Origin of the sequence: Streptomyces sp. ID05-26A (assembly GCF_033794685.1) — a bacterium.
Taxonomy (GTDB): Bacteria; Actinomycetota; Actinomycetes; order Mycobacteriales; family Pseudonocardiaceae; genus Lentzea.
Genome location: NZ_JARAYZ010000003.1, coordinates 225923 through 449555 on the forward strand (window position 1 = coordinate 225923; position 223633 = coordinate 449555).

Sequence of the window (223633 nt, forward strand, 5' to 3'; positions counted from 1 at the left end):
CCCGCCGAGACGCGGTCGGCGTTGCTCGTGCTCGCCCTCGGTGGTGAGTCCCGTGCGGACCTCGTGCCCGCGGTCGAGGCCAGGCTGGTGGACGCCGGTGGCGCGTTCCGGCACCCGTTGATCAGGTCGGCGATCGTGCGCGCGGCCGATGCCTCGGAACTGCGCGACACCCACCGCCGCCTGGCTTTCACGACCGAGGAGCCGGACCGGCGCGCGTGGCACCTGGCCGGTGCGACGACCGGGGCCGACGAGAACGTGGCCTGCCTGCTGGAGAAGACGGCCGATCGGGCGCTGCGACGGGGCGGCGCGGCCAGTGCGGTGAGCGCGCTGGAACGGGCCGCCGATCTGGGTGCCGGCTCTCAGCGTGCCCGGAGGTTGTTGCGGGCGGCCGAGTTGGCGACCGAGGCGGGGCAGCGGGACGACGTCGAACGGATCCTGCTCGACGTGCGCGGCCTGGACCTCACGCCACGCGAGCGCGCGCTCGTGACGTGGCTGCCCACGGCGTTCGACGACGGAGTGGGCGTGGCGGGCCCGGGCGAACTGGTCGGGCTGGCCGAGTCCGTGGTGGCCGACGGCGACGTCGAACTGGGCCTGCGGATCTTCTGGAGCGTCGCGATGCGGTGCTTCTGGGTGGAGCCGGGAGCCGCTGTCCGGGAACGGATCGCCGCCGTGGCGCGGAAGCTGCCGATCGACCCGCACGACCCGCGCATGCTGGCGATGACGGCCTACGTGTGCCCGGTGCAGCAGGGGGACGCGGTCATCGCCGGGCTGCACGCGGTCCGCGGTGAGTGCGACGACCCCGCCACCCTCCGGCTGCTCGGCAGCGCCGCCCTCCAGGTGGGCGCGTTCACCGACTCCGTGCGCTTCTCCCTTGCCGCGCAACGGGGTTTCCGGGCGCAGGGCCGGTTCGGACTCCTCGCCCGGGCGCTCGCCGTCGAGGCCTGGAGCCGCACCCGCCTGGGCGACGTCGCCGCCGCCGAACCGGTGGCCGACGAGGCCGCCCGCCTCGCCGAGGAGACCGGCCAGCCGTACATGCGCGGCCTGGCCAAGGCGGTACAGGCGGAGATCGCCGCGCTGCACGGTGAGTACGAACTCTCCGCCGGACTCGCCGCGGAGGCCGAACGGATCGGGCTGGCCGCCGGCGCACGCCCGGTGCTCGCCACCGTCCAGCTGGCCAGGAGCCTGGCCGCGCTGGGCGAGGGCCGCTACGCCGACGCGTTCGCCGCCGCGCGCCGGATCCACGACCCGGCCGACCCCTCCTACCAGCTGGCCCTGCGGCGGTACGTGTTGCCCGAACTGGTCGAGGCCGCGACCCGCAGCGGCAACACCGACGAGGCCCGCAAGGTCGTGGAGGAGCTCGACACCGCCACCAGCTCGCCCGCCCTGGCGGCCGGGCTGAGGTACGCCCGCGCGCTCCTGGCGGTGGACGACCACGCCGAAGCGCTGTTCGAGACCGCCCTTGACGCGGACAGTTCGCCGTGGGACCGCGCCCGCGTGCAGCTGGCGTTCGGCGCGTGGCTGCGCAGGCAGCGCCGGGCGGCACAGGCCCGGCCGCACCTCAAGGCGGCCGCGGAGGCGTTCGAGGCGTTCGGCACGAAGGACTGGGCGGAGCGCGCCCGCGAGGAACTGCGGGCGTCCGGCGAGTCGCGGGGTGGCAACGGCGAGCTGACCGAGCACGAGCTGACCATCGCGCGGATGGCGGCGGACGGGCTGACCAACAAGGAGATCGGCGAGCGGCTGCAGCTGTCGCACCGCACGGTCAGCACGCACCTGCACCGGATCTTCCCCAAGCTCGGGGTCACGGCGAGAGCCGAACTGCGAGACGCCCTGGCGGAGTGACGTACCCGATCACCGTCACCTGACGCTCGCGACGCCCGCAGCCCCGCCCCTAGGGTCGATCCCATGATCAGCAGGCGACAGTTCTCCCAGGCAGTGGCCGTGGCCGGCCTCGCGGCACCCCTCGTGACCACCGCGGCCGCACACGCCTCCGCGCCGTCCTGGGGCCCGGTCAAGCAGGTCCGGGCCGGCCTGCTCGACATCGGCTACGTGGAGATCGGCCCGGCGGACGGCCCCGTCACGATCCTGCTGCACGGCTGGCCGTACGACGTCCACAGCTACGTCGACGTGGCACCGGCCCTGGCCGCGCGAGGCCAGCGCGTCCTCATCCCGTACCTGCGCGGCTACGGCCCGACCCGCTTCCTGCACGCGCGCACGATGCGCAACGGTCAGCAGTCCGCCCTCGCCGCCGACGTCATCGCGTTCATGGACGCGCTGAAGATCCGCAAGGCGACCGTCGCCGGGTTCGACTGGGGCGCGCGGACCGCGTGCATCACCGCGGCGCTCTGGCCGGACCGGGTCAAGGCGCTCGTGTCGGTCAGCGGCTACCTGGTCGTCAACCTCCAGCAGAACCAGGAACCGCTGTCCCCGCAGGCGGAACTCGGCTGGTGGTACCAGTACTACTTCGCGACCGACCGGGGCGTGAAGGGGTACGAGCAGAACTCCTACGAGTTCAACAAGCTCATCTGGAAGCTCGCCTCACCCCAGTGGAACTTCGACGAGGCCACCTACGCCCAGAGCGCGACGGCGTGGAAGAACCCCGACCACGTCGCCATCGTCATCCACAACTACCGCTGGCGCCTGCAACTCGCGCAGGGCGAGCACCGCTACGACGGGCTCGAGCGCAAGCTGCAGGCCAAGCCGGTGATCAGCGTGCCCACCATCACGATCGCCAGCGACTTCGACGGGCCGAACAAGGACGGCATGGCGTACCGCAAGCAGTTCAGCGGACGCTACGAGCACCGGATCCTCGACGGCATCGGGCACAACGTGCCGCAGGAGGCCCCGGAGGCGTTCACCCAGGCCGTGCTCGACATCAGCTCGGGGGCGTGAGGATCCCGCCCGCGGTCGTGCGGATGCGCAGCGACGAAGCCCGCGCGTCCCGCACGATCCGATCGACGTCGTAGGCCACGAGACGGCCGCCGCGCTTCACGATCCGGCCGTCCGAGAACACCGTGTCCACGTTGGCCGCGGTCGCCGCCTGCACCAGCGTCGTCTCGAACAGTCCGCCCGGCGCGAGGTTGATGTCGTTGGCGCGCACCAGGAGGACGTCCGCGCGCTTGCCCACGGTGATCGACCCGGTGACGTCGCCGAGTCCCAGCGCGCGGGCACCGTTCAGGGTCGCCATCTCCAGCACGTTCCGGAAGCCGACCTCGGGCAGACCGGCGGAAGGTGTTCCGGCCCAGGGGATGCCGGTGTTCCAGACCAGGCGCATGGCCTCGAACATGTCCGACGTGGCGATGGACGTGGCGTCCGAGGAGAGCGACACCGGCACCCCGGCCCGCCGGAACCGCAGCAGCGCGTCGCGGGGATCACCGGCGGCCCCGAGCCGGAACTCCGAATGCGGTGACCACGACAGCGGCGTCCCGGTCCGCGCCATGATCTCCATGTCGCTGTCCAGCGCCGTGACGTAGTGGCACAGCAACGTCTTCGGCCCGAGCCAGCCACGCCGTTCGTAGTCGGCCGCGTCCACGATCCGCGGCGGTGACTGACCGGCGTGGATCGCGACCGGCAGACCGCGCCCCACCACGCCGTCCATGTCCGCGAAGAACGCCGGCTCGGCGCTCTGGGACAACCCGCGCACGCACACCCCCAGGTGCACCATGCCGTCGAACGCCGTGCCGTCCGCGAAGTACTGCTGCCGCACGCGATCCACGTCCGTCAGGTCCATCGGCACGTCCCGCGACATCTGGTCGACGTGGCCGTAGGAGAAGCGGGCGCGTAACAAGCCATCGCGGTGCGCACGTAGTTCGGCGTCGGCGTGCGCGGGGGACCGGGTGTTGTTGGACCAGTTGTGGACGGTCGTCACGCCCGCGTTCGCCAGTTCGGCGAGTCCGAGCAGGACGCTGCGGTAGACGTCCGCGGCCTCGTACAGCGTGGAGGTCGCCCGCTTCGCCGCGAAGTACGGGAAACCGTCGGCCACGAAGTTGCGGCCCAGCGCGCTCCACATGTGGTGGTGGGTGTTGACGAAACCGGGCATCACGATCATGCCGGTCGCGTCGACGACCTTCGCGCCACGGGCGTTCAGGTCACGCCCGACGCCCGCGATCCTGCCGTCGTCGATCAGGACGTCCGCGCGGGGCAGCACCCCGAGCGCCTGGTCGACGGTGACGACGGCGCCGTCGCGGATCAGGTAGCGGCCGCGGCGGGAGTGCTCGGTGTCCGCACTCGCGACACCGGTGGTGGCGGATGCGGCCAGTGCGACGCCCAGGGATTTCGCGAGCGTCCGGCGGGTGATCATGCGGCCTCCAGAAGACGGGGGTGGCCGCCATGCTCGCCGACGCTTCCGCCCCTGTCACCGCCGTGGAACGCGTGCTGCGCCGCCTGGCTCAGCGAGCCTGGTCCAGTGGACGCAGGTACTTCAGCGAGTTCCCGGTGAGGGCGTCGATCTGCGGCCGCGCGGCCTCCAGCCGGGTGGCCTCGCTCGACTGGCGGTGGAGGATCTCGTCCACGTTGGACGCCTGGACCAGCAGTCCGGGTGCGACGAACCAGCCCTCCGGCAGGCTCCGGCCGCTCTTCGCGTGCTGGGCGAGCATCCACCCGGCCACCGCGCCCTTGAGGAAGTGCTCGGCGGAGATCGTCGCGAACAGATGGCCCTCCTTGACGCCCCGCAACGCCTTCGGGTCGATGCTGAACGCCGCGGCCAGCCACTTCGCGTTCTTCTCCGCGTGCACGGCCGCGAGGTTGATCGCGTCGACGTCGCCCGCGCCCAGCAAGACGAGCGCGTCCTGGTTCGCGTCGGCCAGCCGCTGCCACGTCGCGAGGTTCGTCGTGAGGTCGCGCCCGGTGTCGAGCGGGCCGATGACCTGCAGCTTCGGCAGCCGCTCCGCGAGCCGGGCCCGCATGCCCAGCGACCGTTGGTCGAGCGCCGGCATACCGGGGGAGTTGCTGCCGATCACGACCTTGCCCGTGGCGTCCGGGGGCAACCGGTCGGCCGTCGCGTCCGCGAGCATCGTGCCCAGTTCGAAGCCGTCGTTCTCGATCATGAGCTTGACGCCGCTGCCCGGCGCGACCTGGCCGCCCGCGACCGCCATCACCGGGATGCCTTCCCCGACCACCTGCGCCATCGGCTCGGCCACGAGTTCCGGCGCCACCGCCGACACCGCGATGCCGCCCTTGGCGCGGGTGGCCAGGTCCCTCAGCAGTTCGACCTGCTTCAGACCGTCGTGCGTGTCCGGTCCGGTGACCTCCGCCCGGACGCCGCCCGCGATCGACACGCCCGCCTGGAAACCCTCGCTCATCTCCCGGGAGAAGTCGCGGCTGGTGTTCTGCGCGAGGAACCCGATTGTGGGCGGGTCATCGGACGTCTCCGCTGATCCGCATCCGCTCACCCCCGTCACCGCGAGCAAAACCGCAGGCAGGACGGCACGGACAGCGCGGACCATGGAGAAGCCCCATCAGTTGGTCGAGGAAAGCGGTCAAGGTTAGTGCACCGCTGATCGTGGTGTCGGCTTGCGTGGAATCCTTTGGCTGCGTACCAATAGCACCTTCGCCGGAAAGCGATGTCCACGTGAGGCGCCAATAGATGCTGTCGAATTGGGTCGAGGCTCGCACCACGGTGCAGACGACCGTCATCAGCCTGACGGTCGGCCTCGCCGCGCTGGCGGGCCTCGCGCTGTGGACGAGTCTGAGCATGCAGCAGGCCGCCACCCACCTGCACGAGCTCACCGAGGCCAGCGACCACTGGGGCCTGGTCGTGCAGAACGTCGACGTCGCCGACCACGCCCTCCACGACTACGTCCGGTCCGGTACGCCGGTGATGCGCCAGCCCGTCACGAACGCCGCCGGTGCCGCCGACGAGAGCCTGCGCTGGCTGCGTTCGAACGGCACTTCCACCGACGTCCGCGCGGCCACGATCGTCGGCGACCTCTACGGCGACTACAGCGGCCTGCTGCGGGAGACGGTCGCCGCCGGCGACCGGGGCGACACCACCGCGTCGTGGCAGAAGGGGTACGAGGCCGAGCTCACGCTGGTGTCGTTGCGCAAACAGCTCTCCACGGTCGTGCAGCTCAAACGCCTGGAGACCACCGACTACCTGCGTGCCGCGGAGCTGCGCAACGGCAACCTCCGGCTCGCCGCGATCATCGCGTTCGTCATCGACCTGGGCCTGGTCGGGCTGTGCGGCGTGGTGCTGCTCGGCCACCGCCGCAAGATCCTGCGCCAGGCCGCGAAGAGCGAGCACGAGGCGATGCACGACGCGCTGACCGGCCTCGCCAACCGCACGCTGCTGACCCAGCGCACCACGCAGGCCATCCGCCACAGCAACCAGACCGGCGACCCGCTCGGCCTGTTCCTGATCGACCTCAACCGCTTCAAGCCCATCAACGACACCCTCGGCCACGCGTTCGGCGACCGGCTCCTGCAACTGGTGGCGACCCGCCTGACCGGCGCCGTCCGCGAGGTCGACACCGTGGCGAGGCTCGGCGGTGACGAGTTCGCCGTCCTGCTGCCGTCCGTGAGCACGGCCGCGAACGCCCTGGTCGTCGCCGAACGCGTGCACCGCGCGCTGGACGAGGCCGTCGACCTCGACGGGCTCACGGTCGACGTCGGCTGCAGCATCGGCGTCGCGCTGTACCCGACGGACTCCGCCGACGCGCACGAACTCCTCCAGCACGCGGACATCGCGATGTACACGGCCAAGCGCGCCCGCCAGGGCACGTCCGTCTACGACCCCGGCCTCGACCAGGACAACGCCGCCCAGCTCACCGTGATCAGCGACCTGCGCCGCGCCATCGACCAGGCCGAGCTCGTCCTGCACTACCAGCCGAAGGCCGACCTGCGCACCGGCACGGTCTGCGGCGCCGAGGTCCTGTGCCGCTGGCAGCACCCGCGCCTCGGCCTGCTCGGCCCGGACAGGTTCATCCCGGCCGCCGAGGAGACCGGCCTCATCGAGCCGCTCACCCGGTACGTGCTCGACCACGCGCTGGCCCAGTGCCACACCTGGCACCTCACCGGCTGGGACGTCCCGATCTCGGTCAACGTCGGCGCGCAGTGCCTGCAGGACAGGACGTTCCCCGAACAGGTCGCCGCGGCACTGGAACGCCACGGCCGCCCGCCCGACGTGCTGACCCTGGAGATCACCGAGAGCGCGATCATCGCCGACCCGCTCCGCGCGACCGACGTGCTGACACGCCTGCGGGAACTGGGCGTGCGGCTGTCGATCGACGACTTCGGCACCGGTTACTCGTCCATCGCCTACCTGCGCACGATGCCGGTGCACGAGATGAAGATCGACCGTTCGTTCACCACGAACATGCGCTCGGACTCGTCCAGCGGCGCGATCACCCGCTCGTTGCTCGGGCTCGCGCACAACCTGGAGCTGGAGGTCGTGGCCGAGGGCGTCGAGGACGAGGAGACGTGGACCGCCCTCGCCGCCCTGGGCTGCGACATCGTGCAGGGGTACTGCCTGAGCAGGCCGTTGCCCGCGGACGAGTTCGCGGTGTGGCTGCGGGACCGGATGCTCAACGAGCTGATCGCACCCGCTCCCTAACGCTGGCTGGCCAGTCGATAGGCCGCCGCCCCGATCAGCTCCAGCGACACCTGCAGCCGTTCCGGGCTGATGTTGTCGCGGATCGTGTCCTCCGGCGTGTGGTAGATCGGCTCCAGCTGGGCCGGCCCGCCCTCGCCGCGCCAGCTGAAGTTCGCCGACGCCATGCCCTTCTCGTGGAACGGCACGTGGTCGCTCGATCCGCGTGCCACCGGGCCGTGCACGCGCGGGTCGTAGCCGAGTCGTTGTGCTGCGGCGCGGACCGAGGCGGTCGTCGCGTTGTCGGCGCCGTCCACGGACAGCAGCCAGTACGCCGTGGCCGGGTCGTGGCTGGTGGCGACCATGTCGTTCTGGAACACGCCCTTGATCCGCGCGATCTCCTCGGGCGGGAGTTGCGAGACGTAGTGCCGTGAGCCGAGCAGGCCCTGTTCCTCCGAGCCCCACAACGCGAACCGCAGCGCCTTGTTCGTCGGCAGGTGCCGCAGGACGCGGGCCAGTTCGAGGCACAGGACCGTGCCGCTGCCGTCGTCGTTGGCACCCGGTGAGCCCGGCACGGTGTCGTAGTGCGCGGTGACCATCACGACCCCGTTGTCGCGCCACGGGAACGTCGCCGGGCGGTCCGCGATCACGTTGTAGGACGTCAGGTTCGGGTGGTGGACGGTGCTGATCGTCAGCTCGCCGGAGGCCTGCGCACGCAGCTTCTCGGTGTGCACCTGGGCCAGCCCGATCACCGGTACCGCGACGTTCCGGTCGAGCGTGGGGGAGAAGGCACTGGACTTGCTCGCCGTCGCGGAGATCCGGCCGAGGACGACCGCCACCGCACCGCGTTCGATCGCCGCGTGCACGTGGGCGGAACCGGTGGGGGCGTTGACGTAGAACGCGATCTTGCCGGTGAGGTCCGGCAGCTGGCCGTCGACGACCTCGACGAACGGGGCCTTGACGGTGACGCCGAGGGTGCCGAAGCGCGACGCTCCGGCCTGCCACTTGCCGTTGACGTCGGCGAGGTACTTGTCCGGCACGGTGAACGGCTGCGTCGTCACCTGGTAGCGCAACGCCTTGAGCTCGCGGACGAGGTAGTCGCGCGCCCGGTGCTCGGACGCGGTGCCGCCGATGCGCGGCCCGATCCTGTCGCTCAGGACCCTGAGGTGTTCCAGTGCGTTGCGCGCCCGAACCCTTGCCACGACGGGGAAGTCGCCGAGGTGGAGGTCCGGCGGGTGCGAGGCGCCCGGCCGTTGTCCGGTGGCCGCGAGCGCGCTCGCGGGATTGGCCACGACAGCGGCCACCCCGGCCGCCGCTGCGAAGAAGTCACGTCTGCGCAAGTCGTCCCCCATCTCCCGAAGTTCTCAGGGCGAACGTAGGCAGGACGACGGGCACGCGGCAACCGACTAGTGGCTGGCTTTCACCATCTGGTCGTCGGCGTGGTCCAGGACGAGGTCCTGGACCTGTCTGCGCGCGTCGGCCCGTGCCTTCTGCACGCACGCCATCAGTTGCGCGGCGAGCACTTCCGGTTCCAGTGCGCGGACCTCGGGGCTCAGCGAAATGCCTGTCGTCAGGCCGTTCGAGTCGACCGTGACGCTGATACCGCCGCGCGTGGCCTCGCCGCTGACGGCGGCGAGCAACTTCACCAGGTCGAGGTACCGGCGCTGCTCGCGTTCGGCGGTGGCGTCGCGGCGCTCCTCCCACCACTCGATCCGGCGGTGCAGCAGGGCCTGCGCGGTCGCCGGATCCGCGACGGGCACCGTCCACGAGCCGGACGCGGTGTGCAGCACGATCGTGTGCGAGTGCGCTGTCACGCGGAGGATGCGGGCGAACGAGACCCCGGAGTCGACCCGGGACCCCTCCCGCGTGGTCCAGTCGGCACGTTCGGTGCCGATCACCAGGCGCGTGCCGCGATGCACCAGCACGAGCGGGAACGCCGTCGAACCGAGTTCGAGGACGGGGGAGGAGAGCAACGAGCGGTGGGCCAGCCGGGCGAGCGCGCTGGCGGAACCCGCGCCGAGCACTCCCGCCGCGCACAACGCCTTCACCGCGATCGCCGCGCCGGGGCTGAGCCGCAGAGCGATGCCGGAACCCGGCAGCACACCGAGCACGAGCTGAGCGGAGGTCATCAGGGTGGTGGCGGGCAGCCACGAGTGCGGGTCGCTCAACCCGTTGCGCCGCAACCAGGTCAGCAACGCCCACGCGCACGCCGCCGCGGCGACGGCCGGGATCGCCGACCACCACGGCATGATCTGCTGCCCGGCCGACGTCATCCCGGCGAGCACGACGCAGACGATGCCGATCGCGACGGGCAGCACACCGGAGGAGAGCAGCAGCAACGTCCTGGTGCGGCGCCAGCGCGCGGCCAGCGCGCGGACGACCTGGGGATCGTTGATCAGGGGGATGGCGTGGGGGATCAGTGTCATTCGGGCGCCCCTCGTCAGCTCTCCGCCGTCACCTGGTTGTGACAACGGGCCGACCAGACTTCCCGGCTCACCTGCCCGTTAATATGCCGTAAATGTCCAGATCAAGCAAGGCCTGTCCACAGTGGACGGAGGCGGCGCCCGAGTGGACGCCGCCGCGGATCCTTTGTGTCAGGTCGCTTTCGCGCGGCGTCCGAGCAGGACGTCCACGACCAAAAAGACCAGAAGGCTGATCCCGAGCAGCGGTGCGAACCACCCGGCGAGCAGCGCGCCCGCGCCGAGGCCGACCAACGCGCCGCGCGGGGCCTTGCGCCACTGGCCGCGCGGCGTCGGACGGCCGAACCCGTTCGTGGGCCTGCGCTTCCACCACATGCGGTAACCGAGTACGACCGATGCGACCAGTCCGCCGCCGATCAGCAGCAGCAACAACTGGTTGGGCCAGCCGAAGAGCACGCCCATGTGCGCGTCGATGCCCCACCGGGTCAGCTTCGCGCCCAACGGGAAGTCGGCGAAGTTCAGCGTGCTCACCACGTTGCCGCCGTTCACCGCCACGGCGTCGTTCTGGGTGGGCAGGCCCTTCTCGATCTCGGCCACCTTCCAGGCGCCGCCGGTCTCCAGCGGCAGGCTCAGCTCGAGCGCCTTCGCGTCGAGCCCCGCGCCCCTCGCGGCGCCGAAGACCTCGTCGATCTCGCCGTGCCCGCCGGTGGAGGACGAGGTGACCGACCCGTGGTCGCCGTGGCTCTCGCCGGTGCCGGTCATCTTCAACGTCGGCGTGGACCAGCCGACCGCGGTGCGCAGCATCGCGACGTTCTCACCGGCGTAGGCCGACCACGTGAGACCGGTGGCGGACAGGAACAACGCGCCCGCGAGCACCCACACGCCGATCAGCCCGTGCGTCCGGATGCGCTTGCTCTTGCGGGCCCGCGAGACCCACAGCACCAGGCCGCCCAGCGCGACCACCCAGAGCCAGGACGCGGCCAGTTCGCTGTAGAGACGGCCGGGTTCGCCGAGCATCAGGTTGCGGTGCAGGTGGTCGAGCGTCGTGCGCAGGGGCAGCACCCCGCTCGACCCGTAGACGACGAGGTCCCCCGTGACGCGTCCGGTGCCGGGGTCGACGAAGACCGCTCGCCGTTCGGACTCACCGAGACCCTCCTCGGAGAACAGGACCCGGGTCGTGGCACCGGGTTCCGGGGCCGGCCGGACCGCGACGAGCGATCCCTGTGGTGAGGTCGAGAGCGCGGCGTCGACCTGCGTGGACAGTGGAAGTTGTGGTGCGGTGGCGGGAACGCGCAGCTGGTCGGAGTAGATCCACGACTCCAGTTGCGGGGTCAGGGCGTAGAGGACGCCGGTGAGCGCGGCGATCAGGATGAACGGGCCGACGAGCACGCCGGCGTAGAAGTGCAGGCGCAGGAAGAGTCCCCGCCACGCGAACGACGTGCGTGACGGAGTGGCTGTGGTGGTCATGGTGCTCCAGATGGGCGTGAACAGGGGCAGGACCGCTCGGTGAGCGGCCCTGTGAAGGGGATTCAGACCTGTTCAGCCGGAGGACCGCGCCACGACAGCACGTCCAGGAGGACGATCGCGGTCGGCACGAGCGAGGGCGTGGCGACGACCAGGGGAGCGGTGGCGGGCAGGACGGCGAGCCTGCGGGGGAGTGCCGCCGTGACGGCACGGGCGAGCGCGAGCACGGACCGTTCGGCGACGGCGAGCACGAAGACCGTGAGCGCGGTCGCGACGACGTGCGAGGCGATCATGCGCGCCGGCTCGGCGTCGTGCGTGTGCCGGAACGCGGCGAGCGACACCAGGACGTGCATCGCGAGCTGCCCGCCGCCGATCAGCAGGAGCAGCCGCTGCCAGGTGAGCTCGTGCCGGGCGAACCCGGTCGTCGCCCACGAGAGCAGCGCGACCAGCGAGAACACCAGTCCGGCGTCGGGTAGTCGACCGTCCGCGCTGGAGTGCGCGAGCACCGCGAGCGAGCCGTTGACGATGCCGACGGCAGCACAGCGCGCACGGCGCAGTGGAGCGGTCGGCAGGGGCATGACCAGGAGCTTAACCTCAGAATCGGCCGAAATTACCGCTACGCAAGTGGAGTGGAATTGGTTCAATGCGGCGGTGATTTCCTACAGCACCGACCTCAGCGGCCTCGCCGAGGCCGATCTCGCCGGTTTCTTCGTCGGCTGGCCCACACCGCCGACGCCCGCCCAGCACCTCGCCGTGCTGCGTGGGAGCTACCGCGCGGTGATCGCGCGTTCGGGCAGTGACGTCGTCGGGTTCGTGAACATGATCAGCGACGGCGTGCTGACCGCGTTCGTCCCGTGGCTGGAGGTGCTGCCGGCCCATCAGGGGCAGGGCATCGGCACGGAGCTGATGCGGCGGATCGTGGCCGAGGCGGCGCACCTGTACTCGGTGGACCTCGTGTGCGACGACGCGCTGCGGCCGTACTACGAGCGTCTGGGCATGGTCGCGCTGACCGGGATGGGCCTGCGCAACCGCGCCGCCCTCTAGATCCCTTCCAGGTCCAGCGTCTGCTGGTGCGGCCCGCCGGTGAACGAACTGGTGAGCAACCCGGCACTGCGGCACCGCCCGCACGTCACCGGGGACGTCGTGGCCTTGAAGCGGGTGAAGTCCCAGCTGCCCGTGCCGACGTGGCAGCCGGGGCCGGGCACCTCCAGGCCGAGCCAGCCCTGCAACCGGACGGCGTGCACGACGTCGGACCCGTCGAGGTACCCGTTGAGCCGCCCCGCGAACCGGTTGCGCGCCTCCGCCGCCGGCGCGCCGAGTGCCTCCTGCAAAGCCGAAATGCCGTTCATGAACCCGATTCAACCTCACCCGGCCGTGTCGAGCCGGGCACCACGCCGCTCCAGCACGGTGAGGCTCCGGGCACACCACCGCACGTTGTCCCGCTCGAACGACAAGCCGCGCAACAACGTCAGGTACGGCCCGACCCGTTCGGCGGTGGCCAGGAAGTCCTCCTCCGTGTGATCACCCAGCAGCTTGGCCCGCAGCCGTTCGTACCGCGCGATCTTCGCCTCGGCCCACTGCTTGCGCTCGCGGATCGACGCCTTGACCGCCTCGACGTCACCGGAGTCCGCCGCCAGCACGGCCACCAGCAGCTCGTCCCGGATCGCGGTGGGCTTGTGCGGCGAGGCCGTGAACCTCGTCAGCTCCTCGCGTCCCCGCTCCGTCAGCGAGAACAGGCGCTTGGTCGGCCGCCGCTCCTGCTCGACCGTGCGGGCGGCGATCAGCCCGTCCGCCTCCATCCGGTCGAGCTCCCGGTAGAGCTGCTGCGGCGTGCAGATCCAGAAGTTCGCCACGGACGCGTCGAACGCCTTGGCGAGGTCGTACCCGGACGACTCCCCGTCGAGCAGAGCGGCCATCACGGCGTTGCGCAGCGACATAGCAGCAGGTTACGGTGCATCGACCTAGTCAACAAGTTGAGTATTAGGAGTGGGCTGTGCACGCATTCCGCAAGGCAGTCGAGGCAGGGGACACCGACGCCATGGCGGCGTGCCTGGCCGACAACGTCGTGTTCACCAGCCCCGTGGCGTTCGCGCCGTACCCCGGCAAGCCGATCACCGCGGCGATCCTGCGCGGCGTGATGCGGGTGTTCGAGAACTTCCGCTACGAGCGCGAGATCGCCGACGGCCGGAACCTGGCGCTGGTGTTCCGGACCGAGGTGAACGGCAAGGAGATCCAGGGCTGCGACTTCCTGCACCTCGACGAGAACGGGCTGATCGACGAGTTCACCGTCATGGTGCGCCCGTTGAGCGGCGCCCAGGCGTTGTCCGAGGCCATGGCCGCCCAGTTCGAGCAGATCAAGGCCGAGGCGCTAGAAGCGTTCAACTCCTAACGCGGTCAGCGCCAGGTCGAGGTTGCTCAACCCCTGCAGGTTCCGGCCTGTCTGCGCGTGCAACTCGACGATCGCCACGTTGCGCTGGTCGTCCGCCGACATGGTCTTCAACGCCGCGTCGTCGCGGATCCCGGTCTCCCGCAGGAACACCATGACCGCGCCGGCGCCGGCCAGGTCCGCGTCGTTGTAGGCCTGGTAGTCGTTCTGGTTGCTGAGAGACGTCATCACGACGATCAGCGTGTTGCGCATGTCGTCGCGGGACATGGTGTTGAGCTGGTGCTGGGTGCGGAACCGGCCGGCGAGCAGCACACCGCGCCCGTAGAACGACGTCGCGCCCGGACGTCTGCCGCGGGTGGCGAGGTCGCTGCCCAGCGCGATCTGGGACAGCTGCAGGTTCGTGAAGCCCTGCAACGCCTGTCCCGCACCGGTCTGCGCGTGCAGCTCGACGATCGCCACGTTGCGCTGGTCGTCGGACGTCATGGTCTTGAGCGCGGCGTCGTCGCGCAGTCCGTTGCGGCGCAGGAAGACCATGACCGCGCCCATGCCCGCCAAGGTGTCGTTGTCGTAGCGCTGGTAGTCGTTCTGCTTGCTCAGCGACGTCATGACGACGATCAGCGTGTTGCGCATGTCGTCGCGGGTCATGGTGTTGAGCTGGTGCTGGGTGCGGAACCCGCCCGCCAGCAGGACTCCGCGGATCGGGAACGAGACCACCGACTCCGCGCGGACCTCGACGTCCGCGAAGTCCTCGCTCACCGCGTCGAACCGCAACGCGAAGTTGCCCGCGGGGCAGGCCCACTCGGTGTTCCTCAGGTCGGCCACGCCGTCGTACCGCACCCGGCCGTCGGGGTTCAGCGAGTGCACGACCAGGCCCTCGACGCCGATGCCCTGGTCGTAGGCCCCGGTCGCGGCGCGGCGGAACTCCACGAGGAACGTCCGCCCGTCGCGCCGCTGGGACGGCACGGCGAGCAGCACCGGCTTGCCGGAACCGGGTGAGACGTAGTCGGGCTTGTACAACCGCGTCTTCGCGGGCAGGCCGCGGACGTGCACCACCGACGAGCTGTCGCGGAACCGCGGGTCGCCGTAGATGTGCGCGCTCGGCACCAGCGGCCCGACGATGCGGTTCGCCGGCACGCCCACGTGCGGCGACTGCATGTTCGGTCCACCGTCCGGCAACGCCGCCACGGGCGTGCGGATCCAGCTCTGGTCGCCCGGCGCCGTCGGGCCGTAGCCGCGCGAGCTCATCGCCGAGTACGGCGAGGCGTACTCCCGGCCGGCGGAGTCGATCTCGTGCCGGAGTCCGAAGCCGTGCCCGAGCTCCTGGCACGCCGCGTCGAACGGCGTGATCGAGTCGACCACGGTCACCCGGATGCTCTTCTGCTGTCCGTCCGGGCCCGGCACCGACACCTCACCACCGCCCCACCAGCCGGTCGGCCGGGCGAGCCAGATCAGCAGGACGTCCGTGTGCGCCCAGTCGACCGTGGCGGCGGCCTTCACCACGGCCTCGTGCAACTCGGCGCGCTTCTGGTTGTCGGACACCGGAATCGGGTTGGGAATCTCCACCGGGTCGTACACCCGGCTGCTCACGTCGAACAGGCCGCGCGAGCACCGCCACCAGAAGTCCCCCAGGCCGTGGTCGATGCCGGGCCTCATCCAGTTCTCGAACTGTTCGCGCGACCACACGCTGTCCGTGGCCGCGTACCGCACCGGAACGACTGCGATCATCGTCGCCTCCTCTGTGCCGCCTGAGTGGACACAGAGGAACTCGGTCGCCGCCGGAGAACGTTACGCGGCTCTTTCGCACACGCTCACGTGCCGCGTGCTGTCCGGGGCGAACTCGACGCCGTCCACCTCGGCACCGGATTCCTCGAGGGGCAACACGATGCGGCCGGTGCCGATCGCGAACTCCAGAGCGCTCCCGCCGAATCCCGCGAGGAAGCGTGCCGCTCTCGTCGTCGCGGGGTGAGTTGTCGTAGTTCTTCGCTGGTTCAGGGCCGAAGCTCGGGTCGAATCCCTTCACCCGACCCACGCCGACCCGCGTGGCCACCGAGTTCCTCCCGCAGCAGGGCGAGGTCGTGCAGGTCCCGCTCGCGCGGCTGGTAGCCCTGGTGGAAGTGCCATTGCTGCTCGGCCGAGAGACAGCGCACGGTCGTGCCGAGGATCGTGCCGGTGACGAAGCACGAGGCCGGATACCGGAACGGCTCGCCGGGCGTGAACGAGGACTGCTCGGCGCTGCCGTCCGGCGCGAACCGCAAGGGGTGCAGGTCGATCTCGCGTCCTCGAGGATCGGTGAGCACGAACCGCACCGGCCGCCACGACAACGTTTCCGCGAAGCTCAGCGCGGCGAGCGCGCCGAGGACCCGGGGTTCCTGCTCCTCGCGGTGCATGAGGTCGAGGTCGCCGTGCGGGCGCGTCTGCTCACCCGCCAGGGCGTCGACACCCCAGCCACCGCCCACGCAGACGTCGAACTCCCGCAACGCGGCCAAGATCTCCAGCACGTCCTCACCGGTCACGTGCCACATCGTGCAACCGCGCCCGAAACGCCGCCACCGCATTTCGCGCGTTGCTGCTAGTTTGGGGATCGTGCCGGACTTCAAGCTGCCGCTCTACGGCGCCGACACCGAACGCGGCGACCTCGCTCCCTGAGTCGTCCCGTTCTTCCGCCACTCCCTCTCACCTTCACCTCGCACGGGGAGCTTTGCCATGCGTTCGTTCGTCCACGCTCTGCCCAAGGTCGAGTTGCACGTCCACCTCGTCGGGTCGGCCGGTCTCGACACCGTCCTGGAACTCGCCCGGCGCCATCCCGAGGCCGGCGTCCCCACCGACCGCGCCGAACTGGAACGCTTCTACACGTTCCGCGACTTCGACCACTTCCTGAAGGTCTACTGGGCGGTCCAGTCGATGCTGAAGGACCGCGCCGACATCCACGCCCTCGTCGTCGGCCTGGCCCGCGAACTCGCGCGGCAGAACGTCAGGTACGCCGAGGTCACCGTGACGCCGTACAACCACCTGACGGACGGCATGGCGGGCGACGAACTCCTCGCGGGGCTCGAGTCCGGTCGTGCGGCGGCCTCGGCGCTGGGCGTCGATCTGGCCTGGTGCTTCGACATCCCCGGGGAGAAGGGCCTGGTCGCCGCGCGGGAGACGCTGGCGTTCGCGCTGTCCGAACGGCCCGGCGGCCTGGTGTCCTTCGGGCTCGGCGGCCCGGAGGAGGGTGTCGGCCGCGCCCAGTTCGCGCCGTTGTTCGACGCGGCGAGGGAGGCGGGCCTGCACAGCGTGCCGCACGCGGGGGAGACCACCGGTCCGGAGACCGTCTGGTCCGCCGTGCGCGACCTGCGCGCCGAGCGCGTCGGCCACGGCACGAGCTGCCACCAGGACCCCGCGTTGCTGGAACACCTGGCGCTGAAGGGGATCGTGCTGGAGGTGTGCCCGACCTCCAACGTCCGCACACGGCAGGTGGAATCGATCGAGGCGCATCCCGTGCGGCAGATGCTCGACGCCGGCGTGGTGGTCACGCTGAACACCGACGACCCGCCGTTCTTCGGTGCGACGCTGGAAGGCGAGTACCTGGCGGTGGCGTCCGCGCTCGGGCTCGGCCGCGGGGAGGTCGCGAAGCTGGCGGAGAACGCCGTGCTGGCGGCGTTCCTGCCCAGCACCCGCAAAACGGTGCTGCTGCGGGAGATCGCGGATGTGCTGGCCTCCCACAGCTGACGACCCTTCCTGGAAAGCGCTGTCCACCTTCGGCCGGCCGCATCTCGATTGGCGGCGGCCGTCGTGGTGGTTCGGGCACCATGGGGCAGGACGACATCGACAACGGGGGTCCTGTGAAAAGAACGATTGCCTTGCTCACAGCTGTTCTGGCTGCTCTGGGGACCGCTCCTGCTGCCAACGCGGCGTACTCCACCTCGCTCGTGGTGCTCGGCGACTCGTACGCCTCCGGCACCGGGGCGGGGTCGTACCAGGACGGAACCGCCGGCAACTGCTGGCGCAGCGCCCACTCCTACGGCGAGCAGGTGGCGAACCGGCTGCGCGAGGCGGGCAGGCTAGGCTCGTTCACGAACGTGAGCTGCAGCGGTGCCGCCACCGCGGACTTCTCGCGGCCCTTCAAGGACCGTCCGGCCCAGTTGGACGCTCTGCGGGGCGACACCGGCCTGGTGCTGCTCACCGTGGGCACCAACGACATCGACTACGCGACGTACGGCGGTATCTGCGTCCAGGCCGACTGCACGGGAGCTCCGACCGAGGCGATTCTGGCGAAGCTGCCCCAGATGGGTGGCAACGTCACCGCATTGCTCGCCGAGATCGGCAAGCGCAGCCCGCACGCGCGGGTCGTCGTCGTGGGATACGGCCGTCAGGTGTCCACTTCGGACAATCCTCCCGGTGCCGTGCTCGACCCGATCTGCGGCGAGGGCGTCCTCACCACCGCGGAACGCAGTGAGGGCAACAAGGTGGCCGACGGCATCGACGCCACCCTCCGCTCCGCCGTGACCAAGGCGGCTCGCAAGGGTGTCAAGGTGACGTTCGCCAGCCCGTTCTCCCGTCCTGGGACTTTCGAAGGCCACGCGTTGTGCGAGTCGGGCACCCCGTTCCTGCGCGGGTTCGACGCGCTGGCGCCGGGCCAGGAGGGGCCGGAGGCCGTGTTCCACCCGAACCAGCAGGGGCAGACGGCGCTGGCCTCGCTCGTCCGGGTGTAACTGCATCGGGAGGCGGAGCGCTCCACGGGGCGTTCCGCCCACCTGAACCAGCGGAACCGATCGTTTGGCCGGTGGACATTCCCGGCACGGACGAGGATCGTGCAGCACGTGGAGCAGGTCGTCGAGGCGACGGAGTTGGACGCGGTGCACGAGGCGCTCAACGCGACTTATGGCCGGATGCGCCTCAAGTCCGGTGTCGAGAATCCGCACATGTGGATGTCCTCGCAGGTGAACGGGCCGATCCGGTTCGGTGAACTGCGCGGGCGCGTCGGCATCGAGGTCATCGTGGATCCGATGCACAACTACGTGTTCGGGCACGCCGGTGCCGGGAAGGTCTACTACGGGTCTGGCGGGGAAGACCGCTTCTGGCTGCCGGGAGAGGTGTTCCTGTGCGCCCCGCCCGAAAGCTCGTTCGTCGGCGCGATCCTCGACCCGAGGCTGTCGACCGTCACGCTGCCCCAGTCGGTGCTCGACGAGGTGGCCGACGGTGCCCGGTTCACCGGGTTCCGGCCCGTCTCCTCCCCGGCCGCGGCGACGTGGTGGTCGACGTGCGTGCACCTGCGCGACGAGGTGCTCCCGCGCTTCGAGGACAACCCGCTGGTGACGGCGAACGCGACCCACCTGCTCGTGGCGGTCACCCTCGCCACGTTCCCGAACACCACGTCCGCCGCGCCGACACCGGCCGACCGCCGTGACGCACACCCGAAAAGCCTGCGTCGTGCGGTCATGTTCATCGAGAACAACGCCACGACAGACCTCTCCGCCGCCGACATCGCGCGCGCCGCACGAGTGTCCATCCGTGCGTTGCAACTCGCTTTCCGCCAGCACCTGGACACCACGCCGATGGCGTACCTCAGGCGTGTGCGCCTCTCGTGCGCCCATGACGATCTGAGGGCCGGTGATGGTTCGGTCACCGAGATCGCGGCCCGGTGGGGTTACGCCCGCCCGAGCGTCTTCGCGGCCCACTACCGCGCCGCCTACGACGTCTCGCCGTCGACGACCCTGCGGTCGGGCTGAGGCACTTCGTTTTTCGGGCCACCGCTTCGTTTCCGCTGCTATCGCGTGCCCGCGCGGTGCGGTGAAGTGGTTCATGACCACCTGTGAGTCCAGCCCGTTCGCCGTGCGGACGCAACGCTCCGGTACCCGGTTCGTGGTCACCTGCCAAGGCGAGATGGACATGACGACCTGCGAGGTGTTCTTCGCCGCCGTTCTGCCCGGCACCACCGACACGACCGTCGACCGCGTCTCGGTCGACCTGGCCGAGGTGACGTTCCTGTCCGCGGGCGGCCTGCGCACCCTGCTGCTCCTGCTGTGCGCGGCGCACCACAACGGCAAGTCGTTCTCCGTGCACGACCCCCAGCCGCAGGTCCGCCGGGTGCTCGACCTGTTCGGCTTCACCACCTTCAAAGCGGGCCTTGTGTGGGAGACAGCTATGTCGCCAGGAAGCCGTCGCAACTAGCTTGACCAGCTATGTTGCTCCCGCTGGTCCTGGTGTTGGCGCTGACCCCGCAGACGTCCGCGATGACGGTCCCCGGCGCCGAACACCAGCAACTCGCCCGCCTCGCCGACCTCACCACGACCGGCCTCGTCACCACCGGCCACACCGACCCGGCCGACTGGGCGGGCCTCACGAGCACCGCCCTGCCCGTCCCCGGCGCCGTGCCGGGCATCCAGATCGACGGCTACTTCCCGGACACCTCGCGCACCAACACGAACCACGGCTGGCACGACTCCCAGTTCGTGGTCAGACTGCCCGACCGCTGGAACGGCGGCCTCGTGGTCACCGGCTCCCCGGGCGTCCGCGAGCAGTACGCCAACGACCGGGCGATCTCCGACTGGGTCCTGTCCCGCGGCTACGCCTTCGCCGCCACGGACAAGGGCAACACCGGAGCCCGGTTCTACCGCGACGGCCGGGCGATGGAGGAGTGGAACCACCGCTTCACCCAACTCACGATCGCGGCGAAGTCCGTTGTCTCCCAACGCTACGGCCGAACCCCGCGCAGAACCATCGCCACCGGCATCTCCAACGGCGGCTACCTAGTCCGCTGGCAGTTGGAGAACCGCGCCCACCTCTACGACGGTGGTGTCGACTGGGAGGGGACACTGTGGACATCGGGTGGGCCGAACCCCCTGACGTTCCTGCCACCCGTCCTGCGCGCCTACCCGGCCTACGTGGCGGGTGCGCCGGGCGCCCACGAGGCGATGGTCGCGGCGGGCTTTCCGGCCGGCACGGAATTCCTGTGGGACTACCACTACCGGTACTACTGGGACCTGACGCAGCGCATCTACCGCGAGGAGTTCGATCCTCGGTTCGACGGGGACCTGGAGGCGGGGGTGCCGTTCTGTGCTTCAGGGACGCCGTTGTGCGATGCGGACTACTCGTACGTGGAGCGGCGGCGGATTGCCGGGCCGTCGGTGTCGCGGGTTGCGTTGACCGGGAAGGTGAAGCGGCCTTTGCTCACCGTGCACGGGACGTACGACGTGTTGTTGCCGATCTCGCAGGACTCTGATGTGTACGCGGGGATGACGCCTGACCGGTTGCACCGGTACTACCGGGTGGAACAGGGCACGCACGTTGATGGGCTGGTGGATGCCCATCCGGATCGGTTGCGGCCGTTGGCGCCCTGTCATCGGGCGGCGTTCGTGGCTTTGGAGCGGTGGCTGGGCGGGGTGCAGCCACCTCGGTCGGCGACGCTGGGGCGGCCGGCGGATGTGTCGACCTGCCCGTTGTCGTGAAGGCCGCATGATCTGACGTGACAGGTGGCCCGCGCGGTGCGCGAGCGTGCTCCGCCGCGCGGAAACCCCAGCGCGCGGCGTGGCGGATCGTGATCCAATCGGGGGCGTGGCCACCATCGAGTACGTCCTCGGCGACATCACCGAGCAGGAAGTCGACGTGATCGTGAACGCCGCCAACTCCTCCCTCCTGGGCGGCGGGGGAGTGGACGGCGCGATCCACCGCAAGGGCGGTCCGGAGATCCTCGCCGACTGCCGCAAGCTCCGCGCGGGCCACTACGGCGGCGGTCTCGAGACAGGCCAGGCCGTCGCCACCACCGCCGGCAAGTTGAAGGCGCGCTGGGTCGTGCACACCGTCGGCCCGGTGTGGTCGGCCACCGAGGACCGCTCCCACCTGCTCACCGCGTGCCACCACAACGCCCTGAAAGCAGCGGCCGACCTCCAAGCGAGCACCATCGCGTTCCCCGCGATCTCCACCGGCATCTACCGCTGGCCCGTCGAGGACGCCGCCCGCATCGCCCGAGCCGCGACCGAGGACTCCGGCCTGGACCTGATCAGGTTCGTCCTCTACGACCAGCGCACCTACGACGCCTTCGCGCGCCGCCCGTAGTCCGCGATCTCCATGGCCCACCGGTAAACCTCGGCGAGATCCCCCAGCGTCGCGGGCAGCGAGGCCGGCACCAGCTTGCCGTTCAACGCGCTGAGCAGGTCGTACAGCCCGAGATCCGTCCAGTCCCACAACATGCTGTCGAAGTTGTAGGCGTGCATCAGCGGCGTGAGCCGAGTGCGGATCGAGTCGATCGAAGCCTGCGACAGTCCGACACCGTGCAGGCGGGCGTTGGTCGCGGCCTTCTGCGAGTCCGTGAACTCGGTGTCCAGGAACGGCTCGAACAGGTTCCCCCACACGTCGAACCGCACGACGTCCGCGATCCCGTGACGCCGGCAGAACTCGACGAGCCCCGGCTTGTCGTCCCAGGACAGGAACAACGTCTCACCGGTCACCGTGCGGATCTCGGGTTGCAGGGTCGTCGACACGTCCCGCACGTCAACGGCGGACAACAGGCCATGCGGGTGCACGCTGGCCCACGGGAACTCGTAGGCCGTGAAGACGATGTGGTCGGGGCCGAACGTCACCGTCATCGGGCCACGGTACTTTCCCTGACCTGCAAGGAGAACGGCGTCTCGACGTTCTCGAGGGAGTCGCTGGACTCGACGCGGCGGTGCAGCAGGTCCACGGCGGCCTGGGCGATGGCGGCCTTGTCCGGGGCGATGGAGGTCAGGGAGGGCGAGCTGTAGACGCTTTCCTCGTTGTTGTCGAAGCCCACCACGGCCAGGTCGGACGGGACGCGCACGAAGCGTTCGGCCGCCGCCCGCATGGCGCCGATGGCCAGCAGGTCGTTGAAGCAGAACACGGCGTCCGGCGGGTTTCGCAGGTCCAGCAACGACCTCATCGCGGCGGAGCCGTCCGCGCGGTGGTAGTTCAGCGCCGGGACGACCAACTCGTCCACGAACGGCAGGTCGGCCTCGGCCAGTGCCCGGCGGTAGCCCTCCAGGCGCAGTGCCGCCGTGCCGCGGTGGGGGTGGGCGCCGATCGCCGCGATGCGGCGGTGGCCCAGTGAGATCAGGTGGCGGACGGCGGCCTGGGCGGCGGCCACGTTGTCGATGCCGACGCGGGAGATCGGGACGTCCACGGCGTGCTCGCCCAGCAGGACGGCGGGCACCGGCAGCTGGAAGTCGTCCACCTGGAGGGCTTCCGGGCTGAGGATCGCGGCGTCGACCAGGTGCGGGCCCAGGGCGGCCAGCGCCGAGCGTTCACCGGCCAGGGTGCCGAACGTCTGCTCGATGAGCACGTTCCACTCGTGTTCCTGGGCGGCGGCGATGACGAGGCCCGCGAGTTCCGCGAAGTAGGGGATCGAGAGCTCGGGCAGGACCAGGGCGATGAAGCCCGTGCGGCCGCGGCGCAGGTTGCGGGCGCCGAGGTTCGGGCGGTAGCCGGTCGCCTCCAGCGCCTCCTCGACGCGGCGCCGGTTGTCGGGCTTCACGAACGAGTAGCCGTTGACCACGTTCGACACGGTCTTCACCGAGACGCCCGCCAGGCGGGCGACGTCCTTCAGCGTGGCCAACACAGCCTCCAGAAAAAGTACCGGGAAAAGTACCGGGACGGACCCGGTCTTTACATCGTTGGAACAACGATGCAAATCTAGCGCCTGAGAGCGCGTCCACGCATAGCCCGCCGTGTAGGAGCCAACGATGTCTCGCATGTTGCTCATCGCCGTCGCCGCCTTGCTCGTGACGGGGTGCACCAGCAGGGAAACCCCCACGACAGCCGGCAGCGAAGGCCCCGCCGCGTCCGCCGCGCAGAACCAAAGCGCAGGTCCGGGCTGTGCGCGGAGCAAGACCGGGTACCCGCAGATCGACCTCAAGGGTGCGCTGGTCGGCTTCTCCCAGTCGGAGAAGGAGGCCAACCCGTTCCGCACCGCGGAGACGCAGTCGATCCGGGACGAGGCCGCGAAGCGCGGGGCCGAGCTGCTGTACACGAACGCGCAGAGCGACCTGAACAAGCAGATCAGCGACATCAAGTCGCTGATCGACCGCGGCGCGAAGCTGCTGATCGTGGCGCCGCTCAACTCCGACGGCCTGCAGCCCGCGTTCGACGCGGCCAAGGCCAAGCAGGTGCCGGTCGTGACGATCGACCGCAAGGTCACCTCGCAGCCCTGCAGCGACTACCTGACCTTCATCGGGTCCGACTTCGTCAAGCAGGGCGAACGCGCCGCCCAGCAGATGATCAAGGCGACCGGCGGCACCGGCAAGGTCGCGATCCTGCTCGGCGCGTCGGGCAACAACGTCACGGTCGACCGCACCAAGGGCTTCAAGGACGGCATCGCGGGCACCCCGGGCCTCACCGTCGTCGCCGAGCAGACCGGTGAGTTCGACAGGTCCAAGGGCCAGGCCGTGATGGAACAGCTGATCCAGAGCAACCCGGACATCACCGCCGTCTACGCCGAGAACGACGAGATGGGCGTCGGCGCCGTCACCGCGCTCAAGGCCGCGGGCAAGCAGCCGGGCAAGGACGTCAAGGTCGTGTCCATCGACGGCACGCGCAACGCCGTGCAGCTGATCGCGGACGGCAGCTACACCGCCGTCGTCGAGTCCAACCCGCGCTTCGGCCCGCTCGCGTTCGACACGCTGGAGAAGTTCGGCAAGGGCGACGAGATCCCGAACACCATCGTGATCTCCGACGACGAGTACGACACCACGAACGCCGCGCAGAAGCTCGCCAATGCCTACTGAAATGCCTGCTGATCCGGTCATCGAGGTCGCGGGCGTCACCAAGACGTTCGCCGGCGTCCGCGCACTCGACGACGTGGACTTCACGCTCCGGCGCGGCGAGATCCACGCCCTGGTCGGGGAGAACGGTGCCGGCAAGTCGACGCTGATCAAGGTGCTGACCGGCATCCACACCCCGGATGCCGGTCGCGTCACCCGCAACGGGCACATCTCCACGATCTACCAGGAGGTGAACCTCGTCCCGTTGATGAGCGTGTCCGCGAACCTGTTCCTCGGCCGCGAGCCGCGCAACCGGTTCGGCCTGATCGACCGCGCTCGCCGAGACGCCGACGCCGCGGAGTTGTTGCGGGGCTACGGCATCACCGCGGACGTGAGCAGTCCACTCGGGACGCTCGCGGTCGGCGAGCAGCAGATGGTCGCGCTCGCCAGGGCGGTCGCGGCGGACGCGGACGTCGTGATCATGGACGAGCCCACGTCGTCGCTCGAACCGCGCGAGGTCGAGACGCTGCTCGGCGTCGTGCGGAAGCTCCACGAGGCGGGCATCGCGATCATCTACGTCAGCCACCGCATGGACGAGCTGTACCGGATCTGCGACACGGTCACGGTGCTCCGGGACGGCGTGAGCGTGCACAGTGGTCCCCTCGGGGAACTTCCGCGCATCGAGCTCGTCTCGCTGATGCTCGGCAGGTCGGTCAAGGAGATCGAGAAGCACGGCACCACGGCGTTCGGCGAGGGGCACCAGGCCGACACGCAGCCGGTGCTCGAAGCCCGCGACCTGACGAGCAAACCGCGCATCAACGGCGTGCACGTCTCGATCCGGCCCGGTGAGGTCGTCGGCCTCGCCGGCCTGCTCGGGTCGGGCCGCACCGAGACCGCGCGCGCGATCATCGGGGCGCTCCCGCTGAGCAGGGGAACGGTGCTGGTGGCGGGAAAACCGGTGCCGCACACCGTGAAGGCGTCGATGAAGGCGGGCATCAGCATGCTCGCCGAGGACCGCAAGACCGACGGGATCATCCCGAACCTGTCCGTGCGGGAGAACATCGTGCTGGCCGCGCTGCCGAGGCTCAGCCGGTTCGGCGTGACCAGCAGGTCCAGGCAGGACCGGATCGTGGACACGTTCGTCCAACGCCTGCGCATCAAGGTGTCGAGCCCCGAGCAGAAGGTCGCGGAGCTGTCCGGCGGCAACCAGCAGAAGGTGTTGCTGGCCCGGTGGTTGTGCACCGAACCCAAGATCCTGCTCCTCGACGAACCGACGCGCGGCATCGACGTCGGCGCGAAGGCCGAGGTGCAGGCGTTGATCGACGAACTCGCCCGGGAAGGCCTGGCGGTGCTGCTGATCAGCTCTGAGCTGGACGAGCTGCTCGACGGCGCGGACCGGCTCGTGGTGCTGCGCGACGGAGCGGTCGCCGGTGAACTCGAAGGAGACCAGCTCACCCGTGAACACGTGCTCGCGGCGATCGCGGCGGAGGTGAGGGATGACGCAGACGACCACGCGGCCAGCCACCAGGGCTAGCACCGCGGCCGCCCGGACGCGGTGGTTGCAGGACAACGGTGTCTACGTCGCCGTTGCCGCGCTGCTGCTGTTCAACGCCCTGTTCACGTCGAACTTCCTGACGCTGGGCAACTTCACGACCCAGCTCGTGCAGGCCGCGCCGGTGCTGATCGTCGCACTCGGCATGGCGCTCGTGATCGGCACCGAGGGCGTCGACCTGAGCGTCGGCGCGGTCATGGCGCTGGCCGCCGCGATCATCCCGCTCTACCTGGGCGCCGGCCCGCTGATGGCGATCGTGATGGCGCTCGTCGTCGGCGCGCTGGCGGGAGTGTTCAACGGCTTCCTGGTCGCCAAGGTCGGCATCCAGCCGATCGTCGCCACCCTCGCGTTGCTGGTGGGCGGGCGAGGCCTGGCGCTGGTCATCGCGGAAGGCCAGCTCGTGCAGCTGCACGACCCCGCGTTCCTCGCCCTCGGCACCGGCGACGTGCTCGGCATCCCGATCAGCGTGCTGATCGCCGGGGCGCTGGCACTCGTGATCGCCGGGCTGACGAACCGCACCACGTTCGGGCGCCAGCTCGTCGCCGTCGGCGGCAACCGCCGGGCCGCCACCCTGGCCGGACTCCCGGTCAACCGGGTGCTGGTCGGCGTCTACGCGATCTGCGGCGTGCTCGCGGCGGTCGCGGGCGTCCTGGCCACGTCCCGGCTCGCCGCCAGCGACCCGGCCGACATGGGCCTGCTCATGGAGCTGTCCGCGATCACCGCGGTCGTGGTCGGCGGGACCCCGCTCACCGGCGGCAAGGTCCGCGTCCTGGGCACGGTGTTCGGCGTGATCCTCATGCAGCTCGTCCGGGCCACCCTGATCAAGCACAACCTGCCGGACTCGATCGCGCAGATGATCCAGGCCGCGATCATCGTCGCCGCCGTGTACGTGGCACGGGAGCGCCGATGACCATCACCTCCTCCGTTCCCAAGGCGGCCGCGCGGACGAAGGTCCTGCAACGCCAGGGCGCCGCCGTCGCGCTGGTGCTGATGGTCGCGGTCTCGTGGCTGGTCTTCCCGCGCTTCGGCAGCCTCGACAACCTGCGCGACCTGGCCCTGCAGGGCTCGTTCCTCGTGGTGATCGCGATCGGCATGACGTTCGTGATCATCACGGGCGGCATCGACCTGTCCGTCGGGTCGCTCTACGCCCTCGGCGGTGTGCTCGCGGCCTGGGGTTCGCAGTACGGGTTCCTGGCGGCGCTGGCACTTCCGCTCGTCGTCTGCGGGGTGATCGGCCTGATCAACGGCTTGCTGATCGCCCGCACGAACATGGCACCGTTCATCGTCACGCTGGCGTCGCTGCTGTTCGCCCGCGGACTGCTGCTGGCGATCACCGACGAGGGCGCGAACACCTACAAGATCGCGAGCGACAGCGCGTTCGCCGAACTGGGCCGCGGCACGGTGTCCGGCTTCGGTTACCCGATCTTCGTCGCGGCCGTGCTCGCCGTGCTGGGCGGCATGGTCCTCAACCGCACCAGCTTCGGCCAGAACGTGTTCGCCACCGGCGGTGCCGAGCAGTCGGCGGTCCTCCTGGGCGTCCCCGTCGCGAAGACCAAGGTCCTCGTCTACACGATGAGCGGCACGCTGGCGGGTCTCGCCGGCGCCCTGACCGCCGCCTATCTGCAGTCGGGCGTCACGGTCATCGGCGTCGGGCTGGAACTGGACGCCATCGCGGTCGTCGTCATCGGCGGAACCCTGCTGACCGGTGGCATGGGCACGATCCTCGGCACCGTGATCGGCGTCGGCCTGATCAAGGTCATCCAGAACGTCATCAACCAGATCGGCACGCTCGACAGCAACTACCAGTCAGTGGTCAGCGGCGCCTTCTTGCTCGTCGTCGTTGTCCTACAAAGGATATTGCGAAGATAGGAGTGCCATGACCAGACGCGTCCTGGGCGTATTGGTCGGAATCCTCATCACAGCGACATTTCTGACACCGACCGCGGCGCAGGCGGCGGAGTGGGTCCCGAAGACCCCTCCGCTGTCGACGCCGTGGACCTCGCAGGTGTCCCCGACGAACGCCCTGCCCGAGTACCCGCGGCCGCAGCTGGTGCGCACCGAGTGGCAGAACCTCAACGGTGTCTGGGAGTTCGCCGGCGCACCGAACCTGAACAACCCGCCCATCGGCCGTCCGCTGGCCGAGGGGGTGCTCGTGCCGTACCCGATCGAGTCCGCTCTGTCGGGGATCAAACGGCACGAGGACAACATGTTCTACCGCCGCACCTTCACCGTTCCGTCCACCTGGAACGGTCGCCAGGTCAAGCTGAACTTCGGCGCGGTGACCTGGGAGACCCGCGTCTGGGTCAACGGCCGGCAGATCGGCACGCACACCGGCGGGTTCGACGCGTTCTCGTTCGACATCACCTCGGCGCTCACGGCCGGCACGAACGAGATCGTCGTCGGCGTCAGCTCGACGGTCGACGGCAGCCGCTACCCGATCGGCAAGCAGCGCCGCAACCCCAGCGGGATCTTCTACACCGCGGCGTCCGGCATCTGGCAGACGGTGTGGCTGGAACCGGTGCGGGCCGCGAACATCACGCGTCTCGACACCACGCCGAACGTCGGCGCGGGCGCCCTCGACCTGGTCGTGCAGGGCACCGCGGGCCAGTCGGTCACGGCCGAGGTGCTCAGCGGCGGGCAGGTCGTCGGCCGGCAGACCGGCACGACCGGTGGCTCGCTGCGGGTGCCGGTGCCGAACGCCCGGCTGTGGTCGCCGGACGACCCGTTCCTCTACGACCTGCGCGTGACGCTGGCGAGCGGGGACGTCGTCACGGGCTACTTCGGCATGCGCTCGCTCGGCAAGGCGATGGTCGGCGGCGTCATGCGGCCGTTGCTGAACGGGAAGTTCGTCTTCCAGAGCGGCACCCTGGACCAGGGCTACTGGCCGGACGGCATCTACACCGCGCCGACCGACGAGGCGCTGCGGTTCGACCTCGAACGCCAGAAGGCGCTGGGGTTCAACATGGTCCGCAAGCACATCAAGGTCGAACCGGCACGCTGGTTCTACCACGCGGACCGGCTCGGGCTGATGGTCTGGCAGGACATGCCGTCCGTCGACTCGATCGACGAGGCGCCGAACTCGCACGCGAACTTCGAGTCCGAGCTGCGCCGGATGATCGACCAGCTCAAGGGCATCACGTCGATCGTGCAGTGGGTGCCGTTCAACGAGGGCTGGGGTGAGTACGACGCCGGCCGCATCGTGAACCTGGTCCGCTCGATCGACAACACCCGCCTGATCAACCACAACTCGGGGTCCAACTGCTGCGTCTCGGACCCCGACCCGGGCAACGGTGACGTCATCGACGACCACCACTACCAGATCTCGGCCAACACCCGGCTGCCCGACGCGAACAGGGTCGCGATGCTCGGCGAGTTCGGCGGTCTCGGCCGCCGGGTCGTGGGGCACGAGTACCAGCCGGGCGCCGGATTCGCCTACGGCGCCCTGTACCCGGACGAGGCGTCGCTGACCAAGCGGTACGAGGAGGTCATCAAACAGGTCCAGCGGCTCGTCCACACCCGCGGGCTGTCCGCGCTGGTCTACACCGAGCCGTACGACGTGGAGAACGAGGTCAACGGCTTCTACACCTACGACCGGCGCATCCTGAAGATGACCGAGTCGCGGGTGCGCGCAGTCAACCTCGGGGTGCTCGCGGTCGCCCGTGGCACAGCCGTCTCGCCGGACGACGTGGTGTCTTTGCGCGTCACCACTTCCGGCTACACCAACCGGTACCTGCGCCACCAGGACTCGCTGGCCCGCACCGACGTGATCAGCACGGACCTGGGCAGGCTGGACGCCACGTTCCACGCGCGTCCCGGTCTCGCCGACGCGGCCTGCCTCTCGTTCGAGTCGCGGAACTTCCCCGGCCAGTTCCTCAGGCACAGCAACGGACGCATCCGCACGGACGTGAACAACGGCACGATCGCCGCCGATGCCACGTTCTGCGCGAGGGAAGGCTCCGGCGGCACCGCGCTGGAGTCGTTCAACGTGCGCGGGTCGTTCGTGCGGCACTACAACGAGGGCGTCTACCTGGCGCGCTCGGGCGGCTCGAACCCTTGGGACAACGCGAGTTCCTTCGCCGCGGACACCACGTGGGCCGTCGGCACCGGACTGTGGCGCAGCGGTGCGGACCTGCCGCTGGACCAGGCGCGCTCGTTCCGCGTGACCTCACCCGGCTTCACGGACCGCTACCTGCGGCACCGGGACTCGTTGGCGCGCACGGACGTCGTGACGGGCACGAGCGACGGCCTGACGAAGGCCGACGCGACGTTCGTCGTGCGGCGCGGACTCGCCGACCCGACCTGCTACTCGTTCGAGTCCCGCAACATCTCCGGCCAGTTCCTGCGGCACGCGGACTTCCGCGTCCGCCTCGGCACCAACGACAACACCGACCTGTTCCGGCGGGACGCGACGTTCTGCGCGCAACAGGGCACCGGCGGCGTCCGGCTCGAGTCGGTCAACGAGCTCGGCACCAACATCCGGCACTACCAGGAGGAGGTCTGGGTCGCCTCGAACGGCGGCGCGCACACGTACGACAACCCTGCCTCGTACAACCAGGACGTGAGCTGGGCCGTCAGCTCGCCCTGGACCCCGTAGGAGAGAACATGCTGCTACGAATCGTTTCCGTGTCCGCGATCGTGTTGAGCACGATCACCATCCCCGCTGTGACGGCGTCGGCGGACGTCGTCGACGCGATGAGCCGTGACCTCGGGATCACCCAGGCCCAGGCGCTGACCCGCATCCGCGCCGAGAAGGTCGCCCTGAAGATCGCACCGGCGGCCGAACAGGCTGCCGGTCAGGCGTACGGTGGAAGCTGGTACGCCGACGGCAAGCTCCAGGTGGCCGTCACCGATCCCGCTCGTGTGGAGGCCGTTGAAGCTGCGGGCGCTCAGCCCGTGCTGCGAACGAAGTCACTCGCGTCCCTGAACGCGGTGAAGAACGGCATCGACAGACTGTCGAAGGCCGGGTCGGTGTCGAAGGACGTCGCCGGGTGGCGGGTCGACGTCCAGCGCGGCGCCGTCGTGGTCGACGCCCTTCCCGGAGCCGACCTCTCGGCTCTGCCGAAGGACGTCGTCGTGAACACGGCCGGTGTCCAGAAGCCGCAGACGTTCGCGGCCGGCACCGTGGGCGGCGACCCGCTCTACACGGGCAACGTCCGGTGCTCGATCGGCTTCTCGGTGCACGGCGGCTACGTCACCGCCGGCCACTGCAACGTCGGTGCCTGGAACGTCTACGGCTGGGACCGGTCGTGGCAGGGCGAGTTCGTCGGCTCTTCCTTCCCCACCAACGACTACGGCTGGGTGCGCACCGGTGGCGGCTGGTGGAACGTGCCCGTCGTGCTCGGCTGGGGCCAGACGAGCGACGCGCTGGTGCGCGGTTCGTGGGAGGCCCCGCCCGGCACCTCGGTGTGCCGTTCGGGCTCGACCACGCACTGGCACTGCGGCGTGATCCAGGGCCGCAACGAGACCGTGAACTACCAGCAGGGCGCGGTCTACGAGATGGTCGGCACGTCGGTGTGCGCCGAGGGCGGCGACTCCGGCGGTTCGTTCATCACCGGTGACCAGGCGCAGGGCGTGACGTCCGGCGGTTACGGCAACTGCTCCGGCGGTGGCCGCACCTGGTTCCAGCCCGTCAACGAGATCCTGCGCACGTACGGGCTCACGTTGCTGACCGCCTGATCGGCCGATGTCCACCGGGACGTGAACGCGCACTGTGCCGCGCTTGCGTCCCGGTGGTTTTTCCGGCGTTGGCCGCTTTTTGTCATGATATTGATAACATGAATGGCTTCCTCACCAGCGCGAATCTCTGCTGAGATTTCGCGAGTAACGAACCCCTGCTCGCTGCCGATGGACCGTGCACTTGAGGCGGAACGATTCCACGAAAACGACAGGAGCTGGCGCGAGATGGTCACATCGCGACTGGGACGGCGGCTGGCTGCGATCGCGGTGACTTGCATCCTTCTCGGTGGGTGCGGTATGCCGACGGAAACGAAGAAAACCACCTTCGTCGTTGGAGCCACCGCCACTGCGAACGAACCCGCAGTCAGTCTTTCGGGGGCCCCGAGTGACCTCATTGAGAAGTCCGTCAAAACCGATGTCGTCCTTCTGAGCGCGTACGTGGGCTCTGCGGTCAACGAGCCGTTATTGCCCGACAAGGACATTTCTGTCTACTTCGACAGTGGATCCGGGGAGATCGAGGCGAACGAGGGCGCTCTTCGCAAGGGGTTCGAGAAGAACATCGCGGAGGTCAACAAGAAGCTGGCGGCTGCGGCCAGCTCGGAGCCGGACCTCGACCTTCTAGGTCTGCTGGGGACGCTCGCCCTGCGGCCAGGGCCGGCGACGCTGCTGGTGATCAGTAGTGGGCTGCAGACGAAGGGGCCGCTCGACCTGAGGAATATGGGCTCGGAGATCGATGTCGAAGCCACGTTGGCGAGGCTCGACGAGAAGGACATTCCCAAGCTCTCCGAGAAGAAGGTCGTGTTCATCGGACTCGGGCAGGTGAAGGGCCCGCAGGCTCAGTTGACGGAACGGATGCAGAAGAGCGTGCGTGAGCTCTGGCTGAAGGTGTGCCGGAAAGCGGGAGGCGAATGCGATTCTAATTTCCTGAACACCACGGGTGGAGCGCCGGCCGCTACCATCGCAGTGCCCACGATCCCGGTTCAGGGTGAGCCGTCGATCGTGGTCTCCGGAGCGTCCACGAGAATCGAAATTCCGAACGGATCGCTCTTCTATCCCAATTCGTCGGAGTTCCTTCCGGGTGCATCCGCGACTCTCGACAAGATCACCGGCCACTTCCTACCGAACGGCGACACGGAACCTGAGTCGGCCACTGCGGTAGGACACACGGCGACCTGGGGCAAACCTGAAGGAGCTGTCACGACCTCGAAACAACGCGCGGTGAAGGTCGTCGACTACCTGGTGCATGCGGGGGTCGAGCGTTCGCTCTTCCGGCAGGTGGACGGCGTTGGTTTCAACGATCTGATCGTCACCGACCTCGATGGCGAGGGCAACCTGATTCCCGCTGCGGCGGAGCGGAACCGGACGGTAGTCCTCACCGTCGTCCACAGGAGGCGCTCGTGACTTTGCAAGCTGATCGCTCGCCTGACTTCCAGATGCCCGAGGCGCCGTTGCCGCTGATCCTGCGGCCGGGCAGGAGACCACGGCTGCCGCTCTGGTACTGGCTGCGCTACCCGAACCGCGCGCGGTGGATCTCGCTGCTCATCCGGGAGGCATTCCACTGGAAGGACAAGCCCAAACTCGAGCCGGACGCGCTGACGTACGCCGAGGCCGCGGTGCTACGGCGAACTCAGCGCGAACTGCGTGCAAAGGTCGACGCGACCGTCGAAAAGATCGACCAGCTGGCCGGGCGCTTTCACGTCCTGCAGCGGCAGGCCGGGCGGGATCGGAGGGCGGCGGCGCGTGTCCGGGAGCAGCCGATTGTCGTGAAGTCCGGGGGATCGATCTTCGCCGTCGGATCCATGTCCGTGTCCCAAGCAAAGACGATCGTGAACAGGTGCCGCCACCGCATCGAGGAGGACACGAGGCAGGGTCAGACCCGTCACCTCGACAGGTTCTCCGCGAGCTGGGCCAAGCTCGCGATAATCCCCCTGGTGGTCGATGTCGTCGCCCTGTTCACAGTGATCCTCAAGATCTTCAACATCACCTCGATCGCGCAGGCGGCCGCTAAGCCGGCGGAGACTATCGCGGCGGCGGGCTTCGCTGTGATCGCCTCACTCGTGCTCTTCGTGCTGTCGCACTCGGCTGGCAAGGACGCCTGGCAGTTGCGTGCGGTCACCGGCGGTCAAACCGACGTGTCGGACGAGGACGAGGAGCCTTCCGACGGCGCTGGACGGGGTTGCGAGTTCCCTCAGCCGCTGCTCGTTCTGAAGGTCAAACTGATCAGCATGTCCGCGGTGAGCTTCTTGGTGGCCTCCTCGATCGCGATCCGTGTCATCCAGCCCTCGCCGGACAAGCCCACGACCGTGCTCGGCTGGACGATCGGTCTCACCCTCGGTCTCGTGGTGTTTCTGGCGCCCTGGGCGATCGTCTACATGCATCTGAAGTACGGATCGCTTGAGGTGCAGGCCATCAAGGAACTGACCGAGGCGATCGGCGAGGCGGAGAAGGATGCCGCAGCCTGCGACAAGGCCGCGGAGGACGCCGAGGCCGAGGCCGAAGGGCTCCGTCAAGAAGCTGAGCGCGTTCAACGCAGTGGCGTGCGAGCAGCGATGGACCTGACCGACGATTCGCGACAGATTATCGATCTTGCTCGCAGTGCCCACGGTCAGGCAGGTCCGCTGGCGACCAGCGACAGCGTGCGTCCTGCTGAGGGGTCTCTTCTTTATGTCACCGATCTGCTCTCTGCCACGACCGACTCGATCGCTGAGGCGCTGAAGGGCTTCGGTTCGCCTGAAGAGCAGTCCTAGGTTTTCGTCGCTGACGCATGGTCAGCTGATTTCTGCCAGGACGCACACACGCATTTTGATCCGTGCGTCCGCGTCATCTCCGCGCCCTGGAGCGTGTGGATGTCCTCCCTGCTCCTTGTGCATGGTCGTACCTGGTTTCAGCCCGTCAACGAGGTCATTCGCACGTAAGGGTTAGCCCTCCTGACCGCCTGATCCGGGTTTCCGCCGGGACGCGGGTGCCTCCGCGTCCCGGCGGCTCACCTGACGATGAGAGGCGCGCTCACACCTGCGGCACGACGTCGACGAACTGCTTGCGGTCCGCGATCAGGCGCATCGCTTGCCGCACCTGGACGCCCACGGCGCCGACTGGTCCTTTAAGGCCCGCGCGTCACGTCGGACCACCCGGCAACGGCTGCTGCGGCTGTGATGTCCCGCGTCACTCCGTGTCGGCGATGGTGAGGAAGTCATGCACGCAGCGCGGGACCCCCTGTGCTGCGGCGTGAGCCGGGAGTCGGATCACTCGAAGCAGTTTTTGTCGCGCGGAGAACGGTCGCGGCGCGGAGGCTCAGCGGCTCCCGTCTGTCAGTCCTTTGTGGACCGCCAGTAGTCTCGTGTGTGATCGACTGCGCAGGGAATCCGGAGGGTGGCCCGCATGCCGTTCACGTTGTCGCATCCCGCGGCGGTGCTCCCGCTCGTCCGGCGTCCGTTCAACGCGGTCGCGCTCGTGGCGGGCTCTGTCGCCTCGGACATGGCGTACTTCGTCGCCGCTGTCGGCATCCCGCTCAGCGCGCAGTCCTGGTACGAGCCGTTCCTGAACGCCACGACGACGCACTCGCCCGCCGGTGCGGTGACCGTCGACCTGGTCTACGGCCTGGCCCTGTGCGGCCTGGTCTTCGCCGCGCGCCGCCCGTTCGGCGTCTTGCTGCCCGACGGCCCGGCTTCCCCTCGACTGGGCGCGTTGGCAGTCCGCGCGTGGTGGGTGCTGGCGTCGTTGCTGATCGGCATCGCCACCCACCTGCTGTGGGACTCCTTCACTCACGCGGGGGGTGATGCGATCAGCCACCTGTCCTTCACGGAGTCCACGGCGGCCGGCGGCCTCACCTGGGGTGAGCTGCTGCAGTACGTCAGCACGGCGGGTGGTCTGGCCGCGATCGGCTGGTACCTGTGGCGGAGGCGATCGAGGTGGGCGACCCAGGACCCGGCGATCCGGCGGCACCGGCGCCTTCTCACCGTAGGTCTGGCGGTCGCGGTGCTCCTCGGCGCGGCCCTCGGCGCGGTCGGTGTGCTGACGGACGACCTCGGCGACCTCACCACCGCCGAGGTGGTGCGGCACGTGGTCTACGCCGCGGCCAAGGCTGCGGGCGCCGCCTTCGTCGCCGCGGTCGTGCTGTACGTCGCCGGGTGGTGGGTGCGCCGAGGCGTCCGGGCGAGCGCCCGCCTCGGGTGAGCAGACGTCATCCCGGGCACGGCGGCCGGTAGCCCAGGCCGGGGAAGTAGCGGTCCCACTCGGCTTCGGTGATCACGGTCCGGACGGTGTCGCAGGCGTGTGCGATGGTCCGATCGAGGTCGGTGTCGAGCAGCCGGAACTGGGCGTCCCAGCCGCCGGTGATCACCGTGCGACCGTCGGAGCCGAAGACCACCGCCTCCACCTCGTCCAGGCTCACGGAGACGGTGATCGGCTCCGTCGCGCGGCGGGGGTCGGTCACGTCCCACAGGCGCGTGGTGCGGTCGTCACCCGCGGTGGCGAGGGTGCGCCCGTCCGGGCTGAACGCCACCGCGTAGACGCTGTCGTCGTGGCCTTCGAGGACCGCCAGCGGAGTCAGCCGGCGCGGATCCGAGACGTCCCACAGCCGTGCGGTGTGGTCTTCGCCGACCGTCGCCAGGACCTGGCCGTTCCGGCTGAACGCCGCCTCGTACACCCCGTTGTCGTGGCCGGGGACGGTGGCGAGCCGCGCGGGCCGCCGAGTGTCGGTGACGTCGTACAACCAGATTCCCGGTTCGTCGCCCACCACGGCCAGTGTTCGGCCGTCGGGGCTGAACAGGGCGTCGTAGATCACGTCGGCGAAGCCGTCGATCACGGCGGTTTCGGTGGCTCGGCGTGGGTCGGCGACGTCCCACAACCGCACCGTGCGATCCCAGCCGGCCGAAACCAGGGTGCGGCTGTCCGGGCTGAACTGCACCGTGTGGATGTTGACCGTGTGGCCGGTCAGCGGGCTGAGCTGCGCCGGGTTCCGGGGGTCGGTGAGGTCCCACAACCGCACGACGTGGTCGAAGCCCCCCGACGCCAGGGTGCGTCCGTCGGGGCTGAACGCCACCGAGTAGACCGATTCGGTGTGGCCGGCCAGCGTGGCGACCTCCACCGGCTTTCGCGGATCGGTGATGTTCCACAGGCGCACGGTGTGGTCGTCGCTGCCCGTCGCCAAGGTCCGGCCGTCCGGGCTCACCGCCACCGACATGACCACGTTGCTCTGCTGGACCACCGCCAGCGGCAGGGTGCTGAGCAGCCCGTCGCGGGTGCGGGAGGAGGGGGCCAGGCGGTGGGCGGCCAGTGCGAGCTGAACGGCCAGCTGAGGGTTGCTCCGATGCACCCCGGCGGCGTCCTCCGCGACGATCTGGGCCCGGATGGCGTTGCGTTGTCCGGTGGCCGTTCGCTGGTTGATCACGGCGACGACCGTGGCGGTGACGGCGACCAGGGACACCACGCTGAGCAGCGCGACGAGCCTGCGGAGCCGGCGACTGCCGACGACCTCGGCGGACCGGCTGGATTCCAGGAACCGGTGCTCGCGCGGCCCCAGCACGGCGCCTTGCCGCGCCGCCCAGTCGAGCGTGAGCGCGAGGCGCGCGCCCCGCAGCAACGCGCCGCCGTCCTCTCCCACCGACTCCCAGGCGTCCGCGGCGTCGGTGAGCTGCCGGTGCAGGCGGATGCTCTCGCGGTCGTCGTGCAGCCAGCCGTGCAGCCGTGGCCAGGCGCGGATCAGCGCCTCGTGCGCGATCTCGACCCCGTCGTTGTCCCTGAAGAGCAGTCGCGCCGTCGTGAACGCTTCGAGCACGGCCGTGAGGTCGGGATCGTCGCCGAGCTTGGAGACGTCCAGCCGTTGTTTGGTGTCCTCGGTGCCCTCGCCGAGCGCGACCAGTCTGCCGAACAACGTCCTGGCCAGCTGCTGCTGCGCCTCGTCCAGTCCGGAGAACACGTTCTCCGCGGTGCGGCTCAACGCGCCGTCGAGCCCGCCTGCCTGCTGGAACCCGGCGAGCGACAGCCTGTTTCCGTTGCGGCGGGTCCACACCTCCAGCAACACGTGCGACAAGAGCGGAAGAACCCCCGGCCTGCCGTGTGCCTGGGTGAGCAGGTCCGCGACCAGAGCGCTGTCCACCGTGCAGTTCATCTTGCTCGCCGGCGCCACGATGGCCCGGCGCAGCTCCTCGGCCCGCATGGGCCCGGCGACGACCTGCCCGTTCCGCATGGCGTCGAGCAGCGCCGGGTGCGCCGAGCAGTGCGCGAAGAAGTCCGATCGCATGCCGAGCAGGACGCGGCACCTGCTGCCCCGGGTGTTCGCGGCGGTGGCGAGCGCGTCGATGAACCTGGCGCGTTCTTCCTCGTCGTCGCAGAGCGTGAAGAGCTCCTCGAACTGGTCGACGATGATGACCGTTTCCTCGTCTCCCGACGCCTGGGACACGAGTCGGTGGAGGGCTCGGTCGTCACGCCACTCGTCCATCACCGCCCCGGCGGTCAGGCCGAGCTTGGACGCGAGCAGGACCGAGCACCGTTCGATCGGGTGCGTCCCGGGGGTGAACAGCAACAGCGTGCTCGTCCCGGCGGCGGCGAGGGCGGGCACCACACCCGCGCGCAGCACCGACGACTTGCCCGAGCCGGACGCGCCGAACAACAGCACCATCCGTTGTCGTTTGCCGACGATCTCGGCGACGAGCCGCTCGCGCCCAAAGAACAGGTGGGTGTCGTCCGGGCCGAACGCCCGCAACCCCACGTACGGCGCACCGCTGATCTCCTCGTCGGTGGACCTCATCGCGGAGTTCTCGTTGAGCGAGGCCGCGATCGAGTGCCAGCGCTGTTCCCATTCGACGTCGTCGCCGTCACAGGCCCGCACGAACGCCAGCGTCACCGCCAGGCTGGGCAGTTTCCGCCCGTTCGCCGCTTCCGACAGCGTGGTCGCCGAGTAGTGGGCGGTGCTGCCCATGTCCCGGTACGACGGAGTGCCTGCTTTCGTGCGCAGCAGCCGGAGGTCCGCGGCGAACTCCACGAGCGGTGAGCCGTCACGGACCAGTTCGCGTTCACCCCGCGGCACGATCGATCATCCCTTGTAGAGCCTTTCCCCGGACAACTGCGCGCCACGGCTGAATGCCCGGCCGACCTGTCACATCCAGGGTCACTAAAGCACAGCACGCCCGGCCCAGCTCAGGCCGTGACCTCCGACGCCGAGGTCAGTGGAAGAGGATCCGTTTCGCCGCGGCCCTTCCCGGCGCTGTGCGGAGGAGCGAGAACGCCACCTCGGCGACGTTCGGGCTCCGGACGAGGGACAGGCCGCGCCGCAGCTGGGACCGCACCAGGTAGCGCCGCCGCATCGCCGCGCCGTCGTAGTGCTCCAGCACGTGCCTGTTGCCACTGCGCAGGTAGTCGAACGTCACCGATGCCGCGAGTTCGGACATCCGCATGCACGGGTCGAGCCCGCCGGCCGTGAGCGGTGAGACCGCGCCCGCCGCGTCCCCGACCAGCAACCCCTGTGGTGACACGATCCGGCGCAGCAGTCCGCCGACCGGGATCGGCCCGCCCCGGCGCTTCACCGGACCGGTCGGCTCCGGTGCGGGGAAGCTGTCGCGGAAGCGTTGCAGCAGCTGGGGGAGCGGCGCGGTGAACCGGTCGGCGCGGCCCGCCAGACCGACGTGCGCGTGTTCGCCGTCGTCGATGACCCAGGCGATGTAACCGGGTGCGAGCCTCGGGTCGACGACGCAGTGGAACGTCGGCGCGGAGCCCGTCCTGACCGGGTAGACCTCCTCGATGCCGGTGATCAGCTGCCGGTTGACGTCGAGACCGAGGCTCCTCGCGACCGTGGACCGGGCGCCGTCCGCGCCGATGGTGAAGCGGGCCTTCGTGGACCTCGCGGGGTAGCTGGAGTTCAGGTTCACCTGCGCGCCCGCCCGTTCGGCCTGGTCGACCGCGGCGGCGTAGATGCCCTCCATGTCGCCGACGCGGAACTCGTCGTGATCGCTCACGAGCTCCACCGGGTTCCTGTGCGACGGCGGGTAGAGCAGCACGCGCCGGACCGCGGGGCCGAGGTGCGGCAGGTCGTAGTCCTCGAGGGTGCGGCGGACGAAGATCCCCGTCGTGCGGATGCCGGTCTCGAGGCTGGTCCTGCGCTCGCAGACGGCCACGTCGAGGCCTGCCCCGGCCAGCAGCCGGGCGGTGTTGAGGCCGGCCAGCCCGGCGCCGACGACCAGCACGTCCACGGTGTCCATGGAAGTGCACGCTAGGTCTGATCGCCCTCCGGATTTTCGTTCGCGGCAACACCTTCACCGGATCTGCACCGTTCCTCCACAACTGTGGCAAGGTGTGCCTACCGCTGCCTCGAATCCCTGGTTCGAGGAGGAACACCGATGGAGTTGTTCAACCGCCGCACCGCGTTGCGAGGAGCACTCGCCGTCGCGGCCACGCCACTGGCCGCGGGTGTGGCATCAGCTGACGTGGGTGCGATGGCGTTCGTGCAGAAGTGGGCCCCGAACCCCGGTTCGGCGGGCCTCGGCGCGTTCGCCGGCATCGAGGACGACCGCTCGAACTCGCACCCCTCGGCCACGCACATCTTCGCCGAGAGCAACCAGTACCGGTTCGTGATGCACAAGTCCGATCGGGACGGTTCCGACCGGCAGCGCAACGAGGTGCGCGCCATCCGGACCGGCAGCACCCGGCACGACATGAAGAAGGGGGAGACCTGGCGTTTCAACTACCAGATGTACATCCCCGCGTCGTTGAAGGGCACCACCAGCTTCTCGCACGTCTTCCAGGTCAAGCACACCGGCGTGGACTCACCCGTGGTCACGATGTCGTTGTTCCGCTCGGGTTCGCTCGAGACCGTCGAGATGAGACTGTTCGGCGCGGGCCAGGCGAAACTCGGCAGCACGCCGCTGGCGCCGCTGCGCGACAAGTGGATCGACGTCGAGATCGAGATCAAGGTCGCCGACTCCGGCAGCCTGCGCTACTCGCTCAAGGACGGCGGCACGACGGTCGTCAACGCGTCCCGCTCCGGTTTCGACACGTGGCTGGGCGGTGACCAGGCGCATCCGAAGTGGGGCATCTACCGCGGCCTCGGCGACTCCGCGCAACTGCAGGACACCTATCTGTTGCTGCGCAACAGACAGTGAAGTTTTGCGGGCGCACCGACACCATCGTGGGAGTTGCGCTAGCTCGGTCTTCCCCTGTAGTCCGGACCGGTTTTCTTGAGCCTGCGCAACGTCTGGTGTGGCGAGTTGCGAGGGATTGCGATGGGTAAAGCGTGGGGCGGCGGCCGATCGCAGGTGTCCAGGAAGATCCTCCTGGGGCGCGCACGTGTCTGGCCAAGCGCTGAGACTGGCCGCCCTATAACGCTTGACGACGCAATCAGTTACGTCTCGGTCAGCAACAATCCGACGACACTTCGGACAGTAATTGCTTGTGTTCGCACATATGGGTGAAGTCTCGATTGGACTGATCACCCAGAGGTGCAGCCCCCGTCGCGACGGTGCTTAGGTGAGGTCTCGCGCCACAACCCCTGCGAGCGCGACCGCCACACAACACATCTGGGGGACCGTGTGACCGAGCTGGATAACCCTCGCAGCCAACAAGTCGCCCGCGAGGCTGCCACGAACCTGATCGGCGACCTCAGCAAGTGCCCGTCCGGATCCGTGCTCCTGAGCTACGTCGGCGTGTGCCTGGTCGGCCTGCCAGACGGCGGGAGCGTCGTGGTGCGCGTCTACCCGTGCGGGCCCGTCGACGGCAGCACCGAACGAGGCATCCTCGGCGACGCCCTCAGTGACTCCCAGGACGAGCGCCGCTCCTAGCAGCTCGCTACTTCCTGCGCTTGCCGTTCGCAACCGTGGGCGCGTCCGGCGTGACCTCCGGGCCGTACGCCGTCTCGGCCGTCCGGTACTCGATCGGGCCGAGCTGCGTCGCCGCCGTGCCTGCGGTAGCGGACTGGAGAGCCAGGTACTCGAAGACGAGCGTCTCGACGGCGGCGCGGAACCGTGGCGACAGCAGCGCGATGTTGTCCGCCAGGTTCGCCGAGCGGGCGGCGACCTCGGCCGCGACCTCTTCGTCGGACTTCTGCGGGGCGGGCGAAAGGCCGGCGGCGACCAGGACGTCGTCGAGCTTGAGCTCGAGCGCTTCGGCGAGCGGGCGCAGGATCTTGACCGACGGGTTCACATCGGCCTTGATGTCGGCGCGGTATCCGGACTCGTAGTACGACACGGTCGCGCGGCCGACACTTGCGCGCTTGGCCACCTCGTCTAGCGTGAGCCCGAGTTGCTTGCGCTGGCTCTTCAGCATTTTGCCCAGCGGCCACTCGGCAGGGTCGCGTCCCCCGGCAGTCGTCATGTAGGGCATCTTGCTGCACGTGCGCGTGTGGCGCCACGTCCAAACGGTCCCCGATTCCACACGCCGTCACGAAATGCTTGTTTGTGACGACACGTGTCGCTAATGTGACGCCCATGACCAACGCACCCCCGCAACCCTGGCGCAGCCTCCAGCGCGCGGTACGCGAGGCCAGCCTCAACTACACCAGCCTCGCTGAACGCGCAGGTATCAGCAGGCCCTACGTGAGCGCGTTCGCCAACGGCCGCCGCCGCCCGTCCGCGGCGATCATCGAGCGCTTCGCCGAGATCCTCAACGTCCCGGTCGAAGGTCTCCGCGTGGACGTGTCCTTGGCCACGTCGCCCGAGGAGATGCTCCAGGAGATCGACGGCCTGGTCGCCGTGCTCGACGAGCGGATCCAGCACGCGACGGCCCACGTCCAGCAGATCAAGGACAAGCGCGACCAGCTCGAGCAGCTCGCCGCTGGAGCGGCATGACGACCGCCGAGCGGACTCGCTTGGCGGTCGTCCGCGAGGAACGTCTCGTCCGCATCGTCCAGGTGGCCTTCTCGCTCGAGCAGTTGGAGACGGTGACGGGCGAGTCCGCGAACGCACTGCGCCGCCGCATCCACAACGCGGCCTTGCGAGCGCGGACCACCGGGCATCGGTACCTCGTCACGGGTCCCGCTGCCGTCGCAGCTGGGCTGCGCAACGCGCACACGTTGATCGACTACCAGCAGGTGATCGATGCGAAGGTCGACTACACGCTGCGCGAGTTGGCTGACTTCCTGTCGCTGTCGTACTTCGCGGCCCGTCGGCTGATCGAGGCGGACCGCATCAATCCGGTGGGCGGCCCGACCGCGCGCGTGCACGTGCGCGGCGCCGAGATCCTCCGATACCTCGACGGCAACGACGAACCGATGCAGCATCCCGAGTCCGCGTAAAGCTGGCTCAGCCACACCGTTCCGGGCTCGCTTAGCCCAACCCCTTGCGCCACCTCAGCCCCGTCGCGTGCGACGTGCGGCCTATTTCGTGCACCAGAAAACAGGAGTGACAGTGTCTGACGAACAGTCGAATGTGGCCGGTCAGCTCAACGACATGGACCGGCTGATCTGGCAGCTGGGCTGGGTGGTGCTGCAGCGCAAGCGCCGCCAGGAGGAAGAGGAGCGGCTGCGGGAAAAGGTCGTCAACAACGCCCGCGCCGGTGCCACCTGGCCAGTGGCCGACCCGCGCAACGCGGAGCGCAAGCTGTGGCACGCGACGGTGTCGAAGACTTCCTACGTCGCGACGATCACCGATCGTACGAAGGCCGAGCAGTGGGTGCGCGAGCAGTACCCGGCGAAACTGCGCAAGAAGTGGAAGCTGCGGGAAGGCTTCACTGAGGCGGACGCGTGGGAGCAGCTGCGAGAGCACTGCGGCTACATGTTCGAGGAGGTCGCGGTTGTCGAGGAGTGGGTCCTCAACGAGCTGAAGATGAAGTCGCAGCAGGCCGGTCGGCCGATGGGCTGGGGCAACGAGATCGGTGAGAAGGCGCCCCCCGGCATCGAGGTGACCAAGCCGCCTTCCACGGTGTTGTTGAAGATCACCGACGACGCTTCCGACATCGTCGACGCACTGCGTGCCAGCGGCATCATCGACCAGGACGGCAACTTCACCGCACCCGTCGGTGGCGAGTGATGACCGAGCTGCGGACCCGCCGGCCGACGGCGACACCAACGTGGCCGCGCGTGCTGCTGTCCGGAGAGCCCGGCACGGATGGGGCGTGGATGGCGGCCGAGCTCACCGGCGACGCGCGTATCGCGGCCAGCTACTGGCTGGAGTTCGGCGAGGCCAACGCCGACGTCTACGCCCAGGCCGATGGTGCGAACTTCGAGATCATCGACCACGACGGCTCTTGGCGGGACATGTATGGGCAGCTCTGCGCCGCTTGGGAAACCGCCCACGCCGCAGAATTGCCTATCGCGCTCGTCGTAACGTCGATGAGCGGTGTGCGCTCGGTGCTCAACGACGCTGCCAACGCCAAGGGCCGCCGGCGTTCGGCCTCTGCGCTGGCCGGCCGAGGCCTCGACCCCGCCGACGCGTACTCGTCTGAGGCCGAAGTGGACATCGGCCCGGACATCCGCACGCTGATGACAGCACGGCACCAGCTGCTGATCGACAAGATCCGCACGTGGCCCGGTCCCGTGGTGCTGACCGCCCGAGAGACCCGCACGCCGGATGGCGAGTGGTTGCTCCGCGCGCACGATCAGCTTGGGTTCGACGTCACCGCGTGGGTGCGCCTCACACGCGGTGACGAGCCGGAGATCGTGGTGCTCGACACCGCGCAGCACCGCCGCTTGACCCGCAGCGAGCGCGAGCAACTGCGTCCGCACTTCACGCTGGCGCGGTTGATCTGGGAGTGGTCTGGCTGCGATGAGCAGACACGCGCGCCGGAGCCGCGCGTGTGGGACGCAGACCAGGTGATGCCGGGGGAGCAGCCGCCTGTGCGGAAGCTGCAGGCGGTGAACCCACGTTCGCCCAGGCTGAGCGGCCCGGGCCGCGCGGCGCCGCCTAGCACCCACCCGCTGGCCGAGCCCTTGCCGCCGCAGGCGGAACGCGTCGCGCACTTCACCGACGCCTGGCTGGGACTGGACGACCCCAAGCAGATACACAAGCTGTGGCAACGCATGCGCGCCGATCTCGCGGACGCGCTCGACACCGATGTGGCTGGGCTGCTGTCCGACCAGCAGAGGGCTGCGCTGTCGGTTCAGCAAGGCGACTCGTACTCGCTGCACGCCTTGGCCGACTTCGCTTCTGGGTACGTCGCCAAGACCAGGACCGCGCTGTCGGTGGCGGCCAGCGCGGGCGCGGCGTCGTGACCGGCGAATCGTCATGACCGAGCAGACGCGTTGGGGCAAGGCCGGCGTGCGGCTCAGCACGCAAGAGGCTGACCGCCGCCGGACCGAGATCCTCGCGCAGAAGCACCGTGCCGCAGCAAGTCATGAGCGCGACGTCAGCAAGGCGCACAGCAACTGGGCTGCCGGGCTGGTGGTGCCGTGGCGAATCACGCAGGCACTCAACGCCGCCGATCTGTACGGGCCGGAGGTCGATCTGGCGTGTGGTGCGCGGGAGCCAGACGTGGACCAGTGGGAGGCGGGCGAGCTGTACCCGACGTGGGAACAGTTGCAGTTGCTCGCGAAGCTGACTGGCTGCACGGCGAGGTTCTTTACGTTCCAGGACGCGGCTCCGATCCCGATCGAGATGACCTCGCTGTGGTTCCACATGCCGATCAAGGATCGGGTCAAGGACGAGCCGGTGCTGGAGTTTCCGGAGCATGTGTGGCGGCCCGTGGTTGAGCAGGCGCGATCGTGAAGCCGCGCAAGCCGATGAAGCGGACCGCCATGCCGCGCCGCACCAAGCCGATGCGGCGCGGCATCTCGCAGCTGCGACGCACCGCGGTGGTCAAGGTGCGAAAGGCCAGCGCGTCGACCGTGGTCCCGAAGTCCATCAAGGACGGCGTCGACGAGCGGGATGCGGGCCGCTGTCAGCGGTGCGGGCGCGCGATCGGCTCCGGCCCGTGGTCTCGGCACCACCGTGACCCGCGCGGCATGGGCGGGTCGACGTTGCTGCACACCTTGGCGAACGTGGTGTTGCTGTGCGGCAGCGCCACCACGCCACGCGGATGCCACCACGAAGTCGAGAGCCAGCGCAAGCAGGCCGAGCTCGACGGGTGGCTGGTGCCGATGAACATCCGCGCGGAGGACTGGCCGGCGCGCCGGTTCGGCCGCGACCAGTACGAGCAGCCGGGTGTCGAGTGGACGCCCGCGCCACCGCATCCCCTCCAGGTCGACATGGGCGCAGCGGCGTAAGCCGCCCCGTCCGTCCTCCACAAGCACAACGAGGAGACCAGTGATCACCACCCAGGGCTGCGTCGGACGCTTCATGTGGGAGCGCTCTGTCCGCCAGTCCGAGCTGGCATGGCACCTGAAGTCGTTCCTGCTGCTGCTCGCCACGTACATGGACGCGGACGGCAGCAACTGCCGTCCTTCCGCGCCCGAGCTGTGCGCGGTGACCAAGCGGTCCCGGCAGCGCGTGTTCGAGTGGATCCGCGAGCTCGAAGCCGCGGGGTGGCTCCGCAGCGTCGCGCGGCCTGGCAAGGCGACCCTGCGCGTGCCGCGGCTGCCTGATGCGCAAGCGGGTGACCCGTCAGATACGTCTTACGGGTCGGACCTGGTGGACCCGTCTGATGGGTCTGACGGGTCGGAGGCCGAAACCATCCACACCCGTCTGATGGGTCTGACCCACCCGTCAGACCCATCAGACACGACCAAGTCAGTACCAAGTCACTGTGGGGGCGCGCCGCCCCCACACCCCCGGCGAACCGCCGACCCGCACGCGGGCCGACGGACCGATCCGGAACCGGAACCTGACAGCGCCCAGACACCGGCGACGCAACTCGAGCAGGAAAGCCCGGTACCCAGCGCGGCGCGCGCGAGCAGCGACCGGTTCGAGCTCGTCGGCACGGGAGCGCTGCGGTCGATTGGCACGAAGGCGGCGCTGGACGAGCTGGCGCGGCGCAAGACCGTCAGCACGCCGGGCCGGATGAGCTGGCGCGGGCAGCGAGCGGCGACGGCGCATCTCGATCCTGAGAAACGCGCGGAAGTTCGGGCGGATTTGGAGGCTCGGCAGCGGCGTGCAGGGATGCGCGTGGTTCCGGACTCTCAGCAGGTCAGTGGGTCTGAAGCGGCGTCCTGAGGTCTGCTGGAGCGAGCGTCAGGACGTCTTGTGGCTGGAGTTCGTCGGCATCTTCGTGACCTGGAATGCTTGTTTGTGACGACATGTGACGGTAATGTGACGGCCATCAGAGCAGCAAGGGAGCCCGCGATGACCACCACCGCACACCGCACCACCACGGTGGTCACCGACAACCCGGTCTTCGCCTGGCGCAACGTCCTCGACGCCGTCAAGGACGCGTTCTACGCCGAGCTGGACGCGGACTTCGTGCACGACTACCGCGCCCAGCTCGACCAGGCCGCGTCCGTCCTGTTCGGACCGGCCCTGATCGAGGCGTGGGCCGAGCTCGGCTACCAGGTCACGTTCGGCCCGGACGACCTGTCAATGCAGCGCCGTCCGAAGTACTGGCCGTGGCGCGAGGTCTGCGACACCGCGTGCGCACGACTCGACCCGTACCTGGTGGTCATCAAGGCCGACCTGGACGGCGAGCTGTTGCGCTACGCCGCCGCGCACCCGCGCACCGAAGCACTCGCCAAGCACGCCAAGGCGTTGCGCACGCACACCGACCCGCTGAGCACCGAACTGCACGACCGCCTCGACGCCTGGTCCGAGACGTTCGACGACAACACCAGCCAGCACGCCCACGACCAGCACGACGGCTGGCAGGCCGCCATCGACACCGCCGTCACCTACGCCCAGTTGTTGCGCCTGCGCGACGACCTGCCCGTCTGAGAGGAGTCCACCGATGTCCGACTGGCGCCACCGCGCGATCTGCCGCGAAGAGGACCCCGAGCTGTTTTTCCCGATCGGGAACACTGGCCCCGCCCTGCTGCAGATCGCCGAAGCGAAGACCGTCTGCCGCAGCTGCCCGGTCGTCTCCGAGTGCCTCGCGTGGGCCATCGAGTCCGGCCAGGACGCCGGCGTCTGGGGCGGCATGAGCGAGAACGAGCGCCGCGCCCTCAAGCGCCGTTCCCCGGCACGCCGCATCCCCGACCACTACCGCACGCACAAGTACGCCGACGCGAAACCGAAAAAGCGCAAGACCCGCGTCCGCTGAGCACGGCGCCGCACTGCCCGTGCTTCCCCACCGGGCAGCGCGGCGCCACCCAACTCCGTTTCACCGCAACAGCTTCAGGAGCCAGCCGATGACCGCCACCACCGTGCAGGACGACAACTGCGACTTCGCGGTCGTCTCCCTGCACCACGCGAAGTCCGGCGACGCGCTGCCCGTCAGCCACTACATCAACGCCGACGGCACGGTGCGCCGCCAGGACTACTGGGCCGGTAAGCCCTCCCGTCTCGCTGGCTTCCTGTGCAACGTCACCAGCGCCAGCCTCGCCCTGACGCACGAAGCCTTCTGGCGCAACCCCGACGCCGCGATCGGCATGTACGCGGCGTTCCTGTGCGCGGACGGCTCGCGACTGAAGATGCCGGTCCCGGTCGCCCGCATCACCACCCACGCCAAGCCGGGTGCGTGATGACCCCACGAACCGAGATCGCCCCGTACGGCGTCGGCTGCATCCCGCTGCACCAGCTCGGCGAACGCATCCACGTCGTCAAGCACCCCGCCTTCGGCTGCCCGGTCCCGATCTGCGACTACCTCGGCCCGCTGCAGGTGTACGTGACCGCCGTCCGCTGGCTGTGCGGCCACACCCGCACCCTCCCCGCGCACGACCAGTCCTGCCACCGCACCTGCCACCACAACCGAGTCGCGTTCCTCGCCGCCAAACAGGCCGAAAACCGGCGCCGCAACGCCGAGCTCCGCGCCCGCCGCTTCACCGTCGTCGCCTGACTAACCCGCCCCGCACCACGCCGCAAGGAGCCCCGCCCATGTCGAACATCGACCCCGCAGTCGACGACCTGTCCGCCGTCCAGGCCGACGACCGACTCCTCGACCTGCTCGGCTCCGCCACCCCATACGCGGCCGGCGAACTCGACGACCTGAGCGCGCTGATGCTGGCCTGGCGCGGCGAGGTCGACAGCGTCGACCCCGGCGACCTGGTCGACCTCGACGCCGCGGTCGCGGCCATCGCCTACGCCGCCCGCTCCTGGTGGGCCACCGACACCGGCCTCAAGGCCGTCGCCCTGGCGCTGCTGCTCGCGGTGATCACGGCCGTCGCCCTCGCGCTCACCGCCATCGAGTTGTAACCGCGGTGCCCGCCATGACCATCCCCGCCCAGCCCAGCGCCGCCGACCTCGCCACGTTGCACGAACTCATCTCCCAGGGCGTCCACTGGCCCACCCACCGCCGCTGGGACGACCTCGTCACCGTCGCCGCCGCACTCGGCTGCACCCCAGCCGACGCGATCTACCGGGCCCGCGACGGCATCTGGTCCGGCCGCCGCAACCACACCCAAACCCTCGCCGACGCGATCCGAGAGGCCATCGTCCGATGACGACCCCCACCCGCTTCCGCCCCTACTGGGGCCGCATCACCGCCGCCGTCCTCGGCTCCATCGCGATCGGCACCGCACCCTCCATCGTCACCGGCGAGTGGCGCAACGCCCTCGGAGCCTTGGCACTCATCGCCGTCGGCCTCGTCGCCGCCTGGATCGGCTACAGCCTCGGCCACGCCAACGCCCGCGCCGAACGCGCCTTCCAAGTCGAAGCCGCCCGCCAGCTGCACGCCGACGACCCGGACCCGTTCAACACCCAGCTCACCGTCGAGCCCCGCACCTCGCCCACCGACACCACCGGAGAAACCCGATGACCGCGATCACCGCCAAAACCCTCAGCCTCGTCGCCGGTACCACCGAACGCGCGGTCGAGCTGATCCGCAACGGCCCCAGCATTTCGGGATCCGTCGTCCGCATGCGGGTGGACTGCGACCCCGAACAGGGCGGCGAGCAGCGCGTCACGGTCCACCTCCGCCGCCGCGGCGCCGATGAGAAGGACATCGCGGCGGACCTGATCGCCTGGTTCTACCTGCTCAACAACGCCCACACCCGGATCTACGGCAAGGCCCACGGCAACGTCGAAGTCGTCGGACAGTCCGACGGCATCACCTACGAGATCTTCACCGGGAACTTCGAGGCGGGCACCAAGCAGTACCTGCGCAGCCTCTCCGAGGTCACGGTGCACTCGCTGCGCCGCGTCCAGGTCGGCGACGTCCCCGAGGTCGTGGCCGCGTGAACTTCGACATCGACCCGGACGCGCGCTACGACCTCACCATCCGCTACCGCGACCCCGACACCAAAGAACGCACCACCCACACCGAACCCAGCATCAGCCACGCCGACCTCGTCGCCACCCTCACCACCCACCGGGTCCCGCTGCTCACCGCCATGCAGTCCACCGGCGTCTGCCAGATGTCCGACGGCCCGCAGCTCTCCTGGAAGCCGACCGCAGAGGAGGGCGACCGTGGCTAACGACGTCATGCGGCGCTTCGAGGAGCGCGCAGCGAAGGCTCACGCCGAGTCCGTCGAACGCGGCGAGCACGACGACCAGTGCGAGTACCAGGCCATCAAGGGCTGGTACCTCTGCAACTGCTCGATGCGGGACCGGTTGAAGCGAGGTCTCACGACGCCACCCGAGCTGGAGCACCAGTACCCGATCTGCCTCGGCTGCAACCAGGAGGTCGACCACGACGGCGACGGCTGGAACTGCCCCCGCTGCTCGACCTCGTGGAACAGCCGCAACGAAGGTCAGTTCTACGACGACTTCGGGGACCTCCACACCGAGATCGCCGAGACCCGCGAACAGCTGGCCGCAGCCGCCGGCGAGATGCTGCCCGTGCCGAACGGCTGCCGCTGGTGCGGCATCGAGAAGCACGGCCACGTCCAGCGCTACGCGCAGTTCGTGAAGCTGCACGGCTGGGCCGAGCCCACCAACAAGCAGCGCCTCGCCCGCATGAAAGCCCGCCGCGCCGCCCGGCACGTCCACGCCGAGGCCTGCCTGTGCGTCATGGTCCCCATGGACGTCGAGGGCGCCACCGAGTGCAGCTCGTGCGGTGTGCACGGCCAGTACGGCAAGCCGTGCGGCGACCGCTGCGATGTCGCACGCGCCGAGGCGGTGCACGGTGGCTGACGTCAGCATCCCCCGCGAAGCCGTCGACAAGGCCGCCCGCGCGCTGGTCGAGTCCAACACGTTGACCTACAAGACGTGGGACGAGATGAACGAAGGCCAGCACCGGCTGTGGCGCCAACGCGCCGAGGTGGTGCTCAACGCCAGTGCGCCGCTGGTCGTGGCCGCCGCGTACGACCGAGCGAAGAGCGAGCTCGACCGCCTCTCCAACATGGTGGACGCGATCGGCGACGACGACTACGAGTCGGACGACAACGACGGCGAGTGCCCCTGCGGAGGCAACTGCCACACGGCGGAAGCGGTAGCCACCTACGCGCGTGTGGGCTCCGTGCTGACGCACTGGGCAGTAGAGCTGCGAGCGCAGTCGTGACCGCGCAGAAGGACGTCTACCTCTGGTGCGACCACGAGGCGTGCCAAGGCAGCGACGCCTACAACCAGCGGCTCGATCACAAGACATTCAAGGCGATCCGAGCTGCCGCTGCACGGGACGGCTGGACCCGCCGCAATGGCAAGGACTTCTGCCCAGCGCATTCAACGGGCGGCGAGTCGTGACCGCGGGCATCGACGAGGCGCCGGGCTACCAGCACGGCGACCTCGTCACCGTCGCCGACACCGAACTCGTCGTCATCCAGCACGACAGCCCATGGGTCGAAGTCGTCCCCGAGAACGGCGACTGCGGCTTCACCGTCCACGAAAGCGAGATCCACCGATGAGCCGTGCCGCCCAACGCCTGCAGCGGGTCGCGACCCACCGGCCGGCCGCGCGCCGTCGCCGCTTCCGCCACGACGCGCTCACCGCAGTCGACCTCTTCAGCGGGTTCGGCGGACTGACCGAGGGCATCCGCCGCGCAGGCTTCGACACGATCATGGCCGCGAACCACAACGCCTACAAGGTCGAGGTCCACGAGCGCAACCACCCCTACGCCGAGCACTGGATCGCGGACCTCGTCGACAAGGAATCCTCGGACTACCACGACGTCCGTCAGCTCCCCGCCGCTGACCTCCTGGTCGCCGGCGTGTCGTGCACCAACCACTCGCAGGCCAACACGCAGAAGGCCTACGCGCAGGGCATGACCCTGTTCGACCTCGACGACCCCGAGTTCGACGAGCGCGTCACCCGCTCCGAGCGGGACCGCGCGACCGCCTCGTGCGTCCTGCACTACGCCGCCGTGCACCGCCCACGCATGATCCTCGTCGAGTGCACGACCGAGATCGTGTCTTGGGGGCCTGCGCTGCCAGGCAAGAAGATCGGGGACGGCTCGACCTACAAGTGGTGGCTCAAGCAGTTCGACCTGCTCGGCTACGACCACAAGGTCATGTACCTCAACACCCAGTTCTTCGGTATCTCGCAGTCCCGCGACCGCTGGTTCTGCGGCATGTGGCAGAAGGACATCCCCGCGCCGGACCTGGAGCATCGGCCGATCGCCTGGTGCGACCCGTGTCACAAGGTCGTCGAGTCGGTGTGGACGTGGAAGACCGGCATCCCGCCGACCGGCAGCGTCAGGTACGGCAAGCAGTACAACTACACGTGCCCGTCGTGTCGCCGCGAGGTCATCCCGTCGATGGCACCGTCCATCAACGTCCTCGACCTCACCGACCTCGGCACCCGCATCGGCGACCGCGAACGGCCGCTCAAGCCGAACACCATGGCCCGCGGCCAGCGCTGCCTGGACAAGTTCGGCGAGTTCCCCGCGATCCTCATGCCGGCCAAGGCCGTGCACGGCACCGAGAAGCACCCGTGGCAGCCGATGGCGACGCAGACCAGCCAGCAGGAGACCGCGCTGCTGTCCACCGGCGCGGTCATGGTGGCCGCGGGCAACACCTACGAGCACCCCGGCTCGGACTGCCGGTCCCGCGACCTGAGCAAGCCGTTGTGGACGCAGCCCGCCACCAACACCGTCGCGCTGATGACGCCACCTACCGCGGTCACCGGTCAGGTCATCGCTGCGCACCGGCACAACGGCGACGGCCAGCACATCAGCCGCCCGATGGACACCGTCACCTCGACGCACGAGAAGGCCGTGCTGCTCGCCGCAGTCAACAACTACCAGGGCGCCCCGCGCGGAACGAACGAGGCGCTGCCGACGCAGGGCGGCTCCGAGACGCTGAGCCTGCTGTCCGCCGGGGTGGTGCCGTACCGCAAGAACACGGTCCCGACCACGCACGCCGAACCGATGCCGGCCGTGACCTCAGACCAGATCCCCGGTCTCATCACCGCGGCCGGAACCATCAAGAACAACGGCTCTGCGGACGAGGCCCAGTACCGCGCCCACCCTGTCAGCAGCCCGCTCGGCACGCTCGTCGCCTCCAGTTCGAACCAGTCCGTGCTGTTCTCCGGCTGGTACAAGCAGAACGGCTCCGGCGCCGACGCGACCGCACCGCACCCGGTGAGCGACCCGTTCGGCACCCTCACCGCCCGCGACACCACCGGCGTGCTGATGGCCGAATGGCGAGCCGCGCTCGCCGAGCTGTCCCTGGAGGACTGCCACTTCCGCATGCTCCGCGAGTACGAAGTCGGCCGCGGCTGTGGCTTCGACACCACCTACCCCGGCCAGCACGAGGGCTCGTTCGAAGTCTGGGGCCCCGCCCGACAGCAGATTGACGGCTTCGGCAACGCCGTGACCCCGCAGGTCGGCGAGTGGATCGGCACCCGTCTGCGTGAAGCCCTCCACCGCACTGAATCCGTCGCCTGACCAACCGTCCATGGAGGACACCATGACCAACCCGAAGACCGAACGCCCGGCCGCCCCGTACGTGCTGCGCATCCCGTGCCTCGACGAGGACTCGGCCAAGAAGTTCTTGGAGATCCTGGCCGAGGACGAGATCGACGCCAACGGCATCGAGGGCGCCGAGGTGCTGGTGCCGTGGGGCGGTGACCCGCACTTCGCGATGGGGCTCGCCGAGCTCGCCGAGTTCCAGGGCCTCATGGCCGACGACCTCGCGCCGATCCTCAACCAGATCACGGCGCTGATGCGCGATGCCTGAGCCGATCGTCATGGAGAACAACGGCACCGTCTACACCGACTTCACCGTCCGCTGGACGATGCAGGTCGGCCAGCCGCGATTCGGGATCTGGAGCACACGCGACTTCGCGGTCAAGCAGCTTGCCGAGCCGATCGCCGGAGCAACGTCCGGGGAGATGGTGCAGCGCACCACCACGACCACGCCGTGGCGCGTGGTTCCGGACGTGCCCGCAGTGCAGGGCCTGTTCGCTCAGCCCGCGCACGACTTCACCGTGTTCTCAGGCTTCCCGGCCGAGCTGGTGAAGGAGACCAGCCCTCATAACAGCCTGCGGTACATGTGGATCGGCGAGGACGCCGAGCAGATCGTGATCCTCGGCCACCCGCCGCGCCAGGAGCTTGACGCGCTGCCGTCGTGGCTGGACTTCGAACCCGACGGCGACCCGGTCGAGACGTACGCCCGTCTGCTGTGGGCGTGCGCGAAGCACAAGAAACGGTCGTCGCCGAAGAGCTCGTGCCGCGGGTGTCGGGAGCAGCGCGCGGGTGCGTGGTGGATGGATTGGTGGACGGGCAAGAAGAAGTCGCCGAAGGCCAACGGCGGTAAGCCCGGCTACTTCCCGATCATGGTGTGGGACGTGCTCGTATGAGCCTCGCCGAGAACCTCGCCGCCGCGCGCAAAGCCGCCGGCCTGTCCCAGCAGAAGGTCGCCGACGTTACCGGCATCCCGCGCACGGCCGTCTCGGACATGGAACGCGACGTGCGCGCGGTCAGCGCGCTGGAGCTCGATGCGCTGGCGGACCTGTACGACACGACCATGGGCGATCTGCTCGGCGTGCAGAAACGGCACGGCCGCGAACAGGAGTTCCGCGTCGGCATCACCGTGTTCATGACCGCGCACGGCGTGGACCAGGTGGACGCCTCACACCTCGCTGAGGCCTGCGTGCGGCAAGCACTCCGGACTGCCCAGGTCGACGAAGACGTGCTGCAGGTCGAGCACGCCTGGCTCGGCACGCTCCAGGCCAAGGTGCACAAGGTCATGGACACGACCACCGCCGGCATCAACGGCTACCTCGCAACACGGCCAACCGCGCGCGCCTACCGGGAGGGAACGTGACCGACTCGCTTGAGGTGCGGGAGATCCGCGTCAACACCGACACCCGTGAGATCGCGCTGTGCGCTCCGAACGGCCGCGCGGTCGACCCGACCCCATGGCTGGTGATCGCCACCCAGGAGCCGCTGGAGCCTGGCTTCCACTGGATGACCGAACGAGACGTGTTCGAGCCTGGCTGGCAGCCGTTGGACTGGCTGGGTCTCACGCTGCCGTCCCGGCTCGGCGAGCTCCTGTTCCAGGCGACGGACGGGACGAGGCAGTGATCACCGAACCGGCTCCGGAGCACACCGCAGACCAGCTCGAGGGCGGCATCGTCAACGCGCTGCAAGCCGCGAACTTCCAGGCCGTAAACGACTTCCTGCTGCTGCTCGCACTGAAGGACCCACAGCGCGCCCAGCTGGTGCTCGACACCATCAAGGTCGGGCTGGCCATCGGCGGCGAACGCGCAGCCGCCCGCGACGCGAAGAGTGAGGAGAACCGATGACCAGCATGACCGACGGCATCGAGCCGCAGATCGGCGGCGAAGTCGACATCCGCACTTCCGGCTGGCCCGGCGGCGTCGAGCACGTGTGGCTGCGCGTCGACGACTACGCCGGCGCCACACGCGCGGAGGTCGTGCTCACCGCGAAGGAAGCGGTGCGCGTGTCCGCGCGGACGCTCGCCGCGGCCCTGTTCGTTGCACTGCCCGCACCTGTGCAGCGCCGGTTGTCAGACCTGCGTGCCAAGGTCCAGGAGCAGCAGAGCCGAGGGGGTCACCGACGTGGCTGACAGGACGATGGTTGCCGAGCGGCGCCGCTACACCAAGCCGCAGCAGCGCGCGTACCGCCGACGCCTGCGTGACCGCGAGTCGGTGCGGCTGTGGGGCGCCAAGGACGTGCGCCGCATCGACACTCCCCAGCAGGCACAAGCGCTTCCCGTGTGCACGTGGGTGTACGACCGGCACGGCGACCAGTGGTGCCTGGTCGACACGCACGTCGGGTGGCCGCAGCGGATGTTCATGCGAGGCGGCGCCACCGCGTTCGTGTCGATCGAGTGGATGGCCTACCCGCTCGCCGAAGCCGAGCTGCACGGGGACTGCTCTCACCAGTGGGGAGCGCAGGAGTGCGGGCACTGCCGCTCGTGCGGCCAGATCGTGGCCGAGCCCAAGAACCAGGTATGGAGCGGCACCGTGTTCCACATGCCACACGAAACCGAGCAGGAGGCTGGCCGTGGCTGACTCAAGCAAGCAGGCCTGCAAGGCCTGCGGCGAACCGTGCAAGGGCGGCGCGGTTCCAGGGGAGCGCGGCGGGGTGATCTGTCGCGACGCGGACGAGTGCTTCATCGCGTTCTGCCGGAATCGACGCCCGCTCAAGCCCGTAGCGGAAGGCGGCAAGACCGATGAATAGCCCGAACTTCCCGCCGCTGACCGACAACGACGAGGTGCACCAGGAGCTCGCGCGCGGCGCCGTCGCGCACGCCAACGAAGTGCTGGAGACGCTCGCCGAGTACGGCGAGTTCGACCTCACCCTGCCCACGTCGGACGTCGTGAACGAGGCACTCGCCGCCTGGGCCGGCATCGGACTCGTGCACCAGTCCTACTCCGAACGTGACCAGCGGGAGATCGTCACCGCCATCATCGGGCGCACCGCCACGGTCCTTGCCATCGTCGGCTGGCAGCCACCCGCGCGGCTGCTCACCGACCCTGCCGCGAAGGAACCCAGTGGCTGACGGCGCACTGCTCGAGGGCGGCAGCGGCTTCCACCTGCACCGCCGGCCGGAAGACGTTGAAGCTGAAGAGAAGTCCAGGGCATCGCGCAGGCTCGCGTCCTCCGCCCACAACACTGCCGACTGCGCCATGCTGCTGGACATGCTGGGTCTCACCGCCGTTGACGGCCTGCACCACCGGCCGCGCCGTTTCGTGCTGACCGAGGGCGTCGAGCCTGATCCGGACGTGGTGCCGGTGTGCCGGCCGTTCCAGTGGGCCAACCCTTTCGTGCTCGGCCAGTACTACCTGTGGGTCAACCAATCTTGGGGTCACCCGTACTCCGAGCGGGTCGAGGTACCGGACGGGGTAGAGCCGGACGGGCCGATGCTGGAGTGCTGCAGCAGCGTCGAACAAGCCGTTGCCTGGCATGCCGCGTGGCTTCCGCGCTCCGGTCTGCCGATCGCCGAGCTCGTCGGCAAACACGTCGCGTGCTGGTGCAAGACCACCGCTCCGTGCCACGGAGACAACTTGCTCGCCGCGGCGTGGCGGCTGCACATCAACAGGAAGAAGACGAGCCGTGCCTGAGCTGATCAACCTCACACCGCACCCGATCCGGATCTACACGCCCGAGGCGCCAAGCACGGTCACGGACATCGACGATGGCCTCGTGACGATCATCCCTCCCTCTGGGCTCGTCGCGCGGTTGGCCAACGCAGACCCCAAAGGGGTCGCCTTCACGACCAGGTACCTGCCGTTCGGGGAAGCGCAGATACAGGTGGAGCGCGTCGTGTTCACGACCGTCTTCGGGCTTCCGGCGAAGCGCGAAGACGTCTACCTGATCGTGCCGTTGGTGACCGCGCTCGCTGAGCAGTCGGAGAACCCTGCGCGCGACGACCTTCTGGTTCCGCACGAACAGGTCCGCAACGCTGAAGGCACCGTGGTCGGTTGCCGCACGCTCGCGCAACCCTGCTGAAACGCGATATCGCACGGCAAGAACCTGACAGAACCACGACATTCACGCGTGGCGGAACCGATCCGACCCGACGTGCGCAGTAACAAGAAGCCGCCACCGAACCATTTGAAAGGGACATCGAGAGTGCCGAAGCAGCCTGAGATCAGCGTCCACTTCGTTCCCCACGGGCACGAGATCCCCGAGTGGCGACACGTTGTCCACGTGCACACAGGGCAGAGCCTTGTTGCTCCGATGGCGGCGTGCCGCTCGCCCCACCGTGCCGAGATCGTGGCGGAAGCGCTGCGTCGGCTCGCGGAGACGGACCCGACCTTCGCGGATCGGGTCGTGGACGCGACGCTCGCTGAGCGTCGCGATGGTGCCAAGAACAGCTAGCTGGCCAGCCAGCGAACACGACGGAGGCTCTCACACCCGAGCTCGTGGGTGTGAGAGCCTCCGTCGTCTACGTGGGTCAGACGGCGTGAAGTCGCCGTCCGGTTGCCAGCAACGGATTGTCAGTGTCGCCGTCCTCAAAGCCAGCCAGATCAGCGATGTCGTGCTCGCTGAGTCCTTTGGATCGCATGGCCTGCGCTATCGCGGCGATCAGCTGCGGGTGTTCCGGGGCGAGCAGGTCGCTGCCAGGTTCGTTAGTTCTCCAGCCACGGGTGCTGAGCGCCTTGTAGAACGCGGTGTGTTCGGCGGTGCTCATCATGCCCAGGTCGAGTGCCTTGCGTGCTAACGCTTGCATCGACACGCCCCACACCTGCTTGAGGTCTTTGAGTCGGCCGAGCGTGGCGGGCTTGAGGTCAGCGCGGATGACGTGGCTGGGCATGAGGAACTCGGAGGCGAACTCGTCGGCTTCGCGTTCCTGGTCCTCGGTGGCGATGCCGTTGTGCAGGACGAGGTGGCCGAGCTCGTGGGCGAGACTGAACCGCTTGCGGCACGTCGGCGCGGTGCTGTTGAGCAGCAGCACCGGGTGGTCATAGACCCATTGGCACATGCCGTCGATGCGGCCTGTGGTGAAGTCCTCTTCCAGCACGATGCAGCCAGCAGATTCCAGCCAGCGCACGAGGTTGCGCACGGGTCCGATCGGCATGCGCCACTGCGCGCGCACCATCAGCGCCGCCTCGGCCGGGCGGATGTCGATCGGGTCGAAGCTGGGTACCGAGGTCTCCGAGCGAAGCGACACCTCCTCGAACAGCACGGACATGTGCAGTCTGTACTTGTTGAGCCGTGCCTCGAGGTGTCGCCATAGCGAGGCCTTGGCGGTGCGCTGGCGGCGCATGTGCGCGTCGACGGCGAGCGCGCCGCGCACGGTGTGGTCGCGGGTCAGGAACCGCGGGGTGACGCCGAGCGCTTTGGCCAGGAGCGTGACGGTGTCGGCGTCAGGGGTGCGGTCGCCGGTTTCGTAGCGCGACATGCTGGCCTGGGTGAGGCCGACTTTCAGGCGAAGGTCCTCTTGGGTCATGCCGCGTGCGCGGCGCAACGTTTCGAGGACTTCTCCGAAGTCGTTCACGACGTTTCCTCGTCGCTGGTTCGGTCGATCGCGGAAGACAGGTCGATCTGCGGCAGTGACGGGTCGACCGGGCGGGTGGTGATCACGGTGCCACCGCCACCGCTGGCCTGGGCGGTGTCGACGATCACGACCCAGATCGGGGTTTCGTCTTGGCCGTCGCGCAGGGAGACGACGGTGGCGCCCATGGTGCGCTCTTCAGCGTGCCAGCGGTATCCGAAGCCGAGGCGGATCTCCTCCAGGCCGGGGATCATGATGTCGGTCTGGGCCCAGTAGGCCAGGGAGGTCTTGGTCGGATACGAGGAGATCTTGTCGCCGTCGCGGTGGCGTTTGATCCGGGCGCGGAAGCGGTCTCCGACGAAGACCTCGCGGGTGCTGCCCTCTTCGCGCAGGGTGACCTCGGGCAGGCCGTCGACCTGGCGGCGAAGGTTGGCCCAGATGCGGTCGTTGATCCAGTTCGCGAGGCCGCGTTCGGAGTGGTCGGCGACCCAGCCGGGGCGGAGTTCCCGGTATTCGGCGAGCTCTTCACGGCTGATGCGGGTGGCGTCGACGAGGGCCATGACGGCCTTGTCTCCGAGGTCGCGGATCACGTCATCGGGGTGCGGCGGCGAAATCATACCGGAAAATATACCACCATGATCGGGTTCTGCTGTGCGTCTCGCCGACACAAAACTCGACAGGTTCCACCGTGAAGGCGACAGTGCAAGCGGTCCGCGTGATGTCCCGTCCGACATCGCGATTGACCAGCGAGAACCAGCTACTCGCCCTGTTTCGTGACCACGTGCGTGTCCACTCGGGCGTCCCATTTCAACGTCAGGTAGTGGCGCAGTTCGTCGGCCGCACGTTCGGTGCGGCTGAGCTGGTGCAGCACGGGGATTACGGTGATGCCGTCCTGGACGGCCTCGTCGGTCCAGAGCTTCATTCGGGCGCAGACGTACTGCAGGGTGGCCTCGACAGCGGTCGCGGTGTCGTCGCCGGTACAGGCGTCGAGGAACTCGCCGAGTGTCTCGAAGTGCGGGGGCTGTTCGGTCACGGCGGTGCTCCTCGAGGTGGCGGGCCGGGCTGTCGTCGTGCTGGCAGTATTCCGCCTCGTGGCGAACGACAAGTGGAACACGGTGCAGCAGCTCCCCGACGACCTCGACCCGGCAAAAGCAGCGGTCTACGTAGCGGTAGAAGGCGTGCCGCTGGCGAAGCTCGGCGGCCGGCACCACGTGTGGCCGGATGGCCAGGTGTGGTGGGAGCTGCCCGACGGCGGAGGCTGGAAACGCAGCGTCCTCACCCCCGGAGACGTCGAGGGCGATCCGAACTGGCAGCGCGCGGCTACGGCTTGATCTCTGCTTCGCGTTGGGCGTCGAGGTCGTACGGGTGCACCCAGGCCGCGTTCATGACCGGGCGCTGGACGTGGCAGTAGTACCTGCTGGCTGCTCTGTCCTCGACCGCGTACAGGTTCGGGTCGCTGGCGGCGATGTCGCGCATGGCGTGGTGGTCGGTGCCCCAGGAGACGGCGTGGCCGTCGCGGCGGTCGCGGACGATGAGCATGAGGTCCTCCCGGGGTGGTGCGCGGTGCCAGCGGGATCGTAGGCACACGTCGGGTGGACACGGATGCGTACACGAGTGCGGCTCCGAACGCCGGGCGGCTCAGCCGGACCCGATGCCAGCCAGACCCAGCAGCAGCGGGGTGGCGCCAGGCAGTAAGAGCACGCTGGCGACGACGAACGCGGGGAACACGAGCCGCTTCTCGACCGCCCCGCCCGTGCGGAACCGCAGTGGCCGCGGCGGTCGGATCTCGTACCAGGTCTCTCCGGCGATCGGCAGCGGCCACAGGAACGGGCAGCCGGACAGGGTGAGGGCGTCGCCGAGGCAGTGGGTGAGGCACCCGGCGGCGACGGCGATCCCCAGGACGGGGCCGATCCCCGCGAGCTCGGTGAGCGGGTCCCCAGGGATCGTTCCCCACCACGCGGCGGCGCTGATCCCCACGATCGGCAGTACCCAGTCCCCGAGCGCGTCGACGGCCAGGAGGGTCCCCACAGCGGCGATCCCCACGGGTACCCACGGCCCGCCTCCCCAGGTACCCAGTGCGGTCGCGGTACCCGCGAGCAGCGCGAATGCCAGGGTGTGGGTGGCGTGGCGGTGTTCCCCACGGTGGCGTTCGTCGCGGGGACCTTTGGTGCGCAGATACAGCCAGCTGCTGGCTGCGCGGACCGCGCGTGACAGGACGCCGGTGACGGGGCCAAGGAGCTTGGACGCCCGCGCGCCGGGGTGGTCGAGGTCGGGCAGTAGCGCGTATCCGGCGGTGACGGCGGCGATGACCAGGGTCTGCGCGAGTGTGTCCACGAGCAGCGGGGCGAGGGCGAGGCCAGCGCACAGGCCAGTGAGGGCGTGGGTACGTCCCAGCATGGGGATCCCTTTCGTGGGGAGCGCGTAGGGACTGGTCGCAGGGATCCGCCAGGTACCTGCGGGGTAGGTACCTGGCGGCAGGGGATGTGGGGAGTGGGGATCAGCGCCAGGCTCGGGAGCGGGTACCTGCGCAGTAGGGACAGATGGGGAGGTCCCCGTCGTTGCACCAGCCGTCGTTGCGCAGTCCGCCGATCCCCACCCTGGCGTCGTCGGCGTCGAGCTCGGCGTGGGTACCGCAGCCGCGACCACAGCGGACGTGCACGACTTCGAGTGGGTACCGGCCCTGGTTGTGGATCGTGCACAGCAGTAGGTGTCCGGTGGATCCCCAGCCGTTGAGGTGCATGTCGCGGACGTCGAGGTCGATGTGGCGTGCGCGCAGCGGGGAGGTGGGAATGCGGTCGGGGTGGTGCTGGGGGTCGTCACACGCGGCGCGAACGAAGTCGAGCTCTCGCAGGCCGTCGACCGTGGCCACGGTGCCGTCGTGGACGGGCACCTGGTCGCGGTTGCGGTACCACCAGACGAACGCGGCCACGCCGGCCACGACGTAGAACAGGGCGTTCGAGTCGGTCACCGATGAGTCCTTACTGTGAGTGACGTTGAGGCTGCAAAGCCGCAGTAGCTGCTGCTGTGCCTCGTGAAGAATGGCCTGACCTGCGGAAACGCTGGCTGACGGTCGGCGATGCCTAGCCTCTGCAGGCTTTGCAGGATCGATCGTTTCCGCAGGTCAGTAGTTGTTTCGCTTTGCAGGTTGCTTTGCAGTCGCTTTGCAGGTCCTGCAGAGCAGATGCAAAGCAACCTGCAAAGCAGCAAGGCCCCCTCCGCCGCAACGGAAGGGGCTCTCGTCACTTTCGGTGACGATCTGGGTATCAAGCTGCGCCTGCTCTGAGCGCGCCAGCGGTGACGGACATGCCGGCCTCACGTTTGCGCAGTTCGATCCCAAGTGCGGCGAGTTGGGCGCCCAGTGCGCGGCTCGCGGCTTGGACTTCGCCGATCGAGGCGTCGGCAGGTACGCGGCCGGTACGGCGTGCGAGCTCACCGGCGGTGATCCAGGCGTCGTCGCGCAAGCCCTGCACTGCGTGGACCAGGTCGGCGAGCTTGCTGGCGGAGCGTCCGCCAACGAGCACGACCGGCTTGGGCCAGGTCAGCGTCCCGGTCGCTGTGGACGCGACAGGCGCGGCGACCGGTGGCGGCGCGGTGCCGTTCCTCTTCGCTGTGAACCGGGCGCGCGCGGCTTCGCGGTTGGCAGTGACGGCGTCGACGGCGGTCTTCGGGAAGTGGCGGCGCCACGCGACCTCGTCGAGTTCGTAGCGTCGCCGCGGCGGCAGCACTTCGAACAGGTCCTCGGCGTACGGGCCGGGCACTCCTTCGGCTGCCTTCTCGCGGCGGGGCGTGTAGTCGAGCGCGACCTGCATGGTGCGGGTGTCGCGTCCGCAGGCCAGGCCGCGGCCGGAGGTCTTGGGCAGCAGCTTCGGACTGTAGGGCAGGCCCGGGATGAGGGTGCCAGACACATTGCTGGAGATGTGCATCGCGAGCAGGTTGCGCACGGGCAGGTTGGAGCGCAGCAGCTCCGAGCCGCCGAAGGTCTTGAGCTCGGGCATCTGGGTCATGGCGAGCAGGGCCATGTTGAGCTTGCGGATGCGCTTGGCGAGCTGGCCGTAGCGTTCGGCGAGCTTGGTGTTGGTGCCGGCGTGCGCCGCGTTGAACACCTGGTCGCATTCCTCGATCGGGGCGAGGATGCCGGGCGGGACGATGCTGCCGCACGGGCAGTTCGGGTCGGGGTGGGTGCCGTCGGGTGCGCACGGGGCGGTCATGTTCCAGGTGATGGTGCCGACGCCCGCGTGCATCGCCATCCACGTCTCGCGGGTATCCGCGCACTCCTCGAGGAACCTCAGGAACGCCTCGGCGTGCTCGGGGCCCAGCGCGGGGTACTGGGCGTGCGCGGCCAGCACAGGCGAGGACGCGCCTCGCTGCGGGTCGAGGTAGGCGACGTCGAAGTTCACACGCATGGCGTTGTAGGCGATGTGGTCGCCGACGCTGGACTTGCCCATGCCGGTGCCGCCGAGCAGCACGCCGGACCATGCGCCGTCGCCGTCGGCGAGGTCGTAGAAGTACGGGCTGCCGTCGTCGATGTAGCCGCCGATGCGGAACGAGCACGGTTTGCCGGGTGCGTGCTCGAGCTGCCCGGTGACACGCCGGCCCGCGGCGGCCGCGACGGCGAGGTCGACGATCTGGGCGCGCAGCTGGGAGCGGTCGGTGAGGGTGCCGTCGGTGGGCTGGTCGAACACGATGTCCTGCCCGCCGGTCCTGGGCCCGGGCAGGGCCAGGCGCAGCGCACCGGCGATCTTCTCGCGGGCGGTGTTGGCGGCTTCGAGGGTCACGCCGTTCGGTCCGGCCTGTACGACGTAGGCCAGGCCCGCGCCGGGCAGCGGCACCAGGACGGTGTCGGGCAGGTGCTTGGTCGCGCCCTGCTGCCAACGGACGACGAACACGTCCGGATCGACCTGCTCGACGGGCTCGACGATCTCCGCGTCCATGATCGACGGGTCGTCCGCTTCGGGCTGCTGCTCCGGCGCGGCGGCCAGGGCGAGCAGGCTTTCGCGCTGCTGCTTGAGCCCGGCACGCTTGGCCCACCGGGCCCGGTACCAGCGGCCCAGGCCGAGCAGGCCCGTGCCGTAGACGCCGGCCACGAGCAGCGTGACGTCACCGAACAGCGTGAGGGCGAGCCCGGCGGCTGCCGCGCCGCCGAACAGCTTGCGCGCGGGGGGAAGGCCGTCGAGCGACGCGGCGCGCGCGGCGTACAGCGTGGCTGCGCCGGCGGAAAAGACCGCGGTGACCACGCCGCCGACGATGCCGACGAGCAGCATCTCGGCGCCGCCGACCGCGAGGGTCGCCATGATCCGGTCGTGCATCCAGCCGCCGCTCCACACCACGCCGGTCGAGGCCAGTGGCGGCAGCAGCATCAGCCGGTGCTGCTGCCGCAGCTGGTGTTCCACGATGGCGATCGGCGGTGGTGCGGTGCGGGGCTCGAGCTCGGCGGTCACGGCGACCCTTCCTGTGGCGCGGTGGCTAGACGTTGGTGATGGACTCGCGGTCGCCCGCGCCCTCGTTGACGCCGTACTGCTCGGTGATGGAGAGAGCGGCCTTGAGGGTCTCCTCCATTTCCCGGAAGTACATGCGGGCGTTGGCCAGGGCTTCCTGTGCGCGCTCCAGGCCCTCGGTCTTCGGGCCGCTCCAGCCGTTGCGCTGCATGTCGGCAAGGGTGTGTTCGCAGACGTCGAAGCCCTGCTGGCAGGTGTTGGCCATGTTGTCGGCGAACGTGATGTAGGCGCCCAGGCCGCCTTCGCCGACGTTGACGGTCGTGGTGGTGTCGGAAACGGGCTGTGGATCGGTCATCGAGTCCTCCAGTGAGTGGTGAATGCGGTGCTGCTGCCCCCGCCTGAGGCGGCTGGGGGAAGTGCGAGGGGTTCGGGACGGTCGGTGCGGGTCGCGGTGGCCCGCACGGGGGCGTGGGGTTCGCCTTCTCGGGGCCATCGGGCCCAGGTGACCCAGCCCGAGGCCCAGGACCAGCGGCCGGTGCTGGTGGTGGCGCGTGGCTGGGCGGCGGCCTGGGCGGCGCCGTAGGCGTCGGCGACGACGATGCGCACCCACACGAGCAGCAGCACGGCACCGGCGGCGGCGACTTGGCCGGCGCCGTCGAACACGCGCTGGCCGTCACTGGTGCGCGGCTGCATCGGCGAGCGCCGGTCACGCAGCCGCAGCGCTCCGGAGCGCGCCATCCGCGCGACGTGTCCGGCAAGCCACGGCGCACGGTGGGCACGCCGGTCGGCCGTGTCGGCGACCTTGTCCGCGGCCCACGCGAGCCCGCGTCGCCCGAGGGTCTGCAGGTCGCTGAGCGTGCGGCCGGTGAGGAACCACGCCAGCAGCAGGACGATCAGGATCATGGTCATGTCAGGCACCGAAGAACGTGCCGAGCGGGCCCGCGAGCTTGCCCAGCATGGAGCCGACCCCGCGAGCCCAGTCGCCGAGCACGCCTCCTGCTGAGAGCAGCAGAACCGGGCCGAGCAGGCCCATCACCGGCGTGTAGGTCTTCGCGCCGCCACGGCCCGATGAGGCGCCGTCGCCGAGCGAGCCGCCCCGGCCCTTGCCCTTGCGCAGCGGGGCCTCGTGCCAGACCAGCCACATCAGCACCAGGCCGACCAGACCGACGATGACGTGGGCGGCGACACCGACCGGGCCGGATGCGGCACCGGCGGCGGCGGTGACGAGCTTGCGGAACTCCGTGACGAGGCTGCCCGCGAGCGTGAAACCAGCGATCACCCACAGCCAGGTGGTGAGCTTGAGCGGCTTCTTCTTCCACAGCCGCACACCGCCCCACACGAGCGCGACGATGCCGACGATGCTGGAGCCGACCAGCGCCTTGTCCATGACGTTGTTCCCCCTCTCTGCCCTGCTCGGGCGCTATTCGTTGACTGCGGTGGCGGTGCGCTCTTCGAGGTAGCGCTTGCGGAGGTCGCTGATCTTCTTGCGCAGGTGCTCGGCGCCGAACTGGGCGACCAGGTCGGGTCCGGTCACCGCGTTCACGTCGCCGCCTGCGGCGTCGACCTGCTCGGCGAACCAGCGCCACACCAGTTCGCGCTGCGAAACGCCCTTGGCCGAGCTGATCGGCAGCACGTTCCCCGTCGGCAGCGCTTCGACCGGCTCGGCGGGCACGAAATGCTCGGGAGCGGTGTCGAGTGCGGCCGGCATGACCACGGTGGGCGCGTCGGCCGCGGCTGCGCTGATCGTCGATGCGGTGGGCTTGGTGGTGCGAGCTGCGGCGGTCTTGCGTGGAGCCGGGGTCGACTCGGACGTGCTGGTCTGGGCGTCGTGCCAGGCCCGCAGGTCTCGCAGGTAGGCGGCGGCCTTGATGTGGCCGTCGAGGATGTGCAGCAGGAACCCGGCGACCGATGCGCCGGCGAACGTCGCGGCGAGCGCCTTGTTCTGGTGCCAGAAGTGCAGCACCTGGTTGGCGGCGGCATAGGCGGCCACGGTGAGCGACAGCGCCAGCATCAGCTTCCAGGCACGGCCATGCACGCGGTGGTCGAGGGAGGCGTCTCCGGAGGCGGCCATCACGAACTCGGCGAACGCGGCCAGGCCCACCGCGGCGAAGTACCAGCCGCCGCCGCCGAACACCGCGCCCAGGAACAACACCTGACCGATGCCGCCGGTGGTGACGCTCATGCCGTAGGCGACTCGGGTCAGCTTGCGCAGCTGGAAGTCCGGCGGCGTGGGCTGGGACTGCGGGACGAACCCCGGATGCATCGGACGTGGTCCTTTCGGTGCTGGGCGTGGTGGTCGTCTCGTCCGTCCTCGCACGCGGGAGGGGGTAGGACGGACGAGACGACCGGGAAGTTCGCCGCCTGAGTGGGGGTGAGGCGACGAACGGGTCTTAGTCGTCCTGATCCGTCTGCTTGTCGGCGTCGGCCTCGTCCAGCTCATCGAGCTGACCAACCACCAAGCTGCACAGGATCTGGGCGTCGGATTCGTAGGCCATCGGGGGTCCTTTCGGTTATGGGTGGCGTCTGGAGGAAGGGCGGGCGGGCTGAGCAGAGGGTCAGGCCTGGTAGCCGTCGCGGTTGAACTGCACGCGGCTGGTCGGCGGAGCGGCAGGGGTGGGCGCGGGTTCGGTGGTCGGCCAGGCCGGGGCGGGCTGCGGGATGCCGGCCACGGCGGAGTGGGCGACGGCGAGCGCGGCAAGGGTCTGTGCCGTGGTGCGGTACTCGGCGTGGTCGGCGCTGTCGCGGGTGGCGATCATCTGGGCGCAGGCGAGCAGGTCGTTGGCTGCGGCGCGGTGCTGCTCGACGGTCAGGTTCTCGGCGTTGGCCAGCTGCTTGAGCAGGTCGTCTGCCTTGCACTTGGCGTCGTAGGCGTCGGCGAGGTACATCAGCGGGATTCCTGTTCTTGGGAGCAGTCGTGGTGATCTGCAGGTCAGGTCAGCCATCCGGGGCCGGGGATGCGGCCGGTTGCGATGAGCACGATCACGAGCAGCGCCACCAGCAGCAGCGCGACCAGGGCGTTGATGACGTGCGGGTTCATCGGTGCGCGCCGACCGGGGTGGCAGGCGTGGCGCTGTTGACGATGTCCCAGGCCTGGGTGGCGTCGAGGCCGAGCTCGTAGGCCCAGCGGGACAGGCAGGACAGCGAGGTCTCGTCGAAGTCGTCGGCGAGCTCGGCGATCCGGATCGCGGTGGTCGCCTCGTCGCGGGTGAGGATCCGGCCGGGCAGCCACGACACCGACCACAAGCCGGCGCCCACACCCGTGGCGGGGTAGCGGGTAGCGGTGTGGGAGGAGGTGGTGGAGGTGACCTCGTCGAGGGTGACCGTGATGGTCATCGCGCGTCCTGTGTGGACGGCGGGGCGAAGTTGACCGCGGGGTCGCAGATGAGGGCGGCGAAGCCGTACGCGGCGGCCGGGTTGAGGCCCAGGTCGACCATCTCGCCGGCGCTCTCGAACGCCAGGTTGAAGTACGTGGCGCCGTCGTCGTCGCGCATGAGGGACACGAACACCTGGCCGATGTCGGCGGACAGGACACCGAGGACCTGGACGGCCGGCGGGGTGGCCTGGATGGTGTTGCTCGTGGGGGAGAAGATGGCAGAATCGCGCACGGTTCAACCTTTCGCGTGAGGTGGATCAACTCGGCCTCGGCGGGCCTGCACGCTCGCCGGGGCCGCTTTGCGTTCTAGGCGGACTGGGGCTCGTGGCTGGTGGCGAGGAACCCGATGCGCTCGAAGTAGGCGTCGCGCTCGGACTGCTTCACGCGCCATCCGCGACCGACGCGGAACGCCTTGAGCTCGCCGTCTGCGATCCGGCGGCGGAGCGTCACGGCGCTCACCCTGAGGGGCTTTGCGATCTCGTCGAGCGTGTAGAGGGGCTCGTCGGGGTCCAGTCCCTGAGTGGTTTGGCTGCCCATCGGGCGCCCTCCTCGGGTCGTTTCAAAGTTCGTTGTGTTCGTCGTGGTGTTCGTGGCGTTCACGATGCTAGTCTCCGCCTTGTTGGAAGAGCAAGACTAGGTTTGGTCACCAGGAATCACCTGGGGAGGCCCTTGATCACCTCCTGAAGGAAGAAGTGCAGGTCACTGCCCGAAAGAGCACCAAGGCGAAGGGCTTCGAAGTGGGCGACGTACTCCCGGATCTCGTCACTCGAACGGATGCTGAGTCCTCTCGTCAGGGTCTCTGCAAGGACGATGGCTTCGTCGTCGACGTCGGGGTCGCCCAAGATCGCGAAACCGTTGTACTGGTGCACTTTCTCGTCGGCCGCGAAAGGGATCACTTCGATGGCCACGTTCGGCCGCTTGGCCAGTTCGATCAGGTGCTCGATCTGCACGCGCATCTGCGCGGGGTCTACGAGCTGTCGACGCAGGGCGAATTCGCCCATCAGCAGGAAGAACTGCTTGTCGGTCCGGTCCAGGACAGAGGCTCGCTCCAGGCGGGCGTTGACGACATCCTCGTCCGGCTCGTCGCTCGTCTCGATCTTGCGTCCGAGCTTGAACATTTTCTCGACATAGGGCCTGATCTGCGCCAAACCGGCGATCACATCCGGCGCAAACACTCTGATTACCGAGGCGGCCTGTTCCATTCGCCTGATGTCTTCTTGCTTCCGGCGGCGGCCAGGGGCCAGTTCGCGGCGCCAATCGGCAGCGACTGCCGCAGCAGCGGTGGCGATGTTGATCAACTCCTCTCTCAACTCGGGCGGCGCGTGGAAGTGCCGACACCACGCGTCGACGTCCTCTGGCGCGGGCTTCGTGCGCCCGGTATCGATCTTCGAGACTTTCGATTGCGACCAGCCCAGTTCCACAGCGAGCTTGGTCGTGGAGAGGCCCGCGTCGACGCGGAGATTCCTCAGCGCCGTCGCGAGCTTCTTCAGGTCCTCGGTCGTGACATTCATGCGATGAGCCGCGGTTCGCGCCGCGCCAGGAAGTCGGAAAGGGGGTCGCTGTGGCGCAATGCGATGCTCCGCATCTCCAAGTAGGGGGTGGTGTCGTCCGGGAGCTCCGGGCGAACGAACCGGCCCTCGGCGTCATAGACCATCCGGATCACCGTGACGTCGTCGACGACCCAGAAGTCCTCACGCAGGTCCTCCAGCTCGGGAGAGCTGCTGCGGTCCGCGACAAAGACCTCTTCGCCGGCAGCCTGATTGGCCTGGTAGCCGAACAGCTCGAACTCGGAGTACTCCGAGAGCGGGTAGTCGAGCACGTGCACTCGGGACCACCGATAGCCCTGATCGGTGGTTGCCTTGACCCGCGCCAGCCACGGGCTATCGGCAGGTGTGTCGAGCTGTCGATCCCCGGCCCGCCACGCTGCCAGAGCGTCCTCTTCCTGCGGAACGAGGTACTGAGGCAGCGTCTCCAGACGGAACGCGGATTCGGTCGACTGCTCGAAGATGCGGGCGACGTCGCTGAGGTCCATTCGCCCTACGCCAGGTTGGCCTTGATCACGGTGTCACGCCGCAGGCGCACCGCCCGCTCGCCCGCAGCCATGGGGATGCCGTCTCCTGGTTCGACGAGCGTTCCGACGACGATCACGTGGTCCGGGTCCGCGTCGTCGACCCAGACGCTGGGGCAGGTGTACCCGTCCTTGCAGGCCTCGGTGGCCAAGCAGCGCAGTGCCATCTCGTGCTCCCCTGTCCGATGGGTAAATCGCGACTTGAGTATGTCTTCGCGACTAGCGTTTACTCAACCCGCCACGCGCGCTCATGCAACGCTGGCACGGCTGGGGTTGCGTGAGCGCGCACTCTTGCAGGGCGGATGCCCGTGACCGAGCCCTGGATCCGTCGGGGTGACGTACCGCGCGTGATGGTGCCGACGGCGATCTTCCCGAAGCTGATCGTTGGCGTACCTGCCGCGCGGGCGTACGCGGCGCTTGCCTCACTCGCTGACCACGCCACCGGCAAGGTGACGACCACCGAGGACCAGACAGCCGTCGAGGCCGCCATGTCCAAGCGCCAGGTCAACGAGGGGATACGCATCCTCATCAGCGCCGGCTGGATCACGCGCCTTACCCGCGGTCAGCAAGGCCGGCCGAGCGTCTATCAGTTGCACGCTGAGCCAACACGCGGACATCCGCGTGTTGGTGGCGTGGAGGGCAAGCCCCAACATGCGGATTCCCGCGTGATGGAGGAGATTCCAACGCGCGGAGAACTGCGTGTTGACGGCTTTCAAGACGCGGAAACCCGCGCCTTGAAAGACCTGTACCCATCGGTAACACGCGGAAATCCGCGTCCCTCTTCAGTAGGTAAGAAAGAAGAAGAGGATCTTCCTCCTCCGCGCGTGAAGGGCATCGCGTCCTTCGCCTCCGACGTGGGCGCCTCCGAGGACGAGGTCAACCTCCTGATCGCAAACGTCCGCCGCGACCGACCGCACGTCCAGGTGCCGCTAGCCTGGCTCCGCTCGTGCCACGAGAACGGCGACCTGGCGGCGATGCTGGACGACCTTCGCACCGCCCAGACCGTGTTGGCGCCCTCGCCTGCGTCCGACTGGTGTGGCCACTGCGACGCTACGACCCGCTACATCGAGGTCGAGGTCGAGCCGCGGGACTTCCGCCCAGCTCGATGCCCGACCTGCCATCCGCAGAGACGTGCCGCCTCGTGACCGGCGCCCGTGGTCGCTCTCGCTTGATCGCCCGTTCGGGTGACGGCGGTAACGAGGTGACGCAGAGTCGCGACAAGCGGATCGTTAGGCCGCGCCGCTGGCCACCGAATCACGCGTCGGGAGTCCCGTTCACCATGTCGTATCCCCAGCCGCCACAAGGACATCAGCCGCAGTTCCAGCAGCCGATGCCTCCCGGCCAGCAGCCCATGTACGCGCCGCAGCCGCCGAAGAAAAAGGCCAAAAAGTGGCCGTGGGTAGTCGGCGCGATCCTGCTCCTGATCATCGTCAGCGGCGTCGCGAACGGCGGCAAGCCCTCGGGCACCACGCCCGCGGCGAACACCGCGACCGAGCAGCCTGCCGCCCAGGCGCCCGCGCCCGCCAAGCAGCCGGCACCGGCCGCGAAGCGCACCGTGGTCTACGAGGTCGGCGGCGCCGGTACCGCGAAGTCGATCACGTACGTCACCGACGGCATGACCTCCACTCAGCAGGAGGGCGATGTCAAGCTGCCGTGGTCGAAGACGTTCGAACTGCCTGCGGGGGAGGCCCTGCAGATGGTGTCGATCTTCGCGCAGGCCGGGAAGGACAGCCCCGAGATCACCGCCAAGATCACCGTGGACGGCAAGGTCGTCAAGGACGGCAAGTCCTCGGGCCTGTACGCGGTCGTCACGATCAACGACAACATCGGCTCGCTGGGCAAGTAGCAGCTCCGCCAGACCCCAGGCCCCCGCACTCGGCTTCGCGCCGGAGGCGGGGGCTGTGTCGTGCGCCTGGTAGCGCGACAATCACCGCAACAAATGATTACCAGCGCAATTCTAGAACGCCGCATTTGCGCACACGTGAATTACCGATGAGTACACACGCGCGGTCCATTTCAATCCACGCGAGTTTTATGCGATCTCGCGTGGATCATGCCTATTCTGTGGCGGTCTACTCCTCCTAGCCGCCGGAGGCTGCACCACATGTACGAGCCCGACGCCAAAGACCCCACCTTCCGAGCCGCGGTCATCGACGTCCTCGACACCACAGTCCCGCAGGTCCTCACGCTGGCCCGCGCCACGATCGCCGTCGAGCTCCGCCAGGCCGGCCACGCCGCCGCAGCCGATTACCTCGACCGCACCAACCACCCCTAACCAGCACGACCGCCGTGGGGGAAGCCGCCGTGAACCACGACATCATCGACTCGATCGCCGCCGCGATCGGCTGCCAGCAGTGCGAAGGACCGCTCGGCGATAGCCCGTCAGACGACTTCTGCAGCGACTACTGCCAGGCCGCGTGGACCGCCGCCCGCACGGCACCTCTCGCGTCGTACAGCGAACCCGAGGACGAGCCAGAACACGTCTCGAACCTGGTCGAACTGCACCATCCCGAGACCTGCATCGCGTGCGTCGAAGGCCGCCATCGCCACAGCTGGATTGAATCCGCGGTGGCCGCCGCCCACGCGTTTGAACAACGCCAGCGCCACGCCGCCCGCGAGCAAGCACCAGCAGCACAGCAACTGCTCGGACAGCACGCCTCCGTGGGCCTCATCGACGAAGTGACGTTCCAAGCACACGAGACCGCCAACCGCGCCGTTGGCGGCCAAGCCTTCATCGCCAACGTGGGCGCGGCGTTCGACCTCAACAGCGTCGAATGGCGCCCGCTGGGCACCGTCACCGAGTCGACCTTCCGCGGGTTCGCGCAAGAGATGCGGCGGAGCGTCGAATCGCAGGCGAACCGTCCCGGAAGCGATGCCGTGTCCCTGTCGTTCCGGGCGGTCGACGTCGACACCGAGGCCATCCGCCGCTACTACTTCGACGGCGCGACCCCTATCGCCCCCGCTGCTGCCGGCAGCGGCATGCGTGTGGTCTTCGGCCCTGGCGTGCATTTGCTGCCACCCGAGCTCGTCGACCACCTGCGCGAAATCATGGAGGTCGTCGGCCGCGCCTGGGCAGAAGCGTGCCGCCAGATCGCGCCCGCAGTCGAGCAGGTCGCGCGAACGCTGCACGAGGTTGAGCCCGACGATCCTCAGGAGCGCGCGTTGTGGTTGCGGCGCAACCGCAACACCGGCCCGGCCGCACGCAACGCCCGCGCACCTCGTGCGATCAATCCTCACCGGAGGCCCCGGTGAAGCGCCTGCGCCAGTTCGTTCGCGACCACGTCACCGTGCATGGCAACTGCAGGGTGAACGGCCCGTGGATCGGGATCGGTCCGGTCTGGAACGGAGGCACCGAGGCCCGCGTGATCGGCGTGGATATCGCGATCGGCAAGCACGGCTTCGCCATTCACAGGAGGCCCCGATGATCAACCTGCCATCGGTCACCGCGGCGGCAGGAGGCCGTTGTGACCACACCTGACGAGATCAGCCTCCGCTGCCGCCGCGGCAAGAACTGCATCGATGCCCGCGCTCAGCGCGTCACCCTCCCGGACGGCGACAGCGCGCGCGTGCGCATGCCGGCCTGGGCGACAAGCCCGAACGGTTTGTGCCGCCAGGACGTGACCCTGACGCTTCGCGCGGCGCAGCAGCTGCCTGCGGACTACTGGGAACTGTCAGTGCTGCTGGGCAAGACCTCCCGACCGCTCAGCACGTACGCGTCCAGCAGCCGCGACCTCGCGGTCCCGATCCGCCTCAACGTCGAAGCCCTCCAGGCCGCGATCGTCGTAGAGCTCGACATCTGGGCCGCCCCAGTCGCCGAGCACTCCGGCATGACCTACGTCGAGGCCGGCCGCGGCTCCCACCACGTCCGCTACGCCTCCGGCTGGATCACCGGCCGCTGGCCCCTGCTGCTCGCAGTCCCGGTCACCACCGTGATGCGCCTCGACGGCCACGACGAACGCCTCTCCGGCCGCAACCCCACCGTCACCAGCGACGAGGACGGCGTCGACGGTGCCCTGCGCCTGCTCGACCTCCACGACCAGGTCACCGCGCTCGCCGGCCGAACACACCGCGCCGAGAAAATGTGGTCGCCGTGCCCGCTCTGCCAGCGGCTGGCGCTCGAGCGCCAGGAAGGTTCCAACCTGGTCGGCTGCAAGCTCTGCGGCCACCTCATGACCCTCGACGACTACGAGCGCCTTGCCTCGGTTCTCGCGGCCGCGTACGGAGACGAGGTTGCCGTCGCATGACCGAACAAGCCGGAATGATCAACGCTTACGTATGCCCCAGCCAGCACGCGGTCTGGACCCGCAACGCGGACAGTGGCACCACGCCGTACATCATCCGCTGCCCAGCGCCCGAATGCAGCCGCGAAGCGCGGTCCCAGATGTACCAAGTGCCGCAGCACCTTGAGCCCACCCACGAGTGGTGCCGACCATCCAGGACCAGCCCACTGACGCCCGGAGAACGCCAGCACGTCCAGCGCGGCGGGCTGCTGCTGCGCGCGATCAAGCCTATTCCCGGCGTGCTCGGTGCGGCCTTCCGCCGTCCGGAACCACGGTCATGACGGGCCAGCAGTGGCGCACCTACGCCCTGCTGCTGCACCTCGTCGCCACCGGCGCCGCTGTGGCCTGGCTGTTCGAGCGGCTCGGCGAGCCGTGGCGCTACACCGTCACGGTCTTCCTGCTCGGCTGGGCCCTGCTCGGCCTCATCGTCCCCGTTTCCACCGACCGCACCGTTGGGCGGCACCGCATCGAGGAGTAGCCATGATCAAGCAACGCCGCACTCCATGGCCATTCCCCGGTGACAGCCCGCTCGACCGTGCCCGCCGCTGCAGCTACGCCTACCGGGCCGAGCTGCTCAAGCTCGCCCCGGACCTCGTCCGCAGCATCGACGACAAGCTGACCGCCCTCGGCGAACCCTGGGTCGCACCCCAGCCCGTCGAGCTCGACCTTGATGCCGAGCACCGTCTCCGAGACCTCAGCGAGCACCTCGGTGGCGTCCCGACCGAGAACGTCCTTCGCCAGTGGCGCTCACGCGGTCACCTGCCAGACCGCCGCGACGACGCGGGACGCCCGGTCAACACCGCCCGCGACGTGCTCAACCACCAGGCCCAGCAACGCCAGGACCGCGCGGACCGCGCCCAGAAACGCCGCAGTGCTTGACACCGCAACATGTGACAGTTCATGATCCGTCCCAACCACACGTCTGCCCAAAGCCCCGGACTCGCCTCCCGCGACCGGGGCTTTCGGCTGTGCAAGGGAGTCCACGATGGTCACCGCGAAGGTGCGCTGCAGCAGCAAGGTCACGTCCGGCGAGGGCGACGACCGGCACGTACTCGTCCAGTTCGCGCCGGACTATCAGGACGGCCGCAACAAGGAGTGGGCCGCGGCGACGCCGCACCTGGCGCTGCAGATGACCCTCAAGGGCGCGGTGGCCGACCAGTTCGAGCAGGGCAAGGCCTACACCCTGCAGTTCGCCCCGACCGAGGACTGACAGCCCACCGACTTCCACAGGACCGCCACCAGCCCCCAGGGGGCTGGGCAGGAGTGCCGCACGACGGGCAGCTAAGGGCGGTCCAGCTCGACCCCACCTGAACGACCAGGGGCCGAGTGGCAGCGGGGAACAGGGGCCCGCGGCTGCCACCCACACACCTCCCCACGGGCTTGGGGCGGAGACGCCGTGGTTCCCGCGCAATACCGGCGGCGGTGCGCGGGAACCACGGCACATCATCGCGACCACACGGCTGCTGGAGGTACGCGGTGACCGACTACAGCGTCTTCGGCGCCACCCCCGGCCCGGCCGGCACCGCGACCGACGGTCAGCCGCTGAACCTGGCCCACCAGGTCAACGTGACCGCCCCGTGCTGGGCGCTGGGCCTGCGCTACTACCGCGTCGACACCTCGATCGCGGGCGCGATCACCGGCCGCCTGTGGCTCGCCACCGGCCCGAGTTCAGGCACGCTCGTCGAGGGCAGCCCGGTCAGCTTCGCTGACCCCGGCCCGGCCACCGGCTGGCAAGTCGCCTTGTTCCCGGAGCCGATCCCGCTGGCGAACGGGTCCTACAAGCCGACCGTGCGGTTCCCCGACCGCTGGCCGAACCGGCCGGTGTTCTGGGAAGCAGGAGGTGCCGGCGAGAACGGCATCAGCTCGGGCCCGCTCACCGCACCCAACGCCGCAAGCGCGCTGGGCGGACAGGGCAGCTTCTCCGCCGGCGCGGCGACCGTCTACCCGTCCATCGCGAGCAGCTTCGCCTCCGACTACGGCGTGGACCTCCTCGTCACCGACACCGACCCGACAGGAGGCGGCGTGGCCGAGTACACCGTCGCGGAAGGCGACCTGGGCAAGTACGAGATCACCCTCGCCGCAGGCATCGAGACCACCGTGACCTTCAGCGACGACCTCGACCAGGTCGAGATCAGCAACGACAACGGCGCCGGCCGCGTCTACTTCACCGTCGACGGCACGCCCGCCACCGTCCGCGGCCCCCGCTGCCGCCAGATCCCTGCGGCCATGCACTACGTCCGCGCCAACGTCTACGGCGTCAACGACACCGTCGTCCGCCTCATCAGCGAAGCGGCCACCATGGTCAGCGTCGCCAAGGCCTCCGGCTAAGAGGCGCGACGACCATGCAGCGCGTCTTCGTCGCCGCCGCCAAAGCGGACCCGGACACCACCGCCAAGGTCGACACCCTCATGGCCTCTCTCGGTGACCAGGCCGTCGTCGCCGAGGCCATCGCCGAGCAGCGGCAGATGCTCGACACCACCTCCGCGCAGTTGCGCACCGAGGTCACCCGCCTCAAGGACATCGCGGGCAGCGTCGGCGGCGTCCAGGCCGCGGCCGACCGCGTGCACCAGGAGCTGCAGGACCAGATCGACACGCTCGAGCAACGCGACGTCGGCCAGGACAGCAAGACCCAGCAGGCCGTCGACACCGCGGCCAGCGCCCAGGCTGAGGCGTACGCGGCCCAGGACGCCGCGACCACAGCCATCGAGACCGCCCGCGCCGCTCAAGCCGCAACGACCGCCGCACGCGACGCCGCAGTCCGAGCGGATGCCTCCGCCAGCTCGGCGACCGCGCAGGCCACTACAGCGGCCCGAGAAGCGGGCATCGCCTCGAACGCCGCCCACGCCGCACAGCAGGCAGCCGAAGCCGCAGCGCGCCTAGTCGACGTCGCCGCCGGTGAAGCAGCGGTCGCACGAGCCGCCACCGACACCGCCACCCAGCAGGCAAGCGCATCACGCACAGCCGCAGACCAGGCCCGCACACTGGCCGAACAGGCGCGCGGCGCAGCCGACCAGGCCCTGACCACCGCCGCCACGGCTGCCCAGACCGCAGCCGACGCCAAGGCCGCAGCGGCCAACGCGGCAACCAACGCCCAGAACGCCCTCACAACGGCCACAGCCGCACAAACCAAGGCCGACCACGTCGCCACCACGATCACCGCCCTCGAAGGCCGCATCGCAGCGCTGGAGGCCCGCAAGGTCCGCCAGGAATTCCAGCAGACCGCCCTCACCGGCGTCCTCGCGCTCAACGCGGTCCGCGACATCCCGATCACCTGGACGACGCCCATGCCCAGCGCCGTCTACGACGTCAAGCCCGTCTACCTGTCCGACACCCTGCTGGGCAAGGTCGCCTGGGTCGGCATCAAGGCCGGCACCCAGAAGGCCGAGAGCGTCACCATCCAGGTGCGAGCGACCGTGCTGCTCACCCTCGCGGGCAGCATCGTCGTCGCTGCCGCAGCCCTCGCGTAGTCAGCGCTCACCGACGATCTCAAGCACTTCGCCCGCAGGCACGAGAGCGCCAGGACCGGTCGACCACGTCTCGCACAGCTCGACCATGCGCCGCCCGCGTTCATCCGTGGCAGCGAGTTCGTGCAAGCCCTCCACGATGCGCGGGTGCAGGTCGAGCATCGCTGAAGCCGCAACAGCGCCAGCCTGCTTCCTCAAGGCGGGGAAGATGTTGTCGGGCCACGTGATGTCCATGCGTCGATGGTCCCTCACTGCACAGCCCACGACCACGGAGCCGCCCGCCATGACGTCCTTCCAGTACAGCCCGCACGCGGGATCCGCAGCGATCCATCCGTCGTGGGTCATGAGCGGCGCACAGATCGCCCCAGACCACGTGATCCTGCTGGCCAGCAAGGACCTCAGTCAGGCCGACCTGGAGATGCACGCGGACGAGGAACTCGGCTTCCCCTGGTACACGGGCACGCTCCACTGGCCACCGCGACGCGAGTACATCCTCAGCACCACCATGAACAGCTTCGTCCGCATCGAGGCAGCCAGCTGGCCGGCCGCGTTCGAAGCACTGTTCCAGCGGTGGACACCTGACACAGGACAGCCGCACGAGCTGGCGACAACGCTGGCGCTGCCCGGCAGCTGACGGTGCCCACCGCACCACCCAGCCGCTGCACACAGCACGGCTGCCACGAGCTCGTCGACGCCGGCGCCCGCTGCCCCGAGCACAGGCCCAAGCCCTGGGCCCAGCGCTCCCGCTTCCGGCCCACAGGCAACACCCGCAAGGCCAAGGCGTTCCGAGACGAACACCTCCGCCTCGAACCCCACTGCCGGCACTGCGCGGCACAGGGAAGCAAGACACCCGGCGAGCAGGTCGACCACATCACGCCCCTCTGGCTCGGAGGCGCCCGCTACGACCACGCCAACGCCCAGACCTTGTGTGCCCCGCACCATGAGGCCAAGACCCGCCGAGAGGCCTCGCTGCGGGCCCGCATGAGGGCCGCCAGCCGCTCACAGACCCGCTGAAAAACCTGCGCCAGATCGTTGACGCCCAAACGTCTATGGGGTAGGGGTGTCGCGATCACCGGGAAATGATCACCCGGACCGCGCGCCGGTGGGCTTCTTGCCGACATCTCAGAATCGGTGGGCGGGGGGTGCGCGCGGTGGGCAGGACGGCGGAACCGGCGGCGTTGAAGCTGCTCAAGGGGCGCGGCGACGGCGTCGACTCCGGCGGGCGCAAGGTCGAGCGCGGACCGGCGTTCCACCGCGAACCGCCGGTCGCGCCGTCGTGGCTCTCCTACGAGGCGCGCGCGGAGTGGGACCGCGTTGTGCCCGGCCTGGTCCGGCTGGACATCCTCAAGGCTGAGGACCGGGCGGCGCTGGCGGCGTACTGCGAGACGTGGGCACGGTTCGTCGAGGCTTCGCGCGATGTCGCCTTGAACGGGCTGACGGTGGTCAACCACTCGACCCGCAAGGACGGCACGCAGTCTGAGTGGACGACGCAGAACCCATCGGTGGGGATCGCCGCGGCGGCGGGGCGTGAGTTGCGGATGTTCGCGAGGGAGTTCGGTTTGACCCCGTCGTCGGAGGCGGCCCTGGCGAAGGGTGCCGATGACGATGGCGACGAGGACGAAAACCCCTTCGCGCAAGGCTCGTAAGCCGGAGTTCGAACTTCCGGACGCGGCCGAGCTCGAACGCCTCAAGCTCTCGCCTGAAGTCGCCTGGTACCTGCTGTCGCGCGGCATCGCACTGCCGGACTGCCCGCCGCTGATCCAAACCCCGAATCCGGGTGACGAGCCGGGCGCGCTGTTCGACGTTGACGCGGTCGACCGGGTGCTGGAGGCCTTCAAGCGGCTGCGGCACACGCAGGGCCAGTGGGCAGGCAAGCCGCTGGTGCCGGACCCATGGCAGATCGCGTACGTGATCGCCCCGGTGTTCGGGTGGAAGACCTGGGACGAGGACAGCGACTCCTACGTCCGGATCGTCCGCGAGTTGTACGTGGACGTGCCGCGCAAGAACGGCAAGTCCACGTTGTGCGGCGGGATCGCGCTCTATCTCGCGTGCGCGGACGGCGAGCCGGGCGCGCAGGTCGTCACCGCGGCGACCAGCGAGGCGCAGGCCGGGTTCGTGTTCAACCCGATCAAGCAGCTCGCCGAGCGGTCGCCGGGCCTGAAGCCGTACGTGCGGACGGTCGCGAAGAAGATCATCCACAAGGCGAGTGCGTCGTATGTGGGCGTGATCGCGTCGGCGGCGGACGGCCAGCACGGCGCGAACCTGCACGGCGGCATCATCGACGAGCTGCACGTGCACAAGACACCGGACCTGGTGGAGACGATCGAGACGGGCACCGGTTCGCGCCGGCAGCCGCTGATCGTGTGCATCACCACCGCGGACTCCGGTAAGCGCGGCACGATCTACGCGCGCAAGCGGCACTACGTCGAGCAGTTGTCGCGGCGGGTGTTGCACGACCCGTCGGTGTACGGCGTGGTGTGGGCTGCGGAGGAGTCCGACGACCCGCACGTCGAGGCGACGTGGCGCAAGGCGAACCCCGGCTACGGGGTCAGCCCGACCCGCTCGTACCTGCGCACGAAGAGCGCGAAGGCGAAGCAGTCACCGGCCGATCTGGCGTCGTACCTGCGGCTGCACCTGGGGATCCGGACCAAGCAGCAGACCCGGTTCTGGGACCTGGCGGCGTGGGACCGCAACGCCTCGATCGTCGACGAGCGCAAGCTCCGCCGCCGTGACGCGTACGGAGGCCTGGACCTCGCGTCCACGAGCGACTTGCTGGCGTTGTGCTGGCTGTTCCCGGACGACCGCGGCGGTTTCGACGCGTTGTGGCGGCTGTGGACACCTGAGGCGAACCTGGAGGCGCTGGACCGGCGCACCGCGGGCGAGGCCTCGGTGTGGGTGCGCGAGGGCCGCCTTGTACTGATGCCGGGCAACGTCGCGGACTACGACTTCGTCAAGGTCCAGATCGAGAAGGACCGCAAGCTCTTCCGGGTGCAGTCGATCGGCTACGACCCGTGGAACGCCACCCAGCTCACCAACGACCTGACCAACGACGGTGCGCCGATGGTGACCGTGCGGCAGGGCTACGTGACGTTGTCCGCACCGACGAAGGAAGTGCAGCGGCTGATCCTGGCCGGCACCGAGGACAGGCCGCTGCTGCGGCACGGCGGCAGTGACCCGGTGCGGTGGATGGTCGACAACCTCGCCGTCACGACGGACGCGAGTGGCAACGTCAAGCCGGACAAGGCCTCCTCGGCCGAGAAGATCGACGCTTGTTCGGCGCTGGTGACGGCGATGTCCGAGGCGATGACCCGCACGCCGCCGCGTAAGTCGGCCTACGAAGACCACGACCTCGAGGTCGTCTGAACCCCTGGAGGCGCTGGTGTTCGGGTCGTGGCGTGGGCTGGTGCGGCAGCAGGTGGTGGTCAACACCGCCGAGCGGGCGTTCGCTGGGGTGTTGTGGGCGCGGCGCGGGCCGCTGCTGGTGCTGCGCAACGTCGTGGTCCACGAACCTGGCACGCAGCCGCAGGAGGTCGACGGCGAGGTCGTCGTCGAGCGGTCACGTGTCGAGTTCATCCAGGTCGTGCAGGTAGTGGCGGCCTGACGTGGCGTTCGTGATCAGCTCAGGGAACATGTCGTCGCTGCACACGCCGATCGTGCCTGCGTTCGGCGCGCAGCTGGCGCTCAACGACGACGTGTACGCCGACCACGCGACGATCTGGAAGAGCCAGCGGTCGGTGCGCACGGTGGTGTCGTTCCTGGCGCGCAACATCGCCCAGCTCGGACTGCACTGGTTCGACAGGGTGTCGGACACAGACCGCGTCCGGGTCACCGATCACCCGCTGGTGAAGCTGATGGCACGGCCGAATCCGGTGCTCAAGCTGACGCCGTACCGGCTGTTCAACAACTTGATGCATGAGCTCGGCATCTACGACAACGCGTTCTGGATCAAGCTGCGCGACGGCAATGGCCTCGTCAACGCGCTGGTGCCGATCCCGGCGCCGCGCATGAGGCCCAAGGGCGGCACGTGGCTGGCGCCTGAGAAGTGGCAGTTGTGGACGGACGGCGTCTGGAAGGACGTCGGAGTCGAGAACATCGTGCACTTCCACGGCTACGACCCCGACGACCCGCGCGTCGGCAACTCGCCTCTCAACGCGTTGAAGGATCTGCTGCTGGAGGAGTACGAGGCGATCCGCAGCCGCCGGCAGATGTGGCGCAACGGCGCCCGCCTGTCCGGTGTCATCGAACGCCCGAAGGACGCGCCGGACTGGGGGAAGACCGCGCGCAACAGGTTCAAGCGTGACTGGCGCAGCGCCTACTCCGGCGGCGGCGCGGAAGCGGGTGGGACGCCGCTGCTCGAAGACGGCATGACGTACAAGGCGATCGGCCTGGACCCGAAGGCCGCGCAGTACGTCGAGTCGCGCAAGCTCACCCGCGAGGAAGCCGCCGCGGGCTACCACGTGTCGCCGGTGTTCGTCGGCGTCCTGGACCACGCGACCTACAGCAACATCACCGAGCAGCACAAGAACCTTTACCAGGACACGCTCGGGCCGTGGCTGCAGCAGATCCAGCAGGACATCCAGGAGCAGCTGGTCCCCGACTTCCCTGACGCCGCCGACATGTACGGCGAGTTCAACTTCGGCGAGAAGTTGCGCGGCAGCTTCGAAGAGCAGGCCGCGGCCGCGTCCACGGCGACCGGCGGGCCGTGGATGACCCGCAACGAACAGCGCGCGCGGATGAACCTGCCGCGCATCGACGGCGGCGACGAGCTGATCGTGCCGCTCAACGTCGTCGAGGGCGGCCTGGCGTCGCCTCGTGACACCGCTCCGGACACCACGGGCTGACCGAGGGAGACCCATGCCCAACATCAAGACCGCGGCTGTGCAGATCAAGGCCGCGGGTACCCAGGACGGCACCCCGGACGGCGTGTTCGAGGCGATCGTCGCGACCTACGACCTGGACAGCTACGGCGACAGGATCGTGCCGGGCGCGTTCGCGGACACCATCGCCGCCTGGAAGGCCAGCGGCGACCCGCTGCCAGTGCTGTGGGCACACCAGTCCAGCGATCCCGAGTCGCACATCGGCGTCGTACTCGAGTTCGAGGAGCGCGAGGAAGGCCTGTGGGTCAAGGCCCAGCTCGACGTCGACGACCTCGCTGACCCGAAGTCGCGCACTTCGCGGGTGTACCGGCTGCTCAAGGGCCGCAGGGTCAAGCAGTTCAGCTTCGCGTTCGACGTCGAAGAGGGCGCCTGGGTCGACCTGAAGGAAGACGGCGTCAACCGCTCCTTCTACGAGCTGCGCAAGCTCAAGCTCTACGAGGTCGGGCCCTGCCTGATCGGCGTCAACCAGCAGACGGACCTGCTGGAGATCAAGAGCGCCGAACGGCCTGACACCAAGACTTCCGCCGGGCCACGCCCTGCGGACGAGCAGCCGGACATCAACGGCCTGCTGCTCACCCTGGCCAGCGACCTTGCGGAAGTGAAGGCATCGCTGGCACAGCACGACGACACGGCCACGCCGACCCCGCCTGCCACACCGACGCCGCCCGAAGGGGCCACCGAGGTGCCGCAGGCCAAGTCCGGAACCGCCTCACGCCGTCTGCGCACGGAACTCGACCTGACCGAGGCCGAGGTCCTTCCGCTCACGACCTAGGGAGGCAGCAGTGCCTGCAACCGTGGCCGAGCTCCAGGACGAGCTCAAGGCCAAGCTCAAGTCCGCGCGCGACATCGCGGCAACCGCAGAGGCGGACAACGACCGGGACTTCACCGACATCGAGCAGGCCGACGTCAAGGCCGCAATCGACCGAGTGAAGGAGATCCACGCCGAGCTCAAGAAGCGCGGCGATATGGAGGCCATGCGCCAGGCCGTCCGCGACCTCGGCGAGGACGTCGGATTCGACCCCAACGGCGGCGAGAAGAACCGCACGGCCAGCGGGCTGTGGACGCCGTCCAAGTCGGACTCTGTCGGCAAGCTGTTCGTCGAGTCGCCCGAGTACAAGGCGCTGATCCAGCAGGCGCCCGGCGGAAAGTTCGGCGAGAAGCAGCGCGTCGCCTCGTCGCCGGTTGGCTACAAGGCCCTGATCACCGGCACCTCGGACACCAGTGCCGGCGCGCTGGTGCAGAACGACTGGCGCGGTCTGCTGGTTGGGTTCGAGGCGCTGCGCCGGCCGCTGACGATGCGCAGCCTGGTCACCGGGCTGACCACCCAGTCCGACACCGTCGACTACGCGCGCATCACCGGCTTTACCAACAACGCGGCGCCCGTGGCCGAGGCGACGGCCGCCACCGGTACCTCCGGCACGAAGCCCGAGTCGGGCTTCACCACCGAGAAGGTCACCGCGGTCGTCAAGACGATCGCCAACTGGCTGCCGATCACCAAGCGCGCGCTGTCGGACGCCCGGCAGATCCGCATGATGATCGACGCGTTCCTCCTGGTGAACCTGGAGGAGGCACTCGACACGCAGATGATCGCCGGTGACGGCACCGGCGAGAACTTCGTCGGCCTGGCCAACACCTCCGGCGTGCAGCTGCAGGCGTGGGACACCAACCTGTTCCGCACCCTGCGCAAGGCCAAGACCAAGGTCCGGCTCATCGGCCGGCGCCGTCCGTCTGCGTACCTGCTCAACCCGCTGGACATGGAAGCTGCGGACCTGGAGCAGGACGAGGAGGGCCGCTACTACCTGGGCGGCCCGACCGGCGGGTCGGACAACGCCCCGCTGTGGCGTCTGCCGGTGGTCGAGTCGGAGGCCACTCCACAGGGCGTGGGCTGGTGCGGCGACTTCAGCCTGGCGGTGCTGTGGGACCGCGAAGAGTCCTCTGTGGTCGCGACCGACAGCCACGAGAACTACTTCGTGCGCAACCTGATCGCGATCCTCGCCGAGATGCGGGCCGCGTTCGGCATCCTGCAGCCGTCCGCCTTCGTCAAGATCGATCTCAACCCGGCGCCGTGATCACCGCGGATCGGCGGTGCCGTATCTGCGGCACCGCCGATGCCGCGTGCGGCACGCCCAGCAACACCCCACCAGTGGACGACGGATGGATGGAGGCGGCCGTGGACGGCGGCGAACTGAAGACCTACGAGGTCGACGTGCGAGGCAACAAGACCACGATGCAGCTCAACGAGCACGACGCCAAGCGGCTCGGGCTCATCCCCGACTCCGACGCGGACAACACCGAGGCCGCCGGTCTCGCCGCCGCAGACGAAAGTGAGAGCGGCACCGAGGCCGACGAGCCGGGCCCGGCCGGTGAGGGCGGTGACGACGCGCTGATCACCAGCGCGAAGGCCCGCAACACCAGCAACAAGTCCCGCACGGCGACCAACAAGTAGCCGGCATGCCTGCCCCCGCGGACCCGGAGCTGCTGGCCGACCCGCAGGAGCTCGCGACGCGGACCGGGCGCGCTGCCGACAACACCGAGTTGCTGGAGCGGTTGCGGTCCGCGTCGCGCAAGATGCGCGGCGACCTGCGCCACCCGGTGCGGCTGGTCGAGAACGACGTGATCGTTCTCGACGGGACGGGCACCAGCACGCTGCTGCTGCCCGTCGCCCCGGTCACCACGGTCACATCGGTCAAGGTCAACGGCAGCGCGGTCACCGACTACGAGTGGTCGGCGGACGGCATCCTCGAGCGCGCTGCGGGCTGGCCGTACAAGCTGCGGGCGGTCGAAGTCGTGTGCACGCACGGCTACGCGTGGGAGGTGCTGCCACGCGACATCCAGGACGCGGTCCTGGACCGCGCGGAGACCGGACTCAACGTCACGGCCGGCCTGCGGTCGATGACCGTGGGCGGCGAGTCTGTCGCCTTCTTCGAAGGCGGCGGCGTGACTCAGGACTGGCTCGACGTCGTCGCGCGCCACCAGCTCAACAGGGGTGACCAGTCGTGATGTTCGACCAGGAGTTCACGCGGCTGCGCGCGCCGCTGGTCGCATCACGCCTGGGCACGAAGGTTCCGGACTGGCCCAATGCGGCCGAGCTCCTCATCGAGGAGGTCTCCGTGCAGCCGAACAAGACCAGCGAGTCCACCACCGATGCCCGCGACCAGAACGTCGTCGGCTGGCGCATCCGTTCCCGTGCCGGTGTCGACCTCGACATCAAGGGAAGTGACCGGGTGAAGCTGGAAAACGGTGCGGTCTGCGAGGTGATCGGCGAGATCGGGCGCTGGCCACACCCGATCAAGCCGGGCGCGGTGCACCACGTCGAGTTCGACGTGCAGCGAGTGACGGGCTGATGGCGCCCCGATTCCGGCTCTCGCAGCGAAAGTGGCGCGAGATCCAGCAGATGCCGCAGGTCCGTGCCGCTCTCGCTGGCCGGGCCGCGCGGATCGCCGCACGCGCCAACCAGATCAACAACGCCGAGGACGTCGACGCGGACATCCACGTCGAGGCCGGTACCCGCCCCCAAGGCCGCGCCTACTCGCGCGTGGTGTCCACCGACGCCGAAGGCGAGTACGGCAACGAAACAACCCTGCGCCGCCGCGTCCTCGGACGCGCGGCACGCTCCTAGGAGGACCCATGTCAGACACCGTGGCGATCGAGTGGGTGTTCCACACCGACCACTCCAAGCAGGGCACCCGCGACATCGTCGACAGCCGGCAGGCCTCGGAACTCGTGCGCACCGGCAGGGCCCGGTACGCGGCCGGGGACACCCCGGCAGCTGACGAGCCTGCTGCCACAGACGAGCCCGCCGCTGCGACGGCCACGCCCAGCGCGGCGGCCATCGAACCCGCCACCGCAGACGCGACGGCAGGCGTGACGCCCGCGGCCACCACGACGGCCGTCGTCGAGAAGTCGGCGGCGAGCAAGGCCGCGATGCCGAAGCCCACCAAGCCGACCGGCCCCGCGCAGCCGTGACCGTCCTGCCGGACGTCGAGTCCCTGCTGGTGCAGTGGCTGGCCGAACGGCACCCCAACCTCACCGTGGTCACCGACCTCGACGGCCTGTTCACCGACGCCACGGTGCCCAAAGTGGTCCAGGTCAACGCCCTTCCCGCCCAAGCGGCACCGCCCGCGTGGAACGGGCCGACACTGCGCTACGAGCAAGACCTCGACGTGGACTTCTACGCCGCGTCCCGCGTCGACGCGCTCGACCTCGCCGTGCTGGTCACCAGCACCGCCATCGAGCTGCGCAATCAGCTCGGCCAGTTCGGGCACGTCTCGCAGGTGATCGCCCCGCCCGCGACGCGCCGCCCGGACTTCAACCAGTACGTGCGCCGCTACGGCGCCGTCTGGTCGCTGACGACCCGGCCCGTCCGGACCACCTGACCCCTTCGGCCCGCCAGCCCTTCTGTCCCATTCCGGCCCCACACCTCGTGTGCGGGCCTTGTTGTGCTGCGAGGAGAAACCGATGGCGCTCACCGCCGAACTGGCACGTCTGGGTGTGACCGGAGCGCTGCGTGTCGCTCCGATCGGCACGACCCTGCCCGTAGCGATGGAGGCCTGGCCGACCGGTTACGTCGACCTGGGCTACATCTCCGACGACGGCCTGGTCGAGGGCCGCGACGAGGACCGGCAGGAGTTCGTGCCGTGGCAGTCCACTTCGCCGATCCGCACCGAGATCACCAAGAGCGTGGTGACGTTCCAGGCGACTCTGTGGGAGTCGAACTGGAACACGATCAGCCTCTACTACAAGGTCGACGAGGACGACGTCACCACCAGCGGTGTGGGCGCCGACCAGGTGCTCATCTTCGACGAGAAGGGCAAGCCCAGCAGGGATGTCCGCTCGTTCGGCATCGACGTCATCGACGGCGTCTACGCGCGCCGCATGCTCGCCCCGTACGCGGAGGTCACCGAGCGCGGCGACATCACCTACAAGTCCGACACGCTGATCGGCTACGAGGTGACGATCACCTGCTACCAGGGCCCCGACGGCGTCAGCGTGCGACGGATGTTCAAGGAGGGCTGGACCCTTCCGGCCTGATCACCTCCCGAAAGCGGGGGTCGGCGCGGGGCCTGGCGGGCCTCCCGTGTCCGGCCCCCTTCTCGTGGCCCGCCATGCCCGCCAGAACCAGGAGCACCACCGTGTCCGAGTACGACCTCGATGCCCTTGTCGCCCAGCACCGCGACGCCACCGGCGGAGACGACCTTGTCTTCACCTTCGGCGGCGAGAAGTTCACGATGCCCAACCCGGTGCTGGCCGACGACGAGTGGAAAGACGAACTGGCCGAGATCACCTCCGATGTGGTCATGGCCGAGTACGTCCTGGGAGAGCAGTACGACAAGTTCCGTGAGCTCGGCGGACGCGCCTCCTACATCGCGCTGCTGATGCGCAGCGCACAGGCCGACTTCGTCGACACCGATCCGCGCACGGGCCGCCCTACTCGGCGGTCGACCTCCTCGCCGGCGCCGAGGAAGCGACCGAAGCGGCGCTGATCGCCGAGTACGGCGGCGACCCGGTCGCCGAGTACTGGCGCGGCGAAATCTCGTTGCGGCAGCTGCGAGTTCTCATCGAGCAGTTGCCGCCGAACAACGCCCGCGAACGCCACATCAAGGGCCACTCGTGGACAGACCTCGAGTACCTGCTGGCGATCACCGCCGATCGCATCGGCGAGAACACCGCCGCCACCGTGAAAGTCGCCGGCGGCAAGTCCCGCGCGCCCAAGCCGCTGCCGCGGCCCGGCAAGCCGGACAACCGCATCGGTTCCCGCGGCGATGCCTCCGTCGAGGACGTCGTGGCCTACCTGGACAGCCTCAGCTCTGGGGCCTGACAACGCATCGGGGGCGGGCATGGTCACGACCACGGATGCGGTGTGGGTCGACGTTCTCCCATCGATGCGCGGGTTCGCCACGCGTCTCGTGCAGGACGCCGCCGGTGCCGGGCGCAAGGCGGGCAAGTCGGCCGCGTCCGAGTTCGACAAGGCCTCGGCCGGCGCGGGCAAGGGCATGGCCGACTCGGTCGCCAGCCAGCTCAAGCAGGCCCAAGCCGTGGTGGAGAAGGTCTCCGGTGAGCTGGTCAAGGCCCGCGACCGCGAAGCCGACGCTGCTGGCAAGGTCCGAGTCGCCGAGGCAGCGCTGGAAGCCGTGCGTGGCAAGGCCAAGGCGACCGACGCGCAGAAGGCGGCGGCCGAGGAACGCCTGGCGACCGCTCAGCGGTCCCTGGCCGCCGCCCAGCGCACCACGACCGGCACCACCGCGCGGCTCGACCAGGTCCAGGCCGACGCCGCGGCGCGCACGAAGGTTCTCACCGAGGCGACCGAGCGCGGCGAGTCCGCGATCGTGCGGCTCGGCGCGTCGCTGCAGCGCGTGGACACCACACGGCTGGACAACGGCGCCCGCGCTGCGACCCGCTTCGGTGTCTCTGCGCTCAAGGCCGCCACTGCGGCGGTCGCGCTCGGCTCAGCCGCGCCTGGCGTGGCGGGCCTGGCGGTCGCCACGACCCAGGCAGCGGGCGCCGGGGCGCTGCTGCCGGGCGTGTTCCTCGCGGGCGGCATCGCAGCAGGCGTGCTCAAGCTGGGCCTGTCGGGAGTGTCCGACGCGCTCAAGAACTGGGGTGACGCCGAGAAGTTCGCCGAATCAATCGCGGATCTCGCCCCTGCGGCACGGGAAACGCTGACCGAGGTACGGGCACTACGCCCTGAGCTGCTCGGGCTGCGCAGCATCGTGCAGCAAGGCCTGTTCGCGGGCAGCGCCGACGACGTCAAGGCGCTCGCGTCGGTATACCTGCCGCTGCTGCGCCGCGACCTTCCGGCCATCGCCGCCCAGTTCGGTACCGCACGCGATCAGGCCGCCGGGTTCGCCACGACCGGGCAGACCGTCGCCGACGTGCACTCGATCCTCAACGACACCCGCGGCACCGTCGGGAACCTGACGACCGGATTCGTGCCGCTGATCCAGATCGTGCGGGACTTCGGTGCCGTCGGCACCAGCGTGCTCGCCGACGTTACCTCCGGCTTCGGTGGCGCGACCGCCGGGATGGCGGCGTTCATCGCGGACGCGCGCGCCACCGGCCAGCTCGAGGGCTGGATCCGCAGCGGCCTGGACGTGCTGTCGCAGTTCGGGACCTTGTTCGGCAACGTCTTCGGGCTGATCAACACCGTGCTCGCCACGTCGAACCAGCAGGGCGGCGGCGTGCTGGACACTCTCGTCCAGATCACCGGCAGCCTCCTGGCTCTGGTCCAGTCCGCTGATGGCGTGCAGGCGCTCGCCGCGTTTTTCGGGGCCGTGCACGGCGTTGTGCAGGCGTTGCTGCCTGGCCTGCAGGCGGTGGCCGGCGCAGTGTTCGCCGCAGTCGTCGAGGTCGCGCCGCACTTGCGCGGTGTCGCGTCCGCGTTCAGTTCGGTGGTGGCCGCCGTGGCGCCGCTGCTGCCGCTGCTGACGTCGATGGCAGTGATGGTGCTGCCCCCGCTGGTGTCGCTGATCACCTGGCTCGCTCCGGCGCTGCCCGCCTTGGTCGTCGGGTTCGTCGCCTGGAAGGCCGCACTGATCGGCTTCAACATCATCGTGACGATCGTGCAGTTCACGCGGGCCTGGGCAGCCGCGCAGTGGGCGCTGTCCGCGGCGATGACTGCCAACCCGATCGGCCTGATCATCGCCGGTATCGCCGCGCTCGTCGCAGCGGTCGTGTGGATCGCCACGCAGACCACCTGGTTCCAGGACCTGTGGGCCGTGGTGTGGGGCGCGATCACGACCGCCGCCCTGTGGGCGTGGACCAACGGCATCAAGCCCGCGTTCGACGCGATCGTCGCCGCGGCGAAGTGGGTCGGCGACGCCGCCGTGTGGCTGTGGCAGTCGGTGTTCGTCCCCGCGTGGGAAGGCATCGCGGCTGCCGCGACGTGGCTGTGGGACACCGTGCTGAAGCCCGTTTTCGACGCGATCTCCGTCGGCGTGCGCGTGCTCGCGGCCGTGCTGATCACGCTGTTCGTCACTCCGGCGGTGCTGGCGTTCAAGCTGTTCGCCGCAGTCGGACTGTGGCTGTGGGACACCGTGCTCAAGCCCGTGTTCTCGGCGATCGGCGCAGCCGCGACGTGGCTGTGGAGCAGCGTCATCGAGCCGGTCGTGGGCTTCATCGTCGCCCACGTGCGGATGTGGGCGGACATCTTCACGTGGCTGTGGACCGAGATCCTGTCGCCCGCGTTCTCGGCGATCGGCGCGCTGTTCACGTGGCTGTGGGACAGCGTGATCAGCCCGGTGATCGGCTTCGTGATCGCCTACGTGCAGGCCTGGGGCGACCTGCTGATGTGGCTGTGGCACAACGTCGCGATCCCGGTGTTCGACGCCATCAGCACCGCGGTGAACGCCGTCGGTGCCGCGTTCGCCTGGGTGTGGAACAGCCTGATCAAGCCCGCGTGGGATGCGCTCGGCACCGCGATCTCGTGGGTGTGGAACTCCGTGATCAGCCCGGTGTTCGAGGCGATCAAGTCCGGCGTGCGGATGGTCGGTGAGGCGTTCGACAAGGCTGTGAGCTTCATCGGCGAGGTGTGGAACCGGATCAAGTCGATCGTGGCGACACCGGTCAACTTCATCATCGACGTCGTCTACAACGGCGGCATCAAGCCCGTGTGGGACAAGGTCGCGTCGTTCGTCGACCTCGCCCCGCTGCCCGCCGCCAGCCGCATCAACTTCGCCCACGGTGGCGTGCTGCCCGGCTACGCGCCCGGCGTCGACTCCATCCCGGTGCTCGCCTCACCCGGCGAGGGCTGGCTGGTGCCCGAAGCGGTGCGCGGACTCGGACCGGGCTTCATCGGCTGGGCCAACCGGTTCTTCTCCGGGGGCCGCTCGGACGGCGGCATGGGCACCGGTGGACCGGTGGGCTTCGCCGCGGGCGGGATCGTGCAGCGCTTCGCCGACGGCGGCATCGTCGGCAACCTGCTCAACTGGACCTCCGGTCTGGGCCAGGACATCGTCGACCTGTGGCGCAACCCCATCGGCGTGATCAAGAGCAAGATCGGAAGCTCTGGCTGGGCTGACCTGCTGGCCAGGGTCCCGGCGCAGCTGATCTCCAGTGGCGCTGACTGGCTGTGGGCGAAGATCAAGGGGTTCTTCGGTTTCTCCAGCGACGCCGCCGCCTCCGCCGCTGGCGCGGCAGGCGGAACGCCGATGGGCTGGCAGCAGATGTGGCAGATCATCAGCGCCCAGTTCGCTGGCGCCACACTGAACTCCGCGTTCCGGCCCGGCGATCCCGGCTACCACGGCAAGGGCCGCGCGGTCGACCTCGGCGGCCCGATGGGCGCGATCAACTCGTGGATCGCGTCGGTCTACCCCAACTCGACGCAGCTGATCTACACGCCGGGTGTGAACCTGCTCAACGGCGCGCCGTTCACCTACGACGGCCCGACTCAGGCCGACCACTTCGACCACGTGCACTGGGCGTTCGACCAGGGCGGCTACCTGCAGCCCGGCATGCAGCTCGTCTACAACGGCACCGGCGTCCCGGAACCCGTGCTGACCAGCGAGCAGTGGAAGCAGCTGGGCCGGGCCACAGAGTCCGGTGCCGGACGGGACGGGGCGACGATCAACGTCTATCCCCGGCCTGAGCAGTCCGAAGAGTCCATCGGCATGGCCACCCGCCGCCAGCTCGAGCTCGCACGCCGCCGCAGGTAAGGGGGTGGGATGGACGTTCAGTGGGAGTTGGACGGCCTGAGGTTCAACGCCGGTATCGACGACGACGGCGTTGAGTGGGGCGTCGAGTCCGAGATCGGCTGGTCCGGGACCACCGCGCCCAAGACCATCCGGACGCCCCGGCCGGGCGGGCACGGCTCCTACCGCGGCCCGGTCTACCGCGGCGAGCGGATCGTGGAGCTCACGTGCTTCGCGGTCGCGGAGACGTGGGAAGCGCGCCGGCGCGCCGAGCACCGGCTGGCCGCACTGTGCTCCGAACCCGGCCTCCTATATCCGCTGCTGTGCACCGAGGAGATCGGCGATCTCACCGCCGACGTGGAACTCGACGCCACCATCGACCCGATCATCAGCCGCGGCGGCTACTCGCTGCGGTTCGCCATCCAGGTCGCGGCCCCCGATCCACGCAAGTACGGGCCCTGGATCTCCGGGGTGGCGGAGCTGCCAGCCCAGCCGACCGGCGGCCTGGACGCCACCACCGCCGGAGGACTCGACGCCACGACCGCCGGAGGCCTCGACGCAGGCGGCGTCGGACCGACCGGGCTGGTCACGGTCGAGAACACCGGCCGCGCCCCGAGCTCGCCGCTGGTGCAGTTCGACGCGGGCACGGCCGACCTGGTCAATCCAGAGCTGGCCGACGTCGTCACCGGCGACGTGCTGCGCTACACCGGCACGGTCCCCGCCGGACAGAGCGTGTGGATCAACACATCCGAACACCCATCCCAGTACTCCGGAGCCGTCCACCCGGCCCGCTCGGTGCTGCTGGGCGGGCCGTCCGGTGTGGACCGTGGCGGCCTGCTCGCACTGGTCGGCGACTGGCCGGCCGTCGCTGGGCAGTCCAGCTCCACGTGGGCGTTCCGGGCCACCAGCGGCGCCGCCAGCGCCCGTGCACGCATCTACCTCAGGGCCGCCCAGTGGTGAGCTCTCACAGCCGTCTGGAGGCCCACGAATGCCTGCAGTAGTCCAGGGTCTCGACCCGTGGTTCATCGACAAAAAGGTCGGCCCCGCCGAGGCGCGGGCGATCATCGCAGCCATGCTGGGCCACAACGCATCCGGTGTCGGCAGCGAAGGCGGCTTGCTGTTGACCGCTTCCGGCCGCCTGTCGGTGAATCCGACGACGCCGTCCGCATCCATGCAGCTGGCTGTCTCGCCGGGGGCGTGCGTGGTGCCGCGCACCAACCAGCACGCGTACGTGGCCGTTTTCGACGCTGCGTCGGTCATCGACGTCCCGGCCGCGAACAGCAACCCCCGTATCGACACCGTGATCGTGCGGGTCCGCGATGGCGACCTCGGCGACGCCTCCAACGGCGTCAGTAACAAAGGTGCGTTCATCGAGATCGTCACCGGCGTGCCGAACGCGGTCCCGGTGCCGCCGGACCTGTCCGCGATCCCGGGATGCCTGCCGCTGCGTGACTACCTCGTGCCTGCCGGCGCGGGCTCGATCACCGCCGTGTCGACTGACCGTCGCGTGTGGACGCGCGCGCTCGGTGGTGTGCGATACAGCGGCAACGCCGATACCAGGGCAGGCGCGTATCCCTACGACCTGCGCGTGTCCCCCACTGGCCAATTCGACGCCTCGGATCCCGCCAACCCCACGCAGTGGATCCCGCTGCTCACCGCCGGAGCTCGCCCAAGCTTCACGCCCGTGTTCCGGTACGGCGGCGGTTCCGGAAACCCGTCCGGCCCGGTCGGGATCGGCACCGGCGGCCGGCTCGCGGGCCGCTACACCCGTCAGGGCCGCATCATCCGCGGCCACGCCGAGCTGCTCATGGGCGTCGGTGGTGGAGGCGGCACCGGGATCGTCACGATGGACCTGCCCGCAGGGCTCACGGCCATCGCCAGTATCCGGCAGCGCGCCGGTTCGGTGTCCTACTACCACCCTGGTGCTGACAGGGTTTTCGACGGCTCCGTGTGGGTCAGCGAGTCCGGAACGATCCTCGACATCTATCTGCCTGGTTCCGCGACCGTCTCGAATTTGGCGCCCTTGACCAACGCGAACCCTGCCTCACCCAGCCCTGGCACCGGCGTGCCGCTGCTGGCCGGCCAGTACTCCCTGGGCGACAACGTCAGGGTGTGGATCGACTTCGAGTTCGAGACCACGACATGACCAGCGGGCTCACGTCATCCGCTGCACCGGCACCGGTGTCGCCGTCGTGGTCGCTGCTGGTCGCCGAGTCCGTCACCGGTAAGCGGGTCGCCAGCCTGCCGTTGACCGGCATGCGGTGGTCACATGGCTTGCGGTTCGGCACCGGTACCGAGCTGGAGGTGACCGTGCCGCTGGACGGGCCTCCGCTGCCCGGCCGGCAGACCATCACCGAGCGGGTGCGGATGGTCTGCGACGACGGGCCGAGGTTCATGCTCGTCACGGTGTACGGCCGGACGCCGGTGTCCTACGGGTTCGTCACCGCGCCGTCGCCGTCGCCGGGCGCGTGCACGATCGGCACGCTCGACCTGGCGGGGCTGCTGCGCCGCCGCTCGATCATCGCCCACGGGCAGCGCGCGACTCCCACTCGGCAGGCCGCGGACGTCGCGCTGGGCCCGGCGAGCAAACCGACGCTGGCGCGGCAGTTGATGCTGCACGCGATCGGTGAGGCTGGCGGTGCGCTGCCGCTGGTGATTTCCACGCCCAGCCTGTCCGGCAGCCACGTCCGCACCTACAACGGGTTCAGGTTCGAGAACTACGCCACCGCGTTGGGCAACCTCGTCGACGACGAGGACGGCCCGGACATCCGCGTCACACCGCAGCTGTCGGCTGATCAGCAGTGGGTCACGCTCAAGGTCGACATCGGCGAGCCCTACATCGGGACTTCCAGCCACCACTGGGAGTGCCCTGGTGCGGCGCTCGACGTCGTGCCGGACTACGACCACAGCGGCGCTGGAGCCTGGCACTACGCGCCCGGTGACGGCACCGACTACGACCGGCCGGTAGGCGTCGGCTACGCCGGATCCATGCTCGCCGCCGGCGTGCCGCTGATGGATCAAGTCGACTCCAGCCGTGGTGGCACCAACGACCAGGCCACGCTGAACTCCGCCGCGGCGGCCAACGCGCGGGTGTTCGAGCGCGGGCTGGAGTCGCTGACGCTCACTGTCGATGCCGCGGGCAAGCCCCAGCTCGGCACCTACGCCGCCGGAGACGCCGCCACGGTGCGCACCTCGCAGCACTGGTGGCTCGGTTCCGGCCTGTACCGGCGGCGCATCGTCGGCATCGCCGGAGACCACACCGACAAGGTCACTGTCACTACCGCACCGACCACGCAGGGGACCTGATGGCCCGTGAAGGAGCAGTGCCCAGCAACGACGTCTGGGACTACATCACCAAGCTCGAACAGCGGATCAAGACGCTGGAGAACGGGAGAACGTTGCGCGCCGTCGTCATCCCTGAGGGTGGCGTGCGGATCACCAACAGCGGCGTGCTGATCGTCCAGAGCGCTGACGGCGTGAACCTCTTCTACCTCGGGCCGCTCATCTCCGGAGGCGTTCCGCTCCGCGGTTTCCTGCTGCGGCGCGAGAACGGGAAGTCGATGTTCTCCAACGGCGTCGCGGGCGGGGACCCGAACAAGGTGTTCTTCGCCTGGAAGGACAACGCTGAGAACATCCTGTTCTCCGACGACGCCAACGCCGGCGTCGGGATCTCCCGGCCGTGGCTGTCGATGCCGTCCGTTCCCGTTGCGGCTACGTCGATCCCGACCACGACCGGCGCCACGTTCCTGTCGGTGTACAGCACGGGCTACATGTTGAAGCAGCAGCCGAACATCGAGCTGCAGGCACTGCTGTACTCGACAGGCGGTGGTGTCGGCGAAGCCCGGTACACGGTCAACGGGGTGGCGATCGGCTCCACCATGACCATCAACAACGGCGACTTCGCGTGGACCAGCCCCGTGAGCCTGACGCCACCCCAGGCTCACAACACCTACATCCGCACCGAACTCCAGGTGCGACGGACGAACGGCGCAGGGTCCGTCGGTGGCGTTCTCGTTGCGTCGCAACGTTCAAGCTAGGGAGTCGAAGTCGCCTCGGGCGGCGGCTGCCCGTTCGGGGGCGGCGGGGGCGGCGGAGGCGTGTCCTGCGCCGGCGTACGGATGATCACGCCGTTCTCGTCAACTGGCGGAGGCTCGGGCTGCGGTTGCTGTGGTTCGGTCATGCCGCCATTGTTCATTGGCGCGGGCGGCTGAGCTGGCACCACGGGTGCGACCGGCGCGGCCGGCGTCGACACCGGTACCTCGAGGACGGTCGGCGCCGAGCTGGTCGACGACGGGGCCACGCTCTCCGACACCGACACGGGCGGCAGCTGCTCCGTCCCGGCCGGCGCGTCTCCGCCAGCAGACGCGAGAGCGACCGTGATGCCACCGCCGATCAGTACCGCGGCGACCGCGCCGGCCGTCGCGATGACGCTGACCTTCTTCTTCTCCACTGAAGCCTCCGGGATCGCACCCCCACGTGGGCGCCTGCCGAGTCCATCGTTCTTAGGACGCGCGGTGCTACCGGCTGGTTGAAGCCGACCACTTTCTGTCTAGTCCGCGACGAGGCCCTGCCCGACGGCTCGTCGACTCTCCCTTCCCACCATCAATCTGGGGGTCAGCGTGCCCAGACCGCTGCAAGCACTTCTGCTGTGGTTCATCAGCGCGGCGTGGGTCGCCAACCTGGTCATCAGCTACTTCAAGCCCGCACTCGGGCAGCCCGCCGTCAACGCCGCGTTCATGGTCGTCGCAGCGATCTTGTACCGGCAACTCAGGCGCGAGAAGAAGAACGCCGACACCGACGACGAGGGTTCGGTCGCCGACATGTTGAACGAAGCCCGGCAGACCGTGGCCGAGCTCACCGACCCGGACAAGCGCGACAAGCGCGGTGATGCGTCGTGAACCTCTGCGCCTACCTCCTGCACGCCTTCGGCTGGTCAGCGTTCGGCGCCACCGTCGGAGTGCTCCTCGACCGCGCCGTCATCAGGTACCGCACTCGTCCAAAGGGGATCGTCGTGCCCGACCGAAAGCAGAACGACAACGGCTGGTGGAGGCGCTACAGCGGCGCTGTCGTGCCCGCTGTGCTGATCGTGCTGGCGATCGTCACCGCTGTCCAAGGCGTTGTGCTCAACCGTGTGAACGAGCAGCAAGACCAGTGCCAGCTTGCGTACGCCAACGGTTTCGCGGACGCACTTGAGGCCCGCACGAGAACCTCCGCTGACGCCCAGTCCGCACTCGATGACCTGATGCGCCTCGTGGGCCAGGCCCTGCGCACTGGCACCGCACGCGATCCGGAGCCCGTGCAGAAGGCCGTGGACAACTACCTGCAGCAGCGCGAGGCCGCGAAGGCCACGCAGCGCGACAACCCGTACCCGCCAGCACCGCGGGACCTGTGCAAGTAACTGGGAGGTGATCGTGTCCATCGTCATCCCACGCAGCGTGTGGAAGCCGAACTTCAGCAACGGCGCGACGGACAACCAGGGCCAGCCGATCATCATCGGCACGTCGGCGTGGGAGGCCGCGGGCCGGGAGCTGTGGGCGCACCACAGCGTCACCAACCCGCCCGGCCCGGACGCCACGCTGGAGCAGGACTGCGCGCACATGCGCCACTTCGAGTCCATCGGCCAGTCGTCGTTCAGGCAGGGCATCTCCTACACGTGGGTGATCATGCCCAGCGGTCGCGTGTTCGAGGGTCACTCAGTCGACCGGCGGGGAGCACACACGTACCAGCGCAACGACCGCAGCCGCGCCGTGTGCTTCGCCGGGAACTTCGACGTGGCCACGCTGCCCGACCGGATGGCGCGTGCCGCTGCTCTGCTGTTGCGCGAGATCGGCGCGACGTTCGACGGCGGACACCGCGACGTGTACGCCACCGCGTGCCCTGGCCGGCACGCGTACGCCCGCCTGCCTGAAATCAACCGGCTCGCCGTGTCCGGCGTGCCTCTGTCTCTGGAGGGCAACGAGATGAGCCTGTTCACGCAGGAAGCCAAGAACGCTTACGACGAGGCGTACCGCGACATCAAGTCGTTGGTGGCCGTGCTGATCGGCGCGCCCGGCAAGGACGGTCTGCCGCTCATCCAGAAGCACATCAACTTCGTCGTGGACGAACTGGCCCGCCGCTTCAACGTGCGGTTCGCCGCGATCGACGCCGCGCTGACCGCCATCGCGGCCGACCCGGACGTCACTGCGGAGCAGATGGCCGCCGCCGTGAACCAGGCGGTCGCCGAACACTCACCGAAAGCCGAGGACATCGCCGCGTCGATGGCGCCTGCGGTCGCGACTCAGGTCGTCGCCCTGCTCCCGCGCGATGACGAGGGGAACCTGACGGTCGACGTCGACGAGCAGCGCATCGCCGAGCTGGTGGTGTCCATCACCGGCAGCAAGCTGTCCGCCTTCGACACCACCCAGGAGAACTGAGTCATGGTCAATCTCGATCAGCCGGTGGACCGGCACCCGCTGGACCGCATCGCTCGCACTGTCGGCACCGTGCGGGCCGCGATCGGCGCGGTGCTGTCCGTCCCGGCCGTGCTCGCCATCGTCGGTGCAGACCTGCCCGGCGCGGTCGACGGCGTACTCGGTGCGCTGGTGGTGCTGCTGGCCGCTGTCGGCCCGCTGCTCGCCGCGGTCGGCGTGCGGCGTCGAGGCGAGCCGCTGGTGACCCCGGTCGCCGACCCGCGTGACAACCTCGGCCAGCCTCTCGTGGTCAACGGCACGGTCAACTAGCTCAAGGACTCGCGCCGGTCTTCCGCCCGGCACGAGAACGCCCCCGCACCTGGCCTCGTGCCGGGTGCGGGGGCGTTTCTGCGTTCTCAGTTGCCTGGTGCTGTGTAGTGCGCCTCGATCAGTTCGGGTACCGCTGGGTTCACGTGCCCGCGTCCCATATACGCCTTCTGCGTGTTGGCGATAGAGCGCTTCCGCAGCGCGTCGCTCACCTGCCTGCCCGTCTGCCCGCCTGCGTCGAGCGCCGTCGCGAAGGTCTTGCGGCCGATGTGACTGATCAGGTCGTCGAACCCGTCGAGTCGTCGCCTCAGGGCACGGATCGAGGCCGTAACGTTCAGGGGTTCCTTGAATCCGCCTGTTCTCGACAGGAACACCGGTGTGTCGGGATCCACGTTCTCAGGTCGGTCTGCGAGGAGGTCGGCCCGCAGCGACGGCGGAAGCGGCACGACGTCGGCGGAGTCGGCGGTCTTGCCTGTGTGCCGCAGGACTCCTTGCCCGACGACGCGCACGATGTTGCCCGTGATCCATACGTGCCAGGGCGGGATGAGCTTCTCGCCGAGTTCGGGCGACACCACCCGAACAGGCCGATCCGTGAGGTTCAGGTAGCGCCACGTCACCGCGCACGCTTCACCGAGGCGGGTCCCGGTCTTGAACATGAACTTCAGCATCTTGGTGAGGCCTGTGTTGACCGCGATGCGGTCGGCCTCGATCGCCGCGATGAACTCCACGGACCGCTGCGGGTCATAGGCGATCGGCTGCTTGCGGTGATCGTCCTCAATGGGATCCAGTTCCCGGACAGGGTTATGGGTGAGGACTCCGGCCTTCACCGCCACGCGGAGCGCTCCGGACACGACCTTGCGGACGTTGCGCCGCGAACCCGCCGAGAGCGGCGTTCCGGTCGAGAGCCGGTCCTCTGCCGCGAGGTCGTCGAAGAATTCCTGGAGCCGCTGCACCGTGCACTCGCGCAGTCGAAGCTGACCGATCGCCGGCTCGATGGTGCCGGTCCACCAGTACCGCGCCGTGTCGTAGGTGGTGCCCTTGCGCTTCTTGCGCACGTTCTCCAGGTAGACCTTCGCGACGACATCGAGGCGCGTCGTCGCGGTGACGCTGACCGACGTGTGGCCGGCGAGCTCGCGGAGGAACTTCTTGAGCTTGCTTCGTGCAGCGGCCTCGGTCGGTCCCCATCGCTCGATCGGAACGGTGCGCCCGTCCTTGCCCCGCCAGCGACACCGGGCGCGCCACTTCTCCGGTGTCGCACCATCTTCGGTGGTTCGGACTACGCTTATGTTGCCGTGCGAGTTGAGCGGAAGCGGTGGAGCACCCATGAGGAACCTCCGAGATCATTGCGGGGGATTCGCGGTGGGTTTGATCTCCATCGGCACCGGTTCGCCGAGGCAGCAGTGTTCCGACCAGCGCCTTTAATCCCGCAAAACAGTAACACCTGTCTGTTGCTGCGCAACATGAAGGCGTACCGGAACGAATAGTGGGTGTTCCCTCAGCGCCGTCCAGAGGTGAGAATCACTCGTGTGGGGGATCTTCACGGACGAACTGCCGAGAGCAGGGCCGGTGTGGCCGCCTTTCTGGCGGGTGTGTGGCTGATCGCCGCGCCACCGGTCCTGCACTTCGGCGCGTCGCTGCACGCGTTCCGGCCGTACTGGGTGTCCATGGGCCTGGCCGTCGTGATCATGCTGCTGGGCATGGTCCGCGCGATGGCACCGCTGGACGTGCCGCTCATCAGACCGGTGACGATCGCGCTCGCCGGGTGGCTGATCGTGGTCGCGTTGATGCGATCGGACGACGGCGCTGCCCTCGTCTGGCTCAACCAGCTGGTCGTGGGCTCTCTCATCGCGCTGTCGGCCGGCCTGGCCCTGCTGATGAGCCTGCGCAGATGAGGACCTGGTCGGACCTCTGCCTGATCTGCTCGGGCCAACAGGACTTCGTGGTCAACGTCCACGAAGCCGGTCCGCACGAGCGTTCACACGACTACACCCGAGTGCTGTACTGCCGCGCGTGCACGGTGGGCGAACTGCGGTCGTTCAGCTACGACGGCTTCGTCGTGTTCGGCGAGGAGGACGAGGTCATGGTCTGGTCCGCGATCCTCTCCACCGCCGACGTGGACCGGTTTCGCGAGGCCTTCACCTGCCCTCTGCCCTTGGCGGGCACCTGCGAGTGCCCGCAGCACGTCCGGGCCTACGACACGAGTGTGCGCGTGACCAAGACCCGCCTGCCGGAACACGGCCCCGACCGCCACAGCCCGGCCGGCCGGGCCGTGGCGGCTGTCGCGGTGGTCGACGGCCTGGCGGAGTTCCGCTCGGCCTAGTCGATCACCGCGGTCGCCTCGACCTCGACCAGGTGCTCGGGCACGTCCAGCGCCGCCACCCCGATCAACGTGGCGGGCGGCGTCGCGGTCTCGCCGACCCCGGCCATGGCGTTCTCGATGCCCTTGAGCAGCTCCGGCATCTGGTCCGGCGTCCACCCGGCGACGTACACCCGCACCCGCGTGAGGTCCTTGAAGCTCGCGCCCGCGGCCTTGAGCGCGGTGTGCACGTTCACGTAGGCCTGCTCGGTCTGAAGCGCGAGGTCCGGCTTGCTGTCCCACGCGACCTGGCCGGCCAGGTAGATGGTCTTCGCGCCGCTCGCGACGGCCACGTGGTGGTAGACGTCGATCTGCGGCAGCGCGTCGGGGTTGATGAGCGTGACGGGCATCGCGTGTTCTCCTGTGTGCTCTCTTGTGGTTACTCGCTCACCGTAGGAGAGTGAATGCTGACCTGGAAGAACGCACTTTTCCGAGAGTGAGGCACCTCGAGGTGAGCAAGCAGCTCAGCGGCGATCTGGCCCGCGCGGACTCGCTGGCGCGCGAGATCTTCTCCGACATCGCCAACAAGTGGGCGCTGCTGATCGTCGAGACGATCGGGGATTCGACGAAGCGCTTCACCGAGCTCAAGACCGAGGTGGACGGCATCAGTCACAAGATGCTGACCCAGAACCTGCGGCTGCTGGAGCGCAACGGGCTCGTGTCGCGGTGCGTGCACCCGACCGTGCCGCCGCGCGTCGACTACACGCTGACGGAGCCCGGTCAGGCCCTGCGTGCCACCGTCGACGCCATGTGCGCGTGGACGACCCGGTACCTCGCTGACATCGAGGGTGCTCGTCAGCGGTTCGACGCCTGATCGGCTGTGGCGGGGGTTACCCCACCTGCGTGGTCACCACGCTTGATAGTCAAGATTAGTGACTATATGGTGGAGGCATGAGCGACAAGAAGATCATTGCTGTGGTGGGAGCGACCGGCGAGCAGGGCGGAGCGGTGGCACGGGCGCTGCTCGCCGACGGTGAGTTCGCGGTCCGCGCGCTCGCCCGCACCCCGGAGTCGGCGGCCGCTCAGAAGCTCGCCGCGCTGGGTGCCGAGGTCGTGCAGGCCGACCTGTACGACGTGGAGAGCCTGCGGAAGGCGTTCGGCGGGGCGTACGGCGCGTATCTGGTCACGCCGTTCTTCACGCACATGTCCGCGGCCAAGGAACTGGAAGAGGTGAAGAACCTCGTCGCTGCCGCGGAGGGCGTCAAGCACGTCGTGTGGTCGACGCTGGAGGACACGCGCGAGGTGATCCCGCTCGACGACGACCGGATGCCGACGCTCGACGAGAAGTACAAGGTGCCGCACTTCGACGTGAAGGGTGGCGAGGCGGACGCGTTGTTCGAGCAGGCCGGGTTGCCGACGACGTACGTGCGGATGTCGTTCTACTGGAACAACTTGCTGCAGGGCATGGCTCCGCACAGGGCGGCGGACGGGTCGCTCAGGCTGTCGTTGCCGATGGGGGAGAGCCGGATCTCCGGGATCGCGGCCGAGGACATCGGCAAGGCGATCGTGAGCGTGCTCAAGGCGCCGGAGAAGACCATCGGGCAGACGATCGGGCTGGGCACCGAGCACCTCACCGGGCAGGAGGTGGCGCAGGCGTTCAGCGCCGTGCTGGGTGAGAAGGTCACGTACGAGCCGTTGTCCCACAACGACTTCCGGGCGCTCGGCTTCCGCGAGGCGGTGGAGATCGGGAACATGCTCCAGTACTACACCGAGTTCGACACGCACATCCTGCCGCGTCGCGACACCGGGCAGACGCGCGAACTCGTGCCGTCGTGGCTGACGCTCGAGGAGTTCCTCGCCGCCCACCGCGAGGACGTCGTGATCGGCTAGTAGCCGCGCGCGATCTCCGTGAAGACCTTCTTGAACTCGGCGAACCGGTCTGAGCCCACGAGGTCGGCGAGGCGGCCCTCGATCTCGGCGATGATCCGCTTGGCCTGCACCATCTGGTCGCGGCCGAGGTCGGTGGGCACGACCAGCTTCGCGCGCCGGTCCGCAGGGTCGGGCCGCCGGGTGACGTAGCCGAGGCTCTCCAACTCGTCGATCAGCGTGCCGATGACCTGCTTGTGCTGGCCGGAACGTTCGGAGAGCTCGCTCGCCCGCGTGCCGTCGGTGGTGATGTAGGCCATGACGGCACCGTGGCGCGGGCGCAGGTGCTCGTGGCCCGCCTCGGTGAGGCGGGTGAAGAGTTCCTTCTGGAACCCCGAGAGCAGGTGCGCGGAGAGCACGCCGACGTCTGGCATGCGGATGATGTTAACCCGATCGCGGCCCGGTCCGAAGAGGACGGACGATCACGTTGCCACCAGAGGAGTGCGCTGGAACTCCGTGATCTGCCGCACCACCTGCACGGCGAGGAACGCGGCGATGAGGCCGACGAACGCGCACATCGTCGTGAGCACGGCCGCGACCAGATACGACTGGGTCGTGAGGACACCGTCGTCGTAGGTGCGGAAACTCGCGAAGTCGAGCAGCCACATGAGGAGGTAGGCGGTCCACCACCTCGTGGTCGTGGTGTGGAGCGGTCGTTCCCGCATCGGCACGCCCCGCAGCCGTGGATCACTGGCCCGCCAGACGTCCTCGACGACGGCCTTGGGGAACCACAGGTTCACGACGGGCACGAACCAGCTCAGCCAGACCCAGACGCGGCCGCGACGGTGTTCCTCGGCGGGGACGAGACGTTCGGCGTTGATGCGCGCGCTGTGCAGCCACACGATGAACACGGCGATGGCCGCGAGCGTGAGCACCGCGAACGGCAGATCCGTCAGAATCCGGACCGTGTCGTGGATGGACAGGGCGGTGCCCGTGAGGTCGCCGCCACGGTAGTCGCGGACGGCCGTGTAGGTCAGCCAGTCGGCGGCGGCCTCGGCGACGTTGCCCAGCGCCACGAGCCCGATGAGAACCGACGCCGCGATGCCCAGCCCGCGCACGGATCTGAAGTGCTCCATGGTTTTCCCCCGGTTCATGAGCCTCTTCAGGCTAGACGCGACGAGGGGGAGAATTTGTTGAGTGGTACGTCGTCCCCGACCGAGATCGCGCCGGAACGGGTTGTCACGGCTCCTATGCTCGGGTGTCATGACCAAGCTGGGGGTAGTGGTCCTGCTCGTGCTGTGCCTCGGTGCCTGCGCGGAGTCCGGACCGTCGAAGCAGGACGTCGTGGCCAAGATCAGGGCCGATGCCGGCACCAAGGACGCGCCGGAGGAAGTCGTGGAGTGCGTGGCCGACTGGTACATGGGCAGGTCCGCGGCCGAACGGCAGGCGTTCGTCGCGGGTGAGGTCGCGGCGCGGGAGCCGGACCAGGGCGTGCTGGACTGCCTGAAGAGCGCGGCGCCGTGAGATGAGAGTGCCGTGAGAGCGGCCTGAGAGACCCCGGCGCTTGGGTGAGGTGAGACCTCTGGGGGAGGTCTGCCTGTTGCGCTGGAGGTAGTCGTGAGGGCTAGGCGCTCGATAGCGATCCCCGTGGTGGGGACGTTGCTGGTCTCGTTGGCCGTGGCGATCGCCGTGGTGACACGGGAGGAATGTCCGGACAGCAGACCGGACGGGCCCTCGGCCCGTGCGGCGGCGAGAAGTTGTGGCGAGCCGGTGGACGTGGCGCTGCTGACCAGCGCCACCCGGCTCGTCGTGGCCAACCCCGACGGGACGATGACCGTCACCCAGCACGCCGCGCCGCAACGGGTGCGCCGCGACGACGGCTGGGTGGCGGTCGACACCGCGCTGGAGCCTTCGACGCTCACGCCCAAGGCGGCGGCCGTCGACCTGCGGATCGCGAGCGGTCCGCAGGAGCCCCTGGTCACGGTCGAGGACGACGACCGGTCACTCGAGTGGGGCCCGGCGCCGCAGGAACCGCCGAAGGTGGAGGGCGACACCGCCACTTTCGCGGACACCCGGATCCAGGCGCTGCCGGACGGGTTCCGCGTCGTCATCACCGGTCACGGCGCGCAGCAGGTGCGCATGCCGGTCGGCACCCGCGGGCTCGCCCTGCAGGAACGCGACGGCGTGATCCGCGCGCTGGACGCCGAGCACCGCACCGTGTTCGTGGCCGAGCAGGCCACCACGAAGGCGGGGCCGGTGCCCACGAAGATCGAGAACGGCGACGTGGTCTTCACGCTGCCCGACGGCGCGTGGGAGCTCACCCAGGTCGTGCGCCGGGGTGACGGCGGCTTCGACGCCACGGTGTTCGGCGGCGGCCGGATCGACCGCGCCCGGCTCGGTGACGAGGACGTCTCCAGTGCCGTCAAGACCGCGGTGGCGCAACAGGTTCCCGCCGTGCCGCTGAAGGACCGCGAGCAGCCGCTCGTCACCACCTTCACTCCGAGCGCGACCACCGCGCCGGCCGTGACGTCCACCGACTACCCGGCGGGCGAGCAGGCGCACGGCGCCCCGAAGCAGCCGGGCAAGGTCGTGCTCGCCGCGCCGGGCGCCGTGGAGTTCCTCCACCGCTGGCAGGGCGAGGCCGAGTTCAGCAGGGTCTCCGCACCCAGCGGCACCGTCGAGGTCAGCGTCGCACCGCCCGCCCACGGCACGCAGGTGCTGGAGGTCAAGGCCGTCGGCGCGACCGGCCAGGAGTCGGAGCTCACGCCGCACGCCACCCGCGTCGCCGCGCTGCCCGAGCCGATCGTGAAGCACGACAACGGTGTGTTCACCGCCGAGCGCGGCACCGCGTTCAAGTACCGGTGGAACGGCGACTGGATCTTCCAGAAAGCCGTGGACGGCAAGGCGAAGCTGAGCCTCGTGCCGCCTGCCGCGACCACCGTCGAGGTCGTCGCCATCGGCGCCGGCCCGTCGGTCGAGTCCGCCCCGGTCACCTTCACCACCGCGGCGGCCGGCACGCCGCAGGTCGCCTCGGCGGACTACCCCGCGGACGGCGTCGAGCACGGTGCCGCGGGCAAGGAGGGCACGTTCACCTTCCGCGCCACCGGAACCGACCCGGTCACCGGTTTCCGCTACCAGCTCGACGGCGGCGCGGCCACCGATGTCGCGGGCGCGGGCAAGGCCCAGGCGAAGATCACCCCGGCCACCGCGGGTGAGCACGTCCTGACGGTCAAGGCGATCGGGGCCGACGGCACGGAGTCACCCGCCGCCGAGCACCGCTTCAAGGTCGCGGCCGCCGCACCACAGGCACCCGCCGCACCGCAGATCGCCTCCACGGACTACCCCGCGGACGGCCAGCCGCACGGCGCACCCGGCCAGGCGGGCACCTTCACGCTGAAGAGCCCGTCCGCCAGCGGTTTCCGCTACCGGCTCGGCGACGGTCCTGTCAGGACGGTCGCGGCCGCCGGTGAGGCGCAGGTCCAGCTCACCCCGTCGACCAGCGGCACCCACACGCTCACCGCGTGGGCGCTCAACGGCCAGACGTCCGCACCGGCCGGCTACACCTTCACCGTCGGCGGCCTGCCGGTACCCGCGCCGGACGCCCCGGCCGTCACGTCGACGGACTTCCCGGCCGACGGCCAGCCGCACGGCAGCATCGGCCAGGCCGGCACCGTCACCGCCCGCCCACAGGGCAGCACCGCGGCGGACGTGGTCGTCCACCAGCTCGACACCGACGCGGCGCCGAAGGAGCAGCCGGTCGCGAACGGTGCGGCACAGCTCTCGATCACGCCCGTCCGCTCCGGCAAGCGCACGCTCACCGTGTGGTCCAAGGTGTCCGCGACCGGCGCGCTGTCGCCGCCCGTCCGGCACGAGTTCGTCGCGGGCGCGCCCGCCGGGCCGCGTGACTTCTTCTACGACGCCGCGGGTCAGCTCGCCGGTGTCGCGAACAACTCCGGTGAGGCCGCCGCCTACCGCTACGACGACAGCGGCAACCTCCTCGCCACCGAACGGTTCGTGCAGGGCGACGCGACGATCTTCGCGATCGTGCCCGCCCGCGGCCCGGCGGGCAGCACGGTCGAGATCAGCGGCATCGGGTTCGCCGCCCAGGGCACGACCGTGACGTTCGACGGCGTCACCGCGCCGGTCACCTCGGCGACCGGCAACCGCGTCTCCGTCACCGTGCCGCAAGGCGTCAAGGAAGGCGTCGTGCGCGTCACGGCCAACGGCAAGACCTCGGTCAGCCCGCGGCCCTTCCAGCCGGCGCGCGGCGTCACGGCACCGGCGATCGCTTCCGTGTCAACGGATCGCGGCGACCCCGGCGACCTCGTGACGATCACCGGCACCGGTTTCGACACCGACATCGCCCGCAACGTGGTGCGGTTCCACCAGACCGTGGCACGGGTGCGGGAGGTGACGCCGACCAAGCTCGTCGTGCAGGTGCCCGACGCCGCGTCCTCGGGCCGGATCACCGTCCGCACTCCCGGTGGCGAGGTCACGAGCGGGGCCGACTTCCTGGTCGCGCCACGGGGTTTCGTGACCTCCAAGCTGATCTACGGCGGCAGGCTGCAGCTCGGCCAGACCGTGAACCTCGACATCCCGGCGGGCAAGGCCGCCGTGGTGCTGGTCGACGGCAAGATCGGTGAGCGGCAGAACCTCAAGCTGGAGAACAACACCATCCCGGTGCGCTCGGCGATGTGGATGTTCACCCCGCACGGCGGCGACTTCGCCCGGCGCGCGCTCGGCGACCCGCTCGACCTGTGGGCGGGCAGCAAGCTGCACCAGGACCTGCCGGCGTTCAAGCACAACGGCACCTACACGATCGTCGTGGCGCCGGACGACGCGGCGGCGGGCAAGGTCGGCGTCACCCTGTCCCAGGAGCTGACCGGCGACAAGCTGACTCGCGACGGGTCCGGCGTGCCGTTCGACATCCGGCAGGGTCAGCCGGTGAAGGAGATGCCGTTCACGGCGACCGCGGGTGAGTGGATGAGCTTCGGCCTCACCGACATCAGCGAGCCGGGCAACCACTTCAACGTCACCGTCGTCGACCCCGACGGCGCCCGGCTCACCTGGCGCGCGCGGCTCGGCGACTACATCCCGACGATGGTGTTCCAGGCGAAGAAGACGGGCACCTACAGGGTGATCCCGAACTTCGACCCCAACCAGCTCGGCTCCGGCCGGGTCTGGCTCTCCAGCGTCATCGACGCGGGACCGCTGGCGGTCAACGGCAACCCGACCTCCTACCAGGTCCTGCGGCCGGGCCAGTCCGTGCGGATGCAGTTCCAGGGCACCACGAACCAGCCGCTCGTGCTGGGCCACACCGACAACACCATCCGCGAGAACGGCCGCGCCGCCTACCCGGTCAGCATCATGTCCGAACCGGACGGTCAGCAGGTCGAGTTGCGCGAGGGCACGGCCGAGACGCGGAACCTGAAGATCCGCAAGACCGGCACGCACAACCTGTTCATCAGCGGCTGGGAGGCCGTCGGCGCGGCCAAGGCGTGGTTGTCGACGGTCGCCGAGGGCGGCAAGCTGCCACCCAACGCCTCCACGATGGTCAGCGTCGACCGGCCGGGCCGCGAGATGTGGCTCGACTACGACGGCGTCAAGGACAAGCCGCTGACGATGGTGGTGCGCAAGAGCGTGCCCGGCGAGGTCGTCGTCCGGCTCTACCGGCCCAACGGCACGACCTCGGTCGGCGCGGTCAGCGACGGCAAGCTCGACGTCCCCGCGCTGCCGGAGACCGGCAAGTACCGGATCCTCGTCGACCCCGGCTTCGCCGTCACCGGTGACCTGACGTTCCACATGTCCGAGCCGGCCGACCTCGGCACGCTCGTGCCGGACGCGGCACCGTCGAACCTGAACCTCACCGTGCACGGCCAGAAGGTCATCGGCAAGATCGCGGGCACGCAGGGCCAGCGGCTCACGATCGGCACGACGTCCGAGCAGATCCCGTTCGTGAAGTGGAGGGTGACCAAGCCGGACGGGTCCACTCTGGACTTCAACAACGGCACCCAGACGTTCCTCGGCCTCGACCTCACGCCGCTGCCGGTCACCGGTGAGTACAAGGTGCTGATGGAGCCGATCGACCAGGACTCCCAGCCCGTCGGCGGCCAGCTGACGGTCGTGCTGAACTCGGAGACCGACGGCGGCAAGATCGAGTACGGGGGACCGGCCAAGACCGTCAGCTTCACCCGGCCCGCGCAGAACGGCAGGCTGACGTTCGACGGAACCCTGAACGACCTGCCGAAGCTGAGCATCCAGCGCAACATCGGCAACAACGGCACCTACTACACGCTGTACGCGCCGAACGGCACGGTCGAGACGACCAGGCGGTTCGTGAGCACCGAGCCGTACGAGTTCTTCGCCCGGCTCAAGGCGACCGGTACGTACACGCTCGTGTTCGACCCGGCCAACAGCACGACGGGCTCGATCAACGTCTCCATCACCAAACGGGCCACCGCCACCCCGGTCACGCAGATCACGCCGCCGTCGGTGGTGGAACCGGCCTGCCCGCAGGTGGACCGGCACCCGCCCGCCGCCCCGGCAGGCACCGCACCGCAGGGCGGTGACCAGCCGAAGCACGAGGAGCAGGAGAAGCCGACCGCGACGCCGTGCAGTTCGTCGAGCGGCTGGCGGCCGGACGCCGCGAACCTCGGCGGCACCGACTGGAACACCCGCTACGACCCGCGTCCGGTGCGGGACCGCCCGCTGCAGTTCGCCGTCGGGTTCACCGGCGTCGTCGGCACCGTGCAGGCCACCGACGGCAAGCCGCTGGCCGGCGTGACGGTCAGCGCGCGGGACAAGAAGACGACCACCGACGCCGACGGCAAGTTCACGTTGATCGGCCTGCCCGACGGCCACGTGTCGCTGAGGGTGGACGGACGCACGACCGGGCGCGCGTTCGGCACGTTCGACATCGGCGTGGACGTCAAGCAGGGCCAGGTGCTCGTGCTGCCGCACACCGTGTTCCTGCCGGAGATCGACAAGAACTCCGTGGTGCACGTGCCCAGCCCGACGATCACCGAGACGGTGCTGACCACGAAGTCCATCCCCGGCCTCGAGGTCCGCATCCCCGCGGGCACGGTCATCCGCGACGCGGACGGCAACGTGGCCACCGAGCTCTCGCTGACCCCGATCCCGATCGACCGGCCGCCGTTCCCGCTGCCGCCGAGCAAGGTGCCGGTGTACTTCACCGCGCAACCGGGTGGCGGCTACCTGTTCCCGCAGGGCGCGACGATCATCTACCCGAACTACACCAAGGAGGCGCCGGGCACCCGGACGCAGTTCTGGAACTACGACCCGGACGGCAAGGGCTGGCACGTCTACGGCCACGGCACCGTCTCGAAGGACGGCACGCAGATCGTGCCGGACGCGGACGTGAAGTTCTACCGGCTCACCGGCGCGATGACCGTGGTGCCGGGCCTCAACCCGGCGGGCAAGGCGCCGAAGCCCAACAACACCAGGGTCGGCGACCCGGTGGACCCGGCCACCGGCCTGCTGATCGACGAGCAGACGGACCTGGTCGTCGACGACATCACGCCGATCGAGGTCAAGCGCAGCTACCAGCAGGGCGACTCGTTCGTCCGCCCGTTCGGCGTCGGCACGAGCTTCGACTACGGCGTCTTCCCGTGGGCACCGCTGGTCGACGGTTTCCCGACGTTCAAGGAGTTCGACCTCGTCCAGCCGGACGGCAGCAAGATCCACTACACCCGCACGACGCCCGGCCAGGACTACGCGGGCGCGGTGTTCGCCGCAGACCCGACGCCGACGAAGTTCGACGGCTCGGTCGCGGTGTGGAACGACGCCGGCTGGGACGTGAAACTGCGTGACGGCACCATCTACGTCATCGGCGAAGAGGCGCCGCTGCAGGAGATCCGAGACAAGTTCGGCAACGCCACGACCATCACCCGGGCCCCCGCGCCACCGGGCGTGGACGGCAAGATCAGGGCGAACGGCCCCGTCACGCAGGTCACGTCGTCGGGCGGCCGCTGGGTGCGCTTCGCCTACGACGACGCGAACCCGGCCAAGGTCAAGTCCGTCGAGGACAACCTCGGCAGGCGGATCACCTACACCTACCTCCCGTCCGGGCACCTGGAGACGGTGACCAACGCGGAGAACGGCGTCACCAAGTACACCTGGGACGCCAAGGGACTGCTCAAGACGATCACCGACCCGCGCGGCACCCGCTTCCTGCTCAACGAGTACGACGACAAGGACCGGGTCAAGACGCAGACCGCGGCCGACGGCGGCGTCACGAGGTTCGAGTACACCGACGTCAACGGGGTGATCACCGAGACGAAGATGATCGACCCGCGCGAGTCGGTGCGCCGGTTCCTGTTCAACGACAAGGGACAGGTGGTCAGCGACACCAAGGCGTTCGGCACGCCGTTCGCGCAGGAGACCCTGGTCGAGTACGAGACCAGCGGTGTGCGGGTGAAGTCCAGGACCGACGCGCTCAAGCGCAAGACGACCTTCGTCTACGACGCCAAGGGACAGGTCAAGGAGACGACCAGGCTGGCCGACACCACCGAGGCGCGCACCGAGAAGTTCGAGCGCAACGGCCCGAACGGTGAGCTCACCAAGTACACCGACGACTACGGGAAGGAAACGCTGTACGGGCTCGACCCGCGTGGTGCCGTCGCGACGGTGACCGATCCGCTGGGGCGCAGGACGACCTACACGAACAACGAGCGTGGCCTGATCACCAAGATCACCGACCACGCGGAGAAGTCCACCACGACCGACTACGCGGGCAACGACCCGGTGCGGTTCACCGACGCGCTCAGCCGGGTCACGCTCACGGGGTTCGACGGCGCGGGCCGCGAGGTGCGCGTCACGGACCCGCGTGGTGTGACCGAGGAGACGTCGTACACGCCGTCCGGGCGGATCTCGTCCACTGTGGACGGGCTCGGCCAGGTGATGTCCTTCGAATACGACCGCAACGGCAGGCAGAACAAGGTCACCGACGCGCGGGGTGGTGTGACGCTCTTCGAGTACAACGCGATGGACCAGCTCCGCTCGGTCACCGACCCGCTGGGCGTCACCCCGGCCGAGGAGATGAAGTACGACTCCAACGGCAACCTGCTGAAGCAGACCAGCCGTCGAGGTGTGGTCACGGAGCACAAGTACGACGCGCTCAACCGGCGCTACGAGTCCACCTACGGTACCGAGAGCAAGGTGACCCACACGTTCGACGCGGGTGACCGGATCAAGTCCACTGTGGACTCACGGGCGGGCACCTCGTCCGCCGAGTACGACGGCCTCGACCGGATCAAGCAGGAGGTGACCGCGCACGGCACGGTGAACTACGCCTACAGCGCCACCGTGCGGGACCGGACCACGACGGTCGCGGGCAGGCCGGCGGTGCGGCACGTGTACGACGCCGAGGGCGCCCTTCAGGAGATCCAGCAGGGCGGCACGGCGGTCAGCACCGTGAGTCGCGATCGGGCCGGCAGGCCCGAACGCGTCGGCGCCCCGGGCGGTGGCATCTCGCAGACCTACGCCTACGACGACACGGGTGACATCAAGTCCATCACCTACCGCTCCGGCACGAACGTCATCGGCGACCTGGTCTACGGCTACGACGCGGCCGGGCAACCCGTGCGCGCCAGTGGCTCCTACTCGAGGGAGATGCTGCCCGAGCCGTTCGGCCCGGCCACGTACGACAAGGCCGACCGGATCAAGACCGTGGGCGGCGCGTCGATCGTGTACGACCAGGACGGCAACCTGACCTCCGACGGTGAGGCCACGTACACGTGGAACGCCAGGGGGCAGCTGGCGACGGTGGCCAAGCCGGGTGTGTCGGCGGCGTTCGACTACGCGGCCGACGGCAGGCGGCTCGGTCGCACGGTGAACCAGGCGACCACGAACTACCTGTACGACGGGCAGAACCCGTTGCAGGAGAAGGTCGCCGGAGCGGTCACCGCGAACATGACGGCGAGTGGCGTCGACGGTTACCACCTGCGCGAGGCGGGTGGCGCGACGCGCCGGTACCTGACGGACGCGGTGGGCAGCACGATCGCCCTGCTCGACTCGGCGGGTGCGGGTGCGTCCTACACCTACGAACCGTTCGGCCGCACGTACTCCTCCGGTGCGGACGCGGGGAACCCGTACCGCTTCACCGGGCGGGAGGACGACAACACCGGTCTGCACTACTTCCGGGCGCGCTACTACAGCCCGGCGCTGCAACGGTTCCTGAGCGAGGACCCGACCGGTTTCGCCGGTGGCTTCAACCTGCACGCCTACGCGGACAACCAGCCCACCTCGCTGGTCGACCCCAAGGGGGAGAAGCCGCAGAAGCCGTCCAAGGGCGACGACAGCTGCGCGACCAACAGCTTCGCCGCCGGCACCCCGGTGCTCATGGCGGACGGCTCGCGCAAGCCGATCGAGCAGGTGCGGACCGGTGACCAGGTCACCGCGACCGACCCCGCCACCGGCGAGACGCGGGCGCGGCAGGTCGAGGCCACGATCACCGGCGAGGGTGCGAAGCAGCTCGTCGACGTCACCGTCGACACGGACGGGCCGTGGGGGACATCGACCGCGACCGTGGTGGCCACGAACGGACACCTGTTCTGGGTCGCGAACAAGGGGCAGTTCGTCGCCGCACAGGACCTCCGGCAGGGCGACCGGGTGCGCACTCCGTCCGGTGACCTGCTCGGGGTCGCGGGTCTCGGCGTTCGCGCGGCGGCCGACCAGCGGGTTTACAACCTGTCGGTCAACACCGACGCGACGTACTACGTGACCGCGGGCGGCGCGGACCTGCTCGTCCACAACTGCGCGGCGAAGAAGCAGTCGAAGAAGTCCGGCAAGGAGAAGGGCAGCGACGTTCCGTCCTGGGCGCGTGAACACCTGGGGAGCGCGGAGGGCAAGACCCCTGCCCAGAAGGCGAACAGCGTGATGCGTCAGAGGTTCCCCGACGGAAAGTACGACACGGGTCCGGGCTCTGAATACAATAAGATCAAGAAGTACTTCGAGCGAAACTGACGGAGCGATTCGGATGAGTGACCGGGTTTTCCTGCTCTGGCATGTGCATCACGTGGCCGAGGACGAGAGCGGGTCGGTCAGGCACTTCGATCCCGGCGGCGAGTTCTGGGCCGACGAGGAGGAAGGCGACGAGGTGAAGGTGCTCGGCGTCTACTCCTCACGGGAGAACGCGATGGCGTGGATCGACCGTGCCAAAGAGCTCCCGGGGTTCCGCGACGACCCGGAGTGCTTCTACATCGACGAGTACGCGCTGGACGAAGACCGGTGGACCACAGGGTTCATCACGGTCTGACGGCACGTGAAGGGCGGGCTCCCCACGAACGTTCGTGGGGAGCCCGCCCTTCACCGCTGCGCTGCGGGTGCGGACGGTCTCGCGTCGTCCGGCCACCTGACAGGTGCGCTGGGAGGCAGGGCACGTTCGTCGAAGACCGGTCCTGATGGGGTGGAACCGAATGCCGGATGCCGAGAGCCCGTTCGACTTCTTCCAGCGGTGGTACGCCGATCAGTGCGACGGCGACTGGGAGCACGAGTTCGGCGTGCGCATCACGACGCTGGACAATCCCGGCTGGCACGTCGTGGCCGACCTGGTGGACACCGGCCTCGAAGGACGCGTCCTCACCCTGACGAAAGTGGAGCCGGGTGAGGGGCGGTGGGTCTGGGCGTCGTCGGACGGCGAGCGGTACGAGTCGTCCTGCGACCAGCACTCCCTGGACGAGGCGTTGGCAGGGTTCCGGCGGTTCGTGCTGGGACAGCCGGGCTAGCTTGCACTTCGGGTTCGGCAGTGGAGGGTGATCCGGGTGCCCTGAACGAAGGGATCGTGGTGATGAGGATCGAGGTCTCCGCTGCCTGTGCGGACGGCGTCGTGTCGTTCCACTGCTCGGCCGGTGCCGGCGCGGGCGTGTGGAAGTCGGGGGAACCGCCGGTGGCGGGCCAGGAGTACGACGTGGAGCTCGACATCGACGACGAGGTCGACCCCCGTCCCGGCGGCGTCGCCGGGGTGCGGCTCGACGGGACGTCGGTCGTGCTCGGCGGGCGGTGGCAGGTGACGGAGGACGGCGCGACCTACCTCGTGGTGGCGGGTTCCCCGGTGTCCGTCGAAGTGGCAGACGGCGACACGACGGTCGATGGCGAGCTGGTGGAAGTGGTCGCGGACAGGGCCGCGGTCCGCCTGTTCCCCTCCCTCACCTGACAGGTGCGCTGGGAGGCAGGCACTTCGTCGAAGACCTGTCCTGATGGGGTGGACCCGGATGCCGAGAGCCCGTTCGACTTCTTCCAGCGGTGGTACGCCGAGCAGCGCGACGGCGACCGGGAGCACGAGTCGTCGGCGGCTCCACCACGACGTGACGCGAAAGGCCGGCTCCCCACGGATGTCAGGAGAGCCGGCCGGCGTCAGCTCGCCTGCAGGATCGCCGCGAACTGCTCCCGCAGCTCAGGCCCGGGGTCCAGCCCCAGCTCCTCGGCCAGGAACTCCGACACGCTCCGATAGGCCGCCAGCGCCTCGGCCCGCCGCCCGGACCGCCGCAGCGCCAGCATCAGCTGATGCCACAACCGTTCCCGCAACGGATGTTGCGCCGTCAGCGACCGCAGCTCCGGCACCAGCGCCGCGTGCCGCCCCAGCTCCAGCTCGGCGTCGATCCGCATCTCCACCGCGGTGAGCCGCAGCTCCTCCAGTCGCGGTACCTCCGCCCGTTGCAGCACAGGCGAAGGAACGCCTTCCAGTGCCGGACCGCGCCACAGCGCAAGCGCGGCCGTCAGCAACCGGGCTCGGGTCGCGGGACTGCCGGTGGCGGCGTCCGCGGTCAGCTGGGAGAACCGGGTCAGGTCCAGCTGGGCGGGGGACACCGAGATCGAGTACCCGCCCGGCGTGGTGCGGATGAGCGAGCCGCCGAGTGCCTGGCGCAGCCGCATCACGTAGTTCTGCAACGCCGCCACGCCGCGCTGGGGTGGCCGGTCGCCCCACACCTGCTCGATCAGCGTCGAGGTCGGCACCGTGCGGCCGGGTCTGAGCAGCAGCGCGGCCAGGAGCGTGCGGAGCTTGGCGGCGCTGATCGGCACGGGTTCGCCGTCCGCTCGCACCTCCACCGGTCCCAGGATTGCGAAGTCGAGCACGATTCCCCCTGTGGTCACGACGACTCGACCATGGCACGGCCGAGGTAGTCGTCCTTCGAACCGTCCACGCCCGGCAGCACGAAGAAGTAGCCGCCGCCGAACGGCAGCAGGTACTTCTCCAGCTCCTCCCCGGCGAGACGGTGTTGTGCGGCGGCGAAGCCTGTTTCCGGATCACGCTGGTAGCAGACGAAGATCTGGCCCGGCTCGGAGGCGAACGGGTAGCCGCGGCGCAGGATCCTGTGCTCCTCCAGGGCGGGACGGGCCCGGCGCACGTGCGAGTCGGCCATCGCGGGCAGTTCCTCGCCCGACTCCTTGCGCCTGCCGAAGACCCGCTCCTGGTCCTCTGTGGACTTGTGGTCCCACGTCGGCATCGCCAGCCTGATCAGCCGCACCACCTGGTACGTGCCGCCGCGGTGGCACGCGGGTTCGTCGTCCGCCCACACCCGGGGCGTGACGGGGTTGCCCGCGCCTTCCCGGAACCCGAACGCGTTGCGCTCCTCGGGCAGTTGATGCCCGTTCATCCGCCAGCGCGGGGTGAGGCCGGGCAGGTCGGCCAACTGGAGGTCCACCTGCTCCGGTGTGTCCGCCAGCGCCTGCAGCAGCAGATCTCCGTGGCACCACCCGTCGTCCAGCACGTCGCCCGCGAACCGCGGCATGGTCGTGAGCCGTCGTGGCGGGCGCAGCCCGAACCTGTCGTCGAACAGCGACGCGCCGACGGCCACCGTGACACCCCGTGCCGTCACCGCGCGCAGGGTCGCGGTGAGTTCGGCGCGGGTGCGGGCGGTGACGTCGTACGCGGCCACCCCCGCGGCGGCCGGGCTCGGTGCCAGCACGCCGGGCTGGTGGTGGACGGGAGCGACGGCGGAGGGCTCCGGCGCGTCACACGCCGACAGTCCCGCCGCCGCCAGTCCCGCCAGAAACGCCCGTCTGGTCAGAGAGTGAGCGTCCACCCGACCAGCGATCCCTCGTCGATGCTGAAGTTGTCGCGCACGACCAGCTTCCACGTCCCGTTCGCGTCCAGAGTGGACAACGACAGCGGGAACGTCTGGTCCAGGCCGGTCGCGTTGTCGGCGGCGTTCGACTCGCGCAGCACGACCTCCGCGCCGCTCGGGGTGATCAGCCGCAGCGACAGGTCACCGCGGAACGGGTGCTCCGCCTGGACCCGCACGGTGGCGTTGCCCGCGACCTTGCGCCCGCACGCCGTGACGTCGAGCGCGACGGTGATCGCGTCCTGGTCCGGCACGGCCCGCCGGGTGGTGTCGGCGACGGTGCAGACGGGCTGCGGCGCCGGCCCGAGGTGCAGGAACCTGTTCGGCGACTTCTGCGTGGTCGGCGGGGTCATCACCGGTTCGAGGGTGGTGGGGTCGAGCACGCCGGTCACGGACCGGTTCAGGACCTCGGCGTGCACCTGCGCGGGCGTCAGGTTCGGCGTCTGCGACAGCAGCAACGCCGCGGCGCCCGCGACGTGCGGGGAGGCCATCGAGGTGCCCTTGAGCACCACCGTCGAGTGGTCGGTGGCGTTGTGCGCGGACTCGATGGACTCGCCCGGCGCGAACAGGTCGAGGCACGGGCCGTAGTTGGACCCGGTGTCACCGAACTTGGCCCAGCCGCGAGCGCGTTCGTTGACGGGGTTCGCCGCGCCGACGGTGAGCGCGGCGGGCACGTTGGCCGGGCTCTTCGAGCAGGCGTTCGACTCGCTGTTGCCCGCCGCGACCACGTAGGAGATGCCGGCCGCGATCGACGCTTTGACAGCGTTGTCCTCGGTCGTGCTCTGGCTGCCGCCGAGGCTCATGTTCACCACGGCCGGCCGGACCGCGTTCGCGGTGATCCAGTCGATGCCGGCCACGATCTGGCTGATGGTGCCGCTGTTCTCGCAGCTCAGCACCCGCACCGAGCCGATCTTGGCCTTCGGTGCGACGCCGAACGTCTTGCCGGCGATCGTGCCCGCGACGTGCGTGCCGTGGCCGGTGGTGCTGCAGTCCTGGCCGTTCCAGCCGTCGCCGATCGCGTCGAACGCGACGCTCGCCCGTCCCTCGAACTCGGCGTGGGCGGTGCGCACGCCGGTGTCCATCACGTAGACGGTGACACCCTGACCGGCCTGGTCCGGGTACTCGTAGCGGTTGTCGAGCACGGTGCCGCGCTGGTCGATGCGGTCGAGGTTCCAGATCGGGTTGGTCCGCACCGCGTCACCGCGCACGACCGAGTCCGCCTCGACGCGCTCGACGCGCGGGTCGGCGGCGAGCCTCCGGGCCTGCTGCTCGGTGGCGGTCATCGCGAACCCGTGCAGCGCCGCGCCGTAGACCCGGTCGACCCGGCCGCCGTGCCGCGCGGCGACGTCGAGCGCGTTGATCTGTCCGTTCTTCTTCAACGTGACCACGTATTTGTCCGCGACCACTTCGGCTCCCGCCGGTCTCAGCACCTCGCCGACTGCCGCATGGGCGTCGGCGGGGACCACCGTGGCCGCGAGAACCAACGCAGCAATCAATCCGCGCATGAATCGAATCCCCCAATAATGACTGGCGGACGTGACACGTCCGCACCCCCAGACGTCGTGTGGCTCACGCGCCTCCGAGGCTGCCACGGCATAGAAGTTCCCTATACCGCCAAAAGGGGTGTGCAACTGAGGCCCATGAATGCTCAGGAAAAAGGGGGACAGAAATTCACGCGCCGCGCGGCGGATGTACTCGAAGCAATTCCCGAGCGCCTGTTCGTGATGATTTTCACGGTGCGGCGAGCGCCTCCGTCGGAGTGAGCCGCGAGGCCCGCACCGCCGGGTAGACCCCGGCGGTCACCCCGGTGACGACGGCCGCCCCGAGCCCCGCCAGCACCATCTCCACCGGGATCACCGCGGGCCAGTCGTGCGCGAACGCGTACCCGGCGGTCCCGGCGAGCCCCAGCACCACGCCCGCCGCGCCACCGAGCACGCACAGCACGACCGACTCGGTGAGGAACTGCGTCCTGATCTGCCCGCGATGCGCCCCGAGGGCACGGCGGAGCCCGATCTCGCGCTTGCGTTCCAGCACGGAGATCACCATGGTGTTCGCGACCCCGATGCCGCCGACCAGCAACGCCACCCCGGCGAGGCCCAGCATCAGCGCCGAGAAGGTGTTCTCGGTGAGCCGCTTGGCGGTGAGCGCGTCGGACGGGCGGCTGACCCGCACCTGCGCGGGCTGTTCGGGGTGGACGGTCTGCGGCAGCACCGCCCGCACGTCGTCGATCGCCGGCTCGTCCGCGCGCAGGTAGAGCACGGTGGGCCGGTCGTCGAAGCCGAATCCGCGAGCCGACTCCCAGCCGACCAGGGCCGACCGCTCGACCTCCGGCGCGAGTGGCAGGGGAGCGAGGATCCCGATCACCGTGAACCACGTGTCGTTGATCCTGACCTGCGCGTCCGGGGCGGTGATGCCGAGCCGCGCCGCCGCGATGTCGCCCAGCACGACGGCCGGGAACGCCGAGGTGGCCTGGTTGAGGAACGTGCCGGTCCGGACGTGTCCGTTGAGCGTGTCCAGGAGGTTGAGCTTGGCCGCCAGCACCGTCAGGCCGGACGTCTCCGAGTCCGGGATCCGGTCGGAACGGCGGATCACGGCGTGGGTGTTCGCGACGGCGCTGACGTCGTGGGCGGGCCCGATGCGCTCGACCATCGCGACGGAGTCCGGCGGCAGCGACGCGGGCTCGTTGTCGAGGCCGGTGGCGGCTTCGGCGCGCAGCAGGTTGGTGCCCAGCACGGCGAACTCCTCCATCAGCGCGGCCCGGCTCGACGCCGGGATGCCCGTCACCACGACGAGCGTGGCGATGCCGATGGAGATGCCGAGCGCGGACAGCACGGCCCGCATCGGCCTGGTCCGCAGCGGGGACAGGGCGAGCAGGAGGAGGTCGGCGGGGGTGAGCCTGGTGGGGCGGACGTCGTGGGATTTCGTGCGAGGAGCGGTGGTCACGCTCCCACCGTGGTGTCGAGCGGGGCGGGTCTGGGACGCGTCGCTCACGCGGGCACCCCCGCGCGAATGCGGCCGTCCCGGATCTCCACCTGGCGCGGCAACCGGGCCGCCACCTCACGATCGTGCGTGATCACCGCGAGCGTCGTGCCCTCGCGGTTCAGGTCGAGCAGCAGGTCCAGCACCGCGCGCCCGGTGGCCGTGTCCAGCGCTCCGGTCGGTTCGTCGGCGAGCACCAGGGCGGGGCGGTTCACCACGGCGCGGGCGATGGCGACGCGTTGGCGTTCACCGCCGGACAGTTCGTGCGGCCGGTGCCGGAGCCGATGACCGAGGCCGACGCGGGTGAGCGCCTCGGTCGCCATCGCTGTCCGCCACTTGCGCGGGGTGCCGGCGTAGAGCAGGCCCGTCGCGACGTTGTCGATGGCGGTGAGGCCGTCCGCGAGGTGGAACTGCTGGAACACGAAGCCGATCCGCCGCCCGCGCAACGCGGACAGCCGCCGGTCGGACAGCGTGGAGATGTCGTGCCCGTCCAGCATCACCGTGCCGCTCGACGGGCGGTCCAGAGTGCCCAGCAGGTTGAGCAGCGTCGACTTGCCCGAACCCGACGGACCGACGATCGCGACGGCCTCACCTGCTTGCAGTGCAAGGGAAACGCCGTCCAGGGCACGCACACCGCCCGCGTATTCCTTGACAGCGTCGAGAACCTGCAGAACCGGGGTCACGACGTCGTCACCACCTGCACGCCCTCGCTGACGCCACCACCGCTGATCTCGACGAGCCCGCCCGCGAACAGGCCGGTCTTCACCGCGAGCAACGCGCCCTCCTTCGTCTGCACCGCATAACCACCCTCCCGCAACGCCAGCAGCGCGGTCACCGGCACGGCCAGGACGCCCTGCCTCGCGGTGCTCGTCAGCCGCAGGCGCACCGGGCCCGAGTCGAACTCGCCGACCTCGGTGTCGAGGCCGATGTCCACGGCGATCACCGGGATCTCCTCGCCGTTGCCGTTCTTCCCGGACTTCGCCTCGGTGCTCACGGACCGCACGGTTCCCGTGGTCTCGGTGCCGTTGGGCAGCACGACGGTGACCTTCAGGTCCTTCGTGAACACTTCGGCCTGCCGCGCGTCGATCGAGGCGTCCACGGCCTTGCCCGTCGCGGTCACGGTCATCAGCGGGCCCTCGCCGGACGCCGACAGCGTCGCGGTGACCCCCTCGACGCGGACCTTCCCGGCCAGCACGACGACGTCACCGGGGTCGAGCACCCCGCTCTCCTCGACCTTCTCGGCCTTCTGCCACCGCTTGACCGCGTCAACGGTGGCCTGGGTGAGTTCGTCCGGCGCACCACCGAGCTTGTAGCCGAGGGCGCCCAGGTTGTCCTTCACGGTCTTCACGTCCGGGCCCTTGATGCCGGCTTTGCCGAGCTTGCGCCACAACGGGGTCTCACCGAAGAACAACCAGACCGGGCGGTTGTCCACTTTGTACACCGCGCCGCCGCGGTCGAGCACCGCACCGGGAGCGGGGAGCCACGTGAGCGTGCCGGGACGGCGTCCGGTCACCTCCTGCGAGGCGCCGAAACCGAGCGTGGCCTTGAACTCCCGCACGTCGGTCAGGTCGGTCTTCACCACGGCGACGGTCTTCGGCGCCGGGGGTGGAGCGGTCTGGGCGGGAGCACGACGCGTCCAGGTGAGCGCCACCACGCCCGCGACCAGGACCACCACGGCGACTCCGCCGATGATCCACCGCTTCACTTGCGCCCTCCGCCGAAGACTTCCTGCTCGCAGTCCTTCTCGATCTTGCGGCGCTCCTCCTCCGGCAGGGTCTGCTCGCCGTCGTAGGTCCAGCTGCCGGGCTCGGTCTCGATGACCTTCATGCCGCGGCTGTTGATGCACTGGACGTTCTTGTGCCAGTTGTCCTTGAACGTCGGGTTGTCGGAGTCCATCTCCCACGGCGGCAGCGGCCACTTCTTCGCGCACGCCTTCCACGCCTCGTCGCTGTACTGCGCAGGCCGGAGGGTGCCCGCGGGACCAGGACCGGTGCCCGTCGCGTTCGGGTCGTTCTCGGCGAGACAGAGAGTGTGCGCGTCGTAGTACCGCTTCTTCTCCTCCTCCGTCATGTCCATGCGCAACCGCGGCTGCTCACCGTCGGACGGCGGCGGCGCGGCGTTGGAGGAAGGGGCGACGACCCCGGACGACTGCAGGGACGCGACGTTCGAGGACGGCGGAGCGGACTGGCCGCACGCGGACAGCAGCAGCACGGCGGCGCCGATCAACAGCCTGGGGTTCATGGCGGCGATGCTGCCGGGCGGTTGTGAGGAAGATGTGCGCTCAGCGTGCCGGGAGCGTGATCGTGAACGCCGTCCCGCGCCCGACCTCGCTCTCCACCGCGATCGTGCCACCGTGAGCGTTCACCAGCGCGTGCACGATCGCCAGCCCGAGCCCGCTGCCGCCGGTGTCGCGGGTCCGGGAACGGTCCGCGCGCCAGAACCTGTCGAACACGTGCGGCAGGTCCTCGGCGGAGATGCCGGAGCCCGTGTCGTGCACGACGATCCGGCCGCTCTGCGCGGACAGCCGGACCGATCCGTCCGCGGGCGTGTAGCGGAAGGCGTTCGTGACGAGGTTCGTGAGCACCTGCCGCAGCCGCACCGGATCCGCGGTCACCACCCCACCGCCCTCGGTCACCAGTCCGGGATGGGCGGCGGCGAGCTGGTCGAACAGCTCCCGCAGGTCGACGGGCTCGGGGTGCAGCCGCAGTTCGCCGGCGTCGGCCTGCGCGAGGTCCTGCAGGTCGTCGACGAGGTGCTGCAACACCAGCGCCTCGTCGAGCAACGACGTGAGCGTCGTGCGGTCCAGCTCGACCAGGCCGTCCCGCGCACCCTCGAGCCAGCTGCGGATCGTGCCCAGCGGGTTGCGCAGCTCGTGGGAGATGTCGCTGGTCATGGCCTTGCGCTGGGCGTCGGTGCGGGCCCGGTGCGCGGCCATGTCGTTGAACGCCCGCGCGAGCTGGCCGATCTCGCTGCGCGACCGGATGTCGACCCGCGCGTCGTCGCCGTGCCGCAACCGTTCGGCGGCGGCGGTGAGCGTGCGCAACGGCCTCGTCATCCGCAACGCGACCAGCACGCTGACGCCGACGGTCAGGACCAGCACGATCGCGGCGACCAGCACCACCCGGCCGACGTCGAAGTTCACGACGGTCGCCTGGGTGGTCCGGCCCGCCGGATCGGTGACGAACAGGAGCGCGGGCGGTGCCACGTAAGGCGCCAACTGAGCCCGGCGCGCGCTCGTCAGGCACTCGGTGCTGGAGGCGACGGGCTGCCAGGACGCGTTCATCCTGAGCTGCTCGGCGGGCAGTCCGCGCCGGCGCAGGCAGTCGTCGAGGCGCACGCCGAGGTCGTTGAACGCGGCCGACTCCCCGAGGGTGAGCGTGCTCAGCCGGGTCTCGATCTCCCGGCACGAGGAAGCGGCGGGAGCGGCGGTCGTCCGGTCCACGTTCACGATCGGACGGCCCCAGGCGGTCGTCGTGGTGTCCAGCTGCGCGGCCGCACCCCGGCAGCGCACCTGGAACGCCCGCGCGTCCTCGGCCAGACTCGCTTTCTCGCGCTCGGTGAGCTGGAACGGGCCCGCGATCCGCGCGTCGATCCGGTCGGCGGGGGAGTCCGGGGCCAGGGCGAGGTCCAGTTCCAGCGGGTTGATCACCGCGGACGGCAGGGCGGGCAGCTGACCGGGGTCGAGGTTCGTGCCGGTGTCGGCGATGACCTCGCGATCGGTCGTGGTGAGGATCAGCCTGCCCTTGCCCGGACCGAGGCCCACCCCGCTCCAGTCGCGGTGCTCGACGGCGAACGTGATCAGCTCCCGGTACGTGGCGGCGTCGCCCGCCAGCGCGTTGCCGAGCTCCTGCCTGATCGAGGTCGACGTGCTCTGGGCGGCGAGCCACGCGGCCGCGGTGATCGAGCAGAGGGCGACGAGCACGGACGCGGCCAGCAGCCGCGCCAGGACGCTATGCACCGGAGCCGTCCACCAGCTTGTACCCGACGCCGTGCACGGTCAGCAGGTACGCGGGTGTGCGCGGGTGGACCTCGATCTTCTTGCGCAGGTTCATGACGTGCGCGTCGATCGTGCGGGCGGTGATGTACCCGTCGAGCCCGTGCACGGCGCTGAGCAGCTGGGCGCGGCTGAACACCCGGCCGGGACTCACCGCCATCGTGTGCAGGATCCGGAACTCCGACGCGGTGCACTCGACCGCGCCACCCCGCACCTCCACCTCGTGCCGGTCGGGGTCGATGCTCAGCCCACCGAGCGTGATGCCGTTCGTCGCCGGGCGCTGGACCCGCCGCAGCAACGTGCGCACGCGCGCCACCAGTTCGCGCGGGCTGTACGGCTTGGTGACGTAGTCGTCGGCGCCGAGGTCGAGCCCGTGCAGCAGATCGTCCTCTGTGGACTTCGCGGTGAGCATGAGCACCGGGACGTCCGACTCGTTGCGCAACGTGCGCACGACTTCCAGTCCGTCCAGCTTCGGCATCATCACGTCGAGCACGAGCAGGTCCGGCGGGTCGCGGCGGACCTCGTCGAGCGCGGCGGCTCCATCGTGGACGATCCGCACCCGGTAGCCCTCCTGGCGCAGGTACCGCCCGAGCATGTCGGCCTGCATCACGTTGTCCTCGGCCACCAGCACGCACATGCCCATGCGTCGCAACATAGTCACTCGTGCCGCCGCCGCACGGGATGAGGACTCCTTCCGCACAGGATCCGCACAACTCGCTGCCACGGTCGGCTCCATGCGAATACTGAGCGTGGTCGCGTTGCTGCTTCTCGGTGTGCCGGGCGTGGCAGCGGCTTCTCCTTCCGATTCTGACGTGGTCGTGCACGATCTCGACACGAACGGCGTCGCGGCCCACTGGACCCCCGAACGGATCGCGGCGATGCCGGTCGGTCCGTCCGCACCACCCGGAACACCCGCGGTCGACGACTCGACCGGCGCCCCCGCCCCGAACAGCCGGACCATCGGCCGCCTCTTCTTCGTCGACCGCGACGGCGAGGACTCGAGCTGCACGGCGACCGTCGTGGTGAGCGCCAACAAGCGCACCGCGGTGACGGGCGGGCACTGCGTCCACACGGCGAACCTGGCGGGGTTCGACCCCAGGTGGCACTCGAAGATGCTGTTCGTGCCGGGGTTCCGCGACGGTGCCCGGCCGTTCGGTGAGTTCGTGGTGCGCAGGGCGGTCGTGCACCGGACGTGGATCACCGACGACCAGCGGTCCGAGTTCGACCAGGCGTTCCTCGTGCTGGACAAGCCGTCTCCCGTGAGCGAGCACATCGCGTTCGACCGGCCCGCGGACCGGTTCGCGCGCGAGTACGGCTACCCGCGTGCGGCCGGGCAGCCCGGTCACCAGGGCAGGCCGGAGTTCACCGGTCAGCGGCTCGCGCAGTGCTGGGGCGTCCCCGCCCTCAACGCCGGCAGTCCCGGGGAGAACCTGTGGGGAGTGCCCTGCGACATGGGCGGCGGCTCCAGCGGCGGGCCCCGGATCAGCGGGAACGCGGTGGTGGGTGTGAACGTCCAGAGCTTCTTCCAGGACGCGAACGGCCAGGAGTGCCCGATCCGCCAGTGCGTGCGGCACCTCGGCGGGGCGCAGTTCACGGGGAAGATCACGGCGCCGCTGTACCAGCGCGCGCAGTGGAGCTGACGGTCACTTCTTGCGGCGGGCGGCCGCGAACCTGTCGGCCGCCTCCCGCAGGTCCACGACGGGCGGTGGGTAGTCGAGGGCCTTGAACTCCTCGTCGGGCAGCGTCCACGGTTCGTGGACGTGATCTGGGTCGAGATCGGCCAGTTCGGGCAGGTAGCGCTTCACGTAGGCGCCGTCGGCGTCGTAGCGCTTCGCCTGTGCCAGCGGGTTGTGCACGCGGTTCGGCCGGGTGTCGGTGCCCGTTCCCGCGACCCACTGCCAGTTCATCTGGTTGTTCGCGAGGTCGCAGTCCACCAGCAGGTCGGCGAAGTGCCGGGCGCCGCGCCGCCAGTCCAGGTACAGGGTCTTGCACAGGAAGCTCGCCGTGACCAGGCGGGCGCGGTTGTGCATCCAGCCCTCCCGGGAGAGCTGGCGCATCGCCGCGTCGACGATCGGGTAGCCGGTGCGGCCGTCCCGCCACGCCGCGAAGTCGCGCTCCGAACGACGCCACCGGTCGTCGCGGGTGCGGTAGTCCTTCGTGGCGGACTCGGGGCGGGCGGCCAGCACCTGGTGGTGGAAGTCCCGCCACGCCAGCTGGCGGGTGTAGGCGCGGGCGCCTTCGGACGCGGTGCCGACGCGGTCCAGCAGCTCGGTCACCGACACCGTGCCGAAGTGCAGGTGCGGGGACAGGTGCGAGGTCGCGTCGGCGGCCAATGCGTCGTGCACCTCGGCGTAGTCGTCCACGCCGGTGCGAGCCCAGCTCGTCATCAGCTTCCGGCCCGTGGTCTCACCGCCCGCGGCCAGGTCCGGCGACGGGGTGCCGCCGCGCAGTTCCGGCAGGTCACCGCTGATCTCGGGGGTGGTCACCCGGCCCGGTGCGCGCAGGACACCGCGGCGGTGCACGGTCTCCCACCTGCGGAAGTACGGCGTGAAGATCGCGAAGTGGTCACCGCCGCCGGACGGGGTGAGGGACAGGGGCGGGACGGCGTTGATCGAGGCGTCGTGCACGTGCAGGTCGACGCCGAGTTCGCGCAGGGCCTCTTCCCTGCGACGGGCGTGGTTGCTGACGTCGGCCGCGACGTGGACCTCGGTGACGTCGTGTTCCCGGACGATCCGGGCGACCTCGTCGGCGGGCTTTCCCCGGCGCACCACCAGCCTGCCCCCGCGTTTCCGCAACGACGCGTCCAGATCGGCCAGGCAGTCCGTGAGGAACGCGGCGCGGTTGGCGTTGAAGAACGACGACGAGACGATCGCGTCGTCCACCACGAACAGCGGGACGCACCGGTCCGCCGTGGACGCGGCGTGCAGCACCGGGTTGTCGTGAACCCGCAGGTCACGGGTGAACAGGGCGATCGACGTCCTCATCGGACAGCGGTACCCGGCGGACCGGTTCCGCAACCGCGCGGTCACCTGTTCGTGGAACCGCGGTTGCGGCGGCCCGGAAACGGGCACGTCATGCGGGTGACGATCGACCACGGCGAACCTCAGTACCTCGACCGCGAGGCACAGGAGTTACTCGACCCGCACCACCACCGCGCGAGCCTGCACGTCGGCGACCAGTTCGTCGTCGATCCCGGCCAGGTCCTCGACAACGTCGCGATGGCGATGGAACGGCTCGACCTCGACACCAGCACACCGGTCAGCATCGAGGACGACGTCGCCACCCTCGAAGAACTGGTCGCGGTGGTCGACCACTTCGGCAGGGGACCGGCTCTCGTCGCCCACACCCTCAACACCGCGGCACGCGTGATGAACGCCCGCTACCCCGCGGAACTCGTCCGCCACCCGCTGCCGCCGGACTGCGACCTGCGCCGGCTGTTCCACGCGGACGTCGACGAACGCAGCCAGGACACCGCGCGGGCGCTGTTCAACCAACGACTCGCGCGGAGTTCGGACGTCCGGGACACGGAGATCGCCGTGGACCTCGACGAACTCACGTCGCAGCAACGCATCGAGGTGTTCATGGCGGTGTTCTTCCTGTACGGCACGAAGATCGGCGCGTTGCAGAACCGGACCGGCATCCGATGAGGTGCCTCGTGATGGGCGCGACCGGACACCTCGGATCACGTCTCGTGCCAGAAATGGTCCAGCACGACCACGACGTGGCCGTGCTGGTCCGGGACAGCGCCCAGTCGACGAGGTTCCCCACCAACGTGATGGTGCACGTCGGTGACGCCACGGATCCGCGGGCGGTCCGGGAAGCCTTGGCGGGCAAGGAACTCGTCTACTTCCTCGTGCACTCGCTGGACCGGCCGGACTTCGCCGAGGTCGATCGTGGGGCCGCCGCCGTGCTGGCGGACGCGGCGGCGGAGGCGGGGGTGCGGCAGATCGTCTACGTCGGCGGGCCGCGTCCCGGTGCCGCCGGCCTCTCCGGTCACCTGGCCTCCCGGGCCGAGGTCGGCGACGTCGTGACCGCGGGTCCGGTGCCCGCCCTCGTCCTGCAGGCACCGATGATCATCGGTGCCGGTTCGACGAGCTTCGAGCTGCTGCGGTCGTCCGCGCGCGTCGTGCCCTGGGTACCGGTGCCGTCGTGGATGCACAACTCCAGCAGGCCGGTCGCCGCCGACGACGTCGTGCACTTCCTGCTGGCCGCCGCCAACCTCCCCGAACCGGTCGACGGCGTGTACGACGTCATCGGCCCGGAGAAGCTCAGCTACCTCGACCTGGTCCAGCGGTGCGCACGGGTGCTGGGACTGCCGGTCCGGCTGCCGCTGCCCTCACCCCTGTGGTCGCACAAACTCGCGGCCCAGGTCGCCGGGCTGGTGACGCCGGTGTCGGCGATGGTCGCGGAACCGCTGTTCGCGTCGCTCGACCACGACCTATCGGAGTCCGGACCGTCCGCCACCGACGTGCTGCCGCCACCTCCCGACGGCATGACGAGCGTCGACAACGCCATCCGCGCCACGACCGCCCAGGAGACCGGCCAGGCCGACGGCGAGGTGTTCACCGAGGAACGGACCGTGCTCACCGAGGTGTCACCGCAGGACGTGTGGAGCGCGGTGAACACCCTGGGAGGCGACGACGGCTGGCACACGATCCCTCTGGTGTGGACGGTCCGGGGAGCGATCGACCACCTCTTCGGCGGCGTCGGGCTCTACCGGGGCCGGGCTCCCGAGATCGCGGAGGGCGACGTGGTCGACTTCTGGACCGTCGTCCACCGCGACGACGAGGCTAGGCGGCTCGTGTTGCGCGCGGACATGAAGATGCCCGGCCACACGCTCCTCGACATGCGCGTCGACCGTCAGGGCGACCGCACGCGCTACCGGCAGAAGGTCACGTTCACCGCCGACGGACTGGTCGGCCGGCTGTACTGGCTCGCGCAGAAACCGTTGCACGACATCGTGTTCGCCACGATGGCCAGCGGAATCGTCAGGAAGGCGTCGGCGGCGTGACGGTGAGGTCCGGTGCGAGGGCGGCGATCAGCTCGTAGCTGTGACGACGGTCGGCGTGGTGGTAGATCGGTGAGGTGATCATCAACTCGGGCGTGCCGGTCTCGTCGAGCACGGACTGGAGCTCGCGCGTGATCTTGTCCGGTCCGCCGACGAGCACGCGGCCGTCGTCCGGCAGCGCGGACGTGTCGTGCGGGCTGGGCAACAGGATTCGCGTCCCGTCCTGACGGCTGCGCACCTTCGTCCTGATCGGCCCGGCGAGCCACTCGGCGCGTTCGTCGTCGTCCGCGCAGATCACCGCGACGCTCACGAGGTCCGCCGCGCAGGTGAGTGCGGGGCTGAGGTGCCGGGCGAACGCGAACGGGACGCCCAGCGCGGCGGCCAGCCCCGCCGTGTCCGGTGACGACCCGAGCAGCCACAGTTCCGGCACGTTCCCGCCCCGGACCGGCACGGCCGTGGTGGCGGCCGGGTCGAGCAACGTCCGCAGTTCTTCGAGTTGGTCCCGGTACGGCCGGTCGGTGCGGCGCAGCGACGCCACCGCGGACGGCGGACTGCCCGGCGCGCGGCCGACACCGAGGTCGATCCGGCCGGGGTGCAGGGCCGCGAGCGTGCCGAACTGCTCGGCCACGACGAGCGGCGCGTGGTTGGGCAGCAGCACGCCGCCCGAGCCGACGCGCAGCCGTGAGGTGACGGCCGCGAGGTGCGCCACGAGCACGGCCGGCGCGGTACCGGCGACTCCGCGCATGCCGTGGTGCTCCGGCACCCAGTACCGGTGAAACCCCAGCTCCTCCGCCAGTTCGGCGAGATCGGCCGTGTTGTGCAACGCCTCGCGCGGCGTCGAGCCCCGCACGATCGGCGACGTGTCCAGCACCGACAACCGCAGCCCCATCTCCGGGAGGCTACGGTGGCGGCCTGATCCCGAGCACCACCGGAGAAACCCAGGATGCACGTGCACCACACCGTCGTCGACTCACCGGTCGGGCCGCTCACCCTCGTCGCGGAGGGGGAGTCCCTGCTGGGCCTCTACTTCGACGGCCACCTGCGCACCCCACGCCTGACCGACCTCGGCCCGCGCACCGACACCGGGTTCGACGAGGTGCGCCGCCAGCTGGACGAGTACTTCTCCGGGCAGCGGCGGGAGTTCGACCTCGACCTGGCGCCTCGCGGGTCGGAGTTCGAGCGCCGCGTGTGGAAGCTGCTGACGGCGATTCCCCATGGAGAGACCCGAACCTACGGACAGCTGGCCGCCGAGCTCGGTGACCCGGCGGGCGCTCAGGCCGTGGGCAACGCCAACGGCTGGAACCCGATCAGCATCATCGTTCCCTGCCACCGCGTGGTCGGCGCGCGCGGCAGCCTCACCGGTTACGCGGGCGGCCTGACCCGCAAGCGGTTCCTGCTGGAGCTGGAAGAACCTCCCGCGGAGGAGGACGGCCGCCTCTTCTGACCGGTCAGAGCCGGTCAAGGAACTCGACCGCAGCGGGCCCGCCAGGCCCGGCCACCCGTACCGCCCCGGACACCACGACCAGCCGGACGAGCCGATCACCGAGCGTCCCGAGGTACCGGCCGTCGGACGGCAACGCGGTCCCCGGCGGCACGGTGACGACACCGCCGGACAGCACACCCTCCACCCGGTGCGGCCTCCCGAGCACGGCAGCGGCGGCACGGACGTCGCCGTCCCGCACCAGCTCCCGCACCCGAGTCGACGAACACCCGTCCACCAGGTCGACGCCGAACGCCGGTAGTCCCAGCTCCCGCACCGTTTCCACGGTCCCGGCGCCGCGATGCCCGAACGTGAAGTTCGTCCCGACCACCACGGCCTCGGCGTGCAGCGCCCCGACCAGCACCTCCGACACGAACTCCGAGGGTGACAGCGCGGCGAGCGAGCGGGTGAACGGCAGCACCAGGATCGCCTCCACCCCGAGGGAGTGCCCGAGCCGGGCACGCCGGTCGACCGTGCTCAGAGCGGACGTGTCCCGCGCCAGCCCCAGCACGCGCGCCGGATGCGGGTCGAACGTCACCAGCACCACCGGCCGGGGCCCCGCGACCTCCCGAGCGGCCGAGATCAGGCGGGCGTGCCCGCGATGGACGCCGTCGAACACCCCGATCGTGACCACGCACCCCGGCCAGTCCGGCGGGACGTCCGCCACCGACCGCCACACCAGACCTTCCCGGACAGCCGTCATGGTTGTGCCGCCAGATCAGAGGGATGTGTCGCCAGCGGCGTCACCTGAACCGTCATGTACTGCCACAGCGGTAACGACGACAGGAACGCGTGCAGCTCGTCGTTGGACGGCACGTCGAAGACGCTGATGTTGCTGTACTGCCCGACGACGCGCCACAGATGCGGCCACACGCCCAGTTTCTGCAGCTCCAGCGCACGTTCCTTCTCGGCGCGCACCAGCTCGGCGCGGTCGTTGGGGTCCATGTCGTGGGGCAGGGAAACGTCCATCCGCACGTGGAAGAGCACGGTCACCTCCTGGTGAAGGCCGCGACGGCCGCGGGGTTCAGCTCGACGCCGAGCCCCGGGCCGACCGGCAGGTGCAGGTCGCCGCCGTCGTAGCGCAGCGGCGTGGCCAGCAGCTCCTCGCGCATGAGCAACGGCCCGAACAGCTCGCTGCCCCACGTCACGGCCGGTGAGGCGCAGGCGAGGTGCAGCGACGCCGCCGTGCCGACCGGGCTCTCGATCGAGGTGCCGCCGTGACAGGGAATACCCGCCGCGGCCGCGATCGAAGCGATCGCCGCCGTGGCGCGCAGCCCGCCGGACTTGGTCGTCTTCAGCGAGAACACGTCCGCGGCCCGCAGCCCGGCCAGCCGCAGGGCGTCCGACGGCGTGCGCAGCGACTCGTCCGCCATCACCGGGATCGGCAACGCCCGGTTGATCTCCGCGAGCCACTCGACCTCGGCACCCGGCACGGGCTGCTCGACCAGCTCGACCCCCGCGTCGGCGAGCATCGGCAGGTAGCGCAACGAGGTCAGCCGGTCCCAGCGCGCGTTGATGTCGACCCGCACGCCCGCGACGTCCCGCAGCTTCTCCGCGATCACGCACACCCGGCGCACGTCGTCGGCCGGGTCCTGTGCGCCCATCTTGAGCTTGAAGCTGCGGTGCCCGAGGTCGAGCTTGGCCATCGCCTCGTCGATGACGACGTCCGCCGGCTCGGTGCCGAGTGCCCACGTCACCGGGATCGACGTCCGCGCGAGCCCGCCGAGCAGCGTGTGCACCGGCACGCCCAGCGACCGCGCCCACGCGTCGTGGAGCGCGACCTCGACCGCGGCCTTGGCGTACAGGTTCGCGTTGACCACGTCGTTGACGGCCTGCAGGATGCCCGCGATGTCGTCGACCCGGCGGCCCAGCAGCAGCGGGGCGATGTACTGGTCGATCACCACCTTCATGGTCTCGACCGACTCGCCGCCCCACCACGGCCCGCCCGGCACGACACCCTCGCCGAGGCCGGCCGCCCCGCCCGCGGTCCGGACGTGGACGAGCAGCACGGGCTGCGCGTCCATCCCGGTGCGGGCGAAGCGGTGCGGCCGGACGAGCGGGACGTCGAGCAGGACCGTGTCCACGCCGTCGATCAGCAGATCGTTCATGAGGGCTCGAGCACGAAGTCGTACGTGACGCGCTGGTCGGACGGCGTGAGAACGAGTTCGGGCTTCACGGCCTCGGCGACGTCGCTGTCGACGAACTCACCGCCCGCGAAGTAGAGCTGCGTCGTGATCGGCCGATGCCCCGGGGCACGCACGATGAGGTGCAGGTGCGCGGGCCGCCACGGGTGCCAGCCCGCCGCGCCGATCAGCCGCCCGGTCGGCCCGTCGGTCGGGATCTGGTACGGCGCGGGCTGCACGGTCGTGATCTCGAACCGGCCGTCGGCGTCGGTCACCACCACGGCGCGGAGGTTCCCGGACGGGATGTCCGGCGCGAACCCCGAGTAGTAGCCCTGGGAGTCGGCGTGCCAGACGTCGAGCTCGGCACCCGCCAGCGGCTGCCCGGCCAGGTCCGTCACGCGGCCGGAGAACGTGAGCGCGTCGCCCTTCTCGTCGTCGCGCATCGGCAGCGTGCAGACGGCGGGCAGCGACACCTGGTCCGGCAGGTGGTACGGGCCGAGGATGCTGCCCTTGGTGCCGTCCTGCGTGCGGGCGGCGACCTCCTCGACGACGTGCTCCACGAACACGTCCAGGAACAGCGGCCACTCGCCGCCCTCGCCGAGGTCCATGAGCCACTGCTTCGCGGCCTGGAACTCGGGGTAGGTGACGTCGTGCTCGCGGATCGCCGAGTGCACGGCCTGCAGGACCGCGGTGGCCACAGTGGACACGCGCTCGGCGGGGACGGCGACGCCTTCCCTTGCGGTGGAACGGAAGTTGGCGCTGGCGGACGCACCGGAGTCCGCTGCGGTGGGGGACTGGACGGCAGTCATCGGGAGGTCACCTTCCGTTCAGAGAGGTCGCGCCGGGGTTGAACAGGTCGGGAACGGTCCAGCCGTTGAGGTCGTACTCGGCCATGCACTGCTCGGCGAACCCCTTCATGGAGTCGGCCATGCCGGACTGCTGCGCGGCGAACAGCATCTCGGCGCGCACACCCTCGTGGTTGCCGGAGTAGTTGCGTTCGTAGAGCTCGTGCCGGCCGCCGAACTCGCTGCCGATCGAGTCCCAGATGAGCTTCATCAGCTTCACGCGTTCGACGGCGTCCATGCCGTTCGAGCCGCGCACGTACTTGTCGAGGTACGGCCTGGTCTCGTCGGACATGAAGTCCTTCGCGGACGACGGCAGGTAGATCAGCGCGGAACCCATGTCCTGCATGATGATCTCGCGGATCCGCGGGTAGCCGACCGTCATGAACCACCGGTAGGCGAGCCCGAAGTCCAGGTGCGGCAACACCGCGCCGTCGACCCACTCGTCGGGCTTCGCGCACATCGCCTCGGACAGCGCGTGGAACAGGTTGCGCCACCCGATGACCTCGCCGACGCGGGTCTGGATGCCGCGGAAGTCCTTGACACCGGTGGCTTCCACGCCCTTGAGCAGCAGGCCGGCGATGAAGTCGAGCTTCACCGACAGGCGTGTGACGCCGTGGAACGTGAAGCGGTGCAGGAACCCGGAACCGGGGAAGAACGTGCTGGCCTTCTCGGCGTCGCCGTAGATGAAGACGTTCTCCCACGGGATCTTCACGCGGTCCAGCACGAAGATCGTGTCGTTCTCGTCGAACCGCGACGACAGCGGGTAGTCGAACGGCCCGGTGGTCTTGTCCACGTTGGCGGCGTAGGAGTTGCGGCAGATCAGCTTCATGCCCGGCGCGCCCATCGGCACCGTGCAGACGAGCGCGAACTCGCGCTTCTTGATCGGCAGTCCGTAGTGCGCGATGAAGTTGTAGTTCGTGATCGCCGAACCGGTGGCGACCACCTTCGCGCCCGAGACGATCAGGCCGTCGTCGCGTTCCTCCTCGACGTGCATGAACACGTCGCTGACCTCGTCGGGGTTGCGGTTGCGGTCGACCGGCGGGTTGATGATCGCGTGGTTCCAGTACAGGACCTTCTCCTGCGACTCCTGGTACCAGCGCCGGGCGTTGTCCGCGAACGGGTTGTAGAAGTCGGCGTTGGCGCCCAACGTGCCAAGGAACGCGGCCTTGTAGTCGGGGCTGCGGCCCATCCAGCCGTAGGTCATCTTCGCCCACTCCGCGATGGCGGCGCGGTCGGCGTAGAGGTCGGCGCTGCTGCGGGGCGTGCGGAAGAACGGGTGCGTGAAGCCGCTGCTGCCGGTGTCGGTCGGCGCGGTCAGCACGGCCTGCTTGTCCGGGTCGTGCAGCGCGTCGTACAGACGGGCGGTCATCCGGACGGAGTTGCGGAACGCGGGGTGGGTCGTGACGTCGCCGACCTTCTCGCCGCCGAGGAAGATCTCGCGTCCGTCCCGGATGGACTCGATGTACTCCTCGCCGGTCATCGGCCGGGTCGTGCGTTGCTGCTGCTGCGTGGTCATGCCTAACCCTTCAGCGTTGAAGTGGTTCGCAGTGGGGCGAAGCCGGAGCCGAACCACCCGATGTCCGGGCAGTCGACCGAGCTCATCCAGTGGTCCGCGGTGCGTTCGGCGATCTCGCGGAACGCACCACCGAAGAACAGCAACGGATCCGCGTCGCTGGTGCTGAGGTGCGCGACCTCCCCGATGACGATCAGGTGGTCGCCGCCGTCGTACGTGCGCCAGGGCAGGCACGAGATGGTCGCGGCGGTGCCGAGCAGGACGGGGGCGGTCGGCCCGTCGGCCCAGCGGGGTGCGGGCCCCTGGGGGCGGCCCGCGAAGGTCCACGCCACGCCGATCTGGTCGGCGGCGAGGACGTTGACGGCGAACGGCTTGTCGTCGAGGAACCGGCAGGCCTTGGACTCGCGGGTCAGCGTGACCTGGCACAGCGCCGGTTCGAGCGAGATGGCCGTGAAGGCGTTGACGGTCGCGCCGTGCGGCTCTCCGTCGTCGTTGCGACAGGTCACCACGGTGACACCGGTGGCGAACCTGCCGAACCCGTTGCGGATTGTGCGGTGATCCAGAGTCATCTCCCGCTCCCCCTGTACGCTGTGCGTACAAGCTGTACGCCTTGCGGTTACATGAGGGTGCACCGGCGGTGCGGCCGTGTCAACGGTGGTGGTGCGGAAAGATGGGGCGATGACCAGCGGGCCGGACGAGCGCGACTTCATCCAGAGCATCGAGCGAGGGTTCGCCGTGCTGCTCGCGTTCGACGAGGAACGGGTCAGCCCGACCCTGGCCGAGCTCGCCGCCGCGACCAACCTCTCGCGCCCGGCCGTGCGCAGGATTCTCCTTACGCTGCAACGGCTCGGATACGTCCGCAACGACGGCACGAAGTGGACGCTGTCCCCTCGTGTGCTGAGCATCGGCCAGCACTACTCGGCGTCGCACGCGATGATCGAGATCGCCCAGCCGCACCTGCTGGAGCTGTCGGCCAAGACGGGCGAGTCGGCGTCACTGGCCGAACTGGACGGACGGGACGTCGTCTACGTCGCCCGCGTGCCGGTGCGGCGGATCATGAGCATCAACGTGTCCGTCGGCACCAGGATCCCGGCGTTCGCGACGTCGATGGGCCGGGTGCTGCTCGCCTGGGCGCCGGACGCCGTCGTCGACGAGGTCGTCGCGGGAGGCCTGCCCGCGCTGACCCGGCACACGGTCACCGGCGGCGACGCGTTCCGCGCCGCGCTGCGGCAGGTTCGCTCGGACGGGTGGTCACTCGTGGCGGAGGAGCTGGAGATCGGGCTGCTCTCGGTGTCCGCGCCCGTCCGCGACCGCACCGGGGAGGTGGTCGCCGCACTCGCGTCCTCCACCTCGGTGGGGCGATCATCTGTGGAGGAGGTCCGCGGCGAGGTCGTGCCGTTGCTGCTCGACGCCGCGGAACGGATCAGCGCCGACCTGGGGCACAAGAGCTCCTCGCGGCGTGAGGGCTTCTACTGACGGTTACTCGAGGAGGACGGATGTCCGCTCGGCCGCGGGTCCTGGTGATCGGTACCGGGTTCGCCGGATTCCACTGTCTGCGCAAGCTGGAGCGCACACTGCCCGAGGACGCGGCCGAACTGGTCGCGATCAACCCCGTCGACTACATGCTCTACATCCCGCTGCTGCCCGAGGTGGCGGGCGGTGTGCTCGACCCGCGCCGGGTGGCGGTGCCGCTGCGGAACAAGCTCAAGCGCACCAAACTCGTGCTGGGCGCGGCGACCGGCATCGACCTCGCCGGGAAGTGCGTCCAGGTGACCGACGTCGAAGGCCGTTCGTCCGCGAGGTCGTTCGACAAGCTGCTGATCACGTCCGGCAGCGTCACGCGGCTGCTCTCGGTCCCCGGTGTCGCCGAGCACGCCAAGGGCTTCCGGACCATCGCCGAGGCCATCCACCTGCGCGACCACGTGCTGCGGCAGCTGGAACTGGCCGACCAGTCCGACGATCCCGAGGAACGCCGTGCGCGGTGCACGTTCGTCGTGGTGGGCGCGGGTTACACGGGCACGGAGGTGCTGGCGCAGACGCAGTTGCTGACCCAGGACGCCTGGCGGCACCTGCCCGGCCTGAAGGACGTCCCGCCGCGGTGGATCCTCGTCGACATCGCGCCGCGCGTGCTGCCCGGCCTGGACCCGCGGTTGTCCAAACCCACCGAGAAGGTGCTGCTCAAGCGAGGCGCCGAGGTCAAGCTGGAGACCAGTCTGAAGGAGATGACCGCCACGTGCGCGCGCCTCTCCGATGGCAGCGAGATCCAGACACGGACCGTGGTGTGGTGTGTCGGCGTGCGGCCCGATCCTCTGGTCAGCACGTTGAACATGCCCGCGACCAACGGCCGCATCGACACGGACACGTACCTGAAGGTCTGCGACGACGTGTGGGCCGCCGGTGACGCCGCCGCCGTGCCCGACCTGGTGCGACCCGGCGAGATCACCGCCATGACCGCCCAGCACGCCGAACGCCAGGGGAAGACCGCGGCGAACAACATCGCGGCGTCGCTCGGCCACGGCACGGCCCGCGAGTACCGGCACAAGGACCTGGGGTTCGTGGTCGACCTCGGCGGCTGGCAGGCGGTCGCGAACCCGCTGGGCGTGCCGCTGACGAGCCTGCCGGCCAAGGCCGTGACCCGCGGCTACCACCTGATGGACCTGCCGTACGGGCGGTTCCGGACGGCGGCGAACTGGATCACGGAACTGGGCGCCGGACGGCAGATCACGCACTTCGGCGTCGTGCCGGACCGGGGGATCACGCTGGCGCAGGCCGACCTGCCACCCGCGGCCGCCGGGCACTGAGATGCTCCGGGGGAGGGTGGACGCAGGACCGTCCGCCCTCCGCACGCCCCGGCCGTCGCGGCGGAGCCTCACGCCCCTGTGACGCCGTCGATCCCCTCGCGCAGGAAGTCCGCATGGCCGTTGTGTCGCGCGTACTCGTGGCAGAGGTGGTTCATGACCAGCCGCAGCGACACCTGCTCGCCCCAGCGCGGCTGGTAGCCCGTCACGTCCAGCGACTCGGCCTCCCGCTCGATCCGGCGCGCGTGCCCGACCTCGGCCTCCCAGGCCTCGAACGCCTCGGACCGCGTGGACCCCGAGGCGTCGTAGGCGACCTGGTAGTCGCCGGCGTCCGACCACACCAGTGGGAGGTCCTCGCCGTTGATGACCTTGCGGAACCACGTGCGCTCCACCTCGGCCATGTGCCGGACGAGGCCGAGCAGCGTGAGCGCGGACGGCGGCATCGAACGGCGGCGCAGGTCGTCGTCGGACAGGCCGTCGCACTTCATCGCGAGGGTGGCGCGGTGGAAGTCGAGGAACGCACGCAGGGTCTCGCGTTCGCCGGCCTGCAGGGGAGGGCTCGGGCGTTCGGTGGTCACGTGATCAGTCTGCCTTGCTCCGTTCGAGTGATGCGGGGCAACCGGTGAGGACGATCCCGCGTGATCGTGACGTCTTCAGTTGATTCGGGGGGATCAAAGATGCGCAGACGAGCGTTCATCGCGGCCATCGGCTTGGCGGGCACGGTTCTGGCGGCTCCGGGGGTGGCCGCCGCCGATCCGGCGCCGTGCGGCTGGGCCGTGTCCAAAGTGGTGGTACCGGACGGGTGCGACCCGCGTTTCACCAAGGTGGAGGGCACCGACAGCCACGGCGACTACGCGGGCACGTCGCTGCGGCCGGGGGAGAACACCAACGACCTGATCGTGTGGGAGGCCGGGAAACCACGCGTCGTCCACGAGGTGCGGCACCTGCGGTCGTTGTCGATGGCCGGCCAGAACTCGTCGGGCACCGTGCTGGTCGACGGCACCATCGTCGCCGAGGGACGCCGTGCGATCGTGCTGTACTCCGCGTCGGGAACGACGGATCTCGCACCGCCGACCGGCTATCGGCTCACCGGCGCGACCGCCGTCAACGAACGCGGTGACGTGCTCGGTCACGGCGAGCGGATCGCGGACGGCCGGCAGGTCGGGATCCTGTGGTCCACGATCGCGGTCGCGCCGCTGATCATCGATCTCACCGCCGGCACACCGCAGGGCCTCGACGACGACGGCACGGTGTTGTTGCGCGGCAGGGAGGGAAAGCCCGGCGCCCTGTGGAAGTCCGGCCAGGTGACGTTGCTGGCCGACGAGGGCAGGTACACCTACGCGGAGGCGATTCGCGGCGGCAGGGTGGTCGGCTACCAGATCGGGGACAGGTGGCCGGAGTCGCAGGCGCTGCTGTGGGATCGCGGTGGCAACGTCCGGCACATCGCCGGCGCCGGCACCGCGTTCGCCGTCAACGCGAGCGGACTGATCACCGGCGAACGGTCCACAATGGTCGGACCCGCGTCGGTCTGGCGGGACACGACCTTCCTGGGTGAACTGCCCTACCCCGACGGGGTCACGTTCGTCTCCGAGCTGTTCGTCGCGGGCGACGACGACTCGCTGTTCAGCCACGCGAGCGACTACGGACCACTGCGCTGGACCTGCTCGTAGTCCGTGTGAGGCGCCACATCACCCCTCTCTCCGATCGGCGCTAACGTTGCCGTGAGGAGAGGGGTGGCTGATGACCCAGCAGCTCGACGAGGCCGAGTCGGCGTTCGCGGCGGCCCGGCCGAGGCTGTTCGGCATCGCGTACCGCATGTCCGGCAGCGTGGCCGACGCCGAGGACCTGGTGCAGGAGGTGTGGTTGCGCTGGCAGCTCGCCGACCGCGACGCCGTGCTCAACCCCGAGGCGTACCTGGCCACCGCGATCACCCGTCTCGCGATCAACGAGTCGCAGACCGCGCGCGCCCGTCGCGAGACCTACGTCGGGCCGTGGCTGCCCGAGCCCGTCGACACCTCCGCCGACCCGCAGGTGGGCGCGGAACGGGGCGCGGTGCTGGAGCTCGCGGTGCTGATGCTGCTGGAGAAGCTCACCCCGACCGAGCGCGCCGCGTACGTGCTGCGCGAGGCGTTCGACTACCCGTACCGGGAGATCGCCGAGATCGTGCAGACCAGTGAGGTCGCGGCGCGGCAGCTGGTCAGCCGGGCGCGCAAGCACCTCGCGGACGAACGCCGGGTGCCCGTGCAGCGCGCGGACCAGCGCAAGCTGCTGGAGGCGTTCGTGGCGGCGGCGCAGGCCGGTGACCTGGCGTCGCTCGAGAAGCTGTTCGCGCAGGACGTCGTGAGCTGGTCGGACAGCAACGGCACGATCCGCGCGGCCGGTCGCCCCCTGTTCGGCGCGGCCTCCCTGGCGAAGATCATCGCGGGCTGGGCGCCGTCGTTCTGGGCCGGCGCGGAAATGTCGTTCGTCGAGGCGAACGGGCTCACCGCTGTACGGCTGCGCAAGGACGACGGCACCTACGCGGTGATCACCGTGACGGCGTCCTCGGAAGGCATCGACCAGGTGTTGTGGCTGGTCAACCCCTCGAAGCTGGGCGCGTTCCGGTAGGCCTGTCACAAACCCGGGGCTTGTCCTGTCTTAGCTCGTGAACACCCACCACGAGAGGGATGGACCCCATGAGGATCGTTGTCATCGGCGGCACCGGGTTGATCGGCAGCCAGGTCGTGAAGCGGCTCGGCGAGCACGGCCACGACGCCGTGCCCGCGTCCCCGAACAGCGGCGTGAACACGCTGACCGGAGAGGGCGTCGAGGAGGTGCTCAAGGGCGCCGACGTGCTGGTGGACGTGTCGAACTCGCCGTCGTTCGCCGACGACGACGTCATGAACTTCTTCACCACGGCCACGACGAACCTGACCAAGGCCGCCGCCGAGGCGGGCGTCGGCCACTACGTCGCGCTGTCGATCGTCGGCACGGACGAGCTGCCCGAGTCCGGTTACCTGCGCGCGAAGGTGGCGCAGGAGAAGCTCATCCAGGAGTCGGGTCTGACGTACTCGATCATCCGCGCCACCCAGTTCTTCGAGTTCGCGGGTGCCATCGCGAACTCGGCGGAGCTGGACGGCGCCGTGCACCTCCCGCACGGTGGCGTCCAGCCGATCGCGGCCTCCGACGTCGCCGCGGTGGTCGGCCGGACCGCCGCGACCGAGCCCGTCAACGGCGTGCTGGAGATCGGTGGACCGGAAGAGTTCACAATGGACGGTTGGATCCGCACGGTGCTGACGCAGCGCAAGGACGAGCGCGAGGTCGTGAGCGACCCGCAGGCCAAGTACTTCGGCACGGTCCTGACCGGCAAGCAGCTCGTGCCGAACGCCGGCGCGCAGCTGCAGCCGACCAGCCTGCAGGAGTGGCTGGCCGCCGGGAACTGACGCTTCCGGGGCTGGGCGGCGTGCCCGCCGCCCAGCCGGTCAGAACTTCGCGTCGCGCAACTGCCGCCGCGAGGTCACGCCCACCTTCCCGAACACCTTGCGCAGGTGCCATTCCACGGTGCGCGGGCTGATGAACAGCCGCGTGCCGATCTCCGGGTTCGAGTACCCCTCCCGCGCCAGCCGGGCGATCTGGTACTCCTGCGCGGTCAGCTCGTCCGTCGGCTCGGCGGTGCGCTTGCGCGCCGTCTCGCCGGTCGCCTGCAGTTCGCGCGTCGCCCGGTCCGCGAACGTCGGCATGCCGCTGGCAGTCAGCACCTCGTGCGCGGTCCGCAGGTGCTCGCGCGCCTCGACCCGTTGCCCCTCACGGCGCAGCCACTCGCCGTACAGCAGGTGCGCACGGCCCAGTTCGCCGCGCAGAGCCGTTCGTGAGAAGTGCGCGATCGACTCGGCGAACGCCGCCGTGTCCCCGTTCAACGCCCGCAGCCGGGCCCGGAGTCCCAGCGACCACGGCGTCTCGACCCAGTCGGCGGAACGCTCGAGCGCTTCCGCGACCAGGGCGGTGTCGCCGGTGCGGGAGGCGGCCTCGGCCAGTTCGGACGTGATCAGGCAGCTGTAGACCAGGGAGTCGGACGCCTGCACGCGCAGGGCGGCGTCGCGGGCGAGGTCGTGGCGGCCCAGTCCGTTGTGGAGGATCGCGGCGGTCCAGTCGGCGATCACGGCGAGCCGGCCCTGGCCCGCGGCCAGCGCCTCCGCGCGGGCGGTACCGGCCAGGTCCTCGCCGCGGTAGGCGGCCCGCAGCAGCACCGCGTAGGCGACCGGCGGGGTGCCGGTCACCTCCGAGATGCGCTGGTCCTCCTCGATCAACGCCTGCGCGGCGGCAGGTTCGCCGGCCAGGAGTTCGTTGTCCGCCAGGAAGTTCAGCGCGAACTGCAGCTGCACCAGCGCGCCGGCGTCCCGGGACAGGCGGACCTGCTGCTGGGCGAACGCGCGGCGCGTGTCGAAGTCCCACATCTCCGTCGCGACGATCCCGCCGGCGCGGTTGCCGAACAGCCACGGCACCCGGCTGATGTCGTCGGCGCCGACCTTCAGCACGCGCACCGCGTCCAGCGCGCGGGTCATCGGCTCGACGGCCGCCGCGTAGCCGGACGTGATGCGCGTCGTCAGGGCGTCGAGGACCAGGTCCGGAGCACAGGCGGGGGTGCGGGCCGGGGGAGCGGTGCGGGCGGCGTCGGCCAGCGGGGCTCCGGCCCAGATCGCGGCCGAGAGCGCTTCGAGGTGCGTCTCGCGGGCCAGGTCGGCGTCGAACGGCGCGAGCCGGCGGGCCGCGCTGAACAGCAGCGGCGCGGCGTCGGCGACCCGGCGCTGGTCGAACGCGATGTGCCCGCGCAGGTGCTCGACCTGGGCGCTGCGGTGCTCGTCCGGAGGGCCGGCCTCCACCGCCGACAGCAGCCGCAGTGAGGCGTCCAGCGCGCCCGCGTCGCGCTTGGCCCGCGCGGCGGCGAGCTCACGGGAGGCCCGGCGGCCGGGTTCGGGGGTGAGCACGGCGGCCTGTTCCAGGAACGCGGCGGAGGCCAGCAGCCCACCACGGGCCTGGGCGCGACCGGCCGAGTTCTCCAGGTCGGCGGCCACCTCCTCGTCCGGTGCGGCGGTGCCCTGCGCCCGGTGCCACGCGCGGCGGTCCGGGTCGATGGCCGGGTCCGTCACGTCGGCCAGCGCCCGGTGCACGCGCAACCGGTCCACCGCGGCCGCCGACCGGTACACGGCCGAGCGCACCAGCGGGTGCCGGAACTGGACGCGGGCGCCGAACTCGATCAGCCCCGTGCCCAGTGCGGCGGCGGCCGGGTCGGCACCGAGGCCGAGCAGGCCCGCCGCCTGCCACAGCAGGGTCGCGTCCCCGAGCGGTTCGGCGGCGGCGGTCAGCATCAGCAGCCGGGTGTCGGCGGGCAGCGGCGCGATCTGCCGGATGAAGCTCTGTTCGATGCGGCTGGTCAGCGGGCCCGCGTCCAGCCCGTCCGCCGCCTCGCGCGGCAGTTCCAGCAACGCCAGCGGGTTGCCGCGGGCCTCGGCGACGATCCGGTCGCGCACCCGGCCGTCCACCGGTCCCTTGATCACCGACTCCAGCAACGCGCGGGCGTCCGCGTCGTCGAGGCCCCGCACGAACAGCTCGGGCAGCCCGTCGAGGTAGTCGTTGCCGTCGCGCAGCACGAAGACCAGCGCGATCCGTTCGGCGAGCAGGCGCCGGGCGACGAACCCGAGCACCGCCGACGACATCGAGTCGAGCCACTGCGCGTCGTCGACCAGACACACCAGCGGCTGCTCGTCGGCGACCTCGGCGAGCAGCGTCAGCACCGCGAGGCCGACCATGAACCGCGTCGGCCGGGGCCCGGAGGCCATCCCGAACGCCGTGCCGAGCGCCTCGCGCTGGGGTGCCGGCAGCCGGTCCAGCCGGTCGAGGAACGGCACGCACAGCTGGTGCAGCCCCGCGTACGGGAACGCGCTCTCGGACTCGACGCCCGCGGCCCGTGCCACGCGGAAACCCGAGGCCCTGCTCGACACCTGGTCGAGCAGCGCGGTCTTGCCGATCCCGGCCTCACCCCGCAGCACGAGCACCTGACCAGCACCGGACCGCGCCCGCGTGAGCAGTCGTTCCAGCGTTTCGCCCTCAGCGCGTCTGCCGAGCAGACCTTCGTCCGACACGGGGCCGAGCCTACGGGCCAGGGAGTGACCAGGGTGTTCCACGGGTTCGAGCGACCCCCTTGCGGGAGCAGTCTCATGTCATCGACGAACGAAGGAGATGAACTTCGATGGACTACAAGTTCGAGGTGACCGTGATCCCGGTGGGCGACGTCGACAGGGCCGTCCACTTCTACAAGACGCTCGGCTGGCGCTTCGACGCCGAGTTCGCCGACGACGAGGGCTACCGCCTGGTGCAGTTCACGCCGACCGGTTCGCCCGCCTCGATCATCTTCGGCAACGGCGTCTCGAACGCCGAGCCGGGCAGCGCCGAGGGCATGCACCTGATCGTCGACGACGTCGAGGCCGCCCGCGAGGACCTGACCAGCCGCGGGGTGCGGGTCAGCGAGATCTTCCACGACAAGACCGGCGTCTTCCACCACGCCGGCACCACCGGCCGGGTCACCGGTCCGGACCCCGCCCGCACCAGCTACGGCTCGTTCGCCTCGTTCAGCGACCCGGACGGCAACGGCTGGGTCCTGCAGGAGGTCACGACGCGCCTCCCGGGTCGTGTGTGATGGCTCGCGACTACGACGTGATCGTCCTCGGCGGCGGATCCCCCGGCGAGCACTTCGCCGCCGCCGTCGCCGAGGGCGGGCTGCGGGTGGCCCTGGTCGAGCGCGAGCTGCTCGGCGGTGAGTGCTCGTTCTGGGCGTGCATCCCGTCCAAGACCCTGCTGCGGGCCGGTGAGGCCGTGGCGGCGGCCCGCGAGGTGCCCGGCGCCCGTGAGGCGGTCACCGGCGAGATCGACGCGAAGGCGGTGCTGGAGTGGCGTGACTTCATGGTGTCGTCCTACGACGACACGGGCGGCCAGAGCTGGGCCGAGAGCGCAGGGATCGACGTGCTGCGCGGCCACGGCAGCATCGCCGGGCCCGGGACCGTCGCGGTCGGCGACCGGACCTACACCGCCGACCACATCGTGCTCGCCACCGGCTCGTCGGCGTTCATCCCGCCCATCCCGGGCCTCGCCGACCTGGACGTGTGGACGAACCGCGAGGCCACCGGCGTCCAGGAGATCCCGCGCCGGCTGCTGGTCCTCGGCGGCGGACCCGTGGGAGTCGAGATGGCGCAGGCCTTCCTGAGCCTCGGTTCCGAGGTCGCGCTCGTCGAGGGCAACGACCGGGTGCTGCCCCGCGAACCGGAGGCGGCCGGCCGTGCGCTCACCGAGGCACTGACCGCGCAGGGCGTCGAGCTCCACCTCGGAGTGCACGCCCGGAGGGCCTCGTTCGAGAACGGCGAGTACGTGCTCGACCTCCCGGACGGCACCCGGTTGCGCGGCGACAAGCTCCTCGTCGCCACCGGCCGCCGCCCGCGAGTCGAGGGCATCGGGCTCGAAAACGTCGGTGTGGAAGCGAACCCGCGCGGCATCGTCACCGACGAGCGGATGAACGTGGCGGACGGCATCTGGGCGGTCGGCGACGTCACGGGCCAGTGGAACCTGACCCACGTCGGCAAGTACCAGGGCCGCGTCGCCGCCGCGAACATCCTCGGCACACCGTCCAAGGTGGACTACAGCGCGGTTCCCCGGGTCGTGTTCACCTCCCCGGAGGTCGCCGCGGTCGGTGCGGCGGAAGGGAAGTACACCGCGACCGCCCACCTGTCCGGCGTCGCACGCACCGCCACCTACACCCGTGACTACACCAAGACCGGATTCCTGACCCTCGTGTCCGACGGAGAGGTCCTCACCGGCGCCCACGCCGTCGGCCCGGAGGCGGGCGAGTGGCTGCAACAGGCCACCGTCGCGATCCGCGCGAAGGTCCCGCTGTCCGTGCTGCTCGACGTCATCCAGCCGTTCCCCACCTTTTCGGAGGCGTTCCTCAACGCACTCCGCGATCTGGCAAAGGAAGTAGCGAAGTGAAGAACCTCACCGAGATCGACATGAAGCTCGAGGTCACCGTCGTCCCCGTCACCGACGTCGAACGCGCCAAGGAGTTCTACACCCGGCTCGGCTGGCGCCAGGACGTCACCCCGTCGTTCGTCGTGCAGTTCACCCCGCACGGGTCCAACGCGTCCATTCACTTCGGTGAGGGCGTCACGACCGCGGAACCCGGCTCCGGCAGGCACTTCCTGATCGTCGCCGACGTCGTCGAGACGCACGAGGCGTTGCTGGCGGCCGGGATCGAGGTCGGCCCGCTGTTCCACGGCGGACCGGACGGCCCCGTCGAGGGCGCCGACCCCGAGCGTCGCAGCTACGTCACGCGCGCCGAGTTCGCCGACCCGGACGGCAACACGTGGATCCTGCAGGAGGTCACGACCCGCCTGCCCGGCCGCGTCGACGCCGACGACACGTCCTACGACTCGATCACCGACCTCGCGGCGGCGTTGCGCAGGGCCGCGGTGGCCCACGGCGAGCACGAGAAGCGCAACGGCGGGGAGTTCGACGAGAACTGGCCCGACTGGTACGCCGAGTACATGGTCAAGGAGCAGACGGGACAGCCGTTGCCGCAGTGAGAACGAGGAAACAGCAAGAGCGCTGCGCGGAACGCCGGACTCCTCGGTGTTCCGCGCGCTTTGTGTTGCGCTCGTCCGCGAACCGGCCTCGGGTGGTGTCCCTAGGGGCCGTCCCTGATGTGGCCGGGCCGTGTCGCCGCTTACCTTCTCTCGCAAGCGAGGGAGGGCTCGATGAAGGCCATCGTCCAGGACAGATACGGCTCTGCGGACGTGCTGGAGCTGCGGGAGGTCGAACGGCCGGTGCCCGCGGCCGGCGAGGTGCTGGTCCGGGTGCGGGCGTCGTCGGTGAACGCCGCCGACTGGCACATCATGCGCGGTGACCCGTACTTCGCGCGGCTGTTCCTCGGCTGGAAGGGCCCGAAGACGCGGATCCGGGGGATGGACTTCGCGGGCGTGGTCGAGGAGACCGGACCCGGTGTGGGCGGCATGGTGCAGGTCGGGGACGAGGTGTTCGGCGAGGTCGAGGGGTCCTTCGCCGAGTACGTCCGGGTGCGCGCGGATCTGGTGCAGCACAAGCCGTCCAACCTCACGTTCGAGCAGACGGCGACGCTCCCGCTGGCGGGCAACACCGCCTGGATGGGCCTGACGGACCTGCGGGCCGGGCAGAAGGTGCTGATCAACGGCGCGTCCGGCGGGGTCGGGCTGATGGCGGTGCAGATCGCCAAGGCGCGCAAGGCGATCGTCACCGGCGTGTGCAGCACGCGCAACGTCGAGCAGGTCCGCGCGGTCGGCGCCGACCACGTCGTCGACTACCGGACCACGGACTTCACCCGCTCCGGGCAGCGCTACGACCTCGTGTTCGACCTGGTGGGGAACAGGTCGATGGGCGAGCTGCGGGCGTTGCTCACCGAGGACGGCACGCTGGTGCTCTCCGGCGGCGGCAGCTTCACCGGCGGGGCGCTGTTCGGCCCGTACCGGCTGATCATCCAGGGCAAGCTGCTCGCGTCGTTCTCCCGGCAGCGGCTCGTGGTGCTGGAGGCCAAGCCCAGCAAGGAGAACCTGGCCGCGTTGCGGGAGCTCGCCGAGTCCGGGCAGCTGGTGCCGGTGATCGAACGGACGTACCCGCTCACCGACGTGCCGGACGCCATCCGGCACGTGGAGTCGGAACACGCGCGAGCGAAGGTCGTCGTGACGGCCTGAGTGCCTTGTCGTTGGGGTGGAATCACTACCCCGGCAAGGACCTGACGGTGTCGCTCACGGTGGGCGTTAAATCACTGGCGTTCCCGCCGGGATGCCCCGACGATTCCGCCATGGTCGAGGTACGAGTCACCGGCGGAACGGTTCGCGGCACCACCGAGCAGGGGATGACGGTGTTCCGCGGCATCCCGTTCGCGGCGCCGCCGGTGGGATCCGCACGGTTCGCCGCGCCGCAATCGGTCGTGGCGTGGGACGGCGTGCGGGACGCGCTGGAGTTCGGGCCACCGCCACCGCAGGCCGCGGTGTTCGGCATGGACGGCATCGGGGCCGCCGGCGACGAGTGGCTGACGGTGAACGTCTGGTCGCCCCAGGGGGCCGCTGACCTGCCGGTGATGGTGTGGATCCAGGGCGGCGCGTACACGGTCGGCATGTCCGGGCTGCCCGACTACGACGGCGCGCGGCTCGCGTCGGGCGGTGTCGTCCTGGTGACGTTCAACTACCGCGTGGGCATCGAGGGGTTCGCGCTGATCGAGGGCGCTCCGGCCAACCGCGGTCTGCTGGACCAGGTCGCCGCGCTGGAGTGGGTGCGCGACAACATCCGCGCGTTCGGCGGTGATCCGGCCCGCGTGACGGTCTTCGGCCAGTCCGCGGGTGGTGGCTCGGTGGCGGCGCTGCTCGCCATGCCCCGTGCCGCCGGGCTCTTCCAGCGCGCGATCGCGAGCAGCGTGCCGGGCACGTTCTTCACTCCCGAACTGGCCGCCGACATCGCCGCCGTGTGCGCCGCCGAACTGGGGCTGCGCCCGACCGTCGCCGATCTGTCCACTGTGGATCCCGAACTGCTGCCGGCCGCGGGGGACGAGGTGATGGCCAAGATGCGCCAGTTCACCCGCTGGGGACAGGTGGCTCAGAAGATGATTCCGTTCGCGCCGGTGGTCGACGGGGACGTGCTGCCGGTGACGCCGTGGGAGGCGCTGAAGTCGGGTGCCGGGCGGGATGTCGAGCTGCTCGCCGGGCACACGCTGCACGAGCAGCGGCTCCTGTCCGTGCTGGAGGGCTTGGTCGGGACCGTGACGCCGGAGCAGGCGTCGGCGGCGGCGGAACTGTTCGCTCCCGGTCTCGCGTATCCGGACCTGGAGCCCGAGGAGTTGTTCGAGGTGGTCTGCTCGGACTGGCTGTTCCGGATGCCGTCGTTGAAGCTGGCGGAGGCACAGGTGGCGGCGGGTGGCCGGGCGCACGTCTACGTGGTCGCGTTCGAACCGACCGAGGCGTTCCGCGCGTGCCACGGGATGGACGTGCCGCTGGTGTTCGGCAACCTCGACCGGGGGCAGTCGGCCGCGGTGCTCGGGGAGATCACGCCGGACGTGCGAGACGTGTCCGCGCGGATGCGGGCGGCGTGGACGGGCTTCGCCGTCGACGGTGATCCGGGGTGGCCCGTCTTCTCCGCCGACCGTCTGACGCGGGTGTTCGACGTCCGGGACGAGACGGCGCCGTACCCGGAGGAGCGGTCGCGGCTGATCTGGCAGGACCACGAGTTCGCCGCGATCCCCCCAGTGCGGTGACCACTGACCTTCACCGGGTCTTCCGGCGCCCAGCAGGGCGCCTCGCGGCACCGTCCCCGCGCCCCCGTACGTCCAGTACTCGGGGACGGCACCGCGATGCACCCGTCTGAACGGCGGAATACCAGGTAAAGGTTGGTGGCCACCGCACTGGCCCGGTAGCGCGGGAATACCTGCCTTCCGGAGGCGTTGTACGCGTCCGGAAGGGAGGTTCTCCGATGAACGAGTTCTCCGTGCACGACAGCACGATGTTCAACGCCTACCAGCCGAATGGTGAGGTGGCGGCAGATCGCTGGGTGACGGTCCGGCACCTGTTCGACTCCGGCCACGTGGAGACCCCCGCCGAGAAGTGGGAGCGCGCGCGGCTGCTGTTCGAGTCCCGCGACTACGTCAAGGCCGCCGAGCTGCTGGCCGCCGTCGCCGGCGAGGTCCCGTTCCAGACGGACCTCCGCCTGCTGCTGGCCCGCGCCTATTACCACTCGGCGCAGCTGGGCAAGGCCGAGGCGCAGCTCCGCGTCATCGTGGACCGCGACCCGGTCGAGCACTACGCCCACCTGCTGCTCGGTCGCACGCTGGAGCGGCAGGGCAGGCCCGAGGAGGCCGCGCCGTGGCTCCGGCTGGCCGCCGCCTTCGGTGGAGACCTGGCCGAGGTCTGACAGCAAGGGGGCGGCCGCCGGCCGCCCCCGAAGTCCTATCCGACGTCCAGCTTGGCGAACGCGCGCAGCAACCCCGGTGCCGCCCGGCTGGCGAGCCGTGCGGCCCTGGCCTCGGCCGTCACCGGCACGACGGGCTTGTTGCGGCGCACCGCGCGCACGATCTGGGTGGCCACGCCCTCGGGACCGAAGCCGCGCCGGGCGTAGATCCGGGACGCGCGGTCCTGCTTGCGGCGTTCCTCCTCGGAGCTGACACCGGAGAACGTCGTGGTCGCCGTGATGTTCGTGTTCACCACCCCGGGACAGATGGCGCTGACGCCGATGGCGTGCGGTGCGAGTTCGGCCCGCAGGCAGTCCGACAGCATGAACACCGCCGCCTTGCTGGTGGCGTACGCGGAGAGGATCTTCGACGGCAGGTAGGCCGCCGCCGAGGACAGGTTCACGACGTGGCCGCCCTCTCCGCGTTCGACCATCAGCTCACCGAACGCCCGGCAGCCGTGCACGACGCCCCACAGGTTGACGTCCAGCACCCGTTGCCACTGCTCGGTCGTGGTCGACAGGAACGACCCGGAGTGGCCGATACCCGCGTTGTTCACGACCACGTCGGGCACGCCGTGCTCGTCCGCGACCTGCCGTGCCCACGCTCGCACGGCCTCCTCGGAGCGCACGTCGACCTCGTAGGCGTGGCCGTCGACCAGTCCGGCCGTCTCCTTCGCCGCCGCGAAGTCCACATCGGACACCACGACCTTCGCCCCCGTCCCGGCGAACGCCACCGCCGTGGCCCGGCCGATGCCGCTGCCGCCACCCGTGATCACGACGAGCTCGCGCTTCGGCGTGGAGTCCGCGACGAACTCGCTGATCATCCGCGCGACCGGCTCCGGATGGCTCAGTGGCGCCCAGTGCCCGGCCGCGATCCTGCGCCGCGTGAGCGACGGCACCCAGCGCTCCAGGTCGAGCGGCTCGGTGCGGATGTAGCGGTCGTGGATCGGCTGGACGACCTGCACCGGCATGGGGGCGAAGCGTTGCCGGGGAGAGCGCATGACCCGCCGGATGTTGGCCCGGTACAACGAGATCCCGCGCACCGCGTCCGTGGTGATCGTGCGCGCGGGCCTGACCCGCACGCCCTCCACCCGTTGCAGCACACCTCCCCAGCGCGGACCGAGGTAGAGCCGCCAGAACAGCGGCGCCAGCACCGGCACGTGGAACGCGCCGATGTACCAGGAACGGAAGAACTGCCTGAGGTGAGCGATCGACAACCGCTTGCGCGACCAGTGCCCCATGTGGTCGAGGCTCGGCCCGGAGATCGAGGTGAACGTGGCGATCCGCGCGCCGGGCGTGGTCACGGCCTCCCACGACTGGATCGAACCCCAGTCGTGCCCGACCAGGTGCACGGGCTCGTCCGGGCTGACCGCGTCGATCACCGCGAACAGGTCCGCCGCCAGCCGTTCGAGCCGGTAACCGTCCTCAGTGGACGGCGCGGTCGACTCGCCGGCCCCGCGCACGTCGTAGGTGACGACGCGGAAGTCCTTCTCCAGCAGGGCGGCCACGCGGTCCCAGACCTCGTGCGTGTCCGGATACCCGTGCACCAGGACCACCGTCGGCCCGGACGTGCCGCGCACCTGCACGGCGAGGTCGACTTCCCCGGAACGCACCTTCACAGTTCCTCCAAGACGAGTCGGTCACCGGTGGGCCGGTCCACGCAGATCCGCACGCCGCCGACGTCGCACGTGCCGCAGAACCCCTGCCGGCACGAGTAGGCGACCGACGGCCGGACATCTCTGATCACGTCGAGTGCCGACCGGTCGGCCGGCACGTCCAGGGTCACCCCGCTGCGCCGCAGTTCGACCGTGAACGGCCGGCCGTCGACGATCGGCGGCGGACTGAAGCGTTCGAAGTGCAGCCAGCGCGACGAGAACTCGGCGCGCACCTGTTCGAGCATCGACGCCGGTCCGCAGCAGTACACGGCGCCGCGCGGCGACGTGTCCCCGAGCAGGGGCGAACCACGCCCGATCCGCACGTCGACGCGACCGGCAGGCAACTCGTCCAGGAACGGCATCGCCGCCCTCGACCGCCCGCGGTAGACGAGCCGCCAGTCGAGACCGGCCCGCGCGGCCGCGTGCGCCATCGGCAGGATCGCGGTGATGCCGATGCCGCCCGCCACGAACACGATCGGCCCGATCCCGGCGAACGGGAACGCGTTGCGCGGCCCCCGCACCTGGATCCGGTCACCGACCCGCAACGCCTGCACCTCGCGTGACCCGGCGCCGACCTCGCGGACCGCGATCCGGTAGGTGCTCTCGCCCGGATCACCGCACAGCGAGTACTGCCGGCGCAGCCCCGAGGGCAGGTGCAGGTCGACGTGACAGCCGGGTTGCCAGGCGGGCAGCGCCGGCCCGCCGAAGCGGAGGCTCACCACCCCGTCCGCGACCTGCGAGCGTTCGACGACGGTGAGCCACAACGCATCCCGCGCGACACCAGGTCGCGCCCGGCCGCCGAACCGGGTGACGGCGGCGTCGTACAGATCGCCGAAGCGGGTCAGGCCTCGCAGCATCGAAGCACCTCCCCGGCCGGTGAGGACTCGGTCGAGTGGCGGCGCATCAGTGCGCCTCGCGGGCGGCGGGGGAGGACGCGAGGTACGCGATCGCCTGCGTCGTCGAGCCTTCCTGCTTCGGGTGGTAGGCGGGGTGGAAGTACCGCAGGAACGCCCGGAAGATCTCCGACAGCTTCGGCAGCAACCCGCGCCGCCCGGCCCGCATCGACTCGCGCCAGGTCAGCCGCACCTTCGTGGTCCGGTCCGCGCGCACCATGAACCGCGCGCCGCGCACCCACAGCCCGAACAGCACCGGCGCGACCAGCAGCATCGTCCGCGCGCGCCGCACGTACCGGCGGTCGAGGTGGCACATCAGGTCGTACGCGACGCTGCGGTGCTCGACCTCCTCGGCTGCGTGCCAGCGCAGCAGGTCCAGCATCACCGGGTGGATGCCGGCCCGGTCGAGCGCGTCGGCGTTCAGCATCCAGTCGCCCAGGTAGGCCGTGAAGTGCTCGACGGCGGCGACGATCGCGACCCGTTCGATCAACTGCTCGCGCGCCTGCTCGGGGTTCAGGCCCGGCTTGGGGCCGAGGATGCGCTGGAACACGTGCTCCATCTGCCGCGTGAACGGCCGCGGGTCCAGCCCGTTGGCGAGCAGGTGGTCGAGGACCTCGCTGTGCGCCTCGGCGTGCATCGCCTCCTGCCCGATGAACCCGAGCACGTCCTCGCGCAGCGTGTCGTCGGTGATCAGCGGCACCACCTGCTGGAACGTCCGCACGAACCACCGCTCGCCCTCGGGCAGCAGCAGGTGCAGGACGTTCATGACGTGCGTGGCCACCGGCTCGTCCGGGACCCAGTGCATCGGCAGGCTCGACCAGTCGAACCGCACGTCACGTGGCTGCAGAACGAGGTTGTCCGGCTCCATCGCAGTACCTCCACCGACTCTGCGCCAATTACTACGCCTGCGTAGCTTTGTGAAAGCTACGCCACCGTAGCAATATGGTCCCGTGAACACAACGCGTCGCAAGTACGCCCGCCGCCTGCCACCCGAGCAGCGTCGCGAGCAACTGCTGGACGCCGCGCTGAGCCTCATCCCGGCCGGGTTCGACACCGTCACGATGGAGTCGGTCGCGAAGCACGCCGAGGTCACCAAGCCCGTGCTCTACGACCTGTTCGCCAACCGCGGCGAGCTCATCAGCGCCCTGCTCGAACGCGAGGCGGGCCGCGCCACCGAACAGGTCCTCGCCGCCCTGCCGACCGACTTCGCCACCAGGTCCCCCGATGACGCCTTCGCCGACGCCGTCCGTGTCTTCGTGACGGCCGTGGTCGAGGCCCCCGACCGCTGGCGCCTGGTCCTCCTACCGCCCGAGGGGACCCCTCACGAGTTCCGCGCGCAGGTGGAACTCGTCCGCGCGGGCGTCCTCGCCCAGATCGAGGACCTGGCCGCCCTGGGCCTGAAGGAACTCGGCCGCCTGGACGACCTCGACGCGGCCCTGCTCGGCCACGCGATGCTCGCCCTCGCCGAGATGTCCGGCCGCCTGGTCCTCACCGACCCGGAAAAGTTCACACCCGACCGGCTGGCGGCCTTCGTCACCCGGATCGCCCACGGCCTGCGCTGAGCACGGCCCGCATGTGGAGCAGCGCCTCCCGGTCGCCCATCCCCGGCGCGTCCGTGACCAGCCCCTTGACGAGCTTCTCCGCCGCCATCGCCCCGAAGACACCCGCGTGCCTCAGGTACCCGAGCACCCGAGCCGCCTCGTCCGGCAGGCTGCCACGGGTGATCGCGATGAACTCCACCGCCACCACGCTCGCCGCCACCACGTTGCCGGTCTCCAGCAACTCGTCGACGTGCGCCCCGAGCAGCTCGAACGCCCCGTCGAGATCCCCGCGCCGGAACGCCCGCCGCGCCTGTGTGGTCTTGTTGGCCGACAACGTGCCCGGCGGCAACTCGACCTCGGCGGCCTCGTCGAAGAACGCGTCGGGCTCCCGTCCCTGGAACATCGCGCTGTACCCGAGCGTCTGCAACGCCCAGTGCAGCAGCGTGGGCGGCCCGGACTCCCGATACCGCACGGCCAGCGCCGCGACCCGCTGATCGACGTGCCTGAACTGCCCGGCCCCCAGCAACGTGCCCGAGGGCATCATCTCCAGGAACCCCCGCAGGTGCGGCTCCGGCACCGACTCCACCGCGGCCGGCAGACACGCCGCCAGCCCGGCGCCGTCCCCGGCCGCGTAGGCCCGCGCATACCGGCTCAGCGGGTGGTCCGGCGCCTCCGGCAGTGCGGCGGGCCGGGAACTCTGAACGTTCCGCTCGGCCACCCACACCAGCCAGAAACCGTCTGACCCGGCGAGCGGTTCGGCCCAGTCGCCGATTTCCCGGCGCCCCCGCAGCGGCAACTCGGTCACCACCGGCCGCACCAACGCCTCCGCGAGCCGCACGTCCCGGCACTCGAACGCCCACTGCACCGCCGCCCGCAGGTTCGGCCACAGCTCCGCGAGCCGGCCCACTCCCTCGGCCTCGTCGTGCCCGCCCAGCAACTCACCGACGCGCACAACCTGCCGCAGGCACCACGAAGCATGCGCGGCCAACGCCGGTTCACGGTCGCCCAGCAATGAAGAACCGAACTGCCGCAACGGCTCCAGCATCCGGAACCGCCGCCCGAACGGTCCATCGTGGACGGACAGCATCGAACGCTCGACCAGGTCCCCGAGCAGCTGATCGTCGGCCGCGTCGAGGTCGAACGGTGCCGCGAACACCGACAGCCGGCAGAACACCTCCCGCTCGGCCGCCGACAGCAGGTCGTACGACCACTGGATCGCCGACCGCACCGTCCGATGCCGCGCCGAGCCCGTGCGCCGCACCCCGATGTCCAGCCGGGTCAGCAACTCGGCGGGCCGATGGCTCCGCACCCGCGCCGCCGCCAGCTCGATCGCCAGCGGAATCCCGTCCAGCAGCCGGCAAAGCTCGCGAACCGCGGAGTCACCCACGTACGAAGGATCAGCAGCGCGCGCACGGACGTCGAACAGCTCGACACCCGCGGCCTCGTCCAGCGACGAAACCACGACAACGCGTTCGTCGGCCACCGAAAGCCGTTCGCGTGAAGTGGCCAGAACCTGCACCGACCCGCACACCGCGGCGGCGAAGTCGGCCGCACCGTCCAGCACGTGCTCGCAGTTGTCCAGCACCAGCAACGAAGGCCGCGCCGCCACCACCGCCCCGGCCACGGAAAGCCCGGGCCGCTCCACGATTCCGAGCGCGTCCGCGACGGCCCGCGGCACGTCGTCCGAAGACGTGATCTCCGCCAGCGACACGAAAGCCCCGCCCAGCACCGAAGCCAGCCGCGTCTTGCCGATTCCACCCGGACCGACGAGCGTCACCACCGGCGCGGCCCGCAACGCCTCCGCCACGCGGGCGAGATCGGCGTCCCGGCCGATCAGCACGGGACCGGGCACCGGAGCGTGCGCGAGCACCTGCTGCTCGGCCGCGCGCAACGCGGGCCCCGGCTCCACCCCGAGCTCGTTCACGAGATGCTGCCGAACCCGTTGGTACACCGCGAGAGCGTCGGCCTGCCGTCCGGTCCGATAGAGCGCGGTCATCAACAACGCGGCAAGGCCCTCACGCGTCGGATGCTCGGACACGAACGACGACAGCTCGCCAACAACGGCGCCGGGCTCGGCCGCCACGCGCCGAGAGAAGTCCTTCTCGACCGCGCCCAGCCATTCCTCGGTCAGAGCAACGACAGCCGCGTCCAGTTCCGGCGCCGTCAACCCCGCCAGCGGCACACCGCCCCAAGCCGCGACGGCAGCCGAGAAGTCCCCGGCACGCACAAGGTCCAGAAAGTGCGAGACATCAGTGGTCACATCGAGCCGATAAGCCGCACCGACCCGTGCGATCGCATCAGCTCCGAGAGACTTCCGCAGCTGCGCGATGTGCCACTGCAGTGCCTTCGGGGCGGTGGCAGGCGGCGCGTCACCCCACACCAGGTCGATCAGCCGGGACACCGGCAACGGCGTCCCGGGGGAGAGCGCGAGGGCTGCCAGCACGACCTGCGACCTGGGTGAACCGATGTCGATCGGCTCATCGTCGTCGGTGGTGGCACGGACACCACCGAACACACCGATCCGCACCGGCGAATTCTCACACACCACGCGCACACCAGCCGCACACCGCCGAGAGCCAGTCTCTGCGCCATGACAGCACGTGTTGTTGGATCCCTCTTCATCACCGCGACGGCCGCAGGCGTGGTCAGCGTGGCCACCCAGGGCACCGCCAGAGGCGCGATGGTGTTCGTCATGGCCGTGGCCATCACGTTCATCGCGCCGGCGTTGTTCCCCGTCCTCCAACGCCACGGCGAAGGCATGGCGATGGGCTACGTCGTCGCCAGGACGCTCGAGGTCGTCTTCCTGATGTCCGCCGTGGCACCGATTGCGCGCGTTCACGTCGACGAGGTGTGGGGCCACGCCAGCGCGATCTACTTCTGCGCCGGCGCGGTGCTCCTCAACGTCCTGCTCTTCAGGTCCAGGCTCGTGCCGAGGTGGATCTCCGTGTGGGCCCTTGTGGCCGTGGTGCCCTATCTGGCCGGCGCCGTGCTCGTGCTGTTCGGCGTGCTCTCGCAGACGCAGGCCGGAGCGCTCTTCGTGCCGCTGGCGCTGAACGAGATGGTGCTGGCCGTCTGGCTGCTCACGCGCGGACTGTCATCCCCGTCCGGTCCGGACGTGCGTGAGCACCGCCAACCCGGTCGGGTCGAGGCTCAGTGACGCGTCGCAGCCCGGTAGCAACGCCCGGATGGCGCGGTCGTCGCGTTCGACCACCGACCAGTCCATGAGGTGCTCGAGCGTCCACTTGAACGGGTTGCCGGGCTTGATGCTGGAGAAGTAGAACGTGCCACCGGGACGGCAGAGCCTGGTCAGCACGGCCTCGGTGAGTCGCACGGCCGCGCGGTCGTTGAGGTAGTCGTACAGGCCGTTGACCAGCACGAGGTCGAACGGGCCGAGTTCGGCGAGCTTCGGCAGCGCGCGGAACACGTTGCCCGGGACCGCGGTCGTGAACTCGTTGAGCAGCCCGAGCCGCTTCTGGGCCAGTTCCAGCGCGTCCGGGTCGACGTCGGTGAGCACGAACCTGTCACCGGGCCGCACGATGCCCGGCGGGATGAGCCGCAGGTCGGGTGCGGCACCGGCGGCGATCACCAGCACCGAGCGGGGACCGTTGCGCGGGGCGGTGAGCACGTCGCTGATCAGCCGGGCCTGGTGCATCACCCGGTTGCGCTGCTGCTGGGTGATCGCCGTGCTCTGCAGGTGCGTCTCGACGTGCCAGCCCAGCGTGCCGGCCGGGGCCTCGTTCGCCTGCGCCATGACGTGCTCGACCAGCCGGAAGTCGCTGGGGTAACCGCGCGCCCACTCGTTCTCGTCGCGCATGAAGGGTGAGCGCGCACATGCGGACCGCGCGGGCTGCACGATCGCGGCGATGTCCTCGTCCGGGATGCCCGCCAGCACGCTCGTGCCGATCTGCGCGCCGAGCGTGCGCAACCGGCCTCCGACCAGCATGTGCGCCGACGGGTCGGTGAGGTTGAACTCCCGCTCGCTGCGCAGGAAGCCGTCGACGGCGTCGCTGAGCCGGTGCAGGGCGTCAGTGGTGTGCGGGAGCACGGTCATCAACACTTCCTCGGTGCGGCAACGGTTCCAGAGCTTGTCAGGCGGAGCGGCTGATCAACAGGGTCTTTCGGGTAATACGGTGAAAACCCTGCTCCGGTTCGCACCCGGCCGGGTGGTTCCGGAGCTCAGCGGCTCGCGGCGACGACGGCGTCCGCGATCGCCTGGTGACCGGCGGGAGTCGGGTGCACGTCGGTCTCGTCGCAGTAGTGGGTGAGCGTGCACACCTCCGCGACCGAGGCCGGGATCTGGCCGTACCTCGGGTCCTCGGTCAGGTCGGTCAGCGCGCCGTAGCCGCCGGTCGTCCCGGTGACGTCGACGAACTTCGCGCCGAACTTCGCGTACTCCGCCGCGATCTCGCCGTTGAAGTCCTCGTACAGCGCGACCGACGTGCGCGCGAGGTCCTCGCCGTTCGGGAACGCGGGGTTCACCCAGGCGCCGAGGAACACGTCCGGGTAGCTCAGCCCGACGATCTTCACGTCCGGCGCCACCTCGCGGAACCGGGTGAGCGCGGCGGCGATGTTGGTCCTGGTGCCGACGAGCGCCGCGGTCGCGCACTCCATCGGGTCCTGGGCGATCGCGCACGGTTCCAGCAGGTCGTTGCTGCCGATCACCATCGTGACCAGGTCGACCCGGCCGGACCGCAGCGCGTCGACGGTCAGCTCGACCTGGGTCCTGCCGCCGGCCTCCGGCTCGCACGCCTCGGAGAGCAGGTCGGCGGAGGTGGCGCCGTTGCAGGCGACGTTGACCAGGCCGAGACCGGACTGCCTCGCGACGATCCCGGCGAAGCTGTCACCGGTGCCGTTCGGGCCGAACCCGGTGGCGTAGGAGTCGCCGAGCGACACGTACAGCCGTTGTCCCTCCGATGCCGGGACGCTCTGGGCAGGTGACTCCGGGGCACACGCGGCGAGCACCAGCGCGGCGGCGACCACCAGGGGGAACGTTCGCACGGTCGTGATCAACGCCCCGCGGCGGCGACGGCCTCCGCGATCGCCTGATGACCGGCGGGAGTCGGGTGCACGTCGGTGCGATCGCAGAAGTAGGTGAGCGTGCACACCTTGGCCACGGAGGCCGGGATCTGGCCGTACTTCGGGTCCTGGGTCAGCTCGGTCAGCGCGCCGTAGCCGCCGGTCGAGCTCGTGACGTCGGCGAACTTCGCCCCGAACCGGCCGTACTGGGCCGCGATCCTGGTGTTGAAGTCCTGGAACATCGTGACCGACAGCCGGGCGAGGTTCTTGCCGTTGGGGAACGACGGGTTCACCCACGCGCCGAGGAACACGTCCGGGTACGTCAGCCCGACGATCTTCACGTCCGGCGCGGCCTCGCGCAGCTCGGTGAGGGTGCCGGCGACGTTGGTCTGGATGTCCGCGACGGTCCTCGTCGCGCACTCCAGCGGCTCCTGCGACAGCGCGCACGGCGCCAGGTCGTTGCCGCCGATCACCATCGTGACCAGGCCGGTCTTCTTGCCGCGCAACGCCTCCACGGCGGCGTCGAGCTGGGTCTTGCCGCCCCCGTCGGGCCCGCAGGCGGGTTTGGTGGCGAGGTCCGCGGACGTGGCGCCGTTGCAGGCCAGGTTGATCAGTTTGAGGTTCGACTGCCTGGCCACGATCTGCGCGAAGCTCTCGGTGGTGCCGCCGGGGCCGAAGCCCGTCGCGTAGGAGTCGCCGATCGACAGGTGGACCTGCTGCTCGTCCGGCGGCCGCGTGCTGCTCGGCGCGGGCACCGGGGTGGAGGCGGGCGGCGTCGCGGTGCACGCTCCCAGAACCACCAGCAGAGCCAACACCGGGGGCACGACCAGCGCGAACCTCGGCACACCCACTCCTGTCCATCGGAAGCTGATGTGCCGAGGCTACGAGATCGCCCGTGAGGGTTCTGTCAGCGGAAGGCCCGCAACCGCAGGCTGTTGCTCACCACGAACACCGACGAGAACGCCATCGCCGCGCCCGCGATCATCGGGTTGAGCAGCCCGAACGCCGCCAGCGGCAGTGCGGCGACGTTGTACGCGAACGCCCAGAACAGGTTGCCCTTGATCGTGGTGAGCGTGCGCCGTGCCAGCCGGATGGCGTCGACGGCCGCCCGCAGGTCACCCCGGACCAGCGTGAGATCGCCGGCCTCGATGGCGACGTCCGTGCCGGTGCCCATGGCCAGGCCCAAGTCGGCCTGGGCGAGCGCGGCGGCGTCGTTCACACCGTCGCCGACCATCGCCACGACCCGGCCCTCGTCCTGCAGGCGTTTCACGACGTCGACCTTGCCGGCCGGCAGCACCTCGGCGACGACCTCGTCGATGCCCACCTCGGCCGCCACCGACTCCGCCGCGGCCCTGTTGTCGCCGGTCAGGAGCACTGGACGCAGCCCGAGTTCGCGCAGGTCCTCGATGGCCTTTTTCGACGTGGGCTTCACCGTGTCCGCGACGACCAGCACGCCACGGGCCTTGCCGTCCCACGCGACCAGCACCGCGGTGCGCCCCTGCTGTTCGGCGGCCTCCTTGGCCTCGGTGAGCCGCGGGTCGAGCTTGATGCTCCAGTCGCTGAGCAGGCTCTCCCGGCCCACGAGCACGGCGTGAGCGTTCACGACTCCCTGTACGCCGAGCCCCTCGACGTTCTGGAAGTCCTCCACGGCCGGGACGTCGCCTGCCGCCTTCACGACGGCCTTCGCGATCGGGTGTTCGGACGCGCTCTCCAGGGCACCGGCGAGCTCCAGGACGTCCTGCTCGGTTTCGCCCTCGGCGGTGTGCACGCTGACCAGGCTCATCTGGCCCGTCGTGACGGTCCCGGTCTTGTCGAGCACCACGGTGTCGACGCGGCGGGTGGACTCCAGCACCTCCGGACCCTTGATCAGGATGCCGAGCTGGGCGCCGCGGCCGGTGCCGACGAGCAACGCGGTCGGTGTCGCGAGCCCCAGCGCGCACGGGCAGGCGATGATCAGCACCGCCACCGCGGCCGTGAACGCCGCCCCGGCACCGCCGCCGGTGCCCAGCCAGAAGCCCAGCGTGCCCACGGCGAGCGCGATCACGATCGGCACGAACACCGCGGAGACGCGGTCCGCCAGGCGTTGCACCTCGGCTTTGCCGTTCTGCGCCTCTTCCACGAGCTTCGCCATCTGAGCCAACTGGGTGTCCGCCCCGATCCGCGTGGCCCGCACCACCAGACGCCCGCCCGCGTTGACCGTGGCGCCGATGAGCGCGTCACCGGGGCGCACCTCGACCGGGACCGACTCGCCGGTGAGCATGCTCGCGTCGACCGCGGAGCTGCCTTCCTCGATCACGCCGTCCGTGGCGATCTTCTCGCCCGGCCTCACCACGAAACGGTCGCCGATCTTCAGCTCGTCGGTGGGGATGCGGACTTCGCGGCCGTTCCTGATGACCGCGACCTCCTTGGCGCCGAGTTCGAGCAGCGCCTGCAACGCCGCTCCCGCACGCCGCTTCGAGCGTGCCTCGAAGTACCTGCCCGCCAGGATGAACGTGGTGACGCCCGCAGCCACCTCGAGGTAGATGTTGCCGGTGCCGGCCGACCTCTCGACGGCGAACGTGAACCCGTGGGTCATGCCCGGGATGCCGGCCGTGCCCAGGAACAGGGCGTAGAGCGACCACAGAAACGCCGAGCCGACGCCGATCGAGATCAGCGTGTCCATGGTGGCGGCGCCGTGTTTGAGGTTCGTCCACGCCGCCTTGTGGAACGGCCACGCCGCGTAGGTGACCACCGGTCCGGCCAGCGCCAGGGACAGCCACTGCCAGTAGGTGAACTGCAGGGCCGGGATCATGGCCAGGGCGACGACCGGTATCGAGAGGGTGGTCGAGGTGATCAGCCGCTCTCGCAGCGTCTTCGACGGATCCGGTTCGGAGTGCTCGGTCGTCGTGGTGGGGAGTTCCGCGGTGTAGCCGGTGTCCTCGACGACCTTCACCAGGTCCGCCGGGGTCAGGTCCGTCGTGTAGCTGACCTTCGCTTTCTCGGTCGCGTAGTTCACCGACGCTTCCACGCCGTCCAGCTTGTTGAGCTTGCGTTCGATCCTCGCCGCGCAGGAAGCGCAGGTCATGCCGCCGATCGAGAGCTCGATGGTGTCAGTGGCCATGACCGACCTCCTCGTGGGTGGTGAGCGTGAACTCGGCTGTGCGGACCTCGTCCTGGTGCCGGAAGTCCAGGAACAGGCGGTACTTTCCCGGTGTGGGGACCTCGACCGCGAACTTCACCTGGTCGCCGGCCTCCGGGTGCACGTGCAGGTAGGCCAGGTCCGAGGTGCGCAGCGCCACCAGGTGGCCCTTGGCGCCCAGGTAGTCCTGCAGGTCTGTCACCGGGGTGCCGTTCCTGGTGATCTCCGCGGTGACCGTCGACGCGGAGTTCGCGGTCAGGTCGCCCTTGAGGGTCACCTCGTAGTCGTCGACTGTGAACTTGCGGTTGTCCTGGTAGGTCTGCGGGCGGTAGTCGCCTGGGTGGTGGATGTCCGCGCCCAGGGTGGTTTTCTTGCCGTTCTCCGGGGTGAAGTCGGCGAAGACCCGGTAGGTACCGGCTTCCGGGAGGGTGGTCGGGATCGACCAGGTGCCGTCCTGGGCCATGTCCGGGTGGACGTGCTGGAAGTTCTTGCCGTCTCTGCGGACCAGGATCAGGTGTAGACGTTTCTCGTGGTCCACTTCGAACTTCGTCACCGGGGTGCCGGTGTGGTCTTCGATTTGGAAGGAGAGGCGGCTGTTCTCGTTCAGGCGGAGGGTGTAGCCGTTGGCCGATGTGGACAGTCCTGGTGGGACATCCGGTTGGGCTGTTTTGTGTTCGCCGGTTGGTGGAGCTTCGCCGTGTGCTGGCTTTTCGTTGTTCGGCGGAGCGTCGCCGTGTGCTGGTTCGTCGCTGTGTGCCGGCTTTTCGTTGTGTGCTGGGGTGTCGCTCTGCGTTGCCTGGGGTGTTTGCGGGGTTGCCGACCCTGCTGCCCAGGTACCGCCGAAGATCACGGCTAGCGTTGTGGCGTAGAGAGCTACCTTGTAGCCGGTTCTCATGGCCTTCTCCCTCGTGGGTTAGGAGCGGACCAGGCGGGCGATGGCGTTGCTCGCTTCCTCGATCTTCTCGGTCGCGGTGGTGCCGCCCTCGGTCATCGCCTGGCTCACGCAGTGCTTGAGGTGCTCTTCGAGCAGCCCCAGTGAGACCGCCTGCAACGCCCTGGTGGCCGCGGAGATCTGGGTGAGCACGTCTATGCAGTACTCGTCGTTCTCGATCATCCGTTGCAGGCCGCGGACCTGGCCTTCGATTCTGCGCAGGCGGCGGTGGTGGGCGGCTTTTGTGGGGGCGTAGCCGGGCATGTCTCGCTCCTTCTCCTGCCATCGCTCGGCCGGGTGGTGATGCCGGGGGTGCGGTGGCTTGGTGCCAGTTATACCCTAGGGGGGTATGGGTATGTCAAAGGGTGGTGGCCTTGCGGTCCGCTGACTCTGCGGGTGGTCACCTGTGCGATCCGCGACTTTGCGGGTGGTCGCCTTGCTAGTGGCGGGTCGCTGCTGCGTGCTTTCCCTGGGGGCGCTGCCCCCAGACCCCCGGCAATCTGATCAGGGGGCCCGCGCCGCCCGTAGGTAGATGGCACGCCTGTTGCTTAGGGCGGCTGCCTGTTGCTTTGAGAGTTGCGTTGGCGGTGGGGTCCCATCACGAGCCGAGCCAAGAGCGGGCCACATGCCTGGAGGGGTGTCAACTCGACAAAAAGCGCGTCGAGTTGACACCCCTCCAGGCATGCAGCAAGAGCTATGGCGCGACTCGTGATGGGACCCCACCGCCTGGACCGCTTGCGAAAGACAAAGACGGACGGCTCGCCTGCGGCATCGCGGCTGTTGGCGTCAGGATCGCGTAAAGATCACCCGGACGTGCCCGGCGTCTTGGTTGGGGTGCGGTTATCTTGCGGGCAGTTGCGGTTTAGGGGGTTGTTGTGGCTGGTTCGCAGGGGTCTGAAGTGGTCTCTCGGGCGAAGCTCGGTCGTGACACCGTTCGGCTTGCTGTTGTTGTCGGGGCTCTTGGGGTTGTGTTCGGGGACATTGGTACGAGCCCCATTTATACGATCCAGACGGTGTTCAACCCCGCTGATCCGCATCCTGTGCCGGTCAGTGTGGACAACGTTTATGGTGTTGTTTCGTTGATCTTTTGGTCTGTCATGATCGTTGTGACCGTCACCTACGTGTTGTTGGCCATGCGGGTCGACAACGATGGTGAGGGCGGGATCATGGCCCTGATCACGTTGTTGCGGCGGTGGAAGGCCAAGCAGGGGCGTAAGGCGGCCGCCACCTTGGCTGCTTTGGGGGTGTTCGGGGCTGCCCTGTTCTTTGGCGACAGCATGATCACGCCTGCTATCTCGGTTTTGTCCGCTGTTGAGGGGCTCAAGGTTGTCGAGCCTGAGCTCGAGCGGTTTGTTGTGCCGATCACCGCTGTGATCATCGTTGGGTTGTTCCTGGTGCAGCGGCGGGGGAGTGGGGTGGTCGGGCGGTTCTTCGGGCCCGTGATGATCCTCTGGTTCGCTGTCATCGGGGTGGCTGGGATTGGTGGGATCGCTGGGCATCCGGAGATCTTGAAGGCGTTGTCGCCTGCTTACGCTGTTGGGTTTTTGGTCGGGAACTTCGGTGTTGCGTTCTTTGCCTTGGCTGCTGTGGTGTTGGCGGTGACCGGTGCTGAGGCGCTGTACGCGGACATGGGGCATTTTGGGCGGCCCGCGATTGCTCGTGGGTGGTTGTTCCTCGTGTTTCCGGCCTGTGTGTTGAGTTACATGGGGCAAGGGGCGCTGATCCTGGACGATCCGGCCAACGTCAGCGGGCCGTTCTTCCTGCTTGTGCCCGAGTGGGGGCGGTGGCCCGTGGTGGTGCTGGCCACCGCGGCTACCGTGATCGCTTCGCAGGCCGTGATCACTGGGGCCTACTCGGTGGCGTCGCAGGCCGCGCAGCTCGGGTACCTGCCTCGGTTGCGGATCGCGCACACGTCCGAGTCGACCATCGGGCAGATCTACGTGCCCTGGATCAACTGGGTGTTGCTGGTCTCTGTGTTGACGTTGGTGTTCGCGTTTCAGACGTCGGCGGCGCTGGCTTTCGCCTTCGGGATGGCTGTTACCGGGACCATCACGATCACGACGACCCTGTTTCTGTTCATCGCGCGGGTTCGGTTCAAGGCGCCTGGGTGGGCTGTCGGGCTCGGGTGCGTTGTGTTGCTGGGGGTGGATCTTCTCTTCCTGGCGGCCAACATGACCAAGTTGTTGCACGGTGCGTGGTTGCCGTTGTTGATCGGGTTGACCGCGTTCACGGTGATGACCACCTGGCAGCGTGGGCGGGCGATCGTGACGAAGGCTCGGCGGGAGGCTGAGGGGTCGTTGCAGGCGTTCGTCGAGGAGTTGCATTCGCGGCGGCTTGCTCGGGTGCCTGGGTGTGCGGTGTTCCTGAACCGGGGTAAGGAGACTGCGCCGCTTGCGTTGCGGGCGAACGTGGAGCACAACCACGTGTTGCACGAGCGGGTGGTGATCGTGTCGATCGAGACCGAGCCGGTGCCTCGGGTGGCCGAGGAGCGGCGGGTCGAGGTGGACAGGCTCGGGTTCGCTGACGACGGGATCATCCACGTGTGTGCCCGGTTCGGGTACGTGGAGACGCCTGATGTGCCTGCGGCGCTGGCGTTGGTGGATCCGGAGATGGCGGAAGGCGGGCTCGACCTCGAGCAGGCCCGGTACTTCCTGTCGAAGATCGAGTTGCGGCGCGGGCGGTCGCGGACGATGGCCGGGTGGCGCAAGCGGTTGTTCGTGGCCACGTCCTACATCACGGCGGACGCTGCCGAGCACTTCGGATTGCCCCGAGAGCGAACAGTCATCATGGGCGCCCACATCGATGTTTAGGTGGGGCATGACTGATCTCTACCTGAACCTCGAACCTTCGACCGAGAGCCCTGTCGTCGTGCTGGTGACGGGGAGTCCTGGCGCCGGCAAGAGCACGCTCGCCGAAGGGGTGGGCAAGCGGTTGCGGGCGCCGGTCTTCTCGTTGGACTGGGTGATGGGGGCGCTCGTGCTGGCGCGGGCTGTCACCGACGAGAACGCCTTCGACGTCGTCGACCTGCAGCTCAGGGCTTTGGTCGCGCGGCAGGTCCAACTGGGGATCGACGTCGTCGTGGACACCAGCGGGCACACGGTCGAGGAGCGGGCTCGGTGGCGTGAGCTCACCGAGCGGCTCGGGGGTGTGTTCGTCGGCGTTGAGTGCGTCTGCTCGGACGCGGTGCTGCACCGGTCCCGCGTCGAGGGGCGTGACCGGGGGATTCCTGGTTGGCACGCAACGGTTCCGTGGGTGCACGTGCAACGCATGCAGGGGCTGTGGGAGGCGTGGAGCGACGAGCACCTGGTGCTCGACTCCGCTGCCGAGACGCCGGCCGGGTCGGTGGAGAAGGTGCTCGAGGTGGTGCGGGGTCTGCGGTCAACAGGGGAGACCGCAGACCCCGTGATCGTGGGCCGCTAAGCGCTTTCGGCCGCCGCGGCACGGCCCGCCGCGCGCCCGGAGAACAGGCAGCCGCCCAGGAAGGTGCCCTCCAGCGCGCGGTAGCCGTGCACGCCGCCGCCGCCGAAACCGGACACCTCGCCCGCCGCGTACAGGCCGCGGATCGGCTGGCCGTTCGAGCCGAGGACCCGGCCCTGCAGGTCGGTCTGCAGGCCGCCGAGCGTCTTGCGGGTCAGGATGTTCATCCTGATCGCGATCAGCGGGCCGGACCCGGAGTCGAGCAGCTTGTGCAACCCGGCCGTGCGGGCGAGGCTGTCGCCGCTGTACGCCAGCGAGTTGCGGATGCCCATCACCTGGACGTCCTTGGAGAACGGGTTGTCGACCTGCTGGTCGCGGATGGTGATCTGGCGCCGCAGATCGTCCAGGTTGATCAGGTTCGTGCCGGTCAGCGCGTTCATCCCGGCCACGAGGTCCGGCAGGTTGTTCTTGATGACGAAGTCGACACCCTTGTCCATGAACGCCTTCACCGGCGGCGGGGTGCTGTTGAAGATCCGCATCGCGATGTAGGCGGCGAGGTCCTTGCGGGTGATCTCCGGGTTCTGCTCGGAGCCGGAGAGCACGAACTCCTTGTCGATGATCTTCTTGTTGAGCACGAACCACGAGTAGTCGTACCCCGACTTGCCGATCAGCTCCAGCGTGCCGAGCGTGTCCAGCGACGGGATGCCGGGGTTCGGGAAGCGCTTTCCTCGCGCGTCGAGCCACAGCGACGACGGCGCGGCCAGCACGCGGATGCCGTGGTCCGGCCAGATCGGGGTGTGGTTGATCATGCCCTCGGTGTAGTGCCACATGCGGTCGCGGTTGACCAGACGGCCGCCGGCCAGTTCGGTGATCGCCAGCATCCGGCCGTCGACGTGCGCGGGGACACCGGTGACGAGCCGCTGGGGAGCCGGGCCGAGGCGGGCGGGCCAGTTGCGGCGCACCAGGTCGTGGTTGGCGCCGATGCCGCCCGAGGTGACGATGACCATCGGCGCGTACAGCTCGAAGTCGCCGACCTTGGTGCGGGAGCTGCGGGTGCCGCGCGCGGCGTTGCTGGGCTCCAGGAGGCTGCCGCGCACGCCGGTGACGGCGCCGTTGCTGGTGATCAGGCCGTCGACCTGGTGGCGGAACTTGAAGGTGACCTTGCCGTCGCGGACGCCCTCACGCGTCTTCTTCTCGAACGGCTCCATGACGCCGGGGCCCGTGCCCATCGTCATGTGGAAGCGCGGCACCGAGTTGCCGGGCCCGTCCGCGAGCTGCCCGCCGCGTTCGGCCCAGCCGACGATCGGCACCCAGCGCACACCGAGCCCGTAGAGCCAGTCGCGCTTCTCGCCGGCGGCGAAGTTCAGGTACGCCTCGGCCCACTTGGCGGCCCAGTAGTCCTCGCCGAGCGGGTCGTTCACCCCGCGGTCGAACCCGGCGGTGTTGAACCAGTCGGCGCGGGCCAGTTCCAGCGAGTCCTTGATGCCCGCGGTCCGCTGCTCCTGGGAGTTGACGAAGAACAACCCGCCGAGCGACCAGAAGGCCTGTCCACCCAGGCTGGCCTCGGGTTCCTGGTCCAGCAGCAGGACCTTGCGGCCCGCCGCGGCCAGTTCGGAGGTCGCCACGAGCCCCGCCAGGCCGTGCCCGACGACGATCACGTCCGCGTCGACTCTCGGCGCCGCTCCGGCGACTGCCTGCCCCAGGGTCCCGCCCGCGGCGATCGCTCCGATCGCGCCGCTCGCGGCAAGGAGGGTGCGGCGGCTCATGTTCCGGTCTGACATCCCAGGGCCTTCCTCGTTGAAGGGTGGAGCCAACGCGAATTACTCTCGCGTAAAGCAACTAACCAGTAACCGGAGAGCGGGGGATAGGGTCCCGCCACCAAACGGCGACGGCTGTGTTGTGGCCGTCACACAACGTGGGGTTTGCGGAGGCGACGTGCCGGGTATGTCCGCGATGGTCCGTGAGGTGCTCCAGGCCGTCGCCGCCGATGACAAGGTGGTCGGACGGGTCGTCGACGCCGCTCGCGGCAACTCGCCCGAGGTGGCCCGGCTTCCCGCGGAGGAGAACCGCCGGCACATCGCGTTCCTGCTGTCCGAGGGGATCGCGCACCTCGAACGCGGCGGCTCGCCCGACGACGGCGACTTCTCCGCCGCCCTGTCGCTGGGAGCCGACCGCGCCGCGCAGGGCGTGTCGATGGCGGGGCTGTTGCGCGGGGTGCACGCCGGGCGCACCGAGTTGATCAGGGCGAGCGTCGAACTCGCGCGGTCGCTGGGGGTCGACGACGGCACGATCCTCGACTTCATGATCGACCTGGACCACTACGTCGGCGCGGTCGAGCGGAACATCGTCAGCGGCTATCACACGGCCGAACTGCAGCTGTCCCGCACGGCCCGTGATCTGAACGCCCAGGTGCTGCGACGACTGCTGGTGTCCGGTGACTTCCCGGACGCGTCCGAACTCGCGCGCGCGAGCCTGCGTCCCGACGGTCGCTACCACTGCGTGGTGTCCGCGGTGACCGACCCGAGTCACGCTCGAACGCTGGAGCAGCGGCTGCACACGTTCGGCGGCGTGTACGGGCTGGTCGAGGGACGGCTGGCGGGGCTCACGCACGTGCCGCCGTCGTGGTCGGACGACCTGCTCGTGGTGTCGCCGGCGACCGCGCTGAAGTCGTTGCGGGGGACGTACTCGATGTGCACGCAGGCCCTGGCGGCCGCGGGAGCGTCGCTGGGCGTGCAGCTTCTCACCGACCTCGCTGGTGAGACCGCTCTCGCGGCCTACCCCGGGCTCGCGGCGACGCTCGCCGACTCGTTGCTCGGCCAACTGGACCAGAAGAGCACGTTCCACCACGAGATGGTGGTGACGGCGTTGTGCTACCTCGACAACGGCGGACGGCTCAGCGCGACGGCCTCGGCGCTGCATATCCACGCGAACACCGTGCGGTACCGGCTCGACCGGCTGGTGGAGCTGACCGACGCCGACCTCGGCGAGAACCCGCGCGCGGGACGGTCACACGTGCTGACGACGCTGCACACCTGGTGGGCGCTGCGGTCGTGGATCGACCGCAGCGCCCGGTAGTCACTAGAGGCGGTAGAAGTTCTTGTAGTGGTCGGGCGAGAAGTAGACCGTGCCGGCGGTGCGGTCGACGATGATCCGGTACGCGTCCCGGGACGCGTTGCAGGCACGCGGATAGACGTCGAACTCCAGGTAGCTGTGGCCGGCCGGGAGCTGGCCCTCGCGGTTCTGGTGCACGCCGCCCGCGAAGTTGCACTGGCCGTTGGGCCAGCTGTTCCAGCCACGCGAACTCGGGTAGCTCTTCGACTTCCACGTGCTGTTGGCGGAACGGGCCGCGTCGCAACGCGACTGCGTGCAGGAGTTGTAGACGGCGGCGTCGGCCGCGGGGGCGACGGCCGTGGTCACGCCGAGCACGGACGCGACGACGGCGAGAGCGGCGAACAGGCGACGTGTCCGGTGCGGTAGCAGGGAGTGCACTTCAGACCTCCATCGGCAGGGAACGAGGTACGTCGTGATCCTTTCGGTCGAGCACCACGAGCTGATGAACGGCAGGGAACCATCCGCGCAACTGTGGCCACCCCACGCTCGCACATCCGGAGGCTCCGCGCGGGCCACACCTCCGAAAGCCCGAGTTGATCAACTCCGAACAGCGGATTGCGGACGCTGCCTCCGGCGATAGATTTGTCCAATGGCAGCACGGAAGCACTTGTTGGTGCTGTTGACCTTGCTCGTGGCCGGGTGCACGGCCTCGCACGACGGCAGGCCCGTCCCCGCGTCGAACCCCTCTTCTCCTGACGCCGCAGCGAAAGAGCCGTCCACAAAGGTGCGCACCGTTGTGGACGGCCGCACCGTCGAGCTGGCCGACGGCACGCGTGCCCGCATCTCACTGCTGGCCGAACCGTCGGCCTGCACGGCCGCCGCCGCTCTCGACTTCGCCACGAAGACCTTGCAGGACAAGGAGGTGCGGGTGAGCAGCATCACGCCCGGCGAGGTCTCGCTGGCGCTGCCCGACGGCACCGACTACGCCCTGCTGGCGGTCCAGTACGGCATCCTGCGCACCACCGGTGTGGACGGTGGCCCGCTGGTCGAGGCGGAAAGCAAGGCGTCGAAGGCGAAACTCGGCCTCTGGGCCCAAGGGGACTGTCCGGCGTCGACCGCGCCACCCCCTCCGCAGGAGCCCGCCCCGACCTGTGTCGTGGTCTACCGGGTCACCAACCAGTGGGCCGGCGCGTTCCAGGCCGACGTGACCGTGCGCAACGTCAGCGGCGCGCTGGTCGAGGGCTGGACGGTGCGCTGGCGGTTCGCGGACGGCGAGACCGTGACGCAACTGTGGAACGGGACGGTGTCCCAGTCCGGCGCGGAGGTGAGCGTCGCCAACGCGGGTTACAACGCGCTGATCGTCAAGGACGGCTCGGTGACGTTCGGGTTCAACGGCTCCGCCAACGGTCCCACGTCGCCGCCGGGCTCGTTCAGCGTGAACGGAGCCGCCTGCACGACGGGTTAGTGCTGCTGCCACCAGTCGGTGACGATGCGGGCGTACTCGTCCGCGTTCTCCTCCCACACGAAGTGCCCGGCGTCCACGACGTCGAGCCTGCTGTTCGGCAACCGCTGGTGCAGGTGCTCGGCGTTGGAGACCGGCACCACCGAGTCGCGCTTGCCGTTGATCAGCTGGACGGGCGTGGTGATGCCCGGCAGGAGTTCGTTCAGCTCGAGCAACTCCGCCGGGTACGCGCGCACGTACGCCATCTGCTCGACGAACCGCTGGCCCTGGTAGGCGGCCAGGTAGTCCTGCCGCACCACGTCCGGCAGCTCGTAGCCCTCGATCGCGTCCATGGCGATGTTCACCACGTCCTTGGGGCCCAGTGCCCGGTACGGCGTGAGGTCCTCGTCGTGGACCCAGTCGTGCAGCGGTGCGCCCAGGTCGGTCGGGGACAGCGCGCCGCCGCTGCCGATCACGATGCTGCGGAACCGGTCCGGTGCCTTCGCCGCCGCGAACAGCACCGCGCTGGTGCCGATGTCGGGACCGACGACGTGGGGCCGGTCCAGGTCGAACGCGTCGGCGACGCGCACGACGAACTCGCCCATCCGGCTGGGGGACAACAGGTCCTCGCGCAGCTCGGAGTGCCCGAAGCCGGGCAGGTCGACCGCGATCAGGTTCGCGTGCGCGGCGAGCTTCGCCCACGTCGCGTCGTAGGCGTAGATGCTCTCGGGCCACGGGCTGAGCAGCAGCGCTGTAGGCCTGTCAGCGCTGACGGCGTAGCGGATCGACAGGCCGTCGATGGTGTGGAACCGGGGTTGGATGTCGCTCATGACATCCAATATGACCGGTCGTCTTAGAATTCGTCAAGGGATCTGTCCGTGGGCCGGGTCTCAGCGCAGCACGACCTCGAAGGCGACCGTGAAGAACGCGGCGAACGACGACCCGTCCTTGGTGGCGCGTTCGCCGACGATGGCGCCCTCCCAGGCGTTGAGCAGGAACCTGGCCAGGATGTCCGGGCTCTGGGTGGTCGTCACCGTGCCGTCGGCCTGGGCCTCGCGGACGACCGCGGCGATCGCGGTCGCCCAGAGGTCGAACGCGGTCCGGACACCCGCGCGGATCGCGGGGATGTGGTCGGCGGCCTCGGTGCTGAAGTTGCCGAAGACGCAGCCGCGTTCGTAGCCGAAGTCCACGATGTCCTGCGCGAGGGCCTCGAAGTGGTGGCGCAGCCGGGTCAACGGTGCGGTTTTCGGGGTGGCGAGCCTGTCGAGGTGCCGCGTCTCGCCGTAGCGGTCCATCACGACGAGCGCGAGGGCTTCCTTGCTCTCGAAATGGTTGTAGAACGAGCCCTTGGGGACCTTGGCGCTGTCGGTGATCAGCTTGACGCCGCAGGCGTTGTAGCCGTGCCGGTGGAACTGTTCGAACGCGGCGTCGACGATCTGCTCTCGCACACTTGCCCTGGGCATTCCTCGAATATGAGCGGTCGTCTCGGGGCTGTCAAGGTGACGTGCGCGTTTCCGTTCAGCGGAAAGCAGCGGTCGACTCCCGTCCGACCTTTGCCTACCGTTCGACGACGTGACGACCAGCCAGCACGAGATCAGCGACGAGATCGCGAAGATCCAGGCAGACTCACCGGGAGGTGCGCCGCTGCTGGACTTCGCGCCGTACCGCAGCACCACGTTGCGCCACCCGACCAAGGAACGCAGGCACGTCGACCCCGAGGGCGCCGAGCTGCTCGCGCCCGTGTTCGGCCACTCCGACGTCGCCGCGGTCGAGTCCGACCTGACCCTGCAGCGCGGCGGCGAGCCGATCGGTGAACGCATCCGCGTGCACGGCCGCGTGCTCGACGGCGACGGACGTCCGGTGCGCCGCCAGCTCGTCGAGGTCTGGCAGGCCAACGCCGCCGGCCGCTACTCGCACCAGGGTGACCAGCACCCGGCGCCGCTCGACCCGAACTTCACCGGTGTCGGCCGCTGCCTGACCGACGACGACGGCTGGTACTCGTTCACGTCGATCAAGCCGGGCCCCTACCCGTGGCGCAACCACCACAACGCCTGGCGGCCCGCGCACATCCACTTCTCGTTGTTCGGCACCGACTTCACCCAGCGGCTGATCACGCAGATGTACTTCCCCGGCGACCAGCTGCTGGCGCTGGACCCGATCGCCCAGTCGATCACCGACCCCGCCGCCCTGGCCCGCCTGATCGCCTCGTACGACCACTCGCAGTCCGAGCACGAGTGGCTGCTCGGCTACCGGTGGGACATCGTGTTGACCGGAAGCCACGCGACCCACCTGGAGCCGACCGATGACTGACGCCACCCCCGGCCAGACCGTCGGCCCGTTCTTCCACCACGCGCTCGCGTACCCCGGCGACTCCGAACTGGTGCCGTTCGGCGCGGCCGGATCCGTGGTGCTGCACGGCTACGTCTTCGACGGCGCGGGTGACGTCGTGCCGGACGCGATGATCGAGATCCGCCAGTCCGACGCCGCGGGTGTCGTGCCGCGCGTCGGAGGTTCGTTGCGGCGGCGCGGTGCCGGGTTCACGGGCTGGGGCCGGTCCTGCACCGACGGCGCCGGGCACTACTGGTTCAGCACCGTCGAGCCCGGGCTGCCGTTCTTCGCGGTGACGGTGTTCGCACGAGGGTTGCTCGACCGCCTGTTCACGCGCATCTACCTGCCCGGCGCCGCGGACGCCGTGGACGGGCTGGTGGCCGCGCGCGAGGACGACGGGCGCCTCCGGTTCGACATCCACCTGCAGGGGCCGTCCGAGACGGTGTTCTTCCAGTTCCCGCGGACGTGATCGTGCTCCCTGGATCTCATCGCGCGGCCGGCCTCCTCGACGACGCCGCGCTGGTGCGGGCGATGCTGGAGGTGGAGGTCGCCTGGGCTCGTGTGCTCGGGTCGCCGCTGTCCCTGGGCGACTGGGTTCCCTCGCTGGACCCGGTCGAGGTGGAGGCGGCGGGCAACCCGGTGCTGCCGCTGGTCTCCGCCCTGCGCGGGCGGGTCTCCACGACCGTCCACACCGGACTGACCAGCCAGGACGTGCTCGACACCGCGCTGATGCTGCTGGCGCGAGGGGCTGTGGAAGGGATTTCGGCTGATCTCGGGCGCACCGCTCGTGCGTTGGCGGGGCTGGCCGGTGAGCATCGGGCCAGCGTGATGGCGGGCCGGACGCTGACGCAGTACGCCGTGCCGATCACGTTCGGGCTCAAGGCCGCGCGGTGGCTGGTGGGTGTGCTCGACTCGCTGGACGAGCTGGAGGCCGTGGCGTCGAGCCTGCCGGTGCAGTGCGGCGGCGCGGCGGGGACGTTGTCCCGGGTTCCCGACCCGGTGGCGTCCGCCTCGGCTCTCGCAGGGTACCTCGGGCTGGTGTGGCCGGGCATGCCCTGGCACACCTACCGTGCGCCGGTCACGCGGCTCGGTGACGCGGTGGTGCGTGGTTGCGACGCGCTCGGGGTGATGGCCGCGGACCTGCTGACGCTGGGACGGCCGGAGGTCGGCGAGGTCCGCGAGGGGTTCGTGGCCGGGCGCGGTGGGTCGTCGACCATGCCGCACAAGCGGAACCCGGTGCTGTCGGTGCTGGTGAACAGCGCGGCTCTGCGAGCTCCCGGGCTGGGGGCGCAGCTGCACCTGTGCGCGGCGCGGGCGGTCGACGAGCGGCCGGACGGGGCGTGGCACGCGGAGTGGCCCGCGTTGCGGGCGTTGCTGGAACTGGCGGTGGTGGCCGCTTCGCAGGCCGCGGAACTGGTGGAGGGGCTCGAGGTGCGCGCGGACGTGATGGTGCGCCGGGCCGCCGAGGCGGCTCCCGAGTTGCTGGCGGAGCGGGGTGGCGGGACGGATCCGGGCTCGTACCTGGGAGCGGCCGGGGTGTTCGTGGACGAGGCGTTGAAGCGGTGGGAGATGCGGTGTCCTACGACGACGGCATGAAGGTCCGGCGTGAGGTGCTCGGCGACGCACATGTGGACAGAGCGGCGCCGGACGAGTTCACTCACGACTTCCAGGAATTCATCACGAAGTACGCGTGGGGTGAGGTGTGGACGCGGCCCGGGCTCGACCGGCGCATGCGCAGTGCCATCACCCTGACGGCGTTGATCGCGCACGGGCATTGGGACGAGCTGAAGCTGCACGTCGCCGCGGCGCTGCGGAACGGGCTGAGCGAGGCGGAGGTCGGTGAGGTGATCTTGCAGAGCGCGATCTACTGCGGGGTGCCCGCCGCGAACCACGCCTTCTCCGTCGCCCGGCAGGTCCTGAAGGAACCCTCATAACCCTCCCGCTCATCAAGGAGCCTTTCATGACGCGCACGCAGGTCGGCATCGTCGGTGCTGGACCGGCGGGGCTGATGCTCTCGCACCTGTTGTCCCTCAACGGGATCGACAGTGTCGTCATCGACAACAGAACACGCGCGGAGATCGAGAACACGGTCCGCGCCGGCATCCTGGAAGCCGACAGCGCGCGACTGCTGGCCGACACCGGTGTGTCGGACCGGGTGCTGCGCGAAGGGCATCCGCACGAGGGCATCGACCTGCGGTTCGGCGGCGAGAGCCATCGCGTCGACTTCCGCGCGCTGGTGGGCGAGTCGGTCTGGCTCTACCCGCAGACCGACGTGTTCCTGGACCTGGCGAACGCGCGCGAACGCGACGGCGGCGACGTGCGGTTCGGCGTCAGCGGCACGTCCGTCGACGTCACCGGGCCCGCTATCCGGTTCACCGACAGCGACGGGGTGGAGCGGGAGGTGCGCTGCGACCTGCTCGTCGGGGCGGACGGCTCCCGTTCGATCTGCCGTGCCGAGGTGCCGGAGGCGTTGCGCCGGCACAGTTCCCGCGAGTACCCGTTCGCCTGGTTCGGCATCATCACCGAGGCGCCGCGCAGCGCTCCCGAACTGGTCTACGCGCACTCGCCGCGCGGGTTCGCGTTGATCAGCCAGCGCACCGAGACCCACCAGCGCATGTACTTCCAGTGCTCGCCGGAGACCGACGCCGCCACGTGGTCCGACGACCGGATCTGGGAGGAGCTGCAGTCACGGGTCGCGGGCCCGGACGGGTTCACGTTGCGGGAGGGCCCGATCACCGAGAAGACCGTGCTGCGCTTCCGGTCGTTCGTCGCGGAACCCATGCGCCACCGTCGCCTGCTGCTCGCCGGCGACGCCGCCCACACCGTGCCGCCGACCGGTGCGAAGGGCCTGAACCTGGCGCTGGCCGACGTGAGCGTGCTCAGCGAGGTCATCGAACGCGCGTTGCTCAAGAACGACATGGACGCGCTGGACGAGTACGGTCCGCGCGCCCTCGACCGGGTCTGGAAGGCACAGCACTTCTCGTACTGGATGACGACGATGCTGCACGCTCTGCCCGCCGCGACGGACTTCGACGTGCGCAGGCAGCTCGGCGAACTGGCCTCCGTCGTCGGGTCCGAGGCGGGCTCGCGGTACCTGGCCGAGGGGTACACGGGCTGCTGGCCCGCTTGAGCGGGACTGGAGCGCGGTCGGTGAGACTGGCCCGATGGACATCGCGGCGCTGCGCCTCGGCAACATCGGGCGGCTCCGGTCGGCGGAGGACGTCGTCCGCTCGCTCGGAGCCATGCAGGGCCAGGACTACGGCCAGTCCCTGTGGGCGATCGGCCTGCGCACGGCCGACGCGCGCATCGCCGACGTCGAGTCAGCGTTGCAGTCCGGTCGTGTCGTCCGCACGTGGCTGATGCGCGGCACGATCCACTACGTCCTGGCCGAGGACGTCCGGTGGATGCTGGGCCTCTTCGGCGCCCGCGACCTCGCCCGGCTGACCCCCAAGGCGTGGGCGTACCACCACATGACGCCCGAGCTGATGTCGTTGGCGCGCAAGACGTTCGTGGAGGCGCTCACCGGCGGCGGCTGCCTCACCCGGCGCGAGATGATCGACCTGATGGCGGGCGTCGGCATCCCGGACGATCGGCAGCAGAGCTATTTCACGTTCATCCACCTCGCCCAGGAGGGCCTGGTCGTACCGGGACCACCGCGCGGCAAGGAGCAGACGTTCGTGCTGCTGGACGAGTGGGCACCACAGCAGCGTTCACTCGAAGGCGACGAGGCGATGGCCGTGCTGGCGTCGCGGTTCTTCGGCAGCCACGGCCCGGCGACCCTGGCTGACTTCGCGAACTGGTGCGGCATCGGCGTCCGCGAGGCGTCTCGCGGCCTGGAAGCGGTGAAGTCGTCACTGGTGTGCGAGACGGTCGACGGCAAGGAGTACTGGCTGCCGCCGGACCTCACGCCGGGTTCGGGCGCGTTCGTGCTGCCCGCCTACGACGAGCTGCTGATCGGCTACAAGGACCGCGGCGCGTTCTTCACCCGCTACGGCGAGATCCCGATCTCCACCTACAACGGCATGTTCCACGCGACGATCGTCGAGGACGGCCAGATCGCCGGACTGTGGCGGCGAGTCATGAAGAAGACCTCCGTGGACGTGGAACTGCGGCCGCTACCGGGCTTCGACGCCGACCGGCTCTTGGATCACATCGGGCGATTCGGCGACTTCCTCGGCCTGCCGGTGCGGACCGTCGTGAAGGACGCGCCCGAGGCGGGGTCGTCGAAGGTCAGCTGGCGCTCCCGGAAGTGAGCACCTCCACCTCGCCACCCCGGTGACCGGGCGGGACGACCGCGACCGCGTCCGCGAGAGCCGCACCCCACAGCGACCCCGGCCGGTCGTGGCCGACGGGCACCGCCAGCCCGCCGGACCTGGTGACCGGGACCAGGCGGGTGTCGCGGGGGTGGGCGTGCACATCACCGAGCCAGGCGGTGACCGGCGGGCGGGCGGCGTGGCCGCTCAGGGTGTCGAGCAGCGGCCGGAGCAGGGTCAGCACGGCGGCGTAGGCGGCGAACGGGTTGCCCGGCAGCCCGACGACGCAGCGGCCGTCGGGCAGGACGGCGAGCAGCATCGGGTGACCGGGGCGGCAGGCGACGCCGCTGACCAGGACCTCGGCGCCGAGGGTCGCGAGCACGCGGCGGAGGTGGTCGGCCGGGCCCACCGAGGTGGCGCCGCAGGTGACGATCACGTCGGCCTGGTGTGTGGTGAAGGCGCCGGTCGGCTCGGGGATGAGGTCGGCGTCCAGGCCGTGGGCTTGGTTGGAGGTGAGGAAGGCGGTCAGCTCGGGTGTGGGGCCGTGGGCTTGACCTGAGGCTGGAGAGGCGGTCAGCTCGGGTGTGAGGCCGTGGGCCTGGCCCGAGGTGAAGGCAGTAGGCATGACGCCGCCGGCGAGGTCGGTCGTGAGGGCGGCGGCCAGCGCGGACGGGTCGTCGCGCAGGTGGGCGGTGCCGAGGAACTCCGCCCCGTGCAGCAGACCGGGCAGCATCGGGCCGATGGCGTCGCGGACCCGGCCAGGGCGGGGTGGCCCGGCGTGCAGGAGCTCGTCGCCGGTGACGATCACGGCCACCCGCGGCCGACGGTGGGCAAGCAGGGTGTCGTGGCCCGCCGCGGCGGCCAGACCCAGCACGGCCGGGGTGATCCGGGAGCCGGCGGGGACCAGTTCGTCACCGGCCGACCAGTCCTCACCGCGGCGGCGGATGTGCTTGCCGCGCAGTGCCTCGGCGATCAGGAACGCGCCGTCCGTCGAACAGAGCTCGACCGGGACGACGGCATCCGAGCCGTCCGGCACCGGTGCCCCGGTCGCCACCCCGAACGCCTCGCCGGGCCTCAGCACCAGACCGGGCGGTGAGTCTCCCGCGGCCACCCGGCCGAGGACGGTCCACGGGCCGGGACCCGCCACCGCGTAGCCGTCCATCGCCGAGGTGGCGCAGGTCGGCTGGCCGGCCAGAGCCCGCACGGCCGAGGCCAGGGCCAGGCCCGCGGCATCGGGCAGGGCGAGTTCGACCGCGTCCGTGGGCTTCGCGGCGTCGCGGGCCGTCTGGCGGGCCAGTGTCCAAGGCATGTTCATCAGGGCTCCCGTGGTATAGCCTACCGAATACTGTATGCAATCCTCGGGACGGGGTGAAGGGCATGCCAGTCGCGACTTACGTACGTGATCACGTCGGCAGGCTCTACCGGGTGGGGGAGACCGACGTCGAGGCGTCGGGGCGTTCACGTCGCACGGTGCTGTGGGCCGCTTGGGCCGCGATGCTCGCGGCCGGCATCGGGCAGTACGGGTTCGGGGCGCTGATTCCTCAGTTGCGGGACCGGTGGAGTGTGCCGGAGTTGTTCTGGGCACTGGCGTTGTGGACCGTGTGCCAGGCCGGCACGGCGTTTCCGGCGGCCTGGCTGAGAGACCGGAAGAGGCTCACGTCCACCGGCGCGATGTGGATCGGGGCCGTCCTTTGTGGAGCCGGGCTGGTGACGCTGGGGCAGGACCAGTTGGCCGGGTACGCGATTCTCGGCGGCATCGGCGCGGGGCTGGTCTACGCGACGTGCCTGGGCGCCGTGGTCCGCTGGTACCCCGAGCGCGTGACGCGGAAGGTCGCGTTCGTCAGCGGGGCGTTCGCGTACGGGTCGGTGCCGTTCGTGCTGGCCGCCGGGTTCTTCTTCGGCGGCGGGTTCCTGCTGCAGGCCGGGATCGCGATCACCGTCGTGGTCGCGGTGGCCGGGGCGTTGATGAAAGACCCGCCCGAGCACTGGTGGCCGTCGCACGTCCCGCCGCGCGAGTGGGCGCTCGATCGCGCGCGGGTGCCGAACCGGTCCGCTCTCAAGGAGTTCCGGACGCACGAGGCCATGCGGTGCGGCACGTTCTGGTGGCTGTACGGCGGTGTGGCGTTCGCGGCGGCGGTCTCCCTCTACGACCTGGCGTACCTGCCGTTGTTCGTCGGCGACGAGGTGCTCGGCGTCGTCGCGCTGGCCACGCTGGCCGCCGCGACGGGTACCGGGCGCGTGCTGGTCGGGTGGGTCTCGGACCGGATCGGCCGCAGGAAGGCGCTCGTCTGGACGCTGGCGACGGGCGGGCTGGCGCAGTTCGTGTTGCTGTACAGCCAGAACGTGCCGGGGCTGCTCATCGGCGCCACGTTCGCGGGTCTCGGCACCGGGTGCTGCTACTCGCTGCTGGTCGGCGTGACGAGGGAGTACTTCGGCGAGACGAACGGCGCCCAGAACTTCGGCGTGCTCTACACGGCCAAGGCCGCGGGAGCGTTGATCGCCGCGATCGTGCTCGCCTCCCAGGGGCACACGTTCGCGTTCATCGCGGCGGGCGTGCTCGGGCTGGCGGGCGCGGTGCTCACCGGACACCTGTCGCAGCCGGGAAGGCCGCGCCTGTGAGCCGAGTACCGCGGCTCGCGAAGGGCTGGCACCGGACGCCGGCGGACGGCTGTTGCCTGATGGAACTGACGTCGGTGCTCGCGGGCGAGGTGTGGTCGGACCGGCCCGCCTGCGTGCATCCGGTGCTGGCGTGCGTGGCGCGCTGCGTCAACGACCAGTCCACAGAGGAGGGACGGCGCAAGCTGCTTCCTTTCGCCACCAAAGTGATCGGTACGGAGAAGCCGCCCACAGGAAGCCTGATCGCACATTGCGCGAGGAGAGCCGGGATCGTCGTGCCGAGGTGGTGGCCGCGCGACTGGGTCGTGGCGAGGGCCGTCCGGGCGATGTCCGGGGACGAGGTGTTGCGGCGCCTGCTCGACGAGTGCGTCGCGATCTGCAGGGAGGAAGCACGTGGGACGAGTGACGAGCAGGCGGCGCGTGGTGCGGCTGGTGGACGACGCGGTCACCGTGCGGCCGGACACGCTGGCGGTCGAGGAACCACTGGAGATCCGCGTGCGGGGCAAGTCCCTCGCCGTGACCATGCGCACGCCGGGTGACGACTTCGACCTGGCCGCGGGGTTCCTGGTCAGCGAGGGCGTGGTCCGCTCACCGTCCGACATCGTGTCGATCCGGTACTGCGCGGGCGCCACGGCCGACGGGAGCAACACCTACAACGTGCTCGACGTCGGGCTCGCCGAAGGCGTCGCGCCACCCGACCCGTCGATCGAGCGCAACTTCTACACCACCTCGTCCTGCGGCCTGTGCGGCAAGGCGAGCCTGGACGCCGTGCGCACCGTCGCGACCTGGCAGGTGGCGTCCGACCCGCTCCGCCTCGACCCGAAGACGATCACGGAGTTCCCGACGAAACTCCGTGCGGCGCAACGGGTCTTCGACCGCACCGGCGGTCTGCACGCGGCCGGGCTGTTCGACGCCCAGGGCACCCTCCTGTGCCTGCGCGAGGACGTCGGCCGGCACAACGCGGTCGACAAGGTCGTCGGCTGGGCCACCCGCGCCGGACGGCTGCCGCTCACGAGCACCGTGCTGCAGGTGAGCGGGCGGGCGTCGTTCGAACTGGTGCAGAAGGCGGTGATGGCCGGGATCCCGGTGCTCACCGCCGTGTCCGCGCCGTCGTCGCTCGCCGCCGACCTGGCGGAGGAGATGGGCGTGACGCTCGTCGGGTTCCTGAGGGGCTCGTCGATGAACGTCTACACGGGCGGCCACCGGCTGGGAGTGACGGCGGGAGCGCGTTAGTGCTGGACCAGGCCGCCGACCGGGACCGCGGCGACATGCCCGGTCGGCGGCCTGCCGGCGAACAGGGCCAGGCCGACGTCGACCAGTGAGGACCGGCGCAGCCCCGCGACGTCGGCGAGCGGTGTCCACACGGGATCGATGGTCGCCCCGTTCGGTTCCGGACGCGGTTCGCCGGTGATCCGGACCTGGTAGAAGACGCCGAGGTTCTGGTGCGGCCCCAGGTTGGACAGGTGGCGTTCGTCGGCGGGGACGACCCGGGAGTCCACGCCCAGCAGCCGCTCGACCTCACCGGTGCAGCCGGTCTCCTCGGCGACCTCGCGGACCACCGCGTCGAACGGGTCCTCGCAGTGCTCCACCGCCCCGCCGGGCAACGACCAGTGGTCTTCTCCGTACGGCGACACACAACGGACGAGCAGCACGCGGTCGTTCTCGACGCTGACGGCGTACGCGGCCAAACGGAAGGTCATACGGGCACGTTAGCCCGTAAGGGGTCCTCCGCGAGGATGATGCCGCGCGGCGGACGCGATCTTGAACGCCACGACCTACCGTTCTCCCCATGTTGACTGTCAGGGGGATCAGCCGGAGCTTCGGCGATCACAAGGTGCTCGACGAGGTGAGCTTCGACGTCCGGCCCGGCCGGATGACGGGCTTCCTGGGAGCCAACGGGTCGGGCAAGACGACCACGATGCGCATCGTCTTGGGGGTGCTCGCCGCGCACGGGGGCTCGGTGAGCTGGAAGGGGACCGAGGTCCGGCCGGACAACCGGCCGGACTTCGGGTACATGCCGGAGGAACGCGGGCTCTACCCGAAGATGAAGGTGCGCGACCAGATCACGTGGCTGGCGCGGTTGCACGGCGTCGACCGCGAGACCGCGCAGCGCAACACCGACGAGCTGCTCGAGGACCTGGAGCTGACCGGGCGGGCCGGCGACCGGCTCGAGGAGCTGTCGCTCGGCAACCAGCAGCGCGTGCAGATCGCAGCCGCGCTGGTGCACGACCCGGACGTGCTGATCCTCGACGAGCCGTTCTCCGGCCTCGACCCGATCGCCGTCGAGACCGTGCTGGACGTGCTGCGCAAGCGCGCCGCCAACGGGGTGCCGGTGCTGTTCTCGAGCCACCAGCTGGCCATCGTGGAACGGCTCTGCGACGACGTCGTGATCATCTCGAAGGGACGGATCGCGGCGAACGGGTCACGCGAGGAGTTGCGCGCCCGGCACGCGGGGGAGCGTTACGAGATCGTCGTCGCGGAGGACGCGGGCTGGGTCCGCGACGTGCCCGGCGTGACGATCCTGGACCTCGACGGGCCGCGCGCGGTGTTCGAGGCGGAACCCCAGCAGGTGCTCAGGGCAGCGCTGGACCGCGGCGAGGTCCGCTCGTTCACGCCCGTCGTGCCCACGCTGGACGAGATCTTCAAGGAAGTGATCTGACATGGCCCGCGCGTCCTTCAGCCAGGCGACGTGGCTCGTCGCCGAACGCGAGATGAAGACCCTGGTCGGCACCAAGGGCTTCTGGATCGGCTTCCTCTTCACGGTCGTCGCCTTGTTCGCGCTCACGATCCTGCCGACCGTGTTCGGCGGCGACGACCCCAAGGTCGCCGTGGTCGGCTCGGCCTCACAAGTGGTGCAGGGCAAGGCACTGGACGTCCGCGAGGTCGGCAGCGTGCAGGAGGCCTCCGACCTGGTCCGCGCCGACGACGTCGAGGCCGCGATCGTGCCGGACGGTGCCGGGATCAAGGTCCTCGCGCTCAACAGCCCGCCCAACAGCGTGATCCGCCAGCTCGTCGAGTCGCCTCCGGTGGAGCTGCTGGAGTCCTCGGCGGTGACCTCGGGCCAGCGGTCCGTCACGGTGATCGTGTTCGGGCTGGTGTTCCTCATGTTCGGCATGGGCGGCGCGGCCATCGCGCAGAGCACCGTGACCGAGAAGCAGACGCGGATCGTGGAGATCCTCGTGTCGACCGTGCCGGTGCGCGCACTGCTCGCGGGCAAGATCCTCGGCCACACGATCCTCACGCTCGCCCAGGTCGTGGTGCTGGCGCTCGCGGCGCCGATCGCGTTGCGGGTGGCCGGACTCGGCGAGCTGCTGGGGGTGGTGGCGCCCGCGCTCGGCTGGTTCATCCCGTTCCTGATGCTCGGGTTCGTGCTGATCTCGTCGATGTGGGCCGTGGCGGGTGCGCTCGTCAGCCGTCAGGAGGACCTCGGCTCGACGATGGGCCTGGTCATGATCGCGGTCATGGGCCCGTACTTCGGCGTGCAGTTCTTCTACGAGAACCCCGCCGTGCTCAAGTGGATGTCGTTCGTGCCCTTCACGGCCGGTGTCGCGATGCCGGTGCGGCTGTTCTCCGAACAGGCCGCGGCGTGGGAGGCGATCCTCTCGCTCGGCATCCTCGCGGCGACCGTCGTGGCGATCCTGCTGGTCGCGTCGCGGCTCTACACCGGCTCGTTGCTGCAGACCGGTGCACGGGTGAAGCTCTCCAAGGCCTGGGCACCTGCAGAATAGGGCCCATGATCGCTGATCCGATTCGCCTCGCCGTCGTCGGCCTGGGAGCCATGGGCACCCGGATGCTGACGGCGGCGCGGTCACATCCCGGCTTCACCGTGGTCGCGGGTGTCGACGTGGTACCCCGCACGCTCGACATCCCGGTCTTCGCCTCCCTGGACGACGTGCTGTCCGATGTGGACGCGGTGTACGTCTCGACGCCACCCGCGTCGCACGCCGAGCTCGTGCGGAAGGCCTTCGCCGCCGGCAAGGCGGTGTTCTGCGAGAAGCCGCTCGCCGTCGACCTCGCCGAGGCCCGCGCGATGGCCGAGTCCGCCGCCGGACGGCCGAACGCCGTCAACTTCGCGCTGTCGGACATGGTGGCGACGATCGAGATCGAACGTCGGCTGCCGTCGCTGGGCGAACTGCGGGGCATCGAGATCCGGCTGCAGTTCCCGGCGTGGCCCAGGGCGTTCCAGGCGGACGCGACCTGGCTGTCGCGCTCCGAGCAGGGCGGGTTCGTCCGCGAGGTGTTGTCGCACTTCGTCTACCTGACCGACCGGATGCTCGGGCCGCTCACCGTCGAGTCGGTCTCGTCGGACTTCCCCCAGCCCGGCGCGGCCGAGGTCGCGGCCCGGGGACTGCTGCGGGGCAGCGGCGTGCCGGTGCACGTGTCCGCGTTCTCCGGACTGGCCGGGCCCGAGGTCTACGAGTGGACCGCCTGGGGCACCGAACGGTCGCTGCGCCTCGACCAGTGGGCGTTGCTGTCCACTTCGGACGGTGGGCCGTGGGAACCGGTGCCGCTGGAGCAGACCGGCTCCGACTACTCGCGGCTCACGCTGTTCGCGGAGGCGGTGCGCGGTGAGCACCCGCGCGATCTGGCCGACTTCGCCAGCGGGCAGCGCGTGGCCGAGGTGGTCGAGGCCTTCTTGAGGTAAGCCTGCGTGCCTCGACCGGTCCGCGACCACGCGAGCCGCGCGGCCGTCGACCGGGTGGCGGCGCTCGGCGAGCAGCCGGCGTCCTCCTCAGCCGAGCACCTCGCGGAGCTTGACCGCGAACTCCTCCGGCTTGCCGGCGTAACCGAACTCGCCGCCCATGAACCCGCCGTGGTGGCTGGGGAACACCACGGCGTCCTGGCTGAGCAGTTCCGCGGTGGCCCTGGCCGTGCGGGCGGTGAACGCGTCACCGGTCTCCTCGCCGACGGCGATCACGACGCGGGTGGGTGCGGCGATCAGGTCCTGCACCCGCGGGTGGTAGTCGGTGATGGCGAGCGAGTCGGTCCCGAGCAACGGGTCGTCGCGCTTGCCGTCGTCCTCGGCCGGCATCCCGAACTGCGCCGGGTCCGGCAGGGGCAGCGCGAAGTACTCGTCGGTGTACTCGCCCTGGTGCGAGCTCATGTGAATGAACGCCGCCATGCCCACGCCCCCACCCTTGCTCTGGTAGGCGTCCATGAACACGTCGCGGGCCTTGCGGGCGGCGGCCGCATCGGGCAGCAGGTTGATCAACGGCGGTTCGTGCGCCACGAGCGTGAGGACATCGCCTGGGTGGGCCGCCACCAGTTCGAGGGCCGTGACGGCGCCGCCGCTCGACGCGAACAGGTCGACCGGACCGCCCACGGCCTGGATCACCGCGTGCACGTCGGCCGCCTGGAGTTGCGGAGTGTTGTCCGTGCGGCCGTCGGATCGGGTGCTTCTGCCCATGCCGCGCGGGTCGTAGGTGATCACCTTGCGGTCGGGGAACTGCGCTCGCAGGGCCGTGAAGCCGCTGGCGTCCATGGGCTGGCCGATCATCATCAACGGACGGCCCTCGCCGCTCACGTCGTAGGTGACGGCCGCGCCGGCGGTCTCCAGAACGTGCGTTTCCATGTGATTCTCCCCAGTCGGGTCGGGTCTGAGCAGCCTAGTCACAGACGTGAACCCGGATGGGCTGACAGGCCGATCGACCTGCGTGTATTCGACTGTTATCAAAGGTCGCATGACACGCACAGCAGTGGTGACCGGCGGCGGCACGGGCATCGGCAAGGCAGTGGCGGCCCGGCTCGTGGAGCAGGGCCTGGACGTGGTGATCACCGGACGCCGGGAGGACGTCCTGAAGGCGGCGGCCGACGAGATCGGCGCGCGGGCGGTCGTGTTCGACGCGGCGGACCCGGAGGCGGTGGAGGCGGCGCTGAACGACCTTCCGTCCTCAGTGGACGTTCTCGTCAACAACGCGGGCGGCAACATGACCCGGCGGCTACCCGCACCGCGGAACCTGACCGACGTGAAGAACCTGTGGCTCGCGAACTACGAGTCGAACGTGATCAGCGCCGTCCTCGTGACGACCGCGCTGGAGCCGCGCCTGGCCGACAACGCGCGGGTGGTGACGCTCGGTTCGATCGCGGGCCGGCGGGGTTCGGGCGCCTACGGCGCGGCCAAGTCCGCGGTCGAGGCGTGGACGGCGGATCTCGCGTTCGCCCTGGGAGGACGGGGGATCACGGTCAACGTCGTGTCGCCGGGCGTCACCGAGGACACCGAGTTCTTCGGCGGCACGCTTTCCGAAGAACGGCGGAAGAAGCTCGTCGGCGCCCCGGCGAACGGCCGCGCGGGCACCCCGGCGGACATCGCCGCGGCGATCACGTTCCTGACCTCTCCGGAGGCCGGGCACATCACCGCCCAGGTCATCGGGGTGAACGGCGGAGCCGGGCTCGGACGCTGAACCCGACGACCGCGAGCAGCACGACCACGAGCGCGATCCACGAGAACTCCGCGAGGTAGTGCTCGGCGGCCTCTCCGACGAAGTAGACGGCCGCCGTCGTGCCGCCGGCCCACGCGATGCCGCCAGCCGCGTTGGCCAGCAGGAACTTCCCGTAGTGCATGCCCATCGTGGCGGCGAGCGGACCGGACAGGATCCGCAGCAGCGCCACGAACCGGCCGAAGAAGACCGCCCAGGCGCCGTACTTCTCGAACAGCGTCTGGGCGCGGCCCACCTTGTCCTGGCTGAAGTGGTGGGGGAACTTCTCACCCGCCCAGCCGAAGATCCGCGGGCCGAACCGCTTGCCCAGCGCGTACCCGGCGCTGTCGCCGACGATCGCGCCCGCGGAGGCGGCGACACCGACCCAGACCGGTGAGATGCCGTCGTGGTGCGAGGCCATCAGGGCCGCCGCGACGAGCACGACCTCGCCCGGCAGCGGGATCCCCATGCTCTCGACCCCGACCACCAGGCCCACGACGAGGTAGACCAGCAAGGGCGGAACGGCGTGGAGCCACTCGGTCAGCACAACCGCGATCTTCCTCCAACCGGATGGGATCGGCCACGAGACAGAGCCGTCTCGGTAGTGTGCTGATCATCGGGACGAGGGGGCGGTTGTGGCGAGCCAGTTCGGCTTACTGCTGCGTCAATGGCGGCAGCGGGCGGGATTGAGCCAGGAGGCGCTCGCGGGACGCGCCGCCGTGGGCATCCGCACGGTGCGAGGGCTGGAAACCGGCGAACGGACCGATCCGCGCATGGGCACCGTGCGCGCGTTGGCCGACGCTCTGGAGCTCACCGGCGCCGAGCGGGTCGAGCTGTTCTCCGCCGCCGGGCGCGACGAACCCGTGGTGGTGCCTGTCGGGGAGTCGGTCCGGTTCGACCCGCTGCACGAGGCCGTCGAGACGCTGAAGGTCGCGATCGAGGGCCGGTGGCGGCGCGAGGAGGAGCAGCGGCAGGTCCACGACCCGGTGCCGTTGCCGGTGCGGTGGGACGCGGCGCCCGCGACGTGGATGGACAGCTGGCTCAACATCGGCGGTGAGGCCAGGCTCGGCGGAAGCCTGGACCAGGTCGTCGAGGTGTACCGCAGGGTCGGGTCGCGGCGGCTGGTCGTGCTGGGACGGGCCGGATCCGGCAAGACCGTGCTGACCACCCGGTTCGTGCTCGACCTGCTGGGCGCCCGCTCCCCGGCGGACCCGGTCCCGGTGATCTTCGGACTCGGCGCGTGGCATCCCGGACGCGTGGGGCTGCGCGACTGGCTCGCCGGCCAGCTCACGCGCGACCACCCGTTCCTCGCGGCTCCCGGACCCAGTGGCGGCACGCTGGCGGCGGCGCTGGTCGACTCGCAGCGGGTGCTGCCCGTGCTGGACGGCTTCGACGAGATCGCCAGCGGACTGCACCGGCTGGCGCTCAACGCGTTGAACACCACCACTCTGCCGTTGCTGCTCACGAGCCGTGTGGACGAGTACCGCGACGCGGTCGAGGGCACGGACGTGCTGACGTCGGCCGCCGCGGTCGTGCTGGCCGACCTGGCCGTCGACGACCTGGCGGACTACCTGCTGCGGACCACCCGCAAGACCGGGCCGGGCGGCAACGTCTGGAAGCCCGTGCTGGACGAGGTGCGGTGCGGCGGCCCGCTCGCCGAGGTGCTGACGACACCGTTGATGGTGGCGCTCGCCCGGCGGATCTACAGCGACACCCCTGACCACGACCCGGCCGTGTTGCTGACCCTGCACGAGCCCGACGAGATCGAACGACACCTGCTCGGCAGCTTCATACCGGCTGTATACGGCTCGGATACTGAACGTGTACAGCCGTGGCTCGGGTACCTCGCGGGCCACCTGACCAGGCTCGGCACCCACGACGTCGCGTGGTGGCGGTTCGGCGGCTCGTCGGTGGTGACCGGCCTGGGCGTCGGGCTGGCGGTCGGGGTCGCGGACCTCGTGCTCGAGACGGCGCTGGTGGGCGCGCTCGGGGTCAGAGGCCTGCTGTTCGCGGTCATGATCGGCTTGGTCACCGGGCTGCTGTTCGGGGTGGCGCACTGGTACGTGGCCCGCAGGACGCCGATCGAACCCGTGCGGACCCGGCTGCGGCTGCGTGGCCGCGCGGGCAGCCGGGTGTGGTCGCGCGGACTGCTCGGCCTCGCGTTCGGCGGGGCGATCGGTGCCGCGTACGGGCTGGTGCGCGCGATGGCGTTCTGGCTGGTGATGCCCGGGTTCGGGATGACGGCCGGGGTGCTGGTCGACGTCGGCGTGTTTGGCCTGGTGTTCGGCTTCGGCGCCGGTCTGGTGTTCGCCGTGGTGGCCGCGATGGAGGCGCCGCTCGACGTGCGGTCGGCGGGCAGTCCCGACGGGTTGCTGGCGGCGAACCGGCGCGCGGTGCTCTGCCTCGTCGCGGTGATGATGCCGATGTTCGCCGTGTTCGTCGCGGGCGCCACCGGCGTCGTCGCGAGCGGGCTGACGGTGCTGCGGTTCGAGGTGGTGTGGAGCCCCACGACGGCTCTGGCACTCGGGCTCGTCGGCGGCGTCGGTGGAGGGCTCGCGTACGTGCTGAGCCTGACCGCGTGGGGCCAGTGGGTCGTGTTCGCGCGCGTCTGGCTGCCGCTGACCGGGAAGCTGCCGTGGGGTCTGCCGGCGTTCCTCGACGACGCGTACCGCCGTGGCGTGCTGCGCCGGGCGGGTGCGGTCTACCAGTTCCGGCACGCGCGCCTGCAGGACCATCTCACGCGTTCGCGCTGATCAGGCCGACCGGCCACATGTGGCCGGTCGTCTGGCCTGTTCCCCCTCCCGTCCCGGCTGTGATCGTTCGCCGGGGACGAGGGAGGGATTCCAGGGGTGTCAGGCATCAACTGGGAGGCGTACAGCCATGAAGAGTTGCACCGCATGCTGTGGCAGGACGCTGATGTCGCCGACGTGAGCGCGGTGGCGCAGGAGTGGACGCGCCAGCGGGCCGCGCTGGCCGCGCACGCCGAGGTGCTCCGGGAGCAGCGGGCCGCGTTGACGGAGGGGTGGACCGGGGCCGCCGCGGAGGAGGCCGTCGCACGGCTGGGGGTGCTGGCGGAGCGGATCGAGAAGATCAGCGAGCTGGCGGTCGCCGGCCAGAAGGCCGCGCAGGACTCCGCCGACGCGCTGGCGTCGGCCCGGGCCGCGATGCCGCCGCCACCGGGGCCGGGGACGACGGCGCCGGCGTTCGCCGGGCTGCCGAGCGCACCGGCCATCTCGGGGGTGCCGGGGAGTCTCACGGCTGTGCCCAACGGGCCGGGGTCCTTGGGCTTGTCGAGCGCGTCGGCGCCGTTCGCGTTGCCCAACGGGCCGGGGTCCTTGGGCTTGTCGAGCGCGTCGGCGCCGTTCGCGTTGCCCAACGGGCCGGGGTCCTTGGGCTTGTCGAGTGCACCGGCGCCGTTCGCGTTGCCCAACGGGCCGGGGTCCTTGGGCTTGTCGAGTGCACCGGCGCCGTTCGCGTTGCCCAACGCACCGGGGTCCCTGGCCTTGTCCAGTGCACCGGCACCGTTCGCGCTGCCCGGCGCACCCGCCGCGTTCGCGCCCGCACCGTTCGCTCTGCCGAGCGCGCCGACGCCACCGGCCTCCGGTTTCTACTTCTACTTCGGAGCCGCGTCCGCCGACCAGCAGAAGGCCCAGGCCGTCCGGGCGATGCAGACCTACGAGTCCAGCCTCAACGGCAGCGGCCGGCTGATCGACGACACCAGGGCCACCGTTCCGCAGGCCGCCCCCTCACCCCGCGCCGCCGCCACCTCGGCGACGGTGAAGACGCCCAGCTCGGGTGGTGTGCCGTGGCAACGGCTCGTGGGCCGCTCGACACCCACGCGTGGACCGGCGACAGGCGCGACCGCCCCGGTGAGCCAGCAGCTCACGCCCGGGATGCGCGCCGGAGTGGTTCTGGGCCAGCACGGCGGGACCGCCGCGCTCGGCACCCTCGCCGCCGAAGGCCGTCCATCGGCTCAGAACAACGCGATGGGCGCGCCACCGGCGAGTGGTGCGCGCAAGGACGAGGACCAGGAGCACGAGAACCAGATGCCGACGCTCGACCACGACCTGTTCGCGGTGACCGAGCGGGTGTCTCCGGCCGTGATCGGGGAGGACCAGTGACCGGCTACGAGGTGTCGCCCGACGGGTTGCGGGAGCGGGTCAGGTCCCTGACCAGGCTGGCCGAGCAGACCGCCGCACTGGTGGCCGCGGCGAGCAGACTGGCCGAGCGGCAGCCGTTGCTCGGGACCGCGCCGCCCGCCCAGGACCTGTCGCGGCGGCTCAAGGACGCCGGGTCGGGGCTGGCCGGCGAGGTGGGCGCCGCCGAGCGCGAGGTGCGCGAGTTCCGGCAGTTGCTCGCGGAGATCGAGTCCACCTACACCGAGACCGACGCCGAGCAGGCGCGCAGGGTGGCCCGGTGATCGCCTTCGACCTGGTGGAGATGGACCTGCTCGCCACCCACGCCGGGGTGCGCTGGCCGTTCCCGCTGCGGGTGCCGTCGTTCGGCAAGCGCGCGGACGAACGCGCGGCGCTGCTGTCCGAGGCGGGCCACGGGTTGCAGGCGCGGGGACTCGCGGCACCGCACGGCCCGACCGGCATGGCCGCGGAGCTGGTCACGGCGCTGCACGAGCACACCGTCGTGGTCGACCTCGTCGTGCCCGGTGCCGGAGCGGTCGCGATGGTCTACGGCGGCGACGCCCTGGTGTGCACGCAGACCGAGAGCACGGTCCGGGTCGCGCACGTCGAGGCGGAGGTGCTCGGCGACGAGCTCGCGGCACTGGTCCCGCAGGCCAGGGCCGCGCAGCTGATGCCGATCACCCTGCCACCCGGCGCCGGGCTCGACCTCGAGGTCACCGGGCAGGGTCAGGCGGGTGTCGTCAGGGGTGGACGGCGGCAGGAAGTGTCCTGGTTGGACAGTGCGGGCGGACGGGTCAGGGTCGACGTCGGCGAGGACGGCTGGGTGAGCGTCAACCCGTTGCGGCACCACGACCTGGTCCGTGCGATCGGTGAGCTCGCCGCGGTCGCGCGAGCCTGGAGGTAGGGGGAGAAGTGGATCCAGCACAGTGGCTGGCGGACTACCAGGAACGCCTGGAGCGCGTCGCGTACAGCGCGCGGTCGGCGAGCGCGAGCCTGGCCGAGGTGGGTGCGAAGGCGACCTCGCCACGCGGGGAGGTGACCGTGACGGTGAACGCGGGCGGTGTGCTCGGCGACGTCGCGCTGACGCCGGCGGCGCGCAGGCTCGACGTCGACACGCTCGCGATGCTGATCGTCAGCACCGCGCGGGAGGCGCAACGGCTCGCGAGCGCCCGCATGACCGAGGTGATGGCCGACTACCTCGGTGAGAGCGACGCGCTGCACCAGATCACGAAGCACCTGCCGGAGGCCGTGCGATGAGCTTCACCGCCGACCACGAGCAGTTGCGCCGTCACGCGAAGACCCTGACCGGGTACGCCGACCGGCTGTCCGGCACCGGATCGCGGTTGCCCGACCAGGTGGGCGAGGAGTCCCTCGGCTCGTTCGCCCGTTGCCTCAGCTCCGGACTGAGCGGTCCGATGGGGGAGACGATGGGCGCGTTCGCCCACATCGCGTCCACGATGGACAAGGTGGGTGAGGGCATGCGGCAGACCGCCGACAACTACCAGCGCACCGACGAGCGCAACGCCGGGGACATCACGGGAGCAGGCCGATGACCGCCGCGTTGCTCGACCAGCTCCGTGCCACGACGAACGCCATCACCAACGGCGAGTGGCTGTCGCCGGACCTGGCGCAGGACCCGAAAGCACCGCTGACCGAGCTGGGCTCGAACGGGAAACCGTTGCAGGCACTGGACAGCGCGGGCGTCGGCTTCCTCACGCCGATGATCTCGTTCCTGGAAGAACCGCTGGGGCAGCTCAAGGGCGACCCGGACGGTGTTCAGCGGGGTGCGGGGGAGTTCCGCGACGCGAGCACTGCCGCGACCGCTCTCGCCGGTGAGTACGGCGAGAAGGCGGGCAGCGAGACCGACGGGTGGACCGGCGACAGCGCGGCCGAGTACGCCCAGGCCGGCAAGGAACTCGTCGACGGCGTGCTGTCGGTCGCCGAGACCGCGCTGACCAACGCCACCGCGCTGATCAAGGCGGGCGAGGTCGTCGCCCAGGTCGTCGCCGAGGTGACGAGGCTGATCACCGAGGCGGTCGGCAAGATCGTGCCGATCATGACCCAGGCGATCGCGACCGCGGCCGTCACGTTCGGGCAGAGCATCGCCGTGGCGATCCCGCAGTGCGTGCAGATCGCTGTCGAGTGCGGTGCCCGGATCGCGGCCAAGCTCGGCGAACTGCTGGCCAGCGGCGAGAACCTGATCAAGCTGGTCGAGGGTGCCTCCGCGGTGCTGGCGATCGTGAAGCAGGCCATGTCGGTGATCGGCGACAAGGCCTCGGGTTCGGCCGAACTGCCGACCGTCTCGGCCCGCACGGACACGGGCCGAGACAGCGAGACGCTCACACCGGTGAGCTGAACCGCTAGCCGGTCAGGATCGCCCGGGCCAGGGCGGCGGTCTCCGACGGCGTCTTGCCGACCCTGATCCCGACCGCTTCCATGGCCTGCTTCTTGGCCTCCGCCGTGCCCGAGGACCCCGAGACGATGGCGCCCGCGTGGCCCATCGTCTTGCCCTCGGGCGCGGTGAAGCCGGCGACGTAGCCGACCACGGGCTTGGACACGTTGTCCCGCACGAACTCCGCCGCGCGTTCCTCCGCGTCACCGCCGATCTCGCCGATCATCACGATCAGCTCGGTCTCCGGGTCCGCCTCGAACGCCTCGATCGCGTCGATGTGCGTGGTGCCGACGATCGGGTCGCCGCCGATGCCGACGCACGTGGTGAAGCCGAAGTCCTTCAGCTCGTGCATCAGCTGGTAGGTCAGCGTTCCCGACTTCGACACCAGGCCGATCGAGCCGGGCTTGGTGATGTCCGCGGGGATGATGCCCGCGTTGGACTTGCCAGGGCTGATGATGCCGGGGCAGTTCGGTCCGATGATCCGGGTCTGCTTGCCCTGGGCGTGCGCCCAGAAACGTGCCGTGTCGTGGACCGGGACGCCTTCCGTGATCACCACGGCCAGCCCGATCTCCGCGTCGATCGCCTCGATCACCGCGTCGCCGGTGAACGCGGGCGGGACGAAGAGCACCGACACGTTCGCGCCGGTCTCCGACATCGCCTGGGCGACCGTGCCGTACACCGGCAGCGTCACGTCGTCGAACGCGACGGACGTGCCCGCCTTGCGCGCGTTCACACCGCCCACGACCTGCGTGCCGGCCGCGAGCATGCGGCGGGTGTGCTTGGCACCCTCCGCGCCCGTCATGCCCTGCACGATCACGCGGCTGTTCTCGTCGAGGAAGATCGCCATCAGGACTCCTTGCCAGCGAGAGCGGCGGCACGGCCCGCCGCGTCGTCCATCGTGTGCGCCACGGTGATCAGCGGGTGTCGTGCCTCGTCGAGGATGCGGTGACCCGCGTCGGCGTTGTTGCCGTCGAGCCGGACCACCAGCGGTTTGTCCGCGCGATCACCCAGCATGCCGAGGGCCTGCACGATCCCGTCGGCCACGGCGTCGCACGCGGTGATGCCGCCGAACACGTTCACGAACACGCTGCGGACCGACGGGTCCGACAGGATGACGTCGAGGCCGTCGGCCATCACCTGGGCCGAGGCGCCGCCGCCGATGTCGAGGAAGTTCGCGGGCGCGGCACCGGCCAGCGCCACGACGTCCAATGTGGACATGACGAGCCCCGCGCCGTTGCCGATCACGCCGACGGTGCCGTCGAGCTTGACGTAGTTCAGCCCCTTCTCGGCGGCCCGCACCTCCAGCGGGTCACCCGAAGCGTCATCCGTGGGACGAGAGTGCCGGAACGACGCGTTGTCGTCCAGGGTCACCTTGCCGTCCAGCGCGACGATCCGGCCGTCCTTGGTGCGCGCCAACGGGTTCACCTCGACCAGGGTGGCGTCCTCGGCGACGAAGACCTTCCACAGTGCGGAAGCGATCTCGCTGACCTGCGCCGCGATTTCCGGCGGGAACACCGCCGATGCGTCGAAGGCCGAAGCCGGCATCCGGGTGATGGAGTCCGCCATCTCCTCGATCTCCACGCCACCGGTCGCCGAGGCCATGCCGATGAAGGTCCTGTTGGCACGGTCCAGCAGGAACGACAGGTAGTACTCCTCGGCGATCTCGCTCGCCTCGGTGATCAGGACCTTCCGCACGGTGTGGCCCTTGATGTCCATCCCCAGGACGGCCGTGGCGGCGGCGAAAGCTTCGTCGGGCGACGAAGCGAGCTTGATGCCGCCGGCCTTGCCGCGCCCACCCGTCTTCACCTGTGCCTTCACGACGACCGTGCCGCCGAGTTCCCTGGCTGCCTCGCGCGCGGACTCAGGAGTGTCCGCCACGAGACCACGCGGAACGGGCACCCCGTGCCGCTCGAAGAGGTCCCGCGCCTCGTGCTCGAAAAGATCCACCGTCTACGTCCTCTCGCCGAAAACTTGCGGCCATCTATGGACATCCGGTTGGTAGCGGAGTAACGATATGCCTACCTCATACGGTATGCAATCTACAGTCGAAGCGCCAAGGGGAGCTGATCGCCGATGACGAGTTCCGCGGAGCCGGAGTCGATTCCTGAGTCCATCTCTGGTGGCCACCTGGTGGCGAAGGCCCTCAAAGCGGAGGGCGTCGACACCATCTTCACGCTGTGCGGCGGGCACATCATCGACATCTACGACGGCTGCGTGGACGAGGGCATCGCCGTCATCGACGTCCGGCACGAACAGGTCGCGGCCCACGCGGCCGACGGTTACGCGCGGATCACCGGCAAACCCGGTTGTGCCGTCGTGACCGCCGGGCCGGGCACCACCGACGCCGTCACGGGCGTCGCGAACGCGTTCCGCGCGGAGAGCCCGATGCTGCTGATCGGCGGCCAGGGTGCGTTGAGCCAGCACAAGATGGGTTCACTGCAGGACCTCCCGCACGTCGACATGATGACGCCGATCACCAAGTTCGCGGCGAACGTCCCGCACACCGCGCGCATCGCGGACATGGTGTCGATGGCGTTCCGCGAGGCCAACGCCGGCGCGCCGGGCCCGTCGTTCCTGGAGATCCCGCGCGACGTCCTGGACGCCAAGGTGCCGGTGAGCACCGCACGGGTACCCGAGGCGGGCCACTACCGCGCGTCCACGCGCAGCGTCGGTGACCCGGCGGACATCGAGAAGCTCGCGGACCTGCTGGTGCACGCCAAGAAACCCGCGATCCTGCTCGGCAGCCAGGTGTGGACGACACGGGCCACGGACTCCGCGATCGACCTCGTCCGCACGCTCAACATCCCCGCCTACATGAACGGCGCGGGCCGCGGCACCCTCCCGCCCGGCGACCCGCACCACTTCCAGCTGTCGCGCCGCTACGCCTTCGACAACGCCGACGTCATCGTGATCGTCGGTACCCCGTTCGACTTCCGGATGGGCTACGGGCGCAGGCTTTCCGCGAACGCGACGGTCGTCCAGATCGACCTCGACTACCGCACCGTCGGCAAGAACCGCGACGTAGACCTCGGCATCGTCGGCGACGCCGACCTGGTCCTGTCGAGCGTCGCGCAGGCCGCGTCGGGCCGTGAGGACAACGGCGCGATGGGCCGCAAGGTGTGGTTGGAAGAGCTTCAGGCGGTGGAGGAGAAGGCCCGGCAGAAGCGCCTGGAGCACCTGCGCTCCGAGGACATGCCGATCCACCCGTACCGGCTGGTGAGCGAGATCAACGACTTCCTCACCGAGGACTCCATCTACATCGGCGACGGCGGCGACGTCGTCACGTTCTCCGGCCAGGTCGTGCAGCCCAAGTCGCCCGGACACTGGATGGACCCCGGTCCACTCGGGACGCTCGGCGTCGGCATCCCGTTCGTGCTGGCCGCGAAACTGGCCAGGCCGGACAAGGAGGTCGTGGCCCTGTTCGGTGACGGCGCGTTCAGCCTCACCGGCTGGGACTTCGAGACGCTGGTCCGCTACGACCTGCCGTTCGTCGGCATCGTCGGCAACAACTCGTCGATGAACCAGATTCGCTACGGCCAGGCGGCCAAGTACGGACTGGAGCGCGAACGCGTCGGCAACACGCTCGGCGACGTGCGCTACGACCAGTTCGCCAAGATGCTCGGCGGTTACGGCGAGGAAGTGCGCGACCCCAAGGACATCGGGCCGGCGCTTCAGCGCGCCCGCGAGTCCGGCAAGCCCTCGCTGATCAACGTGTGGATCGACCCCGACGTGTACGCGCCCGGAACCATGAACCAGACGATGTACAAGTAGGTGAGAGTGATGGCAAAGGCCTTGGAGGGCGTCAAAGTCCTCGACATGACGCACGTGCAGTCCGGACCGTCGTCGACCCAGCTGCTCGCCTGGCTGGGCGCGGACGTCATCAAGCTGGAGACCCCCGGCAAGGGGGACATCACCCGCGGCCAGCTCCGCGATCTGCCCGAAGTGGACAGTCTCTACTTCACGATGCTCAACTGCAACAAGCGGAGCATCACCCTCAACATGAAGTCCCCCGAGGGCAAGGAGGTCTTCGAGAAGCTCGTCGGAGACGTCGACGTCCTCGTCGAGAACTTCGGCCCCGGTGTGGTCGAGCGCTTCGGTTACCCGTGGGAGAAGCTGCAGGAGCTCAACGACAGGCTCATCTACGCGTCGATCAAGGGCTTCGGGCCCGGCCGCTACGCCGACTTCAAGGCGTACGAGGTGATCGCGCAGGCCATGGGCGGCTCGATGAGCACCACCGGGTTCGAGGAGGGCCCGCCGCTCGCCACGGGCGCGCAGATCGGTGACTCGGGCACCGGCATCCACCTGGTGGCCGCGATCCTGGCCGCGCTGTACCAACGGACCCACTCCGGACGCGGGCAACGCGTCCAGGTCGCGATGCAGGACGCCGTCCTGAACCTGTGCCGGGTGAAGCTGCGCGATCAGCAACGCCTCACCCACGGGCCGCTGGGGGAGTACCCGAACGAGCAGTTCGGGGACGAGGTGCCCCGCTCCGGCAACGCATCCGGTGGTGGCCAGCCCGGCTGGGCGGTGCGCTGTGCCCCCGGCGGCCCCAACGACTACATCTACGTGATCATCCAGCCCGTCGGCTGGGCCCCGCTGACGGAGCTGATCGGCAGGCCCGAACTCGCCGAGGATCCGGCGTGGGCCACACCCGAGGTCCGGCTCTCCAAGCTGGACAAGGCCTTCGCGCTGATCGAGGAGTGGACGGAGAAGCACACCAAGTGGGAGGTGATGGACAAGCTCAACGCCCACAACATCCCGTGCGGTCCCATCCTGTCCACCAAGGAGATCATCGAGGACGAGACGCTCGCGGAGCTCGGCACCGTGGTCGAGGTCGAGCACCCGGAGCGCGGGACGTTCAAGACCGTCGGCAACCCGCTCAAGCTCTCGGACAGCGCGGTCGAGATCCAGCGTCCGCCGCTGCTCGGTGAGCACAACGACGAGGTCCTCGGAGCACTCGGCTACAGCGCGGACCGTCTCGCGGGACTGCGCGCCGCCGGCGTCATCTAATCCTTGAGGGAGAAGAAATCCATGCCGGACAACGGCTACGACCGCGCCGCGGTCGAGAACGTACTCGCGAAGGTGCGGGCCGAGGGACGATCCTCCCTCACCGCACCGGAGGGCAAGCGGGTCTGCGACGCCTACGGGATCGCGACCCCGGCCGAGGCGCTGGCGAAGTCGTCGGAGGGCGCGGTCGCGTTCGCCGAGGAGATCGGCTACCCGGTCGTGCTCAAGATCGTCTCACCGGACATCCTGCACAAGACCGAGGCCGGCGGCGTCCTCGTGGGGCTGCGCAACGCCTCCGAGGTCGCCGAGGGCTACCGCACGATCATCCACAACGCCAAGAACTACAAGGCGGACGCGGACGTGACCGGCGTCCAGGTCCAGCAGCAGCTGCCGACGGGCAAGGAGGTCCACGAGGTCATCGTGGGCGCCACCACCGACGAGACGTTCGGCAAGATCGTCGCGTTCGGGCTCGGCGGCATCCTGGTCGAGGTGCTCAAGGACGTCACGTTCCGGCTGGCGCCCACCAGCGCCTCCGAAGCACTCTCCATGGTCAACGGCATCGCTGCCGCCGAGATCCTGAAAGGCGTCCGCGGCGCGCAGGGCGTCGACGCGGACAAGCTCGCCGACCTGATCCACCGCGTGTCGGATCTGGTCACGGACTTCCCGCAGCTCGCCGAGGTCGACCTCAACCCCGTGCTGGCAACGCCACAGGGGGCGACCGCGGTCGACGTCCGCATCCTGGTGGACGAGGACGCGGCTAAGGAACCGCACCGGTTCACGCAGGACGAGATCCTCGCCTCGATGAACCGGATCATGAAGCCGTCCGCCGTGGCCGTGATCGGCGCCTCGAACGAAGAGGGCAAGATCGGCAACTCGGTGATGAAGAACCTCGTCAACGGCGGCTACCAGGGCGAGATCTACCCGATCAACCCCAAGGCCGACGAGATCCTCGACCGCAAGGCGTTCGCGAGCATCGCCGACGTACCGGGAGAGATCGACGTCGCCGTGTTCGCCATCCCGGCGAAGTTCGTGCCGGCCGCTCTGGAGGAGGTCGGCAAGAAGGGCGTCGGCGGCGCGATCATGATCCCGTCCGGCTTCGGCGAGACGGGCAACATCGAGCTGCAGAACGAGATCGTGGCGATCGCGCGCAAGCACGGCGTCCGCATCCTCGGCCCGAACATCTACGGCTACTACTACACGCCGGAGAACCTCTCGGCGACGTTCTGCACGCCGTACGACGTCAAGGGCGGAGTGGCCCTCACGTCGCAGAGTGGCGGAATCGGCATGGCGATCCTCGGATTCAGCCGTTCCGCGGGCATGGGCGTCTCGTCCATCGTGGGTGTGGGCAACAAGGCCGACATCGACGAGGACGACCTGCTGACGTTCTTCGAGTCGGACCCGAACACCCAGCTCGTCGCGATGCACCTGGAGGACCTGAAGGACGGCCGGTCCTTCGCCGAGACCGCGAAACGGGTCTCGGCCAAGAAACCGGTCGTGGTGCTGAAGGCCGGACGGACCGACCAGGGTGCCAAGGCCGCGAGCTCGCACACCGGCGCGCTCGCGGGCAACGACCGGGTCTACGACGACATCCTGAAGCAGAGCGGCGTGATCCGCGCACCCGGCCTGAACGACCTGCTGGAGTACGCGCGCGGAATCCCGCTGCTGGCAACGCCCCAGGGCGAGAACGTCGTGATCATCACGGGTGCGGGCGGCTCGGGAGTGCTGCTCTCGGACGCCTGTGTGGACAACGGTCTGTCCCTGATGAGCATCCCGGACGACCTGGACGCGGCGTTCCGGAAGTTCATCCCGCCCTTCGGCGCGGCGGGCAACCCCGTCGACATCACCGGCGGCGAACCCCCTTCGACGTACCGGAACACGATCGCCCTCGGTCTCGCCGACGAGCGCATCCACTCGTTGATCCTGGGCTACTGGCACACCATCGTCACGCCGCCGATGGTGTTCGCGAAGCTCGTGGTCGACGTCGTGGAGGAGTACCGGGCGAACGGAATCCACAAGCCGGTCGTCGCCTCCCTCGCGGGTGACGTGCAGGTAGAGGAAGCCAGCGAATATCTGTACCGCCATGGGGTGGTTGCTTATCCGTACACAACGGAGAAGCCTGTCGCAGTACTGGGCGCGAAGTACCGGTGGGCCCGTGCTGCCGGCTTGCTGTAGTTAGGTTGCAGGCGGTTTCCGTTGCTGTGGTGGCGGAAACCGCCTGCGGCGTGCAAGGAGAGATGGCCCGTCCGCGACCGTGAACACGCCCACGGTCGCGAACCCGCCAGGGAGGTCAACGAAGACAGCCGGTCCTCTGGAGGTTGTTAACCGTGGATGATCCAAATCTGGCCGCTCGCACGGAAACCAGTTCCCCACCCGACAGTGTCGAATCCTCTGGGGAACGGTTCTGGCCCGCGGGCAAGCTCGAAGCGATGCCCATCAGGAAACTCCCCGACGCACCACCGTCGATCCACCTGCTCGGTCCCACGGTGTTCCTGGTGGCTCTCGGCGTGGGCATGGGCGAGTCCTACATGTGGCCCCGCCTGGTGCTGGTCTTCGGACCGGACATCAGGTGGCTCTTCCTGATCGGCGTGACGCTGCAGGCCGTCGTCATGCTCGAGATGGCGCGGTACGCGATGGCGACGGGCGAGAGCATCTTCTTCGGCGCCGCACGCGTGTTCAAACCGATCATGTGGTTCTTCTTCGTGGTGGCCATGCTCGTCTACATCTGGCCAGGCCACCTGTCGGCCGGAGCGGCGGCTCTGGAAAAGATCACCGGCATACCCTGGACGGTGTCGGCCTGCGTGGGCCTGATCCTGGTCGGGGTGCTGTTCAGCCTCGCCAAGGTCATCTACAACCTGCTCGAGAACCTGCTGTCCATCCTCATCGGACTGCTGGTCGTCAGCACGGCCGTGGTGGCGGCGATGGTCGGCACCTGGGGAGACCTGACGAGCACGGTGTCCGGCATGTTCCAGTTCGGGTACTTCCCGGCACAGGCCATGTCGCCGGAGTGGTTCCCGATCATCGTCGGCTCGATCGCGTTCGCCGGCCCGTCCGGCATGCAGCAGATGTGGTACACGCTGCACCTTCGTGACAGCGGGGCCGGCATGGGCGCGCACATCCCGAAGGTCCGCGGGCTGCGGCACGCGGGCGACGAGGAGAAGATGCCCAGCCGGGGCTTCATGTTCGACACCGACGACAAGGCGGAGCTCGCGAAGTGGAAGGGCTGGCGGCGCTGGGTCACGTTCGACGCGCTGTTGCTCTTCTGGGGCATCACGATGCTCGTCACGGTTTCTTTCACGGTCCTCGCGCAGTCGGCCAGTCGCACCAGCCCGGACGTCAAGGCGCTCATCGAGTCCGGTGAACGCGAAGCCGCCCTGAACGCCATGTCGGACGCCTTCGCGTCGGCCGGCGGTCCGGTGCTGGGCGGCGTGTTCCTCGGCTTCATCGCGTTGATCGGCCTCAACGCCACGCTCGGCCTGTTCGACTCGTTCTCCCGCGGCCAGGCGGACATGACGTACCACTTCGTCAAGGGCGCGAAGAAGTTCCGCATGTCGCACCTCTACGCGGGATTCCTCTGGGGTGTCATCACCTTCGGCATCCTGATCCTGCTGTTCGGACCGGCCGACGGACCGGGCGCGATCCTCGACGTGCTCGCGTTCCTGTCGACGTTCGCCATGGGCGCCTACTGCGTGGTGCTCCTGCTGGTGAACAACCGGATGTTGCCCAAACCCATCCGCCCCAAGCTGATCACGAACATCATCATCGGCTTCGGTGCGGTGTTCTACCTGGGCATGCTGTTCTTCAGCCTCGTCAAGTTCGGCGTGGTGGTGGGCTGAGATGGGGATCCGCGAAGGGTTTCTGAGGGAAGCGGTCCCCGGCGCGTTCGTCGGACTGGCCGCCGGGCTCATCGCGGGAGGGCTGGCCGCGCTCGTGGGCCAGCCGCTCGGGTGGGCGTTCGTCACGACCGTGGCGCTCGGCCTGCCGCTGGGCGCGTTCGGCGGAGGGTTCAGCCTGCTGGTGGCAGCGGGCCGGCTCCCGGCCGGACGGTTCGCTCCCGTCGCCCTCTACTGGCTCCTGGCGTTCCCGCTGGCCAGACTCGTCCACGAGACCACCGTGAGCCTCGTGCTCACCGGCCAGGTTCGACTGCCCTCGGACCTGGCCGGTTTCCTCGCCTACCAAGGGATCGTGAGCCTCGGCTGGGCCATCGGTTTCCTGTGGCTGCACGAGCGCATCGCGATGCGCTTGAGAATGCGCGCCACCGCCTCCCGCTGACCTTCCCGTCCGCCGAAGGAGTCACGGATGTTGGATCTTCCCGTCTGGGTGTGGATCGCGACGATGGGCGGTATCGCCGCCATCATCGCGTTCGACTTCTACCTGGTGGTGCGCAAACCGCACGAACCGTCGTTCCGCGAGTCGCTGTACTGGGTGCTCTTCTACGTCGGCCTGGCCGTCCTGTTCGGACTCGGCGTCACGGTGTTCGCCGGGCCCGGCCACGGCGGTGAGTTCTTCGCCGGCTGGATCACCGAGTACTCGCTGAGCGTAGACAACCTGTTCGTGTTCGTGATCATCATGGCGCGGTTCGCGGTGCCGAGGGAGTACCGGCAGAAGGTGCTCATCGTCGGCATCATCCTGGCCCTGTTGCTGCGCGCCGTGTTCATCGCGGCCGGAGCGCAGGCGATCGCGCGGTTCGACTGGCTGTTCTACTTCTTCGGCGCCTTCCTGATCTTCACGGCGTGGAAGCTGCTGAAGCAGGACGAGGCCGAGGAGGCCGACGTCCCGGAGAACGCCGCGTTGCGCGCGGTGAAGAGGTTCCTGCCGGCGACGACGGTCTACCACGGTGCGTCGTTGACGACGCGCGTCGACGGCAAGCGAGTGGTCACGCCGATGCTGATCGTCATGGTCGCGGTGGGCACCACGGACCTGCTGTTCGCGGTCGACTCGATCCCGGCGATCTTCGGGCTCACCAAGGAGCCGTACCTGGTGCTGACCGCCAACGCGTTCGCGTTGATGGGCCTGCGCCAGCTCTTCTTCCTGGTGGGTGGTCTCCTGGACCGCCTGGTGCACCTGAGCAAGGGCCTCGCGGTGGTGCTCGCGTTCATCGGGTTCAAGCTCATCTTCGAGGCGATGCACCACCACGGTGTCTCGTGGGCCCCGGAGATCCCGATCGTGGTGTCCCTCGGGGTCATCGTCGTGACGCTCGCCGTCACGACGGTCTGGAGCCTGCACACCTCACGCCGGGCTGCCCTGTCCGCCGTGGAGGATGCCGAGAGTGCGCGCCGGAGCGAGGAGGACGCTCCGGTGAAGGACTCTCAGCCGTGAATCGTGTGGCCTTCGGCGTCCTTGCGGAGCGTCTTGGCCACGGCCGCCTGGGCCTCGGCGTCCTTGCGCTGTTCCGTCAGCGCGGTGGACAGCCCGAGGCCCAGCGCGCGGCCGTCTGCGGAGAAAACCTCACGCGGCTGGGTGAGCGAGCGCGCGAAGTCCTTGAAGCGGGACATGGCTTTCCTTCTTCCACGATCGATGGTGGCGCGCGACAGCCCGGATGGCTCTGTCGTGCGGGAGGAACAGGGTGCGGCCGGGGCCGTGTCCGGTGGATACCCATCAGGGCACCTACCGGGAAACCTCTCGCGGGTCTCCGTTGACCCCGCCCTGTCCCCATTCAGCATACTGCGTTTTGTATGCAATCAGCCGTCATCGTGTCGCGGATCACCCGTACGGTACCAAATGACCGATTTGGGTGATCCGCTCAGTCGCCGTCCGTGGTGCCTTCGGGCGTCTTGCGGTCGTGGTAGGTCTGGCGGGTCTGCTCCGCGTGGTTGTGCATGACCTCGCCGGCCCGCTCCACGTCTCCCTCGGCGATGGCCGTGACCAGCTCGGCGTGCTCGTTCCACGAGTCGCGGCTGCGCGGGCGGGCGATCGGCGTGTAGTACCAGCGCACCCGGCGGTCGACCAGGCCGATCATCTCGGACAGGACCTTGTTGCGGCCGATCGCCGCGACGGCCGCGTGCAGGTCGGCGTTCGCCTTGACCAGGCGCTCGACGTTCGCGGTGACCAGGGCCTCCTCGCCGGCCTTCTGCAGCTTCTTGAGAAGCTTCACGTCGGACGCGGTGGCGTGCTCGGCGGCGAGCTTGGCCGAGTAGGTCTCCAGCACGCTGCGCACGGCGAGCAGCTGGTCGGCCTCCTCCTCGGTCGGGGTGTGCACGAAGGCGCCCTGGGCGGGCCGCAGGTCGACCCAGCCGTCGGTCTGCAGCCGCTGCAGCGCCTCGCGCACCGGTTGCCTGCTCACGCCCAGGTACTCGGCCAGCTCGGCCTCGACCAGGTGCTGGCCGGGGGCGAGGGTGCGGTTGACGATCAGCTCGAGCAAGGCGTCGTAAACGGCCTGTCGCAGCGGTGCGGGGCGTTCGACCCGGCGGGTCGCCGCGGCGCTGAGAGAGCCGCGGGGCGCCCGACGGCCACTGGGCAAAGAGGTCATGCCGGACAGAATACAGCTTTTCGTATGCAAAAAGCACTTCTAGGGAAACATTCGGGTTGTCCGTATACTGTATGCAATCTCTCTTCGGGGAGCGGCAGAGCGGGGCGTGCTATGAAGATCGCTGTTCTCGGAGCCGGGGCGATCGGTGCCTACGTCGGTGCGGCATTGCATCGTGCGGGCGTGGAAGTCCACCTGATCGCGCGTGGAGCCCATCTCGCCGCGATGCGCGAACACGGCGTGCGGGTGCTGAGCCCTCGCGGTGATTTCACCGCCCGTCCACATGCGACCTCCGATCCCGCCGAGGTGGGTGAGGTCGACTACGTTTTCCTTGGCCTGAAGGCGTACTCGTACGCGTCGTCAGGCGATCTGCTGGCGCCGCTGATGGGCCCGGACACCGCCGTGATCGCGGCGCAGAACGGGATCCCGTGGTGGTACTTCCACGGCATGGCCGGACATCCCCTCGAAGGACAGCGGATCGAGGCCGTGGACCCCGGCGGGTCCGTCACCGCCGTGCTGCCCATGGAACGGGCGATCGGCTGCGTCGTCTACTGCTCGACCGAGATCGAGTCACCGGGTGTCATCCGGCACCTGGAGGGCACGAGGTTCTCGATCGGCGAGCCGGATCGGTCGATCTCCCCGCGGTGCGTCGCGCTGAGCGAGGCGATGATCGCGGGCGGCCTGAAGTGCCCGGTGGAGTCCGACGTCCGCGAGGACATCTGGATCAAACTCATGGGCAACGTGGCGTTCAACCCGCTGAGCGCGCTGACCCGCGCGACCATGGTCGAGATCTGCGAGCACGACGACAGCCGCGACCTGGTGGCCCAGATGATGGCGGAGACCCTGACCATCGCGCGGGCCGCGGGCTGCGACCCGCGGATCTCGATCGACAAGCGCATCGACGGTGCCCGCCGCGTCGGGCACCACAAGACGTCGATGCTGCAGGACCTGGAGGCGGGCAAGAGGCTGGAGATCGACGCGATCATCGCCGCGGTGGTGGAGATCGCCTCGCTGACCCGAGTGCCGGCACCGACGTTGCGGCACGTCTACGCGGCGATCGACCTGCTGTCGCGCACGTCGCTGGTGTCCTGAGTCGCCGCTGCGACGGCCGGAGGCCCGTGAACGCCACTTCGCGGAGGCCTGTCACGTGTCCCAGCCGTCGCTGTGGGCGGCGATCAGCAAGCTCGAACGCGAGCTCGGGGTGATGCCGAAGGGGAACGGGTCCTGTCGAGGGCGCATCGCATGCTCGCTGACCGCGCTGCGGCAGGACCCCGGCCGATGCTCAGTTCGCGCCGAGGAACTCCAGCGCCTGCTCGACGAACAGCTCGTGGTGCTGGAACAACGCGCCGTGGCCCGCGTCCGGGTAGATGCTCAACCGCGCGTTGGGCAGGTACCGCGCTAGGTTGAACGAGCTGATCGTCGGGGTCATGATGTCGTTGTCCCCGTTGACGACCAGCACCGGCTGACGCACCGCGGTGAGGCCTTCGGGCGAGCCCTGCTCCCACTTGGCCAGCGCCGCCGCCTGCGCGCCGATCGTCTCGTTCGTCACCTCGGCGTCACGGTCCCGCGTCCGCTCGTTCAGCCGCGCGATGAACCGGTCCGCGGCCGCCTGGCTGGTCGCGGTGGGGGAGAAGAACAACACGTGTTTCGGGTGCTTGCCCGCGGCCGCCGACTCGTGCAAGGCGCCCTGCAGCAACGACATCGCGTTGGCGGGGCCCGCGTCCCCTGCGGGTGAGGTGCCGGCGAGGATCATCCGCCGCACCAGCCCGGGCTCCCGTTGTGCGAGCACCTGGGCGATCATGCCGCCCATCGACACCCCGAGCAGGTCGACCTCGGCGAAGCCCAGCGCCCGCACGAACCCGGCCAGGTCGGCGGCCATCGCCTCCACGCTGTCCGGCGTCGTGCCGCCCGAGCCGCCCACCCCGCGCAGGTCGACCAGGACGACCCGGTGCCGCGCGGCCAGCCCGTCCACGACGGCGGGATCCCAGTCGTCGAGCACCGCCGTGAAGTGGTGCAACAGCACCAGCGGCACCCCCTCGGTGAGTCCGACCTCCCGGTAGGCGAACGGCGTGCCCTCGACGTCGACGGTGCGTGTGACAGCGGTGTTCGCGGTCATGGTCCCCTCACGAATGTATAGAATAACGATCGCTATGTAACGAGCGTTATCGTATGATCACGACCCCAGTGGAAGTCAAGTCGGGAGTTCGGCGTGCGGTACGCGAAGGACCACAAAGAGCAGGCCAGAGCAGCGATTCTGGCCGCGGCGGCGCGCCCGTTGAAGGAGAAGGGCTTCCACGGCGTGGGCGTCGACGCGCTCGCCGCGGCGGCCGAGGTCACCTCCGGCGCGATCTACTCCCACTTCGGCAGCAAGGAAGGGTTCCTGGAGCAGGTGATCCGCGAGTACACGAGTCCGGAGTTCGAGGCGCTTCGCGACGGTGACGTGCGGGAGCGGCGGCGCAGGCTCGTCGCGCTCATGTACAGCTACCTGAGCGAGGAGCACTGCGAGGGAGTCTCCGACGGCTGTGTGCTGTCGGCGCTCACGGCGGACGTGGCCAGGGCGAGCGACTCGGTGCGTCAGGTCTACCAGCTGCAGATCTCGAAGATGGTCGCGCTGGTCGTGCCCGCGATGCCCGGTGACGAGGAGGAGCGGAGGCGGCGGGCGTGGGCGCTCGTGGCGTCCATCATCGGTGCGGTGTCCGTCGCGCGGGCGCTCCCGGCCGGGGTGCATCGTGACGCCGTGCTCCAGGCGACGCTGCGGTCGATCGAGGAGTCGATCGAGGCGCCTGTTGTCCCGCCCGGGAGTTGAGCGGGTGATTCTCGGCGTCGCGGAATTGTTCCGCAACGCCGGGAAGTCGTGCCGGCGCGCGCTCGTCGTGAGCGAGAATCGGCGGCACCATGGAAGACAGCACCTCGTCTGATCGCAAGAAGTCGGCGCGCTGGACCGCCGCGCTGCTCGTCGTGCTCGCCGCTGTCGGCTTCCTGGCCGACGTGACAGGACTTTTCGGTTTCATCACGGGCAAATCGCTCCCGGAGCTGTCGGCACCGTCCTCCGCGGCGCCCGTCATCGCGCCGGGTGACACGGGCTCGGCCCGGACCGGGGTGAGCCCGACGAGGGAGTCGCCGGCGACGAGTCCCGGCCCACCGCCGGGCACGCGGGCGTCCGACGTCGTGCGCGAACCACCCCGTCAGTCCGCGCCCGTCGACACCAAACCGGTGACCACGACGAACGCGGTGAAGAACTTCCAACTCGGCGTCAATCCCGGCGAGTTCGACGCGGCCACGCCGCGAATGATCGTCATCGAGACGTCCGACGGCGGCCTCGGCACGTTCGTCGACGTGGAGATCGCGGATCCCAGTGCGTCCGGCGGTGTCTGCCCCAAGCTGACCACCGGGCCGTGCAACCTCGTGTACAGCGGAGGGTCCGAGGCGGACGGCTCGGGTCGTTCGCTGACCGAGTTCGAGTGGTTCGGCAACGCGCCCGGACACGACAACATCCACCACCCCGGCCGCTACACGGTCACGGTCCAAGACCGCGGCACGGGCGCGAAGGTGAGCATCGACTTCACCGCTCGATGACCAGGACAGCGACTAGGGGCGCGGCCACGTCCGGACGGCCAGCACAGCCGAAGCGCTGGTTTCGAAGGACGCCAGGTTCGAGCTCTGCACGCGCAGCCAGCCGATCTGGTCGTCGGACGTGGCGAAGCAGAACTGCTGCCCGTCGCGGTACGGGATGGTCGGGCCGCCGGTGTTCTTCTTGCCGGTGACGGCCTTGGTGCACCGCTCCCGGGCGTCGTCCTCGTGGCCGCTGTCCTCGGCGAACCCGCTTCCGCTGACCTTCAACAGGTTGAACCGGTCCACGTAGAGGTCGATGTCGCCGGTGGGACCCTCGGCGTCCTTGACCTCTACATCTTTGCCGTCGACGTCCACGCCGGTGCCGCGGGTCAGGGTGACCTCCTTCGTCCTGATGCCGTCCGGCGCGGTCTTCGTCTTCGTCCCTCCGACCGTCGTACCGCTGACCGACGTTCCGGTCGTCTGCTCGTCCGTGGTGACGAGCTTCCACACGGCGAACCCGACGACCAGGGTCATCACCACGCCGAGGACCACGCCGAACGCGGGCATGCTGATCGTGGTGGTGCGCGTGGTGTTGCCCATGTGGGCGTCGCCGTGGATCTCGCCCGCCTGGTACGCGGTTCCGCGGCCCCGAACGCGCGCCTCGTTGTCGGACTGCGTGCCGTCTGGTCCGGTCATGTGCCGCCTCGTCCTCGCTCTTGCCGATCAGAGTAACGATCGAGGTTCGGACCCGAAGCGTTTCAGCGACCTCCGGAAGATCCCACGAGAGGGGCTAGCGCATACCGCAGATTGCATACAGTATGTACGGAGGAGGTGCAGACGATGAGCAGGCGGAAGAAGACCGAGCCCTACGTGCGGCTGACCCAGCCACTGGTGCGCGACGCGGGAGTCCTGCGTCCGGCCACCTGGGAAGAGGCGCTGGACAAGGCCGCAGAGGGCTTCCGCAGGAACGTCGCGAACGGGGGCCCGGACGCGTTCGGCATGTTCTCCTGTGCGCGGGCCACCAACGAGATGAACTACATGGCCCAGAAGTTCACCAGGGCCGTGATCGGGACGAACAACGTCGACAGCTGCAACCGCACCTGTCACGCGCCGAGCGTGGCCGGGCTGGCCAAGGTGTTCGGCAGTGGTGGCGGCACCTCCTCCTACCAGGAGATCGAGGACGCCGACCTGATCGTCCTGTGGGGGTCGAACGCGCGGGAGGCGCACCCGATCTTCTTCCAGCACGTGCTGAAGGCGGTCAACAAGGGCGCGAAGCTGTACGTGGTCGACCCTCGGCTGACCAGCACCGGCAAGTGGGCGCACAAGTGGTTGCGGCTCAAGGTCGGCACGGACATCCCGCTGGCGCACGCCATCGCGCGGGAGATCATCGCCTCGAACCTGACGAACATGTCGTTCGTCGAGCGGGCCACCGAGGGCTTCCAGGAGTTCGTGAAGGCCGTCGAGCCGTGGACGTTGCCGGTCGCCGAACTGGAGACCGGTGTGCCGGCCGAGTTGATCCGCGAGCTCGCGCACGCCTACGCCAAGGCGGATCGCGGTCAGCTCAGCTGGACGCTCGGCATCACCGAGCACCACAACGGCACGAACAACGTGCTGAGCCTCATCAACCTGTCGCTGCTGACCGGTCAGGTCGGGCGGTACGGCGCGGGGCTCAACCCGTTGCGCGGGCAGAACAACGTGCAGGGCGGCGGCGACATGGGCGCCATCCCCGACCGGCTGCCCGGGTTCCAGGACATCACCGACCCCGGTGTCGCCAAGAAGTTCAACGACGCGTGGGGCTCGAACTTCAAGGCCGCCAAGGGCTGGAACCTCACCCAGATGCTCGAGGCGATGGAACGCGGTGACATGACCACCGTGTACATCATCGGCGAGAACCCGGTGCAGTCCGAGGCGGACTGCGAGCACACGATCAAGCGACTGTCCAATCTGGACCACGTCGTGGTGCAGGACATCTTCCTCACCAAGACCGCGCAGCTCGCCCACGTCGTGCTGCCCGCCGCCGCGGCCTGGTGCGAGACCGACGGGACGTTCACGAACAGCGAGCGCCGGGTGCAGCGCGTCCGGAAGGCGTTGACACCACCCGAGGGCGCACGCGACGACATCGAGATCATGGGTGAGATCGCGACGCGGCTCGGCGCGGACTGGCAGCACAAGACCGGCCAGGACGTGTGGGACGAGCTGCGCAGTCTGTCGCCGATCCACACCGGCATGACCTACGACCGGTTGGAGGCGCTCGGCGGCATCCAGTGGCCGTGCCCGAGCGAGGACTCCCTCGAACCCAGCTTCCTGCACGGCAGGTTGTGGGAGGAGGACCCGGTCAAGCGCGGCATGCCCGCGACGTTCTCGCCGGTGCCGCACAGCCCGCCCGTCGACGAACTGACGGAGGAGTTCCCGTTCCGGCTCACCACCGGAAGGCGGCTCGACTCCTACAACACCGGGGTGCAGTCGGCCGGGTTCGAGTCACCGCTGCGCATCGGCGAGACGCTCGACCTGTGCCCGCAGGACGCCGAGACGCTCGGGGTCGCCGCGGGAGAGGAAGTCCAGATCACGAGCAGGCGCGGGCAGATCCAGGCGCCGGTGCGGATCGACGGCGGACTGACACCGGGTCTGGTGTTCATGACGTTCCACTTCCCTGACGAGATCGACGTCAACGTGCTCACGATCGAGGCGACCTGCCCGATCGCGGGAACGGCGGAGTACAAGGCCGCGGCAATCCGCATCGAGAAGCTTCCGGTGAAGGTGGGCTGAGTGGATCTCAAACTGCTCGACGTCGAGCCGTCCGAGGCCGAACGCGTCGTCGTCGACCTGTTCGCGGGGATGGGGCGGGACCAGCTGCTGCCCGCCCTGCACGCGGTCAACGACAGGGTCGGCTGGATCAGCCAGGGCGCGCTGAACCACATCTGCCGCGTCCTGCACGTCCCTCCGGCCGAGGCGTACGGGGTGGCGAGCTTCTACTCGCTGTTCTCCCTCTCCGAACGGCCGGCGAAGGTCGTGCACGTCTGCGTCGACCTGGCCTGCCAGGTCAACGGCGCGAAGTCGTTGTGCGACAGGCTGACCAGCGAACTGGGCCCGGCCGGCGCGAGGAGCGGGTGGCTGCGCAGCCCGTGTCTCGGGGTGTGCGAGAAGGCTCCGGTCGCGCTCGCGTTCGAGGCGGGGGAGGTGGCGACCGAGCAGCTCCTCGCACCCACCAGCGCTGACGAGGTGATCGCGGTGGCGGCCGCCGGTCCCTCTCATGTGGACGGTGGGCGCGCGGAGGTGCCGCAGGCCGGTGGCACTGGTCTGCGGCTGTTGAAACGGGTTGGTGTCGTCGATCCGGAGTCGCTCGACGACTACCGGGCGACGGGCGGCTACTCGGCGTTGCGGACGGCCCTGCGACTGGGACCGTCCGGGGTGATCCGCGAGGTCACCGACGCCAAGTTGATGGGCCGCGGCGGTGCGGCGTTCCCGACGGGACGCAAGTGGGACGCGGCCGCCCGCCAGCCCGTTCGGCCGCATTACCTGGTGTGCAACGCGGACGAGAGCGAGCCCGGCACGTTCAAGGACCGCCTGCTGATGGAGGGCGACCCGTACGCGGTGATCGAGTCGATGACGATCGCCGGGTTCGCGGCCGGTTGCTCGCGCGGCTACCTCTACCTGCGCGGCGAGTACCCGAGGGCGTTGCACCTGCTGCGCAACGCGATCGCCCGTGCTCGCGAACGGAACTTCCTGGGTGACGACATCATGGGTCACGAGGGTTTCTCGTTCGAGATCGAGATCCGGCGCGGCGCGGGTGCCTACATCTGCGGCGAGGAGACGGCGATCTTCAACTCGATCGAGGGCTTCCGCGGTGAGCCCCGCTCGAAACCGCCGTTCCCGGTGGAGTCGGGGCTCTTCGGCAAACCGACGGTGGTCAACAACGTGGAGACGCTGGTCAACGTGCCGGTGATCCTCACGGAGGGGTGCGAGGCCTACGCCCGCGTCGGCACCTCCGGTTCCACCGGCCCGAAGCTCTTCTGCCTGTCTGGCAACGTCAGTCGTCCGGGCGTGTACGAGGTGCCGTTCGGCACCACGCTCGGGGAACTCCTCGACCTGGCGGGTGGCGTGCCTCCAGGCCGGGAGCTGCGAGCGGTACTGCTCGGCGGGGCGGCAGGCGGGTTCGTCCGCCCGGACGAGCTCGACCTGCCGCTCACCATGGAGGACGCGCGCGCCGCGAACACGACGCTCGGTTCCGGCGTGGTGCTGGTGATCGACGACACGGCCGACCTGGGCGCGTTCCTGTTGCGCATCGCCGCGTTCTTCCGCGACGAGTCGTGCGGGCAGTGCGTGCCGTGCCGGATCGGCACCGTGCGCCAGGAGGAGGCGATGGCCCGCCTGGTGGGCAAGCGCCCGTTGAGCACGTCGGCCGAAGACCTCCAGCTGTTGAAGGAGGTCGGGCAGGTCATGCGCGACTCGTCCATCTGCGGTCTGGGGCAGACCGCCTGGAACGCCATCGAATCAGCCCTGTACCGGCTCGGTTACGCGGAGGAGGCGGCATCGTGACGATCGTCGAGATCGGCCTGCCGAAGCGACTGGTCGAGATGACGCTGGACGGCGAGTCCGTGCGCGTGCCGGAAGGCGCCACGATCCTGGACGCCTGTACGGCACAAGGGAAATCCATCCCCACGCTGTGCTACGGCGACACGCTGAAGCCCGCAAACGCTTGCCGCGTCTGCATGGTAGAGGTCGAGGGATCACGGACGCTCGTGCCGTCGTGCTCGCGCAAGGTCGAGCCGGGCATGGTCGTGAAGACGGACTCCGAGCGCACGAACCACAGTCGCAAGCTCGTACTGGAACTTCTCGGGTCCGCCACGGACCTCTCCACCACGCCGCACGTGGACGAGTGGATGTCCGCGTGCGGTGCCGACCCCTCCCGCTTCGGCCCGCCGGCACCGCCGTCGACCGACCGGGACGACCGCCGTCCCGGTGAACACGAGGAACCGGACGGTCAGACCGCCGCGACCGTGCGGCAACCGGCCAAAGTGGACAATCCGCTGTACGTCCGCGATCTGAGCAAGTGCATCATGTGTTACAAGTGCGTCGACGCGTGCGGTGACCAGTGGCAGAACACGTTCGCGATCTCGGTGGCCGGACGCGGTTTCGACTCGCGGATCTCCACGGAGTTCTCCACGCCGTTGCCCGAAAGCGCTTGCGTCTACTGCGGCAACTGCATCGAGGTCTGTCCGACGGGTGCGCTGAGCTTCAAGCGCGAGCACGACAAGCGCGAGGACGGCACCTGGGACGAAGAGGCCCAGACGCAGACCACGACCATCTGCACGTTCTGCGGTGTCGGGTGCAACCTCACCCTGCACGTGCAGGACAACGAGATCGTGAAGGTCACTTCGCCGCACGAGAGCACGGTCACGCACGGAAACCTCTGCATCAAGGGCCGCTTCGGCTGGCAGCACGTGCAGAACCGCTGATCGACAGGGAAGGGCGCTGGAGATGTCGTTGATCCTCAAGCCCGGCACGTCGTGGCACGACGTGTACTCGCAGTGCGTGAAGGCCGCACCCGAAGCGTTCCACGACGACCGGCTGCTCAACCACTTCGGCGGCGAGTGGAGCCGTTCCGGCGAGCCGATGCCCGCCACCAGTCCGGTCGACGGCTCCACCATCGCGGGCCCGCCCTTCCTCGACTTCGACGTCGCGGGACGGGCGGTGGTCGCGGCCGTCGACCAGCACATCGAGTGGGGCAACGTGCCCCTGGCGGAACGCAAGGCCCGCGTGTCGGAGGCCCTGGACGCGTTGGTCGAGCACCGCGACCTGCTGTCGTTGCTGCTGGTGTGGGAGATCGGCAAGCCGTGGCGGCTCGCCACGGCCGACGTCGACCGCTGCATCGAGGGCGTGCGCTGGTACGTGGAGGAGATCGACTCGATGCTGGCCGGCCGCGCGCCGCTGACCGGCCCGGTCAGCAACATCGCCTCCTGGAACTATCCGATGAGCGTGCTGATGCACGCGATGCTGGTGCAGGCACTGGCGGGCAACGCCGTCATCGCCAAGGCACCGACGGACGGCGGCGTGAGCTGCCTGACGCTGGCGACCGCGCTGGCGGTGCGGTCGGGGCTGCCGTTGACGCTCGTGTCCGGAAGCGGGTCGGAGCTCGCGCCGGTGCTGGTCGGGTCGTCGTTCCTGGGGTGTGTGTCCTTTGTGGGCGGTCGCGACGTCGGCAGTTCCATCGCCACGCGCCTGGTCGACTCGAACCGCCGGCACGTCCTGGAGCAGGAAGGCCTGAACTGCTGGGGTGTCTGGGAGACCGACTCCTGGGACGTGCTCGGCACGCAGATCCGCAAGGCGTTCGACTACGGCAAGCAGCGCTGCACCGCCTATCCGCGGTACGTCGTGCAGCGGTCGCTGTTCGACAAGTTCCTCAGCGTCTACCTGCCCGCCGTGCGCGAGGTGAGGTTCGGGCACCCGCTCGCCGTCGCCTCGCCCGGCGACGAGCTGCCGGAGCTGGACTTCGGGCCGTTGATCAACGACGCGAAGGCCAAGGAGCTCGACGACGTCGTGCAGGAGGCCGTGCGCCTCGGTGGCGTGCCGCTGTACCGCGGCTCGGTGGACTCGGGCCGGTTCCTGCCGGGCCAGCAGACGGCCGCCTACCTGGCGCCGGTGGCGATCCTCGACCCGCCGCGCTCGTCGGTGCTGCACCACGCCGAACCGTTCGGGCCGGTCGACACGATCGTCCTGGTCGACACCGAGGCCGAGCTGCTGGCCGCGATGAACGCCTCGAACGGTGCCCTGGTCGCGTCCTTGGCGTGTGACGACGAAGCGACCGCGCGACGGCTGAGCGAGGACGTGCAGGCGTTCAAGGTCGGCATCAACAAGCCCCGGTCGCGAGGTGACCGGGACGAGGTGTTCGGTGGCCGTGGTGCCTCTTGGCGCGGCGCGTTCGTGGGAGGCTCGTTGCTGGTGCACGCCGTCACCGAGGGTCCGCCGGACGAACGCCCGTACGGCAACTTCCCGTCCTACTCGCTCTACCCACCCACGTGACGTACCGGGCGGACCTGCTCCGCATCGTGCAGACCGTGGTGGCGCCGAACGCGGCGGACGTCGACCAGCACTCCAGGTTCCCGCGCGCCGCCCTGAACGCCCTGGGCGCGCGCGGCCTGCTGGGCATGACGATCTCCCGCACGGTCGGCGGGGGAGGCCAGGACGTCCGGTCGGCCGGGCGCGTGGTCGAGGAGGTCGCCAAGGTGTGCGCCGCAACGGCTTCGGTGTTGCGGTCGCACTACTCCGCGGCCGCCGTGCTGGACCGCTCCGGCCCGCACCGGCTGCGGGCGGAGATCGCGGCGGGCCGGCACCTGTCGACGCTGGCGGCGTTCGGGTCGTCCGGCGAGATGTCGGCCCACGGTGACGTCGTGCAGGTGCGGGCGCGCAAGAGCTGGGTGATCGCGGCAGGCGAGGCGGACAGCTACGTCTGGTCGTGCGGCTCGGCGTTGTGGCTCGTTCCCGCCGAAGCGCCGGGACTTCTGGTGCCGGCCGACCACGCCGGGATGGGGCTGCGGGGGACCGTCGCCACCTGTGTGGAGGCCGATCCCGTGCGGGTGCCGGCGTCCAACCGGCTGTGGTCGGAGGAACTCGCGTTCCCGTGGTTCATGGTGCTGGGGGCCGCGGTGTCGCTGGGGCTGATGGAGGGCGCGCTGGCGGCGGCGGTCGGGCACCTCGGTGGCGGTGATCCGCGCACCCGGTCCGACCTGGCGCGGATGCGGTTGCGGACCGACGCGGTCCGGGTGCTGTACAACGACACCCTGTCGGCGGTGACGTGGCATCCGGAGCGCTCCGGTGATCGGGTGCGGCTGCTCGCCGTCACCGCGACCGAGGCCGCTGTGGCGGTGACGGACCTGGCGATGAAGGTGTGCGGGGACGCGGCTTTTCGCCGGGATCTCGGTATCGAGCGCCGGTTCCGGGACGCGCGGGCGGCGGCCGCGATCGAACCGACGGTGGAGGAGTTGCTGGACTCGGTGGAGATCTGATCTTGTCGGGGTTCCCCGCTACCGTGGTCGTCATGAGTCTGGGGAAGCAGTTGTCGTACGTGGACGAGATCGTCCGTCTCGTCGGTCACCATGCCGGTGGCTTCCGGCCCGAGCTCGACTGGGAGTCGGTGGAGCGGGAATTCGGTCTGCGGTTCCCGGCGGACTACCGGGCGTTGCTGGACCGGTTCCCGGGCGGTGTGTTTCGCGGCGGTTGCGTGTACGTGCCGAGCCCTGTGGCGAACGCCGGGCAGCTCGAGTTCTTCCGGCGCAACCTCGCCGAGATGGTGGAGATCTACGGCGACGAGGGCAACGGCTATCTCGACCGCGTTCCCCACCGGATGTTCCCGGAACCCGGCGGGTTGTTCCTGTGGGGGCAGAACGATTCCGGTGGCTCGTTCTGGTGGGTCACCGACTCGGATGACCCGGACCAGTGGAGGGTGGCCTACAACGACAGGGACGACTGGCACGACCATCCCGGTCCCATGTCCAGGGTCGTTCACGAACTCCTCGTGAGCACCGATGAGGACAACCTGCTCGAGTGGGACCTGTCCGGCCGGCCCGTCGAGTGGGGCGGCGAGTTGACCTAGTGCCGCGACCGGCAACCTTCGCCGCGTCTTCGACGCTCAGCAGGGTGTCTCGCGGCACTAGGTGGCCAGTGGCAGGAAGTAGACGAGAGCGTCGTCCACGCCGTCGAGCCCGATGACGTCGTGGGCGATGTCGTCGTAGAACCCGCCGACGAGTCCGGTGCGGATGCCCAGGTTCGCCGCCGTGACCGTGAGATTCTGGGCGAGGTGCCCGGCCTCGGTGAACGCGAACCGGAGCGCGCGCAGTCCGTAGGTCTGCCGCAGTGAGCCGAGCCGGATGTACAGGGCCAGGACGGCAGGGGTGCCGGAGAGTTCGGTCGTGCCGGGACCGAACCACATCGAGGTCGCCTCCAGGTCCTCTATCGGCGGTGCCTCGCCGAACCAGGTGAGAGCGCGCTCGACCTCGTTGACCTCGTACCGGCCTCTCGCCAGGCCGTCGACGTTCAGCGCGATGAGTCTGATCCTGGCGCAGTACTGCGCGCCGGCGCTGGGGTAGGGCCAGCGGCCGTCCCTGGGGGACATCGAGTTCCACAGCAGGGTGCCGAGCTGTTCGGCGTTCAGGTCGCCGGTGAGGTCGCGGCTGGTCCTGCGAGCCCTGAGCGTGTCGGTGTCCACTGTGGAGGGTAGCGAGGTGGTGGCGGGCCACTGCTGTCTGGCCGGTGCGTTCTCGCGGGGGAGCTGGTCGTTGAAGCCCGGCAGGAACTTGCTCGCCTCCAGGTAACGGCGGTCCGGCGCGGTCTCGCCGTCGTCGTGGAAGTCCGTCAGGCCGTTGGGGGACATGGCGGCGGCCGCGGTCGTCCAGCAGATCATGCGCTCTTCGTTGGGGGTGATGCCCATGCGGTTGAGCAGCATGTGCAGCTGGGAGGCCCAGACGTACGGCAGCCAGACGTCGAGGTGCTGCTTGGCCTCGTTGATCGTGGTGCGCCAGTGGGCGACCGCGCCGCGTGGCTCGCGGTGCCAGCGGGCGGCCAGGTCGCGGCCGCGTTTGGCGAGCAGTTGGTTGGCGGCGTGCTGGGAGCCGATGGTGGGAACGGGCGCCTGCTCCTGGACGTTGCGCCAGCCGGAACCGAGACTGCGCAACCAGCTCGCGGCCTGCGGCAGGTTCAGGTCGAGCGCCTTCGCCGTGGCGATCGTGAGGTCGATCGCGGCGGTGAGTCTCGCGCTGTCGGTGTGGGTCGCCTTGAGCACGGCGACCGCCACTTCTGTGCTGTGGCAGAAGACCTCCTCGGCGATCGGCAGAGCGGCAGGACCGCCGTACCGTTCGGTCTCCGGGACGTACTCGACCTCGCGGACGTCGCCGTGCGGCAACCAGTCCGGGTCGCCCTCCTCGTACTCGAAGTCCTGGGCGGCGATGAGTTCTCGCAGTCGCACTTCGAGCTTGTCCACGTTCTGCGCGTTCCTGATCCTCACCCGCAGGTGCGGGCCGGTCTCCCAGTAGCGCAGGAAGTACCACTCCTGGCCCGCCATCACGGGGGCGAGCGTCTCGGCGACGAAGGTGTCGAGGTCCGCTCGGTTCCAGTTCACCCTGCAGTGCAGGCCGGTCCAGGTCACAGCTGCTCCAACGGTGGTTCAGGGGAACGGGTGGGGGTGCCCGGCGTGGAGGTCCAGGCGGGGCAGTCCGGTCCGGCGGTGCAGGTGGCCGAACGTCATCGGCAGCGCGCCCGGCACGAGGACCTTGGCGGAGTGCACGCCGAGGGTGTTCACCGTGTGCGGATCGGACTGGTCGACCGCGATGAGTTCCAGGTCGTTCGCGCTCAGTTCCTGGGTGTAGCGGTCGAGCAACTCGCGCAGGTCGGTGTGGGTGCGCCGGTCGGGGAGGACCTGGGGTGGCTTGTCGCTGACCAGGTTCGTGTACCGCTCCCTCGCCTCCGGCAGCGTGTTGACCGCGACGTGGTCGTCCATGCTCCTGACCTGCGCCGGGTCGTCGAGGAGTCGCAGGAGGCGTTCTCTGCGGTAGTTCCCGGGGTTTTCTCTCGCGCGGTCGGCGTAGGCCTCGACGTCGACGGCCACCTCGACCGCTGCGGACCGCAGGGCCCTGACCGGGTCCGGACTGGCGCCGGCGGCGAAGAACGCCTGGGGCAGGCCGGTTCTGGTGGTCCTGGCGAGGGTCAGCACGGCCGGGATGCCCAGATCGTTGGTGGCGTCGAGGAACAGCAGTTCGTAGCCGAGTTCCTGGAGCCGGTCGGTGAGGTGGTGCAGCAACGGGTCCGCTGGGAGCTTGATCCTGGTCAGCGGTGTCTGGGCGTACCAGGCCATCAGGAACGCGTCGCGCTCGGCGACTTCGAACAAGCCGTGCAGCACGGCCTCGGTCAGGCTGTTGCCGAGCCCGCAGCCGTTCGACGTCTCGTGGACGAACCGCTGTTCCGGCGGTGTGTGGGCGGCCCAGTACGCGACCTGCTCCGGCACCAGGACCGGCTTTCCGCGGGTGTACGACCAGCCTTCCGCCCAGCGCATCCTCAGGTCCGGGTGGTAGGTGTTGCCGAAGTCGTTGAGGCCCAGGCGTTCCGGGTCGAGGGCGTGGTCCGGTCCCAGCTCGGCGAACGAGGCTTCGCGCGGGTCCGGGTGACGCGGGCGCATGCCGTTGAGACGTTCGATCGCCTCGAAGACGGCCACGCGTTCGGCCTGCTCGAACGACGTGGTGCGGCCGTAGCCGGCGGTGTGGGAGTCGAGTTCGGCGGTGACGGTGGCGAGCGGCAGGTTTCCGGTGCGGTACAGGGCGGTGACCGGTCCGTGCCGGAAGTCGACCACGGCGTCCTTCACCGCTGTGCTCTTGTTCGGTGTGCGGAGTTCTCCGTTGGGGGTGCTGGTGTCCTCGTGGGGTTCCGGGACCGGTGCGCAGCAGGTGCCCGGCCTGATCCGGTGGGTGGACACCAGGCCCAGGTCGGTGCGGATCGCGATCACGGTGTCGTGCGCTTGGTCCTCAAGCGCGGCCACCAAGGGCTGGAACGCTGGAGCGATCAGGCCTTTCAGTTGCGCGTTGGGTGGTGCCTTGGCCGTGGCGAGCCGGGCGGTCTCCGCGCAGCCGACGCAGACGTTCGTCGTGGGGCCGATGAGGGTGAGCCCGCCGTCCTCGCGGATCATCGGTACGCCCTGAGGCCGGCGGCGCGGAGTTCGGGGTCGAGGTCGACCGGCCGGACCCGGACGCCCGGCAGCCTCGCGATCGCTTGCTGGAACCGGTCTTCGCGGTCTCGCACGTCGGCGGGCCAGTGCCATTGTCTCGTGACCCAGTCGGGCTGATCGGTTCTCCGGTGGGGGAGGGCGCCGTTGAGGTGTGCGGTGCCGGTGCGGCCTGCCTGGGCGTACCCGGTGGCGGCGAGCGCGGCGAACGCCACCGCGTCGGCCGCCGTCGCCTCGACCGCCCACGCGAGGACGCTGCGGCCGTTGCTGATCTCCGCCTGGTAGACGCCCTGGGCCAGACGCTCGGTCCGGACCACCGCCGGGACGTTGAAGCGTGCGGTGAGCGCCTTCCACCACCGGTGAGCCGTCGGGTCGCTCGTCCACTCGTGTGCGTCGGCCGGTTCGCCCCGGTGATGCCTCGCGGCCAGACGCAGTGCTGCGCCTCGGGCGTGGGTGTCGTCGATGCCGATCACGCCGTCGGACTTGAGGGCGTTCAGCGCGGCGTTGAGGCGGGCGGTGTCGGCCGTGGTGCCGATGCCCAGGGCGTCGCCCGAGATGGCGAGGTTGGCCGGGACCTGGAGGAGGGAGCCGAACTGCGGGGTGTCGACCGGGCCCAGTTCGGTGTCGGTGAGGGCGTCGAGGGCTTGCCACGGGTCTGCCGTCGGGTCGCCCAGCAGGAGTGGGTGGTAGGTGGCGCTCACCGGGGTGGCGCGGGCTACCAGGGCCATCGGGTAGGTGGTGTCGGTGGCCGGGTCGGGCAGACCCGCGACGGCGCAGACGAGGCGGTGGACGGCCGCGGAACCGATGAGCGTGGCCAGGACTTCGGACGGCTCGCCGGTGAGGCCGATTCTTGCGGCGGTTCGCGTAGTGACTTCAGTGTTGAATGAAGTGAAGGGTTCTGCGGTGGGAGGGAGTACGTAGCCGACTTCAGCTCCGCAACCTGCGAGGACGAGGAGATCACCTGAGGAGAGGACGAGGTCTCGGTTGTCTGCTGAGACAACGAGATCCCGGTTGCGGGACAGGGCGGTCGTGTCCTTTTGGCAGGGAGACGTTGTCTCCGGCGCACTCCTCGGAGGCTGAACCGCCGGCGCGACCGGCTCCGCCCCAGCGCTGGGCCGCCGCACCGCCACCTCCGCCTCAGCGCTGGGCCGCTGCACCACCACCTCCGCCTCAGCGCTGGGCCGCCGCACCACCAACCCCACCGCCTCCGCCGACCGGACAGCCGCGACCTCCAGCACCCCGCGCCCCGACACCACGACCGTGGCCGCACGCAACCGCCGCCACGCCTCCACCGGTTCCGCGGCGGCCGACTCCAGCCACGCCGCCACCTCCGGAGCGGGCGCGTCCGCACCCCACGACGGCATCTCGACCAGCATGTCGTGCTCCCACAACTGCTCCAGGATCAACTCGACCGCCGCGCGCACCACGTCGGCTGTCCCGTCCGGAACCTCCAGCGAGGCGCGCGGGATCCCCGCCTCCAACTGCGGTGCCAGTCGTTGCCACACCTTCCACAGGCCGGAGCCGCCGGTGAGCGTGCAACTCGAGGCCCAGCCGCGCAGGTGCAGACCGTCGGCGGTCCGGGTGGCCTGGACGACCGGGCGCAGCCGTACGAGCACGCGCGTCACCCGACCTTCGGCAGTGCGGCGAACTGCTCGGCCCAGGTGGTGCCGAGGACCTGTTGCGCGGCGTTGGCGAGGAGGTGGGCCGCGGCGTAGCGCTCCATCGGGGTGACGTCGCAGATCGCCAGCAACTGGTACAGGACGTTGGTGCCGACGCGGTAGACGGCCATCGCCCTCGCGATCGCGGGGTCGGAGAGGTCGACAGTCCACATGGCGTTGTGGAAGTCGGAGAACTTCGTGCGTTCGCCGTAGTTGTAGCGGCGGATCGCGCTCTCGTCGCCGATCTCGTAGGCACGTTCGCCGTGGCGGGGGTTGGGATCTGCGGTGAGCAGGCCTGCGTCGTAGCGTTCCTGGGCGGTGAGGCGCAGGGCGATGGTCCAGGTCTGCCAGGCCGCTTCGAGGTGGGTGGTGGGGTGGCCCTGCGCCACCCGTTCGACCAGGGTGTGAGCTGCGGACGCGTTTGCGGCCCATATCGAGTCCAATGTGGACCGGACGCTGCCGTCCGGATCACTGGCCAGCAGGAAGTCCTCCACGTGCGAGACGAACGAGTGGTAGCCGTACTGCAGGCCGCCGGGGTAGCGGCTGGCGTGGACGGCCATCGCTGTCAGGGCGAGAGTGGCGCGGGGCACCGAGAAGGAGTGGTGTAGTGCCGGAACGCCCAGGCGGAGTCCCTCGGCGCGGACGGCGATGTGTGCCTCGGACAGGAGCGCGCTCAGACGCGTGTCGTCGGTCGGCTCGATGCGCACGGAGTTGTTGGGGTGGAACGGGGTGAACGGAGGTAGCAGCAGCTCGGCGACGGCCGCGGACTCGGCGTGGGCGAGGAGTTCGGCGTCCGGGAGTTCCACTGTGGACGGATGGGCGGCCAGGTAGGAGCGGAGCAACGTGGCCACCAGAAGCGCCGCCGTGGAGGAGGACGCGCCGGACAGCACGACCCGGACGTGCGGGCCGTGCCGCCAGTGGCGTTCGACGTGGCCCACGACGTCGGGGAACGCGGCCTCGGCGGCGGCCAGTGCCGGCAGCACGCCGTCGCGCAGCAGCGGCGCCTTGACCGGGTCGTGGTAGTAGCAGACGACGTCGGTCATCCGGCCCTCCGATAGGTCTCCGCGACGATCTCCAGCACCTGCCCGGACGGCACGGGCAGCGCCTCGGTGAGCCGGACGTGGTCGCCGTAGCGGGACGTCAGGCGCGGCAGGCAGCGCAGGTGCAGTGCGTTGGTGAGGTCGGCGTACTGCGGCTTCGGACCGTTCACGCGTGCCTCGAAGTCCTCGCGCGAGGTGATGACCCCGCCCATGCCGGCGAACAGCTCTGCCGGCACGCCGTACCGGGCGCGCAGTGCGGTCGCACCGGTCACGGACGAGAACGCCTCTTCCAGCACGGCCGAAGGGAAGTCCCAGTACCGTCGGCCGAGCACGACGTCGCGGTAGCGCAACCGGTCGGCGATCCGCACGTCGCCGACGGACGAGACGGGTTGCAGCGGCGAGAGATCGGCCGCTCCGCAGGAGAGGTCGGCGTGCAGTGCGGCGGAGCGGTCGGGCAGCGAGATCGGCATGAGGTAGCCGAGGTACAGCACGTCCAGCAGGGCGCCGCTGTCCCGGCGTCGCAGCCGCAGCTCGTCGTTCTCCTGGTCGTGGACCACTTCCAGCGCGTCGGGCGTGTAGTCGGCCCAGTGCGGGTCCTCGCCGATCTCCGCGCGTCCGAGCAGCGGGTGCAGGTTCGGGTTGAAGCCCTGCACCGGCCGGTACTCGGCGAAGCCGCGCGGGAAAACACCGTCCAAAGTGGCCCGGACGGTCGCGTAGGCCTCGGGCGGCAGCAGGTCGAGGAACCGGCCGGGGAAGCGGCCGAACCCGTCGTATATGTGGTTCACCACCAGGCCGTCGGGTGACGGTTGGGCGAAGAACGAGTACGAGACCGGCCGGGTCTTCATCCACGCGGGCAGCAGGTCCGCGGCGGCGGAGACCACCTCGTCGGTGATCACGCCGTGCCGCATCAGATCGGCGACCTGGGCCCTGCTCGCCCCGAGACCACCGGTCGGCGCGCCGGACATGGCCTCGTGCAGCACCGGCGCGCACTCGGCGAGGCGGGCGGTGGCGCCGCGACCGTACGCCGTGACGAACAGGTCGCGCGAGTGCCGCCGGATCGCGAGGTGCCGGTCGAACAGCATGAGCAGCGGGGTGAGCCCGGCCAGCGACCGCACGCCGTCGTACCCGTGCGCCCGGCCGAGCCGGACCGGTTGGGGCAGCACGACGTCCTCGCTCAACGGCGTCAGGCCGCCCAGGTCCACGCCGACGACGGAGCCGAGTTCCTCCCACGCCGCGAACAGGGCGGCGA

General features: G+C 69.7%; 244 protein-coding genes and 1 pseudogene (2 of these 245 cut by a window edge). 158 read left to right on the forward strand and 87 right to left on the reverse strand.

The features are described 5' to 3' along the window. Positions 1-1839: the 3' portion of a LuxR C-terminal-related transcriptional regulator gene (locus PV646_RS28260; protein WP_500345308.1), read on the forward strand. The gene continues 648 nt to the left of window position 1, outside the view; the window shows 1839 of its 2487 coding nt (coding positions 649-2487); the start codon falls outside the window, past its left edge; its stop codon occupies positions 1837-1839. Positions 1840-1902: 63 nt separating this feature from the next. Beyond that, positions 1903-2889: an alpha/beta fold hydrolase gene (locus PV646_RS28265; protein WP_500345309.1), complete on the forward strand. Its 987-nt coding sequence runs from the start codon at positions 1903-1905 to the stop codon at positions 2887-2889. Here PV646_RS28265 and PV646_RS28270 read toward each other — a convergent pair. Continuing rightward, positions 2873-4297 (reverse strand): amidohydrolase family protein, encoded by a 1425-nt coding sequence (locus PV646_RS28270; RefSeq protein ID WP_500345310.1) that lies wholly within the window; start codon positions 4295-4297, stop codon positions 2873-2875. The two genes, PV646_RS28265 and PV646_RS28270, sit on opposite strands and share 17 nt — an antisense overlap. A gap of 88 nt (positions 4298-4385) precedes the next feature. After that, positions 4386-5441 carry a sugar ABC transporter substrate-binding protein gene (locus PV646_RS28275; protein ID WP_500345311.1) on the reverse strand — a complete coding sequence of 352 codons (1056 nt, stop codon included), beginning with the start codon at positions 5439-5441 and terminating at the stop codon, positions 4386-4388. Positions 5442-5581: 140 nt separating this feature from the next. On the opposite strand from PV646_RS28275, the gene PV646_RS28280 reads away from it, so the two are divergent. After that, entirely contained in the window at positions 5582-7546 is a 1965-nt protein-coding gene (locus tag PV646_RS28280; RefSeq protein WP_500345312.1) for a putative bifunctional diguanylate cyclase/phosphodiesterase, read from the forward strand. Here PV646_RS28280 and PV646_RS28285 read toward each other — a convergent pair. The 4 genes from PV646_RS28285 to PV646_RS28300 form a co-directional block, all read right to left on the reverse strand. Then, on the reverse strand, positions 7543-8874 hold the full coding sequence (locus PV646_RS28285) for a M28 family peptidase (RefSeq protein ID WP_500345313.1): 1332 nt from the start codon (positions 8872-8874) through the stop codon (positions 7543-7545). The two genes, PV646_RS28280 and PV646_RS28285, sit on opposite strands and share 4 nt — an antisense overlap. 54 nt (positions 8875-8928) lie before the next feature. Then, a complete protein-coding gene (locus PV646_RS28290; RefSeq protein WP_500345314.1) occupies positions 8929-9948 on the reverse strand; it encodes a YbaB/EbfC family nucleoid-associated protein in 1020 nt (339 codons plus the stop codon). A 168-nt stretch (positions 9949-10116) separates the two neighbouring features. Next, positions 10117-11409 (reverse strand): PepSY-associated TM helix domain-containing protein, encoded by a 1293-nt coding sequence (locus tag PV646_RS28295; RefSeq protein WP_500345315.1) that lies wholly within the window; start codon positions 11407-11409, stop codon positions 10117-10119. Positions 11410-11471: 62 nt separating this feature from the next. After that, positions 11472-11984 carry a hypothetical protein gene (locus tag PV646_RS28300; protein ID WP_500345316.1) on the reverse strand — a complete coding sequence of 171 codons (513 nt, stop codon included), beginning with the start codon at positions 11982-11984 and terminating at the stop codon, positions 11472-11474. A gap of 73 nt (positions 11985-12057) precedes the next feature. Here PV646_RS28300 and PV646_RS28305 point away from each other — a divergent pair, with 73 nt between their 5' ends. Then, positions 12058-12450 (forward strand): GNAT family N-acetyltransferase, encoded by a 393-nt coding sequence (locus PV646_RS28305; RefSeq protein WP_500345317.1) that lies wholly within the window; start codon positions 12058-12060, stop codon positions 12448-12450. On the opposite strand, the gene PV646_RS28310 is transcribed toward PV646_RS28305, so the two are convergent. Beyond that, the gene (locus PV646_RS28310; RefSeq protein ID WP_500345318.1) at positions 12447-12755 is read right to left on the reverse strand and encodes a hypothetical protein; all 309 of its coding nucleotides are present in this window, start codon (positions 12753-12755) and stop codon (positions 12447-12449) included. The genes PV646_RS28305 and PV646_RS28310 overlap by 4 nt on opposite strands. A 15-nt stretch (positions 12756-12770) precedes the next feature. Next, positions 12771-13343: a PadR family transcriptional regulator gene (locus PV646_RS28315; RefSeq protein WP_500345319.1), complete on the reverse strand. Its 573-nt coding sequence runs from the start codon at positions 13341-13343 to the stop codon at positions 12771-12773. 56 nt (positions 13344-13399) lie between these two features. Between PV646_RS28315 and PV646_RS28320 the strand changes: the two genes are divergently transcribed. Beyond that, complete coding sequence (locus tag PV646_RS28320; protein ID WP_500345320.1) at positions 13400-13795, forward strand: nuclear transport factor 2 family protein; 396 nt, start codon at positions 13400-13402, stop codon at positions 13793-13795. Here the strand turns inward: PV646_RS28320 and PV646_RS28325 are convergent. Then, positions 13775-15517 (reverse strand): hypothetical protein, encoded by a 1743-nt coding sequence (locus PV646_RS28325; RefSeq protein WP_500345321.1) that lies wholly within the window; start codon positions 15515-15517, stop codon positions 13775-13777. The two genes, PV646_RS28320 and PV646_RS28325, sit on opposite strands and share 21 nt — an antisense overlap. A gap of 263 nt (positions 15518-15780) precedes the next feature. Continuing rightward, positions 15781-16305 (reverse strand): nucleotidyltransferase domain-containing protein, encoded by a 525-nt coding sequence (locus tag PV646_RS28330; RefSeq protein WP_500345322.1) that lies wholly within the window; start codon positions 16303-16305, stop codon positions 15781-15783. A 190-nt stretch (positions 16306-16495) separates the two neighbouring features. On the opposite strand from PV646_RS28330, the gene add reads away from it, so the two are divergent. The 6 genes from add to PV646_RS28360 all read left to right on the forward strand — a co-directional run bounded on the left by add (position 16496) and on the right by PV646_RS28360 (position 21829). After that, complete coding sequence (gene add, locus PV646_RS28335) at positions 16496-17503, forward strand: adenosine deaminase (RefSeq protein ID WP_500345323.1); 1008 nt, start codon at positions 16496-16498, stop codon at positions 17501-17503. A 131-nt stretch (positions 17504-17634) separates the two neighbouring features. After that, a complete protein-coding gene (locus PV646_RS28340; RefSeq protein WP_500345324.1) occupies positions 17635-18486 on the forward strand; it encodes an SGNH/GDSL hydrolase family protein in 852 nt (283 codons plus the stop codon). A gap of 99 nt (positions 18487-18585) precedes the next feature. Beyond that, positions 18586-19503, forward strand: a complete 918-nt coding sequence (locus tag PV646_RS28345; RefSeq protein WP_500345325.1) for a helix-turn-helix transcriptional regulator — start codon at positions 18586-18588, stop codon at positions 19501-19503. A gap of 73 nt (positions 19504-19576) precedes the next feature. Continuing rightward, positions 19577-19945: an STAS domain-containing protein gene (locus PV646_RS28350; protein ID WP_500345326.1), complete on the forward strand. Its 369-nt coding sequence runs from the start codon at positions 19577-19579 to the stop codon at positions 19943-19945. A gap of 11 nt (positions 19946-19956) precedes the next feature. Next, positions 19957-21222 carry a tannase/feruloyl esterase family alpha/beta hydrolase gene (locus tag PV646_RS28355; protein WP_500345327.1) on the forward strand — a complete coding sequence of 422 codons (1266 nt, stop codon included), beginning with the start codon at positions 19957-19959 and terminating at the stop codon, positions 21220-21222. A 106-nt stretch (positions 21223-21328) separates the two neighbouring features. Then, the gene (locus PV646_RS28360) at positions 21329-21829 is read left to right on the forward strand and encodes an O-acetyl-ADP-ribose deacetylase (protein ID WP_500345328.1); all 501 of its coding nucleotides are present in this window, start codon (positions 21329-21331) and stop codon (positions 21827-21829) included. Here PV646_RS28360 and PV646_RS28365 read toward each other — a convergent pair. Together PV646_RS28365 and PV646_RS28370 are read right to left on the reverse strand one after the other, a co-directional pair. After that, complete coding sequence (locus PV646_RS28365) at positions 21802-22359, reverse strand: hypothetical protein (protein WP_500345329.1); 558 nt, start codon at positions 22357-22359, stop codon at positions 21802-21804. The two genes, PV646_RS28360 and PV646_RS28365, sit on opposite strands and share 28 nt — an antisense overlap. Beyond that, positions 22356-23345, reverse strand: a complete 990-nt coding sequence (locus PV646_RS28370; protein ID WP_500345330.1) for a LacI family DNA-binding transcriptional regulator — start codon at positions 23343-23345, stop codon at positions 22356-22358. Before PV646_RS28370 ends, PV646_RS28365 begins: the two co-directional genes overlap by 4 nt. Positions 23346-23469: 124 nt before the next feature. Between PV646_RS28370 and PV646_RS28375 the strand changes: the two genes are divergently transcribed. The 9 genes from PV646_RS28375 to PV646_RS28415 all read left to right on the forward strand — a co-directional run bounded on the left by PV646_RS28375 (position 23470) and on the right by PV646_RS28415 (position 35887). After that, positions 23470-24510, forward strand: a complete 1041-nt coding sequence (locus tag PV646_RS28375; protein WP_500345331.1) for an ABC transporter substrate-binding protein — start codon at positions 23470-23472, stop codon at positions 24508-24510. Position 24511: 1 nt separating this feature from the next. Beyond that, positions 24512-26020, forward strand: coding sequence for a sugar ABC transporter ATP-binding protein (locus PV646_RS28380; RefSeq protein ID WP_500345332.1), 1509 nt, complete (start codon positions 24512-24514; stop codon positions 26018-26020). Continuing rightward, the gene (locus PV646_RS28385; protein WP_500345333.1) at positions 25983-26948 is read left to right on the forward strand and encodes an ABC transporter permease; all 966 of its coding nucleotides are present in this window, start codon (positions 25983-25985) and stop codon (positions 26946-26948) included. Before PV646_RS28380 ends, PV646_RS28385 begins: the two co-directional genes overlap by 38 nt. After that, on the forward strand, positions 26945-27907 hold the full coding sequence (locus PV646_RS28390; protein WP_500345334.1) for an ABC transporter permease: 963 nt from the start codon (positions 26945-26947) through the stop codon (positions 27905-27907). Before PV646_RS28385 ends, PV646_RS28390 begins: the two co-directional genes overlap by 4 nt. Before the next feature lie 7 nt (positions 27908-27914). Continuing rightward, positions 27915-30632 (forward strand): AbfB domain-containing protein, encoded by a 2718-nt coding sequence (locus PV646_RS28395; protein WP_500345335.1) that lies wholly within the window; start codon positions 27915-27917, stop codon positions 30630-30632. An 8-nt stretch (positions 30633-30640) separates the two neighbouring features. Next, positions 30641-31714, forward strand: a complete 1074-nt coding sequence (locus PV646_RS28400; protein ID WP_500345336.1) for a S1 family peptidase — start codon at positions 30641-30643, stop codon at positions 31712-31714. A gap of 168 nt (positions 31715-31882) precedes the next feature. Then, entirely contained in the window at positions 31883-33115 is a 1233-nt protein-coding gene (locus PV646_RS28405) for an OmpA family protein (RefSeq protein WP_500345337.1), read from the forward strand. Next, the gene (locus tag PV646_RS28410) at positions 33112-34461 is read left to right on the forward strand and encodes a hypothetical protein (RefSeq protein WP_500345338.1); all 1350 of its coding nucleotides are present in this window, start codon (positions 33112-33114) and stop codon (positions 34459-34461) included. The genes PV646_RS28405 and PV646_RS28410 overlap by 4 nt, the downstream gene beginning before the upstream one ends. A 631-nt stretch (positions 34462-35092) precedes the next feature. Further along, on the forward strand, positions 35093-35887 hold the full coding sequence (locus tag PV646_RS28415; RefSeq protein WP_500345339.1) for a DUF4184 family protein: 795 nt from the start codon (positions 35093-35095) through the stop codon (positions 35885-35887). A 7-nt stretch (positions 35888-35894) separates the two neighbouring features. Here PV646_RS28415 and PV646_RS28420 read toward each other — a convergent pair whose 3' ends face one another. Both PV646_RS28420 and PV646_RS28425 read right to left on the reverse strand, forming a co-directional pair. Further along, positions 35895-38741 carry an nSTAND1 domain-containing NTPase gene (locus PV646_RS28420; RefSeq protein ID WP_500345340.1) on the reverse strand — a complete coding sequence of 949 codons (2847 nt, stop codon included), beginning with the start codon at positions 38739-38741 and terminating at the stop codon, positions 35895-35897. Between the two features lie 136 nt (positions 38742-38877). Next, positions 38878-39909 carry an FAD-dependent oxidoreductase gene (locus tag PV646_RS28425; protein ID WP_500345341.1) on the reverse strand — a complete coding sequence of 344 codons (1032 nt, stop codon included), beginning with the start codon at positions 39907-39909 and terminating at the stop codon, positions 38878-38880. A gap of 138 nt (positions 39910-40047) precedes the next feature. Here PV646_RS28425 and PV646_RS28430 point away from each other — a divergent pair, with 138 nt between their 5' ends. Further along, positions 40048-40809: a Tat pathway signal sequence domain protein gene (locus tag PV646_RS28430; protein ID WP_500345342.1), complete on the forward strand. Its 762-nt coding sequence runs from the start codon at positions 40048-40050 to the stop codon at positions 40807-40809. Positions 40810-41235: 426 nt separating this feature from the next. Further along, positions 41236-41484 carry a hypothetical protein gene (locus PV646_RS28435; RefSeq protein ID WP_500345343.1) on the forward strand — a complete coding sequence of 83 codons (249 nt, stop codon included), beginning with the start codon at positions 41236-41238 and terminating at the stop codon, positions 41482-41484. Between the two features lie 7 nt (positions 41485-41491). On the opposite strand, the gene PV646_RS28440 is transcribed toward PV646_RS28435, so the two are convergent. Beyond that, the gene (locus tag PV646_RS28440; RefSeq protein ID WP_500345344.1) at positions 41492-42016 is read right to left on the reverse strand and encodes a helix-turn-helix domain-containing protein; all 525 of its coding nucleotides are present in this window, start codon (positions 42014-42016) and stop codon (positions 41492-41494) included. 113 nt (positions 42017-42129) lie between these two features. On the opposite strand from PV646_RS28440, the gene PV646_RS28445 reads away from it, so the two are divergent. The 33 genes from PV646_RS28445 to PV646_RS28605 all read left to right on the forward strand — a co-directional run bounded on the left by PV646_RS28445 (position 42130) and on the right by PV646_RS28605 (position 57826). Next, positions 42130-42489 carry a helix-turn-helix domain-containing protein gene (locus PV646_RS28445; RefSeq protein WP_500345345.1) on the forward strand — a complete coding sequence of 120 codons (360 nt, stop codon included), beginning with the start codon at positions 42130-42132 and terminating at the stop codon, positions 42487-42489. Beyond that, the gene (locus PV646_RS28450; protein WP_500345346.1) at positions 42486-42935 is read left to right on the forward strand and encodes a hypothetical protein; all 450 of its coding nucleotides are present in this window, start codon (positions 42486-42488) and stop codon (positions 42933-42935) included. The genes PV646_RS28445 and PV646_RS28450 overlap by 4 nt, the downstream gene beginning before the upstream one ends. A gap of 112 nt (positions 42936-43047) precedes the next feature. Further along, on the forward strand, positions 43048-43668 hold the full coding sequence (locus PV646_RS28455) for a hypothetical protein (RefSeq protein ID WP_500345347.1): 621 nt from the start codon (positions 43048-43050) through the stop codon (positions 43666-43668). Continuing rightward, complete coding sequence (locus PV646_RS28460) at positions 43668-44849, forward strand: hypothetical protein (protein WP_500345348.1); 1182 nt, start codon at positions 43668-43670, stop codon at positions 44847-44849. Before PV646_RS28455 ends, PV646_RS28460 begins: the two co-directional genes overlap by 1 nt. A gap of 13 nt (positions 44850-44862) precedes the next feature. Next, positions 44863-45342 carry a hypothetical protein gene (locus PV646_RS28465; protein WP_500345349.1) on the forward strand — a complete coding sequence of 160 codons (480 nt, stop codon included), beginning with the start codon at positions 44863-44865 and terminating at the stop codon, positions 45340-45342. Next, positions 45339-45839 (forward strand): HNH endonuclease, encoded by a 501-nt coding sequence (locus PV646_RS28470; RefSeq protein WP_500345350.1) that lies wholly within the window; start codon positions 45339-45341, stop codon positions 45837-45839. The genes PV646_RS28465 and PV646_RS28470 overlap by 4 nt, the downstream gene beginning before the upstream one ends. Before the next feature lie 40 nt (positions 45840-45879). Beyond that, on the forward strand, positions 45880-46725 hold the full coding sequence (locus PV646_RS28475) for a helix-turn-helix domain-containing protein (RefSeq protein WP_500345351.1): 846 nt from the start codon (positions 45880-45882) through the stop codon (positions 46723-46725). Positions 46726-46854: 129 nt separating this feature from the next. Next, positions 46855-47436, forward strand: a complete 582-nt coding sequence (locus PV646_RS28480) for a hypothetical protein (protein WP_500345352.1) — start codon at positions 46855-46857, stop codon at positions 47434-47436. 13 nt (positions 47437-47449) lie between these two features. After that, positions 47450-47761 carry a WhiB family transcriptional regulator gene (locus PV646_RS28485; protein WP_500345353.1) on the forward strand — a complete coding sequence of 104 codons (312 nt, stop codon included), beginning with the start codon at positions 47450-47452 and terminating at the stop codon, positions 47759-47761. Between the two features lie 88 nt (positions 47762-47849). Continuing rightward, positions 47850-48182 (forward strand): hypothetical protein, encoded by a 333-nt coding sequence (locus PV646_RS28490; RefSeq protein WP_500345354.1) that lies wholly within the window; start codon positions 47850-47852, stop codon positions 48180-48182. Beyond that, positions 48182-48496: a hypothetical protein gene (locus tag PV646_RS28495; protein ID WP_500345355.1), complete on the forward strand. Its 315-nt coding sequence runs from the start codon at positions 48182-48184 to the stop codon at positions 48494-48496. The genes PV646_RS28490 and PV646_RS28495 overlap by 1 nt, the downstream gene beginning before the upstream one ends. A gap of 38 nt (positions 48497-48534) precedes the next feature. Next, positions 48535-48852, forward strand: coding sequence for an anti-sigma-D factor RsdA (locus PV646_RS28500; RefSeq protein WP_500345356.1), 318 nt, complete (start codon positions 48535-48537; stop codon positions 48850-48852). Between the two features lie 14 nt (positions 48853-48866). Next, the gene (locus PV646_RS28505) at positions 48867-49100 is read left to right on the forward strand and encodes a hypothetical protein (protein WP_500345357.1); all 234 of its coding nucleotides are present in this window, start codon (positions 48867-48869) and stop codon (positions 49098-49100) included. After that, positions 49097-49414, forward strand: a complete 318-nt coding sequence (locus PV646_RS28510; RefSeq protein ID WP_500345358.1) for a hypothetical protein — start codon at positions 49097-49099, stop codon at positions 49412-49414. The genes PV646_RS28505 and PV646_RS28510 overlap by 4 nt, the downstream gene beginning before the upstream one ends. Further along, positions 49411-49836, forward strand: coding sequence for a hypothetical protein (locus tag PV646_RS28515; protein ID WP_500345359.1), 426 nt, complete (start codon positions 49411-49413; stop codon positions 49834-49836). The genes PV646_RS28510 and PV646_RS28515 overlap by 4 nt, the downstream gene beginning before the upstream one ends. After that, entirely contained in the window at positions 49833-50072 is a 240-nt protein-coding gene (locus PV646_RS28520) for a hypothetical protein (RefSeq protein WP_500345360.1), read from the forward strand. Before PV646_RS28515 ends, PV646_RS28520 begins: the two co-directional genes overlap by 4 nt. Continuing rightward, positions 50065-50730 (forward strand): hypothetical protein, encoded by a 666-nt coding sequence (locus tag PV646_RS28525; protein ID WP_500345361.1) that lies wholly within the window; start codon positions 50065-50067, stop codon positions 50728-50730. The genes PV646_RS28520 and PV646_RS28525 overlap by 8 nt, the downstream gene beginning before the upstream one ends. After that, entirely contained in the window at positions 50723-51097 is a 375-nt protein-coding gene (locus PV646_RS28530) for a hypothetical protein (RefSeq protein WP_500345362.1), read from the forward strand. The genes PV646_RS28525 and PV646_RS28530 overlap by 8 nt, the downstream gene beginning before the upstream one ends. Then, positions 51094-51279, forward strand: a complete 186-nt coding sequence (locus PV646_RS28535) for a hypothetical protein (RefSeq protein ID WP_500345363.1) — start codon at positions 51094-51096, stop codon at positions 51277-51279. Before PV646_RS28530 ends, PV646_RS28535 begins: the two co-directional genes overlap by 4 nt. Next, positions 51276-51440, forward strand: a complete 165-nt coding sequence (locus PV646_RS28540; RefSeq protein ID WP_500345364.1) for a hypothetical protein — start codon at positions 51276-51278, stop codon at positions 51438-51440. Before PV646_RS28535 ends, PV646_RS28540 begins: the two co-directional genes overlap by 4 nt. Next, the gene (locus tag PV646_RS28545) at positions 51437-53419 is read left to right on the forward strand and encodes a DNA cytosine methyltransferase (protein ID WP_500345365.1); all 1983 of its coding nucleotides are present in this window, start codon (positions 51437-51439) and stop codon (positions 53417-53419) included. The genes PV646_RS28540 and PV646_RS28545 overlap by 4 nt, the downstream gene beginning before the upstream one ends. 22 nt (positions 53420-53441) lie before the next feature. Continuing rightward, a complete protein-coding gene (locus PV646_RS28550; RefSeq protein ID WP_500345366.1) occupies positions 53442-53711 on the forward strand; it encodes a hypothetical protein in 270 nt (89 codons plus the stop codon). After that, entirely contained in the window at positions 53704-54333 is a 630-nt protein-coding gene (locus PV646_RS28555; RefSeq protein ID WP_500345367.1) for a hypothetical protein, read from the forward strand. The genes PV646_RS28550 and PV646_RS28555 overlap by 8 nt, the downstream gene beginning before the upstream one ends. Next, positions 54330-54800 carry a helix-turn-helix domain-containing protein gene (locus PV646_RS28560; RefSeq protein WP_500345368.1) on the forward strand — a complete coding sequence of 157 codons (471 nt, stop codon included), beginning with the start codon at positions 54330-54332 and terminating at the stop codon, positions 54798-54800. Before PV646_RS28555 ends, PV646_RS28560 begins: the two co-directional genes overlap by 4 nt. Continuing rightward, on the forward strand, positions 54797-55060 hold the full coding sequence (locus PV646_RS28565) for a hypothetical protein (protein WP_500345369.1): 264 nt from the start codon (positions 54797-54799) through the stop codon (positions 55058-55060). Before PV646_RS28560 ends, PV646_RS28565 begins: the two co-directional genes overlap by 4 nt. Then, positions 55057-55281, forward strand: coding sequence for a hypothetical protein (locus PV646_RS28570; protein WP_500345370.1), 225 nt, complete (start codon positions 55057-55059; stop codon positions 55279-55281). Before PV646_RS28565 ends, PV646_RS28570 begins: the two co-directional genes overlap by 4 nt. Then, positions 55278-55565: a hypothetical protein gene (locus tag PV646_RS28575; RefSeq protein WP_500345371.1), complete on the forward strand. Its 288-nt coding sequence runs from the start codon at positions 55278-55280 to the stop codon at positions 55563-55565. Before PV646_RS28570 ends, PV646_RS28575 begins: the two co-directional genes overlap by 4 nt. Next, complete coding sequence (locus tag PV646_RS28580) at positions 55558-56013, forward strand: hypothetical protein (RefSeq protein WP_500345372.1); 456 nt, start codon at positions 55558-55560, stop codon at positions 56011-56013. The genes PV646_RS28575 and PV646_RS28580 overlap by 8 nt, the downstream gene beginning before the upstream one ends. Further along, on the forward strand, positions 56006-56182 hold the full coding sequence (locus PV646_RS28585) for a hypothetical protein (protein ID WP_500345373.1): 177 nt from the start codon (positions 56006-56008) through the stop codon (positions 56180-56182). The genes PV646_RS28580 and PV646_RS28585 overlap by 8 nt, the downstream gene beginning before the upstream one ends. Next, on the forward strand, positions 56175-56504 hold the full coding sequence (locus tag PV646_RS28590) for a hypothetical protein (protein WP_500345374.1): 330 nt from the start codon (positions 56175-56177) through the stop codon (positions 56502-56504). Before PV646_RS28585 ends, PV646_RS28590 begins: the two co-directional genes overlap by 8 nt. Beyond that, positions 56497-57066 (forward strand): DUF4326 domain-containing protein, encoded by a 570-nt coding sequence (locus tag PV646_RS28595; RefSeq protein ID WP_500345375.1) that lies wholly within the window; start codon positions 56497-56499, stop codon positions 57064-57066. Before PV646_RS28590 ends, PV646_RS28595 begins: the two co-directional genes overlap by 8 nt. Then, complete coding sequence (locus PV646_RS28600; protein WP_500345376.1) at positions 57059-57454, forward strand: hypothetical protein; 396 nt, start codon at positions 57059-57061, stop codon at positions 57452-57454. The genes PV646_RS28595 and PV646_RS28600 overlap by 8 nt, the downstream gene beginning before the upstream one ends. Before the next feature lie 201 nt (positions 57455-57655). Next, positions 57656-57826 (forward strand): hypothetical protein, encoded by a 171-nt coding sequence (locus tag PV646_RS28605; RefSeq protein WP_500345377.1) that lies wholly within the window; start codon positions 57656-57658, stop codon positions 57824-57826. Positions 57827-57902: 76 nt separating this feature from the next. Here PV646_RS28605 and PV646_RS28610 read toward each other — a convergent pair whose 3' ends face one another. The 3 genes from PV646_RS28610 to PV646_RS28620 all read right to left on the reverse strand — a co-directional run bounded on the left by PV646_RS28610 (position 57903) and on the right by PV646_RS28620 (position 59976). Beyond that, positions 57903-58946: a helix-turn-helix domain-containing protein gene (locus tag PV646_RS28610; protein WP_500345378.1), complete on the reverse strand. Its 1044-nt coding sequence runs from the start codon at positions 58944-58946 to the stop codon at positions 57903-57905. After that, positions 58943-59560: a hypothetical protein gene (locus PV646_RS28615; RefSeq protein ID WP_500345379.1), complete on the reverse strand. Its 618-nt coding sequence runs from the start codon at positions 59558-59560 to the stop codon at positions 58943-58945. Before PV646_RS28615 ends, PV646_RS28610 begins: the two co-directional genes overlap by 4 nt. 140 nt (positions 59561-59700) lie before the next feature. Next, the gene (locus PV646_RS28620; RefSeq protein ID WP_500345380.1) at positions 59701-59976 is read right to left on the reverse strand and encodes a hypothetical protein; all 276 of its coding nucleotides are present in this window, start codon (positions 59974-59976) and stop codon (positions 59701-59703) included. Between the two features lie 4 nt (positions 59977-59980). Between PV646_RS28620 and PV646_RS28625 the strand changes: the two genes are divergently transcribed. After that, a complete protein-coding gene (locus PV646_RS28625; protein WP_500345381.1) occupies positions 59981-60274 on the forward strand; it encodes a hypothetical protein in 294 nt (97 codons plus the stop codon). On the opposite strand, the gene PV646_RS28630 is transcribed toward PV646_RS28625, so the two are convergent. From PV646_RS28630 to PV646_RS28700, 15 genes are all read right to left on the reverse strand, one after another. Continuing rightward, entirely contained in the window at positions 60264-60482 is a 219-nt protein-coding gene (locus tag PV646_RS28630) for a hypothetical protein (RefSeq protein WP_500345382.1), read from the reverse strand. The genes PV646_RS28625 and PV646_RS28630 overlap by 11 nt on opposite strands. 99 nt (positions 60483-60581) lie before the next feature. Next, a complete protein-coding gene (locus PV646_RS28635) occupies positions 60582-61340 on the reverse strand; it encodes a metal-dependent hydrolase (RefSeq protein WP_500345383.1) in 759 nt (252 codons plus the stop codon). A gap of 100 nt (positions 61341-61440) precedes the next feature. Beyond that, the gene (locus PV646_RS28640) at positions 61441-61911 is read right to left on the reverse strand and encodes a hypothetical protein (protein WP_500345384.1); all 471 of its coding nucleotides are present in this window, start codon (positions 61909-61911) and stop codon (positions 61441-61443) included. 295 nt (positions 61912-62206) lie between these two features. Further along, positions 62207-64381: a hypothetical protein gene (locus PV646_RS28645; protein WP_500345385.1), complete on the reverse strand. Its 2175-nt coding sequence runs from the start codon at positions 64379-64381 to the stop codon at positions 62207-62209. A gap of 25 nt (positions 64382-64406) precedes the next feature. Next, the gene (locus tag PV646_RS28650) at positions 64407-64733 is read right to left on the reverse strand and encodes a hypothetical protein (protein WP_500345386.1); all 327 of its coding nucleotides are present in this window, start codon (positions 64731-64733) and stop codon (positions 64407-64409) included. Beyond that, positions 64730-65287, reverse strand: coding sequence for a hypothetical protein (locus tag PV646_RS28655; RefSeq protein WP_500345387.1), 558 nt, complete (start codon positions 65285-65287; stop codon positions 64730-64732). Before PV646_RS28655 ends, PV646_RS28650 begins: the two co-directional genes overlap by 4 nt. A gap of 1 nt (position 65288) precedes the next feature. Next, positions 65289-65765 carry a hypothetical protein gene (locus PV646_RS28660; RefSeq protein ID WP_500345388.1) on the reverse strand — a complete coding sequence of 159 codons (477 nt, stop codon included), beginning with the start codon at positions 65763-65765 and terminating at the stop codon, positions 65289-65291. A 33-nt stretch (positions 65766-65798) separates the two neighbouring features. Further along, the gene (locus tag PV646_RS28665) at positions 65799-66641 is read right to left on the reverse strand and encodes a hypothetical protein (RefSeq protein ID WP_500345389.1); all 843 of its coding nucleotides are present in this window, start codon (positions 66639-66641) and stop codon (positions 65799-65801) included. Positions 66642-66933: 292 nt separating this feature from the next. Next, the gene (locus PV646_RS28670) at positions 66934-67263 is read right to left on the reverse strand and encodes a hypothetical protein (protein WP_500345390.1); all 330 of its coding nucleotides are present in this window, start codon (positions 67261-67263) and stop codon (positions 66934-66936) included. Positions 67264-67411: 148 nt separating this feature from the next. Then, positions 67412-67711, reverse strand: coding sequence for a hypothetical protein (locus tag PV646_RS28675; protein WP_500345391.1), 300 nt, complete (start codon positions 67709-67711; stop codon positions 67412-67414). Further along, on the reverse strand, positions 67708-67983 hold the full coding sequence (locus PV646_RS28680; protein WP_500345392.1) for a hypothetical protein: 276 nt from the start codon (positions 67981-67983) through the stop codon (positions 67708-67710). Before PV646_RS28680 ends, PV646_RS28675 begins: the two co-directional genes overlap by 4 nt. Positions 67984-68057: 74 nt before the next feature. Further along, on the reverse strand, positions 68058-68288 hold the full coding sequence (locus tag PV646_RS28685; RefSeq protein WP_500345393.1) for a helix-turn-helix domain-containing protein: 231 nt from the start codon (positions 68286-68288) through the stop codon (positions 68058-68060). 116 nt (positions 68289-68404) lie between these two features. Then, the gene (locus tag PV646_RS28690) at positions 68405-69262 is read right to left on the reverse strand and encodes a helix-turn-helix domain-containing protein (protein ID WP_500345394.1); all 858 of its coding nucleotides are present in this window, start codon (positions 69260-69262) and stop codon (positions 68405-68407) included. After that, on the reverse strand, positions 69259-69783 hold the full coding sequence (locus tag PV646_RS28695; protein ID WP_500345395.1) for a DUF6879 family protein: 525 nt from the start codon (positions 69781-69783) through the stop codon (positions 69259-69261). Before PV646_RS28695 ends, PV646_RS28690 begins: the two co-directional genes overlap by 4 nt. 5 nt (positions 69784-69788) lie before the next feature. Further along, positions 69789-69986 carry a hypothetical protein gene (locus PV646_RS28700; RefSeq protein ID WP_500345396.1) on the reverse strand — a complete coding sequence of 66 codons (198 nt, stop codon included), beginning with the start codon at positions 69984-69986 and terminating at the stop codon, positions 69789-69791. A gap of 141 nt (positions 69987-70127) precedes the next feature. On the opposite strand from PV646_RS28700, the gene PV646_RS28705 reads away from it, so the two are divergent. From PV646_RS28705 to PV646_RS28760, 12 genes are all read left to right on the forward strand, one after another. Next, positions 70128-70964 (forward strand): hypothetical protein, encoded by an 837-nt coding sequence (locus tag PV646_RS28705; RefSeq protein WP_500345397.1) that lies wholly within the window; start codon positions 70128-70130, stop codon positions 70962-70964. Positions 70965-71098: 134 nt separating this feature from the next. After that, positions 71099-71665 (forward strand): MmpS family transport accessory protein, encoded by a 567-nt coding sequence (locus PV646_RS28710; RefSeq protein ID WP_500345398.1) that lies wholly within the window; start codon positions 71099-71101, stop codon positions 71663-71665. Between the two features lie 258 nt (positions 71666-71923). Beyond that, positions 71924-72094, forward strand: coding sequence for a hypothetical protein (locus PV646_RS28715; protein WP_500345399.1), 171 nt, complete (start codon positions 71924-71926; stop codon positions 72092-72094). A 29-nt stretch (positions 72095-72123) separates the two neighbouring features. Further along, positions 72124-73071, forward strand: a complete 948-nt coding sequence (locus tag PV646_RS28720) for a hypothetical protein (RefSeq protein WP_500345400.1) — start codon at positions 72124-72126, stop codon at positions 73069-73071. Next, on the forward strand, positions 73068-73244 hold the full coding sequence (locus PV646_RS28725) for a hypothetical protein (RefSeq protein WP_500345401.1): 177 nt from the start codon (positions 73068-73070) through the stop codon (positions 73242-73244). Before PV646_RS28720 ends, PV646_RS28725 begins: the two co-directional genes overlap by 4 nt. 39 nt (positions 73245-73283) lie before the next feature. Further along, the gene (locus PV646_RS28730) at positions 73284-74063 is read left to right on the forward strand and encodes a hypothetical protein (RefSeq protein ID WP_500345402.1); all 780 of its coding nucleotides are present in this window, start codon (positions 73284-73286) and stop codon (positions 74061-74063) included. Next, positions 74060-74380: a hypothetical protein gene (locus PV646_RS28735; protein ID WP_500345403.1), complete on the forward strand. Its 321-nt coding sequence runs from the start codon at positions 74060-74062 to the stop codon at positions 74378-74380. Before PV646_RS28730 ends, PV646_RS28735 begins: the two co-directional genes overlap by 4 nt. Next, positions 74377-74577 carry a hypothetical protein gene (locus tag PV646_RS28740; protein ID WP_500345404.1) on the forward strand — a complete coding sequence of 67 codons (201 nt, stop codon included), beginning with the start codon at positions 74377-74379 and terminating at the stop codon, positions 74575-74577. Before PV646_RS28735 ends, PV646_RS28740 begins: the two co-directional genes overlap by 4 nt. 2 nt (positions 74578-74579) lie before the next feature. After that, positions 74580-74978, forward strand: coding sequence for a hypothetical protein (locus PV646_RS28745; RefSeq protein ID WP_500345405.1), 399 nt, complete (start codon positions 74580-74582; stop codon positions 74976-74978). A 106-nt stretch (positions 74979-75084) separates the two neighbouring features. Next, entirely contained in the window at positions 75085-75309 is a 225-nt protein-coding gene (locus tag PV646_RS28750) for a hypothetical protein (protein ID WP_500345406.1), read from the forward strand. A gap of 266 nt (positions 75310-75575) precedes the next feature. After that, positions 75576-76427 (forward strand): DUF4082 domain-containing protein, encoded by an 852-nt coding sequence (locus PV646_RS28755; RefSeq protein ID WP_500345407.1) that lies wholly within the window; start codon positions 75576-75578, stop codon positions 76425-76427. A gap of 14 nt (positions 76428-76441) precedes the next feature. Further along, positions 76442-77566, forward strand: coding sequence for a hypothetical protein (locus tag PV646_RS28760; RefSeq protein ID WP_500345408.1), 1125 nt, complete (start codon positions 76442-76444; stop codon positions 77564-77566). Here the strand turns inward: PV646_RS28760 and PV646_RS28765 are convergent, their stop codons facing one another. Next, on the reverse strand, positions 77567-77797 hold the full coding sequence (locus tag PV646_RS28765) for a hypothetical protein (protein WP_500345409.1): 231 nt from the start codon (positions 77795-77797) through the stop codon (positions 77567-77569). It lies immediately after the preceding gene. Between the two features lie 49 nt (positions 77798-77846). Here PV646_RS28765 and PV646_RS28770 point away from each other — a divergent pair, with 49 nt between their 5' ends. From PV646_RS28770 to PV646_RS28875, 22 genes are all read left to right on the forward strand, one after another. After that, on the forward strand, positions 77847-78197 hold the full coding sequence (locus PV646_RS28770) for a hypothetical protein (protein WP_500345410.1): 351 nt from the start codon (positions 77847-77849) through the stop codon (positions 78195-78197). Positions 78198-78199: 2 nt separating this feature from the next. Then, positions 78200-78577 (forward strand): HNH endonuclease, encoded by a 378-nt coding sequence (locus PV646_RS28775; protein ID WP_500345411.1) that lies wholly within the window; start codon positions 78200-78202, stop codon positions 78575-78577. Between the two features lie 137 nt (positions 78578-78714). Continuing rightward, on the forward strand, positions 78715-79209 hold the full coding sequence (locus PV646_RS28780; RefSeq protein ID WP_500345412.1) for a phage terminase small subunit P27 family: 495 nt from the start codon (positions 78715-78717) through the stop codon (positions 79207-79209). Beyond that, complete coding sequence (locus tag PV646_RS28785) at positions 79169-80926, forward strand: terminase large subunit (RefSeq protein WP_500345413.1); 1758 nt, start codon at positions 79169-79171, stop codon at positions 80924-80926. Before PV646_RS28780 ends, PV646_RS28785 begins: the two co-directional genes overlap by 41 nt. 16 nt (positions 80927-80942) lie before the next feature. Continuing rightward, a complete protein-coding gene (locus tag PV646_RS28790; RefSeq protein WP_500345414.1) occupies positions 80943-81164 on the forward strand; it encodes a hypothetical protein in 222 nt (73 codons plus the stop codon). 10 nt (positions 81165-81174) lie between these two features. Beyond that, positions 81175-82404: a phage portal protein gene (locus PV646_RS28795; protein WP_500345415.1), complete on the forward strand. Its 1230-nt coding sequence runs from the start codon at positions 81175-81177 to the stop codon at positions 82402-82404. 13 nt (positions 82405-82417) lie between these two features. Next, positions 82418-83212 carry an HK97 family phage prohead protease gene (locus PV646_RS28800; RefSeq protein WP_500345416.1) on the forward strand — a complete coding sequence of 265 codons (795 nt, stop codon included), beginning with the start codon at positions 82418-82420 and terminating at the stop codon, positions 83210-83212. 10 nt (positions 83213-83222) lie between these two features. Further along, on the forward strand, positions 83223-84509 hold the full coding sequence (locus tag PV646_RS28805) for a phage major capsid protein (RefSeq protein ID WP_500345417.1): 1287 nt from the start codon (positions 83223-83225) through the stop codon (positions 84507-84509). Next, positions 84506-84886 carry a hypothetical protein gene (locus PV646_RS28810; RefSeq protein ID WP_500345418.1) on the forward strand — a complete coding sequence of 127 codons (381 nt, stop codon included), beginning with the start codon at positions 84506-84508 and terminating at the stop codon, positions 84884-84886. Before PV646_RS28805 ends, PV646_RS28810 begins: the two co-directional genes overlap by 4 nt. 5 nt (positions 84887-84891) lie before the next feature. Then, a complete protein-coding gene (locus PV646_RS28815) occupies positions 84892-85440 on the forward strand; it encodes a mobile element protein (RefSeq protein ID WP_500345419.1) in 549 nt (182 codons plus the stop codon). Further along, positions 85437-85784: a hypothetical protein gene (locus PV646_RS28820; RefSeq protein WP_500345420.1), complete on the forward strand. Its 348-nt coding sequence runs from the start codon at positions 85437-85439 to the stop codon at positions 85782-85784. The genes PV646_RS28815 and PV646_RS28820 overlap by 4 nt, the downstream gene beginning before the upstream one ends. Then, positions 85784-86059 carry a hypothetical protein gene (locus PV646_RS28825; protein WP_500345421.1) on the forward strand — a complete coding sequence of 92 codons (276 nt, stop codon included), beginning with the start codon at positions 85784-85786 and terminating at the stop codon, positions 86057-86059. Before PV646_RS28820 ends, PV646_RS28825 begins: the two co-directional genes overlap by 1 nt. Before the next feature lie 8 nt (positions 86060-86067). After that, a complete protein-coding gene (locus tag PV646_RS28830) occupies positions 86068-86406 on the forward strand; it encodes a hypothetical protein (RefSeq protein WP_500345422.1) in 339 nt (112 codons plus the stop codon). Further along, entirely contained in the window at positions 86403-86816 is a 414-nt protein-coding gene (locus tag PV646_RS28835) for a hypothetical protein (RefSeq protein WP_500345423.1), read from the forward strand. The genes PV646_RS28830 and PV646_RS28835 overlap by 4 nt, the downstream gene beginning before the upstream one ends. An 82-nt stretch (positions 86817-86898) precedes the next feature. Next, a complete protein-coding gene (locus PV646_RS28840) occupies positions 86899-87471 on the forward strand; it encodes a phage tail tube protein (protein WP_500345424.1) in 573 nt (190 codons plus the stop codon). Between the two features lie 101 nt (positions 87472-87572). Further along, the gene (locus PV646_RS28845) at positions 87573-87923 is read left to right on the forward strand and encodes a hypothetical protein (protein ID WP_500345425.1); all 351 of its coding nucleotides are present in this window, start codon (positions 87573-87575) and stop codon (positions 87921-87923) included. A 53-nt stretch (positions 87924-87976) separates the two neighbouring features. Continuing rightward, on the forward strand, positions 87977-88258 hold the full coding sequence (locus PV646_RS28850) for a hypothetical protein (protein ID WP_500345426.1): 282 nt from the start codon (positions 87977-87979) through the stop codon (positions 88256-88258). Between the two features lie 19 nt (positions 88259-88277). Then, complete coding sequence (locus tag PV646_RS28855; RefSeq protein WP_500345427.1) at positions 88278-92090, forward strand: phage tail protein; 3813 nt, start codon at positions 88278-88280, stop codon at positions 92088-92090. A gap of 9 nt (positions 92091-92099) precedes the next feature. Then, the gene (locus PV646_RS28860) at positions 92100-93026 is read left to right on the forward strand and encodes a phage tail family protein (RefSeq protein ID WP_500345428.1); all 927 of its coding nucleotides are present in this window, start codon (positions 92100-92102) and stop codon (positions 93024-93026) included. Between the two features lie 28 nt (positions 93027-93054). After that, positions 93055-94212: a hypothetical protein gene (locus PV646_RS28865; protein WP_500345429.1), complete on the forward strand. Its 1158-nt coding sequence runs from the start codon at positions 93055-93057 to the stop codon at positions 94210-94212. Continuing rightward, positions 94179-95372: a hypothetical protein gene (locus tag PV646_RS28870; protein ID WP_500345430.1), complete on the forward strand. Its 1194-nt coding sequence runs from the start codon at positions 94179-94181 to the stop codon at positions 95370-95372. The genes PV646_RS28865 and PV646_RS28870 overlap by 34 nt, the downstream gene beginning before the upstream one ends. 17 nt (positions 95373-95389) lie before the next feature. Beyond that, positions 95390-96103, forward strand: a complete 714-nt coding sequence (locus tag PV646_RS28875; protein ID WP_500345431.1) for a hypothetical protein — start codon at positions 95390-95392, stop codon at positions 96101-96103. Here PV646_RS28875 and PV646_RS28880 read toward each other — a convergent pair. Next, complete coding sequence (locus PV646_RS28880) at positions 96100-96516, reverse strand: hypothetical protein (RefSeq protein ID WP_500345432.1); 417 nt, start codon at positions 96514-96516, stop codon at positions 96100-96102. The two genes, PV646_RS28875 and PV646_RS28880, sit on opposite strands and share 4 nt — an antisense overlap. Positions 96517-96685: 169 nt before the next feature. Here PV646_RS28880 and PV646_RS28885 point away from each other — a divergent pair, with 169 nt between their 5' ends. Genes PV646_RS28885 through PV646_RS28900 form a run of 4 tightly spaced genes read left to right on the forward strand, consistent with a single transcriptional unit; the run spans position 96686 to position 98785 of the window. Next, the gene (locus tag PV646_RS28885) at positions 96686-96964 is read left to right on the forward strand and encodes a hypothetical protein (RefSeq protein WP_500345433.1); all 279 of its coding nucleotides are present in this window, start codon (positions 96686-96688) and stop codon (positions 96962-96964) included. Next, complete coding sequence (locus PV646_RS28890; protein ID WP_500345434.1) at positions 96961-97464, forward strand: hypothetical protein; 504 nt, start codon at positions 96961-96963, stop codon at positions 97462-97464. The genes PV646_RS28885 and PV646_RS28890 overlap by 4 nt, the downstream gene beginning before the upstream one ends. 13 nt (positions 97465-97477) lie before the next feature. Beyond that, positions 97478-98479, forward strand: coding sequence for a peptidoglycan recognition protein family protein (locus PV646_RS28895; protein ID WP_500345435.1), 1002 nt, complete (start codon positions 97478-97480; stop codon positions 98477-98479). 3 nt (positions 98480-98482) lie between these two features. Continuing rightward, positions 98483-98785, forward strand: coding sequence for a hypothetical protein (locus tag PV646_RS28900; RefSeq protein ID WP_500345436.1), 303 nt, complete (start codon positions 98483-98485; stop codon positions 98783-98785). A gap of 86 nt (positions 98786-98871) precedes the next feature. Here PV646_RS28900 and PV646_RS28905 read toward each other — a convergent pair whose 3' ends face one another. Further along, complete coding sequence (locus tag PV646_RS28905; RefSeq protein ID WP_500345437.1) at positions 98872-100107, reverse strand: site-specific integrase; 1236 nt, start codon at positions 100105-100107, stop codon at positions 98872-98874. Positions 100108-100350: 243 nt separating this feature from the next. Here PV646_RS28905 and PV646_RS28910 point away from each other — a divergent pair, with 243 nt between their 5' ends. Further along, positions 100351-100674, forward strand: coding sequence for an SPW repeat domain-containing protein (locus PV646_RS28910; RefSeq protein ID WP_500345438.1), 324 nt, complete (start codon positions 100351-100353; stop codon positions 100672-100674). Next, complete coding sequence (locus PV646_RS28915; RefSeq protein ID WP_500345439.1) at positions 100671-101102, forward strand: hypothetical protein; 432 nt, start codon at positions 100671-100673, stop codon at positions 101100-101102. The genes PV646_RS28910 and PV646_RS28915 overlap by 4 nt, the downstream gene beginning before the upstream one ends. Here the strand turns inward: PV646_RS28915 and PV646_RS28920 are convergent. Further along, on the reverse strand, positions 101099-101488 hold the full coding sequence (locus PV646_RS28920; RefSeq protein ID WP_500345440.1) for a RidA family protein: 390 nt from the start codon (positions 101486-101488) through the stop codon (positions 101099-101101). The genes PV646_RS28915 and PV646_RS28920 overlap by 4 nt on opposite strands. An 86-nt stretch (positions 101489-101574) precedes the next feature. On the opposite strand from PV646_RS28920, the gene PV646_RS28925 reads away from it, so the two are divergent. Together PV646_RS28925 and PV646_RS28930 are read left to right on the forward strand one after the other, a co-directional pair. Continuing rightward, positions 101575-101952 carry a winged helix-turn-helix transcriptional regulator gene (locus tag PV646_RS28925; RefSeq protein ID WP_500345441.1) on the forward strand — a complete coding sequence of 126 codons (378 nt, stop codon included), beginning with the start codon at positions 101575-101577 and terminating at the stop codon, positions 101950-101952. Positions 101953-102029: 77 nt separating this feature from the next. Further along, complete coding sequence (locus tag PV646_RS28930; protein WP_500345442.1) at positions 102030-102968, forward strand: NmrA/HSCARG family protein; 939 nt, start codon at positions 102030-102032, stop codon at positions 102966-102968. Here PV646_RS28930 and PV646_RS28935 read toward each other — a convergent pair. Then, a complete protein-coding gene (locus tag PV646_RS28935) occupies positions 102965-103378 on the reverse strand; it encodes a MarR family winged helix-turn-helix transcriptional regulator (protein ID WP_500345443.1) in 414 nt (137 codons plus the stop codon). The genes PV646_RS28930 and PV646_RS28935 overlap by 4 nt on opposite strands. Positions 103379-103426: 48 nt before the next feature. After that, positions 103427-104080 (reverse strand): DUF4328 domain-containing protein, encoded by a 654-nt coding sequence (locus tag PV646_RS28940; RefSeq protein WP_500345444.1) that lies wholly within the window; start codon positions 104078-104080, stop codon positions 103427-103429. 127 nt (positions 104081-104207) lie between these two features. Between PV646_RS28940 and PV646_RS28945 the strand changes: the two genes are divergently transcribed. From PV646_RS28945 to PV646_RS28965, 5 genes are all read left to right on the forward strand, one after another. After that, positions 104208-104468, forward strand: coding sequence for a hypothetical protein (locus PV646_RS28945; protein WP_500345445.1), 261 nt, complete (start codon positions 104208-104210; stop codon positions 104466-104468). A 93-nt stretch (positions 104469-104561) separates the two neighbouring features. Beyond that, positions 104562-113927 (forward strand): RHS repeat-associated core domain-containing protein, encoded by a 9366-nt coding sequence (locus PV646_RS28950; protein ID WP_500345446.1) that lies wholly within the window; start codon positions 104562-104564, stop codon positions 113925-113927. 13 nt (positions 113928-113940) lie between these two features. Next, complete coding sequence (locus PV646_RS28955; RefSeq protein ID WP_500345447.1) at positions 113941-114219, forward strand: DUF7336 domain-containing protein; 279 nt, start codon at positions 113941-113943, stop codon at positions 114217-114219. A gap of 160 nt (positions 114220-114379) precedes the next feature. Beyond that, positions 114380-114688 carry an Imm53 family immunity protein gene (locus tag PV646_RS28960; RefSeq protein WP_500345448.1) on the forward strand — a complete coding sequence of 103 codons (309 nt, stop codon included), beginning with the start codon at positions 114380-114382 and terminating at the stop codon, positions 114686-114688. Positions 114689-114750: 62 nt separating this feature from the next. Further along, the gene (locus tag PV646_RS28965) at positions 114751-115116 is read left to right on the forward strand and encodes a hypothetical protein (RefSeq protein WP_500345449.1); all 366 of its coding nucleotides are present in this window, start codon (positions 114751-114753) and stop codon (positions 115114-115116) included. 200 nt (positions 115117-115316) lie between these two features. Here the strand turns inward: PV646_RS28965 and PV646_RS28970 are convergent, their stop codons facing one another. The 9 genes from PV646_RS28970 to PV646_RS29010 all read right to left on the reverse strand — a co-directional run bounded on the left by PV646_RS28970 (position 115317) and on the right by PV646_RS29010 (position 124635). Then, the gene (locus PV646_RS28970) at positions 115317-116054 is read right to left on the reverse strand and encodes an AfsR/SARP family transcriptional regulator (protein ID WP_500345450.1); all 738 of its coding nucleotides are present in this window, start codon (positions 116052-116054) and stop codon (positions 115317-115319) included. Beyond that, the gene (locus tag PV646_RS28975) at positions 116051-116986 is read right to left on the reverse strand and encodes a Dyp-type peroxidase (protein ID WP_500345451.1); all 936 of its coding nucleotides are present in this window, start codon (positions 116984-116986) and stop codon (positions 116051-116053) included. The genes PV646_RS28970 and PV646_RS28975 overlap by 4 nt, the downstream gene beginning before the upstream one ends. Further along, complete coding sequence (locus PV646_RS28980; RefSeq protein WP_500345452.1) at positions 116968-118530, reverse strand: S8 family peptidase; 1563 nt, start codon at positions 118528-118530, stop codon at positions 116968-116970. Before PV646_RS28980 ends, PV646_RS28975 begins: the two co-directional genes overlap by 19 nt. A 226-nt stretch (positions 118531-118756) precedes the next feature. Continuing rightward, positions 118757-119968 (reverse strand): ABC transporter permease, encoded by a 1212-nt coding sequence (locus tag PV646_RS28985; protein WP_500345453.1) that lies wholly within the window; start codon positions 119966-119968, stop codon positions 118757-118759. Between the two features lie 44 nt (positions 119969-120012). After that, the gene (locus PV646_RS28990) at positions 120013-120687 is read right to left on the reverse strand and encodes an ABC transporter ATP-binding protein (protein ID WP_500345454.1); all 675 of its coding nucleotides are present in this window, start codon (positions 120685-120687) and stop codon (positions 120013-120015) included. Continuing rightward, entirely contained in the window at positions 120684-121709 is a 1026-nt protein-coding gene (locus tag PV646_RS28995; protein ID WP_500345455.1) for a peptidoglycan-binding protein, read from the reverse strand. The genes PV646_RS28990 and PV646_RS28995 overlap by 4 nt, the downstream gene beginning before the upstream one ends. Next, complete coding sequence (locus tag PV646_RS29000; RefSeq protein WP_500345456.1) at positions 121706-122245, reverse strand: hypothetical protein; 540 nt, start codon at positions 122243-122245, stop codon at positions 121706-121708. The genes PV646_RS28995 and PV646_RS29000 overlap by 4 nt, the downstream gene beginning before the upstream one ends. A 40-nt stretch (positions 122246-122285) precedes the next feature. Beyond that, positions 122286-123962, reverse strand: coding sequence for a sensor histidine kinase (locus tag PV646_RS29005; RefSeq protein WP_500345457.1), 1677 nt, complete (start codon positions 123960-123962; stop codon positions 122286-122288). Beyond that, positions 123955-124635, reverse strand: a complete 681-nt coding sequence (locus tag PV646_RS29010; RefSeq protein WP_500345859.1) for a response regulator transcription factor — start codon at positions 124633-124635, stop codon at positions 123955-123957. The genes PV646_RS29005 and PV646_RS29010 overlap by 8 nt, the downstream gene beginning before the upstream one ends. A 97-nt stretch (positions 124636-124732) precedes the next feature. Here PV646_RS29010 and PV646_RS29015 point away from each other — a divergent pair, with 97 nt between their 5' ends. Continuing rightward, positions 124733-125638: a trypsin-like serine peptidase gene (locus PV646_RS29015; protein WP_500345458.1), complete on the forward strand. Its 906-nt coding sequence runs from the start codon at positions 124733-124735 to the stop codon at positions 125636-125638. A 3-nt stretch (positions 125639-125641) separates the two neighbouring features. Here the strand turns inward: PV646_RS29015 and PV646_RS29020 are convergent, their stop codons facing one another. Then, positions 125642-126982, reverse strand: a complete 1341-nt coding sequence (locus tag PV646_RS29020; RefSeq protein ID WP_500345459.1) for a cryptochrome/photolyase family protein — start codon at positions 126980-126982, stop codon at positions 125642-125644. 90 nt (positions 126983-127072) lie between these two features. On the opposite strand from PV646_RS29020, the gene PV646_RS29025 reads away from it, so the two are divergent. Beyond that, positions 127073-127645 (forward strand): hypothetical protein, encoded by a 573-nt coding sequence (locus tag PV646_RS29025; RefSeq protein ID WP_500345460.1) that lies wholly within the window; start codon positions 127073-127075, stop codon positions 127643-127645. An 11-nt stretch (positions 127646-127656) separates the two neighbouring features. Next, positions 127657-129009: a DUF2867 domain-containing protein gene (locus tag PV646_RS29030; protein ID WP_500345461.1), complete on the forward strand. Its 1353-nt coding sequence runs from the start codon at positions 127657-127659 to the stop codon at positions 129007-129009. Here PV646_RS29030 and PV646_RS29035 read toward each other — a convergent pair. After that, positions 128987-129895 carry an LLM class flavin-dependent oxidoreductase gene (locus tag PV646_RS29035; protein WP_500345462.1) on the reverse strand — a complete coding sequence of 303 codons (909 nt, stop codon included), beginning with the start codon at positions 129893-129895 and terminating at the stop codon, positions 128987-128989. The genes PV646_RS29030 and PV646_RS29035 overlap by 23 nt on opposite strands. A 54-nt stretch (positions 129896-129949) precedes the next feature. On the opposite strand from PV646_RS29035, the gene PV646_RS29040 reads away from it, so the two are divergent. Further along, complete coding sequence (locus tag PV646_RS29040) at positions 129950-130450, forward strand: methylated-DNA--[protein]-cysteine S-methyltransferase (RefSeq protein ID WP_500345463.1); 501 nt, start codon at positions 129950-129952, stop codon at positions 130448-130450. A gap of 4 nt (positions 130451-130454) precedes the next feature. Here the strand turns inward: PV646_RS29040 and PV646_RS29045 are convergent, their stop codons facing one another. The 6 genes from PV646_RS29045 to PV646_RS29070 are packed head-to-tail and all read right to left on the reverse strand — an operon-like array spanning position 130455 to position 135536. After that, positions 130455-131189, reverse strand: a complete 735-nt coding sequence (locus tag PV646_RS29045) for a bifunctional riboflavin kinase/FAD synthetase (RefSeq protein ID WP_500345464.1) — start codon at positions 131187-131189, stop codon at positions 130455-130457. Continuing rightward, positions 131186-131473, reverse strand: a complete 288-nt coding sequence (catC, locus tag PV646_RS29050; protein WP_500345465.1) for a muconolactone Delta-isomerase — start codon at positions 131471-131473, stop codon at positions 131186-131188. The genes PV646_RS29045 and catC overlap by 4 nt, the downstream gene beginning before the upstream one ends. Before the next feature lie 2 nt (positions 131474-131475). After that, positions 131476-132594: a muconate/chloromuconate family cycloisomerase gene (locus PV646_RS29055; protein WP_500345466.1), complete on the reverse strand. Its 1119-nt coding sequence runs from the start codon at positions 132592-132594 to the stop codon at positions 131476-131478. After that, a complete protein-coding gene (gene catA / locus PV646_RS29060) occupies positions 132591-133418 on the reverse strand; it encodes a catechol 1,2-dioxygenase (protein ID WP_500345467.1) in 828 nt (275 codons plus the stop codon). Before catA ends, PV646_RS29055 begins: the two co-directional genes overlap by 4 nt. A gap of 7 nt (positions 133419-133425) precedes the next feature. Further along, positions 133426-134970, reverse strand: a complete 1545-nt coding sequence (locus PV646_RS29065; RefSeq protein ID WP_500345468.1) for a 4-hydroxyphenylacetate 3-hydroxylase family protein — start codon at positions 134968-134970, stop codon at positions 133426-133428. Positions 134971-134972: 2 nt separating this feature from the next. Continuing rightward, positions 134973-135536: a flavin reductase family protein gene (locus PV646_RS29070; protein WP_500345469.1), complete on the reverse strand. Its 564-nt coding sequence runs from the start codon at positions 135534-135536 to the stop codon at positions 134973-134975. 109 nt (positions 135537-135645) lie between these two features. Between PV646_RS29070 and PV646_RS29075 the strand changes: the two genes are divergently transcribed. Beyond that, a complete protein-coding gene (locus PV646_RS29075; RefSeq protein WP_500345470.1) occupies positions 135646-136443 on the forward strand; it encodes an IclR family transcriptional regulator domain-containing protein in 798 nt (265 codons plus the stop codon). A gap of 20 nt (positions 136444-136463) precedes the next feature. Further along, entirely contained in the window at positions 136464-137768 is a 1305-nt protein-coding gene (locus PV646_RS29080; RefSeq protein WP_500345471.1) for an NAD(P)/FAD-dependent oxidoreductase, read from the forward strand. A gap of 68 nt (positions 137769-137836) precedes the next feature. Here the strand turns inward: PV646_RS29080 and PV646_RS29085 are convergent, their stop codons facing one another. Further along, positions 137837-138343 carry a DinB family protein gene (locus tag PV646_RS29085; RefSeq protein ID WP_500345472.1) on the reverse strand — a complete coding sequence of 169 codons (507 nt, stop codon included), beginning with the start codon at positions 138341-138343 and terminating at the stop codon, positions 137837-137839. Positions 138344-138442: 99 nt separating this feature from the next. Between PV646_RS29085 and PV646_RS29090 the strand changes: the two genes are divergently transcribed. The 3 genes from PV646_RS29090 to PV646_RS29100 all read left to right on the forward strand — a co-directional run bounded on the left by PV646_RS29090 (position 138443) and on the right by PV646_RS29100 (position 141187). Beyond that, positions 138443-139435: a hypothetical protein gene (locus tag PV646_RS29090; RefSeq protein WP_500345473.1), complete on the forward strand. Its 993-nt coding sequence runs from the start codon at positions 138443-138445 to the stop codon at positions 139433-139435. Positions 139436-139505: 70 nt separating this feature from the next. After that, positions 139506-140372 (forward strand): RNA polymerase sigma-70 factor, encoded by an 867-nt coding sequence (locus PV646_RS29095; RefSeq protein WP_500345474.1) that lies wholly within the window; start codon positions 139506-139508, stop codon positions 140370-140372. 68 nt (positions 140373-140440) lie between these two features. After that, the gene (locus PV646_RS29100) at positions 140441-141187 is read left to right on the forward strand and encodes an SDR family oxidoreductase (RefSeq protein WP_500345475.1); all 747 of its coding nucleotides are present in this window, start codon (positions 140441-140443) and stop codon (positions 141185-141187) included. Between the two features lie 39 nt (positions 141188-141226). On the opposite strand, the gene PV646_RS29105 is transcribed toward PV646_RS29100, so the two are convergent. Then, positions 141227-143884 carry a helix-turn-helix transcriptional regulator gene (locus tag PV646_RS29105; protein ID WP_500345476.1) on the reverse strand — a complete coding sequence of 886 codons (2658 nt, stop codon included), beginning with the start codon at positions 143882-143884 and terminating at the stop codon, positions 141227-141229. A gap of 107 nt (positions 143885-143991) precedes the next feature. On the opposite strand from PV646_RS29105, the gene PV646_RS29110 reads away from it, so the two are divergent. From PV646_RS29110 to PV646_RS29135, 6 genes are all read left to right on the forward strand, one after another. Beyond that, positions 143992-144438 (forward strand): VOC family protein, encoded by a 447-nt coding sequence (locus PV646_RS29110; protein ID WP_500345477.1) that lies wholly within the window; start codon positions 143992-143994, stop codon positions 144436-144438. Continuing rightward, a complete protein-coding gene (locus PV646_RS29115; protein WP_500345478.1) occupies positions 144438-145778 on the forward strand; it encodes a dihydrolipoyl dehydrogenase family protein in 1341 nt (446 codons plus the stop codon). Before PV646_RS29110 ends, PV646_RS29115 begins: the two co-directional genes overlap by 1 nt. Further along, positions 145775-146371 carry a VOC family protein gene (locus tag PV646_RS29120; protein ID WP_500345479.1) on the forward strand — a complete coding sequence of 199 codons (597 nt, stop codon included), beginning with the start codon at positions 145775-145777 and terminating at the stop codon, positions 146369-146371. Before PV646_RS29115 ends, PV646_RS29120 begins: the two co-directional genes overlap by 4 nt. A 171-nt stretch (positions 146372-146542) precedes the next feature. Further along, positions 146543-147511 carry an NAD(P)-dependent alcohol dehydrogenase gene (locus PV646_RS29125; RefSeq protein ID WP_500345480.1) on the forward strand — a complete coding sequence of 323 codons (969 nt, stop codon included), beginning with the start codon at positions 146543-146545 and terminating at the stop codon, positions 147509-147511. 110 nt (positions 147512-147621) lie between these two features. After that, positions 147622-149067, forward strand: a complete 1446-nt coding sequence (locus PV646_RS29130) for a carboxylesterase/lipase family protein (RefSeq protein ID WP_500345481.1) — start codon at positions 147622-147624, stop codon at positions 149065-149067. A gap of 215 nt (positions 149068-149282) precedes the next feature. After that, positions 149283-149720 carry a tetratricopeptide repeat protein gene (locus PV646_RS29135; protein ID WP_500345482.1) on the forward strand — a complete coding sequence of 146 codons (438 nt, stop codon included), beginning with the start codon at positions 149283-149285 and terminating at the stop codon, positions 149718-149720. Positions 149721-149755: 35 nt separating this feature from the next. Here PV646_RS29135 and PV646_RS29140 read toward each other — a convergent pair whose 3' ends face one another. From PV646_RS29140 to PV646_RS29150, 3 genes are read right to left on the reverse strand one after another with little or no spacing between them, the layout of a single operon-like run. Then, positions 149756-151375 (reverse strand): SDR family oxidoreductase, encoded by a 1620-nt coding sequence (locus PV646_RS29140; RefSeq protein WP_500345483.1) that lies wholly within the window; start codon positions 151373-151375, stop codon positions 149756-149758. Next, positions 151372-152268 (reverse strand): PDR/VanB family oxidoreductase, encoded by an 897-nt coding sequence (locus PV646_RS29145; RefSeq protein WP_500345484.1) that lies wholly within the window; start codon positions 152266-152268, stop codon positions 151372-151374. Before PV646_RS29145 ends, PV646_RS29140 begins: the two co-directional genes overlap by 4 nt. A 46-nt stretch (positions 152269-152314) precedes the next feature. Then, positions 152315-153172 carry a metal-dependent hydrolase gene (locus PV646_RS29150; protein ID WP_500345485.1) on the reverse strand — a complete coding sequence of 286 codons (858 nt, stop codon included), beginning with the start codon at positions 153170-153172 and terminating at the stop codon, positions 152315-152317. Between the two features lie 82 nt (positions 153173-153254). Here PV646_RS29150 and PV646_RS29155 point away from each other — a divergent pair, with 82 nt between their 5' ends. Further along, a complete protein-coding gene (locus PV646_RS29155; protein ID WP_500345486.1) occupies positions 153255-153866 on the forward strand; it encodes a TetR/AcrR family transcriptional regulator in 612 nt (203 codons plus the stop codon). Here the strand turns inward: PV646_RS29155 and PV646_RS29160 are convergent. Further along, on the reverse strand, positions 153838-156372 hold the full coding sequence (locus tag PV646_RS29160; protein WP_500345487.1) for an AfsR/SARP family transcriptional regulator: 2535 nt from the start codon (positions 156370-156372) through the stop codon (positions 153838-153840). The genes PV646_RS29155 and PV646_RS29160 overlap by 29 nt on opposite strands. 63 nt (positions 156373-156435) lie before the next feature. On the opposite strand from PV646_RS29160, the gene PV646_RS29165 reads away from it, so the two are divergent. After that, on the forward strand, positions 156436-157002 hold the full coding sequence (locus tag PV646_RS29165) for a DUF4386 domain-containing protein (RefSeq protein ID WP_500345489.1): 567 nt from the start codon (positions 156436-156438) through the stop codon (positions 157000-157002). Here PV646_RS29165 and PV646_RS29170 read toward each other — a convergent pair. The 6 genes from PV646_RS29170 to PV646_RS29195 all read right to left on the reverse strand — a co-directional run bounded on the left by PV646_RS29170 (position 156940) and on the right by PV646_RS29195 (position 163174). After that, positions 156940-157896: a class I SAM-dependent methyltransferase gene (locus PV646_RS29170; protein WP_500345490.1), complete on the reverse strand. Its 957-nt coding sequence runs from the start codon at positions 157894-157896 to the stop codon at positions 156940-156942. The two genes, PV646_RS29165 and PV646_RS29170, sit on opposite strands and share 63 nt — an antisense overlap. A gap of 125 nt (positions 157897-158021) precedes the next feature. Continuing rightward, positions 158022-158843, reverse strand: a complete 822-nt coding sequence (locus PV646_RS29175) for an SGNH/GDSL hydrolase family protein (protein WP_500345491.1) — start codon at positions 158841-158843, stop codon at positions 158022-158024. An 8-nt stretch (positions 158844-158851) separates the two neighbouring features. Continuing rightward, positions 158852-159706: an SGNH/GDSL hydrolase family protein gene (locus tag PV646_RS29180; protein ID WP_500345492.1), complete on the reverse strand. Its 855-nt coding sequence runs from the start codon at positions 159704-159706 to the stop codon at positions 158852-158854. 62 nt (positions 159707-159768) lie between these two features. Then, positions 159769-161961, reverse strand: coding sequence for a heavy metal translocating P-type ATPase (locus PV646_RS29185; RefSeq protein ID WP_500345493.1), 2193 nt, complete (start codon positions 161959-161961; stop codon positions 159769-159771). Continuing rightward, complete coding sequence (locus PV646_RS29190) at positions 161951-162874, reverse strand: DUF8832 domain-containing protein (RefSeq protein WP_500345494.1); 924 nt, start codon at positions 162872-162874, stop codon at positions 161951-161953. Before PV646_RS29190 ends, PV646_RS29185 begins: the two co-directional genes overlap by 11 nt. A gap of 18 nt (positions 162875-162892) precedes the next feature. Further along, positions 162893-163174, reverse strand: a complete 282-nt coding sequence (locus PV646_RS29195) for a metal-sensitive transcriptional regulator (RefSeq protein ID WP_500345495.1) — start codon at positions 163172-163174, stop codon at positions 162893-162895. A gap of 635 nt (positions 163175-163809) precedes the next feature. Here PV646_RS29195 and PV646_RS29200 point away from each other — a divergent pair. Continuing rightward, the gene (locus PV646_RS29200; protein ID WP_500345860.1) at positions 163810-165720 is read left to right on the forward strand and encodes a potassium transporter Kup; all 1911 of its coding nucleotides are present in this window, start codon (positions 163810-163812) and stop codon (positions 165718-165720) included. Positions 165721-165727: 7 nt separating this feature from the next. Beyond that, a complete protein-coding gene (locus PV646_RS29205; RefSeq protein ID WP_500345496.1) occupies positions 165728-166330 on the forward strand; it encodes a P-loop nucleotide/nucleoside kinase family protein in 603 nt (200 codons plus the stop codon). Here the strand turns inward: PV646_RS29205 and PV646_RS29210 are convergent. Further along, entirely contained in the window at positions 166327-168108 is a 1782-nt protein-coding gene (locus tag PV646_RS29210) for an FAD-binding dehydrogenase (protein WP_500345497.1), read from the reverse strand. The two genes, PV646_RS29205 and PV646_RS29210, sit on opposite strands and share 4 nt — an antisense overlap. Before the next feature lie 163 nt (positions 168109-168271). Here PV646_RS29210 and PV646_RS29215 point away from each other — a divergent pair, with 163 nt between their 5' ends. Next, positions 168272-169402, forward strand: a complete 1131-nt coding sequence (locus PV646_RS29215) for an RsbRD N-terminal domain-containing protein (protein WP_500345498.1) — start codon at positions 168272-168274, stop codon at positions 169400-169402. 3 nt (positions 169403-169405) lie between these two features. On the opposite strand, the gene PV646_RS29220 is transcribed toward PV646_RS29215, so the two are convergent. Continuing rightward, positions 169406-169816, reverse strand: a complete 411-nt coding sequence (locus PV646_RS29220) for a ribonuclease domain-containing protein (RefSeq protein ID WP_500345499.1) — start codon at positions 169814-169816, stop codon at positions 169406-169408. Between the two features lie 211 nt (positions 169817-170027). Here PV646_RS29220 and PV646_RS29225 point away from each other — a divergent pair, with 211 nt between their 5' ends. Then, positions 170028-170843: a cellulose binding domain-containing protein gene (locus PV646_RS29225; RefSeq protein WP_500345500.1), complete on the forward strand. Its 816-nt coding sequence runs from the start codon at positions 170028-170030 to the stop codon at positions 170841-170843. Here PV646_RS29225 and PV646_RS29230 read toward each other — a convergent pair. Continuing rightward, positions 170840-171649, reverse strand: a complete 810-nt coding sequence (locus tag PV646_RS29230) for an alpha/beta fold hydrolase (protein WP_500345501.1) — start codon at positions 171647-171649, stop codon at positions 170840-170842. The two genes, PV646_RS29225 and PV646_RS29230, sit on opposite strands and share 4 nt — an antisense overlap. A gap of 60 nt (positions 171650-171709) precedes the next feature. Beyond that, positions 171710-172282, reverse strand: coding sequence for a TetR/AcrR family transcriptional regulator (locus PV646_RS29235; RefSeq protein WP_500345502.1), 573 nt, complete (start codon positions 172280-172282; stop codon positions 171710-171712). A 109-nt stretch (positions 172283-172391) separates the two neighbouring features. Here PV646_RS29235 and pcaH point away from each other — a divergent pair, with 109 nt between their 5' ends. The 6 genes and pseudogenes from pcaH to PV646_RS29265 all read left to right on the forward strand — a co-directional run bounded on the left by pcaH (position 172392) and on the right by PV646_RS29265 (position 177400). After that, a complete protein-coding gene (gene pcaH, locus PV646_RS29240) occupies positions 172392-173129 on the forward strand; it encodes a protocatechuate 3,4-dioxygenase subunit beta (protein WP_500345503.1) in 738 nt (245 codons plus the stop codon). Then, positions 173122-173616: a peptidase associated/transthyretin-like domain-containing protein gene (locus PV646_RS29245; RefSeq protein ID WP_500345504.1), complete on the forward strand. Its 495-nt coding sequence runs from the start codon at positions 173122-173124 to the stop codon at positions 173614-173616. Before pcaH ends, PV646_RS29245 begins: the two co-directional genes overlap by 8 nt. A 2-nt stretch (positions 173617-173618) precedes the next feature. After that, positions 173619-174743 carry a lyase family protein gene (locus tag PV646_RS29250; protein ID WP_500345505.1) on the forward strand — a complete coding sequence of 375 codons (1125 nt, stop codon included), beginning with the start codon at positions 173619-173621 and terminating at the stop codon, positions 174741-174743. Further along, positions 174728-175081: pseudogene (pcaC, locus tag PV646_RS29255) on the forward strand (4-carboxymuconolactone decarboxylase); the annotation flags it as partial. The gene PV646_RS29250 and the pseudogene pcaC, both read left to right, overlap by 16 nt. Before the next feature lie 26 nt (positions 175082-175107). Beyond that, positions 175108-176277: a 4-hydroxybenzoate 3-monooxygenase gene (locus tag PV646_RS29260; RefSeq protein WP_500345506.1), complete on the forward strand. Its 1170-nt coding sequence runs from the start codon at positions 175108-175110 to the stop codon at positions 176275-176277. A 34-nt stretch (positions 176278-176311) separates the two neighbouring features. Continuing rightward, a complete protein-coding gene (locus tag PV646_RS29265; RefSeq protein ID WP_500345507.1) occupies positions 176312-177400 on the forward strand; it encodes a winged helix DNA-binding domain-containing protein in 1089 nt (362 codons plus the stop codon). Here the strand turns inward: PV646_RS29265 and PV646_RS29270 are convergent. After that, the gene (locus PV646_RS29270) at positions 177378-178709 is read right to left on the reverse strand and encodes a molybdopterin molybdotransferase MoeA (RefSeq protein ID WP_500345508.1); all 1332 of its coding nucleotides are present in this window, start codon (positions 178707-178709) and stop codon (positions 177378-177380) included. The two genes, PV646_RS29265 and PV646_RS29270, sit on opposite strands and share 23 nt — an antisense overlap. A gap of 68 nt (positions 178710-178777) precedes the next feature. Between PV646_RS29270 and PV646_RS29275 the strand changes: the two genes are divergently transcribed. Both PV646_RS29275 and fdhD read left to right on the forward strand, forming a co-directional pair. Beyond that, positions 178778-180019: an MFS transporter gene (locus PV646_RS29275; RefSeq protein ID WP_500345509.1), complete on the forward strand. Its 1242-nt coding sequence runs from the start codon at positions 178778-178780 to the stop codon at positions 180017-180019. Between the two features lie 390 nt (positions 180020-180409). Beyond that, a complete protein-coding gene (gene fdhD / locus PV646_RS29280; RefSeq protein ID WP_500345510.1) occupies positions 180410-181249 on the forward strand; it encodes a formate dehydrogenase accessory sulfurtransferase FdhD in 840 nt (279 codons plus the stop codon). Here fdhD and PV646_RS29285 read toward each other — a convergent pair. Continuing rightward, entirely contained in the window at positions 181246-181716 is a 471-nt protein-coding gene (locus PV646_RS29285; protein WP_500345511.1) for an NUDIX hydrolase, read from the reverse strand. The genes fdhD and PV646_RS29285 overlap by 4 nt on opposite strands. A gap of 89 nt (positions 181717-181805) precedes the next feature. Here PV646_RS29285 and PV646_RS29290 point away from each other — a divergent pair, with 89 nt between their 5' ends. From PV646_RS29290 to PV646_RS29300, 3 genes are read left to right on the forward strand one after another with little or no spacing between them, the layout of a single operon-like run. Next, complete coding sequence (locus tag PV646_RS29290) at positions 181806-182675, forward strand: ABC transporter ATP-binding protein (protein ID WP_500345512.1); 870 nt, start codon at positions 181806-181808, stop codon at positions 182673-182675. 1 nt (position 182676) lies between these two features. Beyond that, on the forward strand, positions 182677-183744 hold the full coding sequence (locus tag PV646_RS29295) for an ABC transporter permease (protein WP_500345513.1): 1068 nt from the start codon (positions 182677-182679) through the stop codon (positions 183742-183744). A 5-nt stretch (positions 183745-183749) separates the two neighbouring features. Then, entirely contained in the window at positions 183750-184661 is a 912-nt protein-coding gene (locus PV646_RS29300; protein WP_500345514.1) for a Gfo/Idh/MocA family protein, read from the forward strand. A gap of 87 nt (positions 184662-184748) precedes the next feature. Here the strand turns inward: PV646_RS29300 and PV646_RS29305 are convergent, their stop codons facing one another. Continuing rightward, positions 184749-185588, reverse strand: a complete 840-nt coding sequence (locus tag PV646_RS29305) for an alpha/beta fold hydrolase (protein ID WP_500345515.1) — start codon at positions 185586-185588, stop codon at positions 184749-184751. A gap of 109 nt (positions 185589-185697) precedes the next feature. On the opposite strand from PV646_RS29305, the gene PV646_RS29310 reads away from it, so the two are divergent. After that, on the forward strand, positions 185698-186417 hold the full coding sequence (locus tag PV646_RS29310; RefSeq protein WP_500345516.1) for an SDR family NAD(P)-dependent oxidoreductase: 720 nt from the start codon (positions 185698-185700) through the stop codon (positions 186415-186417). Here the strand turns inward: PV646_RS29310 and PV646_RS29315 are convergent. Then, entirely contained in the window at positions 186380-186979 is a 600-nt protein-coding gene (locus PV646_RS29315; protein ID WP_500345517.1) for a DedA family protein, read from the reverse strand. The two genes, PV646_RS29310 and PV646_RS29315, sit on opposite strands and share 38 nt — an antisense overlap. A gap of 88 nt (positions 186980-187067) precedes the next feature. On the opposite strand from PV646_RS29315, the gene PV646_RS29320 reads away from it, so the two are divergent. From PV646_RS29320 to PV646_RS29350, 7 genes are all read left to right on the forward strand, one after another. Next, positions 187068-189185 carry a helix-turn-helix domain-containing protein gene (locus PV646_RS29320; RefSeq protein WP_500345518.1) on the forward strand — a complete coding sequence of 706 codons (2118 nt, stop codon included), beginning with the start codon at positions 187068-187070 and terminating at the stop codon, positions 189183-189185. 96 nt (positions 189186-189281) lie between these two features. After that, on the forward strand, positions 189282-190553 hold the full coding sequence (locus tag PV646_RS29325) for a hypothetical protein (RefSeq protein ID WP_500345519.1): 1272 nt from the start codon (positions 189282-189284) through the stop codon (positions 190551-190553). Then, positions 190550-190852: a hypothetical protein gene (locus PV646_RS29330; RefSeq protein WP_500345520.1), complete on the forward strand. Its 303-nt coding sequence runs from the start codon at positions 190550-190552 to the stop codon at positions 190850-190852. Before PV646_RS29325 ends, PV646_RS29330 begins: the two co-directional genes overlap by 4 nt. Continuing rightward, positions 190849-191472, forward strand: a complete 624-nt coding sequence (locus PV646_RS29335; protein ID WP_500345521.1) for an ESX secretion-associated protein EspG — start codon at positions 190849-190851, stop codon at positions 191470-191472. Before PV646_RS29330 ends, PV646_RS29335 begins: the two co-directional genes overlap by 4 nt. A gap of 8 nt (positions 191473-191480) precedes the next feature. Next, entirely contained in the window at positions 191481-191825 is a 345-nt protein-coding gene (locus tag PV646_RS29340; protein WP_500345522.1) for a YbaB/EbfC family nucleoid-associated protein, read from the forward strand. Then, complete coding sequence (locus PV646_RS29345) at positions 191822-192121, forward strand: type VII secretion target (RefSeq protein WP_500345523.1); 300 nt, start codon at positions 191822-191824, stop codon at positions 192119-192121. The genes PV646_RS29340 and PV646_RS29345 overlap by 4 nt, the downstream gene beginning before the upstream one ends. Continuing rightward, positions 192118-192924, forward strand: a complete 807-nt coding sequence (locus tag PV646_RS29350; RefSeq protein ID WP_500345524.1) for a hypothetical protein — start codon at positions 192118-192120, stop codon at positions 192922-192924. Before PV646_RS29345 ends, PV646_RS29350 begins: the two co-directional genes overlap by 4 nt. Before the next feature lie 4 nt (positions 192925-192928). On the opposite strand, the gene sucD is transcribed toward PV646_RS29350, so the two are convergent. Together sucD and sucC are read right to left on the reverse strand one after the other, a co-directional pair. Continuing rightward, the gene (gene sucD / locus PV646_RS29355; protein ID WP_500345525.1) at positions 192929-193807 is read right to left on the reverse strand and encodes a succinate--CoA ligase subunit alpha; all 879 of its coding nucleotides are present in this window, start codon (positions 193805-193807) and stop codon (positions 192929-192931) included. Next, positions 193807-194907 (reverse strand): ADP-forming succinate--CoA ligase subunit beta, encoded by a 1101-nt coding sequence (gene sucC, locus PV646_RS29360; RefSeq protein WP_500345526.1) that lies wholly within the window; start codon positions 194905-194907, stop codon positions 193807-193809. Before sucC ends, sucD begins: the two co-directional genes overlap by 1 nt. Positions 194908-195033: 126 nt before the next feature. Here sucC and PV646_RS29365 point away from each other — a divergent pair, with 126 nt between their 5' ends. From PV646_RS29365 to PV646_RS29390, 6 genes are all read left to right on the forward strand, one after another. Continuing rightward, positions 195034-196731, forward strand: coding sequence for a thiamine pyrophosphate-binding protein (locus PV646_RS29365; RefSeq protein WP_500345527.1), 1698 nt, complete (start codon positions 195034-195036; stop codon positions 196729-196731). A 6-nt stretch (positions 196732-196737) separates the two neighbouring features. Further along, positions 196738-197970, forward strand: coding sequence for a formyl-CoA transferase (gene frc / locus PV646_RS29370; RefSeq protein WP_500345861.1), 1233 nt, complete (start codon positions 196738-196740; stop codon positions 197968-197970). Positions 197971-197991: 21 nt separating this feature from the next. Next, on the forward strand, positions 197992-200139 hold the full coding sequence (locus PV646_RS29375; RefSeq protein WP_500345862.1) for an acetate--CoA ligase family protein: 2148 nt from the start codon (positions 197992-197994) through the stop codon (positions 200137-200139). 254 nt (positions 200140-200393) lie between these two features. Beyond that, positions 200394-201800, forward strand: coding sequence for an Nramp family divalent metal transporter (locus PV646_RS29380; protein WP_500345528.1), 1407 nt, complete (start codon positions 200394-200396; stop codon positions 201798-201800). 1 nt (position 201801) lies between these two features. Then, positions 201802-202236 (forward strand): hypothetical protein, encoded by a 435-nt coding sequence (locus PV646_RS29385; protein WP_500345529.1) that lies wholly within the window; start codon positions 201802-201804, stop codon positions 202234-202236. Positions 202237-202266: 30 nt separating this feature from the next. Then, on the forward strand, positions 202267-203283 hold the full coding sequence (locus tag PV646_RS29390; RefSeq protein ID WP_500345863.1) for a TerC family protein: 1017 nt from the start codon (positions 202267-202269) through the stop codon (positions 203281-203283). Here the strand turns inward: PV646_RS29390 and PV646_RS29395 are convergent. Further along, the gene (locus tag PV646_RS29395) at positions 203274-203459 is read right to left on the reverse strand and encodes a hypothetical protein (protein WP_500345530.1); all 186 of its coding nucleotides are present in this window, start codon (positions 203457-203459) and stop codon (positions 203274-203276) included. The genes PV646_RS29390 and PV646_RS29395 overlap by 10 nt on opposite strands. 248 nt (positions 203460-203707) lie before the next feature. Further along, complete coding sequence (locus tag PV646_RS29400; RefSeq protein WP_500345531.1) at positions 203708-204433, reverse strand: GntR family transcriptional regulator; 726 nt, start codon at positions 204431-204433, stop codon at positions 203708-203710. Positions 204434-204544: 111 nt separating this feature from the next. On the opposite strand from PV646_RS29400, the gene PV646_RS29405 reads away from it, so the two are divergent. Then, on the forward strand, positions 204545-205522 hold the full coding sequence (locus tag PV646_RS29405) for a 2-dehydropantoate 2-reductase (RefSeq protein WP_500345532.1): 978 nt from the start codon (positions 204545-204547) through the stop codon (positions 205520-205522). A gap of 190 nt (positions 205523-205712) precedes the next feature. On the opposite strand, the gene PV646_RS29410 is transcribed toward PV646_RS29405, so the two are convergent. Then, positions 205713-206546, reverse strand: a complete 834-nt coding sequence (locus PV646_RS29410) for an alpha/beta fold hydrolase (protein ID WP_500345533.1) — start codon at positions 206544-206546, stop codon at positions 205713-205715. Positions 206547-206639: 93 nt separating this feature from the next. On the opposite strand from PV646_RS29410, the gene PV646_RS29415 reads away from it, so the two are divergent. Continuing rightward, positions 206640-207236 (forward strand): TetR/AcrR family transcriptional regulator, encoded by a 597-nt coding sequence (locus PV646_RS29415; RefSeq protein ID WP_500345534.1) that lies wholly within the window; start codon positions 206640-206642, stop codon positions 207234-207236. A gap of 89 nt (positions 207237-207325) precedes the next feature. After that, on the forward strand, positions 207326-208006 hold the full coding sequence (locus PV646_RS29420; protein WP_500345535.1) for a hypothetical protein: 681 nt from the start codon (positions 207326-207328) through the stop codon (positions 208004-208006). Between the two features lie 12 nt (positions 208007-208018). Here the strand turns inward: PV646_RS29420 and PV646_RS29425 are convergent, their stop codons facing one another. Continuing rightward, the gene (locus tag PV646_RS29425; RefSeq protein WP_500345536.1) at positions 208019-208678 is read right to left on the reverse strand and encodes a hypothetical protein; all 660 of its coding nucleotides are present in this window, start codon (positions 208676-208678) and stop codon (positions 208019-208021) included. Between the two features lie 144 nt (positions 208679-208822). Here PV646_RS29425 and PV646_RS29430 point away from each other — a divergent pair, with 144 nt between their 5' ends. The 6 genes from PV646_RS29430 to PV646_RS29455 are packed head-to-tail and all read left to right on the forward strand — an operon-like array spanning position 208823 to position 216572. Further along, positions 208823-210748 (forward strand): molybdopterin oxidoreductase family protein, encoded by a 1926-nt coding sequence (locus tag PV646_RS29430; protein ID WP_500345537.1) that lies wholly within the window; start codon positions 208823-208825, stop codon positions 210746-210748. Further along, positions 210749-212518, forward strand: a complete 1770-nt coding sequence (locus PV646_RS29435; RefSeq protein WP_500345538.1) for an NAD(P)H-dependent oxidoreductase subunit E — start codon at positions 210749-210751, stop codon at positions 212516-212518. After that, entirely contained in the window at positions 212515-213438 is a 924-nt protein-coding gene (locus tag PV646_RS29440; RefSeq protein WP_500345539.1) for a 2Fe-2S iron-sulfur cluster-binding protein, read from the forward strand. Before PV646_RS29435 ends, PV646_RS29440 begins: the two co-directional genes overlap by 4 nt. A gap of 22 nt (positions 213439-213460) precedes the next feature. Next, the gene (locus PV646_RS29445; protein WP_500345540.1) at positions 213461-215002 is read left to right on the forward strand and encodes an aldehyde dehydrogenase family protein; all 1542 of its coding nucleotides are present in this window, start codon (positions 213461-213463) and stop codon (positions 215000-215002) included. Continuing rightward, positions 214999-215985 (forward strand): acyl-CoA dehydrogenase family protein, encoded by a 987-nt coding sequence (locus PV646_RS29450; RefSeq protein WP_500345541.1) that lies wholly within the window; start codon positions 214999-215001, stop codon positions 215983-215985. Before PV646_RS29445 ends, PV646_RS29450 begins: the two co-directional genes overlap by 4 nt. Before the next feature lie 32 nt (positions 215986-216017). Further along, on the forward strand, positions 216018-216572 hold the full coding sequence (locus tag PV646_RS29455; protein ID WP_500345542.1) for an SMI1/KNR4 family protein: 555 nt from the start codon (positions 216018-216020) through the stop codon (positions 216570-216572). Positions 216573-216629: 57 nt separating this feature from the next. Here the strand turns inward: PV646_RS29455 and PV646_RS29460 are convergent, their stop codons facing one another. The 5 genes in view from PV646_RS29460 to PV646_RS29480 are tightly spaced (at most 18 nt apart) and all read right to left on the reverse strand, a layout consistent with a single transcriptional unit that may run on beyond the window. Beyond that, a complete protein-coding gene (locus tag PV646_RS29460; RefSeq protein WP_500345543.1) occupies positions 216630-218120 on the reverse strand; it encodes a thiopeptide-type bacteriocin biosynthesis protein in 1491 nt (496 codons plus the stop codon). A gap of 18 nt (positions 218121-218138) precedes the next feature. Beyond that, the gene (locus PV646_RS29465) at positions 218139-219650 is read right to left on the reverse strand and encodes a YcaO-like family protein (RefSeq protein ID WP_500345544.1); all 1512 of its coding nucleotides are present in this window, start codon (positions 219648-219650) and stop codon (positions 218139-218141) included. Continuing rightward, positions 219647-221302: a hypothetical protein gene (locus PV646_RS29470; protein WP_500345545.1), complete on the reverse strand. Its 1656-nt coding sequence runs from the start codon at positions 221300-221302 to the stop codon at positions 219647-219649. The genes PV646_RS29465 and PV646_RS29470 overlap by 4 nt, the downstream gene beginning before the upstream one ends. Positions 221303-221307: 5 nt before the next feature. Next, on the reverse strand, positions 221308-222387 hold the full coding sequence (locus PV646_RS29475; protein ID WP_500345546.1) for a hypothetical protein: 1080 nt from the start codon (positions 222385-222387) through the stop codon (positions 221308-221310). Beyond that, positions 222384-223633, reverse strand: the 3' portion of a protein-coding gene (locus tag PV646_RS29480; protein ID WP_500345547.1) for a lantibiotic dehydratase. It continues 1168 nt past the right edge of the window; 1250 of the gene's 2418 nt are visible here — the last part of the coding sequence; the start codon falls outside the window, past its right edge; its stop codon occupies positions 222384-222386. Before PV646_RS29480 ends, PV646_RS29475 begins: the two co-directional genes overlap by 4 nt.

Excerpts from the sequence above, each read along its gene's own strand:
- PV646_RS29170 (WP_500345490.1), bottom strand. The coding sequence starts at position 157,896 with ATGACCGTGCTCCCGCACACCACTGACGCCCTGCACCGGCTCAGCGAC.
- PV646_RS28590 (WP_500345374.1), top strand. The coding sequence starts at position 56,175 with ATGAATAGCCCGAACTTCCCGCCGCTGACCGACAACGACGAGGTGCAC.
- PV646_RS29270 (WP_500345508.1), bottom strand. The coding sequence starts at position 178,709 with ATGCCTTGGACACTGGCCCGCCAGACGGCCCGCGACGCCGCGAAGCCC.
- PV646_RS29285 (WP_500345511.1), bottom strand. The coding sequence starts at position 181,716 with ATGACCTTCCGTTTGGCCGCGTACGCCGTCAGCGTCGAGAACGACCGC.
- PV646_RS29455 (WP_500345542.1), top strand. The coding sequence starts at position 216,018 with ATGAGTCTGGGGAAGCAGTTGTCGTACGTGGACGAGATCGTCCGTCTC.
- PV646_RS29430 (WP_500345537.1), top strand. The coding sequence starts at position 208,823 with ATGAGCAGGCGGAAGAAGACCGAGCCCTACGTGCGGCTGACCCAGCCA.
- PV646_RS29165 (WP_500345489.1), top strand. The coding sequence starts at position 156,436 with ATGACAGCACGTGTTGTTGGATCCCTCTTCATCACCGCGACGGCCGCA.
- PV646_RS29305 (WP_500345515.1), bottom strand. The coding sequence starts at position 185,588 with ATGGAAACGCACGTTCTGGAGACCGCCGGCGCGGCCGTCACCTACGAC.
- PV646_RS29275 (WP_500345509.1), top strand. The coding sequence starts at position 178,778 with ATGCCAGTCGCGACTTACGTACGTGATCACGTCGGCAGGCTCTACCGG.
- PV646_RS28660 (WP_500345388.1), bottom strand. The coding sequence starts at position 65,765 with ATGGACAAGGCGCTGGTCGGCTCCAGCATCGTCGGCATCGTCGCGCTC.
- PV646_RS28695 (WP_500345395.1), bottom strand. The coding sequence starts at position 69,783 with ATGGACCTCAGCGACGTCGCCCGCATCTTCGAGCAGTCGACCGAATCC.
- PV646_RS29405 (WP_500345532.1), top strand. The coding sequence starts at position 204,545 with ATGAAGATCGCTGTTCTCGGAGCCGGGGCGATCGGTGCCTACGTCGGT.
- PV646_RS28945 (WP_500345445.1), top strand. The coding sequence starts at position 104,208 with ATGACCAAGCTGGGGGTAGTGGTCCTGCTCGTGCTGTGCCTCGGTGCC.
- PV646_RS28615 (WP_500345379.1), bottom strand. The coding sequence starts at position 59,560 with ATGATTTCGCCGCCGCACCCCGATGACGTGATCCGCGACCTCGGAGAC.
- PV646_RS28440 (WP_500345344.1), bottom strand. The coding sequence starts at position 42,016 with ATGACGACTGCCGGGGGACGCGACCCTGCCGAGTGGCCGCTGGGCAAA.
- PV646_RS28365 (WP_500345329.1), bottom strand. The coding sequence starts at position 22,359 with ATGACGGTGACGTTCGGCCCCGACCACATCGTCTTCACGGCCTACGAG.
- PV646_RS28650 (WP_500345386.1), bottom strand. The coding sequence starts at position 64,733 with ATGACCGATCCACAGCCCGTTTCCGACACCACCACGACCGTCAACGTC.
- PV646_RS28815 (WP_500345419.1), top strand. The coding sequence starts at position 84,892 with ATGCCTGCCCCCGCGGACCCGGAGCTGCTGGCCGACCCGCAGGAGCTC.
- PV646_RS29445 (WP_500345540.1), top strand. The coding sequence starts at position 213,461 with ATGTCGTTGATCCTCAAGCCCGGCACGTCGTGGCACGACGTGTACTCG.
- PV646_RS28310 (WP_500345318.1), bottom strand. The coding sequence starts at position 12,755 with ATGAACGGCATTTCGGCTTTGCAGGAGGCACTCGGCGCGCCGGCGGCG.
- PV646_RS28635 (WP_500345383.1), bottom strand. The coding sequence starts at position 61,340 with ATGCTGGGACGTACCCACGCCCTCACTGGCCTGTGCGCTGGCCTCGCC.
- PV646_RS29070 (WP_500345469.1), bottom strand. The coding sequence starts at position 135,536 with ATGACTCTGGATCACCGCACAATCCGCAACGGGTTCGGCAGGTTCGCC.
- PV646_RS29475 (WP_500345546.1), bottom strand. The coding sequence starts at position 222,387 with ATGACCGACGTCGTCTGCTACTACCACGACCCGGTCAAGGCGCCGCTG.
- PV646_RS28425 (WP_500345341.1), bottom strand. The coding sequence starts at position 39,909 with ATGGACACCGTGGACGTGCTGGTCGTCGGCGCCGGGCTGGCCGGCCTC.
- PV646_RS29075 (WP_500345470.1), top strand. The coding sequence starts at position 135,646 with ATGACCAGCGGGCCGGACGAGCGCGACTTCATCCAGAGCATCGAGCGA.
- PV646_RS28515 (WP_500345359.1), top strand. The coding sequence starts at position 49,411 with ATGACCGCGATCACCGCCAAAACCCTCAGCCTCGTCGCCGGTACCACC.
- PV646_RS29030 (WP_500345461.1), top strand. The coding sequence starts at position 127,657 with ATGGGCGCGACCGGACACCTCGGATCACGTCTCGTGCCAGAAATGGTC.
- PV646_RS28665 (WP_500345389.1), bottom strand. The coding sequence starts at position 66,641 with ATGCATCCGGGGTTCGTCCCGCAGTCCCAGCCCACGCCGCCGGACTTC.
- PV646_RS29095 (WP_500345474.1), top strand. The coding sequence starts at position 139,506 with ATGACCCAGCAGCTCGACGAGGCCGAGTCGGCGTTCGCGGCGGCCCGG.
- PV646_RS28690 (WP_500345394.1), bottom strand. The coding sequence starts at position 69,262 with ATGAATGTCACGACCGAGGACCTGAAGAAGCTCGCGACGGCGCTGAGG.
- PV646_RS29225 (WP_500345500.1), top strand. The coding sequence starts at position 170,028 with ATGGCAGCACGGAAGCACTTGTTGGTGCTGTTGACCTTGCTCGTGGCC.
- PV646_RS28300 (WP_500345316.1), bottom strand. The coding sequence starts at position 11,984 with ATGCCCCTGCCGACCGCTCCACTGCGCCGTGCGCGCTGTGCTGCCGTC.
- PV646_RS28430 (WP_500345342.1), top strand. The coding sequence starts at position 40,048 with ATGGAGTTGTTCAACCGCCGCACCGCGTTGCGAGGAGCACTCGCCGTC.
- PV646_RS28965 (WP_500345449.1), top strand. The coding sequence starts at position 114,751 with ATGAGGATCGAGGTCTCCGCTGCCTGTGCGGACGGCGTCGTGTCGTTC.
- PV646_RS28735 (WP_500345403.1), top strand. The coding sequence starts at position 74,060 with ATGACCGAACAAGCCGGAATGATCAACGCTTACGTATGCCCCAGCCAG.
- PV646_RS28800 (WP_500345416.1), top strand. The coding sequence starts at position 82,418 with ATGCCCAACATCAAGACCGCGGCTGTGCAGATCAAGGCCGCGGGTACC.
- PV646_RS28490 (WP_500345354.1), top strand. The coding sequence starts at position 47,850 with ATGACCGCCACCACCGTGCAGGACGACAACTGCGACTTCGCGGTCGTC.
- PV646_RS28700 (WP_500345396.1), bottom strand. The coding sequence starts at position 69,986 with ATGGCACTGCGCTGCTTGGCCACCGAGGCCTGCAAGGACGGGTACACC.
- PV646_RS28510 (WP_500345358.1), top strand. The coding sequence starts at position 49,097 with ATGACGACCCCCACCCGCTTCCGCCCCTACTGGGGCCGCATCACCGCC.
- PV646_RS28555 (WP_500345367.1), top strand. The coding sequence starts at position 53,704 with ATGCCTGAGCCGATCGTCATGGAGAACAACGGCACCGTCTACACCGAC.
- PV646_RS29395 (WP_500345530.1), bottom strand. The coding sequence starts at position 203,459 with ATGTCCCGCTTCAAGGACTTCGCGCGCTCGCTCACCCAGCCGCGTGAG.
- PV646_RS28630 (WP_500345382.1), bottom strand. The coding sequence starts at position 60,482 with ATGCTCATCGTCCGCGACCGCCGCGACGGCCACGCCGTCTCCTGGGGC.
- PV646_RS28710 (WP_500345398.1), top strand. The coding sequence starts at position 71,099 with ATGTCGTATCCCCAGCCGCCACAAGGACATCAGCCGCAGTTCCAGCAG.
- PV646_RS29205 (WP_500345496.1), top strand. The coding sequence starts at position 165,728 with ATGACTGATCTCTACCTGAACCTCGAACCTTCGACCGAGAGCCCTGTC.
- PV646_RS28390 (WP_500345334.1), top strand. The coding sequence starts at position 26,945 with ATGACCATCACCTCCTCCGTTCCCAAGGCGGCCGCGCGGACGAAGGTC.
- PV646_RS29190 (WP_500345494.1), bottom strand. The coding sequence starts at position 162,874 with ATGAGAACCGGCTACAAGGTAGCTCTCTACGCCACAACGCTAGCCGTG.
- PV646_RS29145 (WP_500345484.1), bottom strand. The coding sequence starts at position 152,268 with ATGCTGCGAGGCCTGACCCGCTTCGGCGATCTGTACGACGCCGCCGTC.
- PV646_RS28290 (WP_500345314.1), bottom strand. The coding sequence starts at position 9,948 with ATGACACTGATCCCCCACGCCATCCCCCTGATCAACGATCCCCAGGTC.
- PV646_RS29375 (WP_500345862.1), top strand. The coding sequence starts at position 197,992 with ATGCCGGACAACGGCTACGACCGCGCCGCGGTCGAGAACGTACTCGCG.
- PV646_RS28655 (WP_500345387.1), bottom strand. The coding sequence starts at position 65,287 with ATGACCATGATCCTGATCGTCCTGCTGCTGGCGTGGTTCCTCACCGGC.
- PV646_RS29000 (WP_500345456.1), bottom strand. The coding sequence starts at position 122,245 with ATGAACCCCAGGCTGTTGATCGGCGCCGCCGTGCTGCTGCTGTCCGCG.
- PV646_RS28315 (WP_500345319.1), bottom strand. The coding sequence starts at position 13,343 with ATGTCGCTGCGCAACGCCGTGATGGCCGCTCTGCTCGACGGGGAGTCG.
- PV646_RS29465 (WP_500345544.1), bottom strand. The coding sequence starts at position 219,650 with ATGATCCGCGAGGACGGCGGGCTCACCCTCATCGGCCCCACGACGAAC.
- PV646_RS28275 (WP_500345311.1), bottom strand. The coding sequence starts at position 5,441 with ATGGTCCGCGCTGTCCGTGCCGTCCTGCCTGCGGTTTTGCTCGCGGTG.
- PV646_RS28480 (WP_500345352.1), top strand. The coding sequence starts at position 46,855 with ATGACCACCACCGCACACCGCACCACCACGGTGGTCACCGACAACCCG.
- PV646_RS28745 (WP_500345405.1), top strand. The coding sequence starts at position 74,580 with ATGATCAAGCAACGCCGCACTCCATGGCCATTCCCCGGTGACAGCCCG.
- PV646_RS29100 (WP_500345475.1), top strand. The coding sequence starts at position 140,441 with ATGAGGATCGTTGTCATCGGCGGCACCGGGTTGATCGGCAGCCAGGTC.
- PV646_RS29245 (WP_500345504.1), top strand. The coding sequence starts at position 173,122 with ATGACTGACGCCACCCCCGGCCAGACCGTCGGCCCGTTCTTCCACCAC.
- PV646_RS29130 (WP_500345481.1), top strand. The coding sequence starts at position 147,622 with ATGGTCGAGGTACGAGTCACCGGCGGAACGGTTCGCGGCACCACCGAG.
- PV646_RS28270 (WP_500345310.1), bottom strand. The coding sequence starts at position 4,297 with ATGATCACCCGCCGGACGCTCGCGAAATCCCTGGGCGTCGCACTGGCC.
- PV646_RS28445 (WP_500345345.1), top strand. The coding sequence starts at position 42,130 with ATGACCAACGCACCCCCGCAACCCTGGCGCAGCCTCCAGCGCGCGGTA.
- PV646_RS28905 (WP_500345437.1), bottom strand. The coding sequence starts at position 100,107 with ATGGGTGCTCCACCGCTTCCGCTCAACTCGCACGGCAACATAAGCGTA.
- PV646_RS29090 (WP_500345473.1), top strand. The coding sequence starts at position 138,443 with ATGCGCAGACGAGCGTTCATCGCGGCCATCGGCTTGGCGGGCACGGTT.
- PV646_RS28960 (WP_500345448.1), top strand. The coding sequence starts at position 114,380 with ATGCCGGATGCCGAGAGCCCGTTCGACTTCTTCCAGCGGTGGTACGCC.
- PV646_RS28670 (WP_500345390.1), bottom strand. The coding sequence starts at position 67,263 with ATGTACCTCGCCGACGCCTACGACGCCAAGTGCAAGGCAGACGACCTG.
- PV646_RS28765 (WP_500345409.1), bottom strand. The coding sequence starts at position 77,797 with ATGGACATCACGTGGCCCGACAACATCTTCCCCGCCTTGAGGAAGCAG.
- PV646_RS29310 (WP_500345516.1), top strand. The coding sequence starts at position 185,698 with ATGACACGCACAGCAGTGGTGACCGGCGGCGGCACGGGCATCGGCAAG.
- PV646_RS28545 (WP_500345365.1), top strand. The coding sequence starts at position 51,437 with ATGAGCCGTGCCGCCCAACGCCTGCAGCGGGTCGCGACCCACCGGCCG.
- PV646_RS29195 (WP_500345495.1), bottom strand. The coding sequence starts at position 163,174 with ATGCCCGGCTACGCCCCCACAAAAGCCGCCCACCACCGCCGCCTGCGC.
- PV646_RS28915 (WP_500345439.1), top strand. The coding sequence starts at position 100,671 with ATGAGGACCTGGTCGGACCTCTGCCTGATCTGCTCGGGCCAACAGGAC.
- PV646_RS28785 (WP_500345413.1), top strand. The coding sequence starts at position 79,169 with ATGGCGACGAGGACGAAAACCCCTTCGCGCAAGGCTCGTAAGCCGGAG.
- PV646_RS29080 (WP_500345471.1), top strand. The coding sequence starts at position 136,464 with ATGTCCGCTCGGCCGCGGGTCCTGGTGATCGGTACCGGGTTCGCCGGA.
- PV646_RS28935 (WP_500345443.1), bottom strand. The coding sequence starts at position 103,378 with ATGCCAGACGTCGGCGTGCTCTCCGCGCACCTGCTCTCGGGGTTCCAG.
- PV646_RS29110 (WP_500345477.1), top strand. The coding sequence starts at position 143,992 with ATGGACTACAAGTTCGAGGTGACCGTGATCCCGGTGGGCGACGTCGAC.
- PV646_RS28865 (WP_500345429.1), top strand. The coding sequence starts at position 93,055 with ATGCCTGCAGTAGTCCAGGGTCTCGACCCGTGGTTCATCGACAAAAAG.
- PV646_RS28550 (WP_500345366.1), top strand. The coding sequence starts at position 53,442 with ATGACCAACCCGAAGACCGAACGCCCGGCCGCCCCGTACGTGCTGCGC.
- PV646_RS29380 (WP_500345528.1), top strand. The coding sequence starts at position 200,394 with ATGCCCATCAGGAAACTCCCCGACGCACCACCGTCGATCCACCTGCTC.
- PV646_RS28955 (WP_500345447.1), top strand. The coding sequence starts at position 113,941 with ATGAGTGACCGGGTTTTCCTGCTCTGGCATGTGCATCACGTGGCCGAG.
- PV646_RS28380 (WP_500345332.1), top strand. The coding sequence starts at position 24,512 with ATGCCTGCTGATCCGGTCATCGAGGTCGCGGGCGTCACCAAGACGTTC.
- PV646_RS29295 (WP_500345513.1), top strand. The coding sequence starts at position 182,677 with ATGGCCCGCGCGTCCTTCAGCCAGGCGACGTGGCTCGTCGCCGAACGC.
- PV646_RS28485 (WP_500345353.1), top strand. The coding sequence starts at position 47,450 with ATGTCCGACTGGCGCCACCGCGCGATCTGCCGCGAAGAGGACCCCGAG.
- PV646_RS28900 (WP_500345436.1), top strand. The coding sequence starts at position 98,483 with ATGGTCAATCTCGATCAGCCGGTGGACCGGCACCCGCTGGACCGCATC.
- PV646_RS29215 (WP_500345498.1), top strand. The coding sequence starts at position 168,272 with ATGTCCGCGATGGTCCGTGAGGTGCTCCAGGCCGTCGCCGCCGATGAC.
- PV646_RS29125 (WP_500345480.1), top strand. The coding sequence starts at position 146,543 with ATGAAGGCCATCGTCCAGGACAGATACGGCTCTGCGGACGTGCTGGAG.
- PV646_RS29425 (WP_500345536.1), bottom strand. The coding sequence starts at position 208,678 with ATGACCGGACCAGACGGCACGCAGTCCGACAACGAGGCGCGCGTTCGG.
- PV646_RS29345 (WP_500345523.1), top strand. The coding sequence starts at position 191,822 with ATGAGCTTCACCGCCGACCACGAGCAGTTGCGCCGTCACGCGAAGACC.
- PV646_RS28385 (WP_500345333.1), top strand. The coding sequence starts at position 25,983 with ATGACGCAGACGACCACGCGGCCAGCCACCAGGGCTAGCACCGCGGCC.
- PV646_RS29055 (WP_500345466.1), bottom strand. The coding sequence starts at position 132,594 with ATGAACGATCTGCTGATCGACGGCGTGGACACGGTCCTGCTCGACGTC.
- PV646_RS28465 (WP_500345349.1), top strand. The coding sequence starts at position 44,863 with ATGACCGAGCAGACGCGTTGGGGCAAGGCCGGCGTGCGGCTCAGCACG.
- PV646_RS28855 (WP_500345427.1), top strand. The coding sequence starts at position 88,278 with ATGGTCACGACCACGGATGCGGTGTGGGTCGACGTTCTCCCATCGATG.
- PV646_RS28395 (WP_500345335.1), top strand. The coding sequence starts at position 27,915 with ATGACCAGACGCGTCCTGGGCGTATTGGTCGGAATCCTCATCACAGCG.
- PV646_RS29290 (WP_500345512.1), top strand. The coding sequence starts at position 181,806 with ATGTTGACTGTCAGGGGGATCAGCCGGAGCTTCGGCGATCACAAGGTG.
- PV646_RS29410 (WP_500345533.1), bottom strand. The coding sequence starts at position 206,546 with ATGACCGCGAACACCGCTGTCACACGCACCGTCGACGTCGAGGGCACG.
- PV646_RS28675 (WP_500345391.1), bottom strand. The coding sequence starts at position 67,711 with ATGACCATCACGGTCACCCTCGACGAGGTCACCTCCACCACCTCCTCC.
- PV646_RS28575 (WP_500345371.1), top strand. The coding sequence starts at position 55,278 with ATGACCAGCATGACCGACGGCATCGAGCCGCAGATCGGCGGCGAAGTC.
- PV646_RS28295 (WP_500345315.1), bottom strand. The coding sequence starts at position 11,409 with ATGACCACCACAGCCACTCCGTCACGCACGTCGTTCGCGTGGCGGGGA.
- PV646_RS29300 (WP_500345514.1), top strand. The coding sequence starts at position 183,750 with ATGATCGCTGATCCGATTCGCCTCGCCGTCGTCGGCCTGGGAGCCATG.
- PV646_RS28685 (WP_500345393.1), bottom strand. The coding sequence starts at position 68,288 with ATGGGCAGCCAAACCACTCAGGGACTGGACCCCGACGAGCCCCTCTAC.
- PV646_RS29365 (WP_500345527.1), top strand. The coding sequence starts at position 195,034 with ATGACGAGTTCCGCGGAGCCGGAGTCGATTCCTGAGTCCATCTCTGGT.
- PV646_RS28280 (WP_500345312.1), top strand. The coding sequence starts at position 5,582 with ATGCTGTCGAATTGGGTCGAGGCTCGCACCACGGTGCAGACGACCGTC.
- PV646_RS29010 (WP_500345859.1), bottom strand. The coding sequence starts at position 124,635 with ATGTGCGTGCTGGTGGCCGAGGACAACGTGATGCAGGCCGACATGCTC.
- PV646_RS28740 (WP_500345404.1), top strand. The coding sequence starts at position 74,377 with ATGACGGGCCAGCAGTGGCGCACCTACGCCCTGCTGCTGCACCTCGTC.
- PV646_RS28375 (WP_500345331.1), top strand. The coding sequence starts at position 23,470 with ATGTCTCGCATGTTGCTCATCGCCGTCGCCGCCTTGCTCGTGACGGGG.
- PV646_RS28460 (WP_500345348.1), top strand. The coding sequence starts at position 43,668 with ATGACCGAGCTGCGGACCCGCCGGCCGACGGCGACACCAACGTGGCCG.
- PV646_RS28830 (WP_500345422.1), top strand. The coding sequence starts at position 86,068 with ATGTCAGACACCGTGGCGATCGAGTGGGTGTTCCACACCGACCACTCC.
- PV646_RS29420 (WP_500345535.1), top strand. The coding sequence starts at position 207,326 with ATGGAAGACAGCACCTCGTCTGATCGCAAGAAGTCGGCGCGCTGGACC.
- PV646_RS29040 (WP_500345463.1), top strand. The coding sequence starts at position 129,950 with ATGCACGTGCACCACACCGTCGTCGACTCACCGGTCGGGCCGCTCACC.
- sucD (WP_500345525.1), bottom strand. The coding sequence starts at position 193,807 with ATGGCGATCTTCCTCGACGAGAACAGCCGCGTGATCGTGCAGGGCATG.
- PV646_RS28415 (WP_500345339.1), top strand. The coding sequence starts at position 35,093 with ATGCCGTTCACGTTGTCGCATCCCGCGGCGGTGCTCCCGCTCGTCCGG.
- PV646_RS29185 (WP_500345493.1), bottom strand. The coding sequence starts at position 161,961 with ATGGCCACTGACACCATCGAGCTCTCGATCGGCGGCATGACCTGCGCT.
- PV646_RS29235 (WP_500345502.1), bottom strand. The coding sequence starts at position 172,282 with ATGCCCAGGGCAAGTGTGCGAGAGCAGATCGTCGACGCCGCGTTCGAA.
- catA (WP_500345467.1), bottom strand. The coding sequence starts at position 133,418 with ATGACTGCCGTCCAGTCCCCCACCGCAGCGGACTCCGGTGCGTCCGCC.
- PV646_RS29035 (WP_500345462.1), bottom strand. The coding sequence starts at position 129,895 with ATGGGGCTGCGGTTGTCGGTGCTGGACACGTCGCCGATCGTGCGGGGC.
- PV646_RS29020 (WP_500345459.1), bottom strand. The coding sequence starts at position 126,982 with ATGAGGACGTCGATCGCCCTGTTCACCCGTGACCTGCGGGTTCACGAC.
- PV646_RS29210 (WP_500345497.1), bottom strand. The coding sequence starts at position 168,108 with ATGTCAGACCGGAACATGAGCCGCCGCACCCTCCTTGCCGCGAGCGGC.
- PV646_RS28860 (WP_500345428.1), top strand. The coding sequence starts at position 92,100 with ATGGACGTTCAGTGGGAGTTGGACGGCCTGAGGTTCAACGCCGGTATC.
- PV646_RS28350 (WP_500345326.1), top strand. The coding sequence starts at position 19,577 with ATGACCACCTGTGAGTCCAGCCCGTTCGCCGTGCGGACGCAACGCTCC.
- PV646_RS28265 (WP_500345309.1), top strand. The coding sequence starts at position 1,903 with ATGATCAGCAGGCGACAGTTCTCCCAGGCAGTGGCCGTGGCCGGCCTC.
- PV646_RS29350 (WP_500345524.1), top strand. The coding sequence starts at position 192,118 with ATGACCGCCGCGTTGCTCGACCAGCTCCGTGCCACGACGAACGCCATC.
- PV646_RS29385 (WP_500345529.1), top strand. The coding sequence starts at position 201,802 with ATGGGGATCCGCGAAGGGTTTCTGAGGGAAGCGGTCCCCGGCGCGTTC.
- PV646_RS29065 (WP_500345468.1), bottom strand. The coding sequence starts at position 134,970 with ATGACCACGCAGCAGCAGCAACGCACGACCCGGCCGATGACCGGCGAG.
- PV646_RS29260 (WP_500345506.1), top strand. The coding sequence starts at position 175,108 with ATGACGCGCACGCAGGTCGGCATCGTCGGTGCTGGACCGGCGGGGCTG.
- PV646_RS28560 (WP_500345368.1), top strand. The coding sequence starts at position 54,330 with ATGAGCCTCGCCGAGAACCTCGCCGCCGCGCGCAAAGCCGCCGGCCTG.
- PV646_RS29400 (WP_500345531.1), bottom strand. The coding sequence starts at position 204,433 with ATGACCTCTTTGCCCAGTGGCCGTCGGGCGCCCCGCGGCTCTCTCAGC.
- PV646_RS29135 (WP_500345482.1), top strand. The coding sequence starts at position 149,283 with ATGAACGAGTTCTCCGTGCACGACAGCACGATGTTCAACGCCTACCAG.
- PV646_RS29045 (WP_500345464.1), bottom strand. The coding sequence starts at position 131,189 with ATGACGGCTGTCCGGGAAGGTCTGGTGTGGCGGTCGGTGGCGGACGTC.
- PV646_RS28940 (WP_500345444.1), bottom strand. The coding sequence starts at position 104,080 with ATGGAGCACTTCAGATCCGTGCGCGGGCTGGGCATCGCGGCGTCGGTT.
- PV646_RS29265 (WP_500345507.1), top strand. The coding sequence starts at position 176,312 with ATGGACATCGCGGCGCTGCGCCTCGGCAACATCGGGCGGCTCCGGTCG.
- PV646_RS28825 (WP_500345421.1), top strand. The coding sequence starts at position 85,784 with ATGGCGCCCCGATTCCGGCTCTCGCAGCGAAAGTGGCGCGAGATCCAG.
- PV646_RS29015 (WP_500345458.1), top strand. The coding sequence starts at position 124,733 with ATGCGAATACTGAGCGTGGTCGCGTTGCTGCTTCTCGGTGTGCCGGGC.
- PV646_RS28930 (WP_500345442.1), top strand. The coding sequence starts at position 102,030 with ATGAGCGACAAGAAGATCATTGCTGTGGTGGGAGCGACCGGCGAGCAG.
- PV646_RS28500 (WP_500345356.1), top strand. The coding sequence starts at position 48,535 with ATGTCGAACATCGACCCCGCAGTCGACGACCTGTCCGCCGTCCAGGCC.
- PV646_RS28400 (WP_500345336.1), top strand. The coding sequence starts at position 30,641 with ATGCTGCTACGAATCGTTTCCGTGTCCGCGATCGTGTTGAGCACGATC.
- PV646_RS28325 (WP_500345321.1), bottom strand. The coding sequence starts at position 15,517 with ATGATCGCAGTCGTTCCGGTGCGGTACGCGGCCACGGACAGCGTGTGG.
- PV646_RS28495 (WP_500345355.1), top strand. The coding sequence starts at position 48,182 with ATGACCCCACGAACCGAGATCGCCCCGTACGGCGTCGGCTGCATCCCG.
- add (WP_500345323.1), top strand. The coding sequence starts at position 16,496 with ATGCGTTCGTTCGTCCACGCTCTGCCCAAGGTCGAGTTGCACGTCCAC.
- PV646_RS29230 (WP_500345501.1), bottom strand. The coding sequence starts at position 171,649 with ATGAGCGACATCCAACCCCGGTTCCACACCATCGACGGCCTGTCGATC.
- PV646_RS29115 (WP_500345478.1), top strand. The coding sequence starts at position 144,438 with ATGGCTCGCGACTACGACGTGATCGTCCTCGGCGGCGGATCCCCCGGC.
- PV646_RS28770 (WP_500345410.1), top strand. The coding sequence starts at position 77,847 with ATGACGTCCTTCCAGTACAGCCCGCACGCGGGATCCGCAGCGATCCAT.
- PV646_RS28285 (WP_500345313.1), bottom strand. The coding sequence starts at position 8,874 with ATGGGGGACGACTTGCGCAGACGTGACTTCTTCGCAGCGGCGGCCGGG.
- PV646_RS28405 (WP_500345337.1), top strand. The coding sequence starts at position 31,883 with ATGGACCGTGCACTTGAGGCGGAACGATTCCACGAAAACGACAGGAGC.
- PV646_RS28715 (WP_500345399.1), top strand. The coding sequence starts at position 71,924 with ATGTACGAGCCCGACGCCAAAGACCCCACCTTCCGAGCCGCGGTCATC.
- PV646_RS28355 (WP_500345327.1), top strand. The coding sequence starts at position 19,957 with ATGTTGCTCCCGCTGGTCCTGGTGTTGGCGCTGACCCCGCAGACGTCC.
- PV646_RS28760 (WP_500345408.1), top strand. The coding sequence starts at position 76,442 with ATGCAGCGCGTCTTCGTCGCCGCCGCCAAAGCGGACCCGGACACCACC.
- PV646_RS29150 (WP_500345485.1), bottom strand. The coding sequence starts at position 153,172 with ATGGAGCCGGACAACCTCGTTCTGCAGCCACGTGACGTGCGGTTCGAC.
- PV646_RS28920 (WP_500345440.1), bottom strand. The coding sequence starts at position 101,488 with ATGCCCGTCACGCTCATCAACCCCGACGCGCTGCCGCAGATCGACGTC.
- PV646_RS28450 (WP_500345346.1), top strand. The coding sequence starts at position 42,486 with ATGACGACCGCCGAGCGGACTCGCTTGGCGGTCGTCCGCGAGGAACGT.
- PV646_RS28750 (WP_500345406.1), top strand. The coding sequence starts at position 75,085 with ATGGTCACCGCGAAGGTGCGCTGCAGCAGCAAGGTCACGTCCGGCGAG.
- PV646_RS29025 (WP_500345460.1), top strand. The coding sequence starts at position 127,073 with ATGCGGGTGACGATCGACCACGGCGAACCTCAGTACCTCGACCGCGAG.
- PV646_RS28505 (WP_500345357.1), top strand. The coding sequence starts at position 48,867 with ATGACCATCCCCGCCCAGCCCAGCGCCGCCGACCTCGCCACGTTGCAC.
- PV646_RS28980 (WP_500345452.1), bottom strand. The coding sequence starts at position 118,530 with ATGCGCGGATTGATTGCTGCGTTGGTTCTCGCGGCCACGGTGGTCCCC.
- PV646_RS28840 (WP_500345424.1), top strand. The coding sequence starts at position 86,899 with ATGGCGCTCACCGCCGAACTGGCACGTCTGGGTGTGACCGGAGCGCTG.